Source organism: Streptomyces anthophorae (assembly GCF_049310305.1).
In the GTDB taxonomy this organism is placed as follows: Bacteria; Actinomycetota; Actinomycetes; order Streptomycetales; family Streptomycetaceae; genus Streptomyces.
In genome coordinates this window covers 1416894-1640768 of the sequence record NZ_JBLWQQ010000001.1, presented here as the reverse complement: position 1 = coordinate 1640768, position 223875 = coordinate 1416894, and the positions used below count along the sequence as shown (strand labels likewise).

Genomic DNA, 223875 nt, shown 5'->3' with positions numbered 1-223875 from the left:
ACGAATGTCGCGCCAGCTTCCTCGCGCGGACACCGCGTCGTGGAGCCTGCGGCGGCGCACGGACACCGACTCAAGGAGTTTTCCTTTGGGTGGCCGGCGCAGTTATGAGTGCGCCGCCTTGTGGATGACCTGGATGTCTGCACCTTGGTGCCGAAGCCAGTTCTGCAGGTCGCTCCCTGCAAGCTTGTGTGACTGGTCCATGTCCACAAATTCGGCCGGGCCGAAGACGGTCCCGGTGGCACCGTGAAGGACCGTCTTTCTGTCGAGCGTTACTTTGAAGGAGTTTTCGTCGAAGACGGCGCCGCTGAGGTCTGCCCCACGGAGGCTGACCTCAAGTAGAGACGAACCCATGAAGCGAGTACCGCGGCAGCTCGCACCTGTTGCATCAACGCCGTATAGGGATGCCTTGATCAGGTTTGCCCGGTCGAGGATGGCGCCGCGTAGCGTCGCCTCGTCGAGATTGACTCGGACGAGAGAGCTTTCCGTGAGGTTGGCTCGGTCAAGGTCGGCACCCTCTGCATCGGAACGATAGAACTCGCATCCCACCAGGCGGGCGTCGGTAAGATGACCCTCCGTAAACCAGGATTCGGAGAAATCTCCGTGAGAAAGATCCGATCCCCTTAGGTTGAGGCCCACTGCATCAAGACCGCCCACCCCGCTCTGAAGCCATTCGCGCAATCGCTGTGCTGCGACCGGGTCTTCGGGGAACCTCGCTGGCGCCCAGTCGCTACGGGTACCAGATGACATTGTCTTCCCAGCCGTTCGTCTCGATGATGGTCTTGATGTTGTCGATTGCAGCCTGGTTCGCGTTCCGCACGTCCAGGATAACGGTGCGGTTCTTCTCCACGATCTGCTCGGAGAGCTTCAGAACCCACTTGCCGTTCTTGGCCGGGTTGTACGCGCCACGGAAGGGCCCTGCCAGTAGCGCCGGGTCTTGAACATTGTTGAAGGGTGGCCAGTAAGAGTGAACACCTTTGATGTCGTAGTGCTGTCCGGTGCTGGGTGAGTAGAACTCTCCGCGGTCGGCTTCAGTCGGACGTCTGATGTCCGAGGGCAAGCGCCCTTGATCGCGAAGGTCCAGGCCGACACGCGCCTCGTCCTTCGACGGATCGGAAATGCCGCCGTTCTTGTCGGGATCGCGCTGCAGATGATCGAAGTCGTCGGGGCTCCGCTTCTCTACGTCCTCCAAGTGCCCCCAGTGTGCGGCCTTTTCCTCAGGAGTCAATGCAGGGAGCGGTTCATTGATCCTCTCAGGAGCTGTGCTACCAGCTGAGGCGCTCTCATGGGCTGTGTCGTGCCCTCTCCCCGTTCCACCATGCTGCTCAACGGCATCGCTGCCCGGTGTTGCACTGCCGGGGCTATCTGCTGCGTGGCTGGGACCATGCCCCGCGTCGCCGTGGCGGCCGCCCCCCGGTGCGGGCTCCTCGGCGCCGCCCGCGACACGCGCCCCGGAGCTCCCGGCCTGGTCCCCGGCTGCCGATGCCGAATGCTGCAGGCTGCTGTGCCCGACGGTCGCTCCATTGCCGGAGCCGTTCGTGAGGCTGTCTCCGGCATGAGCGGTGACGAGCCGAGGGGAGTGCGTGCCGGGTACGGACGTGTGTGGCGTTGAGTCCAGGGCGGCGCGATCAGCGGCCGACATCTCGACCTTGGCTGCACTCCTGTGCAGGCCGCCGTCGGCATCAAGCAGATGCCCTTGGTCGGTCAGGTAGACGACCTTCCCGGTGGCGTTGTCCACGTACGGGATCGCCGTCTCGGGAATGCTGGGCGAACGGACTGCGTCGGCCTCCCGGAGGAGGTCGACCGAGGCGCCGGTGCGGAGGTTCTTCAGGGCCGTGAAGGTGTCGCCGACCTTGACGAAGGCGAACTTGCCCGCCTTGCCGACGTACGTCATCGGGTCGACGATCCGAGCCGCCTTGCCGGTGATGGACAGTGCGCGGGCGACCGCTCCCGCCTTGCCCGCGCCCGAGGCCGCGCTGCCGGCGCCGCCGGTGAAGATGGCGGTGACGGCGTTGAAGGTGACCGCTCCGGCCGCGCGGGACGGGTTGGTCTTCCAGGTGTCCCAGGCGACCAGCGCCTTGCCGGTCTCCTTCATGGTGGTGCGCGATTCGCGCAGCCAGGTGGGGAGTTTGTCGTCGGGGGCCGTCCAGTAGGCGGCGGCGACCCCGGCGCCGCCGAACATGGCGGTGGAGGTGATGGCCAGACCGGTACCGAGTTGGGCGAGGTGCTTCCAGGCCTGACCGGCGGCCGCCCAGCCGTCGGTGCCGACGAGCGTGCCCAGGCCCGTGATGGTGCCCCACACGCCGTCGACGATGAAGCCGTCCCACACGTAGCTCTTGATCTGGTGCCCGAGCCAGGCCAGGCCCTCGTACTCGCGCTCGGCCGACGAGCCCCACGGGGTCTCTTCGGCGTGGTCGAGGTCGTCGGCCTTGAAGCCGTACATGTTCTTGGCGTGGGAGCCGTCGTCGGTGGTCAGTGCCGTGCCGCCGATGAGCGCCATGATCTTGTTGTAGGCGGCGCGCTCGGCGGACTGGAACGCGGCGACCGTGTGGTTGACGTCGTGCCACAGGTCGTTGTTGTGGTCGACCTTGTCCTGGTCCTTGCGCCAGTCGTCGTCTCCGGACACCGAGTTCACGAACGCGGTCGCGTCCGCCTTCAACATGTCCAGCTTCTTGACCAGCGGCTGGACCTCGGTGCTGTAGGCGGACAGCGCGGAGGAGACCTTCTCCAGGTCGTCGGCGAACGCGTCGGTCTTCGTCTTCACCGGCAGCGTGGTGGCGAACAGCTGGTCCGCCTCCGGTGCCTGGTAGAACGCGGACAGGCCCTGGAACTCGGTGTGTACGTCCGCGCCTGCCGAACGGAACTCGCCCGCATGCGTGTTCAAGTTCGTGACATCGGAATCCAGAGTGGCCAGATCGCCGATGAAGTGCGGGATCCCGGACGGGTCGATCAGCTGGTCGCTCACCGCTACTGCCCCTCCGTACGACGCCCGGTCTCACCCGGACCCGGCCCCTGGGCCCGACCCGCTCCCGGCATGTCGATCTTCGGCTCCTGGGCCGCGGCGTGCTGGGCGTTCGCCGCCTGCTCACGCGCCCCCTGCACGTAGGCGCCTGTCGCCTCGGCCGCACCGTTCAGCGACTTCTCGGTGCGCTTGGCGATGTAGAGCAGATCCCGGTTCCAGTGCTGCGCGAATTGCGCAAGGGCCGCACCCACCACACCCGCCGTACTCGTGTAGGGGCCGTACTGGCTGGTGAGCGTGCCCGCGGCGGATGACGCGGACTCCAGATCCTTCTGCATCGCGCCGCCGGCCTTGGACATGTCCTGCGCCGCGGCGCCCGACTTGGACAGCACACCGGACACCCCGGCCGGGTCGATGTCCCACCCCGTCACGACCATCCCCCTCGTCCCCGTTGAACGGCGCGCGCCAGGGCCCGCGCCGGTACTCACATCACGTAACTCGGCGTGCGTCAGCCGATGTTGTTCACGGCCGCGCGCGCCCTGGCGAGGGTGGACTGGGCCGTGGCGTCGTTCTTCTCCAGCGTCGTGCGGACCAGCTGGATGATGTCGCGCACCTCGTTCGCGGCCCGGTTCCAGCGGACTTCCTTGCCGTGGTACTCGTCCGAGACCCCGTCGGCCTGGTAGTCGGCCATCGCCGTCTTCACGGCACGGTCGCGGTCGCCGAGGACGGTCTCCAGGCGGCCGATGATGCCGTGCAGGCTGCCCTGCACCTCGGCGGAGGCGCCGGTGTCGTACGAACGTCGGTCCTGCGTCGCCATGATCGTCAATCCCCCGTGTGTCTCAGCCGCTGAAGCGGGCCGCGTCGAAGTTCGCGGCGCCCATGTTCTGCTGCGCGTTGTCGGACTGCTCCTGGTCACCCGTCCCGAACGCGGTGTCCATCCCGGACTGCCCGCCCAGGATCGAGGACAGCGAACCGTTCAGCGCGGCCGTGATGTCGTCCGCGTTCGCCTTGAACGCATCGAACATCGCCTTGCCCTCACCGTTGAACTTCCCCTCCAACGGCTGCGCCGCGGCGATCAACTGCTGAATGAGTGCACCCAGATCGTCACTCGACCCGCTCGTGCTCTTGGCCAGCGTCGACAGAGTCGTCGACCCCATGTCGAACTTCATGTTCCCCGCTCCCCGTCCACCAGCGTCAGTTGCTGCGCCGTCCCCTGGACGACACCCGCAACACCCACAGGCGTCACGGGAGTCACAAATCAATTCGTACATGTTCACCCAAAGGGAGCTGCGGACGCAACGTCTCCACGCCGGAGTGGCCGGATTTACGCGCCGACAGAGGAAGCAGGCCAGCCATGCCCGAGCTGCCGAGCAGCCCGTCGCCCCACCAACCAGGGCCCGGCAGGCGGCCCTTGGCGAACCCTGGAGGGCAGAAGGCAGGGGGCCTGCCCTCCAGAGCTGCTACCGCCGTCCGGCCGCACGCACCCCGGAGCCGGGGTCGCGTGGGAAGCGACCCACCAGCACAGAGGGACCGCGCAGGCGGAAGCGTCAGTGAACCGTCCTCATCGGCTGGAGCCCTCGCAACGGCCGGGGTCGGCTTCGTACAGATGGTCTTGTCCTCGATCCGCGCGGTGACCTCGTCGTTCTTCTCCAGCGACGATGGGGTGAAGTCGGCGCTGCCGCCGTCCTTCTTGGTCAGCGCGTCGCACGCCTTCTCGGAGATCTGGTTGACCACGATCTGCCCCCCCGCATCCCGTCCGCCCCATCTCTCAGAGCTTCTTGGCGAGGTCCGTCTTCGCGAGCCACCAGTGGTCGATCCGGATCAGCGCAGGCCGTCGTTGCCGACCCGCGTGCAGGCGCTGTTCCAGCAGCCGGTGCCGCCCACGGTGTCGTCGCCCGTGAGGTTCGCGGTCGTGATGAAGGTGACCTTGGACTGCCGCAGGGTGTTGGAGAACAGGGCGAACTTGCTGTGCTGGTACGCGGAGCCCTTGTTCCCGATGCGCCCCGAGCCCCCTTCACGCCCACGCCCCGCTCGGCGGCGTCGGTGAGGCTCGCGGCGACGTCCTCGTCGTGGAACAGGAAGGTGCTCAGGTGGATCGAGCCGTGTTCGGATCCGTCGATCAGACGATCAGCTGGTCCTTGACCTCGGTGCCACCAGGCTTGCTGAGCACCGCACTTGTGCCGAGCTCCAGCGGTGGCGCCGCTGTCACGGTGGTGGGCGCGCTGAGCCCGAACGCCGCGAGAATTCCGGCTGCGACGACAAGGAGAATTCTGCGCATGCCGGTCACCTCCGAATCTCTGCGGCCGCATCGGTGGCCGGTGCGGAGTGCGCCGCGGTCGTCGTGCTACCCGGTTCGCGCCGCGGTCGTGCGCACGCCCGTGCGGGCTGTGGTGATCTTCGGACGCATGACTCGTGCCGTCTCCCCAAGATGCTCACACCGCCGAAGCCCCTGCCCTCACAGAACCAACGGAAGACTCAGTGGTTGCCGTCGCAGGTCAGTGATCCGGCGGCTGAGGGCGGAAGTTCGGCGTTGTGCCACCGTCGCTCCCCGCTCGGGGACGGGTGATCGTTAGGCGATCACCAGGGAAGTGGGCTCGTTGCTCAAGCCCAAGGGGGTGGTGGCCGAGACCGTGTTGGTCGTCGTGTCCACGCGGATGATCGTGCTGGACGTGTTGTTGGCGACCCAGATGTCGGTGCCGTCGCCGATGATGCCGGTGGGTATGTGGCCGACCGTCAGGGTGCCGGTCACGGCCAGGCGGGAGGTGTCGATGATCGACAGGGAGTCGTCGTTGGCGTTGGTGACGTACGCGTGCGAGCCGTCGCCGGTGAAAGCCACGTTCCACGGGGCGCGGCCGGTGGTGATGCGCTTGGTGACCTTGCCGGTTGCGGTGTCCACCACGGCTACACGGTCGTCCATCGGCAGAGTGACGTAGCAGGACTTGCCGTCGGGGCTCAGCGTGGCGCCTCGGGCGCGGGACAGCCCGCTCAGGACGGTCAGCCGACGGCCTTCCGCCGCGTCCAGCACGTACAGACCGTTGCTGCAGGGAACGTACAGCCGGGCGCCGTCGGGAGACACCGCGACCGTGTACGGGGCCTCACCGGCCTGGTACGTGGCGGTCACCGTGTCGGTCGCGACGTCGATCACCGAGATGTCCCGCGAGCCGCCGGAGCCGGTGTCCGGGCCGGTGTCGGCCACGTATACGCGGGTGTTGTCCGGCGAGGCGGTGGCGCCGTGCGGGTACACGCCCACGGTGATCTTCTTCGTGATCTTGTTGGTGGCCCGGTCGACCACCGCGACCGTGTTCGTGCCGGAGTTCGCCACGTACACCTTGCCCGCGGCGGCCGTGATGCCGTACGGGTTGGTGAACCCCTTGACCGCGGCGATCAGGGTGCCGGACGACCGGTCGAGGATCGCGAGTCCGCCGCCGAGCGACGCGACATACACGGCGGGCGTGGTCGTGTCCGCCGCGGCGTCCAGGTGGCTCTGGCTGGACACCGCCTCCATGATGCCGGGGAAGTTGGTGCCCTTGCCGTGGTCGGGATAGTCGTCGCGGGCGCTGGTGCGCACCTCGTCCAGGCGGCTGGGCGAGTCACGCAGGGCGCCGCCCCGGCGCCGGCCCGGGTTCTTCTGAGAGGGCATGGGGGACGGCGACTGCTGCTGGTGCGGCGGCGTCTGGTCCGTGCCGGGAAGCGTCGGCGCGGGCAGGTTCCCGGCCTCGTACTCCGCCAGCCAGAACGATGGCAGCGTGGGCGGCATGGGCGGGAACCGCTTGTTCACCCTCATGCCGAGCGCGGACGTCAGGTCGCCGAACGTCTCGCGCCGCCAGTCCGTGATGTTGGCCGCGCGCACGCCGGTGACCTGCTCCAGGAACTGCAGGACGGACGTGTGGTCGAACGCCTCGCTCGCCACGTGCCCGCCGCGCGTCCACGGTGACACGATCGTGCAAGGCACCCGGAACCCGCCGCCGATGGGCAGCCCGCCCACGAACTCGCCCGGGGTGCCGGCCGGCGGCGTGGGCGGCGGCACATGGTCGAACAGCCCGTCGTTCTCGTCGTAGTTGATGATGAAGACGGTCTTGGAGAACAGGTTCGGGTCGGATGCGACCGCCTCGAGCTTGCCCGCCACGAAGTCGGCCGCGGCGGCCGGGAGATACGCCGGGTGGGAGGACTGTTCCGACGTCGGGATGATCCACGAGACGGCGGGCAGCCGGCCGCGCTTGACGTCGTGCTCGAACTGATCCGCCGGGCCGATCCGCATGCCGCGCGTGTGCAGCGGCGAGCCGGGTCTGGCGTCCTGGAACGTCTGGAAGAACTCCAGCGGGTTGCAGCCGTAGTCGTCCTCGTCCTGGTAGACGCGCCAGCTCACCCCCGCCTCCTCCAGCTGCTCGGGGTAGGACTTCCAGCGGTAGGGCTGCGGGACGGTGTTGTTGATGATCGGGCCGCCCGCCGTGCCGTCCGGGTCGATGGTGCCGGACATGAGGTAGAGGCGGTTCGGCCAGGTGGGGCCCATGAGGGAACAGAAGTAGCCGTCGCACAAGGTGAACGCGTGGGCCAGCGCGTAGTCGAAGGGGATGTCCTGCCATTCGTAGTAGCCCATGGTGTACGGCCCGACCGCGTCTCCATCGGCTCGCCGGTGTGCGGGCAGCCAGTTGTCCATCTTGCCGTTGTTCCAGGCCTCGTGCTGTACGGACCAGGCGTGGCTGGTGGAGGGGATGGCCTGGGCGCTGGTGCGGTGGGTGTCCAGGTGCCAGGGCAGCAGGTAGCCGTCCGGGTTCTTCGGATCCGGCTGGTAGAACACGGACTTGCCGCCCGGGAGCTTCAGCGCGTCCGGGTCGTCGAATCCGCGGGCCCCGGCCAGCGAGCCGAAGTAGTGGTCGAACGAGCGGTTCTCCAGTGTCAGGATGACCACGTGCTCGATGTCTCGCAGGGATCCGGGTTTGGCGGTCGCGGCTGCCGCCACTTGCAGATTGGGCGGCAGGTACGAGGCGATGAGCGCACCGGCGGCGGTGCCGGCCATGGATCCGAGCAGTCGACGACGTGTGATCTCGGGCATGTATGAGACACCTTTCTGGCACGACGGTGCGGACGCGTTTCCCCGAGCGGACAGCAGGTCTCTTGATTACTCGGCCGCATGCGGGTGCCTGACCGGACCGGCTCCGGCACGCGGCTGCGGTGACGTGGGAGCGAGAGGTGACTTGGATGACCATTACACGGATGTGCCGCGAGGGGCAGTTGTGTGAGGGGACTTTGCGGGCTCTTTGCGGACGGGCTGAGGGGCTGTCACCTCGTGGTGCATGCGGACCGCTGGAGTCGCCGTAACGTGCCGCTCCGGTAGCGGACTTGACGGGGCGGTCCTGTGAACGCGGGCAGGAAGAAGGCCCGTTTAAGGTGCTTCGTGCTTCGTGCTTCGTGCTTCGGCGGGACGGGCTCTCGGCTCGGATCGAGGACCGGGAGCTTAGACGTCGTTTCTGTTGGTGGGGAGGTGCCGGGCATCATGGTCGTCGGTGGGGGGCGATGGTGAGAGGACTGGTGCGGCAAGTGTTTGGAGGCGTACAAACGGCTTTGACCGAGCTGTGGCAGCAGCACTGGCCCAACTGTCCCCCGGTCGGGTACAAGCTCCGCGACCCGTACCGGGATCTCTGGGTGCGCTTCCACAGCCTGCCGGAGTCGAAGCGATACGCAGAGGACGAGAGCGAATACGCCGTCGTCCTGGAGCGGTACAACACTGTCCTCGATTAGTTGTTCGCAGGTGGGGATGTCTACGTGATCACCCCGGTTTGGGCGACCGAAGCCGAGGTTCCACCATCCCAGCCAGACGATGTCTACTGGCAGACCCTGCTGGTGAAGGACGATCCAGACCCGCAGTTCCGTACCTACTGCCACCTCTTCGCCGCCCGCCGGCCCTGGCGATACGGCTGCCTCGACGAGCTGCTCCGTGACATCGCGGACGACGAGGTTGCGGGAGTCCTGATCGCCGACACCCAGCTGCGACGCGTCTACCACCCCTACGACGGCGGAGCCGATGTCTTCCTCGCTACGCCCGGGGAACGGGATCGGATGCGCGATAGGCATGCCGACTGGCTTTCCAGCCACCCGTTGGGGCTCTGACGTAACGGGCTCACCAGCCCGCCCACGTCGCCGGGGTCAGGTAGCCAGCCGACGGAGGCACATGCGGAGGGCCGCTATGCCGACGAAGGCGAGGAAGTGTTCGGCCTTGCGCTCGTAGCGTCGGTGTAGGCGTCGGCAGCCGGCCAGCCAGGACATGGTTCTCTCGACCACCCAGCGGTGGCGGCCGAGCCGTTGTGAGGACTCGACGCCTTTGCGGGCGATGCGGTGGCGGATACCACGGCTGCGAAGCCACCGACGCAGGTGGTCGTAGTCGTAGCCCTTGTCGGCGTGCAGCTTCGCCGGGCTCCGGCGGCGCGGGCCGCGACGGGAGCGGATGGGTGGGATGCTGCGCACGAGCGGTTCCAGGCCCAGGCTGTCATGCATGTTCGCACCGGATATACCCAAGGACAGCGGGATTCCCTGGCGGTCGGTGATCAGGTGGATCTTCAATCCCAGCTTGCCTCGGTCGGTCGGATTCGGTCCCGTCAAGGGCCACCTTTTGCAGCCCGGACGCTGACCGAGTCGATGGCGCACCGCGACCAGTCAAGATCGCCCCGGGCGCCGAGTTCGTCGAGCACGACCCGATACAAACGAGCCCAGACCCGTTCCCGGCTCCACTCCCGCCGGTCACCTGCAACCGGCTCGACGGCTTCCAGCTCTCCGAGAACAGCGACGTCTGGATCGCCTACGAGCGGGCCATCTTCCAGACCGAACTGCACCGGATCACCAACGTCATCACCGGAATCGTCGCCCCGCACGCCAAGAAGGCACCCAAGGACGAGTGGGTACGCCTGGTGCTCGAACAACTCGGCGGCGTCAAAGCCACCCTCGAAGTCCTCACCCGCATGGAACGATGACCATGACCCACACGAACGATCCTGCACCGGCCACCGGGGTGCGCAAACGCACCTATCCCAGCGACACCACGGACGCCGAATGGGCCGTCCTCGAACCCCTGTTGCCCACTCCGGCCTGCCGGCTGCCCGCTGGCGGACGACCGGAGAAGCATCCGCGCCGCAATGCCGTCGATGCGATTCGCTACGTCAACGACAACGGCGTGAAGTGGAGAGCCGTCCCCGTTGACTTCGGCGTCCCCTGGCGGACTGTCTACGGGTTCTTTCAGCGATGGCGGGCCAGCGGCGTGCTGGCACAGATTCATGCCGAGCTGCACGAGCAGGTCCGCGTCCATGACGGCCTCAACCCCCGCACCGTCGCGGTGATCCTCGATTCGCAGTCGGTCAAGGGGGCCGAGACAGTCGGCCAGGACACCCGCGGTTTCGACGGCCATAAAATGATCAACGGGCGCAAACGGCATCTGGCCGTGGACATGCGGGGCATGCCCCTGACCGTGATGGTCACCAAAGCCTCCCCGCACGACAGCGTCCCTGCTCGCGACCTGCTCTTCCGCCTCCGCCTCACGCACCCCGAGATCACCGTCGTCTGGGCGGATGCCGCTTACGGCGGACCCCTCGCCGACTGGGCCCGCTCCTTTCTCGGCCTCACCCTGAAGACGGTGCCCCGCCGCAAGGACCAGGACGGCTTCGCGGTGCTCGCAAAACGGTGGCGCGTGGAGCGGGCCATTTCGTGGGTCATGCAAGCCCGCAGAAACGTGCGGGACTACGAACGGCTCATCTCTCACAGCGAAGCCCACATCACTTGGACCACGATCACTCTCATGACGCGCCGTCTCACCCGCCCTCCACGCCCGCCCCGGACGTCACCACACCTCCCCGAGCCTGTGAAAGGAGCTTGCAAACCCATGCCGATCCGCATCCGGATGCAGCCACAGATGATTCGCCTGGCTCCTGGCGCCTTGCAATGACCGCGGGACCTGACACGGCGTCTGCTTGCAGACATGCATGCCGCAGTGACGCTTGGGACTGTCACAGGGGGAACCGCTCCGGGCGGAAGTCCGCAAGCATCTCCTCTCTCGTCCCGCTGAGGATCTCCGAAGCAAGCAGCTGGCCAATCACGGGCCCGAGCGTGATGCCACTGTGGGAAACGGCCTCGTAGTAGCCCGGCACGGACGGCACCGCTCCCACCGAGGGGAAACCGTCGGCGGGGATGGGGCGATGGGCAATCCGTGTCTGTGCGATGCGGGAGTTGCCGAATTCGGGAACGACATGCCGCGCCGACTCGTGGAGCAGCCGTGCGAGTTGCGCCGGATCTTCGCCGGTGTCGATCAGTGCGTCGATCTCGCGGCTGTGGAGGACCACCGAAGCGTCTCCGTCAGGACGGATCTCGATGTGAGGTGCGTGCATGGCCCGGTGAACCGGGACCTGAGTACAGCCGATCCGGGTGATGACGCCCGGTTCTCGGCGCATCGGCAGGTGCCGCGCGACGAACTCGGCGACGCGGGAGGCTCTGGGGCCTGCCGCGTTCACGACCATGTCGACGTCGAGACGGCTCCGATCGGAAAGAGCAACTGTCCGGATCCCCCCGTCGGCACCGGTGCCGATGCCACAGACCGTGGTGCCGGTCCGGAGCTCGGCGCCGGATGCAACGGCCTGGCCGACCAGGCGGCCGACGAGATGACGTCCGTGCACCCAGGCTTCGTCGGGGTAGTACACGACTGGAACCTCGGCGGGAATCGTGAGAGCAGGTTCGAGGCCGCGGCGCACCTGAGCTCCCGTATACACCTCGGCCCGATAGCCCCAGCTGCCCAGTAGTCCGGCTGTTTTCAGAAGCTTCGCTTCCGCTGCGGGCTCGTCGGCCCAGCGCAGGTGACCGCTGGGATACCACCACGAATCCGGCCCGATGGTCCTGGCCAGCTCGCGGTATGCCGCCATGCCTGCGACGTTCAGGTCGAAGTAGGACTTGCGTGCGGTCTTGTTGCTGGCATTGGCCCACGAGAAAGACCAGTTGGTGACACCTTCGCCCGGTTGGCCTGCATCGATGAAGACCACCTTGGCACCTTGCCTGGACAGGTTCCAGCCCACGCTGGCTCCGAGGATGCCCACACCGATGACAGCAACACGTGCAGGTCGATTCACGGACCCGATCCTCACGAACGCCCCCTTCCCAGATCAGAGTGAACTCCCCTATCCAGCATGTATGAGCGCACCACAGCCCACCAGTCACGAGACGTCACGGTTCACCGGTTCTGACCCAGGCACTGAGTTCTCGTGCTGGGCCCTGTATGCCGTGCTGACCGATGATGCCTCGTGGTCGGCGTGTCAGCCCGGCTGCTTGCCGGAGGCGAACAAAGCGGCCTCCACCTGGTCCGGTGCGACGCCCGCTCGTTGTGCCTGGTCGTGGACGAAGGATGGTGGGACGGGCGACGGTGAGGGGCGGTGTCGGTGGGTGCGCACGGCCTCGCCGAGGGCGCTGGAGGGTGAGGCGAGGATGTGCCATACCGTCTGCTGGCCGCGTCCGGCCGCGAGTTGGGCTTGGGTGAAGCGCAGCAGGTGTTCGTAGGCGAGGTCGTCGAGGCGGATCGAGCCGAGGGCGGGGATGAGGTCGTTGCGGCTGTAGTCGCGGTAGCGGATCCAGGCGGTGGGCTTGAGTCGCAGCTTCTTCGCGGCGAGCCATTCGGCCAGGTAGTCCTCGAGGGTCTGGTTGGGGTCGGCGCTGATGCCGATGCTGCGGCCGGCGAGATAGCGGTGCACCACCGTGCACACCTCGTCCTGGGTGGGTAGGGGACCCGGAGCGGTGCACGGTGAGATTGTGGCCGCCGGGGGGGGGGCGGTATGGGTGCTGGAGAGATCAGGTCCCAGGGGCTGAGTCTGCGGGAACTGTTTCGTGAAGTGACCTACGAGATCGGCTACTGCCAGCGCGCTGTCGGCAACCCGCGCTGGTCGGTTCCGGCGGTCGGCGCCCGGGAGGTGGCGAGAACGACGACGCGCAGATGCTTTACGGCGGCATCGTCTCGGCCATCGCGGCCGTCCCGCGGCTCTTTGTCCGCGGTATCCGTTGACCTGGCGGGGTCGTTCCGTGACACACGTCGCCGCCTCCGAACGTGACCACTGTGCCGCCGGCGCCCGCGCTAGCCGACCGCGAGCGCGAGGTGGCCGTCGCGGTCGGCCAGGGCAAGTCCCACGCGGACACCGCAGCCGAGCTGTACATGAGCGTGGCTACAGTGAAGGCCCACGTGTGCCGTCCCTGACCAAGTTGGGCCTTCGACCGTGTCCAGACAGTGTTGCTCACGTATGACGCGGGCGTGCTGGACGGGGGACGCCGGGGACTCGTAGACCAAAGTCGGTACGCTCTCGACCTTCGGCCGATGTGGTGTGGACAGGGCACGCCGTTGTCTGAAGCCATGACGACGGACATGGATTCAGACACGATGCCGGACCGCTCCGGACCGACGGACCTGGCAGGTCGGGCCCTCGCGCCCGACCTGGCGCGCGGCTTCATGCTGCTGTTCATCGCCTTCGCCAACTCCCATTACTTCCTTCAGGGTTCGAAGGTCATCGGAGGCTTCCCACAGGGGGGATCCGTGCTCGACTCGACGACCGCCTGGACGATCTCGACGTTCGTAGACGGCCGGGCGTTCCCGATGTTCGGCCTGCTCTTCGGTTACGGGCTGGCTCAGGTCGTGCGACGGCAGGTGGCATCCTGGCCGCGGCCACGCGACGTCCGACGCCTGCTGTGGCGCCGCAGCCTGGCCCTCGTGGTCGTCGGTTCCCTGCACGCGCTCCTGCTGTACGTCGGCGACATCCTGGCCGCTTACGGTGTGCTGCTGTTCGCCGCGGCGTGGATGGTGCGCTGGAAGGACCGCTGGCTGGTGCTCACCGCCGTGCTGTTCTTCGTACTCCTTGCGCTGCCGAACGACGATTCGTCGGCCGTGAGCAGTGATCCGCCGCACGTGTCGATGTTGCCCCCGGACGTAGGCACGATGATCACGAGCCGCCTCGCTGTGGCCCCCTTCGTGGCACTCCTTGGGCCGATCGGGTTCCTGTGTCCGCTCGCGGTCGGTCTGTGGGCGGGCCGCCGCCGGATCCTGGAGCGGCCCGAGCAGTACCGGACGCTCCTGCGGATCACTGCCGCTGCCGGAATCGGGACAGCGGCGCTCGGCGCCCAGCCTGCCGCGCTGATCGCCTCCGGTTTCGTCGCCATCCCCGGCCCGCAGACCCTGGACTGGATCGGCCCGCTGCACGATGCGACGGGTGTACTCGGCGGGTTCGGTTACGCGGCGCTGGTGGCTCTGGTCGTGGCGCGGATCGGCGCCCAACGGGGACGGGTGGTGAGTGCCGTCGCCGCCACCGGTCAGCGCTCAATGACCTGCTACCTCGCCCAATCGGTGGTCTGGGCCGTGGTGTTCACGCCTTTCCTCCTTGACCTCTCCGGCACCCTGACCGTCACCACCACAGCGCTGCTTGCTACCGCCACCTGGTGCGCGACCGTGCTGCTCGCCTCCCGGATGCAGCGGCTGGGGCGGCGCGGCCCCTTCGAGGTACTCGTGCGGCGTGTCACCTACGGCAGGCCGGATCGGATCAAGTCCCCGCCTGTCACGGCGAATTGAACACACACGACACCTGTCGCCCAAGATCCTGACGACCATAGGAACCACCCTCATGGCGGCGGCTGACGTGCGGCGGGGCGGCGACAGTAGGTCGGTGTGGGCCGTCTGGGCTGCTCGTATCCCCGATTCGAGCGCGCCGTCGATGAGCCCGGACCAGCCGTCCGCGTAATCGGAGCCCGCCAACACCACGTGTCCGAAGTCCGAGCGGTCGTTGGGCCTTCGGGAGCAGCGGCAGCTGGCAGGGGCACAGCATGGCCCAGGTCTGGCCGGAGAGCGGGTCGGCCGCTCAGTGGTTCCCGGTGGTCGAGTCCACGATGGTGCCGGGCCGGCAGTGATGCCCTCAGTGCCGCGTGCCTGCTCCAGTCCAGCAGGGTCCGCCCGCCTGCCAGTTGACCATCCGCCTGCACGCCAGCACTGCTCAGACCGGGCATCACCGACGGAGCGTCGTCCATGCCGAGCAGCACACCGCCACTCACACGATGGCGGCCTTCCGCCTCAGTCACGCGACCGGCCCGAGGAGGTCGACGGTTCCGCCAAGGTTCACGATCCCAACAGGCTCAGTGCCCGCACCGCGACACGGGAGACCAGTTGCTGAGGTGCAGGTCAAGAAGGGGCTTCCCCACCAGCGTTAGGGTGTTCCGTTCCGTTCTGCGAAGGGGTGGCGGACGGCGACGTTCTCCCGCCGCCGTGGGGCGCTCGACGGCATGCAGACCCGCGTCCTGGAGTGTGCAGAACGACGGATCCGCGAGCGGGACGACAAGCGGTCACGCCTGGGTGCGATTCCTGCGCAGGGATCGTTCTGCCTGCTCAGCGCATCGGGTCGCGCGCCGATTATTCCGTGGTCTCGCAGGGCGCACGTCCGTAGAGTCGGCCGGACCAACAACGAGCGGGGGTGGAGCCAATGAAACTGGCCGAGGCACTGGCGGAGCGGGCGGATGCGACACGTCGCGTCGAGCAGTTGCGCGCACGCATCGTCGACAATGCGCGCTATCAGGAAGGCGAGACGCCCGCGGAGGACGCGCCGCGGCTGCTGACCGAGGTCGGCGAAGTACTGGACCGCCTCGAACTGCTGATCCGGCGGATCAACCGCACCAATGCCACCGTGCGGATCGGCGAGGACGGCACGCTCACCGACGCGCTCGCCCGCCGGGACGTGCTGCGCCTGCGCCACTCGGTGATCACCAAGGCGGCGGACTCGGCCGTGGGATCGGGCAACCGGGGTTACGGCCGGCAGCTGCGCTCCGAGCTGGTGATGCTCTCCGCGCTCTCGGTCGCCGAACTGCGCGCGCAGTCCGATGACCTCGCGCGCGAGATCCGTGAGATCGACGTGCGTATCCAGCGCGCGAACTGGGAGGTCGATCTGCTGGACTAGACGGTCCACGGAGGTCATGACGATGTGGAGCAGGTAGCCGTGTCGGAGGCGTGCACACACCGAGGGCCGGCGGCTTTCCGGCCCACTCCTGGCGCGTGAAGAGCAACGCGGGGGTTCGACTCCCCACGAAACAGTGCAGCTCAGCACCGCGTACAGGTGACAGTGCACCGCGCACAGCACATCACCACGTGCAGATCCGAGACGGTGAGGGTGGGCTCGGGGCTCCCCACATCACAGCAGACCCGGCGAGCCGCCACGCAGCAAGGGACTTGCCCAGCGTTCTGGAGGCCTCCCGGGTGCTGGGCGTGCGTGAGCGCCTGCTTCGAGCGGCATGGCCGGGGTTCATCCTGTGTTCGTGCCTCACGACAGGCGGCCCGGGTCAGTCCTGCGGCTCGCTCGGCTCAACCCTGCTGTCAGTGGTGGCTCTTACGGCTACTTGCGGCCGGTGGGCGCACCGACTTCAGGACCGAGCAGGAGTTCCGCTTCGCCTGCTGTACGGACGTGCTCCATCTCCATGAGCCCCCACATGCGGGGGGATCCGGCAAGTCGAGTTGCAGGAGCCCGAAAGCAAGGCTCTGGCCGCTGCCTCGCTGGCTGAACCGCCCATCTCCGAGTGGGAAGGGCACGACCCGCAGTCGTTCTCGGCCGATGAGTTCGAGATCGTTGGTCGACCGCTCGCGGTGAGCTTCAGGTCGTCAGCGGCGCGCCTCTTACTGACCACGGCCACCGCCACGTCGGCCTTCAAGCTCGGACGGCGGCGAACTCCCTGCCGGAGACGGCACCTGGATCGCTGATCATCATGCGGGCCTCGCGAGCGGCGAGTGTGACGCCGTTCGGCGATTCGAACCCGGCCTGCCGGTGGGCGCGCTGATGGCGACTGATCGATGCCCGCATGATGACGCCCGTGCTGAGCCCGAGGAGAACGACGACGGCGAGCGACCCCAGCGTCAAGAACCCGGCGTCGATGCCGGCCCAGGTCGACACGATCCCGGTCACGAGCCCTGCGAGGGCCACGTAGGCCAGGTAGAGGAGGACCCTGGACCTTCGCTCGCCGGAGGAGCTGGCACGCTGCAGCTCCTCCTCCATGGCGTCGAGCTGCTCGATCTTCGGCGTCCGCGTCGTCGCAAACTGCTGGAACAGCTGCTCGTGCTCCGCGCTGCCCCGGGACCGCTGCTTGATCACCGTTCCATCTGCGGCGATATGCCACTGGATCGTCCAGGGCTTCTTCTGTTCCACGCTTCACACCGCCTTGTCAGCAAGCGACGACCTTCACCTCGCCACGTCGGCGACGATGCTACTTCTTCCGGGCTGTGGGGCTCGAAAAATCATCGCTGCTCAGCCCGTATATCGGCAACTGAGGTGAGCCTTCGTGCTGCTTCGCCTCGTCCACGTGACCGTCACCAACCTGGAGGGCGAACGCGCCTGCATGCCGGCTCAGTTGACGGAGCATGAGTCGGCTGCCCGTCGGTGCCCCGCTGGGCGGCGAATCTCGCGGTCGTTCGCGGAACACGTTCCGCCGCTCCTCGGCTGTGCCCGGTGCACAGGACGTGTGCCGTTGGCCTGCATAGCGTCGCCCGGAAGCCCGATGCCCGACGCCCGATGCCCGACGCCCCGCCAGGAGGCCGCCATGACCGACGCCGCACACGTCTTCCGCGCGTACAACGACGCCGAGAACGCCCACGATCCCGATGCCGCGGCCACGTTGCTCGCGCCGGACCTCGACGTCCGGGTGAACGGGCGCCCTGCGCTGTCCTCCGCCGAGGACGACCGCGCCGCCAACGACGAACTGCTGCGCCGATACCCCGACTACCGCCGCGAGATCGTCGACGTCGTCGCGAACGGTGAGCGGGCGGTGGCCCGGTGGCGGATGCGCGGCACGCCCGCCGCGCCCCAGGACGCGGCCCTGGACGTGCACGGCTGCTCCGTCGTCACGGTGCAAGGCGGGCGCATCACGCAGGCCTTCCTCTACTACGACGGCGGGGCGCTTGCCGCCGTGCTGGACGCCGCGCGGGGCCGCGACCTCGGCTGACCGGAGCGGTGCCCGGGGCCTCAAGGGTGCACCGGGCACAGCCACTTCGACGCCCTCTGTGCCCGCCGCACAGGGGCGCCGTCCGCCTGCGGCCTAACGTGCCGCCCACATCGTGCTGAGAGGAGCCCACTGATGGGCCGATACCGCGTCTCCATGGATATCGGGGGCACGTTCACCGACGTCGTCGCCTACGACGAAGAAGGCGGTGCCTTCCACGCCGGAAAGGCCTCGACGACGCCGAAGGACCTCACGGAGGGCGTGCTCGCCGCCCTCGGGTCCCTCGTGCGCTCGCCCGGCGACATCTCGTTCATGGTCCACGGGACCACCCAGGGCCTCAACGCGCTGCTCGAGCGCCGCGGGGTCAAGGTGCTGCTGCTGGCCAGCGCCGGGTCCGAGGACGTCTACCACATCGCGCGCGGCCCCCGCACGCGCCTGTACGACCTGCACTTCCGCAAGCCCGAACCGCTGCTGCCGCTGCGGGACATCGTGCCGGTCGGCGGCCGGTTCGCCGCGGACGGCACCGAGTTGGCGCCGCTCGACGAGGCGGCCGTGCGGGCCGCGGCCGAGCGGGTCAGGAACGAGGGGTTCGGCGCGGTCGCCGTCGGCTACCTCTTCAGCTACAAGAACGCGGCCCACGAACTGCGCACCCGGGAGATCCTGCGCGAGGAGCTCGGCGACGACGTCACCATCTCGCTGTCGCACGAGGCGGCCAAGGAGTGGCGCGAGTACGAGCGCACCTCGTCGGCCGTCGTCGAGGCCTACACGGGGCCGGTGGTGCGCCGCTATCTGAGCCGACTCGAACAGAGCCTGGACGAGCAGGGGTTGACCGTTCCGCTGCACGTCATGCAGTCCTCGGGCGGCATCCTGTCCGCCGAGTCGGCGCGGCAGCGGCCGCTGCAGACGCTGCTGTCCGGGCCCGTCGGCGGGACGGCGGGCGGCGCGGCCCTGGCCAAGGCGCTCGGCCGGCCCAACCTCATCTGCGTCGACATGGGCGGCACGTCGTTCGACGTGTCCCTGGTGGTGGACGGTGAGCCGGTGGTGTCTCCCGAGGCCACCCTGGAAGGCCTGCCGATGCTGATGAGTGTGGTCGACATCCACACCATCGGCGCGGGCGGCGGCTCCGTCGCCTGGGTCGAGGCCGGCGGCCTGCGCGTCGGACCGCAGTCGGCGGGCGCCGACCCCGGCCCCGCCTGCTACGGACGCGGCGGCGAGCAGCCGACCGTCACCGACGCCAACCTGGTGCTCGGCCGGGTCGACCCCGACTGGTTCGCCGGTGGGCAGATCGACCTCGACCTGGAGCGCGCCAAGAAGGCGGTCGCCGCGCTCGGCGAGCGACTGGGCCTGGACGTCGTCCAGGCCGCGGAGGGCATCTGCAGCGTCGCCAACGCCAAGATGGCGCAGGCGATCCGCACCATCACGGTCTCGCGCGGCATCGAACCGAGCGAGTTCGCGCTCGTCGCCTTCGGCGGCGCGGGGCCGATGCACGCCGTGTTCCTGGCCGAGGAGTTGGGGATCTCCGACGTCGTCGTGCCGCGCTTCCCCGGCGCGTTCTCCGCGTGGGGCATGCTGCAGACCGAGATCCGCAAGGACTTCTCCGAGCCGTACTTCTTCGTCGACGCCGACCTCGACCGCACCGACATGGCCGCCCAGTACGCGGACCTGCACCGCACCGCCATCGCGGCCCTGTCCGGCGAGGGCGTTCCCGAGGAGCGCCGCCGCGCCGTCCACGCCGTCGACGTGCGCTACGTCGAGCAGGAGTACACGCTGACGGTGCCCGTGGAGAGCGCGGACGAGCCGCTGCGCGAGGACTTCCTCGACGTGATCGCCCGGCGCTTCGCCGCCCAGCACGAGTCCCGCTACGGCCACGCGAACCTCGGCGCGCCCATCGAGTTCGTCACGCTGCGCACCACCGCGTTCGGCGACCTGGGCCGGGCCGAGACCGAACGCATCGCGCCCGCGGCGCAGCCGGAGTTCGCACACCAGGTCAGGGGCGTCGTCTTCGACCGCACCGAACAAGAAACGCTGTTCGTGCGGCGCGACGACCTGCTGCCCGGACACACCTTCGCGGGCCCGGCGATCGTCGTGGAGTCCACCGCCACCACCGTGGTCCCGCCCGGACACCAGGTCACGGCCGACGAGACCGGTTCCCTCGTCGTGCGCAGCAAGGAGCAGTGAGCAGACATGACCAGCCACAACACCAGCGACAGCGCCGGCACCATCGACCCCGTCGTCGTCGAGATCATCCGCAACGCCCTGAAGTCCTCCGCCGACGACATGAACGCGATCCTCATCCGGTCCGCGTACACGCCGATCATCTACGAGTGCGGTGACTGCGTCGTCGCCCTCCTCGACGACCAGCACCAGGTGCTCGGTCAGTCCGCCGGCCTGCCGATCTTCCTGGGGAACCTGGAGACCTGCACCAAGGCCACCGAGGAGCGGTTCGGCCGCGAGGTGTGGCAGCCGGGCGACGTGTGGATCCTCAACGACAGCTACCTCGGCGGCACCCACCTCAACGACGTCACCATCTTCGGCCCCGTCTTCGTCGACGACGAACTCGTCGGCTTCACCGCCTCACGGGCGCACTGGATCGACATGGGGTCCAAGGACCCCGGCGGCTCGATGGACTCCACGTCGATCTTTCAGGAGGGGCTGCGGCTCGGCCCGCAGAAGCTCGTCGAGGGCGGTGTGGAGGTCCGCCAGGTCGTCGACACCATCGCCACCAACGTCCGCTTCCCGTACCCGACGCTCGGCGACATGCACGGCATGATCTCCTGCATCACGATGGGCCAGCAGCGGCTGGAGGAGATCGTCCGTCGCTGGGGCGTCGACACGCTGCGCGCGGCCCGCGACGAGATCTTCGCGCAGACCGAGCGCCTGGAGCGCGCCGTCGTCCGCGACATCCCCGACGGCGTCTACCGCGCCGAGGGCTGCCTGGACAACGACGGATTCGACCTGGACACGCCGATCCCGGTGAAGCTGAAGATCACGGTGTCCGGCGAGGACATCGTCTTCGACGTCACCGAGTCCGCCGACCAGACGCTCGGGCCGGTCAACTGCGGTACGTCGCAGACCGTCTCGGCCTGCCGGGTCGGCTACAAGCTGCTGATCAGCCCCGACGTCCCCGGCAACGGCGGCTCGTTCCGGCCGATGGACGTCAAGGTGCGCGAGGGGTCGGTGTTCGGAGCGGTGGCCCCGGCCGCCTGCCAGTGGTACTTCTCCCACCTCGGCCTGCTCATCGACCTGGTGGCGAAGGCGCTCGCGCCGGCCCTGCCGGACAAGGTGGCGGGCGCCAGCCACGGCGACTCGATGATCGTGCTGCTCGCGGGGCGCGACCCGCGCACCTCCCGCGACTACGTCAGCCTGGAGGCGACGCTGGGCGGCTGGGGCGCGTGGGAGGGCTCCGACGGCGAGAGCGCGCTCATCAACAATGTCAACGGATCGCTGAAGGACATCCCCGTCGAGGTCTTCGAGACCCGCTTCCCGTTCCGGATCAACGAGTACGGCTTCCGGCCCGACTCCGGCGGCGCGGGGCGCTGGCGCGGCGGCAACGGTGTGACCCGCGAGTACGAGGCGCTGGCCGACTGCACGGTGTCCCTCTGGTTCGAGCGCTCGACCACGCCCGCCTGGGGCCTGTTCGGCGGCCGGGACGCCACCCCACCCGAGATCGTCATCAACCCCGGGCGCGAGGACGAACGCCACCTGCTCAAGTGCAACGGCCTGAAGCTGCGCAAGGGCGACGTCGTACGGTGCAGCACCGGAGGCGGCGGCGGCTTCGGCGAGCCGGGGGAGCGCGCCCCCGAGGCGGTGCGCGCCGACGTCCTCGACGGGCATGTCACCGAGGCGGCGGCGGGCACGGTCTACGCGACCGGCTGACCATCCGTACAGGTCGGCCGTACAGGTCAGGTGGTGCCGCCCGGCGACTCGTCGGGCGGCACCACCGCCGGCTCACCCAGCAGGACGAAGCAGGCCACATGGAGCGCGAACCGGAGATCCGGGTCGTCGTACGTGATCCCCTTGGCCCGGACGCGTTCGAGCCGGCCGGACACGGTGTTGCGGTGCACCCCCAGGCGCGCCGCGGCCTGACCGGTGGAGCCGCCGCAGTCCAGGACGGCGCACAGTGTGCGTACGAGGGTGTCGCCGTCGGCGGCACTCAGCAGGGCCGCGAGGGCCGTCCGTGCGGCGGGCGCCAACTCCTCGTTCGGCAGCCCGGCCAGCACCACACGCGGACCCAGCACGCCGTACCGCTCCACGTCGCCGGCCCCCGAACGGGCGGCCACCGCGGCCGCCAGCTGCGCCTCGTGCAGGGAACGCCGCAGCCCCTCGACGCCGCGGCCCGGCTCGCCGACGCCCGCGCTCAACGGCAGGGCGGACCGGATCCTGGGCAGGCGGGCACGGATCAGGGCCGCGACCCGGCTCGCGGTGTCCTTCGGCCCGTTCCACCAGCCGACCCAGCCGCCGCCGTAGGGGATCAACGGCCGCTGCCCGAAGGCCTCGTACCAGCCGGCGGTCGTCCCCGCGGTCGCCGTGTCCGGGTCGACGGACGGCGCACCGGCCGCGGGGCGCAGGAACACGACGGTGTTCGACGCGTCGAAGTCCCAGCCGAGTTCGGCCGCGGCCCGCCGCGTGTCCACATCCGGCACGCCGCTCGTCAGCGTCTCCAGGAGCAGCCGCTCGCGGGCGGAGCGCCGCGCCGTCGCCAGGAGCGCCTTCGCCGCGCTCGCCGCCAGCGGTGCGCGCGCGAGCCGCAGGACCGTCGTGACCGTCTCCTGCTCCGTCGCCTCCGCGGAAAGCCGCGCGACCAGGCGGGCCCACGGCTTCCCGTCGACGCCCGGCACCGCGACGTCCACCTGGCCGCCGACGGCGGCGGCCCGGCCGGTCAGCACCCGGCCGTCCTCGGCCATCAACGCCACAGCTGTGCCCGGCAGTTCGGCGTTGATCACCCCGACGATGCCGCGCAGGCTGGTCTGTTCGCCGATCGCGGTGGCGCAGCGGGCGGCGAGCTGGCCGCGGGCGGCGCCGGGCGCGGCGACCGCGGCGGCCAGGTCGAGGGCGTGCCGGGCGGGGTCGTCGGCGAGGGCGAACAGCGGCACGTTCAGGCGGTCCGCCAGATCGACCGTGGACCGGCCGACGCCGGTGTCGCGGGGGGCGAGCACACAGGCCGCGCCGCGCTCCCACGCGGTGCGCAGCGCGGACTCCAGCGCCCAGCCGCCCTGCGCGGCCGCCGTGTGCAGGACGAGCGCCGTGCCCGGCCTGCACCCGCGCGTCTGGTCGAGATCGGTGACGAGGGTGACATGGCGCACCGGGACGTCCAGGGCAGCGGTCCCCAGCATGGTGTGCCGTGCCAGCGGTCCGTGGTGCACGAGTTCCGCGACGGTGAGGACGTCCGGGAGACGGCCGGTGGTGCTCATCGGCGGGACTCCTCCCGTGGGTGACGGACGGCGAAGCCGAACGACCGCGGCCCGACCAGGTCGAGGCCCCGCGGGGTGTGCCACACGTCGGCGGCGGGCACGACGAGGATGTGCACCTCGGCGCCCACCGCGACGCTCTCCACGTCGAGGACGCGGCCGTCGTGCGGGTCGAGGAGACAGATGCTGTCCGGGACGGCCGCCGCGACCGCGCCGTCGACCAGCGCGAGCAGGAACTCGTTCTGCGCCTCCAGCCGGATGGTGCGCACCGGTTGCGCCTGTGTCCGTACGACGATGCTCGACGGGTACGCCGGGTGACCGATGTCGGCCGGGCGGGTGCGGTGCTCCGACTCGACGACCCGGCCCGTGCCGAGAACGCGGCAGCCGGCGAGAACGGAGCGCAGGCGCGTCGCGAGATCGCCGTGGGGCGCGCCCTCGATGAGCGTCCTGCCCACGGCGATCGCCCGGCTGATGGACCCGGCGATCCCGGTCTCGGCCAGGCGGGCCGCCGTGGTCGGGTAGGTCACCGTCAGCAGCCAGCCGCCCGCGACGTCGAGCGCCGCTCGCAACAGTCGCTCGGCGCGGTCCGGCGGCGCGTCCAGGACCAGGGTGTCGCCCGTCGCACCGACGGCGGCCAGCGGTGTGAGCCCGACCCCGGCAAGCCCGTACGTCGTCTGGTGGACGAGGGGGAAGGCGCGGCCCATGCCGTCACAGTCCACCAGCGGCAGCCCCAGCGACGCGGCCGCGGCCACGGGCGTGAGCGCGTTCCCGGAGGCCACGTCGAGGGCGGCCACGGCACCGATGGTCGTGCCGAGCCGGGCCTGCAACGCGTCGATCGCCCGCCGGGGCTCGTCGCCGACCATCGGCAACTCGGCCAGGGCGGTGATCGATCCGACGATCCCGACGACGGCGCACCGGGTGTCGGGCGGGAGCTCGGACGGCGCCGGCAGCGGCACCGGACCGTTCTCGGTGAGCAGACCCGACAGCCAGTGCAGCACCCCGTCCAGGTCCGCGTGGCCGGCTCCGGACGACAGCAGGTCAGCGCCCGCGGTGAGCGCGGGCAGGTCGTCGGCGGTCAGTTCGTTCACGCCTGTGCTCCTGTCGTGGCCCGTGCCCGCAACCGGTACGTGCCTGCGCGCATGTAGGCGAGCGCGGTCGCGTGGGACTCGACGATCCGTTCCGAGCCCGGCGGTGCCTCGCCGGTGACCACCATCCGCAGGGCCCGCTCCTCGACGGCCCGGCGCTGACGGGCCAGTTCGTCGGCGGACTCGGCGTGCACGACGAGGTCGACCCACGCCGTCGGCTCGCACAGCGCCGCACCGAGCGCCGCCGGATCGGGCCGGTCCTCCTGGTCCTCCCGCTCCTCGGCGTCGATCACCGGCACGTCCTGCGGCGCACCGCGCAGCCACCACGCCGGGGCCGTCCGGAAGTCCTCGGTGGGGACGACGTCGACGACCGGGCGGGGCGCGGCGAGACGCACACCCAGGGCGCTGTGCAGGTCGGCCGCGACATGCGGCAGGCCGCCGCGCAGCTCGCCGATGGTGCAGGTCCGCCCGTCGTCGACGACCACCCTCCCGGTGTCGCGGCCGCACCGGGCGGCCGCCCCGAGCAGGGCCATGGCGGCGGCCGCGTCGAGCCCGAGCACCGGCAGCGCCCGCAGCCGCTCCGCCGAGATCCGACCGCCGTCGGCGGTGGCGAACCAGCAGGGGACGTCGCCGAGCCGGCGCACGGCACTCTGGCAGCGGTCGACCAGGTCACCCGCGGCGGACAGTATCGCCGCGTTGAGCACGGCCGCGCTCTCGCGCAACAACAGTCCCACGCCGCCGACTTCGTGCGACAGGCTGAGCCGCAGCTCCGGCACGGCGTCCAGGACGGCCCGGGCGACCGCGCTCTCGTGCCCGGGAGCGCCCACGGCACCGGTCGCGACCACCGCCATCGCCCGCAGCCCCGAGCGGTGGGCCGCACGGGCCGCCGCGACCGCCCCCGGCACGTCCAGCGGAGCGAGCGCGGTGCCGAACAGATCGTGCCCGCCCGAGACGGCCGCACGATGCGCGACGAACGAGCGCATCATCGCCGACGGGTGGTCGGCCGACGCCGCATGGCGCGACGTACGCGGCAGCACGCGCAGGACGGACACCGGGGTCCCGGCGGAACCGGTGCCCGTGCCGCAGGCCGCGTCGGCCAGGAGAGCGCTGACCTCAAAGGTCACCGAGCGAACGGGATGCGGGGCCTGCGCGGCGAGTTCGCGCAGCAGCGTGCCGGGCACCCGGCCGCCCGCCGTCGTGCGAAGGGCGTGGACGCGGCCGCCGTCGGCGAGCACCGCCCGCGCCGCACGGCCTGTCAGTCGTACCCCTATGCGCAAGGCCCCTCTTCCCGCAGACTTCGACCGTTCCCGCACGTCAGCCCAGTGCGGACACTACCCGCAGGGGTGCGATGGCCGGAATGAGCCGTTGCAGATCCGTGACGGGGGGACCCTCGAAGCCGGTCCGCTTGCTGTGGCTCCAGCCGAAGCGCGTGTTCAGGCCGGCGAGGAACTCGGCGTACTTCAGGGGTGCGACGGTCGCGTCGACGACCGGGACGCCCACCTTCTCCTGCACCTGGCGGAAGAAGCCGAACTCGATGGTGCAGCCCAGGACCACGACGTCCGCCCCGTCGTCGGCCACCGCCGCGTGCGCCTCCTCGAGGATGCGGCGCTCGGTGAGCGCGGGGTCGGCCTGGAAGTCCGCGACGCCCATGCCGAGCACGCGGAAGGACGCCAGCCGGTCGGCCATGCCGCGCTTGTGCACGTTCTCGGTCATCTCCGGGATCCACTTGCGGCGGCCCACCAGAACGGAGAACTTCTCGCCCAGCGAGGCGGACACCGCCATGCAGGCCTCGGCCGGTGCGGTGACGACCATCCGGGAGGCGACCTCGCGGGCGGCCCGCAGGAACGGGTCGTAGAAGCAGCCGACGACGAGCGCGTCGTAGCCGGACTCCTCGGCCCACCGCACCGTACCGAGCAGCTGGGGCGCCACCAGCGCCTCGTAGCAGCTGTACTCGAGGTGGCGCGGCCCTTCGCCGCCGAACGACACCACGTCCACGGTCGTGCCCGGCTGCACCGCGTCGCGGAAGGACCGGGCGAGTGCCTCGTCGTAGGCGTCGGAGCACACCGGGTTGACCCACAGGATTTTGGTCACTGCAGTTCCTTTCCTTCGGTTTCCGGAAGAGCCAGTCCCAGCAGCGCCGTGGCCACCAGGAACAGATCGATGAAGATCACCGTCGAGGTGAAGCCGGTGGAGTGGGCGAGCAGCAGGCCGATCAGGCTCGGGGCGGCCGTGTTGGCGAGGCGCTGGCCGACGATGCCGAGGCTGTAGCCCATGCCGCGGACCGGCGACGGGTACAGCTCGCCGACCCACGCGTCCCAGACGCCCCAGGCGCCGAGGCTGAAGAAGGACAGCCCGAACATGCCCGCGTACAGCCCGGTCAGGGTGTGCGCGTCGGCGAAGAAGAAGCCGGCCGCGGCCGCGGCGAGGACGTAGCAGACAAAGACCTTCTTGCGCCCGAACCGGCCGGTGAGCCACGCGGCGCTGACATAGCCGGGGACCATGAAGACGGCGCTGATCGCGACGAAGCCCAGGCTCGACGAGGCGGAGAGCCCACGCTCCCGCAACAGCGTGGGGAGCCAGGTCTGAAGCCCCCAATAGCCCCACGAGAAGAGGAAGTTGACGGCCACCTGCAAGATCGTCACACGGGCGAGCGAGCCCATGAACGGCGCGCGCAGCGAGCCCGCCGCAGGGCCGGGGACGGTGAGCGGGCGGGTGCGGTCCAGGCCGGTGGCGCCCAGTCGGGCCAGCACGTCGTACGCCTCGTCGACACGGCCCTGCTGGGCCAGCCAGTACGGCGACTCGGGGACCCAGCGGCGGATCGCCAGCGCCCACAGGCTCGCCGCGGCGCCGACGAGGACCACCGTGCGCCAGCCGTGCCCGCCGAACAGCGCGGCGACCCCGACGGCCGCGAGCGTTCCGACCGGCCAGCCCGCGGCGAGGAACACCGCCGCCCGGCCGCGGCTCCTGACCGGCAGCAACTCCTCGAAGTACGGGAATGTGATGGTGAAGACGCCGGCGAAGGCGAAGCCCGACAGGACGCGTGCGGCCATCAGCAGCCCGAAGTCCGGCGCAAGGGAGCTGAGCACGGCGAACACGCCGTAGGCGGCGAAGCTCCACAGACACGTGCGGCGGCGTCCGATCCGGTCGGCGAGCGGGCCCCAGGCGAGCGCGCCGGGGATCATGCCGAGGAACAACGCCGAGATCACCAGGCCCAGTTGGGCGGCATTGATGCGCAGGTCGTGCTGGAGATCCCCCGTGACATAGGTGAGGGAGAGCATCTCCCACGACTCGATGGCGAGGGCGGCCAACAAGGTCGCCCCCGCCTTGATGTGGGCGGAGGTCAGGGACATGTCGGCGAACACGGCGCCGACCGGTAGGGCATCGGTGCCGGCGGGTGCGCAGGGATGGGGGCGGACCGGGTCGCGGGTGCTCATCGAACACCTCTCCAAGAGGGGACGGCGCGGATGAGTGGGGGACTCTAGGGAGCGCTCCGGCGGCGTGACTGTGCCCCGTGACCAACGCCCGCCGTGCGAAGTGTGCTCGGCGCCCTCCGAGCGTGAATTGGAGGCGTCCCAGCCCGAACACCCGCCCCTTTACGGGTCGTTGGTGCCCCCATACGCTCTGCGTCCATGTCGATCATCCACAGGAGACCCATGGCGCTGGCCGCCGCGGCCGCCCTCCTCGCCGCGTGCGCCCTGAGCGCCACGCCCACGCCCGCGTCCGCCGCCGACGCGACCACGGACGCGACCGTCGTGCCGATCCAGAACACCGGACCCGCCGAGAAGCGGTTCAACATGGTGGTGCTCGGCGACGGGTACACGGCCGACGAGATGCCCGAGTTCCGTGCGGACGTCGAGCGGCACATGAACGTGCTCTGGTCGATCGAGCCGTTCGCCTCGTACCGCTCCTACATCAACGTCTGGGCCGTCGAGGCGTCCTCCGCGGAGTCCGGCGTCGACTGCGACCCCGGCCTCGACGCGCCCCGCCGTGACACCCGTCTCGGCATGGGCTTCTGGGGCGGCTGCGACGCGAACAGCGTGCAGCGGCTGCTGACCGTGGACAGCACGGCCGCCACCGCGCAGGCCGACCTGGTGGCGGGCACCACCACGGCCAACCGGCAGATCGTGGCGCTCGGCAACAGCGACACCTACGGCGGAGCGGGCGGCACCTACGCGACGGCGTCCGGCGGCAACGCCCTGTCCTCGCTGATCACGCCGCACGAGATCGGCCACTCGCTCGGCAAGCTCCAGGACGAGTACGACTACTACGGCCGCGGCGAGCCCGGCGGCGCCTACCAGGGCGGCGAACCCACGTCCGTCCACCACACCACCCTCACCTCCGAGCAGATGGCCGACCGCAAGAAGAAGTGGTGGCGCTGGCTCGGCGAGGAGAGCCTCTCGGGCGGCAGGATCGGGACGTACGAGGGCGGCATGTACAGCACCACGGGTGTCTGGCGGCCCAGCAAGCACTCGATGATGAAGACCCTCGGCTACGCCTTCGACCAGGTCGGCCGCGAGGCCATGGTCAAGGCGATCTCGGGCAAGGTGAACCTGATCCAGGACCACACCCCCAACTCCGCCCCGGTGGCTGCGGACCGGTCCGTCTTCGTCGACACCCTGCACCCGGTCGGCGGCGAACTCGACACCGTGTGGCGGCTGGACGGGAAGCCCGTCGCGCACAGCGTCCGCAGCCTGGACCTCAAGAAGCTCGGCATCGACCTCGGGCGCGGCAAGCACAAGCTGACCGCGACCGTCACCGACCCCACCCCGTTCGTCCGCGACCCCGAGATCCGGGGCTCCGAGGCGATGACCCGCAGCGTCGAATGGACCCTGGACGGCACACTCACCACCGAACCGGACGCCACCGAGGCCCGGTTCACCCACCACACCGCGACCGACACCCCGGTCGGCGCGCGGTCCGTGATCCACGCGGACACCACCCATCCGGCCACCGGAGTCCCGCGCGTGCGCTGGGCCGTGGACGGCAAGGATGTCGCGAACCCCGGCAACGACCGCGACCTGGACCTCGGCGCGCTCCGCCGCACGCCCCGCACCGTCACGGCCCGCACCGGTGACGACGTCCTGACCTGGACGGTCGACACCAAGCCTGCGGACACCTCGTACGAGCTGTCCGCCCCGCTGCGGACCGTCAAGACGCCCGGCCGGCCCACGCGTTACGTGTACGACGGCCCGTTCACGATGAAGCTCACCGGCCGGGACGACCAGGAGGGCGCCGTTGTCAGCCAGTTCCGGGTGAACGGCGACGGCTGGCACACGTACTACGGCTGGCCGACGGACCCGGACGCGCCGTTCCGGTTCACCCCGGAGGGCACCGTCATCGACGACCTCGTGTACGGAAAGCTCGGCGACGCCCGGGCGGTGCCGTGGGACGACCCGACGCCGCGCTATGGCACGCACACGATCGAGTACCGGTCGATCGACGCGGCCGGAAACATCGCCGCGGCACGGAAGTTCGAGGTCACGTTGGCAGAGAAGCAGGGCTGAGAGGGGTGGGGTGCGAGAGGCCGAGTTGGTGCGCGGATGCAATTTCCGGCACGCGCAGTGTCCAAAAGGGGGTGCTGGCCGCCTGCGCTGTTCCGTTCGTTTCCAAGTATTGACGTAAGTACACCCCAATCGGCGTCTTGACGACTCATTGTCCCCGCCCTACTTTCAAGGCCACAAAACACCCCGAACGACGTTCGAGATAACGGACGTTACGGGTCCGCGCACCATGCCTGCCGGAGCGGTCATGAAGAATACAGATCCCCAGGTGGAAGAGGCCGTCGAGACTCTCGACCTGAACGGTACGGTCCGCAGGCGGTTGCTCACCGGCGCTGGAATGATCAGTGCCTCCGCCGCCGCAACCGCATTGCTCTCCGCCTGTTCCTCCAGCAACAAGAGTGACGACAAATCATCTGGCGGCGGCGTAGGAGATTTCCCCGATACGCCGAAGTGGAAGTTCGTATTCGTCAATCACGTCACCACGAACCCCTTTTTCACGCCGACCCAGTACGGTGCGGCCGATGCCTGCGCATTGCTGAACGCCTCGTTCCAGTGGACGGGCTCGAAGGACTCCAGCGTCCCCGAGATGGTCTCCGCCATGTCCTCGGCGGTCTCCGCCAGGGCCGACGGCATCGCGGTCTCGGTCGTCGACAAGAAGGCCTTCACCAAGCCGGTGAGTTCGGCCCTGGACGCGGGCATACCGACCGTGTCGTACAACGCCGACGGCGCGAAGGGCGACCCGGGCACCGACCGGCTCTGCTACATCGGCCAGGGCCTGTACGAGTCCGGCGTGCAGATGGGCAGGCGGATCGTCGAGCTGATGCCGGACGGCGGCGACGCGGTCGGGTTCATCGCGACCCCCGGTGCGCTCAACATCCAGCCGCGCATCGACGGCGCGAGCGACGCGATCAAGGCGGCCGACAAGGGGATCAACTTCAAGTCGGTCGCCAGCGGGGCCGAACTGCCCAAGGAGCTCTCGACGATCGACGCGTACGTCACCGGGCACAAGGGCCTCAAGGGGATCTTCGCCGTCGACGCGGGGTCGACGGAGTCCATCGGCAAGGTCGTCAAGAAGTACGGCCTCAAGGACAAGGGCGTCGTCGCGGGCGGCTTCGACCTGAACCCCAACACACTCACCGCGATCAAGGCCGGTGACCTGGACTTCACCATCGACCAACAGCCGTATCTCCAGGGCTTCCTCACCGTCCAGTACCTGTGGCTCTACAAGCTGTCCGGCGGCCTGGTCATCCCGAGCACCACCGACACCGGCCTGCTCTTCGTGACGAAGGACAACGTCGACCCGTATCTGAAGACCAAGACCAGGTACGAGGGTTCGAGCACGAAGCAGCAGCTCGTGAAGCGCTCCGGACCCATTGCGCACGCGTGAGGCGTGAGCGACCGCATGAGCGAACACACCAGGCACGAGAACGCGGTTCACGGCGACACCACAGGACAGCAGACCGACGGGGCCGACGACGCGGCGGCCAAGGGCACGGGCGCGTTCAGCGAACCCGTCGCGCCGCCGGCCGTGCGGCCCGGGCCGCTGCGGATCGCCTTCGACACCTTCATCGTCCGCCGAGAAGCGGCCATCTTCCTGGTCGCCGTCGGCCTGCTGATCTACTTCTGGGCCAACAACTCCGACTACCTCTCGCACAGCAACCTGGTCAACCTCTCGCAGCAGACGGCCCCTTACGCGATCATCGCGGCGGGCGTGGTGCTGCTCCTGGTGAGCGGTGAGATCGACCTTTCGGTCGGCAGTGTCTTCGCGCTCTCGCCGTTCCTGATGCACTACCTGGTCGACTACTACGGCGTGTACCCGATCGTGGCGATCATCGGCTCCGTCCTCGCGGGCGCGGCGATCGGCCTGGTCAACGGCTTCGTGGTGGTCGTACTGAAGGTGCCGTCGTTCGTCGCGACGCTCGGGATGCTCTTCCTCGTCCTCGGCATCATGCTGACCACGTCGCACGCCTACCCGGCACAGATTCCCGAGGCCGCCAAGGGACTTGAGGGCTGGTTCGGGCAGGCCGACTGGGCGGAGCTGATCTGGTGCTTGATCATCGTCGCGGTCCTGCACGTCGTCCTCACGCGCACCCGCTGGGGCCTGTACACCGTCGCCACCGGCGGCAACCCGCTCGGGGCGAGCGAGGCGGGCATCAGGACCGGGCGGATCAAGACCGGAAACTTCATGATCACCAGCGCGCTCGGCGCCTTCGCAGGGATCCTGGAGGCGTTCCGCGTCGACTCCATCGACCCGAGCTCGGCGGGCGCGGACGGCGCCGCCCCGATGTTCCTCGCCGTCTCGGCCGCGGTCATCGGCGGTACGGCCCTTGCGGGCGGTTCGGGGACGGTGATCGGTGCACTGCTCGGCGCGCTCGTCCTCGCCGAGCTGCGCAACGGCTTCAACCTGATCGGCATCAGCGCCAACCCGTTCAACATCATCCTCGGTGCGGCGATCATCATCTCGATGGTGCTGAGCGTGTACCTGACGCGGCTGCGAAGGGCGGGACGGCGATGACGGCACCGGCGACAACGACACCACCGGCGCTTTCCGTGGAGCACATGGCCAAGAGGTTCGGCGCGGTGACCGCGCTCAGAGATGTGAACCTGCGCCTGGACAAGGGCGAGGTGCTTGCCCTCGTCGGCGACAACGGGGCAGGGAAATCAACCCTGTTGAAGATACTGTGCGGTTTCCACCGCCCCGACTCGGGCCGCATCCTGATCGACGGCGACGAGGTGACCCTCAAGTCGGTCGACCACGCCCGTACGCTCGGTATCGATGCCGTGTACCAGGATCTTGCGCTGGTCAACGAGCTGACCGTCTACCACAACATGTTCCTCAACCGGGAGCGCATCCACCCGACCCGGCTGCTCAACAACGGTGCGATGCGCAAGCTCGCGCGCGAGCACCTGAAGGAGATGGGGGTCAACATCCCGTCCGTCGACGTCGAGGTCGCCAAGCTCTCCGGAGGCCAGCGCCAGGCCATCGCGGTCGCCCGCTCGGTCTACTCCGAGGCGAAGATCCTCCTCCTCGACGAGCCGCTTGCGGCGATGGGCGCGAAGGAGGGCGCTCTCATCCTGGACCTGGTCAGCGACCTGAAGGCACGCGCCGAGATCTCCGTGATCATCATCGCGCACAACTATGCGCAGGTCTTCGAGGTCTGCGACCGCGTCAACCTCCTCCAGCACGGCCGGATCACCTTCGACAAGCGAACGGACGAGACGTCGGTGGGCGAGCTGACGGACCTGGTGGTCGCGGAGTACCGCAGGTCTCGTACGGGATAGCGGGGACGGGGCGCCGTGTGCGCCTCGTCCTGGGCGGGGAACCCGCCGCGGCGCACGGTGCGGGCTCGGTCTACCGGTTCGCGGCTTCGCGAGAGGTGGTCCGGTTCGTGCGGCCGACCGCGCGGACCACGGCGTTGCGCGCCGCGAGGCCCGGCCGGGTGCGGGGCACCATGAGCCTGGAGAGCAGACCGACGCGTCGCTGCCGCGGACCTACCTCACGGCGGAGCCGCGACTCGTAGGCGGCGAAGGCGCGGGCGTGATCACCGGGATGGGCGGCGAGCTCTTCCGCGAGGGCGTACGCGCCCGCCATCGCCATGCTGGACCCGTCGCCCAGCAGGGCTGTCGCCGCCGCCGAGTCCCCGAGCAGTACGACCCGCCCGCGGGACCACGAGGGCACCCGGACGGTGGTCAGCGGGTCGAAGAACGGAGCCGGGTGGTCGAGGAACGCTGCCACGAGTTCCGGCGCCCGCCACCGCACGTCGGCGTAGGCGTCGGCCACGGTCTGCTTGTGAAGGGCGATGTTCTTACGGTCGTGGGGCGCTAGCCGTGCGGCCCGGAAGGTGAAGATCGCGAGCGGAGTGGTCCGCGAGGGGTGGAGGGCCAGCATCCGGTTCGGCACGGTCAGCATCGTCATCTCACTCGGGTCCTCGATGGCGTCGGGTTCCAGCGGGACGGTCGCGCCGTACAGGCCCAGGTCGCTTGCGAACTGCCGCTCGGGGCCGAACACCAGGCGCCGTACGGTGGAGTGCATTCCGTCGGCACCGACTACCAAGTCGAAGCGCCGTGGCGCGGACCGCCGGAAGGTGACATCGACCCCACCTTCGTCCTGGTCGATTGCGGTGACCGTGTCGTCGAACAAGAACTCGGCGTCGGTCTGCGCCGACCGGTGGAGCACCTCGGACAGGTCGGCTCGGGTCACTTCGACCGTCGGCGCCTCGTCCGAGGTGAGGGGGAGTTGCAGGATTCGCCTGCCGCCGGGGTCGAGCAGGGTCAGCGACCGATTGCGGGTGGCGAGCTCGCGGAGCTGCGGGAGGATGCCCATGCGCTCGGCGACCGGGATCGCGGGCCCCTTCACGACGATCGCGCTGCCACCGGAGCGCAGCTGCCGGGCGTGTTCGACGACCGTTGGCCGGTATCCGTTCCGGGAGAGCCAGTAGGCGAGTGCGGGCCCTGCGATTCCGGCACCGACTATCAGCACCTCGGGCTTCTTCATGACGATGACCTCTCGGAGTGTCGATGGCCAGGTCCCCGGTGAGTGCCGGGGCCGGGGCTCAGGGCGCGGCGGCACGGGGCGGCGCAACCCTGGGAAGGTACGAAAGATTTCGTACCTGAGTGGAGCACGTTCTTCAGGTACGATGCAAGTCGTACTTGAAGGAGGTGTGTGGCGTGGCCGGGAGGAACCTGGTTGGCCCAGAGGCCGATGCGCTCGATCTGGGTGCGGTGTTTCGTGCCCTGGCCGATGAGCACCGTCGTTCGGTGTTGATGGCGTTGGCCGCCGACCGCAGCGACAGCGAGCGGGGCTGCAACTCGTTCGATCTTCCGATCTCGAAGCAGACCCAGACCCACCACTTCCGGGTCCTGCGCGAGGCAGGTCTCATCGACGAGATCGACTACGGCAACCGCAAGGGCATCCGGCTACGACGCGCGGACGTCGAGAAGAGATTCCCCGGGCTGCTCGCGCTCCTGGCAACAGAATCCCCTGGCGGTACGGCTTCTCGCTGAGCACGGCTGAGCACACCGGAGCGGCGCCGGGTGAGTTCCCTAGTGGGGGCGGTGGGAGACTTTCTCCCCTGCCTCAACTGGCCTCGGTAGAACTCGAGTCGGTCGAGGTGGCCGACGGCGTAGACGTATTTGCGTTGGAGCGCACTTCAATTCCTAGGTTCTGACGCATGCGATACATCAAACTCGGATCGACCGGACTCGAAGTCTCCGCCGTCACCCTCGGCTGTATGAGCCTCGGCGAGCCGGACCGCGGCGGCGAGCCCTGGTCGCTGGGCGCGGACGCCGGCCGGGACATCATCAAGCAGGCTCTTGAGGGCGGCGTCAACTTCCTCGACACGGCCAATGGGTACAGCGACGGCAGCAGCGAAGAGATCGTCGGCCGGGCGGTCAAGGACTTCACCCGGCGCGAGGAGGTCGTTCTCGCCACCAAGGTCTGGATGCGGATGCGCCCCGGCCCGAACGGCGCCGGACTCTCCCGCAAGGCGATCTTCGCCGAGCTCGACGCCTCCCTGAAGCGGCTGGGGACCGACTACATCGACCTGTACCAGATCCACCGCTGGGACTACGACACCCCGATCGAGGAAACCCTCGAGGCGCTGCACGACGCGGTCAGGTCCGGGAAGGTCCGCTACATCGGTGCCTCGTCCATGTACGCCTGGCAGTTCGCCAAGGCCCTGTATCTGGCCGACCTGAACGGCTGGACCCGGTTCGTGTCGATGCAGGACCACTACAACCTCATCCACCGGGAAGCAGAGCGGGAGATGCTCCCGCTCTGCGCCGACCAGGGCATCGGCGTGATCCCGTGGAGCCCGCTGGCGCGGGGCAGGCTGACGCGGGCCCGGGACACCGCCACGGCGCGTGCCGGGACCGACCCGGGCGGCAAGATCCTCTACCGCGACCAGGACCAGGCAGTGGCCGAGCGCGTCCACGAGATCGCGGACAAGCGGGGTCTGTCCCCGGCCCAGGTCGCCCTGGCCTGGGTCATGCGCAACCCCGTGGTGACCTCGCCCATCGTCGGGGTCACCAAGCCGGCCCAGCTGGCCGACGCGCTCGCCGCGGTGGACGTCGAACTCGACGAGGACGAGGCCGCCTACTTGGAGCAGCCCTACCAGCCGCACGAGGCCGCGTACCTGGAGGAGTCCTTCTACAAGCGGCAGCCCGTGGCGGGCTCCCGGTAGTCCGGGCCACCGCCGGGCCCTCGACGAACCCGTGGTGTGTTCGGGAGGGCGTCGGCCTGAGAGCCCCCGACCCGCTCGGGGCAGCACGCGAAGTGCTGACGATCGGCCGCCAGGCACCTGGGGGCGCCGGCGCGCCGCTCACTCCGCGGTGGAACGGTCGTCCCGCGACCGCGTCGAGTGGTCCCGGTCCCATGCCAGCCCTTCGAGCTGCTCGATCCCGTGGTTGAACTCGACCATCAGCGTGAGGAACTGCTGAGTGCGTTCGCCGCTCCAGCCCGCCGCTTCGATCAGCCGGGCGGCGCCCGCTCGGCTGATCGCCCGGTCCGCCTCCAGTCGCTCCAGGCCCAGCGGGGTGGGGCGGAAGGTGCGTGCGCCGCCCTTGGTCGTGGCGTCGATCCGCTCGACGAGCCCCTGCTTGAGCATGGCGCCGACCTGTCGGTTGATGGTGGACACGTCGGCCTGGAAGGTGTGGGCCAGTTCCTTGAGCGTGAGGGGCTCGCCCGATTCCAGACGGGTCAGCAGCACGTACGCCGAGCGGTCGAGACTCTGGCCGATGCGCGGGCCGCGTGCCGCGATGAAGTGCCGGGACAGGAGGGTCAGCTCCCGCTCCAGATCTCCCAGGCGGCGTTCCTGCTCGCTCGGCTCGCTCATGGGTGCCGTGCTCCTTTCTCGCGGTCCCGGCCTCAAGCGGCCGGGTGTGGGGTGCACGAGTTAGTGTGTATGTAACATGCACATCGTAGCGCCTGGCTGGTCCTGCCCGCAGGCCGTGCCCGTGCTCGACGCAGGGGGCCTCGCTTTTCCGTATCCGGGGCGCCGCGCTTCCAGACACTCGGAAAGGAATGTCGTCATGAGCTTTCCCACCTTGCAGGGCAAGACGGCACTGGTCACCGGCGGAGCCTCCGGCATCGGCGGCGCCATCACCAGGCTGTTCGTCGCGCGCGGTGCCCGCGTGGTCGTCGTCGACCTCCAGGAGGAGGCGGGGGAGGCGATGGCGAAGGAGCTGGGGGATGCCGTGGTCTTCCTGAAGGGCGACGTCTCCGACCGCGAGGTCGCCGACACCGCCGTGGCCACCGCGGTGGAGCGCTTCGGCTCCCTGGAGGTGCTGGTGAACAACGCGAGCGTGTCCCGGCAGAAGCCGTTCGAGGAGCAGACGGACGACGACTGGGACCTGGCGATGGGCACCGGCCTGTACGCGACCCGCAACTTCATGCTCGCCGCCCTGCCGGAACTCAAGAAGACCGGCAACGCCAGCGTCATCAACTTCGGCTCCGGCGCGGGCCTGAACGGCCAGCCCAACCAGGCCTCCTACGCGGCGGCCAAGGAAGCGATCCGCGGCCTGAGCCGGGTGGCCGCCAATGAGTGGGCGCCGTTCAACATCCGGGTCAACGTGGTCTGCCCGATGGCGCTGACGTCAGGCGTGGCCGCCTGGGCCGAGGCGCGCCCGGAGCAGTACGCCCAGTCCGCGGCCTCGGTGCCGCTGGGCCGCTTCGGCGACCCCGACCGCGACGTCGCACCGATCGTCGCCTTCCTGGCCGGCGACGACGCGCAGTACATGACGGGGCAGACCGTCATGGCCGACGGCGGCGCCGTGAAGCTCCGCTGAGGCCGCTGCCGACACCCACTCCGTCCACGTACACACCGAACCACCAAAGAGGAGACCGACATGGGAACCATCGCCGTCACCGGAGCCGCCTCCGGTATGGGTGGCTCCATCGCCGCCCGGCTCACCGAACAGGGGCACCGGGTCATCGGGGTCGACCTGCGCGGCACCGACGTGGCGGCCGACCTGGGCACCGCGGAGGGACGTCGCGCCGCGGCGGCCGAGGTCACCGGGCTCGCCGACGGGCGCCTTGACGGCCTGGTGCCGTTCGCGGGGATCTCCGGTGGTGCGAACCGGCCGGCGAGCCTGCTGGTCTCCGTCAACTACTACGGCGCCATCGGCCTGTTGGAGGAGCTGCGCCCGGCCCTGGCCGCCGCGGGGGAGTCCTCCGTCGTCCTCGCCTCCTCCAATTCCACGACCACCCAGCCCGGCTGGAACCCGAAGCTCGCCGAGGCGTGTCTCGCGGGCGACGAAGAGACGGCGCGCACCCTCGCCGACTCCCTGGCCGACGAGGGCGGCGTGCTCACCTACCCGGCAACCAAGGCGGCGATCGCCCACTACGCGCGTACCCGTGCCGCCGACTACATCGCGGACGGCATCCGTCTCAACGCGATCGCGCCGGGATTCATCGACACCCCGATGACCCGGGCCGGGCGCCAGGACCCGAAGATCGCGGCGGGGATCGAGGCGTTCTTGAAGTCCGTCCCCGCGGGGCGGGCGGGTACCCCGGAGGAGGTCGCGGAGCTCGTGCTCTTCCTGCTGTCCGCCAAGTCCGACTACTGCGTGGGTACGTTGATGTACTGCGACGGAGGCATCGACGCGCACCTGCGCGGCCTGGACTGGCCGAAGGTGTGGACGCCGCAGGGCTGAGCGCGGGCCAGGGCCCGGTCCGGCTGCCGCTCCTGCCGGGGCACGCGACTCCGGCAGGATCCGTCAGGAGGGCGCTAGGCCGGGAGGCCCAGGCTCTCGGTGAGTCGTCGGCGGTGCCGGGCCGGTGTTCCGAAGAGCTGGGAGGAACCGTGCGCCCGCTTGAAGTAGCGGTGCGCGTCGTGTTCCCAGGTGATGCCGATGCCGCCGTGCAGCTGGATCATCTCGCCCGCCACCGCCGAAAAGGCCTCGGAGCAAGCGGACTTGGCGACCGCCACGTATCTGCCGAAGTCCGGTGAGTCCGCCGCCGAGAAGGCGGCGCCCAGGGCAGCCGACCGCGCCGACTCCACCCGTACGTAGGCGTCCGCCAGCCGGTGCTTGACGGCCTGGAAGGAGCCTATGGGCCGGCCGAACTGGACGCGCTCCATCGCGTACGCGACCGTCAGCTCCAGGCAGCGCTCGGCTGCCCCGACCTGCTCGGCCGCCAGCGCCGCGCAGGCGAGGTCCAGGGCGCGCTCCACCGCCCCGGCCGCAGCGCCGTCCGCGCCGACGAGCCGTCCCTCGGCCCCCTCGAACCGCCCGTGCGCCAGGGGGCGGGTCTGGTCCATGGTCGCGCGGGTCTCGATCCGTGCGCCCGGCTGCCCCGGGGCCACCTCGAAGAGCGAGACGCCGTGGTCGGTGCGGGCGGTCACGAGCAGCACATCGGCTTCGGCGCCGTCGAGTACATGCTGTTTGACGCCGTGCAGCCGCCAGGTCCCGCCAGTGCCCGGCGTGGCCCGGGTGTCGGTGCGTGCCGGGTCCCAGGAGCCGTCCTCCGCCCAGGCCAGCGATGCGACGGTGCCGCCGCCGGCGATGCCGGGGAGCAGCCGCGCGCAGGCGTCGTCGTCCCCGGTGGCGAGGACGGCCTGCGCGGCGAGCACGGCCGAACCCAGAAAGGGCACGGGGCTCAGTGCCCGGCCCAACTCCTCCATCACCACGTGGACTTCGACCGCCCCGCACCCGGCCCCCGCGTACCGCTCCGGCACGCCGAGCGCCGCGACGCCGATCTGCTCGGTCAGCGGCCGCCAGGCGCCCGCACCCTCGTGCCGGGCCAGCAACGACCGGACGGCGGACCGCAGTTCCTCGTGCTCGCGCGTCAGCCTCATGTCCTGAGCGGCGGACATCCGCACCTCCTCGCCTAACAAGTGTTTGGTAGGTTAGCGTACGTCCATGACCAGCGTCGAGGAGTTCCGTGCCGAGGTCCGCAGCTGGCTGCGGGCAAATCTCACCGGTGAGTTCGCCGCCCTGCGGGGACGCGGCGGGCCCGGCCGCGAGCACGAGGTGCTCGCCGAGCGGCTCGCCTGGGAGCGCCATATGGCCGCCGCCGGCTGGACCTGTGTGGGCTGGCCCGAGGAGTACGGGGGCCGCGGCGCCACGCTCGAACAGCAGGTCGCCTTCCACGAGGAGTACGCCCTCGCCGACGCCCCCGCCCGCGTCAACCACATCGGCGAGCAGCTCCTCGGCCCGACCCTCATCGCCTTCGGAACCCCCGAACAGCGCGCCCGGTTCCTGCCGCCGATCGTGAAGGCGGAGGAGCTGTGGTGCCAGGGCTACAGCGAGCCGGACGCCGGTTCGGACCTGGCGAACGTGCGCACCAAGGCCGAATGCGACGGCGAGGAGTGGACGGTGACGGGACAGAAGATCTGGACCTCGCTCGCCCACGAGTCCGACTGGTGCTTCGTGATCGCCCGCACCGAACCCGGATCCGTGCGCCACCAAGGCCTTTCCTACCTGCTGGTCCCGCTCGACCAGCCCGGCGTGGACATCCGGCCCATCACCCAGCTGACCGGCACCAGCGAGTTCAACGAGGTCTTCTTCGACGGGGCCCGCACCGCCGCCTCGAACATCGTCGGCGCGCCCGGCGAGGGCTGGAAGGTCGCCATGGCCACGCTCGGCTTCGAGCGCGGCGTGTCCACTCTCGGCCAGCAGGTCGGCTTCCGCCGGGAGTTGGAGGCCCTGATCGAGCTGGCCCGCCGCAACGGCAGCGCCGATGACCCCCTGATACGGGACCGGATCGCCCGCGCCTGGGTCGGCCTGGAGACGATCCGGTTCAACGCGCTGCGCATGCTCGACGGGGCCGCCGCCGGGGCCCCCGGCCCCGAAGCGTCCATCGGGAAGATCTACTGGGCCACCTGGCACCGCGAACTCGGCGAACTCGCCATGGACGTGTGCGGCGCCGACGGCATGCTCGCCGCCGGCGAACCCTACGATCTCGACGACTGGCAGCGGCTGTTCCTCTTCTCCCGGTCCGACACCATCTACGCCGGGTCGAACGAGATCCAGCGCAACATCATCGCCGAGCGCGTGCTCGGGCTGCCCCGGGAGGCCCGCCCGTGATCGCGTCCGGCGGCACTGCGCTCCGGTCCTCCCGGTGAGTGGGACGCCCCGCACCGTGGAGTGGGCCGGGCCGTAATTTCCCCTCACCCCCTATGGCTCCGCCCAGCAGTGCCCTGCGGCGATCCGCCTTCGAGGCCGGATCCCGGCCGGTGCCGCTTCGCGGTCGTCCGAGCGTGAGGAGAATGCAGTGGCCGACAGGTGGGACGCCGTCGCGACGGCGTCCGCGACAGCGGGCGGCGAGGTGAGCGCCCGCGAGGTGGCCGAGGCCGCCATCGCCCGTATCGAGAAGCTCAACGGCGAGCTCAACGCCGTCATCCACACCCGGTTCGACGCGGCGCTCGCCGAGGTGGACGCAGGACTGCCCGAGGGCCCGCTGCGCGGCGTGCCGGTTCTCGTCAAGGACCTCGGCATGGACGTCGCGGGACTGCCCGCCACCGGCGGCAGCAGACTCTTCGCCGACGTCACCCCCGACCGCGACAGCGAACTCGTGAAGCGCTACCGACGCGCCGGCATGGTCGTCCTCGGCACCACCAACACCCCCGAACTGGGACTCAACGCCAGCACCGAACCGACGCTGTACGGCCCGACCCGCAACCCCTGGGGCAAGGACCACTCGCCCGGCGGTTCGAGCGGTGGCTCGGCCGTCGCCGTGAGCACCGGAATGGTGCCCGTCGCGCACGCCAGCGACGGCGGCGGCTCGATCCGCATCCCCGCCGCGGCCTGTGGGCTCTTCGGCCTCAAACCCGCACGCGGCCGGATCTCGCCCGCGCCCCGCCCCACCACCCTCTCCGGACTGGTCTCCGGCCACCACGCCGTGACCCGCACGGTGCGCGACAGCGCGCTGCTGCTCGACATCGCCGCGGGCCCGCTCCCCGGCGACGCCTACGCGGCGCCCGCCGCGGCCGACTCGTTCGCGGCCTGCGCACGGCGCGACCCGGGAAGGCTGCGGATCGGGCTGATCACCTCCCTGCCGGGCGGCCCCGCGGTGCACGCGGAACCGCTGCGCGCCGTGCTCGACGCGGCCCAAGTCTGCGAGGAGCTGGGCCACTTGGTCGTCGAGGCCGAAGCTCCTTACCGGACCGCGGAGGTCGCCGCCACCTCGGCCACGCTCATGGGCGCCGACGTGGTCGCCCAGATCGACGCCCGTCTTGAACGGCTCGGCCGGTCACTCGCCGACGACGACATCGAGCCCCTCACCCGGGTGATCTACGAGCACGCCCGCACGCTCACCGCCGCGGACGTCAGCCGCGCGCTGCGGCGGGCACAGGAGATCGGCTGGCAGGTCGGCGCCGCATTCGAGGCGTACGACGTGCTGCTGACCCCGACGCTCGCCCGGCCCACGCCCCGGCTCGGCGTCCTCGACACGCGCCGGCCGGGGACGATCTACGAACACGCCGCCGTGCAGTCGGCCTTCACCAGCGTCCACAATGTCACCGGCATGCCGGCGATGTCCGTCCCCTTCGGGCACGACGGCGACGGGCTCCCGCTCGGGGTCCAGTTCGCCGCCGTCGGAGGCGAGGGGCTGCTCCTCTCCCTGGCCGCGCAGCTGGAGCGGGCCGCTCCCTGGGACCTCAACGCACCGCCCGGCACCGGCGGCTGACGTTTCATCAGGCTAGGCTCGTGGGCCCCCATCTGCCCACGCCTCCTACGCCCCGCGCCCCCACCGCACCTGTCGCATCCGTCGCACCTTGCACCCGAACTCCGCACTCCGCGCCCCGCACCCCGCACCCGGACAAAGGATCACGATGGCAGACAACGTCACCCCGCGCCCCGCGGTGGTCTCCAAAGGGAGGGCGGTGGCCGTGCTCGTCCTGGTCATCCTCCTCTCGGAGGCCGCCACCTTCGAGATCACGATGGTCTACCCGGCGATGCCGGACCTGGCCCGTGAGTTCAAGACACTGAACATCGCCTGGGCCGCCTCGATCGTCACGCTCGCCGGAGCCACCGTCATGCCGCTGGTCGGCAAGGCCGCGGACAAGTGGGGCAAGAAGCGGGTCATTCTCCTGCTCGGTCTCGTCTTCCTCGCGGGCAGCGTGATCTGCGCGCTCGCGTCCTCCTTCGCCGCGCTGCTGGTGGGGCGGGCCCTCCAGGGCTGCATCGTCGGGATCGTCAACCTCTCGTACAGCCTGGTGCGCGACATCATGCGGCGCGACTTCGTGCCCATCGCCCTGGGTGCCGTGGTGACCGGGGTCGGCATGGCGGCCCTCGTCGGCCCCTTCCTCGCCGGCTGGCTCATCGACCGGCACGGCCCCGCGGGCGTCTTCTGGTTCCTCGCGCTCTACGCGGTCGTCCTGCTGCCGCTCTATGCCTTCGTCATCCCCGAGAGCACGGTGCGCGTCGACCGCCCCGTCGACTACGTCGGAACGATCCTGCTCGGCCCGGGCATCGGTGTGCTGCTGCTCGGCATCACCCAGGGCGGCAACTGGGGGTGGACGGCCGGGTCCACACTCGTCTGCCTGGGCCTCGGCACCGCCATGCTGATCGCCTTCGCGGCCTGGGAACGTGTGTGCAGCCACCCGCTGGTCTCGCTCGACGTGCTGCTGGGCCGCAGGTTCGGACCCACCGTGCTGGCCGTCGCGTGCGTGGCGTACATGATGAACGCGCATGCGCTGATCAGCCCCACCATGCTGCGGACGCCGGAGGGCATCCCGGGCATCAGCTACGGCGCCGGGCTCTCCGCCACGGAACTCGCCCTGTGGACCTGCCCGTTGGGGATCGTGGCCATGTTCGTGGGCCCTCTCGGCGGCTATCTGACCACGAAGATCGGCGCCCGCAACGTCCTCCTCGCAAGTGCCGCGTTCTTCCTCCTGGTCATGATCCTGGGCTCCCGCCTGTTCACCGTGCAGTGGCAGATCGGCCTGGTGGCCCTGGCCGCCGGCTGCGCCAACGGCTTCCTGCATTCCTCCAACGCCAACCTGCTCCAGGATTCCCTGCCCGCCTCGCAGAACGCGGTGGGCAACTCGATCGCCGGCATGACCACGCTGCTGTCCGCCGGTATCGCCACGGCGCTCACCGGTGTGGTGATGTCGGGACACGTGCTGAAGGTCGACGCGGCCACCAGCTCCGTGGTCTACGCGGACAGCGCGCTCACCCACGCGTACGCGTACGCGGCGGCCGTGGGCGCCGTCGGCATGGTGGTGGCTCTGCTGATGAAGCACGGACGCGCCCCGGCGCGCGGCGGTCTGACCGAACCGGCGGAGAAGCTTCCGCCGGTCGGGGACGCTCGGGTGCCCGCGAGCGGTGCGGCGGGCTGAGCCGAGCGCCGGCGCCGACGGCCCGTGACGTCCGGCCGCCTCATCGAGGGGCGGCCGGACGTCACGGGCCCGACGGGCGGTCGCCTACGTCTCCTGACCGTCCGGCGGACGCAGCACGCCGAAGTCACCGAGCTGGATCGTCATGCTGAACGTCCGGGCGCACAGCAGCCATTGACCTTCCGAGCGCACCCAGCGGTCGTCGTACTCGCCGCAGCACTCGAAGAAGCGGCCCGCCCACGGGCCCGCGCCCTGGTGGTACACACGGGCGTACGTCAGGGACCGGGCGCGGTCCCCGTCGACGGTGACCCGGTGGTTGCCGAGGAGGTGCTGGGTGGGGCCGCAACCGCCGAGATGGTTCCGGACGACGGTGAGGATGCTCCGCACGCCGGTGGCGCCGTAGCCGGTCGCGTCCGCGGTGAAGGCGGCGGCGACACCCGCCCAGTCCCGCGTGTCGAGCGCCGATGCGAGCCGCGCGAGAGCCTCGGCGATGAGCCGGTGGTCGTCGACACCCTGCCGCACCGTGTCCGCGGTCATGTCCCGTCCACCACCCCGGAGGCGAGCAGTTGCGGGGACTCCGTCCGGCCGTCCAGGACCCGGTTCGTACGGACGGTCACGCGCCAGCCGTCGGGGCCCCGGCGCAGCCGCCAGTGGTTCGCCGTGGCCCGGCGCAGGGCGAACGCGCCCGAGTCGGGATCTCGGACGATCATCGTGGTGTAGCAGACCGCGTCGGCCTCGTCGTCGCGCACGCGCACCCGCGGCGCGCCCACGACATGGGCGCAGCCCTGCCCGATCCACCGCTGGTGGTTGGGGGAGCGGACCATGGCCTCGATCTCCGTACGACCGGTCATCAGCAGCTCGTCGACGTCGTAGACGCCGTCCTCCTCCCACAGCGCGGCCACGGCCTCGGCCTGTCCGCTGTCGACCAGCGGGCCGTAGGAGAGGATCAGGGACGTGACGGCGGCCTCGTCCTCGAGCCGGGACAGTCGCCGCTCCATGCGGGACAGGGCCTCCTGGCTGTCGGCGAGGGCCTGAAGGATGTCCACGTCCGGGAGGAACTGGGGCTGCTCGGTGTCGCTCAACGGTCTTTCCCTTCCGTCGTGTTGAGGGGGGGGCGTCAGAGGTCGCGGGACAGGGAGTGCAGGGCGTCCAGCTGCTCGCAGTAGTGCTCCGCTGACCGCGCCGAGACGGAGGCGGACAGCAGCGTGGCCCCCGCGTCGCGGAGCCGGGACAGGGCGGCGACCGTGTCCTTCGGCGCCCCGGTCGGATCCAGAGGGCGGCCGGGCGAGAGGACGACCTCGAAGCCGTCCGGCAGATCGGTCCCGGCGAGCATCGCGCGCAGCCGGTCGGGCGCGAGGCCGAACGGCACCCAGCCGTCCGCCAGCGAGACGGCCCGGCGCAGCGAGCGCGGGGTCCGGCCCCCGACCCACAGCGGGACGCGGTCCTGGACGGCGTGCGGTTCGACGACGAAGTCCTGGAAGGAGTAGTGCTCTCCCCGGTACTCCGGCACCCGCCGGGACAGGGCGGCGCGCAGGGCCCGCAGGGCGTCGTCGGCGCGTGCGCCCCGGCCGGCGAACTCGGCGCCGAGCAGTTCGAATTCCTCGGCGAGGCTGCCGACGCCGAGCCCGAGCGTGACGCGGCCCTGGCTGAGCCGGTCCAGGGTGCCGTAGCGCTTGGCGATCTGGAGCGGGTGGTGGTACCCGAGGACGAGCACCTGGGTGACCAGCCGGATGCGGCTGGTCTGCGCGGACAGGTGCCCGAGCGTGGCCACCGGGTCCCAGTAGGTTCCTCCGCGTTCCCGGGCGACGTCGACCGGGACCGCCACGTGCTCGCTGCACGTGAGGTGGTGGAAGCCGAGCCGGTCGGCGGTGCGCGCGATCAGGCTCAGCTCGTCGATGCCGGCGTCCGCCTCCCAGGGGGAGGCGGCGCCCGGCAGCTGCACCACCACGGGCGATGTGATCCCGATGCGCATGGAGTCTCTCCTCGTACCTTCAGCGGCGTGCGTGCTGTCCAGGCGATTCGTAGCGCAGGAGCAGGGAGCGGGCGCCGGGCGATCCCGCTGATCGGGAGGCCTGCGGAAGAGCTGATCGGGAGACCTGCGGAAGAGGGGCATCCGGCGGGCGGAATCCCGTGCACGCCTCTTCCTCCCGCCGACGTGCGCTGCTAGCTTCCAAAAGTAGAATTCATTTCAGAAAGGCAGGAGGAGGGCCCATGACGGTTGTCAATGACGTGGCTGCTGTGGACACGCCCGCTCGCAAGGAGCTTCCGCCGTCGATGGTCGAGCGGATGACGCTGATCATGGACGCGTTCACCGGACGCACCACGAGACTGTCCCTGGAGGACGTGGCGCGCTGCACCCGCCTGCCGCGCTCCACGGCCCACCGCATCCTCGAACAGCTGGTGCGGCTGCGCTGGCTGGAGCACACCCCCTTCGGGTACGGCCTCGGCCGCCGGGCTCTCGGACTCGGCGGCGGCGACGGCGCCCACACCGAGATCCGCGCCGCGGCCGCGGGGCGGCTGCACCACCTCCAGATCCGCACCGGTCTGGTCGTCCATCTCGCCGTGCTCGACGAAGGGCAGGTGCTCTACCTCGACAAGGCGGGCGGTCGCTTCGCCGCCTCCGTCCCCTCGTGGGTCGGCGGCCGCGCGCCCGCGGCCGCCACGGCGCTCGGCAAGGCGATGCTGGCCTGGCTGGAACCGGAGGACGTCGAGTCCAGGCTGGCCGACCAGCTGGGCAAGCTCACCCACCGCACCATCGCCGACCTGCCCACGCTCCATCAGGAGCTGCACCGGATCAGGCAGCGCCGCGGACTGGCCTTCGAGCACGGCGAGTTCTTCCCCGGCATCGCCTGCGTGGCGGCGGCCGTGCGGGGGCCGGAGGGGCCGCTGGCCGCGATCTCGCTCGCCGGCCAGGCGCGTACCCCGCTGGAGAAGGTCGCGCCGCTGGTGGTGGACGCCGCCAGGCAGGTCTCGCGGGAACTGTTCCCCTGCCCGGGCAGCACGGGCCGGGCAGGAGCGGCCTGGCCCGATGCCGCGGAGGCGGCGGAGACGTGGTCGCCGCAGGCCATGGACCGGCTGCTGGCGGCCGGACAGGACGGCGGCTGGCTCTGACCTTCCGGCCGCCCGTCCGTGAGTCCGTCGGCCTTGTCCTCCCCGTCAGCCCCAGAGGTCGCCCTCGCCCCAGGTGAAGAGGCCCGCCGGGGCGGTGGGCAGTGCGGCCGGTGCGGTGTCGACGCCGAAGCGCCCGCGGAAGAAGAGCATCGGCCGCTGCTCGCTCTCCGCCTCAAGTCCGAGGACGCGGCCGATCACCACGTCGTGGTCGCCGGCCGCATGCACGTCGTGCACCTCCGCGTGCACGCGCATCAGCACGCCGCGCAGCGACGGTGTGTCCCAGGGCGAGAGGTCCCAGCCGAGCCCCTCGTACTTCGCGCCCCGGCTGGATCCGAAGCGCTCGCACAGGCCGGCCTGCTCCTCGGCCAGGACGTTGACGCAGAACCGGCCCGTGTCCCTGATGCGCGGCCAGGCCCGCCCGCGGTGGTCGGCGCAGAAGAGGATCAGGGGTGGATCGAGCGAGACGGACGCGAAGGACTGGCAGGCGAAACCGACTGGATCCCCCTCGGTGTCAAGGCCGGTCACCACGGTCACCCCGGTCGCGAACGCCCCCATGGCCCGGCGCATGCCGGTCGGCGTGGGGGCCGCGCTGTCGAGCGTCTCGGGTGTGGCGGGCGACTGCGTTCTCATCGTGTTCACCTCAAGGGGGACGGCACGGGTGGCGTGCGCGGTGGGCGAGCGGAGGCCGACGCTAAGGCCGTTCCGGACGGTGCGGAACGGTCCTCCCGATGAGTGGAAACCGCCCCGGGGCGGCCGTGCCCCGGGGCGTGGCCCGGCGGCCGCCGTCCGCACGTCCCGCTGATCGGGACTCCCGCCGCCCTGCCGATCGGGCCCGGTTACGTTCCCGGCGTTGACCACAGGACGGCGAAGGCGGGAACGATGACGGAGCTGAGCCACGAGTCCACCGCGCGTGAACTCACCACCGACCACGGCGTATTGAGGTATCACGAGGCCGGTGACGGGCCGCCTCTCGTGATGCTGCACGGTTCGGGCCCCGGGGTCACCGGCTGGCGCAACTTCCGCGGCAACCTCGCCACGTTCGCCGAGCACTTCCGCTGCCTTGTCCTGGAGATGCCCGGGTTCGGTGTCAGCGACCCCGTCGACGGGCACCCCATGGTCACCGCGCCGGACACCCTCGGCCGTTTCCTGGACGCCCTCGACCTGGACCAGGTCGACGTCATCGGCAACTCCATGGGCGGCATCGTCGGCACCCAGTTCGCGCTGCGCCACCCCGAGCGGGTCCGCAGGCTCGTGACGATCGGCGGCATCGGCCGCAACCTGTTCAGCCCCGGCCCGGGCGAGGGCATCAGGCTCCTGACCGAGTTCACCGACCACCCCACCCGTGAGGGACTGGTCCGCTGGCTGCGCTCCATGGTGCACGACCAGAGCCTCGTCACCGACGAACTCATCGAGGATCGCTGGCAGTTGGCCATCGACCCCCAGGCCCTCGCCAACGCGCGGGCGATGTACGGCGGTTCGGCCCTCGCCGCCCGAACGGCCTCCGCAGCCGCCTCCGGCCAGGCCCCGTACTGGGCGATGCTGCACCGGCTCAAGGCGAAGACCCTGATCACCTGGGGCCGCGACGACCGCGTGAGCCCCGTCGACATGTCCATCGTGCCGATGCGCACCATTCCCGACGTCGAACTGCACGTGTTCCCCGACTGCGGTCACTGGGTGATGATCGAGCAGAAGGCGGCCTGGGAGAGCGCAGTACTGGCCTTCCTGACCCGCAAGGAGTCGGCATGACCGCCGCCGCCCCGGACCCCGCTGCCACCCCCGCTGCCACACCTGCTTCCGGCCCCGCCTGGGACCACGAGTTCGACTTCGTCGTCGTCGGCAGCGGCGGCGGTGGCATGACCGCCGCGCTGACCGCCGCCGACGCCGGACTGTCGACGGTCGTGGTCGAGAAGGGCTCCATGTACGGCGGCACCACCGGCATCTCCGGCGGTGGCATCTGGATCCCCAACAACCCGGTCCTGCGCGCCAAGGGGCACGACGACAGCCGGGATTCGATCCGCCGCTACCTCGACCTGCTCACCGAGGGCCGGGTCCCGGCCGCCCGCCTCGACGCCTACGTCGACCAGGGCCCCGCCGCCATGGAACTGCTGTGCCGCAGCAAGTGGATGCGCTTCACCTGGACCAAGGGCTACTCCGACTACCACCCCGAGTACGAGGGCGGACGCCCCGAGGGCCGGTCGATCGAGGCGGTCCCGTTCGACACCCGCAAGCTCGGCGAGGACGAGAAGTACCAGCGGCCCAACAGCCTCAAGGGTCCCCTCGGCCTGTGGGTCACCGGCAAGGACTACCACGACCTGGCCATGGTGAAGCGGACCTGGCGCGGCCGCTGGGCCTCCGTCGTGGCCGCCTGGCGGGTCTCCTCCAACGTGGTCCGGCGCCGCCACATGTCCACCGGCGGGCGCGCCCTGGTGGCCCGGATGCGCATGGCGCTCAAGGACGCGGGCGTCCCGCTGTGGCTGGGCACCCCGATGACCTCGCTCGTCACCGACGACAGCGGCCGGGTCACCGGCATCGTCGCCGAGCGCGACGGCGAGACCGTACGCATCGGGGCCCGGCGCGGTGTGCTGCTCGCCGCCGGGGGCTTCGACCACAACGAGCGGATGCGCGCCCAGTACCTGCCGGACGGCGGAATCCAGGACTACAGCGCGGGCGCGCAGGAGAACGTCGGCGACGGGATCCTCGCCGGCCTCGGACTCGGCGCGGCGGTGGACTTCATGGACGACGCCTGGTGGATGCCGTCCGTGCGCCACTCCAAGGGCGTCACGATCCCCCTCGTCTCCGAGCGCTGCATCCCGCCGTCCGTGATCGTCTCCTCGCAGGGCAGGCGATTCACCAACGAGTCCTCGCCGTACACGAACTTCGTCCACGACCAGCTCGCCGGCAAGCACGTCCCGGCCTGGTTCGTGATGGACACCAAGGCCCGCGCCCGCTACCCGTTCGCCCAGGTGCTGCCCGGGATGCCCTTCCCCCGAGGCTTCTACGACGCCGGAATCATCCACCAGGCAGGCACCATCGCCGAGTTGGCCCGTGCCATCGACGTGCCGGAGGGTGAACTGACCGCGACCGTCGAGCGGTTCAACGGCTTCGCCCGAACCGGCAAGGACGCCGACTTCGGCCGCGGCGACAGCGCGTACGACCGCTACTACGGCGACCCCACACTGCCCAACCCCAACCTCGACGTCATCGACAAGGCCCCCTTCTACGCCGTGCGCCTCGACGTCGGCGACCTCGGCACCAAGGGCGGTCTGGTCTGCGACGAGCACGGCCGGGTGCTGCGCGAGGGCGGCGACGCCATCGACGGCCTCTACGCGACCGGCAACACCTCGGCGTCCGTCATGGCCAACGAGTACGCGGGCCCCGGAGCCACCATCGGCCCGTCCATCGTCTTCGGCTACATCGCGGCCCGGCACGCGGGTGCCCGGTGAGCGAGGCAGGCGGCGGGTCCCGACTCACGGTCCGTGTCGTCGAAGTGGTCCGCGAGACCGCCGACGCCCACTCGCTGGTGCTCGAACCGGTCGACGTCCCGAAGGAGCGGCTCGGCTACCGGCCGGGCCAGTTCCTCACCGTCCGCGTACCCACGGAACGCGCCGGGGGAGCCGCCCGCTGCTACTCGCTGTGCAGCTCCCCGCATCGCGACGACAAGCTGAAGATCACCGTGAAGCGCACGGCGAACGGCTACGGCTCCAACTGGATCTGCGACCACGTCGTCGAGGGTGACACGCTCGAAGTCCTGCGCCCCGCAGGCACGTTCACCCCCGACACACTCGACGAGGACGTCCTCCTCCTCGCGGCGGGCAGCGGCATCACTCCGGTGATGTCGATCCTGAAGTCCTGCCTGCACGCGGGCACCGGATCCGTCACCCTCGTCTACGCCAACCGCGACGAGCACTCGGTCATCTTCCGGAGCGAACTCATCGCGCTCGCCGAGGAGTTCGGCCACCGGCTGACCGTGGTGCACTGGCTGGAGTCGGTGCAGGGCCTGCCCACCGGGCCCGCCCTGCGCGCCCTCGTCCGGCCCTGCGCCGGGCGGCGGACGTTCGTGTGCGGCCCCGGCCCCTTCATGGAGCTGGCCACCACCACCCTTACGGCCATGGGTGTGCCCGCGGACCGGGTGCGGGTCGAGCGGTTCACCTCGCTGACCGGGGACCCGTTCGCCGCACCGGACGAGGACGACGGCTCGGCGCCGGCCGGCGAGGTCGAAGCAACCCTCGACGGAGAGACCACGACGCTGCCGTGGCCCGGCAACCGCAAGCTCCTCGACGTACTCCTCGCCGCCGGTCTCGAAGCCCCGTACTCCTGCCGGGAGGGCAATTGCAGCGCCTGCACCTGCCTGCTCGTCGAGGGAGAGGTGGCGATGGAACGCAACGAGGTGCTCGAAGAGCGCGACGTGGCCGACGGCTACGTCCTGGCCTGCCAGGCACTGCCGCGCAGCGAGCACATCAGGATCACCTACGACGGATGAGGTTCGAACCGTGACCAAGGCGACCGCCGCCATCGTCGGCTCCGGAAACATCGGAACCGACCTCATGTACAAACTGCTCCGGTCCGAGACGATCGAGCCACGCTGGATGATCGGCATCGACGCACAGAGCCCGGGGCTCAAGCGGGCCGCCGACGAAGGCCTGGTGGCGAGCGCCGACGGCGTCGACACACTGCTCGCCCAGGACGAGCGGCCCGACCTCGTCTTCGAGGCGACCTCGGCCGCCGTGCACCGGGCGAACGCCCCCAAGTACGCCGAACTCGGCATCCAGGCCATCGACCTGACCCCCGCCGCGCTCGGCCCCGCCGTCGTCCCCGCCGTCAACCTCGGCGCCCACCTGGACGCCCCCAACGTCAGCCTGATCACCTGCGGCGGGCAGGCCACCATCCCGATGGTGCACGCCGTCTCCCGGGTCACCGAGGTCGCGTACGCGGAGATCGTGGCGAGCGTCGCCTCGCCCTCGGCAGGACCCGGAACCCGCGCCAACATCGACGAGTTCACCCTCGCCACCAGCCGGGGCATCGAGACCATCGGCGGCGCCGCCCGCGGCAAGGCCATCATCATCCTCAACCCGGCCGAACCGCCGATGCTGATGCAGGACACCGTCTTCTGCGCCGTCCCCGAGGACGCGGACCGCGCGGCGATCACCGCGTCCGTCCACGAGGTGGCCCGCCAGGTCGCCGCGTACGTGCCCGGCTACCGGCTGCGCGCCGAGCCGCAGTTCGACGACCCGGACCCGGTCACTGGTGGCCCCGCCCGGGTCGCGATCTTCCTGGAGGTCGAGGGCGCGGGCGACTTCCTGCCGCCTTACTCCGGGAACCTCGACATCATGACCGCCGCCGCGACCAAGGTCGGCGAGGGCTTCGCCCAGCGCATCGCTTCCTGAACCTCAAGGAGTCCATCAGTCATGCCCTTCAGCGCAGACCTCGACATCCGCGTCACCGACTCCTCGCTACGGGACGGTTCGCACGCCAAGCAGCACCGATTCACGGTGGAGGAGGTGCGGTCGGTCGTCGCCGCCCTCGACGACGCCGGGGTCCCCGTCATCGAGGTCGCCCACGGCGACGGCCTCGGTGGATCCTCGTTCAACTACGGTTTCAGCCACACCCCGGAGCAGGAACTCATCAAGACGGCCGTCGCCACGGTGACGCAGGCCAGGATCGCATTCCTGATGCTGCCGGGACTCGGCATCCAGGACGACATCCGCGAGGCCGCCGACAACGGCGCCGCGATCTGCCGCATCGCCACCCACTGCACCGAGGCCGACATCGCCGCCCAGCACTTCGGCCTGGCCCGCGAACTCGGCCTGGAGACCGTCGGGTTCCTGATGATGGCGCACAGCAGCCCGCCCGAGGCCCTGGCCCGGCAGGCCCGCATCATGGCCGACGCGGGCTGCCAGTGCGTGTACGTCGTGGACTCGGCCGGCGCCCTGATCCTCGACGGCGTCGGTGACCGCGTCGCCGCGCTCGTCGCCGAACTCGGCGACGACGCCCAGGTCGGCTTCCACGGCCACGAGAACCTCGGGCTCGGCGTCGCCAACTCGGTGTCCGCCGTGCTGGCGGGCGCCCTTCAGATCGACGGCTCCGTCCGCCGGTTCGGCGCGGGGGCGGGCAACACCCCCGTCGAGGCGTTCGCGGCCGTCGCCGAGAAGCTCGGCATCCGTACCGGCATCGACACCCCGAAGATCATCGATGCCGCCGAGGACGTCGTCCTGCCCGTCATGGGCGGCGACCGGCTGCTCGACCGGATGTCGCTGACCATGGGCTACGCGGGCGTCTACTCCAGCTTCCTCGCGCACGCCGGCCGGCAGGCCGCCAAGTACGGCGTCTCCGGCACCGAACTCCTCCTCGAGGCCGGGCGACGCAAGCTCGTCGGCGGCCAGGAGGACCAACTCATCGAGATCGCCGTAGGGCTCGCGAAGCAGCAGCGGGCCGGCGCGGCCAAGGACACGACCGGGCCGACGCCCGCGGGGAAGTGAGCGCACCCATGCCCAATCCGGTACTCGACGCCGTCGTCGAACGCGCGGAGGAGATCCGCGCCCTGGGGCCCGCGAACGAGTCGCTCGGCCGTCTCGACGACCAGACGGCCAAGGTGCTCCGGGAGACCGGGGCGATCCGCATGCTCCAGCCGAAGAAGTACGGCGGACTCGAGCTGCATCCAAGGGAGTTCGCCGAGACCGTCATGGAGATCGCCGCTTGCGACGGCTCCACCGGCTGGGTGACCGGCGTCGTCGGCGTCCACCCGTGGGAGATGGCGATGGCCGACCCGCGGGTGCAGGAGGAGGTGTGGGGCGAGGACCCCGACACGTGGATCGCCTCCCCGTACGCGCCGATGGGCCTGCTGCGTCCCGTCGACGGCGGTTACGTCTTCAACGGTCACTGGCAGTTCTCCTCCGGCACCGACCACTGCGACTGGATCTTCCTCGGCGCCTTCCTCGCCGACGAGAAGGGCGAGCGGCTGAACCCGCCTGCTTCCGTGCACGTGATCCTGCCGCGCGCGGACTACGAGATCGTCGACGACTCCTGGGACGTGGTCGGCCTGCGCGGCACTGGCAGCAAGGACGTCGTCGTCAAGGACGCCTTCGTGCCCGACCACCGGGTCGTCGACTACGCCAAGGTCGTCGACGGCAGCCTCGCCGAGGAGGCGGGACTGACCAACCCGATGTACCGGCTGCCGTTCTCGGCGGCCTTCCCGCTCGGCATCACGGCCTCCGTCATCGGCATCTGCGAGGGCGCCCTCGCCCACCACCTCGCCTACCAGCGCGACCGCGTCCAGATCACCGGCACCGCCGTCCGCGACGACCCGTACGTCCTGTACGCGGTCAGCGAGGCCGCCGCTGAGATCGCCGCCTCTCGCGCCGCCCTGCTGGACAACATCAGCGTCCTGCACGACATGGTGGCGGCCGGTGAGCCGATCAGTTTCGACCGGCGGGCCGTGGGCCGCCGCACCCAGGCGCGGGCCGCCTGGCGGGCCGTCCGCGCCGTCGACGAGATCGTCGCCCGCTCCGGCGGCAACGCCATGCGGATGAGCAACCCCATCCAGCGTTTCTGGCGCGACGCCCACACCGGCCTCGCCCACGCCATCCATGTGACGGGAGCGGTCTTCCATGTCGCGGCGCTGACCCAGATCGGCGTGGAGCCCCCGCAGGGGCCCATGCGCTCGATGATCTGACCCCGGCGGGACCTCCTCAGTGCATTCCAGGCAGGAAGCGGTTGGAGAAAATACATGACACACATCAAAGGACTCGGCTACCTCCGGGTCCGTACCCGGGACGTCGCCCGTTGGCGCGAACTCACCGCGGAAGCCCTCGGGTTCGCCGAGGGATCCGGGCCCGACCCGGACGGCCTCTACCTCAGGATGGACGAGCGCAAAGCCCGGCTCGTCGTCCTCCCCGGTGACACCGACCGTGCCGAGGCGATCGGCTGGGAGGTGCGCGACCAGTTCGCGCTGGCCGAGGTGGCCCGCGCCGTCGAGGCGTCCGGCACCCCGGTCAAGGAACTCACTTGGCAGGAGGCCGAGGCCCTCGCCGTCGAGCAGGCCATCGCCTTCGAGGACCCGGCGGGGGTACGCGTCGAGGTGTTCTTCGGGCCCGTCCTCGACCACAGCCCCGTCCTCACCGGCCACGGCCAGCGCTTCGTCACCGGTGCCCAGGGCATGGGCCACGTCGTCCTGCCCACCACGCACATGGACGAGACGGTCGCCTTCTACACCGAGGTCCTCGGCTTCCTGCCGCGCGGCGCGGTCAAGCTGAGCGTCCAGGCCCCGGACGCGCCGCCGCGCCGTGTGCGCTTCATGGGTGTCAACCAGCGCCACCACAGCCTGGCCCTGTGCCCGGCGCCGCACGGAGAGGCCCCCGGCCTGGTCCACCTCATGGTCGAGGTCGACACCCTGGACGCGGTGGGCCGCGCCCTCGACAACGTCGGCCGCCTCGGCTTCCCGCTGTCCTCCACGCTCGGCCGGCACACCAACGACAAGATGGTGTCCTTCTACGTACGGGCGCCCGGCGGTTGGGACCTGGAGTACGGCACCGAAGGACTGCTCGTCGACGAGACCCACTACACCGCCGAGGAGATCACCGCGGACAGCTACTGGGGCCACGACTGGTCGGGCTCCGAGCCGCTCGCGGCGTTCTCGCCGCCGAAGGCGGACGGATGACCCCGGCGCGACCGGTCGTCACTCCTGTCCGTGCCTCGTCCGTCACGCACTACGAAGCCGAAGTCGACGTCCTCGTCGTGGGGTTCGGATGCGCGGGCGCCTCGGCCGCCTTCGAGTCGGCGTCGGCCGGCGCCGACGTCCTGGTCCTGGAGCGCGCCGGAGGACCGGGCGGCTCCTCGGCGCTGTCGGGCGGTGAGCTGTACCTCGGCGGCGGCACCCCCGTACAGAAGGCCTGCGGTTTCGAGGACACGGCCGACGACATGTTCGCCTACTTGTCGGCCGCCCTCGGACCGCACGCCGACGAGGAGAAGCTGCGTGTCTACTGCGACGGCAGCACCGAGCACTTCCAGTGGTTCGTCGACCGGGGCGTCCCCTTCGAGAACTCCCTGTGGGAGAAACCGAGTTGGATGCCTCCGTCGAACGACGGCCTGATGTGGCTGGGCGAGAACGCCTGGCCCTACGACACCCTCGCCCGCCCCGTGCCGCGCGGACACCGCCCCGCCGTCGGCCACTTCGGCGGCGGCCTGCTGATGGAGAAGCTCGTCGCCGCCGCCCGCGAGGCCGGTGCCGCCGTTCGCGCCGACACCCTCGCCGGTGCGCTCATCACGGAGGACGACGGCCGGGTCGTCGGTGTCACCGCCCGCCGGTACGGGCAGGACCTGGCGTTTCGGGCCCGACGTGGTGTCATCCTGACCACCGGCGGATTCGTCGACAACGAAGACATGCTCGCCGACCACGCCCCCGCCCTGCTCGGCCTGGGCAAGGTCAGCGACGGCCTTGACGACGGCAGCGGCATCCGGATGGCCTGCGCTCTCGGCGCGGCCACCCGGCGGATGTCCGCGGTCGAGATCGCCATGACCGCGCTGCCCGCCCTGGCCGTGCGCGGCATGCTGGTCAACGCCCACGGACAGCGCTTCATCAACGAGGACGTCTACCCGGGCCTGTTCAGCACGGCGGCGGTACTGACCCAGCCGGGCCCGTACTGGGTGATCGTCGATCAGGAGGGCTACGAGGCCGTCCCGGAGGCGGAACGCTGGGGTGTGCTGCCCCGGCACGCCGACGACGGCCTGGCCGTCCTGGAGCGTGAACTCGGCATGCCCGAGGGGGCGTTGGAGACGGCCGTCGGCACCTACAACCGGCACGCCGAGCACGGTGAGGACCCCTACTTCCACAAGAACGCCCGGTGGCTGCGGCCCCTCAAGGCGCCGTTCGCCGCCCTCGACCCGCGCCTCGGCTTCCACGGCGGAGGAGGGCGGGCGAGCGCGGGAGCCGGTCCCGGTGCGGCGGGCTTCACGCTGGGCGGGCTGCACACCACCGTCGACGGTGCCGTGCTCGATGTCTCGGGCGCGCCCGTCCCCGGCCTGTTCGCGGCGGGCCGCGCCGCGTCCGGCATCCACGGGGGCGGCTACGTCAGCGGTACCTCGCTGGGCGACGGCACGTTCTTCGGCCGCCGGGCGGGGTTGACCGCCGCCGGGAAGGGCATCTCATGAACCGTTTCGAGAACACCTCCGTCCTCCTCACCGGCGCCGCCTCCGGCATCGGCCGCGCCGCCGCGCTGCGGCTCGCCTCGGAAGGCGCCGCCGTCCTCGCCGTCGACCTGTCCGCCGACGGCCTGCGGGAGACCGCCGGGCGGCTCCCGCCCGGCAGTCCGGGGCGCATTCACACCCACGTCGCCGACGTGTCCGACGAGAGCGCCGTCGCGGCCGCCGTGGCCCGCGCCGCCGACGCGTTGGGCGGCATCGACGTCCTGGTCAACGTGGCGGGCGTGCACCGCACCACGCCGATCGACCGGCTCACCGTCGACGACCTGCGGCACCTGTTCGACATCAATGTCGTCGGCACGGCGGTCTTCTGCCGGGAGGCGCTGCGTCACCTGCCCGACGGCAGCGGTGTCATCGTCAACGTGGCCTCGTCGTCCGCGACCCACGGCAATCCGTTCATGAGCGCCTACTCCGCCACCAAGGGCGCGGTGCTGGCGTTCTCGCTGTCCCTGGCGGCCGAGGTGGCACACCGCCGCATCCGGGTCGTGCCGGTCTCGCCCGGCACCGTCCGCACGCCCCTGGCCGCCCGGCCCGACATGCTGCCGCCCGATCTCGACACCAGCTACTACCAGCGCATCCGCGCGCCGTTCGGGGCGGGCGGCCCGGAACAGATCGCGGGTGTCATCGCCTTCGCCGCCTCCCCGGACGCCGGTTATCTCACCGGTGCGGAGATCCGGGCCGACGGCGGCTCCCACATCTGACGGAAGGGTGGCGTTCTCATGGCTTCAACACCCGTACGACGAAAGATAGTTGTGACCGGGGCGGCCTCCGGTATCGGTCAGGCCCTCGCCGGGATGCTGCGCACCCAAGGGGACGACGTGATCGGCGTCGACCTGAAGGACGCCGACGTCTGTGCCGACCTCGGCACCGCCGAAGGGCGGCAGGACGCCGTCCGAGCCATCCTGGAGCGCAGCGGGGGAGTCCTCGACGCGGTGATCGCCTGCGCCGGGATCTCGGCCCGTGTGCCCGCCGTCATCGCGGTCAACTACTTCGGCGTCACCGAACTGCTCCAAGGGCTCAGGCCCGCCCTGGCCCGCGCCGAGGCGCCCCGCGCCGCGTGCGTCGGATCCATCGTCGGGACCAGGCCAGGCGCGAGGGACGTCGTCGCGGCCTGCCTCGCCGGGGACGAACCCGGGGCGCTCGCCGCGGCCGCCGCGCTCGCGGACGCGGGGGAGGGCGGCGCCCTCTACCCCGCGTCGAAGGCGGCCCTGGCCCGCTGGGTCCGTCGTACGAGCGTCACCGACGCGTGGGCGGGTGCGGGGATCCCGCTGAACGCCGTCGCCCCCGGAGTCGTGCTCACCCCGATGCACGCGGCCAGCGCCGTGACCGAGGAGCAGCGCAGGATCGTCGCGCAGGCCGTGCCGATGCCGCTGAACGGCCACGCGGAGCCCGAGGTGATCGCGCGGGCCCTGCGCTGGCTGACCAGCGCCGAGAACTCCCATGTCACCGGGCAGGTGTTGTACGTCGACGGGGGCGCCGAAGCGGTGCTGCGCGGCCCTGACCGGGTCTGAGCCGTCCCCGCTCGCCCCGCTGTTCTCCACTGAGTGGGACGGCCTCTTGCCTTCTTTCAGAATGAATTCTAGTTATGGGGGTGCAAGCGACCACACCGTCCCGGCCCGCACGGGCCGCCTCACCCCTACGGAGAACCATGGCCGAGGCCGTCATAGTCGAAGCCGCGCGCACACCGGTCGGCCGGCGACGCGGAGTCCTGTCAGGGCTGCACCCGGCCGAGCTGCTCGGCCGGGCGCAGCAGGGCCTGTTGGCGAAGGCGGGCCTCGCGCCCGACGTGGTCGAGCAGGTCGTCGGAGGCTGCGTCACCCAGGCCGGCGAGCAGTCCAACAACGTGACCCGCACCGCCTGGCTGCACAGCGGCCTTCCGCACTCCACCGCCTGCACCTCCATCGACTGTGCCTGCGGCTCCTCCCAGCAGGCCGTGCACCTGATCCACGGGCTGATCGCCGCGGGCACCATCGACGTCGGCATCGGCTGCGGCGTGGAGTCGATGAGCCGGGTCTTCCTAGGCCAGGCGCAGACCCCCGGAACCGGCGCCCCCGTCCCCGACGACTGGTCGCTGGACATGCCCGACCAGTTCACCGCCGCCGAGCGGATCGCGCGCAAGCGCGGCATCACCCGCGCCGACGCCGACGCCCTCGGGCTCGCCTCCCAGCAGAAGGCCGCCCGCGCCTGGGCCGAGGGCCGTTTCGCGGGGCAGGTCCTCGACATCGACGCCCCGGTGATGGGTCCGGAGGGCCCCACCGGTGAACGCGCCGTCGTCTCCCGGGACCAGGGGCTGCGGGACACCACCGCCGAAGCTCTCGCCGCGCTCAAGCCGGTCGTTCCCGACGGTATCCACACCGCGGGCAACTCCTCCCAGATCAGCGACGGCGCGGCCGCCGTCCTGCTGATGGCCAAGGAGCGCGCCGAGCGCCTGGGCCTGCGCGGCCGCGCCCGGATCGTCGCCTCCACCATGGTCGGCTCCGACCCGTACTACCACCTCGACGGACCCGTCGAGGCGACCCGCCAGGTCCTGGACAAGGCGGGGATGACCCTGGACGACATCGACCTCGTCGAGATCAACGAGGCGTTCGCTTCCGTGGTGTTGTCGTGGGCGCAGGTCCACAAGGCCGACATGGACAAGGTGAACGTGAACGGCGGCGCCATCGCACTCGGCCACGCGGTGGGCTCCACAGGGGCTCGGCTGATCACCCAGGCGCTGTACGAGATGGAGCGCGCCGACAAGTCCACCGCACTGATCACCATGTGCGCCGGCGGGGCGCACTCGACGGCGACCATCATCGAACGGATCTGACACACCATGACCATCGGCCTTACCTCGGAGCACCGCGACCTGCGGGACTCCGTACGTGCCTTCACCGGCCGGCACATCACCGCGGACGTCCTGCGCAAGGCGGTCGACGCCGAGGACGACACGACCCTCCCGCCCTACTGGCGGGCCCTCGCCGAGCAGGGCCTGCTCGGCCTGCACCTTCCCGAGGAGGCCGGGGGAGCGGGCTACGGCATCGTGGAACTGGCCGTTGTCGTCGAGGAGTTGGGGCGCGCCGCCGCACCCGGGCCCTTCCTGCCGACCACCCTCGCCGCGGCGATCCTGCACCGGGCCGCGCACCCCGCCCACCTGCCGGGCCTCGCCGACGGCACCGTCCTCGGCGCCGCCGCCCTGCGCCCCGGCACCCTCACCCTGACCCGCCGCGCCGACGGCACCGCCGAACTGTCCGGGGAGTGCGGCCCGGTCATCGGCGGCCACCCCGCCGACCTCTTCGTCCTGCCCGCAGCCGACGGTGACACCACCGCGTGGGTCGTGGTGCCGCGCGTCTCGGTGGAGACCACCCACCAGCGCAGCCACGACCTGACCCGCCGCTCGTCCCTGGTGCGCGCTCAGGCGGTGACGGTACCGGCCTCCGACATCCTGACCGTCGACCCGCGGCTGCCGCTCGACCTCGCCGCCACCCTGTTCGCGGCGGAGGCCTCAGGCATCGCCGACTGGGCCGTCACCACCGCCGCCGACCACGCCCGCGTGCGCGAGCAGTTCGGCCGCCCCATCGGACAGTTCCAGGGCGTCAAGCACCGCTGCGCGCGGATGCTCGCGCAGGCCGAACAGGCCCGCGCCTGCGCCTGGGACGCGGCCCGCGCCGCCGACCCCGGCGCCGTCGACGACCCCCGCGAGGCCTCGCTCGCCGCAGCCGTCGCCGCGGCCACCGCCGTCGACGCGGGCTTCGCCGCCGCCAAGGACTGCATCCAGGTGCTCGGCGGCATCGGCTTCACCTGGGAGCACGACGCCCACCTCTACCTTCGGCGCGCCCAGACCCTGCGCATCGCGCTCGGGTCCGCCGCGCGGTGGCGACGCCGCGTCGCCCGGCTCACGCTCGACGGATCCCGCCGCCGGCTCGGCGTCGAACTCCCGCCCTCGGCAACCGCCGTGCGCGAGGAGATCCGCGCCGAACTCGCCGAGGCCGCCGCCCGCACCGAGGCCGAGCGTCCCGTCTTCCTCGCCGACCGCGGCTACACCGCTCCGCATCTGCCCGCCCCCTGGGGCAAGGGCGCCGACGCCGTCACCCAGCTCGTCATCACCGAGGAGCTGCGCGCCGCGGGCCTCAAGCCCGTCGACATGATCATCGGCGGCTGGGTGGTGCCCACCCTCGTGGCCCACGGCGACGACGCGCAGCGCGAGCGGTTCCTGCGGCCCAGCCTGCGCGGCGAGATCCAGTGGTGCCAGCTGTTCAGCGAGCCCGGGGCCGGGTCCGACCTGGCCGGCCTGTCCACCCGCGCGGTCAAGGTCGACGGCGGCTGGCGGATCACCGGGCAGAAGGTGTGGACCTCCGGGGCCCACGAAGCCGACTGGGGCATCCTGCTCGCCCGCACCGACCCCGACGCCCCCAAGCACAAGGGGGTGTCGTACTTCCTGCTCGACATGGACAGCGCGGGCATCGACATCCGGCCGCTGCGGCAGATCACCGGCGAGGCCGAGTTCAACGAGGTGTTCCTCGACGACGTGTTCGTCCCCGACGAGCTGCTGGTCGGGGCGCCCGGCGACGGCTGGCGGCTCAGCCGCACCACCCTCGCCAACGAACGCGTCGCCCTTTCCCACGACTCCTCGCTCGGCTCCGGCGGCGAGGCCCTCCTCGAACTCGCCGAGACCGCACCCGCGGACATGGACGACGAACGGCTCACCACTCTCGGCGCCATCCTCTGCGACGCCCAGGCCGGCGGCCTCCTCGGCCTGCGCGCCACCCTGCGCACGGTCTCCGGACAGCAGCCCGGCGCCGAGGCGAGCATCGCCAAACTGGCCGGAGTGGAACACCTCCAGCAGGTGTGGGAGACCGCCATGGACTGGCTCGGCGACGCCGCCCTCTCCGGCGAGGGCCCCCGGCAGGACCCGACCTGGTGGTTCCTGAACTCCCGCTGCATGTCCATCGCGGGAGGCACCACCGAGGTACAGCTGAACATCATCGCGGAGCGCATCCTGGGCCTGCCGCGCGACCCCGCACCCGTACCCGCCGCCAGGACGTCCGAGGGGAAGGGCCGCGCATGACGATCGACCGTGACAAGGCGCTCGGCGCACCTCCCACCATCGAGGAGATCTCCTGGACCACCCGGGACGTGCTCCTCTACCACCTCAGCCTCGGCGCGGGCGCCGACGCCACCGTGGGACCGGAGCTCGGCCTGACCTACGAGTCCTGCGAGCGCGGCCTGACCGTGCTGCCCACCTTCGCGATGGTCGCGGGTACGGGTGTCTCATCGGGCAGCGCCCCGGACCCGTCCTTCGAACTCCCCGGCATCGAGCTCGACTTGCGCCGCATCCTCCACGCCGGCCAGGAACTGCGGATCCACCGTCCGCTTCCCGCCTCCGGCACGGCCACCCTCGCCTCCCGCGTCGTCGAACTGTGGGACAAGGGCAAGGCGGCCGTCATCGTGCGGGAGTCCGCGGCCACCGGCCCGGACGGCGAGCCGCTGTGGACGAGCCGGATGCGGATCTGGGCCCACGGTGCGGGCGGCTTCGGCTCGGAGCCCGCCCCGCGGACCGAGTGGAACGCACCCGACCGCGCCCCCGACGCCGTGCTCGACACCCCCACCACCCCCCAACAGGCCCTGCTCTACCGGCTCAACGGCGACCTCAACCCCCTGCACGCCGACCCCGGGTTCGCCCGGTCCGCCGGATTCGAGCGGCCCGTCCTGCACGGCCTCGCCTCGTACGGTCTGGTCGCCAAGGCCCTCGTCGGGGGCCTGCTCGACGGCGACGCCAGCAGGCTGACCGGCCTGTCCGTACGGTTCGCGGGAGTCCTCTACCCCGGCGAGAGCCTGCGCACCGCCGTCTGGCGCGAGGACGACCGGCTCCTGCTGCACACCACCTGCCCGGAGCGCGACGACGCCCCCGTCCTCACCCACGCGACCGCGAGGATCACCGCATGACCGCCGACCGCCACCCCGTCCCCGTACCCACCGAGCCCGTCCCACGGCCGGACGCCCTGGTCGCCACCGCCCACGACGAAGGTGTCGACGCGGCGACCGTCGCCGCCCGCAGACTCGTCGAAGCCCTGCTCCGGGCGGGCGACGACACGGACGTCGACATGACGGACGTGACCAAGCAACTCGACTCCCTCGCCGATCAGTTGACGGAACGGGCCCCCGGCCTGGAGGAGCGCCTCGTCACCATGTGGCAGGGCACCGGCATCACCCGGCACGACCCCGTCACCGGACCGGAGAACGCGATCGCTCCGCCGCTGAAGCTCATCGGTCAGGACGACGGCTCCGTCCAGGGCACCGTCAGTCTCGGCCTTGCCTACCAGGGCCCGCCGCGCTGCGCGCACGGCGGTGTGTCGGCGCTGCTGCTCGACCACACCCTCGGCGTGGCCAACCACTGGGCCGGCCTGTCCGGGATGACCGCCGAACTCACCCTGCGCTACCTGCGTCCCACCCCGCTGTTCGAGCCGCTCACCGTCACCGGCCGGCAGCTCTCCGTGGACGGCAGGAAGATCCGTACCGAGGGATCCATCGAGGCCGGCGGCCGCGCGTGCGTGACGGTCCAAGGACTGTTCATCGCCAAGGAGCTGCCCCGCCCCAGTTGAGCCACGAGCACACCAACGGCAGGCCCCGCGACGAATCTCCGTCGCGGGGCCTGCCGTTGGTGTGTCGGCCGGTCAGACATGTACGTCGCGGCGTACGACCTTCCCCGTGGCGTTCCGCGGCAGGCTCTCCGAGGTGATCCGCCAACGCGAGGGCACCTTGTAGTAGGCCAGGCGCTCGCGCACGTAGGCGGCCAGTGTCTCCTGGGTGAGACCGGCGTCCGCGTCCGTGACGACCACCGCCGCCACCTCCTGGCCCAGGTCCGGATGCGGCACACCGACCACCAGGCACTCCCGCACCCCAGGGCACTCGGCCAGCACACCCTCGATCTCCGCCGGATACACGTTCTCGCCGCCGCGCAGGATCAGGTCCGAACGCCGGCTGGTGAGCCGCAGCCGGCCGTCCTCCAGCATCCCGATGTCTCCCGTGTGCAGCCAGCGGCCCGCCTTGATGGCCTGGTCGGTGGCCTCCTGGTCCTCCCAGTACCCGAGCATCACGTACGGGCTGCGCAGGCAGATCTCGCCCTCCTGGCCCTCCGGCAGCGGCCGGCCCGCCGGGTCGCGCACCTCCAGCTCCACCGCCACCACCGGGCGCCCCAGACTGTCGGGCGCCACGGCGAGGTCGGCCGGGGTGGCCACCGCCGCGCCGGTGCAGGACTCGGTGAGCCCGTAGCTGTTGGCCAGCGCGTCGCGCGCCACCGGCAGCGCGGCGCGCAGCCGTTCGTGGAAGGCGGGGGAGGAGGGGGCCGAAGCCAGCGAGAAGGACGTCAGGGACGACAGGTCGTAGCCGCCGAGATCGCCGTGCTCGACGATCCGGTGTGCCATGGTCGGCACCGCGCCCCAGTTGGTGACCCGTTCCCGCTCGATGAGCCGCAGCACCCGCTCGGCCTCGAAGCGGCCCTGGTGCATCACGACGGCGCCGCCGTCCACGAGCCGGGGGACCGCGAGGTTGTGCAGGGACGCGATGTGGAAGAGGGGCAGCGCGAGCAGATGCCGCCGGTCCTGCGGGGCGATCGGATCGCCCATCTCGGCCATCAGCTGGTTGTTGAGGCACAGGTAGTCGATGACGGCCAGCAGGTTGCGGTGGGTGTGCACCACTCCCTTGGGGCGGCCCGACGTACCGCTCGTGTACATGATGACCGCGGGATCGTCCTCGTCGATCTCCGGCCGGGGCGGCTCCGCGTCCGGGTGCCGCCGCACCAGCTCGGGGACGTCCTTCTCGAACGTCAGCAGCGGCACCCGTGAGCCGTCCACCAGCGCGGCCCGCCTGGCGTCGGCCAGCACCACCTTGGGACGGGTGTGACCGAGTCCGTACTCGATCTCCTGCGCGGTCCACCAGGCGTTGTAGCCGACGGCGACGGCGCCGAGCGAGACCGTGGCCCAGAACGCGACGACCCAGCCCGGGCCGTTCGCCGCCAGCAGTGCCACCCGGTCACCCTTGCCGACGCCGTACTCCTCTTCCAATACGCGTGCCAGGGAGGCCACTTGGCGCGCGTGCTCGGCGAACGAGATCCGCTCGTCCTCGGTCACGATGTAGTCCCGCTCGCCGTGTCCCACGGAGGCGGCCACCACATCGGCCAGGGACTTCCGCCGGTGTGCGAACACCTGCATCCGCGCCCCCAGCACGTCCTCTTGGACCAGTTCGAAGGCACCGCCGGGGCCCGTCAGCCGCCGCAGGATGTCCTGCGCCGTCTCCGGCACCGTCTCGTGGTGGTCCGCCGTCGCGCTCATGCGCCTCCCTCTCGCCGGAGTGGATGATGTGCGCGCCATCGTTCTCCCGCTGCCCGTGCCGGGCAGCGCGGTTCCCGGTCACCGGGACGCCCACCGGCGCCCGTGCCGCTGAGTGGGACCCGCGCCCCGGCGCCGCCCGCGCCCCTCGAGCATGGTCTGCCGCAGCCGACGGGAGAAGAGGGAGAACGTGGGACATCTTCAGGGGAAGGTCGCGATCGTCACCGGAGCGGGCCAAGGGGTGGGCCAGGGCATCGCCCTCGCCCTGGCCGAGCAGGGAGCCGCGGTCGCGGTGCTCGGCCGGACACCACAGAAACTCGAAGCCACCCGCGAGCTGGTGCGGGCTCGTGGCGCGCGGGCCGAGACATTCGTCTGCGACGTGGCGGACACCGAACGCGTCCCGGCCCTGGTGCGGGAGATCGCCGAACGCCTCGGGCGCATCGACGTCCTGGTCAACAACGTCTACGACGGCGCGTACGGGCCACTTCTTTCACTGAGCGACGCCGACTTCCAACGGGGCTTCCGCAGCGGCCCCTTCGCGACCTTCGCGTTCATGAAGGCCTGCCACCCGCACCTCAAGTCCTCCGGCGACGGCGTGATCATCAACCTCGTCACCTCCGCCATGGTCCGCTGGGACCTGAGCACATACGGCGCCTACGCCGCCGCCAAGACCGCCGTGCGCTCCCTGACCCGCACCGCCGCCAATGAATGGGGGCCCGACGGCATCCGCGTCAACGCGATCGCCCCGCACGCGGCGTCCCCCGGGTACCTGCGCTGGTCCGAGGCCAACCCCGAGGAGGCCGAGGCCTTCTGCGCCTCCATCCCGCTGCGTCGCGTCGGTGACTGCGAGGCGGACATCGGCCGCGCGGTGGCGATGCTGTGCGGGCCCGACGCCCGCTATCTCACCGGCGCGACGGTCCCGCTGGACGGCGGACAGGCCAACTTCGACTGACGGTGCTCCCGGTCAGCGGGACGGCCCGCGCCCACCCGTGCATCCCTGAATAGCGTCACCAACCGCCACCACGACGGGTGTGCGGACGGAGGATTTCCCTTGACTCAGACATCGCACCAGCCGCCCGGAACGCCGGACGTCCTGGCCCCCACGACACTCGGCCCCACCACGCTGCGCAACCGCATCGTCAAGGCGGCGACGTACGAGGGCCTGAGCCGCGACAGCCTGGTCACCCAGGACCTGATCGACTTCCACGTCCGGTACGCGGCCGGCGGGGTGGGCATGACCACCGTCGCCTACTGCGCGGTGGCCCCCGAGGGGAGGACCGACCGGCACCAGGTGCTGTGGCGTCCCGAGGCACTGCCCGGGCTGCGCAAGCTGACCGACGCCGTGCACGCCGAAGGCGCGGCCGTTTCCGCCCAGATCGGCCACGCCGGTCCTGTGGCCAACCCGAAGTCCAACGGCCATCCCGCGCTGTCGCCCAGCCGCCACTTCCACAAGACGACCCTCAGCTTCGCCAAGGAGGCGACCCGGGACGACCTGAAGCGCATCGTCGGCAACCACGCCGACGCCGCCGCCATGGCCGTCGAGGCGGGCTTCGACTGCGTCGAGGTCCATCTGGGCCACAACTACCTGGCCAGCTCCTTCCTCAGCCCGCGCATCAACCACCGCAAGGACGAGTACGGCGGAAGCCTGGAGAACCGGTTCCGCTTCGCGCGCGAGATCGTGCACGCCGTCCGCGCGGCGGTCGGCGACCGGATCGCCGTCATCGCCAAGCTCAACATGGACGACGGTGTCCCCGGCGGCTTCTGGCTCGACGAGGCCATCCCCGTCGCCCGCCGCTTGGAGAGCGACGGCTGCCTCGACGCCCTGGAACTGACCGTGGGCAGCTCCCTGCTCAACCCCATGTATCTCTTCCGCGGCGACGCGCCGCTGCACGAGTTCGCGAAGATCATGCCCGAGCCGGTCAGGACCGGAATCAAGCTCGTCGGCAAGAAGGTGCTGCACAGCTACCCCTATGACGACGCCTACCTCCTCGACCAGGCCCGGCAGATCCGCTCCGCCGTCGACATGCCGCTGATCCTGCTGGGCGGGATCACCGGACGGCCGAGCATGGACCTGGCGATGCGCGAGGGCTTCCAGTTCGTCGCCATGGGCCGCGCCCTGCTGCGCGAACCCGACCTGATCAACCGCATCCAGGCCGACGCCGACACACCTTCCCTCTGCATCCACTGCAACAAGTGCTTCGTCACCATCTACGGCGGCACCCGTTGCGTACTCGTCGAGGCGCCCGGCGCACGCACCGCCGCCGGCCAGTCGCCCATCACCGGCTGAGGGGGACGACCGTGACACCCGACACCATCGCCGACCTGCTGCTCGCCCGCGCCGGGGACGACCGCCCCGGCCTGCTCACACGGGAACGGGACTGGACCTGGGACGAGGTCGTCCGCGCGAGCGCGGTCCGCGCGTCCCTGGCCCGGTCGCTGCGGTGCGAGGGGCCGTTCCACGTCGGCGTACTCCTGGAGAACACTCCCGAGTACGTGTTCTGGCTGGGCGGTGCCGCCCTCGCGGGGGCATCCGTCGTCGGCATCAATCCGACCCGGCGCGGCAGCTACCTGGAGGCGGAAGTACGGCACACCGACTGCCAGTTGATCGTCACCGACCGGGCCGGGCTGAAGCTGCTCGACGGCCTCGACCTCGGCGTTCCGCCCGAGCGGTACCTGGTCGTGGACGAACCGGCGTACGTCGAGGCACTGGCCGCGCACGCGGCGGCGGAGCCCGTCCGTGACCCCGAGGTCACCGCAGCCACCCGCATGCTGCTGCTGTTCACCTCCGGCACCACCGGCGCCTCCAAGGCGGCGATCTGCTCGCAGGGCCGCCTCGCCGCTCTCGGCCGCACCAACGCCGCCAAGTACGACGTCGGCGCCGACGACGTCTGCTACTGCCCGATGCCGCTGTTCCACGGCAACGCGCTGATGGCCCTGTGGGCGCCCGCGCTCGCCGCCGGCGCCACCGTCGCCCTCACCCCGAAGTTCTCCGCCTCCGGATTCCTGCCGGACGTACGGCACTTCGGCGCCACCTTCTTCACCTACGTCGGCAAGGCCATCGCCTACGTCCTGGCCCTGCCGGAACGGGCCGACGACGGCGACAACCGGCTCACCCACGCCTTCGGCACCGAGGCGTCCCCCGAGGACCAGGCCGCCTTCCTGCGCCGCTTCGGCTGCCGCCTCATCGAGGGCTACGGCTCCAGCGAGGGCGCCGGTATGCTGAAACGCGCCCCCGACGGGCCTCCCACCTCCCTCGGCGTGCCCGCACGCGACGGTGTGCGGATCGTCGACGCGGACACGCGCGCGACCTGCCCGCCCGCGCTCCTCGACGAGCACGGCCGGGTCCGCAATCCAGAGGAGGCCATCGGGGAGCTCGTCGACACCGAGGGCGCCGCCCGCTTCGAGGGCTACTACAAGAACGACGCCGCCAACGCCGAACGCGTGCACCACGGCTGGTACTGGACCGGCGACCTCGGCTATGTCGACGAGGCCGGTTACTTCTACTTCGCGGGCCGCGCCGGGGACTGGATCCGCGTCGACGGCGAGAACACCTCTGCCCTGCTCACCGAACGCGTCCTGCGCCGCCACCCCGACATCGTGGCCGCAGCCGTCTTCGGCGTCCCCGACCCCCGCTCCGGCGACCAGGTGATGTCCGCCGTCGAGATACCCGAGGGCAGGAACTTCGAGGACTTGCGGCTGCCCCAATTCCTCTCGGGCCAGCAGGACTTGGGCACCAAGGGCACCCCCCGCTACGTCCGTGTCTCGCACGCCCTGCCGACCACCGGCTCCGGCAAGCTCCGCAAGAAGGAGATGCAGGCCGAGGGGTGGCGCGTCGACGACCCCGTCTACGTGTGGCGCGGACGCGGACGGCCCGCGTACGTCCTGATGACCGACGAGGACAAGCAGGCGCTGCGCGCGGAGTTCCTCGCCAGCGGGCGCGGACGCTTCCTGCCCTGACCGCGAACAGTGCCGGCGAGGACACAAGAGGACTGGAGAACAACATGCACCTGCGCGAGAGCGCCGCGCAGCAAGAACTGCGCCGCGAGCTGAGGGCGTACTTCGCGGGTCTGCTGCCCGAGGACGAACGGCGCCGCGCCGGAGAGGAGGGCGTGGGCGGCTCCCGCTTCCGCGAGATCGTCGGCCGGCTCGGCGCCGACGGCTGGCTCGGCATCGGCTGGCCCGTGGAGTACGGCGGCCAGGGCCGTTCGTTCGAGGACCAGTACGTGTTCTTCGACGAGGTCCAACGGGCCGGTCTGCCCTTCCCGTTCGTCACCGTCAACACGGTCGGGCCGACGCTCATGGCGTACGGCACCGAGGAGCAGAAGAAGCGGTTCCTGCCCGGCATCCTCTCCGGCGACATCGTCTTCGCGATCGGCTACACCGAGCCGGGCGCGGGCACCGACCTGGCGTCGCTGAGCACGCGTGCGGTGCGTGAAGGCGACCACTTCACCGTCGACGGCAGCAAGATCTTCACGAGCGGCGCCAACACCGCCGACCATGTGTGGCTCGCCGCGCGGACCGAGCCGGACGCGGCGAAACACCACGGCATCTCCATCCTGATCGTGCCCACCGACGCCGGCGGCTTCTCCTGGAGCCCCATCCGCACCGTCGGCGGCATGATGGTGACCGCCACCTACTACGACGCCGTCCGGGTGCCCGCCACCGACGTGGTCGGCGAGGTCGACGGCGGCTGGCGGCTGATGACGGCCCAGCTCAACCACGAACGCATCGGCCTGGCGGCGCTGGGCGGACGCATGATTCAGCTGTGGGAGCGGGTCCTGGACTGGGCGCGGGAGAACGGCACCCTCGAACAGCCCTGGGTCCGCCGGGAGTTCGCCCGCACCCATGCCCGCCTCGAGGCGATGCGGCTGATGAACTGGAAGATGACCGACGCCGTCGCCCACGACCGGCTCACCGGCGCGGACGCCGGCGCGGCCAAGACGTACGGCACCGAGACCCACATCGACGTGCAGCGCACCCTGAGCCAGATCCTCGGGGCGGCGGGCCGCATCCGACCCGAGTCGCCCGGCGCGGCACTGGCCGGGCAGGTCGAACAGCTCTCCCGGCAGGGCATCGTCAACACCTTCGGGGGCGGCGTCAACGAGGTGCTGCGCGACATGGTCGCCGTTCAGGGCCTCGGCCTTCCCCGCAAGGGGCGTGGGAAGTGAGCGAGGCGATCGAAGGGTACGAGAAGCGTCTCCAGGCGTTCGTCGGCTGCGAGTTGAGCCCGCTCACCCCCGGCCAGGACCCCGTCAATCAGCCGATGATCCGGCACTGGGCCGAGGCGATGGGGGACACCAACCCCGTCTACACCGACGAGGCCGCCGCTCGTGCCACCGGACGCCCGGGCGTCGTCGCGCCCGCGTCGATGGTGCAGGCGTGGACCATGCGCGGCTACGCCGCCACCGTCGCCCCGCCGACCGGCCGCCGCGGCTTCGACGAGCTGGTCGCACTCCTCGACGAGGGTGGATACACCTCCGTCGTGGCGACCGACTCGGAACTGGAATTCGCCCGCGAACTCGTGCCCGGCGACCACGTCGCCGTCAAGGAGGCCGTGGAGTCGATCTCGGCGGAGAAGAGCACCGGGCTCGGCGCCGGCCGCTTCGTCACCACCCTGAAGACCTACGTCGACCAGGACGGCGGCCTCGTCGCCACCCAGCGCTGGCGCACCCTGCGTTTCCGGCCCGCGTCCCCAAGTCCCGTGGCAGAACGCCCACTTCGCCCCCGGCCCGCCCTCAACCGTGACAACGCCTTCTGGTTCGAGGCGGCCAAGGAGCACCGGCTGGTCATCCAGCGCTGCGTCCCCTGCGAGACCCTGCGCCACCCGCCCGGTCCCTGCTGCCCGCACTGCGGCTCCCTGGAGTGGGACACGGTGCGGGCCTCGGGCCGCGGCCGGGTCCACACCTTCACGGTCAACCACCACCCCCGGCACCCGGCGTTCGACTACCCGCTGATCGTCGCGGTCGTCGAACTCGCCGAGGGCACCCGGCTGATCACCAACCTGACCGGCGTCGCCGCCGAGGACGTCACGGTCGACATGCCCGTCGTCCTCGACTGGCTCGACGCCGACCCCGACCTGTCCCTGCCGGTGTTCCGGCCGGATGCCACGGAGGACCGCTGATGGACTTCTCGCTGGGAGTAGAGCTCGATGAGCTGCGCAAGCTGGCCCGTGAGATCTTCACGGACCACGCCACGCCCGAACGGCTGCGGGCGGCCGAGACGTCCGCGACCCGCGTCGACGACGCACTGTGGGCGGACCTGGCCGCGGCGGGGCTGCTCGCCGCCCCGCTCCCCGAGGAGGCCGGCGGCGCGGGCCTGGGCCTGGCCGGGCTCTGTGTCCTGCTGGAGGAGCAGGGCCGCCGCGTGGCACCCGTACCGCTCTGGCCGGCCGCCCTCGGGGCCCTCGCCGTGGCCGCGCACGGCTCGGCCGAACAGCGTGCCGCCTTGCTGCCGGGCGTCGCCGACGGTACGAGCAGGATCACCCTGGCCCTGGAGGAGTTCGCCCCCGCCGACCCGTGCGCGCCACGGGCCACGGCGGCGCCCGACGGGGCCGGCTGGCGACTGGCCGGAACCAAGGCGGTCGTGCCCTCTCCGGCCGGCGCCGGACATGTGCTGGTCGCCGCCACCACCGAGGCGGGCGCCGGCCTCTTCCTCGTACGCCGCGACGCGCCCGGCGCGACCTGGACACCGGCGGAGACCACCACCTACGACCTGAGTGCCCACCTGGACCTGGACGGTGCCCCCGCCGAGGCGGTCGGCACCCCCGGGAGCGGTGTGCTGGAGTGGACCGTCGACCGGGCCCGCACGGCGCTCGCCGCCGTTCAACTGGGCGTGGCGCAGGGGGCGTTGAGGTACGCGGCCGACCATCTCGGCAGCCGTGAGCAGTTCGGCCGTCCGCTCGCCACCTTCCAGGCCGTCCAGCATCAACTCGCCGACTGCGTCATCGAGATCGACGCCATGCTCGTGACCCTGTGGCAGGCGGTGACCGCTCTGGAGGACGGGCAGGACACCGAGCAGGCGGTACTGGTCGCCAAGTGGTGGGCCGACGAGGGCGGCCTGAACGTCGTGCACCGCGTCCAGCACGTGCACGGAGGCATCGGCGTCGACACCGACTACCCGGTGCACCGCCACTTCCTGTGGGGCAGGCAGAACGCCACCACCCTCGGCGGGGCGCCCGGGGACCTCGCCCGGCTCGGGGACCTCCTGGCCGACACGGCGGTGACCTCGTGAGCACACCGACGACCCGCACGTACGACGAGGTGACGGTCGGCGAGGAACTGCCGCCGCTGGACATCCCGGTGACCCGGAGCCTGATCGTCGCGACGGCCCTGGCGAGCCGTGACTACCAGGACGTGCACCACGATCCCGAACTGGCCCGCGCCCGCGGGTCGAAGGACATCTTCATGAACATCCTGACCAGCAACGGTCTGGTCGACCGGTACGTCACCGGATGGGCGGGACCGGCCGCGGTCGTCCGCTCCATCCGGATCCGCCTGGGCGCCCCCAACCACCCCGGAGACACCATGGCGCTCACCGGCACGGTCACCGCCAAGGCCGACGAGGACGGCGCAGCGGACGGATGTGTCGAGATCGCCGTGCGCGGCACGAACAGTCTCGGCGCCCACGTCACCGGTTCCGTCGCCGTACGGCTTCCCCGGTTGCCGAAGGAGGCCGGCGCGCGATGACCACGCCCTCCGCACCGACCGGCAGCGCCGCGATCGCCGGTATCGGTGCCACCGAGTTCTCCAAGCACTCCGGGCGCAGCGAACTCCAACTCGCCTGCGAGGCCGTCCTCGCCGCCCTCGCCGACGCGGGCCTCTCCCCCTCCGACGTCGACGGCCTGGTCAGCTTCACCGCAGACACCAACGGCGAGATCCACGTCGCCCGCAACACGGGCATGGGCGAGCTGACCTTCTTCTCCCGCATCGGCTACGGCGGCGGGGCCGGCTGCGCCACCGTGCAGCAGGCGGCCATGGCCGTCGCCACGGGCGCCGCCGAGGTCGTCGTCTGCTACCGGGCCTTCAACGAGCGGTCCGGCGAGCGCTACGGCCTCGGCCAGGCCGACCGGGCGATGGACACCGGCGCGGACCGGGCCGCGTACTCCTGGATGACACCGTTCGGCCTGAACACCCCGGCCCAGTGGGTGGCCATGTTCGCCCGCCGCTACGCGCACGAATACGGCGCCACCAGTGAGGACTTCGGGCGCGTCGCCGTCGTGGACCGCAAGCACGCGGCGAACAATCCGGCCGCCTGGTTCCACGGCAGGCCCATCACCCTCGCCGACCACCAGGCGTCCCGCTGGATCGCCGAACCGCTGCGGCTCCTCGACTGCTGCCAGGAGACCGACGGCGGCCAGGCCCTGGTGATCGTCTCGGCCGAGCGCGCCCGCGACCTGCCCCACCCGCCCGCCGTGATCCTCGGCGCGGCCCAGGGCTCGGGCGCCGACCAGCACATGATGACCAGCTACTACCGCGAGCGCATCAGCGGCATCCCGGAAATGGGCCTGGTCGGTCGGCAGTTGTACGCGCGAAGCGGCCTCGCCCCCGAGGACATCGACGCCGCGATCCTCTACGACCACTTCACCCCGCTGGTGCTGCCGCAGTTGGAGGAGCTGGGCTTCTGCGGCGTCGGGGAGGCGAAGGACTTCATCGCCGACGGGCACCTCGAACTCGGCGGCAGGCTGCCCTCGAACACGCACGGCGGGCAGCTCGGCGAGGCCTATCTGCACGGCATGAACGGCATCGCCGAGGCCGTCCGTCTCGTGCGCGGCACCTCCGTGAACCAGCCCCAGCAGGTCGAACACGTCCTCGTCACCGCCGGAACCGGCGTGCCGACCAGCGGCCTGGTCCTGGGAGCGGACGGATGACCGCCTCCCCGTGGCGCGGCCACGCCCTCGGCACGCGCACCGTCGCGTACACCGAGCGCGATGCCATCCTCTACGCGCTCGCCGTAGGTGCACGCGCCGACGACCTCGACCTCGTCTTCGAGGAGCGCCTGCGGGTCCTGCCGACCTTCGCGCTGACCCTGGCCCAGTGGGCCCCCGACGCCCTCGGCGCGCTCGGCGCCTTCGACACCACGAATGCGGTGCACGGCGCGCAGCGCCTCACCGTGCGCCGTCCGCTGCCGCGGGCAGGGGAGGTGACGATGACCGCCCGTGTCGCCGAGGTGTGGGACAAGGGCGGCGCCGCCGTCTTCGACGTCGAGGTGGACAGCGACCACTTCCTGGCGACGTGGTCCCTGTTCGCTCCCGGCAGCGGTGGCTTCGGCGGTGAGCGGGGGCCCGGCTCCCCGCGCCGCCCCGAGGGCCCCGCGGACCGTCGGCTGATCCTCGCCACACATCCCGAACAGGCCGCCCAGTACCGCCTGTTGGGCGACCGGCACCACATGCACATCGACCCGGGGGCGGCCCGCGCGGCGGGCATGCCCCGACCGTTCCTGCACGGCCTGTGCACCCTCGCCGCCCTCACCCTGCCCGCCGCCGGGGCCCTGGGCGCCCACCCGGCCGATCTGACGGACCTCGAAGGCCGTTTCAGCTCCCCGGTCTTCCCCGGTGACCGGCTCACCGCCGACGCCTGGGACGACGGAACCTGCGGGCTCCGCGTCGAGGCGTCGGCGTACGGGCGTCCGGTCCTCACCGGCGTCCGCGCCCGGTTCGCAGCCGCCACCCGACAGCACGAGGAGACCCCCGATGCTTGACGCGTCCCAACGAACGGCCGCCGCGGACCAGTTGTGGCGGGCGGAACGCGACCGGACCCCCGTCGAACCGCTCACCTCGGCATTCCCCGACATCGACGTCGTCGACGCCTACGAGATCCAGCTCAGCAACATCCGCAGGCGGCTCGAGAACCCCGGCATGAGCGTGCGCGGCCACAAGGTCGGGCTCTCCTCCGAGGTCATGCAGCGGATGATGGGCGTCGACGAGCCGGACTACGGCCATCTGCTCTCGGACATGGTGCTCACCGAGGACACCCCGGTGGAGGCCGGCCGCTACTGCTCCCCGCGCATCGAGGTGGAGATCGGCTACGTACTCGGCGACAGCCTGCCCGGCGAGGACTGCACCGAGAAGGACGTCCTCGCCGCGACGGAGTACGTCGTCGCCTCCCTCGAACTGATCGACAGCCGGATCGCCGACTGGCGGATCGGCCTCGCCGACACCATCGCCGACAACGCCTCGTCCGCGGGTGTGGTCCTGGGGACGACACGGATCGCGCCGGGCGAGCTGGACCTGGCCGACATCGGTGCCGTGCTGTTCCGCGGCGGCGATGAGATCGCGCGCGGCCGCACCAGCGCCGTCCTGGGCGACCCCACCGTGGCCGTCGCGTGGCTGGCGAGGAAGGTCGCGGCGTTCGGGGTGCGCCTTGAGGCGGGGCACGTGATCCTGCCGGGCTCGTGCACCGCGGCGGTCGACGCCCGGCCGGGGGACGACTTCCGGGCGGAGTTCGACGGTCTCGGCGAGGTGTCGGTCCGGTTCGTCTAGGCGCGGACAGACGCGCACCGTGACCACTCAGCGGGACGGCCACGACGGTGAAACCAGAATTCATACTAGTTTCGCCGCGTCGTATCCACCCCGCAGGACAGGAACGAAAGAGGCACCATGAGCACGAGGACCAGCCTGGAAGGGCGCACCGCCGTCGTCACGGGAGCCGGGGCCGGCCTCGGCCGCGCCGAGGCACTGGCGCTGGCGGAGCAGGGCGCCAACGTCGTCGTCAACGACATGGGCCCCGCCGCCGAGGACGTCGTCGCCGAGATCAAGGCCCTCGGCCGCGAAGCCGTCGCGGTCACCGGCGACATCGGCGACTGGTCCATGGGCGACCGCCTGGTCCGCACCGCCCTGGAGACCTTCGGCAGCCTGGACATCGTCGTCAACAACGCGGGCATCCTGCGCGACAAGATGGTGTTCAACCTGACCGAGTCCGACTGGGACGACGTCATCCGCATCCACCTCAAGGGCCACGCGGCCGTCATCCGCGCCGCCGCAGCGCACTGGCGGGCGGCCAGCAAGGCCGCGGGCGGCCCGGTCTACGGACGGGTCGTCAACACCTCTTCCGAGGCGTTCCTGTTCGGTGCCCCCGGCCAGCCCAACTACTCCGCCGCCAAGGCCGGCATCACCGCACTCACCCTGGCCACCGCGCAGGGCCTGGCGCGCTACGGCGTCCGCGCCAACGCCATCTGCCCGCGCGCCCGCACCGCCATGACCGCCGAGGCGTTCGGCACGGGCGCGACACCCGAGGGGGGCCTGGACATCATGGCCCCGGAGCGGGTCGCGACGTTCGTCGGCCATCTGGCCTCCCCGGCCGCCGAGGAGATCAACGGTCAGGTCTTCGTGGTCTACGGCGACATGGTCGCGCTGCTCGCGCCGCCCACCGTCGAGAAGAAGTTCACGGCCCCCAACGGCACCTTCACCCCCGAGGAGTTGGAGGCGGCCCTGTCCCCGTACTTCTCCGGCCGCGACCCCCACCGCACCTTCGCCGCGTACAGCGTCGCGGCGCTCGACACCACCGGTACGCAGCCCACGCCCGGCAGCTGAGGCGAGGACCGAAGGGAAGACGATGATCGACAAGGACGCGTACGGCCCGTGGGCGGTCGTCGCCGGCGGATCCGAGGGGGTGGGCGCCTCCTTCGCCCATCAACTCGCCGACGCCGGGATCAACCTGGTGCTCATCGCCCGCAAGGCGGGCCCCCTGGAGCAGACCGCCGACGAGGTCCGCACCAAGGGTGTCGAGGTGCGCACCCTCCAGCTGGACCTGCTCGACCCCGGGGCGCCGAAGGCGATCCGCGCCGCCACCGACGGCCTCGACGTCGGCCTGCTGGTCTTCAACGCCGGAGCCAACACCTACGGCCACGAGTTCGTCGGCGGCGAACTCGACCGCGTCCAGGGCGTGATCGACCTGAACATCACCTCGCAGCTGGCCCTCACCCACCACTTCGGCGCGCTGATGAAGGAACGCGGCCGCGGCGGCATTCTGCTCGTCGGCTCCCTCGCCGGCTACATGGGCCAGGCCCGGCTGAGCGTCTACTCCGCGGTGAAGGCCTTCAGCCGGGTCTTCGCGGAGGGGCTGTGGCTGGAGCTCGCGCCGCACGGCGTGCACGTCCTCGAACTCGTCCTCGGAGTCACCCGCACCCCCGCGATGGAACGGGCGGGCCTGCGCATGGACCTGCCGGGCCTCAACGTCGCCGACCCCGACGACGTGGCCCGCGAGGGGCTGGAACACCTCGCGGACGGGCCCCTGTGGGTGGCGGGCGGAAACCTCGCCACGGCAGGGAAGCGCGCCGCCGTCCGCGACCGCGCGCGGCTCGTCCGCGGCGCCCATGAGGCGTCCCAGCGCCTCCTGCCCAAGGAGTGACGGGCATGCCGCTCGACCACGCCCCGGGCACCGCCACCGTCCCCGCCGTCCTGGCCCGCGCCGCCGAGTCCTTCCCGGACGCGGAGGCCCTGGTCGACGGTGACGTGCGGCTGACCAACCGTCAACTCCACACGGGCGCCCTCGCGGTCACCAGATCCCTCCTGGCCCTGGGCGTCCGGCGCGGCGAACGCGTCGCACTGTGGGCGCCCAACAGCGCCCGCTGGATCACGGCCGCGCTCGGCGTGCTGGGCGCCGGTGCGGTCCTGCTCCCCGTGAACACCCGGTACAAGGGCGAGGAGGCCCGCTGGGTGCTGGAGAAGAGCCGGGCCCGGCTGCTGCTCGTCGAGAACGGCTTCCTCGGCAACGACTACCTGGCGATGATCGGCGCCGGGGCGGGGGAGCGGGGCCCCGTGCCCGGCCTCCCCGAACTCGCCGACGTGGTCGACCTGGCCGACGCGACCGAGGAGGTGGACCGGAAGGCGCGCGCCACCTCCTGGCCTGCCTTCCTGCGCCTGGGCGCCACCGTGCCCGCCGCCGACGCCGCCGCCAGAGCGGCGGGCGTACGGGAGGACGACGTGTCGGACGTGCTGTTCACCTCCGGCACCACGGGACGGCCCAAGGGCGTGATGACCACGCACCGCCAGAACGTCCGCACCTACCTGGCCTGGTCGCAGCGGACCGGACTCGCCCGCGGCGACCGCTACTTGATCATCAGCCCCATGTTCCACAGCTTCGGCTACAAGGCGGGTGTCCTGGCCTGTCTGCTGCGCGGGGCGACCATGGTGCTGCAACCGGTCTTCGACGTGGCCGAGACCCTGCGGCTCGTCGAGAAGGAGTCGATCACCGTCCTGCCGGGGCCCCCGACGATCTTCACCACGCTGCTGGACGCGCCGGACCGCGACCGCCACGACCTGTCCTCCCTGCGCCTCGCCGTCACCGGCGCCGCCACCGTGCCGGTCGCCCTGGTCACCCGCGTACGGGCGGAGCTCTTCCCGGTCGTGGTCACCGCCTACGGCCTCACCGAGTCCTGCGGCACGGTGACCGTCTGCCGCGCCGACGACAGCGACGAGACCATCGCCCGCACCGCCGGACGTCCCATCGACGGCGTGGAGGTGCGCGTGGTCGACGCCGCCCGTCGCCCGCTGCCGGCGGGGCAGGACGGCGAGGTCCTGGTGCGCGGCTACAACGTGATGCTCGGCTACCTCGACGACCCCCGGGCCACCGCCGAAGCGGTCGACGACGAGGGCTGGCTCGCCACGGGGGACGTCGGGCACCTCGACGAGGGCGGACACCTCACCCTCACCGGACGCTCCAAGGAGATGTTCGTCGTCGGCGGGTTCAACGTCTACCCGGCCGAGATCGAGCAGCTCCTGAGCCGGCACGACACCGTCGCCGAGGCCGCCGTCGTCGGCGTCCCCGACGACCGGCTCGGCGAGGTGGGACGCGCCTACGTCACCCTCCGCCCCGGCGCCGGGACCACCCCCGCGGAACTGACCGGCTTCTGCCGCGAACGCCTGGCGAACTTCAAGGTGCCCCGCGAGGTCGTCATCCTCGACGCCTTCCCCCGCAACGCCGCGGGAAAGATCCGCAAGACCGACCTGGACGTCCGCCAGGACACCTGAACAAGGACACCTGAACAAGGACACCTGAACAAGGACACCTGAACAAGGACACCTGAACAAGGACACCTGAACAAGGACGCCTGAACCAGGACACCTGAAGGGGACGACACAACATGGGGAACACGGTTCTGGAGACGGTGCGCACCCTGCTGCCGGACATCGCGGGCCGGGCCCGCGCCACCGACGAGCAGGGGCGCGTCCCGAAGGAAACCCTGCGCCGGCTGACCGACGCGGGCGTCTTCCGGATGCTCCAACCCCGCCCCTTCGGCGGGCAGGAGGCCGACCCGCTCGACTTCTATCAGGTGGTGCGGGCCATCTCGGCCGTCTGCTGCTCCACCGGCTGGCTCACCTCCGTACTGGGCGTGCACCCCTGGCAGTTGGGGCTCTTCGCCGCCGAGGCGCAGGCGGAGGTGTGGGGCGAGGACCCCGACACCCTGATCTCGTCGGCGTACGCGCCCGTGGGCCGGCTCACCCCCGTCGACGACGGCTATCGGCTCACCGGCCGGTGGAGCTTCTCCTCCGGCTGCGGGTACGCCCGCTGGGCGCTGCTCGGCGCGCTCGTCGTCGGTGACCAGGGCCGGCCCGTCGACTTCCTGACGGTGCTCGTGCCGCGGTCCGACTACCGGATCGAGGAGGCGTGGGACGTCGTGGGGCTGCGCGGCACCGCGAGCAACGACATCGTCGTCGAACAGGCCCACGTCCCCCGGCACCGGTTGATCCGCAACTACGAGCAGGCCCAGCTCAAGGGGCCCGGCCAGCGGGTCAATCCGGGCCCGCTGTACCGGCTGCCGTTCGCGGCCGTGTTCACCAGCGCCGTCACCGCACCCGTCGTCGGGGCGGTCGCGGGCGGCTACGAGGCGTACGTCGGCCGGATGAAGGAACGGACCCGGCTCAGCCTGGGCGGCGGCCGGTTCGCCGAGGACCCGTACACCCAGGTGGCCATCGCGCGGGCGGCGTCCGAGATCGACGCGACCATTCTTCAAATGGACCACAACATCGGGGAGTTGACCGCGCGGGCCGCCGCGGGTCAGGAGATCCCGATGGAGCTGCGTCTGCGCACCCGCCGGGACCAGGTGCGCGGCACCGAGCGCGCCGTCGCCGCGATCGATCTGCTGTTCAAGACGGCGGGCGGCCACTCGCTGCGGCGCGGCAACCCCATCGAACGGGTCTGGCGCGACGCGCACGCGGGCAGCGTGCACGTCGCCAACGACGTGGAGCGGACCCTCGCCATGTACGGCCGCGACGCGCTGGGCCTGACGGTCGAGGACAACCTGGTCTGAGCAAGTGACCGGCGGCCGGCGCGGCGTGCCCCGGCCCCGGCCGCGTGTTCACCGCGCGCCGGAAGCCCTCGCCGCGAAGTAGCGTGCGGGCAGCTCGCCGCCGCCGTGCACCGCGACATCGGCGCCGTTGACGTAACGTGCAAGACCTCCGGCCAAGTACAGGCAGGTCCTGGCGACATCCGCGGGCGCGGCCATCCGCCCCATCGGGATCACACCGGCGACCGCGGCGCCGCCGTCCTCCCCGTACACGGAGGCGGCGCTCTCGGTGCGGATCAGCCCGGTGGTGATGTGGTTGACGCGCACCTTGGGCGCCCACTCGACGGCCAGGGCGCGCGTGAGGCCGAGCAGCCCGGCCTTCGCCGCCGAGTAGGCGGCGGTTCCCGGCTGCGGGTCGTGACCGGAGACACTGCCGATGTTGATGATCGAGCCGCCTTCGTCCTGGGCCCGCATCACCCGGTGCGCCGCCTGGGCGGTGTAGAACGGCGCGAGCAGGTTCAGCGCGACGATCTTCTCGACGAAGCGCGGCGACACCGTCGCCGCGTCGGCGTCGGGGGACCCGCCCGCGTTGTTGATCAGGACGTCAAGCCGTCCGAACCGGTCGACCGCCGCCTCCACGAGTCCGCCCGCGGCCTCGGGGTCACGCACGTCGGCGGGCACGAACACCCCCTGCCGGCCGTCCGCGGACGGCAGCGAGCCCGGCTCGCTCCGCCCGCAGACCACGACGTGTGCCCCGGCCGCGAGGAACGTCTCAGCGGTGGTGAAGCCGATGCCCTTCGTCCCGCCCGTCACCACCACGACCCGGCCCGTGAAGTCCAGCGGGTTGTCGATGTCCATGATTCCGCCCTCCCCGCCGGACACCGGCCCGGCGGCTGTCGTCGTCCCGGCCGATGGAAGCAGCCGGGCCGAGCGGGGGCGGAGGCCGTCCCGTTGACCGGGAAACGGGAACGGGAACGGGAAAGGGGCACGGAGCAGGCCGCGAACGGCCGACGCCTCAGTGTCCGGGGGCGTTCGACCGGGCGCCGAGCAGCACCTCGCACGCGAGCCGGATCTCGATCTCGGCGTCGGTGGGGGTCGTGTGCCCGTAGATCGCGGACACAAGCACCCCGTGCCAGCTCTTCATCAGCAGCCGGATCAGCCGTGTGTCCCGGTCCGTGGGGTGTTCGAGGCCGAGCAGCCGGAGCAGCGTGCGGAGCACCTTGACCTCGATCGCGGCGGCCTCGCTGACCGTGGCCGTGTGCGCGGCGTAGTTGCTCTGCATCATCGCGCTCGCCAGCAGCGGGGTGCGCAGCATGTGCCGCGTCGAACGCAGCAGGGTCTCCGCGACGGCGTCCACGGGGTCGGCGGCGGCGAGGATCTCCGGCGACTCGTCACCCATGTGGTCGACCTGGTCGCTCATGATCGCGGTGAACAGGTGCGTCTTGGAGGGGAAGTACCGGTAGAGCGTGGCGATGGCGACACCGGCCTCCTTGGCCACGTCGTGCATCTGCACATGGTCCAGGCCCCGTTCCGCCCCCAGCCGGGACGCGGCGTCCAGGATGCGCGCGTACCGCGCCTTCTGCCCGGGTGACTGCGGCTCCGCGGCTGGTCGGTGCTCGGCGACTCTGGGCACGGATCGTCTCCTCCCGGCTCGTGATCGCGTCCTGCGGCGCACCATGCTATCGGTGCCACCCCTCCCGAGGCCCGGACGGAAGCGGCCGCGGACCCGAGGACACGTGCGGCCCGCCCGCCCCATCCCAGCGCCTGCGGAACCACCGCGCACCCCCGCGTACCGCTCAGTGAGACCGGACGGCCGTGCGGGCCACCGCCCGCCGTACGTTCCCCGGGACGTCACCCGAGCCGTGCCACGTCGGCGGGCGACGCGCACCCGCCCCGTACCGTCCCGAGCGCAGGCTCGGCCGAAGGGAAGGCCACAGATGACCACTTCACCCGACGTCCGCACCATCGAGGCGGAGGCGCTTCCGGCCCGCTTCGCCCGTGGCTGGCACTGTCTGGGGCTCGCCGACGACTACCGCGACGGGGCTCCGCACACCGTCCGCGCCTTCGGGCAGAAACTGGTCGTCTGGGCCTCGGCGGACGGCAGCCTCAACGTCCTCGACGCCTACTGCCGCCACATGGGCGGCGACCTCTCCCGCGGAACCGTGGAGGGCGACGACATCGCGTGCCCGTTCCACAACTGGCGCTGGGGCGGCGACGGACGCTGCTCCCGGATCCCGTACGCCCGCCGCGTCCCGATGCGGGCCCGCACCGCGGCCTTCCCCACCCTCCAGCAGGACGGCCTGCTGTTCGTCTGGAACGACCCGGAGGGCAAGCCGCCGCCCGAGGACGTGACGATCCCCCGTATCGAGGGAGCCACCAGCGACGAGTGGACGGACTGGTCCTGGTACTCCGTCACGATCGAGGGCTCCAACTGCCGTGAGATCGTCGACAACGTGGTGGACATGGCGCACTTCTTCTACGTGCACTACTCGTTCCCCACCCAGTTCAAGAACATCTTCGAAGGACACACCGCGGTCCAGTTCATGAAGGGCGTCGGCCGCGACGACGTGCGCCGGCCCCAGGCGGCGGGCAGCGGTGCCCCCAAGATGCTGGGCCAGACCTCCCTGGCGACCTACCACGGCCCGTCGTTCATGATCGACGACCTCACGTACCACTACGCCGACGGCGACGTGAACTCGGTGCTGATCAACTGCCACTACCCGATCGATGAGAACGCGTTCGTGCTCCAGTACGGCATCATCGTGCGCAAGGCCGAGCACATGGGCGAGAGCGCGGACGAAGTGGCCAGGAAACTCGGCGAGTTCATCAAGATCGGCTTCGAGCAGGACGTCGAGATCTGGAAGAACAAGGCGCGCATCGACAACCCGCTGCTGTGCGAGGAGGACGGCCCGGTCTACCAACTGCGCCGCTGGTACGAGCAGTTCTACGTCGACGTCGCCGACGTCCGCGCCGAAATGACCGACCGCTTCGAGTTCGAGATCGACACCACCCGGCCCAACGAGGCCTGGCGGGCCGAGATCGAGAAGAACCTCGCGGAGCAGAACGCGGCCGCGCCCGCAGCGAGCGGTCCGGCCTGATGGCGGTACGACCGGACAACCGGCTCCACGACGCCCCGATGGTGGCCGTCGCCTGCGGGGCCTGCGGCGCGCGGGTGGAGGCACGCAAGAGCAGCTGGGAGCAGACCAGTATCCAGTGGGACGCCGAGGCGCTGCGCACCTGCGAGGAACGCGCTGCCGTGGGGCACGGGCAGGGGACGGTGCCGTTCGCGACGTGCCGCAGCCTCATGACGGCGATCGGCGAGGCCGCGGTCGACGGGCGGATACGGGTCCGGAGCGACGCGGCGGACGCCGAGGCGGAGGCCCGCTGAACCGGGCGCGAGGTGATCCGCGAGGTGCCCCGCGGGCCGGCAAGAGCACTTTCGAATGCGATGCAAATTTTCTTGCATCAGGACCAGCGATTACACATATGGTTGCTCAAGACGTCCGACGACTAGTGAGGAGCGTGGACGCGGTGACCATGCATTCGGCGACCCTGGCCATCAACGAGACCCTTCAGGCCCGAAAGGCCGCCGGTGAGAAGGTGTTGCACCTCGGCTTCGGCGAGGCGGGACTGCCGGTTCCCGAGCCGGTGGCGGCGGCGCTCGCCGAGGCGGCGGGGCGCAACGGGTACGGGGCCGTCGTCGGTTCCGTCGAGGCGCGGGAGGCCGCCGCCGGCTGGTTCGGCCGGCGCGGCCTGGACACCGACCCCGACCAGATCCTCTTCGCCCCCGGTTCCAAGGCCCTGCTGTTCGCGCTGCTCGCGGCGCTCCCCGGTGACCTGGTGCTGCCCTGCCCCGCCTGGGTCAGCTACGCGGCGCAGGCCGCGATCATCGGCAAGCGGACCCTGCCGGTGCCGATTCCCGCCGACGCGGGCGGCATTCCCGACCCCGAACTCCTTGAGGACGCCCTGGTGTCGGCGCGGGCCGCCGGCCGCTCTCCCGGGGTTCTGCTGCTCACCGTCCCGGACAACCCGACCGGCACCGTCGCGAGCGCCGAGCAGGTGCGCGCGGTGTGCGTCATCGCCGAGCGGCACGGCCTCGCCGTCGTATCGGACGAGATCTACGCCGAGTTGGTGCACGACGGCGGCCGGGCGCCGAGCGCCGCCGACCACCTTCCCGAGCGGACCGTCATCACCAGCGGCCTGAGCAAGTCGATGGCGCTCGGCGGCTGGCGGGTCGGCTTCGCCCGTGTCCCGGAGGGGGCCTGGGGGAGTGCGCTGCGCGCGGACCTGATCGGCGTGGCCAGCGAGATCTGGTCGGCGCTCGCCGCCCCCATGCAGGCGGCCGCCGCGTATGTGCTCGACGACCCCGCCGAGGTCACCTCCCACATCGAAGCCGCGCGCAGGCTGCACGGCACGGTGGCGCGCGCGGTGCACGCCGAGTTCGTGAAGGCCGGGGCCGACTGCCGTGCGCCGCGGGCCGGTTTCTACCTCTACCCCGACTTCGAGCCGCTGCGCGCGGAGTTGGCGGCGCGCGGGGTGACCACAGGGGCACAGCTCGCCACCGCGCTCCTGGACGGGCACGGCGTGGGGGTGCTCGCCGGGACGGCCTTCGGCGACGAGGAGCGCGGCCTGCGGGCCCGGGTCGCGACGAGCCTGCTGTACGGGGAGAGCGCGGACCAGCGCTGGGCGGCCCTGCGCAGCGACGACCCGCTCGCCCTGCCGTGGATCGCGGACTCGCTGACGCATCTGCGGGGCGCGCTCGCGGCGGTGACCGGGCGCGGCTGACGGACTGCGGGCGCGGGCGGGGTCGGCCTGGCGGGGCGGTGGCTCGTCCGGCCCGTCCGGGTCACTGGCTGCCGCCCGCCCCCTCCGCGTAGACCCCCAGGCCTTCCAGGAGTTGCTCCTCGCGCAGGAGTGTGGAGCGTGCCTCGTGGCCGCGGGAGCGGGCCACGCCGGCCGCCAGGGCCTGCACCAGGGAGGTGAACGCGGTCAGGGAGCGCAGCACCGAGGGGCTGGAGGCGTCCACGAAGAAGGCCTCGTGGGCCGGGGCCGCGAGCGGCGAGGCCGGGTTGTCGGTGAGCGCGACGCAGTGGGCGCCGCGCTCTCGGGCCCATGCGAAGGCCCGTACCGTGTCGGCGGCGTAGCGGTGCACCGAGACGGCCACGAAGCAGTCGCCCTCGCGGACCCGGCGCAGTTCGTCGGCGAGCCCGCCGGTGTCCCCGGTCACCGTCATCACGTCCTCGCGCAGCATCCGCAGCAGATAGCCGAGCAGGTATGCCGGGGCGTGGCACTTGCGCAGGCCCAGAACATGGACCCGGGGGGCCTCGGCGAGGGCGCGGACCGCCTCGTCCCAGGCCGTGCGGTCGACTCGGGCGAAGGTGCGGGAGATGTTGGCAAGGTCCTGCGCGGCGGCCCGGTCGAGCAGGTCGCCGCCGTCCGTGCCGAGCTGCTCCAAGTTGTCGTAGCGGCGCAGCAGTTGGGCCTGTTCGCGCAGGTGCGCACGGCACAGCTGGGTGAGGCCCGGGTAGCCGGCGAGGCCGAGTCCGGTGGCGAAGCGTACGACGGTCGCCTCGTTCACGCCGACCGCGGAGGCGAGGTCGGAGACGGTCATGAAGGCGACACCCTCGGGATCGGCCAGCACTCGCTCGGACAGCAGCCTTTGGGAGGGGGTGAGGTGTGCCGAGCGTTCCTGGAGGCGGGACACGAGTTCGCTGTAGCTGGTCGGCGTCTGCCGTTCTGCGGATGACATGTGCTGATCCTCTCGCCCCGCCCCTGCGGCTTCGGTCATCGGGCTGCCGGAAGGGCGCCCTCGGTGAACGCGGACAGCGGCAGTTCGGCGCGCTCGCCGCGCGCCCCGCGCACGGTGATCCGGTTCCGGCCCAGGTCGGCGACCGTGGTGCACAGCGTCATCAGCGGGTCGTCGCCGGCCGCGGTGCGGTGCACCCCGTCCGGGAGCGGCGCCGAGGTCAGGGCTGCTTCGAACCACTCGGCGCCCGTCGCGTCGCCGGGGCGCAGCCGCTCCAGCGCTCGGCCGCGCGCGGCGCTTTCCGCGTACTGCCCCAGGCCGGCCGTGGCGCCCTCGCCGCCCGTGGCGAGCGCGGCGTCCGGCGCGTAGGGCAGCAGCCGGAGGTGGTTGGTGTGCCAGTGCAGTTCGCCCGCGCCGGTCTCCCTGACCGCGGTGCGGCCCGCGGCGGTCTCGGCGACGACGACGCGGCCGGTGCCGCGCTCGCCGAGGGTGTACGCGAAGCCGCCCGCGCTGGGCCGCGTACGCAGGAGGTCGAGCGCGGCGTCCAGGGTGGGTGCCTGTTGCAGGGCGCGCGCCACGAAGTGCCGACCGGCGCCGGGCCCCGGCCGGACCACCTGGACGTGGTTGATGCCCCACACCAGCCCGTGCCCGGTGGCGGTGAACGCGTTGGCGGGGACGAAGCCGGGGTACCACTGGGCGGTCACCGGGGCGTGGCCGTCGAGGAGCAGGGTGAGCAGCATCATCCGGCCGTCGAGGGCGGGTGCCCCGTCCTCGTTGTGGGCGACGAAGGAGCCCGAGTCGCCGCGCAGGCCCAGATCCGTGCAGCCGGTGCCGTCGTCGACGCCGAGGTCGCCGCGGAGGTTGGCGAGGAGCAGGTCGTCGAAGGGCACGGCGGCGCCTTCGGCGAGGGCGGCCAGTTCGGCGAGCTCGTCGGGGAAGGCCGACCGGGTCGCGCCCACGACCCGCTCCAGGCGGGCGGCGCCGACTCCGCCCGCTGTGGTGCGGCGCAGCGCCTCGCGTTCGGGCATGGCCTCCTGGACGGCCCGGATGTCCGCCCGCGCAGCCTCGCCCAGGGCGCGGAACGCGTCGTCGCGGCCGCCGGACACCACGAGCCAGCGCAGCCCGGCCAGTTGCTGTTCCCGCACCGTCGCACCCATGGGGTTCTCCGTTCGCTCGTACGCAGCGGATCTCGTCACACGCCGGAAACCAACAGGTGACCGGGGATTGACGCTACCAAGATTGCATAAGCATTATCACCTGCAAGTCCCTTTGCATCGCGTGGTGTGTGCCGTCCTCTCACAGGTCGTCGCCCCCGCCGCCTCGACCAGGAGCCGCCGATGAAGACGTCGCCCCGCCCCCTCGCGCAGCCCGACGCCGACGAACGGCCCGCCCTGCGCGGCGCCCTGACCAACCGCAAGATGTCGATGATCGCCATCGGCGGCGTGATCGGTGCCGGCCTGTTCGTCGGCAGCGGCAGCGCCATCGGCCAGGCAGGACCCGCGGTCGTCGTCGCGTACGCGGCCATCGGCCTGTTGGTCATCCTGGTCATGCGGATGCTCGCCGAACTCTCCGTCGCCCAGCCCGACACCGGCTCGTTCTCCAGCTACGCCGGGCGCGAACTCGGCCCCTGGGCCGGTCTCACCATCGGCTGGCTGTACGCCTACCAGTGGTGTGTCACCGTCGGCTTCGAGGCCGTGGTCGGCGCGACGCTCGTCAACGGACTGCTGCCGCAGATCCCTACCTGGCTCGCCGCCCTGGTGCTGATGGCGGCGCTGATCGGCGTCAACTTCGCGCGCGTCGAGTCGTTCGGGTCCTTCGAGTTCTGGTTCGCCATGATCAAGGTCGCGGCGATCGTCGCCTTCCTGCTGATCGGGCTCGCCGCGGTGCTCGGCGCCCTGCCCGGCGCCGACGCACCCGGTCTGTCGAACCTCACGGGCCACGGCGGATTCGCCCCGCACGGCTGGAGCGCGGTACTGACCGCGTCCCTGGTGGTCTTCTTCTCCTTCTTCGGCTCCGAGGTCGTCACCATCGCCGCGGGCGAGGCCCAGGACCCGGCGCGCGCCGTCCGCAAGGGCATCAACAGCGTCGTGTGGCGGATCCTGCTCTTCTACATCGGCTCCATCGCGCTGGTCGTGACCCTGCTCCCATGGGACGCCACCGCGGTCACCGCGAGCCCGTACTCCGCCGTCCTCGACCACATCGGAGTGCCGCACGCGGGCACGGTCATGGACTTCATCGTGCTCACCGCGGTGCTGTCCTGCCTCAACTCCGGGATCTACTCCTCCTCCCGGATGCTGCACTCGCTGGCCGAACGCGGTGAGGCGCCGCGCATCCTGGCCCGCACCACCCGTCAGGGCGTGCCCGCCGCGGCCGTGCTCGGCGCCTCCAGCATCGGCCTGCTCACCGTGGTCGCCAACTACTTCCTGCCGAGCGACACCGTCTACCAGTTCCTGCTCGACTCCTCCGGGGCCGTCGCGGTCGTCGTGTACATCGTCATCGTCCTCACGCACCTGCGCGGCAGGGCCCGGCTCGACCGCGGCGGGTTCGAGAACCGGGAGGTGCGGATGTGGGCCTACCCGTACCTCGACGGCCTCGTCCTCGTCGCCCTTCTCGCGGTGATCGGCGGCATGGCGGTCAGCGACAGCAGCCGCCGTTCGCTCTCGCTGACCCTGGGCGTGACGGCCCTCGCCGTCGTCGCCGGCATGATCCACCAGCGGCGGCGGGCGGCGCGGACGGGAGTGTGAAGACAGGAACGATCGGCATCCGGGACGAGTGCCACCTGCGCCAGGCGTTCATCCCGGTCGGCGCCTGCCGCCCACGGGCGGTTCATGATCTCCGCCTCCAGTTCACCCAGCTGACGCACCGCCGCCCCTCCGCTCTCGAAGTGCGGCCCGCGCGCCGCCTGGCCGCCGCCCCCACAGCCACTTAGGTAGTCTCGGCACCGGAGGTTTCGGCGATGAGCGTGAGCAAGTACGTACGAGCGGGCGGTGCCCTTGCGCACCTTCTGCTCGTCGTCGTGCTCGCGTTCGGTGTCTTCGTGATGCACACCGTCGGGCACCCGGACGAGTCCTCGGGGGCCGGGATGAGCGCCGGAGCGCACTCGTCCGCCCTGCACGGTGGGGCTGCCCCGGCCGACGCCACCATGTCCGACACCGCGATGTCCGACACCGCGATGTCCGGTGCCGCCATGACATCGGCGGCCGGTTCCGAGGCCACCAGCACCCGGCACCAGTCGGCGGACGACCCCGCCTCGGGGATGGCGATGGACATGGCGTCGCTCTGCGTCGCGGTGCTCGGTGTCTGGGCTTTCGCCGCTCTGCTGTACGCCGCGTTCGCGCGCCGTCCCGCGTGGCTGGTGGAGCTCCTGGAGCGGACCGTCGTCGTGCTGCGGCCCAACGCGCCGCCACCGAGACCTGATCTCACCCAGCTGTCAGTCCTGCGGATCTAGGCCGAACCGTCCGCGCGGGCGTGCTTTGTGCTGCCCCCGCGCACCCCGACGTACGGCACCCAGACCCGCAGTACCGACACCAGAGGTGTATCGACATGAGTTCCATCAACCGCACCGCCCGCCGCCGTATCGCGCTCGTCGGCGTGGTCGCCGCCGGGTCCCTGCTGCTTGCCGCGTGCGGCAACGGCGACGACAACGACATGGGCGGCATGGACCACGGCTCGGACTCCAGCGCCACGGCGTCCAAGGAGTCGGGCAAGGACACGGCCGCTTCCGCCGACTTCAACGACACGGACGTCACCTTCGCCCAAAGCATGATCCCGCACCACGAGCAGGCCGTCGAGATGTCGAAGCTGGCCGGGACCCGGGCCTCCGACCCGGAGATCAAGAAGCTGGCCGGGCAGATCGAGAAGGCTCAGGACCCGGAGATCAAGACACTTCAGGGCTGGCTGAAGTCCTGGGGCAAGCCGGCCGGGATGGAGTCCGGCATGGACCACTCCGAGCACGGTGGCATGAGCGGCATGATGTCCGAGCAGGACATGAAAGACCTTGAGTCCGCCAAGGGCGCGAAGTTCGACCGCGCCTTCGCCGAGATGATGATCGAGCACCACAACGGCGCGATCAAGATGGCCGAGGACGAGAAGAAGAACGGTAAGAGCGCGGACGCCAAGAAGATGGCCGACGCCATCGTCGAGGGCCAGTCCGCCGAGGTCGACCAGTTCGAGAAGATCCTCGACCGGATCTGACCCGGTTCATCGACGGCCGACCGCCCGGGCCCCGCGCTTCGCCATTCCGGCCACGCGGGCCCGGGCGACTCCGGGCACTTTGCCTCCACGCGCCGCGGGGATGCGCGCGCTCCGTGCCCCGAAGGGCCCATGAACAGGCCCCGGGCCGCAGCCGCGGTAGCAGCACTCACCCACCACTTTCCTGGCGGCGTGCCCGCTGACCGCGGCCTGGCGGTTGAACCGCAGCACCGCAGCACCGCTGCTCCCCGGGCGGCACCGAGGCGAACCCATCCGCGATGGACGGTTCCAACTCCGCTCGCAGACCGCTCACTTCATGCGCGTCCAGACGTCCGACATGCTCCTGATCGGCTCCAATGACCAGACCTGACGAAGCGCTCTACTGGGCCGATGTGTCGTTTCCGGCACCCGACGGCTTCCTTTGCCGCACGGTGAAGCCCGCCACCAGGGCGGCGAGCAGCAGGACGCCTGCCGAGCACAGGTAGGCGACGGAGAAGCCGTGCACCATGCCTTCGTCGAGGGCTGTGCCCGGCTCGTGTGCGTGCGCGTGGACGTAGCGGCTGGTGGCGCCGGTGGCGATGGTGTTGAGCAGTACGGTGCCCAGCGAAGCGCCCATCTGCTGGACGGTGTTGAGGGCGGCCGAGGCGACTCCGGCGTCCTGCGCGGGCACGCCGGCGGTGGCCGTCGCGTAGACCGGCATGAAGGTCAGGCCCATGCCCAGACCGACCAGCAGCAGGGCAGGCAGTACGTGCGGGAGGTACTGCGTATGCACGGTCAGGCGGCTGAGCAGAACCATGCCGGTGGCGGCCAGCACCATGCCGGACGACATCAGGATGCGGGGCGCCGTGCGGGGCAGCAGGCGGGCCGCGATCTGGGTCGCGCCGATGACGATCCCGGCAGAGACCGGCACGAAGGCCAGGCCCGTCCGCACCGGCGGGTAGCCGAGGACGACTTGCAGGTAGTACGTCAGGAACAGGAAGACGCCGAACATGCCGATGGTGGCCAAGCCCATCGTCGCGAACGATCCGGCCCGGACCCGGTCCCTGACGATGCGCAGCGGCAGCAGCGGGCTCGCCGCACGGCTCTGCCACCACACGAAGACGGCGAGCAGGGTCGCGCCGAACGCGAGCAGTGTGAGCACCAACGGGCTGGTCCAGCCGCGAGGTTCGGCCTCGCTGAAGCCGTACACGAGGACGACGAGCCCACCGCAGCCCAGCAGCGCGCCCGGCACGTCGAGGCGCCCGCCGCGACGGCCGGAGCGGTCGCGCAGGAAGGCCGGTGCGCCGAGCAGGGCGGCCAGCGCGATGGGCACGTTGACGTACAGGGACCAGCGCCAGGTCAGGTATTCGGTCAGCAGACCGCCCACGATCAGTCCGACCGCGCTGCCGCCGCCGGCCAGCGCACCGTAGACCCCGAACGCTCTGGCCCGCTCCTTGGGGTCGGTGAACGTCGTCGTCAGGAGCGACAGGGCCGAGGGTGCCAGAACCGCCGCGAACGCGCCTTGCAGGGCCCGCGCCGCGAACAGCATCCCGGGACCGGCCGCCGCGCCGCCCAGCGCGGAGGCCGCGGCGAACCCGGCCAGGCCGATGACGAAGGCGCGTTTGCGGCCCACCAGATCGGCGATCCGGCCGCCGAGCAGCAACAGCCCGCCGAAGGCCAGCGTGTAGGCGGTGATCACCCACTGCCGGTCGGCGTCCGACATGCCGAGGGTGTGCTGGGCGGAGGGCAGCGCGATGTTCACGACGGTGCCGTCGAGGATCACCATCAGCTGGGCGAGGGCGATGACGGCCAGCGCCCACCAGCGCTTCGGGTCCTGCGCGGGTGGCGGAGTCGCGGCGCGGTTCTCGCGGTCCGGGGAACGGTCGGTGGCCGGGGGAGGGGCGGACGGGAGGGATTGTCTTCCAAGACGCTTCTTGCTCATGGGGATCACACGCGTTTCGTGTCGAAGTGCTGTCGAGACAGCCGGCCGGGGGACGGTCGCAGTGGTGACGACGGGCCGGTGCACGCAGCACGGAGACACGGCACGGCGGTGGGGCAGCCGGAGCCACGGACGGCGCCCGGGGCCTGCCTCACCGGCCGTGTGTCACTCATGCCGGAGCGCTTGCTGGTCGTGCGGCGAACAGCGCCGTGATCACGGGATCAGCAAGGCAAGGGCCCGTCTTCGGGCACGCGCCCCCACGGCCGCGGTGATGAACCGCGCAGGCCGGGACGTCCCGTGACGCGACATCTCAGGAAGACGCCGAGGACAGGAAACAGGAGGGGGAAGGAGCTACCGCGTGCCGCAGAGGAGGGAGGACACACGGCCGGGGGCAACTATGGCCGCAACGCAGTCGGCACGGTCCATGTCTCTCGCCTCCTTCCGGGCAGGGCACGCGGTGCGTGTCGGCGCCGAGCGCGCCGAGCGGGGCGGCAGACATCCTGCCGCGTGAAATCCCGGGCAGCGTATCCCATCGGCCGCACGGCGCGTCCGGAATTTCCGGGCGCCCGCACGCGCACGGAAGGGGACCGGCCCACCGGACGCGGAACGGCAGGTGCCTAGCGCGTGGAAACTCCCTCCGCAACCGCTTTGGGCATATGCCCCAAGGGGAGTCGTCGCGCCCCCTAGGTTCTCCGCGAAGGCCTGAAGCCAGGCCTCGTACCTCTCTCCTCAGGAAAACTCATGACCAGTGTTGAAGTGTCTCTGAAGACCCTGTTGACCGAGATCGAGGGCGCGCTGGGAGCCGCCGTCGTCGACTACACCAGTGGCATGGCCCTCGGCACCCTGGGCGGCGGCAAGGGGCTCGATCTGAGCGTCGCCGCGGCCGGGAACACCGATGTGATCCGCGCCAAGATGCGCACCATGGAGACGCTGGGCCTCAAGGACAAGATCGAGGACATCCTGATCACTCTGGGCACCCAGTACCACCTCATCCGCCCGGTGGCGGGCAGGTCGGGGAACGGGCTGTTCATCTACGTCGTCATCGACAAGGCCCGCTCGAACCTCGCCATGGCCCGTCACCACCTCAAGCGCACCGAGGAGCAACTGGAGGTCTGAGGTCCAACGCCCTTCATTTGCCCGCTGCTTGAAGAATTCTTCAAGCCTCGATGTCTGCATCTGTCGACTTTCGACTCCAGCGGCCCTGGCGGGGAAGAAGGGGAAGAATCGGATGCCCACAGGGCGCGGCGACGGGCGAGGCCGCCGCGCCCCTCTTCGCAGCCTCGTCCGAGCCAGGGAAGTGAGCGATCCCGTGCAGCGTCCCCTCTACCAGGTCAAAGCAGAGTTTTTCCGCATGCTCGGGCACCCCGTCCGCATCCGCGTCCTCGAACTCCTGCAGGACGGGCCGCTGTCCGTACGGGATCTGCTCACCGACATAGACATCGAGCCCTCGAACCTCTCGCAACAACTGGCCGTGCTGCGCCGTTCCGGCATCGTCGTCTCCACCCGCGAGGGCACCACGGTCATCTACGCGCTGGCCGGAGGCGACGTCGCCGAACTCCTGCGCGCGGCCCGCCGCATCCTGACCGAGCTCCTCGCCGGCCAGACCGCCCTGCTGGCCGAACTCCAGGACTCCGAGCGGCCCGAACGCCCCACGGTGCAAGCACGCCCCTGAGGGAGTGTCGCTGGGCCGGTACGCGATATGGGTGGCGATTGGGCCACCTTGGGAACGCGCCGTTCAACTCGCCTGCCGAGAAGGCGGTTCCTGACTCAGGGAAGCTGGAAGGTGTCGGCCAGGAGTGCTGTCTGGACGGTGAGCAAGGTGGCGGGGTCGTGGCCCATGCCGGAGAACTGGCCTGTGACCTCCAGGCTGACTGCGCCGTGCGTTTGAGGCCAGGTCATCACAGCCCCTGCCAACGAGATGGCGGCGGCGGAGCCGGCGGCCTGTCCCGTCCACTGCCCGCCCCAGGACGCCACCTCCGGCTCGTCGCGCAGCCACGCCCGCAGCAGGAAGGGGGTGAGACGATCCTGGTTTGGCAGGGCGGACGCCGTCCTGATCGTGGACGGAACCCTGGCGCCCACCCCGGAGCCCGCGGTGAGTGTCCCGCATCCCGGAAGGGGCATGAGGATGGGCATCGACGTAGTGCTGATGCAGGTGACGCAACGAGGGACGAGCCCCAAGAAGCGTCGGCTGACCAGGGTGGAGTGCGTACAGGACGGGGCGGACCTGTTCTCCGGCCTGTGCGTGACCAGCGGTCTGCCGATGCTCAACCGCGTGGACCCGTACCGCACCCGGATCCTCACGCCGGCGGACATGCCTCAGTTCATCTCTGAGGTCGAAGCCACCTGTGACCTGGTGAAGGGGCAACAGGAGCGGGACATCCTGGAGAGGATCTGCGAGCTGGCCGAGCGTTGCGCGGAAGCCGCGGGTCTGGAACTCCATCTCCAGGGCGACTGATGACTCCTCACGAAGGCGTTGAACCTGGCGGTGAGTGATCGTCCGCTCGACGACAGGGCGGAAGGTGCCCAGTCCGGTGCCGTGCGGCCGGCCGCGTCCGGCGAACAGCGGGTCGGGCTTCCGGGTCCCCGACGCGCGCTGCCGCTGGGCGAGGAGGCCGACAATGCGGCCCACCGCACGGTGCGTTGGGAGGCGAGACGATTCCGGCGACGTGGCGGACGACGGGCGGCGACGTCGCGTTCCGTGACGCGTACGGCCCGTCGGCCGCCACGCCGAGCTCTCTCCGGAACTGCCTCGGTGCTTCGCTCTCCCTTGGGCTAGAAGTCGCGCTGCGCGCAGCCGTTGCGCGTTCCGTCCTGGGTGTACCTGGCCCATTTCGGATTCTCGAAGGACTGCTCGCCGTACAGGCCGTCAACGGTGATTCCCTCCTGCCGCTGGGCGTACTTGAGCGCGTCCCGCGTGGCCGGACCGAGGTCGCCGTCGACGGCGATGGCGCGTCCGTAGCACGTCTTCCGGGGGAGTGTCTCTGTGCTTGATGAACGTCGGGCAGGTCAGCCGGAGCGGCTCCCTCTACTGTTGCCTCATGGGGAACTACTTCCAGACCGTCGTCGATCTCGACGCCACGCACGCGGACGCTCGGGCCCTGGCCGACAGCGGACTCGACTGGCTGGTCGGCGAGGGGATCGTTCGGGCCGAGCTCACGGACTGTGTTCTCGGGGCGCCTTCGGGGTATCCGCCCGGTCCCTCCTGGGCCAAGGCGGTCGGCCAAGAGGCCTGGGCGCCCAGCGGCGGGCTGAAGGTCGAGACCGGGCGCACCGTATTCAACTGCGGTCAGGGCGACCCGATGTTCGCGAAGTGCCCCCACTGTGCTGGTCGGGCGGATTTCTGCACCGACCGGCTGGAGGAGATCGAGGGGGCGTGGGAACCCTTCGGGGAAGCCATCGGCGACTGGAGCGACACAGGCAGCGCGGCAGTCACCTGCCCGCACTGTCGGCGCTCTGGTGACCTGACTGCGTGGACCTGGTCGGATGGCTACTTCGCCTTCGGGTATCTCGGCTTCGAGTTCTGGGACTGGCCCGACTTCAGCCCCGGATTCCTCGAAGGCCTCTCCCGTGAGCTCGGGGGACATCGCGTGGTGCTCATGGAAGGCAAGCTCTGACGGGCCCGGAGTTCGCGCACCCCTCCGCGTGCTCGGTCGGGGGGACTCTCCTTCGTTCCGCCGGGCGGATGTCGACACGGCCTTGAGGAATCAATGACGGCTGATGCCGTTCAGCAGCTCCCGCGCTGTCGTGCGGATGTTCTGGGCCGCGGTGGTGCCGGCTGCATCAAGGCAGGTGTGTACGAGGCGTGAGTCGGCGGCGTACCCGGCACCTGTCGGCAGTCCGTCGGGCTGGGCCCCGAAAAGGCGGCCACGAATCGGGAGGGGGAGGGCGGCCGCTGCGGCCGCCCTCGGCGCGAGAAGAATCGCGAGGGCCCGGATGGCGCGCGTGACGCCATGCAACCTGCCGAGCCCCCGTATCCCTCGTCTTCCCGTCTCAGTGCCGACGCTGGGCGGCCATCCACTGCCAGACGTGGGTTCCCTTGACGCTCGGGTCGTTGCGGGCGACATAGATCCACGACCAGTGGCCGAGGAACTGGTGGCCGTTCCAGATGACGTGGTCGTACAGCGTCATCAGCGAACCGGGGATCACCTCGTGCGCGTGGACGGTGTTGGCCTGCGGGTCCACGGTGGGGTCGTCGTTGGAGGCGACGAGCCAGCTGGGGGTGCTGATCCGCGCCAGCTCGCTGTCGGGAAGCAGGGGCGCGCCACCGGGTGGGAAGGACGTGACAATGCCGCAGATCGGCACGGACGCGGCGAACATGGCGGGGTAGACGGTGGTCATCTTCATGCTCATATAGCCGCCGTTGCTACAGCCGGCGACGTATATCCGGTCACGGTCGATGTCGTTCCCGCGCGTGACGTCGCTGACGATCTCGTGGATGAGCGGGGCGAAGCGGGGGCCGTCCTCCATCCAGTAGGAGGTGCTCTGCGGGGCGACCACGTAGGCGCCGTCGAAGATGCGCTGCGCCTCGGGGGTGGCGAAGCCCAGTGCGCCGCGGTTGGCTCGCAGCGTGACCTCGTTGTCGTAGTAGTTGTTGGGCAGTGAGGCGCCCTCACCTCCTCCGTGCAGCCAGACGATCAGCGGGCGCTTGCCTCTTCGCGGCGAGTGGGCACCAGCGGGTGAGTACAGCCGGTACTTCATTCCCGAGCCGGATGTGTGGGAGCTGAACGCGTCCACCTCGGGGTCGGACAGCCGAGGGTTCTGCACGAAGCTCGCGATGGTGACCTGTCGGCGGTCGCGCAGGGCGATCGGGGCGTGCTGAGTCAGGGTGTAGGCGAGGTCGAGCATCACATTGCGGCCCGCGGCCGAGAGGTAGCCCAGCGTGCCGCCCCCGAGCCGGCCCTCGCCATGGCTCAGTTCGAGCACGATGTCGCCGTGGCGATCGAGCCGCACGGCGGTGACGGTGCGGTCGAGGTCGTACTCGCCGCTGATGCTCTCGCCGGCCGCGAGGGGGAACGGGCGGGTGGCCTTGGCGTGCACGCTGAAGGTGTCGTTGGTCAGGCGGGCCGTGTCGATGGGGCCGAGCCGGGAGGTCTTCAGGGTGAGTGAGGTGACCTGTTCGCCGCCGTCGAGCACCTGGGCGTTCAGGGTGAATCTCACACTCGTGGTGGCGCGTTCGTCGGCGTGGGCGGCGACACCCGGCAGGGACAGGCCGGCGGCTCCCGCGCCGGCGGCCAATATGGTGCGACGGCTGATACGTGTCGTCATGCGGGCTCCTTGTGGGATGCGGAGAAAGCATCGGGACTTGAGCATCGAACTCGCCGGTGGAGCAGTCCAGTTGAATGACAGCCAGTTGCGTCGGATTGATGATCTGCCTTCGCCCGCCGACTCACCGCTTCGCTCGTGCCCTGTCCGCGGCGAAGTCGCCCCAGTCGTCCGCACAGCGGAAGTTGCTCGCGTCCGAGGTCTCCCCGGACCCGTCGTAGCGAGCCACCTGGGGGTAGGGGCAAAGGGGCCGGGTCATCGAGACACCGTTCTCCGGGCGGTCCCCCACGTATTTGGTGGCGACCATGTCCCGCGGGGCGGCGCCCCGCTCGACCCAGTTCCTGACGGCGGACAACGCGTCGAAGGAATTCGGTCCCGGGCCCCCGGTCACATGTCCTCCGCCGGGGACCATGAACAGCCGGTAGAAGTCCTGGACTTCGCGCAGCGACGAGCGGGCGTCGGAGCCGCCCTTGTCGAGCAGGACGCGGTGGTAGTACTCGATGGGCAGCGTCGCCGCCTGGTAGTCGTCGCTCCATCCCTGGGTCATGAGGAGCTTCCCTCCGCGCGCCTCGAACCGCGAGAGGTCCGTACGCGTCGCGTCGATCTTGGAGGCCAGTCTCTTCTCGACCAGATCGGCGTCCTTGTCGAAGTCGAAGGTGCGCCAGTCCCAGTTCGCGTCGTTGAAGACGGCCCGTCCGAACAGCGCCTGCGGATAGGACGTGAGGGCCGGATCCTCCGCCGCGTAGTGCCAGGCGGATTCACTGCCGTACGAGAACCCCGGGTAGAACTGTCGACCGGTCCGCGGATCGGCGACCGGCGCGTAGACCCTTTCAGCGGTGGCGATCTGAGCGGGGGTCAGGCAGCCATTGGTCTCGCCGTCCTTGCACTGGAGCCCGTCGAGGCGGAAGCCGCAGTCGCGCGGATCGTTCAGGGCAGGGTCTCCCCGGACTCCGTCACGCCCCGAACAGGTCTCCAGCACGGCGTCGTTGAGCAGTTTGCGGTCGTCCGCGCCGAGCACGCCGTCCGGGTTCTCGGCGATGTGCTGCGCGGTCCACAGGACCGACATCATCACGTGGCTGTAGTCCATCCCGGGGCTCTTCGAAACGATTCCGTCGTAGTCCTCGGGGTAGTACTGCGCCTCGATCATCCCCTGGCGGCCACCGGTGGATCCGCCCACGAAGTAGGAGTACTTCGGCCTCGCCCCGTAGTGCGCGCCCAGGATCTCCTTGGCTCGCACCGTCATCAGGTGAATCGATGTCCGCCCCCACATCTTGAGCTGAGCCGGGTCGCTGATCCAGGAATTCGCCGAATCGGACGCCGAGTGCCCGGTGTCCGTGGAAACGGTCGCGTAGCCCGCGGCGAGGGCGGGGGCCATCGCCGAGTAACTGATCTGCCCGGCAAAGCCGCCGTTGCCGACTCCCTGAAGCCGCTGGTTCCAGGAGGCGGAAGGCATCCAGACCTCGAACTCGAGGCTCGGAGCGATCTTCGCGGTCAGGCGACAGAACGCGGGCAGGTCCCGATACGTCTCCCCGTCGGGAGCCTCATAGTCGCCGCGAGGTACCTGCTGCGCCGACACTATCTCCGTATCCGTCAAGGAGAGCCTCGCGAGGGAGGTGCATGAACTCTCCGTGTGGGCCGTCCCGTTGGTCGCGGCAGCGCCGGAGGCACCCGGAATCTGCAGAACAAGCAGGACGCAACTCGCCATCGCCGCCCGCAGGAGCGGGACCCGTGCCGACTTCGTCCCCGTCGACCGTCGCACAAACGCCATTGTTCTCCTTTGTGACTGCCGAGCAGTTGAATGCAGCGGCTGTCCGCCTGAGTCCAGGGCGAGATGATCGTGAGTGATCGAACGACCGGCAAGGTACTCAGTCCACTGAGCGGACCCGTCGTCACTGCTACAGGCCGCAAGGTCGGTCCGGTGGTCTTCGCCAAGAAGGCCGGCGTGCGGACGAAGCGGCCGGGCTACGGAGCGGCATTGACGGCCTGAAACGTCCCTGCTGCGGTGAACGCGTCGGCGATCGGCGCGATGAGTGAGGCGAAGCGGCGAGCGCCTGTGTCGCCGATCGGCGCCCACAGGGCCGCGCAGTGCTCGTCCGTCTCCACTTCGATGCGCTCGCGTGCCGCACTGCCGGCGTCGGTGACCATGGCGTTGGAGTCGAGCCAGCCGCGCGCGACGAGGCGTGCCGTCGCCGCGCTCCACTCCTCGTCGTCCCACTGGCGGGTCGCTCGCGCGAGAGCTGTGGGGAGCGGGCCGGTCGCGGTGTGCAGAACCAGGCAGTCGCACGGCCCGAGGCCGTTGTCGGCGAGCACGACGAGATGGGCGTCGCCGCGCCACTCGCGTGCCACCGTGATCTGCTGCCACAGTGCGACAAGAGGATCCGGGGGAAGCGCGACCGAGGCGTTCGCGGCGGCCAGCACCTTGCCGGCGTAGTCGGCACCGGCGACGACCGGGTCGATCAGCGAGCGCGCCTCGGCAAGGTGGTCGTCCGTGAGGTGTACGTCCACGCGCCGCATCGCACGGCCGGCGGCCAGGAAGCGTGCGGCCTGCCAGCGCTCCGGCGGCGCGATGTCCCATACGCCGGCCATGGCCCGCACTGCCCGCGGGCTGAAGTTGTAGAAGGCCGCGAGCGTGACCTGCCACGGAACCGCGCCCATGGCGGCCGACCGGAAGGCCAGATACGCCGGCCCGCGGTCGGTCACGCCGAGCTTGGCCGCCTCCTCGGCGGTCTCGGGGACGAGATAGATGAACAGGTGAGCGGCGCTGATGGCGCGGCTGACGTCACGGACGGCGTTCAGGTCCATGGGGTCGCCGCCGGGACGGGCGGAGCTGTGAAGGGCATCGGGGTGCATGGCGATGGTGTCTCCGGGGGTCGGGCGGCGCCGATGCGGCGGGCCGCGCGGGCGTCGTCGGGTAACTGGTGGGCACCCTCGGGCAGTTGCGAGCCGGTGTCGTCGCCGGCGCCCTCGGGCGGCTGTATGAGGGTGTTCTGGCCGACCAGCAATCGACAGTACCACCGATAATCGATTATTGAGTGGATCGTCTAGGATGGGCTCATGAGTCAGACGGCGCACTCCTCGACCCCGCCGGGGAAGCAGATGCTCTCCGAGCAGGTCTACGCACACCTGCGGGACGCGATCATGCGCGGGGACCACTCTCCCGGCGCCCCGCTCAAGCCGCAGGATCTCGCCCGGGAGCAGGGCGTGAGCCTGGCCGTGGTGCGCGAGGCGCTCGTGCGGCTGGCCGGCGAGGGGCTCGCCGACCGGCTGCCCAACCGCGGTTTCGCGGTCCCGTCCTTCTCCGACCGCCGCTGGCAGGAGATCGCGGAAGCCCGTCGTTCCGTCGAACCGGTCGTCCTGCGCATGTCCATCGAGCGCGGCGACATCGACTGGGAGGCCCGTGTGCGGGCCGCCCATCATCGCCTGGTGCGCACTCCGGCGTACGTGCCGGAGGAGGGCGAGTACTACACCGCCGCCTGGGCCGAGGCCCACCGGGCCTTCCACCGCACGTTGCTGGAGGGATGCGGCAACCGTGCGCTGCTGGAGACCTTCGACCGGTTGTGGACCGCGAGTGAGCTGGCCCGCCGTTGGTCGGCGCACCGCAACCCCGACCGGGACGGTGCCAAGGAACACCGCATGCTGGAGGAGGCGGTGCTGGCCCGCGACGCCGACACCGCAGCCGCGGTCCTGGTCCAGCACCTCACCTTGACCGCGGCTGCTCTGACCGACGATCCGGGCCAGGTCACCTGACGAGCCCGTGTGACGCGGGAGGCGGTGGCCGAGGTCCTGACGGGGTTGTCGGCGCCGGGGTTTCGCACCGGCGCCCCGGCCCCGGTGAACCGGCGGAATTGCGTTGACAGCGCTGGACGCCCCTTGGAGCATCGCCCCTGACCGATCGACCCGTGATCGACCGAGAGAAACGGACTTCACCATGCGCGAACTCGTGTGCCCCGCCGTCGCCGCCGACCCGCACACGAGGAGCCATGAACCGTCCGAACCCCCCCGCCCCCGTACGCCATGACACCACCGATGCCGATACCGATGCCGCCGACAGGGCGCCCGGTGCCCGGCGGCTCAATCTGGGTGTGGTGGCCCACGTCGACGCCGGCAAGACCAGTCTGACCGAGGCGCTGCTGCACCTCGGCGGCGCCATCGAACAGGTCGGCCGCGTCGATGACGGCACGACCCAGACCGACACCCTCTCCCTGGAGCGGCAGCGGGGCATCACGATCCGCTCCGCCGTCGCGGCATTCGCGATCGGCGACGTCACCGTCAATCTCGTCGACACCCCGGGCCATCCCGACTTCATCGCCGAGGTCGACCGCTCGCTGGCGGTCCTCGACGGCGCGGTCCTGGTGCTGTCCGCCGTGGAGGGCGTGCAGGCCCAGACCATCGTGCTGTACCGGGCGTTGCGTCGCCTCGGCATTCCCGTGGTCTTCTTCGTCAACAAGATCGACAGGGCCGGCGCCTCGCCCGAGCGGGTTCTTCAGGGAATCCGGAGCCGCCTGAGCACGGCACTGGTTCCGCTCGGCCATGTGCACAATCCGGGTACGGCTGGAGCCGAGGCCGCTCCGTGCGCGTGGGAGGACCCGGTCGAGTCGGAGCAGCTGACGGAATTGATCGCGGACCGTGACGAGGATCTGCTCGAGGAGTGGCTCGCCCGGGGCCGGCCCATCGGCCCGCAACGGCTGCGTGCGGCCCTCGGTGTGCTGACCCGTGCCGGAGGTGTCCACCCGGTTCTGTTCGGTTCGGCCAGGACCGGCGCGGGTGTCCGCGCGTTGACCGAGTCCGTGATCGATCTGCTGCCCGTGACGGCCGGTGACGCCCACGCACCGGTGGCGGCGCAGGTGTTCAAGGTCGAACGGGCGGGAGGCCGGCGAGTCTGCACGGTGCGGTTGCGTGCCGGAACGCTCGGCGTCCGCGATCGGGTGTCGCTCGGCGGTGACCGATCGGTGACCGTGACAGCCCTGGAGGTCTTCAGGCCCGGTGGCGCCGTGCGGTGCGATCGCGCGACGGTCGGTGAGATCGCCCGTGTCCGGGGCCTCGACGACGCGCGGATCGGCGACTGGATCGGCTCACGCCCGTCCGCCACCGCGGCGGCAGCAGTGTTGCCGGCGCCGGGCTTCGAGACGAGGGTGGTCGCGCACGATCCCTCCCGGCAGGGCGAGTTGCACCGGGCTCTGTCCGAACTCGCCGACGTCGACCCGCTGATCGGTCTGCGGCCCGAGCGCGGTGCCGCGCGAATCAGGATCTATGGCGAGGTGCAACAGGAGGTTCTTGCCGACACGCTCGCGGCCGAATACGGCATCGACGTCGGCTTCCGCGACACCGGCGTGGCCTGCGTCGAACGACCGTCCGGGGGTGGCAGCGCCGCGCTGTACATGGGCGAGCCGGGCCACCCGTACCACTACACGCTCGCAGTGACCGTCGAGCCGGCCGCACCCGGCAGCGGCGTCGAACTCGTCGTCGCGGCGGACCGGTCCACGCTGCCCCTGCACGTCTACGGCAACGTCGAAGGCTACCGGGCCGCGCTGCTGGAGTACCTCGACGAACCCTTGTCGGTCGGCCCGCACGGCTGGCCGGTGGTCGACGCGCGGATCACGGTCACCGGCAGCGGCTACCAGCCACCGTCACCACAGGCCGCGGAGGTGAGGCGCACCACCGGCCTGGTTGTCCGCCAAGCCCTCCAACGGGCCGGGACCGTCGTCTGCGAGCCCGTCGACCGGTTCGTGCTCGAGGCGCCAACACAGGATCTGTCCCCGGTACTTGCCCTGCTGGCACGCCACGGCGCCGTCCCCGATTCCCATCAGACCGGCGGTCCGCTCGTGGTGATCACTGGAACCCTGCGGACAACGGAGGTGAACGCGGTACGCGGAGGCTTGCACGCTGCGGCCCGTGGCGAGGGCGTCCTCGATTCCACCCATGACCACTACCAGCCCGTACGCGCCGTCGGCAGGAGGCACGGGTGACTCCCTCGGTGCTTCAGGGGAGCCGTATCGGGACTTTCCCGTTCCCACGGCCTGCGGGACGCCACTCGAACATCACGATCGTCGCCTCGTCGCGCAGGCGGTTGTCCTGGGACCACGTCGTTCAAAGGAATGAGTTGACGCTGCCGCAGATCGGCCTGGTAGACCAACGGTACTTCGGCCTCCGCGTGCCGAAGTGTGTGTTCTGGCCCAGGCTGGATACGCGGGGTCGTGGACCAGACCACGCTTCGGACGTCGGACGAGGGAGCAGAGCGCCCATGGCAACCGGTGCCTTCCACTCGGCAGTGTCACTGACCGTGAACGGCAAGGGCTGCGATCTCACGGTCGACCACCGCGCCACTTTGCTGGACGTCCTGCGCGAGCGGCTGGATCTGACCGGCGCGAAGAAGGGGTGCGATCACGGTCAGTGTGGCGCCTGCACGGTGCTCGTCGATGGGCGCCGCGCCAATAGCTGCCTGCTGCTGGCCGTGGCCCAGCAGGGATGCGACATCACCACGGTCGAAGGTCTGCGCGCCGACGACGGTGATGGCCTGGATGGCCTGGATGGACTGGATGGCGAAGGCGTGGACGACGGCGGTGAAGGCCGCCTGCACCCGATCCAGCGCGCCTTCCTCGCCCGCGACGCCTTCCAATGCGGCTACTGCACACCCGGCCAGCTCTGCTCGGCCGTCGGTGCCATCGCCGAGGCCGCGGCGGGCCACCCCTCGTACGTGACGGATCCGGGCGCGGATCCGGGTGGCCCCGTCGCGCTGAGCAGGGACGAGATCCGCGAGCGGCTCAGTGGGAATCTGTGCCGCTGCGGCGCCTATCCGCACATCGTCGAGGCCGTCGAGGACGTGACCCGATGAAAGCCTTCCAGTACGTACGGGCCCACAGCGTCGACGAGGCGACCGCGGCCCACGCGAATCACCCCGGCTCCCGCTACCTGGGCGGTGGCACCAACCTCGTCGACCTGATGAAGCTGGGGGTGGAGACGCCCGGAACGCTGGTCGACGTCAGCGGCCTTCCGCTGGACGCGGTCGAGGAGCTGGCCGATGGATCCGTGCGGGTCGGAGCGACCGTCCGCAACAGCGACCTAGCCGCCCACCCCCTTGTGCGCACCCGCTATCCCGTGCTGTCGCAGGCTCTGCTCGCGGGGGCCTCGGGGCAATTGCGCAACATCGCCACGACCGGCGGCAACCTCTTGCAGCGCACCCGCTGCACCTACTTCCAGGACCTGGGCAAACCCTGCAACAAACGCGAGCCCGGCACCGGCTGCGGGGCCCGCGACGGCGTCCACCGCGACCACGCGGTCCTCGGGCACTCGCCGCAGTGCATCGCCACCCACCCCTCGGACATGGCGGTCGCGCTCGCCGCGCTCGACGCCCAGGTGGAGCTGCACGGCGCGGCAGGCCGGCGCACGGTGCCCGCGGCCGAGTTCCACCGGCTGCCCGGTGACCGCCCGGACCTGGACACCGAGATCGCGCCCGGGGAACTCGTCACCGGCGTCCTGCTCCCGGCCGCCACCGCCGGGCTGCCCTCCGCCTACCGCAAGGCGCGCGACCGCGCCTCGTACGCCTTCGCGCTCGCCTCGGTGGCCGTCGCCCTGCGGGTGGAGGACGCCGTGGTGCGCGAGGTCCGCATCGCGTTCGGCGGTCTCGCGCACCGCCCCTGGCGGGCCCTGCGCGCCGAGCAGGCACTGACGGGCGGGGCCGCGGACGACGAGGCGTATCAGCGGGCCGTCGACGCGGAACTCGCGGCCGCCGAACCGTTGCGCGACAACGCGTTCAAGGTGCGCCTCGCCCGCAATCTGGCGTGCGACATGCTGCGTCGCCTGACGCCGCCCGCACGTTCCTGACCGACACCCCAGGCAGCCTCAGCACCCGTGCTCACCAGGGAGAAGAACCATGCCGGACACCACCAGCGCTCTCGGGTCGCCTGCCGCGCGCAGGGAAGGCCCGGCCAAGGTGACCGGGGCCGCCCGTTACGCGGCCGAACACACCCCCGAGGGCTGTGCCTACGCCTGGCCGGTGCCGGCCGGTGTGGCACGGGGAGAGGTCACCGCTGTCGACGACACGGCGGCGCGGGCCCTGCCCGGGGTCGTCACGGTCCTCACCCACCTCAACGCGCCGCGCCTGGCCGAACCGGACGACGCGACGCTCGGGGTGCTCCAGAACGCCCGGGTCCCGCACCGCGGCTGGTACGTCGCCCTCGTCGTCGCCGACAGCCTGGAGGCGGCACGCGAAGGAGCCGCCGCCGTCCGTGTCACCTACGCCGAGGAACCCCACGACGTCACCCTGACCGCCGACCATCCCGACGCCTACGTTCCCGAGGACACCGACGGCACCTCGGGCGAGCACGTACGCGGCGACGCCGACGCCGCGTACGCCCGCGCGGACGCCCAAGTCGACGTCACCTACCGGGTGCCGCCGCTGCACAACCACCCGATGGAACCGCACGCGGCGACCGCCCACTGGGAGGACGACCGGCTCACCGTGTACGACTCCAGCCAGGGCGCCAGTACGGTACGCGACGTCCTGGCCGACCTGTTCGAGCTGCCGAAGGACCAGGTGACGGTCGTCTCCGAACACGTCGGCGGCGGCTTCGGCGCCAAGGGCACGCCACGGCCGCACGTGGTGCTCGCCGCCATGGCTGCCCGCGCCACCGGGCGGCCGGTCAAACTCGTGCTGCACCGGCGGGAGTTGGCGGCCGTCGTCGGCCACCGCTCGCCGACCGTGCAACGGGTGCGGCTCGCGGCCCAGGCCGACGGCACACTCACCTCCGTGGTCCACGAGGCGACCTCGCACACCTCCCGCATCAAGGAGTTCGTCGAGACGGCGGCCGCCGCCACCCGCGTCATGTACCCCTCGCCGCACGGCCGCACCACCCACCGGGTGGTCCCGCTGGACGTGCCCAGCCCCTCCTGGATGCGCGCACCGGGGGAGGCGCCCGGCATGTACGCCCTGGAGTCGGCGATGGACGAACTCGCGGAAACCCTCGGCATCGACCCCGTCGAACTGCGGCTGCGCAACGACACCCAGCGCGAACCCGACAGCTCCCGCCCCTTCAGCAGCCGCCACCTCGCCGAATGCCTGCGCGAGGGAGCCCGCCGCTTCGACTGGTCCGCACGCGACCCGCGCCCCCGCTCGCGCGCCGAGGGGCCCGTCATGGTCGGCTCCGGCGTGGCCGCGGCGACGTACCCCGTGATCGTGGCGCCGTCGCGCGCGAGCGCCCACGCCGCCGCGGACGGCAGCTTCGTCGTCCGGATCAACGCCACCGACATCGGGACCGGCGCGCGTACCGTCCTGGCCCAGGTCGCCGCCGACGCACTCGGCGTCCCGGTGGACCGCGTGCGCACCGAGATCGGCAACAGCGACCTCCCCACCGCCTCACTCGCGGGCGGCTCCTCCGGCACGGCCTCCTGGGGCTGGGCCGTCCACGAGGCCTGTACGCGACTGGCGGCCGACCTCGCCGACCGCAAGGGGCAGGTTCCCGCCGCCGGGCTCGACGCCACGGCCGACACGGCGGGCCGCGCCGACGCCGACAGCGCCTACGCGCGACACGCCTTCGGCGCGCACTTCGCCGAGGTCGGTGTCGACACGGTGACCGGCGAGGTCCGCGTGCGGCGCCTGCTCGGCGTCTACGCGGCGGGCCGCATCCTCAACTCCCGTACCGCACGCTCCCAGTTCATCGGCGCGATGACGATGGGCCTGGGGATGGCCCTCACCGAGGGCAGCACGCTGGACCCCGCCTTCGGTGACTTCGTGGAACGCGACCTCGCCGGCTACCACGTACCGGCGCACGCCGACGTGCCCGCGATCGAGGCGCACTGGATCGACGAGGACGACCCCCACCTCAACCCCATGGGCAGCAAGGGGATCGGCGAGATCGGCATCGTCGGAACGGCCGCCGCCATCGGCAACGCCGTGCACCACGCGACCGGCGTCCGGCAGCGGGAACTGCCGATGACGCCGGACCGGGTGCTGGCGGGCGGCGGCTGAGGCGCCTACTCCTCGACCTGCTCCGGGTCGATCGGAATCTCGGGTGCCGTGTTCTCGGCGCGCTTCTCGGCGGTCAGCTCCCGTGCCACGGTGCCGCAGCAGCGGTTGAACTGGTTCTGCCAGTCGTTCATGAACTGGTCGTAGTGGGACTGGCCGACCAGCTTCAGGTCCGACTCGTCGTTGTGCCAGACGCCGTTGCTCGTCCAGTTCGAGGAGCCGACGAACACGACTCTGGCGTTGGACGAGCTCGCGTAACCGCCGCTGACCATCATGTACTTGTCGTGCGTGTAGTGCAGAGCGTTGCCGTTCGCGTCGGTGCCGCGGCTGGTGTCGTGCACCTCGATGTTCGGCCGGTCCTTCAGGTAGTTCTGCACACTGCCGTCGACCTGGTGGGCGGTGAAGAGTATCCGTATCTTCACGCCGGTCTTCGCCAGGCTCACCAGCTTCTTCGGCAGCTCCAGATAGTTCCGGTCGCCCGGATCACCGTGCGAGGTCCACTGGAACATGGCGATGTTGATCGTGGCCGGCGCCTTGACGTTGTTCAGGAAGTCGACCCAGGTGTCGCTCTTGGAGCGCGCCTTGGGCCACTGGTAGGAGGGCGGGGACAGTGTCGTCCTGGCGTCCGTGCCGCTGGTGGTGTTGTAGTAGTCGGGCACCAGCGGGCCCGGGCCGTTCTGCGCCCCCTTGGCCATCGCGGTGAAGTAGCGGACGTAGGAGTTGTACAGGTCGACGTTGCCCTTGACGGTGGCGGCACTGTTCCACGCGGTTCTGGCCTGGGCGGAGGTGGGGTTGGCGCTGCTGACCGTCACCGTCCTGTTCGCGTCGCTCCCGCCGCTGAGCATGTAGTACTTCGCGTGCAGGGCGGATCCGGAGTAGTGCGTCAGGCAGCCGCCCGGGCACAGCGCGGCGAAACTGGAGGCCCGCGGGTCGTTGCCCAGCTCGGCGACCATCGACTGCCAGATCGCGTTGTCGCTGTGAGAGTCCATCAGCGCCTTGACGATGACGCCGCGTTGGTGGGCGGCTATCAGGGCGCCTGCGAAGTCCGGGCCCGGCTGGGTGTTGCCGATCGAGTACATGGCGACGCGTATGGTCTGCCCGCAACTGGCGCTGTTGATCGAGTCGATGATCGGGCCCATGACGTTCATCTGGGCGTCGGGGTCCTCCGGGTCGCTGAAGCTCGGGCCCGGTCTCGAGGTGAACGTCCGGGACTCGCAGGTGAGCGGAGTCTTGGCCTTCTTGACGGCCGCGTGCGCCGTTGTGGGCGACAGCGCGGTGACGGCCAGGGCGGTGATCAACGTGAGCGTGCGCTTCATGGACGTGCCTTTCGCGGGGTGGTTGACGAGGGCGGGTCAGGGTGTTGCTGTGCCGATCGGCCGATGCGTGGTCGCCGAGGCGGGCGGGCCTGGTGGTCGACGTCGCGGGAAGGGCCTGACCGGCAGTTCGGTGTGACGGGACCACCCGTCATCCGGCCGGATGAACTACTCCCGGCTTCCGATCAGTTGGGCGGCGTTCGCTGTGGCGGCGCGGACGCGTGTCGGAGGCGGGGGTGGAGGCGGGGTGTAGGGCGTACGTGCTGGGCCATGCGTTGAGCTCCTGCAAGGGACGGAGGCGTCCGGCGGACATCCCGCTTCGATCAGGTGTTGGTCCGTCGGTGTTTGCCCCAATTTGTTGCAGGCGTGACCCACCGTTCGGCACACAGGAGACTCGCAAGGGCGTCCGAGGGTTGCACGAGAAACCTGGGAAGCGACCGTGATGCTGCGCACGTTGAGTCAGGGGGCGCGTCAGTCGCCCGGGGCGTTCGGTGGGCCGCCGATCAGCGGGCCGATTTCCTCCCGCGCCGCCACTCGAAGCCGAATCCGTAACAAGGCCGCCCGCCTACGCCGGGGTTCACGAGGAGGACGGCCCCTGGGATTCGACAAGGAGCGGTGCAAAGATCGCAACACGGTGGAGCGGGCCATCGGAAAGCTGAAGCAGTTCAGAGCCGTGGCCACCCGGTATGACAAGCGCGGATACGTCTACCTCGGCACTCTCACCGCCGCAGCACTCCTCATCTGGCTCCACTCGTGATCGGCTGGAGCTCTTGGGGGCCGACAATGGGCTATGCGAAACCGGGCGCACGGCAGTGTTCGTCCGCCGTTCTGTGTCAGGAGGACCTGTGCAACGGGGCGAAGTCTGGTGGGCGGATTTCGGCGAGCGGCGCCTGGTCGTGCTGCTCTCGGGGGAAGCGACATCCGAGGTCCGGGCGATGCAGGTCGTCGATCCTGCGGGCACCGATCTCAGCGGAGTTGCCGCTGAGCTGGCAGTAGGCGCCTTCGAAGGACTACCTCTCGAAGGTGTCCTGCGAGTCGCACTCCCGCGTCCAGGCCTCATCCCCTGCACTTGGCTGGTCAGCCTCACCCGGGAAGACCTGATCGAGCGGGCGGGAGCCCTGTCGACCGCGAAGCTCGGTGAGCTCCAAGATCTCCTCCACCTCGGCGGACTTGAGTAGCCACCCGTGGGTCGCGGTCATCCGCTGCCACCGCGTCCATGACGAGGTTCTTGCGCCCACGGGGCGATCGCCCGGACAGGCTTCCAGCAAGCTGTCCGGGTTCGCCAGACTCGCTCCGAGCAGCAGGTCGGTTGACCTGCGAGGGCAGATGCCGAGCTCAGTCCGCGTGCGGCGTGTCCGCGTCCGCGGGCGGACTGAGCGGCGGGGACGTCAGTGTCGCGTTCACCAGGTTGTGCACGGCCCCGCCGTCCAGGCTGATGCCGTAGAACAGGCTGCCCGCTTCCGGAAACTGGGGCCGGCCGTTCACCGAGGTGGGCCTCAGCGCAAGCCGTCGTTCCCTTCCAGTCACCGCCCTGGATCGGTGCCCGGCCGCCGCAACTTCTTGGTCTTGGAAGAACTGGCAGAACTGGAAGCACCGCGGTTCCCGCCGCCGCGGTCCTCGCCCACGGGGCCGTCATGCGAGACCGAGTCGATCGGAGTGGACCCTTCCGCGTAGACCCATGAAAGGTGGCCCCCATGACTACTCCGCTGCCCTCGGCCGTCCGTGCCTTCTTCCTCGTCAATGAGGGAGTCGCCTTCCTGCTGGAGGTGCTGACGCTCGGACTGTTGGCCTGGTGGGGCTTCACCCGCGACGTCGGATGGGCGGGCTCCCTCGCCCTTGCCGTGGCCGCGCCGCTCGGCGCTGCCGTGCTCTGGGGGATGTTCGCGGCGCCGAAGGCGCGGTTCGCGATACCGTATGCCGCCCAACTTGGTGTGAAGGCCGTGGTGTTCGGCGCCGCCGCATGGGCGCTCCTTGCGCTCGGGCAGCGGCTTCCATTTCTCTGGTTCACCGTGGTCGTCGTCCTCAACACCGCCCTGGCCTCGTACTACCGCACACGCTCATGACGTATCGCTGGGAGAGCCAGAACCTGCCTGTCCTCGGATGTGTCGATTCCTGCGACGACACCGTGTTCAACCGGTTCGCAGCTCAGAGTTCTCATCCCCAAGCTCCGCTCCCTGTCAGCCGGGTCTAGGTGTTCGCGGGTCTGCGGACAGGCGTGAAGGCTCACGGTCGAGCGAAAAGAAGGTGCCCGGCCGTGGGCGGCCGGCGCCCGGTCTCCCTTCGGTGGTCGTGTCGGGCGCGACCTTGAGGTCCCCGTTTTGGTCTTCTCCCCTCAAGATCCATAAGATCCGCCGATGATCATCAAACAACGGCTGGCGGCGGGCCTGTGTGCTTTCGTCGCCGCCCTCGCCGTCGGCGGCCTGCCGCCCACGCAGGCGTATGCCGATGGAGCCGACGAAAGACCGGCGCCCCAGGTCGAACTCGTCCTGGACGCAAGCGGATCCATGCGCGCCCGCGACATCGACGGCGGCTCCAGGATGGCCGCGGCGAAGCAGGCGTTCAACGAGGTGCTCGACGCGACGCCCGGCGAGGTGGAGCTCGGGATCCGGACCCTCGGGGCCAACTACCCCGGAGACGACCGGAAGACGGGCTGCAAGGACACCGACCGGCTCTACCCGGTCGGTCCCTTGGACCGTACCGAGGCCAAGACGGCCGTGGCCACACTGCGGCCCACCGGTTGGACGCCGATCGGCCCCGCCCTGCTCAAGTCCGCCGACGACTTCACGTCCGGCGCCGGCGCCAAGCGCATCGTCCTCATCAGTGACGGCGAGGACACCTGTCAGCCGCTCGACCCCTGTGAGGTGGCCCGGGAGATAGCCGCCAAGGGTATCGGCCTGACCATCGACACGCTCGGGCTCGTCGCCGACGCGAAGACGCGTGAGCAGCTGTCCTGCATTGCGGACGCGACAGGCGGCACCTACACCGCCGTGCACCACAAGGATCAACTGTCCGACAAGGTAGGCCAGTTGGTCGACCGGGCGGCCGATCCGGTGGCCACCCCCGTGGCTGTCGATGGCGCCGCCCAGTGTGCCGACGCGCCGCAGCTCAAGGCCGGTCTCTACACCGACCGCGAGAAGTTCGGCGAGCACCGCTTCTACCGCGTCGACGTCGAACCGGGGCAGGAGCTGCGCGCCTCGGTGAGCGTTGCGGCCGACCGTGCGGTCAACCGGGACTACGGTGTGGTGCTGCGCGCATCCACCACGCACGGCCGGGAGATCGTGCGCGGGCAGGAGGCGGGTGACGGGCGCACCGACGTCCTCTCGACAGGCCTGCGTTACCCGAAGCCCGAGCGCGACGACGACACGGACGAGACTCGGGCGGAGACGGTCTGCCTCCAGGTCTCGAACTCCTTCTCCGCGCCCGCCTCGGTGAAGACGACACCCGGCCTGCCGGTCGAGCTGACGGTCGACGTGGTGGACGGCCCGGACCAGGCGTCCGATGTGGCCGCGTTCGGCCTCGGCAACGGCTGGTGGCTACTGGCCGCCCTGGTCGTGATCGGCTTCTTCGCGGGTGTGATCTGGGGCTGGCTCTCGCGCTGGCGTGTCGCTGTTTGGAGGACGAACTGATGCCGTTCGCAACGCTGTTGGGACGTACGAGACGGCTGGCCGGCGGCCTCCTGGGCGCCGCCACCGCACTGCTGGCGCTGGCCGGACCCGCCGCCGCGGACGAGGGCGACGACGCCGCCCAGAAGGCCCCGACGGAGGCAGGCACGTCGTTCCGTACGGCGGCACAGATGCAGCAGGACCAGAAGGCGACGGCGAGCGCGTCGACGGGCGACTACCTGTACTGGTCGTTCCCGGCCGACGCCGGTCGGCGCCCGACGGTGAAGGCGACCGTCGAGCTGCCCGAACCGAAGACCCGGCACGGCGCTCAGACCTGGCGCATCGACGTCTACGACGGGCTGCGGCGCCGCCAGCCCTGCCAGTACGGCATGCAGGAACGTGCCGTTGAGGCCGGGGCGAACCGCGTGGAGCTCGCCTGCACGGTGCGTACGGTGCGCGCCTCGGCGGACGCCTGGAGCAACGACCCGCTGCCCGGCACCTACTATGTCCGCCTCACGACGACCTCGCTCGCCGACGCCGACCTGGGGCAGCCGGTGACGGCGTCGCTGGAGGCCCACTCGAAGGACATCGGCGGCGCGGCGGCGGTCGACGGCAGCCTGTCCACCCCGCTGGTCCCGGGCACGACCGCCTCCGCCGAGCAGGCCGCACCGGCGGACGGCTGGGCCTCGACCTGGTGGACGAGCCGCTGGCTGTGGACGGCGGCGGGCGCGGTGCTCGCGGCGCTGGCGGGCATCGGAGGCTACGCGCTGACCCGAGGAGGGGGACGCCCGGCGGGAGTCTGACCGGCCTGGGAAGCGACGCGCGACGGGAGGGCTGCGCCCTCAGCGCGGCGTTGATCTTGGGCGCCCGGTGTCAGGGGCATGGGCCCCTGACACGGGAACGGCTACGCCTTGCGCAGTCGCAGTGTCATGATCTCGAAGGGGCGGAGCGTGAGCTCGATCGGCTCGTCCCGCTCCCAGGAACGTACCTGTACCGCACCGTTGTCGAGGCTCGCGGCATCGCGCTCCAGGAGGTCCGTCGTCCAGGCGCGTGCGACGGCCTCCGACACGTCGACTCGGGTGGTCGCCCGACCGCCCCGGGCTTCGTAAAGCCGCACGACGAGGTCGCCGGAGCGGTCCTCGGCCAGCTTGACGGCCTCGACGACGACCGAGGGAGAGGTCGCCGATACCAGGGTGCCACCGCGCCCGCGCCGGTCACCGTGCGCACCGGGAGGTTCATCCGGTAGCCGGTGTCGAGGGCCTCGAGGACACCGGTGTGCGCCGCCCGCGACACGGCGTCGGCCGGGCCGCGCACCACTCACACGTGGCTGTGGCCCGCGGACCGCAGGCCGGCCTCACCAGCGACCCGCTCGGTCATCCGGTCGACGTCCGCCCCGCGTCCGGTGAACAGCTCGAAGGCGAGAGCCGCCTGGTGGACGCACATGTGGATGCCCGACAAGGTGCGCAGCCCGCGTGCTCTGGAGGCCACGAGCAGTTCGGTGTCGACCGGCATGTAGACGACATCGCTGACCCACAGCGGCGGCCGGAGCCGGTCGGTGTCCACCGGCGCACCCGGAAGGTGGGCCATGCCGACGGGGCTCGCGTTGACCAGGCCGTCGGCCTCGGCGAGTGCGGCATCGACGTCCGTGACGAGGTGCGCACGCCCGGCACCGTGTGTGTCGCACAGGTCCGCGACGAGTGCCTCGGCGCGGGGCCGGTCCACGTCGAACACCCCGAGGCGAGCTGTCCCCTCCGCCAGTTGCGCGTGGGCGACGGCGGACCCGGCTCCGCCGGCGCCCGTCTGTACGACCGAGCCGGTCGGCACACCGGCGAGGTGACGGCGGAAGGCCGCGGCGTAGCCGGGAGCGTCGGTGTTGTGTCCGACGGCTCCCCGCACGGTGAAGAGCACGGTGTTCACGGCGCCCAGACGCCGCGCCGCCGGGGTCACCTCGTCGAGGAGGCCGAGCACCTCCCGCTTGTGCGGGTGCGTGATGTTCGCCCCCGCATAGCCGTGTTCGCGCAGTTCGTCGAGTCGGGGTCGCAGCGGGCGGCCGTCGTCGCGGCTGTCCATGAGCTCGTAGCTCAGCGTCAGGCCCTGGGCGAGCGCCTCGGATTCGTGCAGGCGGGGCGAGAGCGAGGAACCGATCCCGTGGCCGAGCAGGGCGATGCGGATCGGACCGGCACGGTGGTCGGCGGTCATGAGCGTTCCGCCGACCTGCGCAGGGCGTCAAAGCCGTGCACGTATCCGTGAATGCCGGCGCCGATGAAGACCGCCTCCGCGATGTCGGAGAAGTAGGAGTGGTGGCGGAACGGCTCCCGCTTGTGGACGTTGCTGACATGGACCTCGGCGAGCGGGGTCTGCGTGGCGAGAAACGCGTCGCGCAGTGCGACGGACACGTGAGTGAGGCCGCCCGGATTGATGACGACTCCGTCGCTGTGGCCACGCTCGTCGTGCAGGCGGTCGATCAGGGCACCCTCGTGGTTGCTCTGGAAGAAGTCGGCCCGGTAGCCGGTCTCTTCGGCCCGCGCCCGTACCAGCTTCTCGACGTCGGCGAGGGACTCGGCACCGTACAGGTCGGGTTCGCGGGTGCCGAGCAGATTGAGGTTGGGGCCGTTGAGGACCAGGATGCGGCGGTGGGGCTCGGTCATGCGGACTTCTCCAGCTTCTCCAGGTGGGGTTCGGCGGTGCGACGGGCGGCGGTGCGCTCGGGGTTGCCGAGCTGGTTCAGCGGTACGTGGGCGGTCTCGCGGCCCGCGAAGCAGGCCACTGCCGAGAGCACGCACAGCCCCGTGATCAGGGCCGCCACCGGCACCCAGCCGGTGCTTCCGCCGGCCATCAGGGCCGCGGCGATGGTGGGTGTGAAGCCGAGGGCAAGGTTCGCGAACTGGGTGGACACGGCCATGCCGGTGTAGCGGACCCGGGCGTCGAACATCTCCGCGTACAGCGTGGGGGCGATGCCGTTGGGCGCGGAGTAGACCACGCCGGACATCACGACCGTGGCCGCGGCGATGAGCCAGATGTTCTGCGTCACGATGGCGGCGAAGAAGCCGGGGACCGCGAGGGCGCATCCGAGGGCGCCCAGGGCGAACACCGGGCGGCGTCCGACGCGGTCGGCGAGCCGGGCCCACAGCGGGATCGCGAGCGCTGCCACGACGTTGGCGGCCGCGATCACCCAGAGCATCTGCGACTGAGGCACCGACCAGTCCTCGGTGGCGTAGGACAGACCGAAGACGGTCACAGCCGTGGAGACGACGGCGAACAGGTGGCAGACGATGATGCGCAGCGCGGAGCGCCAGTAGTAGCGGGCGAACACCGCGAGGGGGAGCTTCACCACCTCCTCTTCCTGCCGCAGTCTGGTGAACTCGGGCGGTTCCGTCAGACGGCGGCGCACCCAGTACGCGCAGGCCACGACGATGGCGCTGGCCCAGAACGGCACGCGCCACCCCCACGTGTACATGTCCTGCTCGTCGAGGGCCGCTATGGGCAGGAACGCCATCGTGGCCACGACCAGGCCGGCCTGGGTGCCGGAGAGCGTGAAGCTCGTCCAGTACGCGCGGCGGCCCTCGGGGGAGTGCTCCAGCGTCATCGAGCTGGCACCGCTCTGCTCTCCCGCGGCCGACAGCCCCTGGGCGACCCGGCACACCACGAGCAGCACGGGGGCGGCGACGCCTGCGGTGCCGTACGAGGGCAGGCAGCCGATCGCGAAGGTGGAAACGCCCATCAGCGTGAGGCAGAAGACCAGGACCCGCTTGCGGCCGACCCGGTCGCCGAAGTGGCCGAGCACGAAGGCGCCCAGGGGGCGGACGACGTAGGCGACGGCGAACGTCGCCAGTGAGGCGAGGGTGGCGGTGGCGGGGGCGGCGTCGGGGAAGAAGACATGGCTGAAGATGAGTGCCGACGCGGAGCCGTAGATGAAGAAGTCGTAGTACTCGACCATGCTGCCGAGGAATGCCGCGAGCGCGGCGCGGCGCGGGGTGTGCTCGTGCGTGGCGGACGGGTCTGCGGCGTCGCCGGGCCCCCTGTCCGGGACGTCTTTCGCGGCTCTTTCCGGGGATGCGGACATGGTGAGATCTCCTTGCGGCTCGGATCCGAGCGGGCTCGGATCGCGTCAAGCGCTTCGTCGGGCGAGACCCCGGAATCCTGTGACGCCGGTCACGGGCGGGTCCAAGAACGTGATCCGGTCACCGGATGAGGCGGTGCTTCCGCACGGTGCGATCCGGTCAGCGGCTCATCGGGGTTGGAGCACGCCGCGCCCGCGGCAAGGATGGGCCCCCACGCAGGGAAAGGGGTCCGGATGGCCAGGAAGAACTCGACCGTCGCCAGCCATGTGACGCTGACCGGATCGGGGTTCGGGCAGCCACCCCGCCACGACTTCGCGGCGCGCTGCGCCGCGGCGGCGGCAGCCGGGTTCGACGGAGTGGGACTGCACGCCGCCGACCCCGTCTTCGACGACGGCGACGCGGTCGGACTGCGCCGTGTGCGCGAGGCACTCGACGGCTCCGGGATCCGGTTGGCGGAGATCGAGTTCCTGACCGGGTGGACGGACGGGATCGCCGGTGAGACTCCGGATGGGGCCCCGGATCAGGTGCGCCGGCTGCTGGCGCTGGCCGAGGCGTTCTCCCCTCATCATGTGACGGCGGGGACGCTGGACCCCGGCCCGGTCGACGCCGCGCGAGCATCGCGCGCCCTGAGCGAACTCGGCGACAGATTCGGCGAGTTCGGCACCCGTGTCGCCGTGGAAGGCTTCGCGTGGTCCGGTCTTGCCGACCCGCGGCTGTGGCGCGAAGTGGTGCACGGCTGCGCCTCGCCCTGGGTGGGCTTCATGGTCGACACCTGGCACTTCCGCAACGGCGGCGGGGCGCAGGACGACGCGCTCGACCTGCTGGGTGAGCGCATCGCCGCCGTGCAGCTCAACGACGGGCGGATCGTGGCCGGTGACCACATGCGTCACGCACGTGAGGAGCGGCATCTGCCGGGTGAGGGCGAGCTGCGGCCGGATGCGCTCGCCCGGGCGCTCCGCGCACGCGGTTACAACGGGCCGTGGGCCGTGGAGAGTTGCGACGCCTGGCTGCGGACCGCGCCCGCCAAGGCGGCGGCCTCGGCCGCGTTCGGCGCGCTCACCGAGGCGCTGGAGTAGGGGTTACGGTCCCCCCGGTCCCGGTCCCGGTCCCGGTCCCGGCCCCGGCCGCTTCTCGTCGAGCGGCCGCTGCTCGTCGTGGAGCGGCCGCTGCTCCGGCTGCGCCGTCCTGCGCAGCCGTGCGGTGAGTGCGTCGGCCGTACTGGTCGTGACGGGCCCCATGCGGCCCATGCGCTGGACGACCCTCGCTCGGGGACCCCACACGGACACCGCCGCGGCCGGCTGCCCGTCGGGACCGAACGCGACGGCGGCGCAGGATCCGGTCGCCTCGTTCAGCTCTCCGTCGTCCACGGCCCAGCCCCGCCGGCGGGTGAGATCGAGTTCGCGCATCAGGGCCGACACCGAGGTGATCGTGTTCGGGGTGTGGGTGCGCAGCCACAACCGTCCCAGAACGGCGGTGAGTTGAGGCTCGGGGAGCCCGGACAGCCACGCCTTCCCCACGGCGGTGCAGTGAATCGGCCGCTCCGTTCCCAGCTGCGTGGTCGCCGGACTGGGCGTCGGACCGAGCTCACGGTGGACGAAGACCATGGTGTCGTGGAGCGGGATGGCCACGCCGCATGTCTCCCGGGTGAGTTCCATGAGGTGCCGGACCAGTTCCGGAGCCGCCTGCGCCACCTGCGAGCGGCTCAGTACGGACAGGCCGAGCCGGAGTGCCTCGGGCCCGGTCTCCCACCGGCCCGGCTCGTCGGACAGGGAGAGGAAACCCCATGCGGTGAGCCGCTCCGCCAGGCGGTAGGCGGTACTGCGACTCGTCCCGGCGACCTCCGCGATCTCGGTCGCGGTCGCGCGGTGCGCACCGGCCATGTGGCGGAGCACGGCGAGGGCCCGGTCCAGCGGACCGGTGACGGCCGACGGCCGGGAATCGTACGGAGGTCGGGGTGCGGCATCGCTCATGGGGCTCAGCCTGGCACGACACCGACACCGGAAGTCCCTGGTGGCTACGGCCCGCGCCGCCGATGGACGCGACCGCGGGAACGTCGCAGCCGCCGGGACACCTGGCCCCCGGCTGTCCCGGCGGGCGCGAAGTTTCCGCCACGCCCTGGGACCGGCCGCGCGTGCTGGCTAGCGTCATGGCACGACATCACGGCCCGAGTCCCAGGAAGGCGGGGTACACCATGGCTTCAGCGCTCATCACCGAAGCCCGTCGCGGCACGGGCGACGCGGCCTCGCCCCGCCGGCACCCGGTCCGGGCCGGTGCCGTCGTGCCGGACAACGCCGTGGCCCGGATCTCCGCGGTCCTCGACTGCTTCGGTGTCCGCACGGAACACCTCGGCGTCTGTGAACTGTCCCGGCGCTCCGGTCTGCCCCAGTCGACCACCTCACGTCTGGTCGCCGACATGGTCGGGCACGGGCTCCTCGAGCGCGACGGTGCGGAGCTGCGTCTCGGCTGCCGCATCTTCGAGTGGGGGCAGCAGGTCCCGCGGCGGCGCGCGCTGCGGGACGTCGCCCTTCCGCTGATGTCGGATCTACGGGCGGCCACTCGGCTCAGCGTTCATCTGGCGGTGCTCGACGGCAGCGACGTCGTCTACGTCGAGGTCGTGCGCGGTGACCAGGTGCCGCAGATGCCGTCCCGGGCCGGCGGCCGAATTCCCGCCCACGCCACGGCAGTCGGCAAGGCGATGCTGGCGTACGCGCCACGGCGCATCTTCGACGAGGTGGTGGCGGCGGGCCTGCCCCGCGTCGGGCCACGCACCCTCACCACGCCCCGCGCCCTGGCCCGTGAGCTGGAGCGGATACGACGGGACGGAATCGCCTGCGAGCAGGAGGAGTCCGGACCGGGAATCGCGTGTGTCGCGGGACCGGTCCTCGACCGGGACCGCCGTCCGGTGGCCGCGCTCTCGGTCTCCGGGTGGAGCGGGCGCGTCCATCCGAGCCGGGTGGCACCTGCCGTGCGTACGGCCGTGCTCACTGCGGGGCGGATGCTCGGCTCGACGCTCGACTGATGGCACGGGCCTCCTGAATCCGGGAACCGCCACAGCCCAAGCTCCTCAACCCCTGAGATCCCTGAGACACCTGCCCCTGAGACACCTGCCCCTGAGACACCTGCCCCTGAAACACCTGAGCCCCTGAGACACCTGACACCCCTGAGCTCCTGAGACACCTAAGAACCCTGAAACCCCTGAGATCCTTGAGAAAGGCACCGCCATGTGGGACACCGACCGCGTCGCGCGCGAACTCACGCGCCGCGCCACCGAACGCCGCGCCGCCGGCCGGATCACGACCGAGTGGCCCGAACTCGACCTCGTACGCGCCTACACCGCGCAGGACCGTCTGGTCGAACTCCGGGTCCAGGAGCGCTCGGAGACCGTCACCGGCGTGAAGCTGGGCCTCACCTCTGAGGCGAAGCAGCGCCGCATGGGCATCTCGGCTCCGCTCACCGCATGGGTGACCGACGGCATGCACCTTGCCCCCGGCGAGCCGCTTGAGGTCGCCTCGCTCATCCACCCGCGGGTGGAACCGGAGATCGTCTTCGAGCTGGGCGAGGACCTGGCGGGCCCCGGCGTCACGCGCGAGTCGGCGATGCGTGCGGTGAAGTCCGTGCGCGCAGGACTGGAGGTGATCGACTCCCGCTTCAGCGACTTCAGCTTCGCCCTGCCGGACGTCGTCGCGGACAACGCTTCCGCCGCCGCGTACGTGCTGGGTGACACGGTCGTCGAGCCGGGAGCACTCGACCTCGCGACCGAGCCGTGCACGCTCACGGTCGACGGCGAGACCGTCGCCAAGGCCACCGGAGCCGACGTCCAGGGGCACCCCGGCGAGGCACTGGCCCTCGCCGCGAACGCCCTCGGCGCGCGCGGCCACCGCATCAAGAAGGGCAGCCTCGTACTCACCGGAGGCCTGACGGACGCCGTGTTCCTCACCCCCGGCGCCACGGTGACTGCGACCTACGGGCACCTCGGCTCGGTGTCGCTCGACGGCATCTGACCGCGCCCGATCGCCCCTCCCCGTAACGCCATCGCTCACAGAACAGGACCGCACACCATGTCGGACCGGCCGAACACACCAGAGGAATTCCTCGCGTCCTACGAGGAGTTGGTGGGCTTCGTACCACCGCGCGTCAAGGCCCGGTTCGCCCGCGCGGCGGCCGCGGGCCGCGACCGCGAGGAGGTCCTCCTCGCCCAGGAGCGCGTGCGCAACCGGGTCATGTACCCCGACTGCCTCGACCAGCGCACCGTCCAGCTCGTCCTGACCGGGATCCTGCACAGCAAGCTCAGCGATGCCGCCGCGCTGCACGGCGTCGCGGCCCGCCGCGCCGGTGCCACCGACGAACAGCTCCAGGCCGTCATCGACCTCGCCTACCTGTTCACCGGAATGTCCGCGGCCAACCGCGGTCCCGCGCTCCTGGAAGCCATCGACGAACTGGAGGCCAAGGCCCGATGAACGCCACCGCACCCGAAGAACCCGTCTACGACATCGCCCAGCTCGGCCACGCCGAACTGCTCACCCCGGTGTACGAGGACAGCCTGCGCTTCTTCGTCGACGTGTACGGCCTCGACCTGGTCGCAGAGGAGGGCGGCAGCGCCTATCTGCGCGGCTGGGGGGACACCGAACTGACCACGCTCAAGCTCACGCCCTCCGCGGCGGCCGGCCTCGGGCACGTCGGCTGGCGTGCCGTGGGTCCGCAGGCGCTCGACCGCCGCGTCGCCGCACTGCGCGAGGCGGGGATCGAGGGCAAGTGGATCGACGGCGACGTCGGCCACGGCAAGGCGTACCAATTCCACGCGCCGAGCGGGCAGTTGATGGAGGTGTACTACGAGAGCGAGAAGTACCGCCCGACCGGTGCGCGGAAGCCGTACCTCCCCAACCAGCCCCAGGCCGAGATCCACCGCGGTGTCGGTGCCCAGCGCATCGACCACCTCAACATCCTGGCGCCGGATGTTCCCGGCACCAGGGAGGTCATGGTCCGAACGCTCGGGTTCAAGCTGCGCGAGTACCTGGTCCCGCCGGGGCAGGGCGAGGCCGGGGCGTGGCTGAGCCTGATGAACAAGGCCCACGACCTGGCCATCACCCGGGAAGCGGCGCCGACTTCGGGGCGCCTGCACCACCTGGCGTACGCGGTGGAGAACCGCGAGGACGTGCTGCGGGCCGCCGACACCTTCAGTCAGCTCGGCCAACCCATCGAGTTCGGCCCGGCCAAGCACTCGCGCACGCAGGGCTTCTTCCTGTACGTCATCGAGCCGGGCGGCAACCGCATCGAGGTGTTCTCCGGCGGTATCCACATCTACGCCCCCGACTGGGAGCCGGTCCGCTGGACCACCGAGGCCGGCGGCCGTTCGACGGCCTGGGGCCTGGACGTTCCACCCAGCTTCCACGGACACGCCACGCCCGTACTCGTGTGAGGGCGGGGGCGGAGCGCGCCGACCCGCTTCTTCAGCCGGTCGCGGAGATCAGGCTGTTGAGCTCCGGGTAGTCGATGGCCTGTCGCAGGGAGTCGTAGCCGCCGACGCCGTGCAGTTCGAGTGCCGCGTGCCGTGCCGCGGCGTAGGCGGCCTGCGCCACGCCCGAGCCGAGGCTGACACGGGCCACCCCCAGCGCCCCCAGCTCGTCCACCCGCGGAGTGCCTGGCCCCGCCATGATGTTGAGGGGGACCTCGACTCCTTCGGCCAGGTCCTTGATGACTCCGGGGTCGGTGACGCCGGGGACGAAGATGCCGTCCGCTCCGGCGTCGACGTAGGAGCGGGCCCTGGCCAGGGTGTCCTGGAGGCGAGTGGCGGGCTCTCCCAGTCCGAGCAGGTAGGTGTCGATCCGGGCGTTGACGAACAGGTCGACTCCCGCCTTCCGCGCCGCACCGCGGGCGGCTGTGAGCCGGTCGACGAGGGCGCCCGGTGGGCGGGTGCCGTCCTCGATGTTGATGCCCGCCACGCCGGCTTCCAGCAGGCGGGTGACGGTCTCCGCGACATCGGCGGGGCTGTGTCCGTACCCTCCTTCGATGTCGGCGGTGACCGGGACGGCGACGGCGGCCGCGATGCGGGTGACGGCGTCCACCGCTGCGTCCCGGGCGAGACGGTCTCCGTCCGGAGAGCCGAGCGACCAGGCCACCCCCGCACTGGTGGTGGCGATCGCAGGTGCCCCCGCGGCTTCGATGACGCGGGCGCTGGCGACGTCCCAGGCGTTGGCGAGGGCGAGCGGACGAGCCGGAGTGTGGAGGGAACGGAAGACCGAGGACTTGCGTGCGGTGGACATGCCCTCAGGCAATCAGCGGGTGAAGCCGTTGTCCGGCAGGAATCCGACGCCGGCGTCGGCCATGGAACACGATTGAGGGGCCCTGGTGCCATTGGCACCAGGGCCCCGAAGGAACTGCTACACCATCTGCCGGCCCTGATACTGCGCCGGACTTCTGTTTCCGCAGACCCGACGATGCTGCTGTCGAGGATGCGGGGATCGCGGTTGCTTGACCGGAGACCACCTCACTGTCGATGTCCTGCGGTACCCGGGCTCAAGACGTCCGCCCGGGCGATCCTGATGGCGCTCGGCTCCTCCGTTCTTCCCTCTGGGATGGATCACTTACTTCGAGGTACTGCTCACGGCGGCCCCTGATCACTGCGGGCCACCCGGTCCGGTCGTCAGTCCCGTCGCCGTCCTGCGACAACCCTGGCTTCGGAACTCCACCACCGAACCGTCCTGCGTACTGCAACTGCTTACTTCTGCCCGGCAGTTCGTCTCTGCCGGGCCCTGTTGATCTCGGCTACGAGAAAAACCATAACCACAGCACTGGCGAATGTCTACTCCGCTCGGCATAGATTTCCGCGTGTTCGACGAAGAGGTAATCGACTTCGAACAGTGGTGGAAGGTTGGAGGAGGCCGGGAGCTTCGGCGCTCCCGCGTCGGTCGGTCGCCATCAAGTCAGCGTTCGTGCGCGGTTCTTGACGGCTCGATGGATGCCCAGACCGATGAAGCCGACCCAGACCATGGTGATCAGACCGACGAGGGCATCCGCACCCCACCCGTTGATGGCGTAGAAGTGGGTGGCGTCCATGCCGAAGTAGAGCGACGGGACGGCCAGCAGGTTCATGACTCCGACGACGACGGCACCGCGCAGGGCCCACCGCGGCACCGTCGGTGACGCGGCAGTCGTGAACTGCTGCGCGGCACGGGCGAATCCGAGCAGGAACATCGCGATCCACAGGTGTGCGATCGGACCGTGGGCCAATGCCATGGCGGCCGCCAGAGGGCCGTCCGTGGTCGGGTCAAGACCCCGGTCAGGGAAGGCCAGGGGAGTGCCGGTCTCGAGCGAGGTGGCGAAGAGGATCACCGCGACGTAGGTGAGCAGCGACACGATGGTGAGCTGACCGGCGATGGTGCGCCGGCCCGTGTCGTCCCTGGGCAGCAGGCGTGCCAGAGCGACCCCGAACGCCGTCAGCACCGCCATGGTCACCAGCGTCACCAGGCTCCGCGTCAGGACGTTCCACTCCGGGGGCGGTCCCGAGTAGACGAAGTACAAGGCCACCAGCGGCACGGAGAGGGCACCCACCGCCATCCCCGCCCGGCCGGCGAACCTCGTGGTGGGCAGGTCCGCTGCGTCGGCCGCGTGACGAGACGCGGCAGACAGATTCTGCGTGGTCGATGGCGTGGTCGACGGTGTGGTCACAGTGACTCCCGGGTGGCGTCGGCGGAACGGAGGTTTCCGGCTCGGGGGCTGTGCGAGGAACCGGTGCGTGACCAGTGGCCGCGGATGTGGTCCACGGACAGCAGCACGGCGTTGACGAGGAAGGCGCTGCCGGGCGTCCACAGCCACCACGGAGCGTCGAGCCGCGTGCTGAAGATGCCCACCAGCAACCAGACGATGATCTGTACGGCCGTCGCGAAGGCGGCCACCGTGGTGACGACGAAGCGGGCCCGGGTCGTGGAGCGCTGATCGGCCGGGGCCATCCCGAGCAGCGTCATCAGGTATCGGCGAGAACGTGTGGTCTTCATGTCCTCCACGATGTCGGCCGGCCCATGCGCGGGACGTCTGCCGATCGGCGCCGAGTGAGTCCACCAACGGCCAAGGGCTTGTACGACTTTCGTTGACTGCGCCGTCGAGGGCGGCGGTCTACGGTGGTCCGGTGCCGTCTCCTCTCCTCGCCGTCGCCGACGGCCGCAGCGACGAGGCCCCGGTGCGTCGAGGGCCGTGGATCGAGCGCGGCCGGTCGGCGTTGCTGGTTCTCGCCTCGTTCGCCGGTGGACTCGCCCTGCTGTTCCTGGTCCTCGAGCAACGCCCGGGAGGAGGGTGGCGCGTCCTCGACATCTCCGTGGGCGCCGTCGCGAGTCTCGTGCTGCTGGTCCGTCACCGTGCTCCGGTCGTGGTCGGTCTGGTGCTGGCGGTCGCCGGGGCGTTCTGCGCCACCGCCGGTGTGGCCAACTACGTGGCTCTGTTCGCCGTGGCACGCAGCCGGCGCATCGAGCAGGCGTTCGTCGTGGCGCTGGCCGACATCGCGGGCGCCCTGGCCTTCTGGCTGCTGTATCCGGCCAACTCGACGCTGAGCCTCACCGTGGTGGTCAACGCCGCGATCGCACTCGCCGTCGTGGCCTGGGGCGCGTTGCAGCAGAAGCAGCAGGACCTGGTCGCGGTCTACCGGGACAGGGCGGCCCGTATCGAGCGCGAGCGGGAGCAGCGTGCGGAACAGATCCAGATGGCCGAGCGCGCCAGGATCGCCCGGGACATGCACGACTCGGTCGCGCACTACATCTCGCTGATCGCGCTCTACGCCGGCGGGCTCGCGGTCGCCGGGGACAACGCCAAGAATGTCGGCACCACCGCCGCGACGATCCGCGCGACCGCGATCAGCGCGCTCGACGAACTGCGCACGGTGATCGGCATGCTGCGCGACGGCACCCTCGTGACACCGCAGAGCTCCGAGCACGAGCACACCGTCGCGGGACTGATCGACGAGGCCAGACAGGCAGGCCAGATGATCGTCGCGCGCCTCGACCTGCCCGACAGCGGCGGGGGCTCCGGCAGCACGGCCGCGCTGCCGGAGCCCCCGAACGCCGAGCACATCTACCGTGTCGTGCAAGAGGGGTTGACCAACGCGCGCAAGCACGCCCCTGGCGCACTGGTGACGGTGAACGTTCGTCAGCAGGGCGGTGATGCCCTCGTCACGATCACCAACCCGATCGAAGAAGCCGAGTCGGCGTTGCCCGGAGCCGGCGCCGGGCTGAGCGGTCTCGTCGAACGGATCGCCACCGTGGGAGGCGTCGCCGAGCACGAGGTCGTCGACCGCGGTGAGAACACCCACGAGTTCCGACTGTCTGCGCGGGTGCCCCTGCGATGACCAGCTCTCCATCCGCCGGCAGCACCCCCGGCACGCCCACGTCGGTGCTCATCGTCGACGACGACGCGATGGTCCGCACCGGTCTTTCGATGGTCCTGTCGGTCGACCCCACGATCACTGTCGTCGCCGAGGCGTCCGGCGGAGCCGAGGCCGTCGGCGCGGCAACGCGGCACCGCCCCGATGTCGTGCTGATGGACCTGCACATGCCGGAGACGGACGGCGTCGAGGTCACCCGCCGCGTCCGTGCGGCGGTGCCGTCGGTCGCGGTGTTGATGCTGACCACCTTCCACCTGGACACACACGTCCTCGACGCGTTGCAGGCCGGGGCGAGCGGATATCTGCTCAAGGATGTCGCGCCGCAAGAGCTCTGCCACGCGATTCACCTCGCCGCCTCGGGAGAATCCGCGTTCTCGGCAACGATCACCCGCCAACTCGTGGCACGCCACACTCGCACGGCCAACGACTCCACCGGCGCCAAGGCTCAGCAGACATTGGAGGCGCTCACCGATCGAGAGCGCGCCGTCGCCGAGGCTGTCGCCGAAGGCGCTTCCAACGCGACCATCGCGAAGGCGCTCTTCATGAGCGAAGGCACAGTCAAGACGCACATCTCCCGCGCGCTCACCAAGACCGGCTTGGACAACCGGGTCCAGCTGGCACTCCTGGTCTTCCGGGCGCAGCGGAACTCCTGAAGCCTCTCCCGTAAACGGGCCGTAGGCCGTTGGCCGGCTTGCTACCGTCGGCTCGATTCTGGCGTGGAACGCCCCGTCGTTCCGTTCGAGCGGAGGCTTGATGACTGACAACGTGGCCAGGGACATCTCGCTGAGACCCCTGACCGAGGACGACATCCCGGCGCTCTTCGAGATCCAGCTCGACGAGGCCGCCCAGCAGCTTGCGGCCTTCATCGATCCCCGGACCGCTCGCGACGCCGATGCCTTTCGCCAGAAATATCGGAGAATTCTCGCCGATGGCGCGACTGTCAACCGGGTCATCGAGATGCACGGTGAGGTCGTCGGCAGCGTGGCCACCTTCCCGATGGAGGGCGACACGGAGCTCACCTACTGGATCCGTAGGGACTGGTGGGGCCGGGGTGTGGCCACCGCGGCCGTCTTGGCGCTGCTCGACGAGGTAACGGAGCGGCCGATCCGCGCCCGGGTCGTGGAGGACAACCTCGGCTCCGTCCGGGTGCTGGAACGCGCCGGATTCGTGCGCGTGGGCAGCGAGGACGCGTTCGCCCCCGGCCGCCGGGCCACCGTCACCGAGCTGATCTTCAAGCTGACCGACTGACAGCAAAGCTCAGTGCCATGCAAAAACATGGGGTCGCCGATGTGTGAACTCGGACCGCTCCCGCGGATGTGTTCACTTGGTGGCCGCGTCCAATTCCTGGGCTTTGATCAGTTTCCGTAGCTCCGGCAGGGTCTTGTTCGATGCCCGCTCGATGTAGAGGGTTCCGCCGACCGGATGGTCCACGGTCACGGCGTAGACGGGGTCCACACCCTCAATCGCGTACACGGTTACCGGCTCCGAAGTGGCTTCCTGATCACCGTCGGTGGGAGTGTCGTCACATCCGGGGATGGCGCCTGCGCCCAGTCGTCTGCCCGCCCTGACGTCGTCGCTGTCACCATCGTCATCGGGATGGAGCCCGTGGCCGAGATAGGTGCGACCTTTGTACTCGAGCAGGGCCGCGCAGGAACCGTCTGCTCCACCTTGCGTGGTGCCCGCACCAGCGCAGGACGTGGACATGATCAGGGCCGCCGCCGCGAGCGCCGCCCGCACGCTCACCGACCGCGCGAACCTTCTGCGCGCCGTCCAACTGGCCGTCTGCTTGCCCGTCATGAACCGACCTCCCTCAGCTGCCGAAACCTTCGGCGTGCCGCACCTTCGACGCCACAAGGCCGCGAAAGGTTCGCTCGTTCTCCTACGGCACGATGAGAGCTGTTGAACGATCCTCGGCAAGGCCGCCGACAGCCCCACCGGGCGGCGAATATATTGGTGACGGTGAGGTGGGCGAGTCGAGGAAGTACGGGTGCTCATTCTGTCGCACGGTCCAAGACGCTTTTGAGGTGTGTGGACTAAATTCTCGGCGGCCGAACAGTCGCCAGGCAGCCGAATTCCGGCGTCGCTCCGAGTCCTTGTCCGGTCACTGGCGTTGCGGCCTTTACGCTGCTTTTGTCGGCCGTCCGTTGGGTTTCCATGGAGGGGTCGATACCATTGTCTCGCCCAGTGGTGATTCACTGGATTCTCTTGTCGACCATTGGGACGCGAGTGCCGGCACATACGGGGGTTCTTGTGTCTGACTCGAAGCTCAGTCTTGAATTATTTGGTGTTCCGAGGCTCATTTCGGATCACGGGCCCGTGGCTCTGTCCCCGGGCGCCACCATGTTGTGCGCGTATCTCGCCCTCGCGCCGAGGGAAGGCCGCCTTCGGTCGGTCGCCGCCGCTCAACTGTTCGCCGACTGCTCGGAATCGATCGCGCGGCGCCGTCTCAATACCGCTGTGTGGCGCCTCAGGTCGGAGGGGCGATCGGCGATCGGTGTGGATCTCGTCGCCAGTAATGGTGACCGTAACGTCGGTCTGAATACGGTGGTGGACATCGCGATCGACGCCACGGTGTTCGAAGATCTCGTCTCGTTGGTCCTGGACGTCAGCGCGGCCGACATGGCGGAGGCGGACGCGTCGAGGTTGGAGCGGGCGATAGCGTTGTATCGCGGCAAATTGCTCGAGCCGTGCGACGACGAGTGGGTGCTGGCCACCCGGTACCGGCTCGAGAACCTCTACCTCACCGCGCTCGACTACCTGCTTCAGTACAACGGTTCGCGCGGCGAGGTCGAGGCGGTAGCCAAGTACGGCGATCTCGCGCTGTGTCTGGAGCCGCTGCGCGAAGACGTGCACCGGCATCTGATGAGCGCCTACGGTGCCGCGGGGCGGGACGACCTCGTGGAGCGGCAGTTCGAGCGTTGCCGGATGGTGCTGCTCGCGGAGCTCGGTGCCGATCCCATGCCGGAGACGATCGCGCTGTACGCACGCCTCACGCGCAATGAGCACGGCCGGTCGGCCAACGTGGCGGCTCTCGTCGCGGAGCTGGAGCGGGCACGTCGCGAGGTTCGGCGCATCGCGGACATCGTCGACCGTGCGATCGACCGGCTTCGCTACATGACCTGATACGGCGGTCGCGGGAATGGCTCCCCGTCGATCACGGCCTGTGGCAGCCGTACCAACGGCCCCGCCGGCCTGGCCGCGTGGTCGGTCGGTGAGCGCCCCGCGGCCCGCCCGTGACCGTCCCGTGAGTCCGCCGGTCCAGCCTGGTCCCGAGAGAAGGTGACGGGTCAGGTGGTGACTGCATGGAGGCACCGGTTTCTCGTCGACGTGTGGGTGGAGCCGCGCGAGGTGGACACGCTGCCCGCAGTGATCCGCGCGAGGGTGCGCGACCTGGCCACCGGCGAGGAGCACTACGTGGGCTCGTTCGCCGAGCTGGAGCGGATCGTCGATGCGCGCCTCGACGCCGACGGTCCCGCTCACCGGCGTTGGGAGCGCCCATGATCCGCGAGGTGGACGGGGCGTAGGAACAGCGGAGTCGACGGGGGTTGAGGAGGACGCCTGTGCCAAGTGCGCTCGTGCATGCCTTCGAACAGGCATGGCTGTCCTCGAACCCGGGCCTGCTCCAGGGCTCCGTCACCGACTTCAGGAAGCGGGGCACGGGAAGCCTGCTGCTCGTGGCCCGCCCCGGAGCCGGCGGAGCGTCCGTGGGCTACACACCGAGCACCCCGCTCGACCTGAGCGCGTTCGGCGAGCTGCGGCTGTGGACGTACGCGTCCCGCACCGCCGACGGAACTCCGCGCGCGCCGTTCCTGCTGGAACTGTCCTGGCGTGACGCCGCCGACGCCCCCGGCGACGAGCACCGGTGGCTGGTTCCGATGAACCGCACGGCTGCGTGGGAGCAGCATCGCTTCGGCATCGCGGGCGACCGGCGCGCCCGGGTCACCGACTTCTCGCTGCGGTGTCTCACGAACGAGCCGTTCCGGATCCAGCTCGACGAACTCCTGGCCGTCGACGACGTGCCCCTGTCCGATGTGGAGTCGGCGCTGACCGGCCTGATCGAGGGGCTGCCGCTGCCGGGCGTGGCCGCGCTGCCGGTACCGCCGACCGCGGCCGGCGCCGACACGCTCGTCGTCGGCCTCAACCACAGGCTGTACACCGGAAACCGGATCACCGTCGACGGCACGAGCACCCACTACTCGGTGACCAGGGCGGTGCACGACGATGCCGCCGGCACGACCACCCTCACCATCCGGCCGCCCCTGGTGGCGGCCATCGGCCCGGGGACGAGCCTCAGCGTCACCGCCCCCGTCCTCGTGGACGAGCCCGCGTTCGGCACGGCTCCGACTCCCGGCGATCTCCCCGACCCGGTGCTCCTGATCTCGCTGACGGACCAGCGCGAGGAGCCGGAGCGGGCGTGGCACGTCCCGCAGCGCGACTCCTTCCGGGTACGCGGCGGACTGACCGTGTGCAGCCTGCGCCCGGCGCCGCGCCCGGTCCTCCTGGAGTACGAGGTCCGGCCCGTGGCGAGCGATCGCGCCCATGCGTCGACGCTGCGTACGGAGATCATCCGGCGCATCGGGATCGGCACCGGCCTCCGTGTCAACGGCACCGTCCTGCCGGTGCGGACACTGCCGCCACCGCCGCTGCTCTTCAGGTCCCGCCCCGTCCCCGCCCCCGTCTGCCTGTGCATCGGCGCACGCATCGAGCAGGGCCGGCGCACCGAAGTGCCGTGGGTGCACCAGGGAACGGTGCTCTCCGGCCCGCTCGCCCACCCCTGGGATCCACGCGGACCCGAGCCGCCGCCGGTGCCGGGACCCGACGACCAGGAAGGGATCGTGCTGCGGACATGAACGGCTCAGACATGACCGGCCCAGACATGAAGGGGCCGCAGCCCAACCGGCTGTCGCCAGAAGGGAACGCGTAGCGATGCCGCTCCAGGTAGGGGTCAACGTCACCGAGGTCGACGGTCGGGCCGGCCCCGTCCTCCAGGCCGCGCCGACATCGGTGGCGGCATTCGTCGGACGCACCAAGAGGGGTGTGCCGAACCAGGCCGTACGCGTGACGAACCTCGACCAGTTCGCCGCCAGGTTCGGCGGCCACCATCCCGACGGCCATCTCCCGCACGCGGTCACGGGGTTCTTCCTGAACGGCGGCCGCGAAGCGCACGTCGTCCGCGTCACCGGCGCCGGCAGCGTCGCCGCCGGTGTGGTCCTCAAGGACCGCGCGGGCACCCCCGCCGCCACCCTTCGCGTCACCGCCGGATACCGCGGCGCCGCCGACCCCGGAGTATGGGCACACGCGCTGCGCCTCGACGTACGCGACGACCCCAGGGCGAGTACGACCGTGAGCGCGGCGGCCACCGCCACGGCGACGACGCTCCAGCTCGGCTCCACCTCCGGCATCGGCGTCGGCAGCGTCCTGCGCATCGCCTCCACGACCACACTCTTCCGCCTCGTCACCGCCGTCGACCGGGCGAGCCGCACGGTCACCACCAGTACGGCCACCGGTGAGGCCGTCGCCGCGGGCGTGGCCGTCACCAGCGCCGAGTTCCGCCTGATCGTGCGTCAGCAGGACGCCACTACCGGAGCGTTCAACGTCGTCGAGACCTGGCAGAACCTGTCGATGCAGACCGGCACCTCCGACTACGCCGTCGACCGCCTCAACCACCCGGTCACCGGCTCCAGTTGGGTCATGGCCACCGACCTGTCGACCGCCGCGCCCGGCGTGGACGTCCCCGGCGTCGTCAGCGGCGTCGCGCTCGGCGGCGGCAGCGAGACCGCGGCCGCGGCGGGCGACCTCGTCGGCGACACCGCGGCCCGCACCGGCCTGCACGCGCTGGACACCGAGGCCGTGCAACTCCTGTCCGTGCCCGACGCGCACCTGCTCGCCCCGGCAGGACGGGCCCTGGTGACCAGAGGAGCGCTCGACTACGCCGCCGCCCGCGGCGACTGCATGTACGTCGGCTCGGCGCCCGACCGCGGCGCGCCCGCGAACGTCGTCCCCAAGACACCCTCGGACTACAACGAGACCGTCGCCCACTACACCGAGACCATCAAGACGTACGCGGCCCAGTTCCAGGCCGCGAAGGTCTACGGCGCCCTGTACGCACCGTGGATCCTGGTCGCCGACCCGGCGGGCGTGGGCCCGGCGCCGGTGCGGTTCGTACCGCCCGACGGGCACGTCATGGGTGTGTACGCGCGCACCGAGCAGGAACGCGGCATCCACAAGGCACCCGCGGGCGACGCCGCGACGGTCCGCGGGGCGCTGTCGCTCGCCGCCGGGTTCAGCGGCGGCGAGCACGACGACCTCGTCCGCAACGGCCGCACCAACGGCATCCTGTCGCCCGGTGGACGGGCCCCCGCGGTCGCCGCGAGCCGGACCCTGTCGACCGACACACGCTGGCAGTTCGTGAACGTCCGCCTGCTGTTCAACTTCGTCAAGTCGACGCTGCGGGACGGCCTGCGCTTCGTACGGCAGGAGCCGCACACCGACGCGCTGCGCAAGATGGTGCGCTTCAACGTGATCACGCCGTTCCTGCTGGGCCTTTGGCGGCAGGGCGCGTTCGGCTCGGACCCGGCCGAGCAGGTCTTCACCGTCAAGTGCGACGCGGAGAACAACCCGCCCGCCGATGTGGACCTGGGCCTGTTCAAGGTGGAGGTCTACTTCTTCCCGGTCAGGCCGGCCGAGACCGTCCACATCATCGTCGGCCAGCAGCCCGGCGGCGGCTCCGCCGCGGAAGGCTAGGAGCACGCAGATGACCATCAACCTCGGTGTCACCGTCGTGGAGGTGGACGGCAGGTCCGCGCCGACGATCACGCCCGTACCCACCTCCGTCGCGGGGCTGCTCGTCCGCAGTCGGCGCGGCGCTCCGGACCGGGCCGTCCACGTCCGGGGCTTCGCCGACTTCGTCTCCGTCTTCGGCGGCTACCTGCCGGGCGCCTACGGGGCGCACGCAGTGCGCGGCTTCTTCGACAACGGCGGCTCGGACGCGTTCGTCGTGCGCGTCGTCGGCGCCGGGGCGACGGCCGCCGGCATCACCGTCAACGACCAGGCGGCGACGCCCGTGGCCACCCTGCGCCTGTCGGCCGGAGCCAGGGGAACGCCCGACCCCGGCGCGTGGGGCAACGACCTCGCCGTCACCGTCGAACCGCATCCGCTGGGGCGGGCCACCGTCCCCGCGCAGGCCGTCGGCGCCGCCGCCGAGCCGTTCGCGCTCACCGACGGCGCCACCGCGACGTTCACCGTCACCACGCGCGGCGTCGACCAGGCCGCGACGGTGACGTTCCGCACCGCCGACTTCGCCACCATCGGCGCGGCCTCGGCGCAGGAAGTGGCCGCGGCCGTCAACCGGCAGACCACCGCCGTACGTGCCGCGGTCACCCCGGCGGGGAACCTGGCCGTCGCCGCGGTCACCACCGACGCGCGGGCCTGGTCGCGGCTCGCCGTCGCCGCCCCGGCGAGCCTCGGCTTCACCGGCGCGAACGCCAACAGCGACGCGGCGCTTCCGGCCGGCGGCACCGTCGCGGCGCTCTCCTCGGCGAGCGGCTTCCGGATCGGCTCGGCCGCCCGCTTCGCGGTACGCGGCCATGTCATCGGCACCGCCGCGGTCGCCGCCACCGTCGCCGACGGCTCCGGGATCCTGGTGACACCGGGCGGCGCGAGCGGCGAGACGATCGTCTTCCACGACACGGACTTCGCCAACCCCGCGGCCGTCACCGTCGCCGAGGTCGCCGCCGCCGTGAACCGGCAGTCGGTCAACTTCAGCGCCGAGATCACGCACAACAACCGGCTCGCGCTGCTGTCCGACACCGACGGGGCGGGCTCCTCCATCGCCGTCGCCGCACCGGCCGTCGGCGGCGACGCCCGCGCCGCCCTGGGCCTGACCGGTGCCACGCCGGTCGTCGGTTCCCAGGCCTTCCGGGCCCTGACCGCGGCTTCGGAGACCTTCCGCCTCATCTCCTGGGGACCGGCCCCCGCGTTCCCGGCGATGCCCGCGGCCGCTACCCGGATCTCCACCGTCGAGTTCGACCTGATCGTCCGCAGCGGCGGCGCGGAGGTCGAACGCTTCGGCCCGGTCAGCATGGTCGACAGCCACGACTCGTACGTCGAGGCGGTCGTCAACGACCCACAGCGCGGCTCGGCGTTCCTGGTCGCCACCGACCTCGACAGCACCTCGGGCGTCGGCGTCGACGCACCCACGCCCGGGACCTACACCCTGGTCGGAGGCGCCGACGGCGCCGACCCGGCCGACACCGCGTACCTCGGCGACCCCGCCCTGCGCACCGGTCTCGAAGCGCTCAACGACGCCCCGATCAGCCTCCTTTCCATCCCCGAGTCCACCTCGGTGGGCGTGGCCGCGGGCGCCCTCGCGTACTGCGAACGCCGTGGCGACGCGATGTTCGTCGGCACCGTCCCGTACGGCTTCGGCCGTGAGGGGGCGAAGACCTACGCGGCGGGCCTGCGCGGGCGGAAGGTGTTCGGCGCGCTGTACGCGCCGTGGATCCAGGTCGTCAACCCGGACCCGGTCGCCGCCGCCGTCCAGCCCCTGGTGTGGATTCCGCCGGTCGGCCAAGTCCTCGGTGTGTACGCGCGGATCGCCGACGCACGTGGTGTGTGGAAGGCGCCGGCGGGCGACGAGGCGCGGATCAACGACGCGCTCGGCGTCGAGTACGACATGACCGACGCCGACCACACCGATCTGGTGCGGGCCGGTGGCGTCAACGGCATCCGCGCCCTGCCGGGCGCCGGGATCGTCGTCGACGCGTCCAGGACCCTGTCGACCGACACCCGCTGGCTCTTCGTCAATGTGCGCAGGCTCTTCGACTTCGTCAAGGCGAGCCTGCGCGACGGGCTGCGGTTCGTGGTCCAGGAACCCCATGACGACAAGCTGCGCAAGATGGTGCGCTTCAACGTCGTCACACCGTTCCTGCTGGGCCTTTGGCGCCAGGGCGCGTTCGGCTCGGACCCGGCCGAGCAGGTGTTCACCGTCAAGTGCGACGCCGAGAACAACCCACCGCAGGACGTCGCGAACGGCCTGTTCACGCTCGAGGTGTTCTTCTTCCCGACCAAACCGGCGGAGGCGATCCTCGTCGTCGTCGGCCAGCAGGACAGCGGTGCGTCTGCCGCCGAGGCATAGGCAGGAAAGGCAGGAGCGAGATGGCAGAGCTGACCTTCCAGGAGTCGTACCGCACACACGGCTTTCTCGTGGAGATCGAAGGAACGCAGTGCCCGGTCACCAAGGTGACCGGCCTCAACGAAGGCATGACCGACGTGATCGAGCAGCCCGACGGCGGCTCACCGACGGTGCACAAGATCTCCAGCGGGATCATCAAGTTCGACACGCTGGTCATCGAGCGCAACATGGACGGCAGCCGCTTCGACGGCTTCTTCAAGGACTGGTTCGCCGAGATGTTCCAGCTCAACGGGGCGACCGGGAATTCGTCGGTGCGCCGCAACGGCGCCGTCCTCAAGCTGGAGAACGACGAGGAGGTGCTGCGCTTCGCCTTCTACGGAGCGTGGATCAAGTCGTCGAAGTTCGCCGACCTCGAAGCCGCATCGACGAACCTGTTCAAGCAGACCATCGAGCTGGAGCACGAGGGCCTGGAGCGGGTGGCGTGATGACCGAGCCACGCCGCCGCGAGTTCGAGTTCGAGCTGCCGATGGGGTACGAGGACCAGGACGGCCGCGTGCACAGGACCGCCGTCCTGCGCAAGATGACGGGACGCGACGAGGCCGTCATGGCGGACAAGCGCTACCGCACCAACGGCGCCAAGATGATCACCGAGCTGATTGGCAACTGCCTCGTCCGGCTGGGCGAGTTGGATGCCCCGGGACCGCAGGTCGTCCAACGTCTCTTCTCCGCCGACCGGCACTTCCTCCTCGTACGGCTTCGGGAGATCACGTTCGGATCGCGGATGCGGGCGACGTACTCGTGCGCCGCGTGCCACGAGGCGACCGAACGCACCGAGGATCTCGCCGAGTTGGAGGTGGTCCGCCTGGAGGACGGCGAACCGCCGCAGGACATGGTCGTACGGCTGGAGGACGGGTACGTCGACCGGGCCGGGAACGTCTACGACAGCATGGTGTTCCGCTACCCGGTCGGGACGGACGAGGAGCGGATCGCCTCCCAGGCGCGGGAGAACGTGTCACGCGGGAAGAACGCGCTGCTCGCCCGCTGCCTGCGGGAGATGGGCGACATGCCCAAAGCGAAGGTGGAGGCGCTCGGTTCGTCGGTGTTCGTCGACCTCACCCTCGCCGACCGGGCCCTCATCGACCACGCCATGAACAACGGCGGGCCGGGCATCAAGCTGCGCCGCACGATCACCTGCGAGGGCTGCGGCCGGGACTACGAGGCCTCCTTGGACATGTCGAATTTCTTGGCGGCTTCGTAGGAGAGGAGGAGCGCCTGCGCGGCGAGGTCTTCTTCCTCGCCTACCACCTGCACTGGTCCCACGACGACATCCTCGCCCTGCCGACCGAGGACCGCTGGTACTACGCACGGCGGCTGTCCGAGCAGTTGCAGGAGGAACGCGCGGCGGTCGAGAAGGCCGCCAAATGAGCCACGCGGCCCGACCTTTGACCGCACCCGATGACCGCACCCGATGACCGCGTCCGAACCATGGGAGCTCGACCGTATGGAACTTGAGGGCCTGTTGGCCGCGATCGGCCAACTGCAGGAGCTGGTGCGCCAACAGGGCGTCGCCTCCGGCGAGATCCCTCATGTCCTCACGCAGCTCCAGCAGTTCGTCCAGGCCAAGCTCGACGGCCAGGAGGCGCAGCTGGAGCAGAAGCTCCGGATCACGATCACCGAGAACCAGGGCCTGATCATCGGACACATCACCGAGACGACCCGAGAGATGCAACGCGTCATCGACGTGGCGAACCACTCGCTCGCCGAGAACGTGGAGACCAAGACCACCACGGCCGCGAACCGCCTGTTCGACCAGCAGCAGGTCATGCGCGACGTGATCGTGAACGCGGTCGGCGGCCGCACCAGCACCGTGCAGGCCGAGTCCGTGCAGCTCACCCCCGACGTCGTGGCCCGCCTCGAAGGCCAGCTGAGCGGCCTGTTCCGGCGCATGATCGACGAGCGGTTCTCGCCGATGCTGCTGGTGGAGGGGTTCGAACGGCTGCGGTTCCAGGACACCGTGGGCCGGGTCTTCGAGCCGGCGATCCGGTGGCTGTTCGGCCCCGACGGACCGATCGCGGTGGTCGCGCTCGAAGCGGCCTCGCACAGCCCGAACTTCCACCCTGCGATGGAAGTGCTCTTCGGGCCGAGCGGAAAGATGGCCGACGCCGCCACGGAAGCGGCGGGAGGCGTGAACCTCACGCCTGCCGTGGCAAACCTCGAAGCGAAGGTCGAGCAGGGTGTCACCGGGGCGCTCGACAAGGCCGGGACCGCGGCCGCGGAGCACGGGGCGAAGGTGCTCGGCGAGAAGGTCTCGGCCGGCGCCACCGCACTCGGCACCGCCATGACGGCGATCCCGCAGCTCTACAGCTCGGTCACCGCGCTCGGCGAGGCCTGGAACAAGCCGCTCACATCCACCAAGGACTACATGGACCTGCTCGCCGCGGCCGGCGGCGTGGTCAGCCAGGCCGGGCAGGTGCTCCAGGCGTTCGCCGGAATCACCCAGATCGCGGCCGCCGCGCAGGCGGTGTTCAACGCGGTGATGGCGCTGAACCCGGTGGTCCTCGTCGTGATCGCGGTCATCGCCCTGATCGCGGCGATCACCCTCCTCATCGTCTACTGGGACCAGGTCAAGGCGGCGCTGCGGGACAACCCGTGGCTGGCCGTCGCCGCGTCCCTGCTGGGGATCATCGGCATCATCGTCGTGATCATCGCCTACTGGGACGAGATCAAGCTCGCCGTGCTGCGGGCCGCGAACTTCATCAGCGTCCAGGCCCAGCGGATCGGCCTGTTCTTCGTCGGCGTCGGCACGGTCGTCGGCCAGGTGTGGGACGTCGTCACGGCGTCGGTCGCCAACGTCGGCATCTCCATCCTGAACGCGTTCATCACGGCGGGCGTGGCCGTCCAGAACTTCTTCATCGGGGTCATCAACTGGGTCCTGGAGCAGTACAACAAGCTGGCGGACAGCGTGGTCGGCGATCTGGTCGGCCTCGAACACGCCGACCTCGTCCCGGAGGTCGCCGTCGAGACGAAACTGATCCCGCCGCGCGAGGTGCCCACCATCGACGTCAACGCCGCCTTCGCGACCGGCCAGGTCACCGGCGGCCTGGAGACACAGATCGCCGCGCAGGAAAAGGTCGTGGCGCAGGCCCAGCAGGAGGACCAGCGGCGCAGGGCAGGGGCCGCCGCCCCGCCACCCGCCACGGCGCCGACCGCACTCGCCGCGCCCGCCGGACTCCCGGCCCTGCCAGCCGCCGGTGTCCGCCCCGAACTGCCGACCGGGGCCGCGGCGGCCGCCCCGGCAGGCTCCGTCGACCAGTCCGTCCACGTGGAGGGCGGCATCACGGTCAACGTCAACGCGGAGCGCCTGGAGGCGGATTCGGCGGCGCTGCTCAGCGACGACATCATCGCCCAGCTCCAGCAACGACTCGGCGCCCTGCGGTCCGAACAGGACTTCCGCACCGGCGCCCGGCCAACGGTGTAGGGGGATCGACATGGGGGAGGTGAGGGCATCGTGCTGCTGCGCAACCCGGTCCGCGGATTCCTGGTGAGCGTGGGGCTCGTCCCGGAGATCCTGGTCAAGTTCCAGTACAACCCGACGCAGGTGACGGACAAGCGGTCGGTGAGCTACGCGACGCTCGGCGCGCCCGGCATGCTGATGCCCGTCAAGCAGTACAGCGCGGGCGGAGAGCGCACGCTGTCGTTCACCGTCATGATCGACGGCCTGTTCAAGGGGCCGGCCGACGACGACATCGACATCGCCCGCGACGAACGCGGTGGCATCGCGCCCGAACTCAACAAGTACCGCGCCTTCACGTACCCGCGGACCGACCGCTGGCAGGACGCGAACGGCATGCCGGACGGCTTCACCGGCCTGTTCGCCGGTGCCGAGCCGGTGTTCACCGCGCCGCCCGCCTGCCGCTTCGCCTTCGGGGAGCGCGTCGTCGACTGCGTGGTCACCGACCTTCAGATCACCGAGAAGCTCTACGGCCCCGAACTCGACCCGGTGCGCGCCGAGGTCCAGGTCACCTGCGTGGAGCTCACCCCGTACAACCCCGACGCCGCGGCCGGAGGTCTCATCTGATGCCAGTGCCACGAGGGTCCCGGTTCACCGGCCTTCCCGTCTTCGAGGTCACCGCCCCCGACGGCACCCGCCGCCACGTCGTGGGCCTGCGCCTGACCGGCACGGACCCCGCCGGCGAGCGGACACACCAGGTGCGCCAGGGCGAGGCGGTGGACCTCATCGCCCGCCGCACCCTCGGCGACGAGCAGCTGTGGTGGCGGCTCCTCGACGTCAACCCGCTGCGGTATCCGCTCGACCTGACACCCGGCGAGCAGTTGCGGCTGCCCGAACCCGGCCAGGTGACCCGCGCCAACCGGGCGAGGAGCTTCTAGATGGCCACGCCGGGACTGCCACCCAGGGTGCCGTACTTCCACGTCGTCATCGGGGACCAGGACATCACACCGTGGGTGTCCTCGGTGCAGGTCGTCGAGGACGACCGGATGGCCGACAGCATGACACTGACGGTCGACGACCCCCGGATGATCTACGCGGACGCGCTCATGGAGGGCAGCGTCGCCGAGATCGACCTCGGCTACGCGGAGCCGGACCAACACGCCCTCGTACTCAAGGCGTTGATAACCAAGGTCGAGCTGTCCTACCCCGAGAACGGCGTCCCGCAGCTCAAGATCAAGGGCGAGGACAAGTCCATCGAGATGGGCCTCGTCGAGCAGAAGAAGAACTGGACGAGGACGACCGTCAACGCGCTCGTCAAGAAGATAGGGCAGCCGTACCGCTTCGCCGACATCGTCGCCAACCTCAGCCCGGACCCCAAGGTGACACGGGAGAACCAGGACGCGAGGACGGACCTTGCCTTTCTCCAGGACCTCGCGAAGAAGTACCAGGCCAAGTGCTTCGTCGAACTCGACGAGAAGGGCCGGGAGGTCCTGTACTTCATCCCCGACCGGCGCATCCTGCACCTCAACCGCGCCGACAAGCTCGTCCTGCGCTACCGGCAGGGCGTCGGCAGCAACCTGCTGTCCTTCACCCCGAGTTTCGACGCGAGCTACATCGACCGGGTCAAGGAGGTCCACGACATCGACGAGGGCGGGCAACAGGTGAACACCCCGCAGCCACCGCCGGTGGACGTCTTCATCTGGGAGCTCGCCCGTGATGTGTCGAGTCGAGCCAACCGCGCCGACCTGGCCCGTATCGAGGCGCTGTACCAAGTGAGCAAACGGGCCAGGGAGAAGCTGCAACGGGAACTGGCCAAGCCCAAACCGAAGACGGGCGCGGTCGCGGGCACCCAGCAGCAACTCGACGACAAGGCAGGCGCGTTGGAGTCCCGGCGCCTCGGCATGTCGGCGAGCGGCACGACCGTCGGCTCGATCTGGATGCGGGCCAAGTGCAACGTCACCATCGCCGGGGTGCACGAGCGTTTCGCGGGCGACTGGTACCTCACCAGCGTCACGCACACGCTCGACACCTCCGGCTACAAGACCGACTTCAAGGCCGTGCGGTGAGAGAGCCGTGCGCTGAGGGGGAGTTGTGGCAGATCAGTACTTCGGCAAGTACAGCGCCACCGTCGAGGACAACCGCGACGCGGACAAGCTGGGAATCCTCCAGGTGTCCGTGCCGACGATCTTCCCGCCCGACGAACTGGTGCCCGCCCGCGCCGCGTTGCCGTACGGAATGTTCTTCGTCCCGGAGAACGGCACCCACATCTGGGTGGAGTTCGAGGGCGGCGACACCGCGTTCCCGCTGTGGACCGGGGTGCAGCACATCGCGGGCACCTTCGCGCCCGAGGCGGCCAAGAACCCGCCGACCGTCCGCGCGTTCAGGACGCCGACCGGACATCTGCTCGTCTTCGACGACACCTCCGGCAGCGAGTCCGTCGTCCTCACCGACGGCGCTCACACGCACACGCTGACCTTCGACAAGAACGGCGTCACCCTCACCGACGGCACCAACAAGCACGTCATCGAGCTGACCTCCAGTGCCGTGAACATCAAGCACGGCAAGGGAGTCGCCAAGGTGACGCTGGAAGCGGCGGCGGTCAAGGCCGAGGCCGGTGCGTCCACGCTCGAGCTCAGTGCCTCGATGGCGAAGGTCGACGGCCCGACAGTGGTGCTGGGCGCGGGCACACAGCCGGTGCTGCACGCCACCGACCAGGGCCTCGGCAACCTCGGCGCGCCCGTGCCGATCCCTGTCAGCACACAGTTCAAGGTCAGGGCGTGAGAGGGCGGTCATGGGCCTGGGACCGGACGGGACGACCTGCGCCACCGAACTGCGCGAGGCGATGCGCGCACGCCTCGACGCGCTCACCCCGCCCGCGGGGAAGAACGTCGACAGCGACGAGGTACGGCCCAACTTCGACGCGCTCGGCCGGGCCGTCCACCGCATCCTCACCGTCGACGCCGAGACGATCAGCACCGCGGGCCAGGATGCGACGTTCTGGAGGCTCCTGACCGACCTCCGCGACGAGGTCGAGCAACTGCGCGCGTTCGACGCCGGCGTGAAGGCCGCCTTCGCCGTCTGGGATCCGGCCCTCCCCTCAAGCGGCGCCACCCTGAAGTCCACGATCGCGGGGCTCACCGTCCCCTCCGCCACTCCGGCCGCCCCGGACAGCCTGAAAGGCGAGCTGCGATGACCACGCTCCGGGGAATGTCCATGCCGTTCCGGATCGAGGGCGGCCACGTACGGCAGAGCACAGGAGCCGACAAGGTCGCCGACGACCTGCGCCACCTGCTCTCCACCCGGCTCGGCGAACGGCTGCTGCGCCGCACGTACGGCGGCGGCGTCCAGCACCGGCTCCAGCAGCCGAACGACCACACCCTGCGCACCCTGATCCGGCACGAGATCGAGCAGGCACTGCGCGCCCACCTGCCGCTGGCCCGGCTCACCAGCCCGGTCCGCCTGACCCACGACGAGTCCGAACTCACCGTCGCCTTCGACTACGTCATCGACTCCCACGCGGTGGCGCAGCACGTGGCCCTCACCCTTCCGAGGCCGACATGAGCGAGGTGCGCGGGCTCCCCATCGACTACACCAACCTCGGCTACGACGCGCTGCGCGAGTCGATGCTCGCCATCGCCCGCCAGACCCTGCCCGAGTGGACCGACCAGACCGAGAACGACCTCGGCGTGCTGCTGATCGAACTGTTCGCGTACGCCAGCGACATCACGCTCTACTACCAGTCCCGGATCGCCTCCCAGCTGTTCCCGGCGACCAGCGACGAACCCGAGTCCCTCGTTCAACTGCTGCGCCTGCTCGGCTACGAGCTGCGTCCCGCGCCGCCCGCGACGGCCGAGTTCGCCGTCGCCGTGGACGCCGCGCAGGCGCTGCCGCTGACCGTCCCCGCCGGCACCGTGTTCCTGGCCCAGACCGGCACCGACGACCGTGTGCAGTTCGAGTCCGTCCGCGACACCACCCTCACCAGCGACGTCCTCGGGCCCACGATCGAGGAGAACCTGCGCTGGTTCCTGCCGGTCAGCGCCGTCGAGGGCAGCACCGTGAGCAACGAGCTGATCGGCACCTCCGACGGCAGCCCCAACCAGCTGCACGCCCTCGGCCGGCACCCCGTCATCGCCGGCTCGATCACCGCCACCGTCACCGGGCCCGGCGGCACCACGCTCTGGCACGAGATACGGACGCTCGCCCTCGCCGGGCCCGTACAGCGGTCCTTCATGGTCCAGCGCGGCGCCGACGGCACCGTGACGCTGCTGTTCGGCGACGGCGTCAACGGCGCGATCCCGCCCAAGGGCAGCGGCCTCGACCAGGTCGAGGTGCACGCCACCTACCGCGTCGGCGGCGGCCCGCAGGGCAACGTCCCGCCGGGGACCGCGTTCACCTCCTCGATCAGCGCCCTGCGCAAGATCGTCGCGCCGGCCGGCGGCAGCGGAGGCGCGGCCGGCGAGACCGTCGTGGGCGCACGCGATCTCGCGCCGCGCCTCTACCGCGCCCAGAACCGCGCCGTCACCACCGACGACTACGTCGAACTCGCGCTGCGCACACCGGGTGTCGGCAAGGCCCGCGCGGTCGCCCTCAACTGGAACGACGTCGTGCTGTACGTGGCACCCAGCGGGAGGGTCGAACAGCCCTCGGAACTGCTGCGCCGCGACCTGCTCGCCGCGTTCGAGTCCTCGCGGATGGCCACCAGTGTGCTGCGCGTGCTCGGACCCGAACCGGCGGACATCTTCCTCCAAGCCGTCATCCGCGCCGAGCCGTTCTTCCTCCAGGAGGACGTGCGGGCCGCCGTCACGGCGGCCGCCGCCGGGCTCATCGCGTTCGACGCCATCGACTTCGGCCAGTCCCTCTTCCTCAGCCGCGTCTACGACGTCCTGCAAAGCCTGCCGCAGGTCGCGTCGCTGACCGTCACACAGTTCAGCCGCACCGCCGACGGCGGCGTCGACGCCGACGGTGTCATCGAACTCGAACCGTTCGAACTGGCCAGGCCCGGCTACGCCGAGACGATCCGGCTGGTGATCGAGGGGGGTGTCGCCCGATGACCGCGGCCGCCGTCGAGCCGCGCGCGCCCACCGGCGCGCGGGCCGTGCCGAGCCTGCTCGGCCGGGGCGTGGAGCTCCGCTGGACCAATCCACCGGTCTCCGCCTTCGACGGCGGCTTCCTGGTCGGCGTCCGCGTGGTCCGGCGCGAGCGCATGTTCCCGCTCGACCCGGAGGACGGCGACCTCGTCCACGACGAGTCCGCCCCCATCGTCCAGGACCTCGTCGACACCGGCCTCAGGCCGCTCACCCGCTTCTACTACACGGTGTTCACCTTCGACGGCACGGCGTTCCACACCGGCGCGGGCGCCCGCGCCAGCGCGCTCGCCACCGACGACCACGGGCTCGTCGAACGCCTCTACCGCATGCTCCCCGCCGTCCACCAGCGCGACGACCTCCCGCTGCGCCCCGACGAGGCGCACGCACTCGACCCGGCCGTCCAGGACCGGCTGCGCGCGCTGCCCCCGGAACTGCGCGACGCCGGGCAACTGCGCCGCTACCTGGCCGCCGCGGCCGCACCGCTCGCGCTCATGCGCAGCACCGCCGAGGGCCTGCGCCAACTGCGCGACATCGACCGGACACCGCCCGAGTACCTGCCGCCGATGGCCGAGTTCCTCGACTGGCGCACCGACCACACCCTCCCCGTCTACCTCCAGCGCAACGAGATCCGGGCCGCGCCCACGCTCTACCGCGGCGTCGGCACCGTCCCCAACCTGCGGTCCCTCGTCACCCGTTACACCGGCTGGCAGGTGCGGGTCGTCGAGTACGCGCAGCACATCGCGCGGTCCCACCACGCACCCCAGCAGAACGTGTTCGCGCTGCGGGAGACGGGGGCCGGATGGATGGCCGCGCAGGACGCCGCCGACCTCCTGGGCCTCACCCCGCCGACCGCCGGGACCAGCGTGACCGGCACCGTCCCCGGCCCCTTCGCCCTCGCCCCCGGCATGGAACTCACCGTCAGCACCGACGCGGCGGGACCCGTCACCGCCCGGTTCGCCGCCACCGACGCGGTCGACCTCACCACGGCGACCACGGCCGAGGTCGCCGCCGCCCTCGACCGGCAGTTCCAGGACCTCACCGTGACCGCGTCCGCGAACGGACGGCTCAGGCTCGACGCCCATGCCGGAACGCTCCGCGTGGAACCCGCCGCGACCAGTCTCGTCACGCTCGACAGCGCACCACGCGGCCGCCTCGCCGTCACCCCGACCGGACCCGCCGCCTTCCACGTCTTCCACGCCGTGTCCGACCCCCTCGCCCCCGCCGACGGCCGCGCCGCCCGCCGCGCCGTGTCCGGCCGGCCGTTCCCCCGCCCTCCGGTACCGGGCGAAGTGGGCGCTCCCGCGGGCGGCTTGAGCGACGTGGGTGGCTCGCCGTTCCTGCCCGCCGCACCCGTGGACCGCGTGCACGTCAAGGCATACCGGGGCGGTCAGTGGGGTGACTCGGTGCCGCTGTTCGCCGGTGGGGAACCGGCCGCCGCAGCGTTGCCGCCGGCCGGGGCGGGGCAGCCCGGGCGGATCCTGCTGGCCTGGGTGGAGCAGCCCGGCACGCCCGACGGGCAGGCCCGGTTCGCCATCGGCGTCACCGGCCGGCCCGGCCCTGCCGTGCTCACCGGTGACCGGGGCACGCCGTTCGGCGTCACGCACGGCTCGTACCTGGTGGTGCGCGACGCCGAAGGGCGGCCCCACGGCGCCCAGTTCGCCCGGTCCGACTTCGCCGACCCGGACGCCCCGGGCATCAACGACGTCCTGGCCGTCGTCAACGCCCGGCTCTCCACCGTCGTCACCGCCTCGGCGGCCCCCGGCGGCGCGCTGCGCCTCAGCTCGCTCGGCAGCGGCGGCGACGCCCGGCTGACCGTGGACCTGCCCGCCTCCACGGCGGCGGCCGCCCTCGGCTTCGGCCCGGAGAACTCCGCGGCCACCGGTGACTGGGGCGATCGGATCGAGTGGGGGCCGGTGCGGACCCTGACCGCACTCGCCCCCGGCCGGGTCGCCGACCTCGCCGCCACCGCGGACGGCACCGGGGTCCAACTCGCGTACGCCCGCCACGACGGACAGGCCTGGCAGGTCCGCACCGTACGCTTCGACGGCAGCGCCTGGTCCGGCGACGAGGCGCTCACCGGCGGAGTGCTGTCCAGCCGGGAGCCGAGCCTCGGCCGGGACGCGGACGGCCGGCTCTGGGCGGTGTGGGCGAGGCAGGGCTCCGTCGGCGGCGCCGCCTGGTCACTGCGGCAACGCAGCAAGCCCCCCGGTGGCGCCTGGAGCGCCGAGACCGAGCTGACCCCCGTACCGGCCGACACCACCGGCGGAGACCGCGAACCCGCACTGACCGTCAGGACCGGCCTGGCCCCCCGCGTGTTCTTCCGCTCCGACCGCGGCGGCGGCCCCCACCTGTGGTCGGTCCCCATCGGCGGCACCGCCACAGAGGTCACCACCGGCGCACCCGCCGACACCTGGCCCGCACCCGTCACCGTCGACGGCGGACAGTGGCTCCTCTACCGCAGCGACCGTGGCGTCGATCACGCAGGCGTCGGCTCCGGACCCTTCCAGGGCGCCGGAACGCTCCACCGCCACGCCGGTTCCACGACCGTCGTCCTCTCCCACCTCGACCGGCTGCGGCGCCTCGGCGCCTTCGACGACCTCGTCGCGTACACACCGCACCGGCCGGCCGGCGAGACCGCGGCCGACCCACTGCGCGAGGACGAGGTGTACACCCGCGGAACCGTCGGCCTCCACCTCACCCAGGCGGTCTCCGGCCTCCTCGACGAGAGCATGGCCGACCGCCTCCGCGCGGTGCTGCGCCGCTTCGTCCCGCTCAACGTCCGCACCGTCGTCCGCCTCGCGCCCCGCGCCGAGGTCGAGTTCGTGTACCCCGCCGCGGCCGACCTCGTCGACACCTTCGCCGACAAGCACCCCGACATCGACCGCCTCGGCGTACCCGACGAGACCGCCGCCGTCACGCTGCCCGGCTGGGCCGTCATCGGCAGCGCCCCGCTGTCCACCCCGCCACCCGCCGACCCGAAGGCCACCGGCACCACCGCCGACCCCACCGACCTGACCACCCTGCGCCGGCGCACCCACCAACCACCCCTGACGTGACGCGAAGCGGAGCGAAGCCGATGAGGACGAATCCCGAAGCCCGCAGCGAGTACACCACTGGAGACGAAGGCCTCCACGGACGGTTCCGTGATGTGCTGTACGCCGCCGACAACAGCCTCGCGTGGGACCGCGGTTGGCTGCGCAACACGATCGTCACCGACTGCCGCCGGCTGCTGGCCGGATTCGTCCGCGGCACACCCACCACCTCCGAGGCCACCATCGGCCTCGCGGTCGGCGCGGGCCTCGCCGCCTGGGACGGAAGCGGCCCGCCGAACCCCTCACCGGCACAGACCGCGCTCGTCGACGCCCACCCGCACCTCGTGCCGCGCGCCCAGCTCCAGATGGACTTCATCAACCCGGCCAACGGCACGATCTCGGCGCAGCCGACCGGCACCCTCCAGCTCAAGGCCACCCTCGGCCCCGGCACACCTGCCTGGCCCGACGCGTTCCACGCCACCAGCACACTCCGCGAGTTCGGCCTGATGGCCCGGCTCAACGGCACCGACATCCTCATCAACTACCGCACCCACATCGCCATCGCCAAGGACCCCGCCAGCACCCTCGAACGCACCATCTGGCTGGTCTTCTGAAGGAGTCGACCCCATGGCCACCATCACGCCCAGCACCTTCGACCCGCTGCTCGCCCACGTCAACGTCCGGCTCCAGCAGGGTGTGCCCATCGTGGACGCGGACTGGAACCTGCTGGACGACATCCGCAAGTTCGAACTGCGCGCCTTCCTGAAGTGGTACGTCGGCGACGGTGTGCCGGACGGGAACGACGGCTATCGGATCACCGGCGGCCTGACCAACGGGAACGACTTCACCGTCCGCGCCGGAACGCAGGGCCCGGCGGGGACGCTCTCCAACCCCGAGACCGCGCTGCGGCAGGTCGGCCGCTTCCTCGTCGACGGCCTCGACGTCCTGCTCAAGGCGGACCTCGCCTTCACCGCACAACCGCTGCACCAGAGCCAGCCCGGCTCGGCGACCCTGGCCGCCAAGCTCGGCGTCCCGGTCGTCGCGCCGCTCACCACGCCCGGCCCCGACCAGCAGGTGCTCGTGGAACTCGACGTGTGGGAACGCCTGTTGACCCCCGACGAGGAACCGAAACTGGTGCACGCCGGTCTCGGTGTCGAGACCTGTGCGCGCACCCGCCGCGAGTGGGTCGTCCGCGCCTACCCGATGTCCCTGCCGGGCGCGCACCTGCCGGGACACTCGTACGCGACGTTGGCACTGATCAACCGCCCCGGCGGGCAGGCGGTCATCGCCGACGCCCAGATCGTCGACCGTCGCCAGCGCCGGCTCCTGCTGCCACCGGCGAGCCTGATCACGGACGTGCTCGGCGTCGACCCGTACGAGTACCGGGCCGGTGCGGGCCGACCGCCGATCAGCGTGCGCGACGCCGTGAACGCCCTGCTGGCCGGGCAGTTGCCCACCACGGCCGACCTGCCCGTCTCACCGGGCCCCGGCACGGACACCATCCGGCGCGCGTTCGTGCTCGACTCCCTCAACGGCCTCGCGGCGTTCTGGTTCTCGCCGCGGGTGGGCAGCGTCAACCAGATCTTCGGCACCCGGCTCGACCTGGCCGCGCCCGAGGCCGGATTCCAGTCCGCGGTGGCCGTCACCAGTGGCACCACGCATGTCGAACCCACGGTGGTGCCACTGCCGGGCGGCGAATTCGTGGTCGCCTACCAGAACGGTCTCCAACTGAACGCCACCACCGACGTCGTCTTCAAACGCGCCACCCTCGCAGGCCTGCCCGGCGCCCCGGAACAGACCCTGTCGGCGACCACGGGCACGGCCGACGAGATCCCGTTCGGCGTCCTGACCGGCGACATCGTCACGTTCTTCATCCGGCAGGCGGCCGGAAACGGCTGGTTCTTCCGCCGCTACCGGCACACTGACAGCACGTTCGTGGACGCCTCCCCGGTGGCGCTGCCGGCTCCGGCCGTGAGCGGAACGGGCGGTGGCCTGCATGCCGCGGCGGCCGGGGGAGTGGTGTGGTTCGCCTACGTCACCACCGCGGGCAACACCATGACGCTCGGCCGCCTCACCCCCACCGCCGCGGCGGGATCGGCCGTCGACCACATCATTGCGACCCCGCTGGCCGGTGCCGAGCCCTTCGTGGTCGGCGTCAGCGGCACCGAGGCGATGGTGTTCTACAAGGACACCCAGCTCAAGGTGGTGAGCGCCGCGGGCGGGACCTGGCAGACCGGCTCGATCGTCACCGTCCCGGGCAGCGACACCGACATCCAGCCCGCCGCGGCCCGGGACGCCAACGGGACCGTCTATCTGCTGGCGGCCCGGAACGTCGTCGGAGCCGGCAACGAGATCTTCCTGCGCCGACGCGATCCGGCCACCTCGGTCTGGGGCTCGGCCCAGCAGGTGATCTCCAACCCGGCGAACGACCAGAACCCGCACCCGGTGCTCGTACCGGGCCAGGGGATCTGGGTCCTGTGGCGAAGCGACCGGAGCGGCGACTTCGACCTCTTCGCCAAGCGCATCGTCACCGCCATCTAGGGGCCCCAGGCCCTGACCCGTACCGAACAGCACCCGCGAAGGAGCAGACCGTGCCCGTCATCTCACCGAACACCTCGGCAGCCCTCGCCTACACCATCCAGGGATCGAAGGCGTTCGTCGTCGACTCCCAACTCGACTTCAACAACGTCCCGCGCGCGTTCACGATCACCTACCCCGACCCCGCGCCGGCCGGACTCCTCCTCCAACTGGTCCGGGTCACCGCGCCCGGCGGGTCGGTGGACCTCGACGCCCTCGCGACCGCGGGGACCGTGGACAGCGCGAGCATCCCCGGCCGCGACGTCAGCGCCAGTCGCAGCACCAACAGCGGCGTCACGTCCCTCACCTGCAACATCCAGGACCCGTCCGAGGCGGGTGTGCTCGACGAGCAGTACCAGGTACGGGCCTCGGTCGCCGTGCCGATCACCTGGACCTACGGGGTCGACAACCAGTTCAACTCCAACGTGATCAGGGTCGTGTGCGACCCGGTCGCCGCCTACAACGGGCTTCCGACCACGCTCCTCGAGAAGCAGTTCCTGACGGTCACCGCGGAGGGCGCCGCGGGCCCCGCGGCGACGCCGACGGTCGTCCGCAACACGGATGTCGCGAACGGCCTCGTGCTCGCCGCGCCGGAGCCGACGTACCGGTTCGGCCACCTGGGCTCGGTCGCGATCCAGGGCCTGCCCTCGGCACCGCGGAACAGCCAGACGTATCAGCTGGTCGACGCGTTCGCGAACCCCGTGCCGCTGCCGGGCGTCTACGGAGACACACCGGTCACGTTCACCGTCGACGTCGTGTTCCCCAACATCGGAGGTGCGGCGTTCCTGACCAACCACGGCACCTTCGACACGTCGATCGACTCCCGGCCGCAGCGCGTGCAACTCATGCTCGACCGCTCCGGCAGCATGGGCGCCGAACACCGCTGGGACAACGCGAAGACGGCCGCCCGCGTCTTCATCAACTTCTTCGGGGAGTTCCGTGCGGGCGTCAACGCCCTCGACCGGATCGGGGTGACCGTCTTCGAGGACCCCAACTGCGCGTTCCGCAGCTCGAATCCGGCGGGCCCGCCGTTCATCACCGACGTCATCCCGCTCGACACCCCCGACAACGTGGCCAACGGAGATCTCGGGCCCGCGGTCTTCGGCGTGCCCGGCAGCTGCACCCCGATCGGCGACGGCCTCTTCTTCGGCCTGCGGAAGCTTCAGGAGCAGGGGTTCCCGCCGAACGTCCGCTTCACCGCAGGGCTCGCCACCGACGGCGACGAGAACGCCGGAATGATCAAGATCGGCCCCGGTGCGGCCCCCGGCAATCCCCTCACCTTCGAGCAGGCCAAGCTCGACCCGGCCATCAACCAGATCACCGGGCCGACGACCGACCTCAACCTGTTCACGATCGCACTGGGTTCGGCGCCGAACTTCACGGTCCTCAACAACCTGGTCGCGGCCGGGCACTTCGTGGCCGCCCTCAACGTCGGCAACCTGATCAACGCCTACGCGACGATGTTCGGCCTTTCGCAGGAGGCCAGCAAGTTGCTGACCCGGTTCACCCAGGCGGTCGGCGGCACGCCGCCGCCGTCCCCGACGGAGATCTTCTTCGACACCACCCAGGCCCAGCGCTTCGGCGTCGCGATCCTGAAGCTCCTCGACCCGCCGACGCCCGCCGATGCCATCGACCGGGTGGAGATCGCACGGTTCGACGGCACGAAGTTCCAAGTGGAATCCATCGTGCCCAAGGAGTTCGAGGGCCACTTCTACCTCGGAGTGCCGAACGCGAGCGCGTTCAACGGCGGCAGCGCGACCTGGCGGGTCCGGCGGTTCAGCGGCCCGACGGTTCGGCCGATCGCCCTGGAGGACGTCTTCGCCTTCGAGGACCTGCACATCAAGTCGACCCTGTCCCTCGACGAGAAGGACTACAGGACCGGCGACGAGATGCGCCTCGCCGTGGAGATCCGCCGCGACTTCGAGCCGGTGCGGGACGCCACCGTACGCGCCGTGCTCGACGCGCCGGCCGAGGGCGCCGGGTCGTTGATGGCGGCCCTCGACCCCGACGACATGCAGCGGCAGCAGCGCAGGAACCGCGACCGCAAGGACCGCCCGAGCGGCCGGGACGTACTGATCGACGCGGTCCTCGCCAAGTACGACTGGGACGGGCTGCCCCGCTGCAACCCCGACCCCGGCGGCCTGTTCGTCGACGGCACGGACCTGCTGCACGACGAGGACGGCGACGGCATCTACACCAACACCTTCGCCAAGGTGCACACCGAGGGCGTCTACAACTGGACGGTGTTCGTCAGCGGCACCGACCCCGACGGCAACCCGTTCAGCCATCGCCTCGACCAGTCCACCCTGGTGACCATCGGTGTCAGCCGCAGGGCCACCACGATCCGCAAGGAGACACTGAAGGACCAGCCGCCCTCCTTCACCGCCGTCAAGGTCACCATCACACCGCAGGACGACTTCAAGGGACTGCTCGGTCCCGGCTTCGACGACACCGTCATCTGGGCCGTCACCGACGACTGCGTGTTCGAACACGTCAAGAACCACGAGCCGCCCCCGGTCAACACCGACGGCACGTACACCCGCACCGTCGTCTTCCGCCGCGGCCGAAGGCCCCAACTGCGCGTCTCGGTCAACGGCGTCGTCCTCCCGAAGATCGACCTGGCCGGTCCGCCCCACACGAGTACGGACTTGGAGGGGGCGCACGCCTGACCGACCGGACTCGAACGGGCCCTCCGGGGACGGATCGTCTTCGGAGGGCCGGGCTCATCGTGTGCGTCAGACCTCGCAGAACCCGAGCCCCTTGAGCGCCTCGTTGATCTGCTTGCCCTGCGCCTCCGTGGTCGTTACGTCCTTGTACGTGAAGCGCTGAGAGGCCAGCCGATCCGGCCTCTTCACACCCTCGCCGAAGGCGCTGCACTGGTTGCGTGCGGCGTCGATCGCCTTGTCCTCGTACGTCACGACCGCCGGGTTGGCGGCCGCGAGCGCACGGAGCAGCGCGGCGCGCTTGGCACCGGTCGGCTCCGGCGGGATGACGAGAGGACTGCCCCCGGGCTTGGCCTGCTCCATTTCGGCGAAGCTCGGCTGCGGATCGAGTGGGCCGTGGGTGGTCGGCCCGGATCAGCGCATCGCGGACACCGGCTCCTCCGCCGCGGACGGCACCGTGCGGCCGGAGCGGCGGCGTTCCCGGGTCTCCAGGCGGCGTGCGGCGGCGGTGAGGGCGACGTTGACCAGCATGAAGACGAGGGAGGCGACCACGTAGGCCTGGAGCACCGAGGCGCTGAAGTACTGACCGACGATGGTGGCGCTGCGCAGCATCTCGATGTATCCGCCGAGCACGAACGCCAGGGCGGTGCCCTTGAGGAGGATCACCAGCTGGCTGACGAGGGCCGGGCTCATCGCCCGCAGCGCCTGGGGGAGGACGACGTACCAGGTGGTGCCGGCCCGGCTGAAGCCGAGGGCGAGGGCCGCCTCCGACTGGCCTCTCGGCAGCGCCCGGATGCCGGCCCGGACGATGTCCGCGATCGCCGCGCCGTTGAACAGGGTGAGGCCGACGACCAGGAACCAGAAGTCGGACAGGCGCAGGCCCCAGGACGGCAGGACGAGCGAGAGGAAGTACAGCAGCAGGAGCAGCGGGACGCTCCGGAAGAGTTCGACCGCCGTGCGGACCGGCCATCTCACGGCGCGGCGGCGTGCCAGCAGGCCCAGGCCCAGCACGATGCCCATCACCATCGACAGCAGCATGCCCGCGAGGGCCGCGCGCAGGTTGTTCAGCAGGCCCTCGCCGAGGAACAGCCACAGCCGATGGTCGGCGAAGGGCCGCCACGCCTGCGCGGAGAGCTCGCCCGCCGCCGCGCAGCGGTGCACGGCGTACGCGAGCAGCCCAGCGAGGGCGACACAACTCAGCGCTTCCAGCACGCGGTTGCGGGCCGTCGTGCGCGGGCCGGAGACATCGGCGAGGGGGCTCGCCGGGGTCGTCGTGCGCGGGCGACGGCTGCCGCTTCCGTGGGCCGCTGTCGCAGGCGCCTGGCGGCCGGGGCCGGGGAGCGCCTGCCGCTCCGATAGGTTGTCGGTGCTCATCGCTGGAACGCCACCCTCTTCTCCAGGTTGTCGACGCCCGCGCCCAGGGCCACACCCAGCAGGACGTAGGCGATGACGGCGCCGCCGAAGACGACGAACGTCTCGGCCTCCTCGACCGCCACCTTGTTGGTCATGAACGTGAATTCGGCGACGCCGATGACAGCGGCGACCGAGGTGTTCTTCATCATCGTGATCAGCACCGACCCCAGCGGCTGCACGACGGCGGAGAACGCCTGGGGGAGGACGACGAAGCGCAGCAGGCGCAAGGGGCCGAAGCCGAGCGCGCGGGCCGCCTCCACCTCGCCGCGGGGAATGGTGTTGATGCCCGCGCGCACGGTCTCGGCGACGAAGGCGGCGGTGTAGACGATCAACACGATGACCGCCGAGGTGAACAGGGGATAGCTGATGCCCAGCACCGGCAGCCCGAAGACGAAGAGCACCATCTGCATCGGCAGCGGCACGTTCCGGAACACCGTCGTGTAGGCGAGGGCCGCCGCGCGGGCGGGACGCAGGGCACTGAGCGCCAGCGCGGCAAGCACCGTTCCGACGGCGAGGGAGCCGAGCGCGGCGAGGACGATGAGCAGCAGGGTCATGCCGAACGCCTCGGCGAACTCGGGCGCGTGGTCTACGAGTACGGTCATCTGGGGCTCACAGGGTCGTTTCCGGCGGGGACGGTGAGACGTGGGTGACCTTGCCGACGGTGTCGCGGTAGGCCTGTCGCCAGCGGCCGTCCTCGGCGATCCGGTCGAGGAACGCGTCGAGGTGGCGGTGGAGCGCACGGTCGCCCTTGGGGAGGCCGACGGCGACCTCCTCCGGTTCCAGATGGCCGGGGACGACGGCGAGCCCGTCCGGGTTCTGCTGCTCCAGGCCGATCAGGATGGACTCGCTGGTGACCATGGCGTCCACGCGGCGGTCCTTGAGCGCCTGCGCGCAGTAGCTGTACGCGCTGAACTCCCGGAGTTCGGCGCGGGGCGCGAGGTGGGGGAGCACCTCGGCCGAGGTGGAGCCCTGTGCGACGCACACCGGACGGCCGTTGAGGTCCGCCGCCCCGCGGATGGACCGGTCGCCCTTGCGGGTCATGATGGAGATGCCCGTGTCGAAGTAGGGCCCGGCGAAGGCGACCTGCTTCTTGCGCTCGTCGTTCACCACATAGCTGGCGAGCACCAGGTCGACCTTGCCCTGCTGGAGGAAGGCCTCCCGGTTGGCGGTGACCGTCTCGACGTAGGTGATGTTCTCCTTGCTGCCCGTCAGGTCCTCGGCGATGAGGCGGGCGATCTCGATGTCGAAGCCCTCGGGTCTACCGGTGAGCGGGTTGAGCAGGCCGAACGCCGGCTGGTCGTACTTGACGCCGACGATGAGCCGGCCGCGCTTGCGAATCTTGTCCATCGTGCTGCCGGCCGGGAAGGCGCCGGCCTGTGCCGCGGTGTTCGGCGCGGGATCGTCGCTGGTGGAGCATCCGGTGCTCAGGGAGGCTGCCAGGACGAGACCGAGGACCGCGGCCGCCGTGCGGGTGGTGCTGCGCATGGTGCGGCTCCTGGGGCGTGCGGTCAGTGGACGGAGGACAGGAAGGCGCGTGCCCGTTCGCTCTTGGGAGCGGTGAAGAACGCCTCGGGTTCCGCGGTCTCGACGACCCGTCCTGCGTCCATGAACACGATCCGGTCGGCGCAGTCGCGGGCGAAGCTCATCTCGTGCGTGACGACGAGCATGGTGGTGCCCGCCTCCGCCAACTCCCGCATGGTGGAAAGGACTTCGCGGGTCATCTCGGGGTCGAGGGCCGAGGTGGGCTCGTCGAAGAGGAGCACCTTGGGCTCCATGGCCAGAGCCCGGGCGATCGCGGCGCGCTGGCTCTGGCCGCCGGAGAGCTGGGCGGGGTAGGAGTGGACGCGGTCGGCCAGCCCCACCCGGCCGAGGAGGTTCTTCGCCCGCTCCTCCGCCTCCGCCCTGCCGAGCCCGAGGATGCGCCGGGGCGCGAGGGCGACGTTGGCCAGGACGGTCTTGTGCGCGAAGAGGTTGAAGGACTGGAAGACCATGCCCACTTCGGCGCGGAAGCGGTACAGCTCGCGGCCCTCCAGCGGCTGCGGGCGGCCGTCGACACGTATCTCGCCCTCGTCGACGGCCTCCATCCGGTTGATGCACCGGCACAGCGTGGACTTCCCGGAGCCGGAGGGCCCGAGGACGACGACGACCTCGCCCCGGTCGACGGTCAGGTCCACGTCGGTCAGCGCCTGGAAGTCGCCGAACCTCTTTCCCGCCGACAGGACTTCGACGAGGCTGCGCGCGGGCGCGGGGTCCTTCGCGGCTGGGGATGGTGCGGGTGGTGCGGTGCTCATCGTCCGTCCTCCTTGACAGTGATGGGGCACGGGGCGTGGGGAGACCTCAGCCGCGGTCGGCGACGGCGGCGCGGCCGGCACGGCGGCCGAAGACGGACCCCGCCGTCAGGCCGGAGCCGCCCGGGTAGTTGAAGTAGAAGAGCCCGCCGACCAGTTCACCGGCCGCGTAGAGACCGGGCACCGCATGCCCGGAGGTGTCGAGGACCCGGGCCTGCGCGTCGATCCGTACGCCGCCGAAGGTGAAGGTGATGCCGCAGGTCACCGGGTAGGCGTGGTACGGGGCGGTGTCGATCGGCTGCGCCCAGTTGGACTTGGGCGGGGTGACGCCGACGGTCCGCTTGCCGTCCTTGACCGTGGGGTCGAAGGGGTCGTCGGTGACCCCCGCGTTGTACTCCTTCAGCGTGGCGAGGAACTGGGCCTGGTCGACGCCGATCAGCTCCGCGAGCTCCTCGAGGGTGTCGGCGGTGTGGTGGGTGACCCCATCGGACAGGTACTCCTCGGGGCGCAGCAGCGGCGCCGACGTGGCGTCGAAGATCTGCACGGCGGTGCTGCCGGGCTGCTTGAGGATCTCCGCGCCGTACTTGGCGTAGGTGTAGTTGCGGAAGTCCGCGCCCTCGTCGACGAAGCGCCGGCCCTCGGTGTTGACGACGACCCCGAACGGGTAGCCGCCGCGCGTCAGTTGGTTGGTCAGCTCCAGATCGCCGGTGGCGGGGGCGCCCGCGTCCCAGGCGACCGAGTGGCAGCCGCTCCAGTTGCCGTAGGGCTGCGCGCCCGCGTCCAGCGCCATGCGGATGCCGTCGCCCGTGTTGTACGGCGTGCCGCGGACCAGCGCCAGGTCCCAGCCGGCGCCGAGGTAACCGGCCCGCATCTGCGGATTGGCCTCGAAGCCGCCGCTGGTCAGCACGGTGGCGCGGGCCCGCAGTTCCTCGGGCCCGTCCGCTCCGGCGACGGTCACCCCCGTCACCTCGCCCGCGTCCCCGGTGAGCAGTCCGGACACGCGGGCGTCGAAGCGGACGGTGACGCCACCGGCCTCGGCGGCGGCCAGGTGCTGGGCGATCATGCCCTTGCCGCCGCCCACGACGCCGACCGCGAGGCCGCCCCAGAAACGGAACCGTCCGTCGACCTCGTACGCCTGGCGGTGGTACATCAACTCGAAGCGCAGGCCGGTGCGGTGCAGCCACTCGATGGTCTGCCGGGACTCGGCGGCGAGGATGCCGGAGAGCTCCGGGTCCGTGCGCCCCCGGGACACGCGCTGGAGGTCGGCCGTGAAGTCCTCCGCGGTGTACGGGGCGAGGTCGGTGCGGCCCTGCCGGTCCTCCGTCATCCCCTCGACCAGCGGACCGAGGTCGTCCAGGCCGCCGTGGACGGTGCGCATGGCGCCGGCGGTGAAGTACGAGTTGCCGCCCATCCAGGCGCGGGGGGCCTTCTCCAACAGGAGTACGCGACCACCGTCCTGCGCCGCCGCGTGCGCCGCGCTGAAGCCGGCGTTGCCGCCGCCGACGACGATGACGTCCCACTGCTCGCTCATTGGTACCTCGTTCTGTGCTGGGCCGGTGTGCTGCTCGGGCGCTTGTCGGAGTGCTCGCACGTGTCGTGGAGAACGCCGTCACGCTCGTTGCATACCTTTGTATGCAACGAGCGATAGTTGTATGCCCAAGCGTGCGGGGGGCGCAAGGGGGCTGCACCGAATTCGAGGTGGGGAGGCCGGTCCGCGGGTCGGGCGGCGCCCTGAAAAATGCGACGGCGGCCCGGCATGTCGCCGGACCGCCGTGGAGGGTCAGTGGCGGCCGTGGCCTTCGGCTTCCTCCGCCGCCGTGTACATCGCCAGCCGAATGTCGCGGGCCGCCGCCATGTGCTCGGCCGCGATCCGTGCCGCGTCGTCCGCGCGGCGCTCTCGTACGGCCGCGAGCAGGTCCGCGGTCTCCCGCAGGACGGCTTCCCACCTGCCCGGGTGGCTCAGCGTCGTCTGCGGGTAGCGGCGCAGATGGTCGCCGAGGCGGTCCAGCAGATCGATGAGGGTGGGGCTGTGGCTGGCGTCGCGCAGCCGCTCGTGGAACACGCGGTTGGTGCGGGCCTGTTCGGCGTGGTCGTGCGGGGCCACGCCACGCATGTCCTCGTACGCCCGCTCCAGCCGGCCGAGGTCGAGCGGAGTGTGCCGCAGGGCCGCGCCGCGGCCCGCGGACTCTTCGAGGATGATCCGCACCTCGTAGATGTCGAGGATCTCCTCGGGCCGGTGCAGCCGGACGTGCATCTGCCGACCGATCCGCTCCACCAGGCTGTCCTGCTCAAGGCGGCGCAGTGCCTCGCGGATGGGTGTGCGCGACACTCCGTAGCGTTCGGCCAGCGCCGCCTCGCCGAGATGCTCGCCGGGCGGAATGTCCCCCGCCACGATGTCGGCACGCAGACGGTCGTACGCCGAACCAGCCACCGGTGCTCCTAGCCCTCTCCTTGACATGGGTCCGAGCCCACCGGGCGGGGACCGCGCGGTGACTCAGCAGTCATTGTGCCCTCATGCCGAGGCGCCCGGAGTCCCGGGCGCACGTCATCACGCCGGTCCGCGCCGAGAGCGGCACGCTTGCCCTCGGTCGGCCGCCGCACCCGCTGGTTCCGCCGGAAGGTGCGGTTCGTTCATGCGGCTTGGGTGAGTTCGGCGCGGCCGAACAGCAGCGCGTAGCCAGGCGGGAGTTGGTGAAGGATGCGGGTGACGAGATCGGGTCCTGCGCAGTCCGCGACGGCGGAGAAGACGGATCCGGTGTCCCAGCGGGTGGTGGCCAGGGAAGCGCCGGTGCGGGCGGCGAGGTCCTTGACGAAGGCCCAGCCGCCCAGCGGCTGGAGCGCGGGCATCTGGGCGGTGAGGATGCGGGCGGCCTCCAGGGGGAGGCAGGCGGCCAGATCGACACGCTCGTCGCCGGTCAGTTGGCGTCCCAGTCCGGCGAGCACGAGGCGGACGGCTTCCTCGGCCTTCTCGCGGGTGGGGTAGGCGCCGTCGTAGCGGACCTTCTCCAGCATGTGTTCGTACGCCTGACCGTAGGGCTGCTGAAGCGGTCTGCTCTGGTGGGTCATCACTGCGAGGGTTGCCTTTCTGTCGCTGTCGTCGTCGCTGTCGATGTCGCCAAGGTGAGGTGGCCCGTACGCGGCCACCCGGGGGTCAGGTGGGCCGGGGGCGGCCGAAGAGGAGGTCGTACCCGGCGGGGAGTTGGAGCAGGATCTCGTCGAGGAGGGCGTCTCCGGCGGCGTCGGCGGCCGTGGACAGGACGGCGCTGACGTCCCACGCGGCGGTGCGTTCCGTCGCGCCCTCGATCCAGGCCGCGGTCGCGCGCACGAACCGCTCCGGAGAGAGGGGCTCGGCGCTTTGCAGCGGGTTGAGGAGGATCAGGGCGAAGCCGTCCGGCAGGCGCGCCGCGAGTTGGGCCCGCACCTCGCCGACCAGATGTGCGCCCAGCAGGGCGAGCACCACGCGGGCCGCGCGGTCGGCTTCCTGAAGGGTGGCGTAGTCGCCGCGTTCCTTGACGTGGTCGAGGAACGCCTCGCGTCGCATCGTCACCGTGGCCGTCACCCCTTCCCGGGGCCGGGCGGCTGCCTCGGCCCGTAGGGCTTCCTCGATCCGCGGGGCGCGGAGGGCGGGCGAGGGGGAGATCGGATACCCGCCCTCCGGCGCCGTTGACGCTCGTCGATCCGGGGCAGTGCCCGCGGGGTCGACTCAGCCCGAGATCTCCTTGCGGCTCGAACCGGCGCCGATGGAGATCTTGCGGGGCTTGGCGCGCTCGGCGATCGGGATGCGCAGGGTGAGCACACCTGCGTCGTAGTCGGCCTGGATGTGCTCGGTGTCCAGCGTGTCGGCGAGCACGATCTGGCGGGAGAAGACGCCCAGCGGCCGCTCCGACAGCTCCATCTGCACGTCGTCGGCCTTCTCCACGGGGCGGCGCTCGACCTTGACGGTCAGCATGTTCCGCTCGACGTCGATGTCGATCGCCTCGGCGGTGACGCCGGGGATGTCGAAGGCCACCACGTACTGGTCACCCTCGCGGTAGGCGTCCATCGGCATCGGGGACGGCCTCGACCAGGTGCCTGGCTCCATCAGCCGCTGCGTCAGCCGGTCCAGCTCACGGAAGGGGTCAGTGCGCATCAACATGGTGAGAACACCTCCAGCGGTTCGGGCAGTTGCTGCCAATGCGCTGCACTGACACTGTTGTAGCATGTCGTCCAATGGATGACAAACACAGTGTCGTCGAATGGATGACATGCCGGACGGGCTGCTGGGCAACCGGCCAGTCGTCCAGCCGGACGGCCGACCGGCCGACCAGGTGACCAGGTGACCAATCAAGGGAGGTGCCCATGACCCAGGCCGAACAGTCGGCATCGTCCAGCGCCGACGCACCGGGCCCGGCGTCGTTCCTCGCCGCCGCCGCGGCTCTCGAAGCGATCGACGACGCGCTGCACACCGCCGGGCGCGAGGTCCCGGGCGGCGCCGAGACGCACGACGTCGGCGCGGCTCAGGCCCTGGCCTCTCTGCTGCTGTTGCGGCAGGTCCGCGAGCAGCTCGCCGGGTGGGAAACCGGGCTGATCGAAACGGCCCGCCAGGCGGGTGCCAGCTGGGCCGACCTCGCTCACCCGCTCGGCGTCGCCAGCCGCCAGGCCGCCGAGCGCCGTTACCTGCGGGGGCAGCCCGGCCCCTCGGGAACCACCGGCGAACAACGCGTCCAGGCCACCCGCGAGCGCCGCGCCGCCGAGCGCACCACCGCCACCTGGGCCCGCCGCCACGCGGCCGACCTGCGCCGCATCGCCGGCCAGGTCACGGCCCTCACCGACCTGCCCACGGCGGCCCGCAATCCGCTCAGCCGGCTCCACGAGGCCCTCGCCGACAACGACCCCGCCGCGCTCATCCACCCCCTCAACGCCACCCGCCCCCACCTCACTCCCGGCCACGCCGACCTCGCCGCGCAGCTCGATGCCCTGACGAACCCCGATCCCGGGGCGGACCCGGAAGCCCGCTAGCAAGGCGACTTCCGCCGGGTGGTCAGAGCAGTCCGTGACGGGGCGGCAGGGTGCCGTTGAGCACGTACCGGCCGATGTGCTGGATCTTCCAGCGGGTCGGATCGTGCAGGGTGTGGGTGCGGGCGTCCCGCCAATGCCGGTGCAGGTTGAGGGAGTCGAGCGCCGAACGCGTTCCTGAGACCTCGAACAGTGCGCTGGTCACGGACACCGCCGCCTCGGCCGCCCGCACCTTCGCGGCGGCCACCGCGATGGACGCCTCGGCGGCGGACTCGTCCGTGAGGTGACCACGGGCCTCGTCGACCGCCCGGGCGGCTTCGCGCAGCAGCGCCACGGCCGCGCGCTCCTGAAGGGCGAGCTCGCCGAACCGCTGGATCAGCAGCGGCTCCTCGGCGGCGGTGTCGAGCCCGCTCTCGAACCAGGGCCGGCTCTTGGTCCGCACGAACTCGGCCGCCGCGTCCAGTGCTCCCCGGGCGATGCCGACGTCGATGGCCGCGTGCAGCAGCTGTGCCACCGCACCGTGCAGTTGAGGCCCCTGGAACGTCAGGTGGTGCGGCAGGACCCGGTCGGCGGGCACCACGACGCCGTCCAGCCGGACGGTGCCGCTCGCGGTCGTCCGCTGGCCCATGCCGTCCCAGTCGTCGATCACCGTGAGCCCGTCGGCCTCCCGGGGGACGTAGGCGACATGCGGACGGTCGTCCTCGGTCAGGGCGAGGACGGGGATCCAGTGGGCGAACAGGGCGCCGGTGGAGTAGTGCTTGTCACCGGTGAGCAGGTAGGAGCCGTCGGGCCGGGGCGTGAGGCGGGTGCGGATGTCCTGGACGTGCCGGGTGCCCGCCTCGGACTGGGCGTTGCCGAAGCGGCGCCCGGCGAGGAGCTCGGCGAAGAAGAACTTCTGCTGCTCCTCGTCGCCCTGCCGGCGGATGACGTTCGCGTACACGAAGTGGCTCTGCGGGATCTGCGCGAGGCTGCTGTCCGCCGAGCCGAGCAGCCGGAAGATCTCCGCGAGGGTCAAGGAGCCGACGTCGGCGCCGCCGTGTTCCGCGGGGACGGTCACGCCGAGCAGGCCGGACTCCGACAGCCGGTCCAGTTCGGCGGTGGGGAGCCTGCGTGCCGTGTCCCGTTCGGCGGCCCCGGTGCGGAACTCGTCGGCGAGAGCCGTGGCGACGGCGAGGGCTTCGGCGTCGCCGGTGATGACATGTGCGCTCATCGGGGTCAGCCCGCCGCGGCCAGGACGGGGCGGTGCCCGAGCGCGGCCGAGAACTGGTCGACGATCGGATACAGGGCCTCGGCGACGGCCGGTGCGAGGGCGAGCGTGCCGTCCTCGCGCACCGAGATGTCCTTGTCGAGGGTGAACCAGCCCTGCACGATGTGGGCCGCGCCCATCGAGGACAGCACCGGACGGAGCGCGTAGTCGATGGCGAGGACGTGGGCGACCGAGCCGCCGGTGGCGAGCGGCAGCACGGTCTTCCCGGCGAGCGCGTACTGCGGGAGCAGGTCGAGCAGCGCCTTGAGGACGCCCGAGTACGACGCCTTGTAGACCGGCGTGCCGACGATGACGCCGTCGGCGTGGGCGAACAGTTCACCGGCCTCGACGATCGCGGGATGGCGCGGATCGGCGCCCAACAGTGCCTCTGCCGGGACGGTACGGACGTCGAAGGGGATCACCTCGTGTCCCTGAGCGGCCAGCTGCCGGTCGAGATGGCGCAGGAGGCGGCCGGTGCGGGAGGTGGCGGAGGGGCTGCCGGAAACGGAAAGGACGGTGGCCATGGGGCTGCCTCTTTCTGGGAGCCCGGGCGCCCGTGCGGGACGGGCGCCCGGAAGGGAGCGGTCAGGAGTACCAGGTGGGTTCGGGCAGCTCGCCCTCCAGGACCCAGCGGCCCACCTCGCGGCGCTTGTAGGCGACGGGGTCGTGCAGGGTGTGGGTGCGCACGTTGCGCCAGAAGCGGTCCAGGCCCTCGGTACTGGCGGTGGAGCGGGCGCCGGTGACCTCGAAGATCCGGTTGCCGACCTCCAGGGCGACATCGGTTGCCCGCGCCTTGACCGCGGCGACGCGCACCTCGAAGGCGCCGCGGATCTCGGGGGTGACCGCGTCCGGGTCGTCGTGCAGCCGCTGCCCTTCGGCGGCGACCGCGTCGGCCAGCGCCTCGGCCGCCCACAGCTTGGCGGTCAGGTCGCCGTAGATGTCGATGACGTACGGCTCGTCGACCGCGCGCTCGTACCCGCCGTGCAGCCAGGAACGGGACTTGGTGCGCGTATAGGTGGCGGCGGTCTCCAGGGCGCCGGCCGCGACGCCGAGGTAGAAGCTGACGAACACGAGCTGGATGGTGGGGACGTTGAGGGTGTTGTAGACGCGCGGCTGGAATTCCTTGTCCACGTAGCCGGCCGCCGAGGCCCAGGGGGTGCGGACGCCGTCGAGGGTGACACCGCCGCTCTCGGTGAGCCGCTGTCCGATGTTGTCCCAGTCGTCGTGGAAGGTCAGGCCCTCGCTGTCGGACGGGACGATCGCGAAGACGTGCTTGTCCGTGCCCTCGAAGACACCTTCGAGGACGGTGACGTCGGAGACCCTGCTGCCGGTGGAGAAGGACTTGCGGCCGGTGAAGACGAGGTCGTCCCCGTCCTCGGTGACGACCACGTCCTGGTCGCGCGGATTGACCGCGCCGCCGAAGAACCACTGGTTGCGGGCGGCCTCGGCCTCGACGTGCTCCCACTGCTCGCGGGTGCCGACCAGCCGGGCGGCCCAGTTCCACAGGTAGTGGTAGCCGAGGAGCTGGGCGATGGAGCCGTCGGCCTTGGCGACCTCGCGCACCACACGGTAGGCGGTGGTCCAGTCCTGCCCGGCGCCCCCGTGCTCGGCGGGACCGAGCAGGGTGACCAGGCCGGAGTCCTTGAGGAGCCGCACTTCCGCGTGGGGAGTGGCGCCGGCCCGGTCGCGGGCGGCTGCGTCGGTGGCGAGGACGGCGGAGACCTCGGCGGCGCGGGCGATCCACTCCTCGGCGCTCGCGGGGGCGGGCCGGGTGTGCCAGTCGGTGGGTGTGGCGGTGCTCATGGGGTTACCTCTTTCACGGTGCGGTGCGGTGCGGCGGTGTGAGGCGCGTCAGGCGAGGGCGGACTCCGGTTCGGCGTCCGGGAGTTGGGCCTCCAGCTCGCGTACGAGGGGGAGCACGCGCTTGCCGAAGTACTCGACCTCCTCGTGGTAGTGCAGGAAGCCGAGCAGCAGGAGGTCGACGCCGAGCCGCTTGTAGGCGACGATGCGTTCGGCGATCTGCTCGGGGGTGCCGATCAGGCCGGTGCGGAAGCCGTCGTTGTACTGGACGAGGTCCTCGAAGCTGGAGTCCTGCCACATGCCCTTGCCGTCGGAGGTGGACCGGCCGGCCTGTTTCACGGCGGCGCCGAAGCCCTCGACCGCCTCGGTGTCGGCCTTGGCGACGATCTCGCGGAGGGTGTCGCGGGCCTCGGCCTCGGTGTCGCGGGCGATCAGGAAGGCGTTGAGGCCGAACTTCGGTGGCGTGCGGCCGACTTCGGCGGCGGACGTGCGGACGTCGTTGATCTGCTCGATCACCCCGTCGAAGTCCTTGCCGTTGGAGAAGTACCAGTCGGAGACCCGGCCCCCCATGGCGCGGGCGGCCGTGGAGTTGCCGCCCTGGAAGATCTCCGGGTGCGGTCGCTCGGGGGTGTTGAGCGGCTTCGGCTTGAGGGAGAAGTCCCGCAACCGGTAGAAGTCGCCGGCGAGTTCGGTGTGGTCCTCGGTCCAGGTCTGGCGCAGGGCGCGAATGAACTCCTCGGCGCGGCGGTACCGTTCGTCGTGCTCCAGCCAGGGTTCCCCGAGTGCGGTGAACTCGCCCTTGAACCAGCCGGATACGACGTTCACGGCGAAGCGGCCGTTCGACAGGTGGTCGGCGGTGGCGCCGAACTTGGCGAGGACGCCGGGGTGCCACAGGCCGGGGTGGACGGCGGCGATGACCTTCAGGCGCTGGGTGGCGAGCAGCAGGGCGAGGCTGAAGCTGGTCGACTCGTGCTGGAACTCGGCGCCGTAGCTGGCCATGTAGCGGACCTGGCTGAGCGCGTATTCGAAGCCGTTGTTCTCGGCGAGGACGGCGAGTTCGCGGTTGTATTCGTACCCCCAGTCGGTGCGTTGCTCGATCGTGCTGGTGACGAGTCCACCACTGACATTGGGGACCCAGTACGCGAATTTCACGGGCGCTGCGGACATCGCGGAACTCCTGGTGCGGAATGTTTTCGGGCACGCCGAAATGGACGGTCGTGCACGTGCATACGAATGAGCCGTGAACGGGCGCGGCGACGCCGCGAGGGACGCGCGGGCAGGCCCGGTTCAGGCGGTGAAGGGAGTGATCTGCGGCGGAGTGGTCAGGCCGCGGCGCAACAGGAGGCGCTGGAGACGCGTGCGAGGTCGACGTGGCGTCGCCGCGTGAGGTCCAGTCGCTTCTTCATGCCGTTGATGGTTGCAGCAGCCGTGGAGAACCGTCAAGGAAAACCCGACCGTTCTCGTATCGCGGACCATTGAATTTCACGAAGGTGTGACAGGGAAATCCTTGAACACCCCTCGAATCCCGACGCATTCTTCCGGGATGCGGACCGAACAGCTGGAATACATCACGGCCGTCACCCGGCTCGGCTCGCTGCGCCGGGCGGCCGACGAACTGCGCCTGTCGCAGCCCGCGCTGAGCGAGACGGTGCGGAACCTGGAGCGGGAACTGGGCGTCGCCCTCCTGGAGCGCAAGCGCACCGGGGCGACGATGAGTTCGGCGGGGCAGGAGCTGATGCCGCACATCGTCGGCGTGCTCGAGGCGGTGGACCGGCTGCGAATGGCGGCGGGGGAGCAGCACCGCCTCAGCCGGATGGTGCGCGTCGGCACGGTGAACGCCGCGACGGTCCCGTTGCTCATCCCCGTACTGCGGGAGTTCCGGGCCACGCATCCGCTCACCCAGGTCGAAGTGGTCGGCGCGCGGCAGACGGAGATCCAACGAGGGCTCGCCGAGGGCGGCTTCGACCTGGGTCTGGTCAACCATCTCGACGGCGACGACCTGCCCGCAGGTTTCGAGGCCACCGAACTGCTGCGGGGGCGACCGGTGGTGTGCGCACGTCCGGACCGGCCGCTGGCGGCCCTGGACGAGGTCTCCGTGGACGACCTCCTCACCGAACCGCTGATCGCGATGCGCACCGGCTATGTGATGCACCGCTACATACATCGCGTGCTGGCGGGCCGTACTCCGGTGTTCTCGTACTCGACCGACGGTGCGGAGATGGGCAAGTTGATGGTCGCGGAGGGGCTCGGGGTCACCGTGCTGCCCGACTTCAGCGTGGTCGGCGACCCACTGGAACGCAGTGGCCGGATCGTCTGCCGCCCCTTGGCCGATGACTCCGCCAGGGTGCTGCTGATGCTGCAACGCCGGCGGACGCAGTCCGTGTCACGGGCGGCCGGCGAACTGCACGAGACGTTCGTGCGACGAGCCCGGGAGCTCGGCGAGCCCGTCCACGGCGTGATCAAGTAGGTGGAGAATGCGCTATCCGGCGCCGCCCGCCACCCCGAACCGGCCCGGTCGACGGAGGTCGGTGGCAGGGGTGAAGGCGAACCCGGAGCCGGCGCGGCCGACGCGACCGGCGGACGGGGCGGCGAAGTGTGCGGGCAGCATCGCGGTGCCGGTGTCGGCCAGCCAGTCCAGCGTCCGCCTTCGGGTGTGCGCCGCGAGGTCGGGGTCGACGCAGTAGCGGGTGCTGGTGTCCGGGTCCATCAGCTGGAGCGGGTGGTGGAGGATGTCGCCGGTGAGCAGCATCCGTGCCCGGGAGCCGGTGACCAGGACGGCCGTGTTGCCGGGGGTGTGGCCCGGTGCCGGGCACAGCCGCACATGGGGACCGAGCTCGGCGTCCGGGGGTGTCAGGTCCAGCAGGCCCGCCTCGGCGACCGGTTCGATGCTGTCGGCGAGGTAGTCGCCGGTCCGGGTCATGGCCGCGGCCCCCGCCTCCGAGCGCCAGTAGTCGTACTCCGCGGCGGTCAGGATGTGCCTGGCCTTCGGGAAGGCCGGTTGCCAGCGCCCGTCCGACCACTTCGTCGCCCAGCCGACGTGGTCCACGTGCAGATGGCTGAGGACGACCGCGGACACCTCGTCGGCGGCCACTCCCGTCGCCGCGAACCGCTGCCACCAGCCGCTGTCCTGCCGGTCGAACTCCGGCCTGCCCCGCTGTTTCCCGTCGCCGACGCAGGCGTCGACCAGGATCCGCTCGTGCGGGGTGACGACGAGGAAGGCCTGCATGGTGTAGATCAGCTGTCCGCGCCCGGGGTCGTACCAGGGGTCCTCGGCGGCCCAACCAGAAGGACCGAGCGGGTGGTTGGGGAAGAACTCCACCGGGTCGATGAGCAGCCGCGGTGTCTCCACGATCGGAACCACCGCCACGTCACCGAGATCGAACCAGTCACTCATCGCGCCGTCACTTCCCGCGTCTTCCGTTCCGTGTCCTCGCCCCTGTCGGTCCGCTCCGCCCCGCGCGACAGCCGCCACAGCACCGCCGCGCTCACCGCCGCCACCACTACCGGAATCGCGGTCAGGAGCACGATGTCGTCGCCGGGGAGCGAGAGCGCGAGCAGGGCGCCCGCCGCCGCGGGACCCACGATCGAGCCGACCCGGCCCAGGGCAGCGGCCCAGCCCACTCCGGCGGTCCTGGTGGCCGGCGGGTACATCGCCACCGCGAGGGTCAGCTGGCCGATCTGGCCGGCCGTGACACCCGCACCGGACCCGGCGAGCGCGAGCAGCAGCGCGGTGTGGTCCGTTCCGACGGTCGCCGCGACGACCATCGACACCGCGCCGATCGCCGGCATCACCATCAGGGCGAACGTGATCCCCTTACGGGCGGCGAGCAGGAGCAGCACGATGCCGCCGATGACTCCGCCGAAGCTCAGGAAGGCCAGGCCGATCGGGGCCCGCGAGGCGGAGAAGCCGTACTCGGTCAGCAGCGTGGGCACCCAGGACTGGAGGGTGTAGCTGGCGATGAAGACCAGGAAGGCGAAGGTCCACAGCAGCAGGGTGGCGGCGCGCAGTCCGGGGGCGAACAGCGCGCCGACCCGTGCCTCGCGTGCGGCGGTCGCCGGATCGTCGGCTCCGGGAGCGGTCGCCGTGCCGACCGCGGCCAGGGGCGCCGGTGCGGCCGGGAGCCGGCGGATCATCAGCGCGGCCAGCAGCAGCGGCAGCGCGCCGCCGATCCAGAACACCCCGGTGGTCCCGACCGACGCCAGCAGGCTGCTGCCGAAGACACCGGCGACCGTTCCGCCGAAGGCGAGCCCGAGGGTGACCGTGACGGAGACCGACTGCCGTTGCCGGTCCGGGTGGTGTGCGGCGGCGAGGGAGACGGCGCCGGGCAGGACCACACCGAGCCCGAGGCCCGTGATCAGCCTGACCGTGCCCAGCGCCGTCAGTGACTGCGCGGGCAGCACCAGGGCGGTGACCAGCGACCCCGCGGCGAACAGCAGGGTCCCGGAGATCAGCATCCGGCGCAGGCCGAGGCGTACCGCGAGCCTGCCCGAAGCCAGGTAGCCGAGCACCACGCCGATGTTGGTCAGCACCACCGCCGGGGTGAAGTCGGCCGAGGTGACACCCCAATGCTCGGCCAGGGACGGCAGGACGAAGGAGAGCGACGCGGAGTCGAATCCGTCCAGTAGCACCGCGAGAAAGGCAAGTCCCACCACGTCGAAGCGCATCCCGCGAAAGCTCGTCAGGACGCCGCCGCGCCCGCTCCCCGGCGCCGTACGCGCGCCGTCCCTCATCGGGAGCCTCCGAAGACGACCTGGTGCGCGGCCTCGAACAGCTCCGACTCCGGGTCGGCGAAGGCCGTGCCGGTGCCGATGTGGTCGGTCCCGGTCAGCGCCACGGTCACCGGCGGCCGGCCCGCGGCGGCCAGGGCGTCGGCGAGCAGCCGTCCCTGACGGGTCAGCAGGAAGTCGTCGTCCGCCTTGCGGTTGGGCTCCGGGTCCCCGAAGGAGACCACCACCCGCTCGGGCCCGCGGCTCACCCGCAGCGCGGGGCTCAGCCGCACGGCCTCCGCCGGGTCCTCGACCATGTCGCGCAGATCGGTGGGCGCGCTCATGCACACGGTGCCCGCCACCGGTCCTGGGGAGCTGTCGGTCAGCGTGACCATCGCGGCGAGGTGACCGCCCGCGGAGTGCCCGGCCACGGTGATGCGGTCCGGGTCGCCCCCGTAACGGGTGGCGTTCGCGCGCGCCCACTCCACCGCCACGGCCGCGTCCGTGACCGCGTCGGCGATGGTGTGTCGCGGTTCGAGCCGGTAGCCGAAGGACATGAAGACCGCGCCGGCCTCCACCCAGGGGCCGGCGAGGTGGTCGTAATAGGCCGGGTGGCCCTCGCGCCAGCGGCCGCCGTGGAAGTACACGATGACGGGGCGGTCCGGGGAGCCGGTGCCGGGCGGCCCGGCGTGGTAGACGTTCACCAACTGGTGTGCGTCCGGGCCGTACTTGAGGTCGATCTCGTGGGGCACCCGCGAGCGGAGTTCCCGGCGGCGGTGTGCGGCCTGCCGGTAGAAGCCCGGCCAGTCGGGGTGGTAGTCCTCCGGGCGCCGACAGGTGAAGAACTCGCTGGTGTCCGCCGGACGGACTGCTGTTCCGGCCACTGCGCCTCCTCGTCATCGCCGGCGCCCTGACGGCTCCGGGTGTGCGGTGATCCGTATCTTCGCCAGGCCCGTGGCACCTCGGGTAATGCCTAGTTCGTCCGTACCTATCGCCAAACGGTCATACCGAGAGGTGCGCGGCCCGTCGGAGCCGGCTCCGCACGGCACCCGGTCCCGCCCCTCCCGGGCACCCGGTCCTGCCATGTCCAATCAGCTATACCGGAGGCCCAAATCGGCATTGGACGGGCATGGAAAGGCGCTCGTACGGTCCCCACATGACTGACGATTCGCCAACCGAGATCGTTCAGCTCCGCAACTTCGTCGACGGGAACTTCGTCGAGGGTGCGGACACGTTCGACAAGTTCAGCCCGGTCGACGGGGCCCGTGTCGCTGTGGTGCACGAGGCCGGGCAGGAGACGGTGGATGCCGCCGTACGTGCCGCGCGCCGGGCGTTCGAGGGCCGCTGGGGCCGTTCCACGGACCAGCAGAGAGCCGCCTTGATGAGGCGGATCGCGGACGGGATCGAGGCCCGCTTCGAAGAGTTCGTGGACGCCGAGATCCGGGACACCGGCAAACCGGTGGCACAGGCCCGCGAACTGGACGTGGCCCGCGCGGCGGCGAACTTCCGGTCCTTCGCCGACACGATCGCCTCCGCCGGCCTCGACTCGTATCTGACCGACACGGCCGACGGCCGTCAGGCGCTCAACTACGCGGTGCGCAAGCCGCTCGGTGTCGTGGCCGTCATCGTGCCCTGGAACCTTCCGCTGCTGCTGCTCACGTGGAAGGTGGCACCGGCCCTGGCCTGCGGAAACGCCGTGGTGGTCAAGCCGTCCGAGGAGACCCCGTCGACGGCGACCCTGCTGGCCGAGGTCATCGCGGAGGCGGGTGCGCCGAACGGCGTCTACAACGTCGTCCACGGCTTCGGCCCGGACTCGGCGGGCGAGTTCCTCACCCAGCACCCCGGGATCGACGGTGTCACCTTCACCGGCGAGTCCTCGACGGGGGCGACCATCATGAAGACGGTCGCGCCGCGCGTGGTGCCCGTCTCCTTCGAACTGGGCGGCAAGAACGCGGCCGTCGTCTTCGACGACTCCCCGCTGGAGCGGACCCTCGACGGGCTGACCCGCTCGCTGTTCCTGAACACCGGCCAGGTCTGCCTCTGCACCGAGCGGGTCTACGTCCAGCGCGGAATCTTCGACGAGCTGGCGGCCGGGATCGCCGAGCGGGCCAAGGGACTGCGCCTCGGCCGACCGCACGCCCCCGGCACGACGACAGGACCGCTGATCTCCCAGGGGCACCGCGCCAAGGTGATGTCGTACCTCGACCTGGCCGTCAAGGAGGGGGCCGAGGTCCTCGCCGGGGGCGGCATCCCCGACCTCGGTGCGGACCTGGCGGGCGGCTCCTGGATCGAACCGACGGTGTGGACAGGCCTGGACAACTCCTGTCGCACCGTGCGCGAGGAGGTCTTCGGCCCCGTCGCCGCGCTGATCCCCTTCGACACCGAGGAGGAGGCGATCGGCCTGGCGAACGACACCGACTACGGGCTCGCCGCCGCCGTGTGGACCAGCGATCTGAACCGGGCCCACCGGGTGGCGCAGGCGATGGACGTCGGCCTCTCCTGGGTCAACACCTGGTACCTGCGCGATCTGCGCGCCCCCTTCGGCGGCACGGGCCGCTCCGGGATCGGACGCGAGGGCGGAAAGCACTCGCTGCACTTCTACACCGAGACGACGAATGTGTGCGTGGCACTGTGACCGAAACGACCTCCTCCCTCGCCCAGCACGCCGCGGACCTCGACGAGGCCGTCACCTCCAGGCGGGCGATCGCGCAGCTGAGCCGCTCCGCCTCCCTCACCCTGGACGACGCCTACCGTGTGCAGGCGCTCGGCTCCGAGCTGCGGGCGGCCCGCGGTGACCGGCTCGTCGGTGTGAAGCTGGGGTTCACCAGCAAGGCCAAGGCGCTCCAGATGGGTGTCTCCGACGTCATCTTCGGGCGGCTGCACGCGAGCGGCGAGTACGCCGACGGTGGCGGCGTCGCCATGGAGGACTTCATCCACCCGCGCGTCGAGCCGGAGGTGGCCTTCCGCCTCGGCGCGGAGTTCGACGCGCGCGCCGCGGCCGACCCCGAGGCCGAACTGCGGGCCGCCGTCGACGCGGTCGCCCCCGGCCTGGAGATCATCGACAGCCGCTACGCGGACTTCAAGTTCTCCCTCACCGACGTCGTCGCCGACAACACCTCGGCGGTCGGGTTCGTGACCGGGGCCTGGCAGCCGGTCGATCTCACCGCCACCGACGTCCGGTACGACGACCGGCCGGTGACGCTGGAGATCGACGGCGCGGCCGCGGCGACCGGCAGCACCAGCGACATCCTCGGTGACCCCGTCCTCGCCCTGCCGGCGATCGCCCGCATGGCCGCGGCCCAGGGCGTCGTCCTGCCCGCAGGGTCCGTGCTCCTCGCCGGGGCGGCGACCGCCGCGGTCGCGCTCCCCGGCGGAGTCACGGTCAGGGCGACCGTCCCGGGCCTCGGCTCCGTCAGTGTCACCACCACCGGCGCCGCCACGGAGGAGCAGCGATGAACGACACATCACTCGTGGTCGAGGGAAAGGCCACCCCGCGCGGCAAGTTCCCGCACGTCAAGGTCGTCGGCGACCTGGTGTTCGTCTCCGGCACCAGCAGCCGCCGCCCCGACAACACCTTCGCCGGGGCCAAGGCCGACGGGATGGGTGTGACGGACCTCGACATCGAGGCGCAGACCCGGGCCGTGATCGAGAACATCCGCGACGTCCTCGCCGCCGTCGACTGCACCCTCGACGACCTGGCCCAGGTCACCACGTATCTGGTCAACATGAACGACTTCGGCGGCTACAACCGCGTATGGGCCGAGCACTTCGACGCCTCGGGACCCGCGCGCACCACCGTCGCGGTCCACCAGCTTCCCCACCCGCATCTGCTCATCGAGATCCAGGCCGTCGCCGTGCGCCGGTCCGGCCGAACCGCCAAGGAGAACTCATGACGAAGCTGCCCCCGGTCTTCAACTTCCCGCAGTGGATCGCCGAGCACGAGCACCTGCTGAAGCCCCCGGTCAACAACAAGGCGATGTGGGACGACACCGGTGACTTCATCGTGCAGATCGTCGGCGGCCCCAACCAGCGGTACGACTTCCACTTCGACCCGTACGAGGAGTACTTCTACCAGGTCAAGGGCAATATGCATGTCAACGTGATGACCGATGACGGTCCCGAGCGCGTGGACATCCGCGAAGGTGACATGTGGCTGCTGCCCGGCAACGTCTGGCACTCCCCGCAGCGCCCGGAGGAGGGCTCCATCGGCATCGTGGTGGAGCGCATCCGCCCCGAGGGCACGACGGAGCAGTTCGGCTGGTTCTGTCTGGAGTGCGGTACGAAGGTGCACTCGGTGGAGCTTCAGGTGCGGGACATCGTCGCCGACCTGCCGCCGGTCTTCGAGGCCTTCCACGCCTCCGTCGAGCAGCGCACGTGCGGCAACTGCGGGGCGCTGCACCCCGGGAAGGGCTGATCCGGTGTCCTCCTCTGTTCCGGTGCCCTCCTCTGTCGTCGACATCCACACCCACTACGTCCCCGCCGGCTGGCCGGACCTCGGTCCCGGGCGTCCCTGGCTGCGGGTGGAGTCAGAACGCCAGGCGATGATCATGGTGGGGGAGACCGAGTTCCGGCCCATCGACTCCACCTGCTGGGACGTGTCGGCCCGGCTCACCGACATGGCGGCCGACGGGGTGCACGCCCAGGTGGTGTCTCCCACCCCGCTGTTCTTCGGGTACGACCTGAGCGGCCCCGAGGCGGTCAAGGTCTCCCGGATCTTCAACGACCTCGCCCTGGAGATCTGCGCACCCGACCGGGAGCGGTTCATACCGTTCGCCCAGGTGCCGCTCCAGGACCCCGACGCGGCCTGCCGCGAACTCGACCGCTGCCTGGACGCCGGACATGTCGGGGTGGAGATCGGCAACCACGTCGGCGACCAGGACCTCGACGCGGAGGGTGTCGTCACCTTCCTCCAGCACGCGGCCTCGCGCGGCGCGCCGGTCTTCGTGCACCCCTGGGACATGCCCACCTCCCCGCGCCTCGGGCGCTGGATGGCGCAGTGGCTGACCGGGATGCCGGCCGAGACCCACCTCTCCCTGCTCGCCATGATCCTCGGCGGCGTGTTCGACCGGGTCTCGGACGACCTGAAGATCTGTTTCGCGCACGGCGGCGGATCCTTCGCGTTCTGGCTGGGCCGCCTGGAGAACGCCTGGCACCGCCGCTCGGACCTCATCGCCACCTCGCAGCTGCCGCCCTCGGCCTACCTCGGGCGGTTCAGCGTGGACAGCGTCGTCTTCGAGCCCGCGGCGCTGCGCACGCTGGTCGACACCCTGGGCGCGGACCACGTGATGCTGGGCAGCGACTACCCGTACCCGCTGGGTGAGCGGCCCGTCGGCGAGGTGCTCAGGAAGTCCGACTTCCTCAGCGACGCGGAGCGCGAGGCGATCGCCGGCGGCAACGCGCTGCGCTGGGTCGGCCGCGTGCCCGCCGAGCGCTGATCCGCGCACCGGCCCGGTGACATGCCCCCGAGCGGGGCTGTCACCGGGCCGTCGGGCGTGCTCGGCCAGCAGGTATGCCCATGGTGACGCTCACAGCCGCTCGGCCATGCCCCTACGCGAAAGGCGGTCTACCGTGCTAGGCATGGAAATACCGCGGATGCTGGATGGGCGACTGAAGTTCCGCCATCTCCTGCTCGTCGAGGCGCTCTCCGCCCAGGGCAGCGTGGTCGGGGCCGCCGCCGCGCTGCACGTCACCCAGCCCGTGGTCACCCGCAGCCTCCAGGACCTCGAACGGATCCTGGGCGTCACCCTCTACGAACGCGGCCCGCGAGGGATCCACCCCACCGAGTTCGGAGACGCCTTCACGCAGTACGCGCGCTCGGCTCTGGCCGAGATGAACCAGGCGAGCCGGCACCTCGCCGAGATCGCCGACGCCACCCGCGGCCGCGTCGTCATCGGCACCCACCTCGCGGGCTCGAACCTGCTGCTGCCGCGGGCCATCGCCCATCTCAAGCAGGACCGCCCTGCCCTGCGGATCGTGGTGCGCGAAGCGACGCCGGAGGCACTGCTCGAGGACCTCGCCGCGGGCAAGGTCGACTTCATCATCGGCCGCCTGGCGACGGTTCCCCCGGAGGGGACGATCCAGCAGACGCTGCACGCGGAGACCATCCGCGTGATCGCGCGCAGCGGACACCCGCTCGCCGAACGCACCCACATCCCGCTCGACGAGCTGATCGCCTACCCCTGGGTGCTGCCGGGGGTGGAGACGGCGCTGCGCACGGAACTCGAGGAGTTCTTCCACCGCAACGACTGCTCCCTGCCCGCCAACCTCGTCGAGGCGACGGCGTTCCTCACCATCCGTCAACTCCTCGTGGAGACCGACATGGTGGCCGCGCTGCCGGAACTCATCGGTGCGAGCGATCCCCGGCTCACCGCGCTGCCGATCTCGCTCGACCTCGTCGGCGCCCGGGTGGGGATCACCCGCACGGCCGGACGCCGGCTGAGCCCGGCCACGGAGGCCATGACGCAGTCGCTCGTCACCATCGCCCACTCGATGCACCCGCGGACGGCTCAGCCCGACTGAGCACGGGCACGTCCTTCGCCGCGAGTCGGTCAGCCGACGGTGAGCCGCATCAGATCCGTGCCGATGGTGGTCGGTCCGGCGTACGACTTCTTGATGGTGCTCCTCCACCGGGCCGGGTCGACGCCCTCGCCGGAGGTGTCGCCGTAGTGGGAGAGCACCAGCCGGGCCGCTCCGCTGCGCTCGGCGACGCTCCCCACCTCGGAGACCGCGGTGTGCGAGGTGCGCATGTGCCGGGCGCGGATCTCGCTGCCGACCATCGATGCGTCGCTCATCGCCTCGTGCACCAACAGGTCGGTGTTCCGGGCCAGTTCGACCAGGTTCGGGGTGGGCCGGGTGTCGCCCGAGAAGGTGACCGAGCCGTGGTCGGTGTCGAAGCGGAAGGCGAAGGAGGGGAAGACCGGCCCGTGCGGGACGAGCACCGCGGTCACCTTGAGCCGGTCGTCCTCCATGACGGTGAAGGGGCGCATCGGCGGTGCCGTGTTCCCGCGGGCCGAGGCGCCGACGTCCGGGAAGCGGATCTCGTGCACGTCGGTCATGTCCCGCGGGTCCGCGTTGCCGGTGTCCCGCATGAACACGTTGCTGCTGTAGGCGAAGGCGGCGTGGCACGCCTCGGTGTGACGCTTGATCCCCGGCGTGGGGTGGTCGGGGGCGACCGTGCCGGGCGTGGATCCGTCCTCCTCGACGGGGAGTCGGCCCGCCGACCCGGGCCCGTACACCGCCACCGGCTGCCGGGCATGGGCCGTCCCGGTGAGGATGAAGTCGTAGTACGACATCAGGTGGTCGGAGTGCAGGTGGGTGATGAACATGTGGCGCAGCGCCGTGCGGTCGAGGCCCGCCGCGGCGAACTGCCGGGTCGCCCCGAGCCCCGCGTCCACCAGGTAGATCGCACCGTCGACGACGACCGCCGTCGACGCCCCGGCCTGCTCGGTCACGTTCACCGGCCCCGCGGCCGTGCCCAGGAGGACCACCTCCAGGCCCCTGGTCCGCGACGGGTCCGAAGCCGGCGTCGCCGCCTCGGTGGGGGCGGCGAGAGCCTGCCCCGCGCCCGCGAGCCCCAGCAGGGCGCCGCCCCCGCCCACCGCGGAGGCCCGCAGCAGGTCCCGCCGTCCCCACCGGGGCCCGGCGACGGCCGGGCCCCGGTGGGTGTCGGGGCGCGTTGCTCCGGCGTCCCGAACTCCGCAGTCACACATGGCACATCCCTTCGCTCGACTTCGCCGCTGTACGCATCCCGTGGTGCTAGTCGGGTGTTCCGGCGGGCTGAAGCCGCTGGTCAGCAGCGGGTGCTGCGGGGTCGCGCCGCACCGTCTCGCGGGCGAAGTAGACCGAGACGAGCGTGATACAGCCGAGGACGACGAGGTACAGGGAGATGGGCCAGGAGGAGTCGGTGGCCGCCAGGAGCGCGGTCGCGATGAGCGGTGAGAGGCCGCCCGCGAACACCGAGGCCAGCTCGTGGCCGAGCGAAATGGCGCTGTAGCGCGAGGACTTGCCGAACAGCTCGGTGAAGAAGCTCGGTTGGGTGCCGATCATGGCCCCGTGGCCGATGCCGATGGCGATGATGAAGGCGAGCCACACGAGCGCGGGGGTGCCGGTGTCCACGAGCCAGAAGAAGGGGAAGGCGAAGACGATGAGGGTGGCCGCTCCTGCCATGTAGACGGGGCGACGGCCGATGCGGTCGGAGAGGGCGCCGAATCCCACCATCGAGGCGCCTTCCACGATGTTCGCGACGATGATCCCGGTCAGCAGCAGGCCGTTGCCGACTCCGATGTGCTTGCCGTAGGCGAGGGAGAAGACCAGGAAGATGTACGACGCGCCGTTCTCCGCCATCCGGGCGCCGGCGGTGACCAGGATGGCGCGCGGCTGGGTCTTCAGGGCATGCAGGATCGGCAGCCGCTGCTTCTCGCCCTTGTGCTGGACGCTCTGGAACTCCGGCGTCTCCTCGATCTTCAGCCGGATGACGAGCCCGGCCAGCGCGGGGACGGCCCCCAGGAGGAAGGGCAGGCGCCAGCCCCAGGACAGGAACGCCTCGTCGGACAGGGTCTGGACCGCGGCGAAGACTCCGGCGGAGGTGATGAAGCCGAGGTTGATGCCGACCTGGCTCCAGGCCGAGTAGAAGCCGCGTCGTCCCGCGGGGGCGTGCTCGGTGATCATGAGGACGCTGCCGCCCCACTCGCCGCCGACCGCGATGCCCTGAAGGACGCGCAGCAGGGTGAGCAGGATCGGCGCCCACACACCGATCTGTGCGTAGGTGGGCAGGGCGCCGATGAGGAAGGTGGTGAGGCCCATGACGAGCAGGGTGATCACGAGCATCGGCTTGCGGCCGAGGCGGTCCCCGAAGTGACCGAAGATGATGCCGCCCAGGGGGCGGGCCGCGAAGCCGACGGCGAAGGTGCCGAAGGATGCGAGGGTGCCGGCGAGGGAGCTGGCCTCGGGGAAGAAGAGGGTGCCGAGCACCAGGGCCGAGGCGGTTCCGTAGAGGAAGAAGTCGTACCACTCGAGTGCGGTGCCGGTCAGGCTGGCGATCGCGACCTTGCGGATCGACTGCGGTCCGGCTGCCGGTTTGTGCGGGGTGGTGGGGCTCATCTCGTCACCTCTGGAGGAGGACGGTGGCCATCGGGACGCCGAGCGGTGCGTGACGACGTCCCGATGGTCGGGAAAGGGGATGTGCCGGGGCGGGGTCCGGTCAGCGCCCACGGTGTCGACCGGGAACCACCGACGAAGTCCGGAACCCGGTCAGGTCCGAGCTCCTTACGAGCGGGCCGGGGTGGGCTGCCCGCCGCGCCGCGGCACGGCACCGGCGGCCTCCCGGTCCCAGTCGGCGCGGGCGGCTCCCCACTCCCGCAGCACGGCCTTGCGGACCTTGCCGTTCTCGGTCAGCGGCAGTTCCGGGCACAGCGCCACGAAGCGGGGAATCGCGTAGTAGGCGAGCCTGGGCTCGCAGAAGGACACCAGCTCGGTGAAGTCGATCTCCTGTCCCTCGACGGGGACCACGGCGGCCATCACCTCGTCCTCGCCGAGTTCGGAGTCCACCGCGTACACCGCGACGTCACGGACGCCGGGGTGCTGTGCGAGGACGCTCTCGACCTCGACGGAGGAGATGTTCTCGCCGCGCCGCCGGATCACGTCCTTGATGCGATCGACGAACCTGATCCACCCGTCCGCCTCGATCACCACCCGGTCACCGGAGTGGAACCACAGGTCCTGCCACGCGGCGACGGTGGCCTCGTGCATCCGGTAGTAGCCGGAGGCGAAGGCGTAGGGCTGCTCGCTGCGCAGCAGCAGTTCGCCCGGGGTGCCGGCGGGGACGTCGAGGCCGTTCTCGTCGACGACCCGGGCGGAGAAGCCCTCCTGAAGACGGCCGACGTATCCCGGCCGCTGCTCGGTGCGGCTCGCGGAGATCACCGCGTTGGTCTCGGTCGAGCCGTAGCCGTCGATGAGGACGACACCGAACCGCTCCTCGAACTCCCGGAGCAGCCCGGCCGGGGTGGCCGGCGCCAGGGCCGCGGTCACCTTGTGCGCCCGGTCGTGCTCGCCGGGCGGCCGGCCCGCCAGGATGCTGATCATGGCGCCCAGCAGATAGGTGCAGGTCGCCCCGCTGGCCGTCACGTCCGACCAGAAGCGGGAGGCCGAGAAGCGCGGACCGATGACGTACTGCGCACCGCTGACCAGCGCCTGGCTGAAGGCGTTGAGCGCGTTCGTGTGGAACAGCGGCAGGCAGGTGTGCAGCACGTCGGCCGCGGTGATGCCGAGCTGGGCCGTGACGTTGCGGCCCCACCAGTAGAACTGGGCGTGCGGGCAGACGACTCCCTTGGAGACCCCGGTGGTGCCCGAGGTGTAGAGGATCACCGCGGGATGGCCGGGGCCCACCGCCACGGGCTCCACGGCCGGTCCGTCGTCCGGGAGCGCGTCGACGGGGACCGGCAGCACCGTGGTCACCTCGTGCTCGTCGAGCAGCCAGATCTGGCGCAGCGCTGCGGTGCTCGGCAGCGCCTCCACCTGCGCGAGGAAGGGCTGTTCCAGGACCAGCAGCTCCGCCTGCGAGTTGGTCAGGATGTGATGGAGCTGCTCACCGCGCGCGGCGGTGTTGATCGGCACGGCGACGGCACCGATCCACGCGCAGCCGAGGATGAGGTCCAGCAGCTCGACCCGGTTGGACGCCATCAGCGCCACCCGGTCTCCCCGCTCCACCCCATGTTGGCGCAGCAGGCCCCCCGCGACGGAGACCCGTTCGAGCATCTGGGCGGCGGTCCTCCGGGTGTCCCCGCAGCGCAGCAGGACGCTGTCCGGGGTGGCTTCCGCGCGCCATCGCAGCAGCCCGGGGACGCTTGCGTGGGTGAGGTCGGGGATGTCGGTGACGTCGCTCATGACAGCTCCTTTCCGGGCCGGCCGCCCGACGGTACGAAGGCGACGGGACGGTCGGACGACGGGTCGGGGCGATCGGTGAGTTCCACGACGTCACCGGCCTCGACGGGGCCGAACAGCCGGGCCACGAGCAGCGGTTCGGGGTCGCAGGCGACCGACGCGATGACCACGTCGCCGAGGTGGGTCAGTTCCTCGACCACCCCGCGCTCGACGCCGACGGGCGCCAGATCGGCGCCGCCGCAGCGGGGACACATCAACCGGGCGGGGAACCACTGGCCGCCGCACTTCTGACAGCTCTGCACGGTCACACTCATACGGCGGCCTCCAGGAGGGTGGCGTTGGCACACGCGCCATAGCGGTAGAGCACCATCCCGTACCCGCTGACCAGGCCGATCCTGGCGTTCTCGACCTGCCGCTGCCCGGCCTGGCCGCGCAACTGCCGGACGGTCTCCACGAGTCCGTGCATGCCTCCCGCGGAACCCGGCTGGCCGGCCGAGAGCTGTCCGCCGGAGGTGTTCACGGCGAGCTTGCGGGTGGCGATGCGCTCGGCGATGAACGCCGGCATCTCCCCGCCGGCGACCAGACCGAGATCCTTGAGCTGGGCGAGCGCCATGGCCGGGTAGTCGTCGTACACGCCGACCACGTCGACGTCAGCGGGGCCGAGTCCCGCGGTGTCCCACAGCTCGGACGCGCAGTCGGCCAGACCGGTGGCCAGGCCGTCGCCCGTCTGGTCGTCGCTGTTGTAACGGGCCGACACGGTGAGCACCTTGGCCCGCCGGGTGCCGTCGGCCCGTTCGTCGGCGGCGACCACCACGGCGTCGGCGCCCGTGACCGGCGGCACGCAGTCGTACCGGCCGAGGGGTTCCGCGACCATCGGAGCGTTCAGGTACTCGTCGAGCGTCAGCGGCTTCCGGTACACGGCCCCGGGGTTGAGGGACGCCCATTCGCGCTGGGCCACCGCGAGGCGCCCGTAGTCGGTACGGGTGAGTCCCTCGGCCGCCATCTGACGCTGGGTCAGCAGGGCGAACAGGGCGTTCGGGCCGAGCATGTCCAGCGGAACCAGATGCTCGGCGGTGGCCCGGTTGTACTCGGCCACCATCTTGAGGTGCACTTCGCGGTCCATCAGGTCGCCGGCCGCGAGCACCACCACGGAGGCGTCACCGGACTCCACGGCCCGTACGGCGTGCTGGAGCATCGTGCCCGCGCTCGCCCCGCCGTTGGTGTCCTGCATCAGCCAGCGCAGCCGAAGGCCGAGCCGCCAGGCCAGGTCGATGGCGTGGTCCGGATCGAGGGTGAAGCTGGAGACACCGAAGCCGTCGACATCGCAGGTCCGGAGGTTCGCGTCGGCGAGTGCGCGGCGTACGGCGTCGGCGAGCACCTGCTCGGTTGTCGTGCCGGGCGCCGGGTGCCGCGTGTAGGGCGACTCGCCCGTGCCGATGACGGAGACCTCGCTCGTCGTCTTTCTCATCAAAGTGTGCTGTTCCATTTCGTGAGGCGGTCGGGGGGATGCACGCCGGGGCGCCTCAGTGCCCGAAGGCCTCCTGAAGCCACCAGGAACCCCCGTCCGAGGCGATCTTGGCGTCCAGCACCAGGGGACGGACGGGACCGGCCGACAGCCACTCCTTCACGGCGTGCGTGTCCTCGGGCCGCCGGATGGTCAGTGCCTCGCATCCGTGGCCCCGCGCGATCGCCGCGATGTCCGTGTCGGGGAAGGTGACCGTGTCGAGACCGCTGGTGCCGGACCCGAAGTGGTGCACCTCGGCGCCGTACATGGCGTCGTTGTAGACGACGATCAGCAGGGGCAGGCCGAGCCGTACGGCGGTGTCCAGCTCCGACAGGCCCATCATGAAGCCGCCGTCGCCGACGCCGGCGACGGGCAGCCGGTCGGGCTGCGCGAGCGCGGCACCGATCGCGGTCGCCAGGCCCAGGCCGACGGACTGGAACGCCTGGGTGAAACAGAACCCGTACTCGTCGGGCACGTCGAGGTACATGCTCGGGTAGCCGAGGAAGTTTCCCGAGTCCACCGACACGATCCGCTCGGTGGGCAGGAGGTCGTTGAGCGCGGCGGTCATGCTCCGCGGGTCGACCCGCCCGTCCGCAGACATGTCCTCGAACGCGACCTGGTTCCAGCTCGGGCCGGACCTGAGCCGCTCGGCCACGTCCTCGGTGCGGTAACCCGTCCGCCCGCCGGGTGAGTTCGCCCGCAGCCACGCGGCGGTGGCCCGGGCCGTACTCGCGACACCGCCCCACAGGCCGAGGTCCACGTCACGGTGTACGCCGATGGACCCCGGTTCGATGTCGACCTGGACGACGGTGGCGTCCGGCGAGATGAGCCGGCCGTGCCGCATGGTCCACATGTTCAGGGCGCAGCCGAACCCCACCAACAGGTCGGCGCCCGCGACGAGTTCGGCCGTCAGCGGCGAGGAGAAGCCGCCGGAGACGTCGATGTTCCAGTCGTCCTCGTGGAACATCCCGCGGGAGACGGCGGAGGTGGCGAGCAGGGCGCCCGCCTCGGCGGCCAGTTCGCGGACGGCCTCCTTGGAGCCCGGGGAACGGCCGCCGCGCCCGACGACGAAGACCGGCCGCTCGGCGCGTTGAAGCAGCTCGGCGAAGGCGGCGATCTCGCTGTCGTCGGGCCGCGGTTCGGCGACCGGGCGGTACTCCCGGGCCGGGGCCCGTGCCTCCAGGATTTCGTCCTGTACGTCGATCGGAACGTTGAGGACGACCGTGCGCCGCTGGTGGCGACAGATCGCGTAGGCCCGCGCCACATCGTCCAGGGCGGTCTTGGACGACCGGACGCGCAGGGCGACCGCGCCGATGCCGGTCGCGACAGCCGCCTGGTCGAGCGCGAAGTTCGAAGAGGGGTCGGCGGCTTCGGCGGTGAGCACCAGCAGCGGCGTCCGGCTCTTCGCGGCCTCGGTGATGCCGGTGAGGGCGTTCGTGTAGCCGCAGCCCTGGTGCAGGGAGAGCACGGCGACCTCGTCGGACATCCGGGCGTACGCGTCGGCCATGGTGGCCGCGCCGCCCTCGTGACGTGCGGCGACGAACCGGGCGCCGCCGCGCACCATCGCGTCGGTGAAGTGGAAGTTGCCGCTGCCGACGACTCCGAAGACCCTACGGATGCCGAGATCCGTGAGCTGCTTGCCGATGGCCTCGTGGACGGGCACGGTCACTGGCCTTCTCCGTTCTCTATGAGCGCGAGCACCCGCGCAGGGCTTCCGGACCCTCCGGCGATGCGGAGCGGAGCGACGATCAGGACGGCTCCGGTCACGGGCAGCCGATCGAGGTTCTGCAATTGGGTGACTCCGTACTTGCCCGCGCCCAACAGGTAGTGGTGCGCGGGGAATTGCGGGGTGAAGGTGAACGCCTGCCCGGCGTCGGTCCCGACCGTCTCCACGCCGAGTCCGACGATCGGTGACTCCTCGGCCAGCCAGCGGGCGCAGTCGGCCGTGAGGCCGGGGGTGTGCGGCCCGCCGTCGTCGGCGTTGAGGAACAGCCGCTGGTCGTGCGAGCGCGCGGACCAGCCGGTCCGGTAGAGCAGCCAACCACCCTCGGGCAGCGGCCCGTTGGACTGCTGCCACTCCTCGACATGCTCACGTGTCAGCAGGAAGTCCGGGTCGGCCGCGCACTCGGCGGTCTTGTCGATCACGACGGCGGGAGCCGCCAGGCGCCGGACCGGCACCTGGGACACGTCCCCCTTGTCGGCGCCGGTGACCCAGTGGCACGGCGCGTCGAAGTGGGTACCCACGTGCTCACCGGTGTGAATGCCGTTCTGGTAGGACGTGCGCCCCCGCTCGTCGTACCGCGCGAGTTCCTCCAGCTCGAAGTGGGGGATCGGCGCCATGTCGGGCGGGAGGTCGAGCACGGGCGTCGACGGCGACAGGAGGGCGGTCAGGTCGACCACCTCGACGCCGCCGGAGGCCAGAGCGGACCTCAGGCCGCTCAGCGCGCTCTCTGCGGAGAGTGTCGAAGACATGGCCTCATCATTTGGCAGGGGATCCGGCCCTGACCAATGCTTCTCCGGTCGCCGTTATGCGTGTATGGCTATACCGGAGACCAACACCATGCGACGGAGAGATGTCACTCAATGAACGTGGATCACTTCCTGGACGGCCGGCTGAAGCTGCGCCACCTCGTTCTCCTGACCGTCGTGGCCGATGAGGGGACGCTGGTCGGTGCCGCCAAGGCAATGCATGTCACCCAGCCGGTCGTGACCCGGAGCCTCCAGGAGATCGAGTCGATCGCCGGCGTGGAACTCTTCGCCAGGGGGCCACGGGGTGTCCGCCCGACCCAGTACGGTGACATCCTCATCGAGCACGCCCGTGCGGTCGTGGGCAATGTGCAGGCCGCCGCCGGACGCATCAACGAACTCCAGCGTCTCGGCACGGAGCCGGTACGGGTCGGAACCATCCTCGCCGGTGCCTACTCCCTGCTGCCGCAGACCCTGATCCGGCTGAAGAAGGCCCACCCGCACCTCACCGTGTCGGTCGTCGAGGCGATGCCCGAGGAACTCGGCCTGCAACTCTCCCGAGGCGAAGTGGACGTGCTGGTCGGCCGACTTCAACCGTCCCGCCAGGGTGCCGCGCTGCGGCATGTGCGGCTCTACGACGAACCGGTGCGCCTCGTCGTCAGGCATGAGCACCCCTGCCTCGGGACACCCACCGGCGGCATCGAGGACCTCATGGACCTGCCGTGGATCCTGCCGGGCCGCAACAGCCAGCTGCGCGAGGAGATCGACGAACTCTTCGACCGCCAGGGCCTCTCACTGCCCGCGAACATCATCGAGTGCTCGACGATCCTCACGCTGAGAACGGTCCTGCTGGAGACGGACGCCGTCGCGCCGCTGCCCATGCTGATCGGCGCACGGGACCCCCTGCTGGCCGTGCTGCCCTTGGGGCTCGACACGTTGCCGCGCGCGATCGGGATCAGCACGGTCGCCGACCGGCCGCCGTCCGCGAGCACCCGGCTCCTGATCAAGGAAATGATCGCAGTCGCCCGCGAGACCGACCCCGCGCTGTTGGAGGCACGAAACTGACCGGAGGGGCCGGTTCGCCCCCGAGCACGGGGGGGGGCAACGGGACGGCGCCGCGCCGGGTGCCAGGGCGGTTCAGGCCGCTGACGGCACCGAGGAGCTGCCCCCGTGCCTGCGCAGGTACTGGCCCACCACCTCGTTGAACTCCTCGGCGCGTTCCACCTGGGACCAGTGTCCGCACTGGCTGAAGAGGTGGGCGTCGGCGTGCGGGACGGTGTGCAGGAGTTCCCATGTCCGTGAGACTGGGATGACCACGTCCTGCATGCCGTGGACAAGTAGCAGCGGGATGTCCAGTTCCCCGAGTGCGCCGAGGTCGAGCGGCAGCGCGTCGCGGTCGCGGTCGCGGGCGGCCACGACCTCCTTCAGGCGGCTCGACGCGCTGTCGTTCAGGGCCGCCCGATAGCGCAGGTCGACCAGCTCGTCGGTGACCAACTCCTTGTCCACGACGAACTGTTCGAGCGTGCGGCGAATACCGGCCGGGGAGAGTTCGGGCTTGGCGTGGCCCGCCAGCGCCGCGGTCTTCTTCGCGCCTCCTGTGCCCATCGAGACGACGCCGAGGATCCGCTCCGGGGCGTCGATGGCGAGTTGCAGGGCGACCCAGCCGCCGATGGAGTTGCCGACGATCCAGGTCTTGTCGATGCCCAGGGCGTCGAGGACGCGCAGCGCGTGCCGCCCCCACTCCCGGATTCCGTATTCGGTGCCCGGGGCCACGACGGTCTGGCCGTAGCCCATGGAGTCGATGGCGACGCAGCGGCCGTGCTGTGCGAGGTGGGGCAGGTTCAGCCACCAGTTGGCGGCCGCGGTGACACCGGTGCCCGAGCCGTGCAGGAAGAGGATCGGGGTGCCTTCGCCGAGCTCGTGGCAGTGGGTGAGCTCACCGTCGGCGGTGGGCAGCCACGTGTCCTCGAGGCCGAAGAAGGCGTCGGTCCGGTACTCGGGGATCTCGACGGTGGTCATCGGCCTTCCTCTCGTCGGGTGAGCTTCTCGATGACGGCGTGCACGCCCACGACGTTGTTCACCATCTGGGTCACGCGGACATCCGCGGCGATGGAGCAGAGGCTGTACGCCTCGTCCGGGTCGAGCCCTTCCCCGGTCAGCCAGTTCACGAGGTCGTCCACCGCGTCGTGGGCGGCGTCCTCCAACTTCTCCCCGAAACCCGTGGAGATGAAGTGGGTCTCCGTCTCGGCCCGCGGGGTGCGCAGCGGCGTGCCATGCTCCACCGTGAACCGCAGCCGGACATGGTCCATGCCGGTCTCGATGGCGGTCTGGTTCACCTCGCCGTCGCCCTGGACCGCATGGCCGTCACCGCAGTAGAAGCCGGCGCCGTCCCGGAGGACGGGCAGCTTCAGGCGGGTGCCCACGACGAGTGCGGACAGGTCCATGTTGCCGCCGAAGGCGCCGGGTTCCACCGTGCTGCGCGGGCCGTCCTCGGCCGGGGCGACGCCCATGATGCCCAGGAACGGCTTGAGGGGCACACGCACCTTCCCGCCGAGCGTGGTGGTCATGGAGTCGCGGTCCAGGGCGAAGTGGCGGATCGCCCCCGCAGGGAACCGGTCGCGCAGCACGCCACGTCCCCGCGGCTCGGCCACGACCAGGTTGAACCCGTGGGCCGCGGGTGTCAGCGCCAGCACGTCCACCACCAAGGTGTCGCCGGGACGGGCCCCGCGCACCCGGATGGGGCCGGTGAGGGAATGCGGCCCGAGCGCGTCGGGGAAGGCCGCCCGGAGCGCCGGGAAGTCCGCCATGACCGTGTCCGGGGTGACGCGGTTGCCCCAGTGGCCCCAGGTCGACAGCGTGACCTCGTCGCCGGAGTCGACCGAGAGCACCGGCGGCGCGGCGGGATCGATCACCCCGACCCGGACGGTGTCGGGACCGGCGGGGAGGTCGTGGACACGACCTCCCCCGACCGTGGACGGGGTGGTCTCCCGCGTCACGCGCCACCCGCTTCGGCGTGACCCGGCAGCGGTTCACGCCGGATCGAGGCCAGCAGGTGCTGGACGGCGCTGGTGGCACCGGACTTGTTGTTGGCGAACAGGATCCGGGCGAACTGCGCCCCGAGGTAGGGGTGGAAACCCAGGTCGTACAGGGTGCGGAAGTCCCGCTCCTCGATGGCGGTGCGCTCGGCCCCGGTCAGTTCGTAGCGGTCGAGCACGGCCGCCTCGTCCTTGACGAACTCCTCGCGCAGGGCGGCGTTCCACTTCAGGTCCTGCACCAGATCGTGCGAGACCAGGGCTCGGTTGATGCTTTCCAGACTCATGGTGATCCCCATCCCCTTCTCAGCGTCCGGCCCGCGCCGACGTCATGTCCCAGCTGACGGCACCGATCCCGCAGCGCCACTTGTCCCAGGCGGTGTAGCCGAGGACCTCGCAGGGCCGCTCGCCGATCGCGCCCATGACGAGGATCCAGCTCAGCAGCTCTCCGGTGCCGCCGATGCCGGCCTGGTCGAGCCGCTCCAGGGTGACTTCGGCGAGGACCTTCTCGTGGTCGCCATTGGCGAGCAGGTCGAGGAACCAGTTGTCGAACTCCTCGTCGATCCAGAAGTCCCGTACGCCGCCGGGCTCGTGGCTCATGCCGCCGGTGGCGAAGAGGCCGACGCGCAGATCGGACGGCAGGTCGTTCTCGATGAGATCGGCGAGCTGCCGGCCGATCTCGTAGCAGCGGTGCTGGTCGGGGAAGGGCGGCACCGTGACGTTCTGGAGGATCGGGATGATCGGAACGCCGCTCGCCTCGATCCCGGTCCTGACCACCGGCACCGAGATGTTGTCGTCGAAGTTGAGGTTCTCGCGGGTCGCGGAGACCGGAACACCGCGCCGGTTCAGGCCGTTGAGGACCTTCTCCGCGAGGTCCGGGCGCCCCGGGATCCGGTACTCCCCGCAGCCCAGCCAGTCCTTGAAGAACTCGGCCGGGCCGCGGTGCTCGGGCGCCATGCCGACGACGAAGTCCGGGTACTCGCGGATGCGGTTGTTGGCCATGTGGTCGTTGGCCACCATGAGGATCACGTCGAGTTCGGTCTCGCGGATCTGCCGGGTCAGGGACCCGTAGGCGGAGGTGACCATCTGCTGCGAGGCTTCGGGCGCCTGATCGAACATGCCGATCAGGCCGGGGGCGTGGCTCGCTGCCACGGCGAGGCTGACGTTGGCCATGGTGAGATTTCCTTTGCTGGTCTGTTGATCAGGCGGTGGCGCGCAGGTTCCGGGTCTCGTCCTCGCGGACTTCGAGGGTGTCCGCGTCGATGGCGACGCCGTAGACGGTGCGGGCCGCGTCGAGGGAGACGACGCCCTCGCGCACGTCGCGCAGCACCAGCTCGGCGGGGCGCAGCCGCGGATCGCCGAACCCGCCGCCACCGCTCGCGATCACCTCGAAGACGTCGCCCTTGTTGAGGGTGTAGAAGGAGTTGGACTCGACCTCGACGGGCTCGGCGCCGGGGCGGGTCAGGGTGAGGTGCTGGACGATGCCGGGCCGGCCGCCGAGCAGCCCCACGGGCGCGGTCTCGGGCATGAAGCCGCTGCCGTACGTCGCGCAGGCGATGTCGTCGGCCAGCACCCGCCACCGGTAGCGCACGCCGAGCCCGCCGCGCCACTGTCCGCCGCCCGCGCTGTCGGGGAGGTACTCGAGCGCCTCCAGCAGGTACGGGGTGTCCAGCTCGTGCAGTTCGGGGTCCGGGGTGCGCAGCCCGCCCAGGGTGTTCGAGGGGGAGAGGTGGTCCCAGCCGTCGAAGCCCTCGGTGGCGCCGCTGCCGCCCTTGCCCAGGAAGTGCAGGTCGCCGAAGTGGCGTCCGGTGCGCGGGTTCATGCCCATCGTGGCGGGCGTGCACCAGCGGGCCCAACCGGCGTGCGCACGGCCGGGAACGGCCTTCGACAGGGCCACCCAGACCGCCGAGGCGATGGCCTCGCACGTCGGGACGGTGCAGGCGGCGACGGGCGCCGGGGCGTCGGGGTTGGTGAGGGTGCCGGCCGGGGCGATCACGTCGACCGGCTCGATCGCGCCGGCGTTGTAGCGGATGTCCGGGTCGATGCACCCGAAGAGAGCCAGGTGGGCCGAGGAGACCGTGTTGGCGATCGTGCTGTTGATGAAGCCCTTGGCCTGCTCGTCGCTCTCGCTGAAGTCGAAGGTGAGGTGCTCGCCCTCGACCTTGATCGTGAGGGCGACCCGGTACGAACGGTCCCTGTCGATGCCGTCGTTGTCGAGCAGCGCGTCGGCGCTGTACTCGCCGTCGGGTATCCCGGCGATCTCGGCGCGGACCTGGCGTGCGCTCGCCCGCAGCAGCTCGTCGGTGGCGGCCGCGATGGTCTGCGGCCCGTACTTCTCCAGGAGGCCCTTCAGGCGGCGTTCGCCGATGGCGGTGGCGCCGATCTGACAGTTCAGCACGGACTCCACCAGGGCGCGCATCCGCACGTTGGACAGGATCAACTCCCAGGCGTCGCGCCGCAGTTCGCCCGCCGCGACGACGCGGGTCGGCGGGATCACGATGCCCTCCTCCTGGACGTCCCGCGCTCCGGGGTTGAACCCGACGACGCCGCCACCGCCGACGTCGACGTTGTGCCCCTTGGTCGTGGCCCAGAAGACGAGTTCGCCGTCCCAGAAGACCGGCCGGGCGATGGTGATGTCGGGCAGGTGCGAGCCGCCGTCGAACGGATCGTTGTGGATGAAGATGTCGCCGTCGTGCACGTCGTCGCCGAAGAACTCGGCGATGGCGCGCAGGGCGAACGGCGTCGCCCCGCCGATGACCGGGATGTAGTGGGTCTGGGCGAGCAGCCGGCAGTCCGCGCTGAAGAGGGAGGTCGCGAAGTCGCGGGCCTCGACGAAGATGGGCGACCGCGAGGTGCGCAGCATCGTCTGTCCCATCTCGCTGGTGATGCCGTCGAGTGCGCTGCCGATCACGGCGACGAGGATGGGGTTGGACCCGGACTGCGGCTGCGTCCGGTTCTGCGTCTGTGTCATCTGCTGTGTCATCTGTTCGGTTCCCTTCAGGCCGGCTGGTTCGCCGGTTCGATGACGTAGTTGCCCTGCGCGTCCACCGTCATGACGTAGCCCTCGATGAGCACGACGGTGGTGGTGGGCTGCTCGATGATCGCGGGGCCGACGACGCGGTTGTCGCGGCGCAGGGCGAGGCCGTCGTAGACGTCGGTGTGCACGGTGCGGCCGGAGAAGATCGCCTCGCGGGCGCCCTTGCGGGCGGCGCTCGGGTCGGGGCCGGCGGAGGGCTCGTCGGCGAGCGCGGGCTTGGCCGTACGCCCCAGTGACGTGAGGCGTACGTTGATGAGTTCGGTGGGCTCGCCGGGCATGGCGTACCCGTTGAGGGCCTCGTGCTTCGCCTCGAAGTCGCTGACGAGCTGCTTGAGCGACTCCTGGGTGAGCTCGCCGTCGAAGGCCAGGGGCACCTCGATCTCGGTGAACTGGCCGATGTAGCGCACGTCCGCGCTGAAGACCAGGTCGATCGCGTCGTCCGCGACGTTCTCCGAGCGCAGTGTCTCGACGGCCTCGTCGCGCATCTCGCGGTACAGCTCGCCGACCCGGCCCAGGTCCAGGGCGTCCATGTCCGAGACGAAGGTGCGCGCGTACAGATGCTTGAGGTCGGTCAGGAGGGTGCCGACGGCGCAGAACACCGAGGACTCGCGCGGCACGATGATGCGGGTGATGCCGAGTTCCTGCGCGATCGGCACGGCGTGGATCGGTCCCGCGCCGCCCGCGACGACCACGGTGAACTCGCGGGGGTCGACACCGCGCTTGACCGACACGGCGCTGACGGCCTCGGCCATGGTCGCGTTCACCACGCGGTAGATGCCCTCGACCGCCTCGGCGACGGTGAGGCCGAGCGGCTCGGCGACCTTCTCCTCGACGGCCTTGCGCGCCGCCTCGACGTCCAGGGTGAAGGCACCGTCTCCGAACATGTCCGGGTTCAGGTAGCCCATGAGGAGGTCGGCGTCGGTGGTCGTGGGGTTCTCGCCGCCGCGGCCGTAGCAGGCGGGACCGGGGTTGGCGGTGGCGCTCTGCGGGCCGACCCGCAGGATGCCGCCGGAGTCCACCCACACCAGCGAACCGCCGCCCGCGCCGACGGTGTGGATGTCCAGCATCGGCAGGGCGACCCGGTACCCCGCGATCTCGCTGTCACCGGTGAGCAGCGACTCCCCGTCGCGCACCAGGGCGACGTCGAAGCTGGTGCCTCCCATGTCGACCGCGATGACATCTTCGGCGCCGTGCCGACGGGCGTACTGGAGGGCCGCTCCCGGCGCCGCCGCCGGCCCCGACATGAGTGCGTTGACCGCCGAATCGCTGGCGATCTCGGGCGACATCACGCCGCCGTTGGACTGCACGATGAGCAGCGTTCCGGAAAAGCCGCGGTCCGCCAGCTGGCGTTCGATGTTCGCCAGGTAGTTCTGTAGTTTGGGCCCGACGAAAGCGTTCAGCACCGTGGTGCTGTGCCGCTCGTAGGCGCGTATCTGGGGCACGACGTCGCTGGATATCGTGACGAATGTGCCGGGGAGTTCCTCGCGCAGGATCTCCGCCGTGCGCTGTTCGTGGGCAGGGTCGACAAAAGACCACAGATACGAGATCGCGACCGCCTCGACGCCCTGCTCGCGGAAATACCGCGCCGCCGCGCGCACATCGTCCTCGTTGAGCGCCACGACCTCCTCGCCCGATACGTCGATCCGCTCCCGGACCGTGGCGATGAGTTCGCGCGGGACGAGGGGGAGCGGTGGCGCGTACTTGGAGTCGTTCTGCCGCTCCCGGATGCCGCGGCGCATGTTCAGCAGGTCACGGAAGCCGTGCGTCGTGACGAAGCCGGTCTTCGCCCCCTGGTGTGTCAGCACCGCGTTGGTGGCGATCGTCGTTCCGTGCACGATCGTGGACACCGCTCCGAGGAAGTCCTCCAGTGACTCCCCGAAGCTGTCGGCCGCTTTGGTCAGGCCGTTCAGCAGACCGACGGAGGGGTCGTGCGGGGTGGTCGGAGACTTGTAGATCCGGGATTCACCATTGCCTTCGACAACGAAGAGGTCGGTGAATGTGCCGCCGATGTCAATTCCGATCCGCCGACTCGACTTATTGCGTGCGTTCGTCATCGAGGAAACTCCATTGCTGTGAACCGAATGGGCGCGCAGGAGGGTGCGGCGCATTGACGCGACAGCGAATCACGTGAATGGCGCGGCCAGTGCGAACCGAATTCGAGACTTACAGGAAGGCGCGGTGTTTCCAGGACCGTAGCCCCTCGTCCAGGGGCCGACAACGAACTGTTCGGCTCAGCCGAACAGGGCAGGTCAGCTCAGCCGAACAAGGCTGTTCAGGTCAGGGCGCGCGCTCGGAGAGCCGCCGGGCGGCCTCGACCACGGCGTGGGCGTAGGCGTCCCCGTGCGTGGGCAGCCGCTGCTCGACGAAGCTCATGCTCAGCGCCCACGTGACATCGCCGTGCCGGTTGCTGACCGGTGCCGCGACACAGCACACGCCCTCGACCGCTTCCTCGGTGTCCAGGGCGTACCCGCGCTCGCGCACCGTGGACAGCTCCGCCTCCAGGGCCGGGAGCGTGGTGAGGGAACGATCCGTGAGAGCGGGCAGCGTGTCGTCGCCGTAGATGTCGCGCAGTTCGCGGGGCGAGAGGTAGGCCAACAGCATCTTGCCGGGCGCCGTGCAGTGCGCCGGGAGGCGTTCACCGACCCGGGTCGCGTTGACCCGCACCCCGTCGTGCGGCGCGAGCTTCTCCAGGTAGACGACCTCGCCGTGGTGACGTGACGACAGCTGGACCGTCTGCTGGTGCGCGGCGACCAGGGCCCGCATCTCCACCCAGGCCGGCTCGGAGATCTCCGAGGTCATGCGCGCGCGCAGGCCCAGCTGGAAGGCGCGCCAGCCGAGCCGGTAGCGGCCACGGCCCGTACGGCGCAACAGGCCGAGCGAGACCATGGATTGCATGTGGTCCCAGGTCGTCGTCTTGGGGAGGTCGAGCGCGCGGCACACCTCGCTGACCGTCCGCTCGGGGGCGTCGGAGGAGAAGAGATCCAGGATCCGCACGGCCCGCTCAAGCCCGTCGATCATGCCGCCGCCCTTGTCCACATGGTCGACAGGATACGAGGGCGGCCGCGGCCCCGGAGGTCGCCCGCATGCGACTCGGCAGCACGATTGTTCAGAAATTGCTCTCTCTGCGCGGGTCCGCGGTGCTGCCCGCGGGGTGCCCGCTGTGCGACCAAATGGAAGGCTTGCTGGGCTCTTTCCAGCTCGACAGTGACCGTCAGCTCACGTGCAGCCTCCAGGACCACCGCGAGGGTAGCCACCGCCGCCTGCCCCGCGCCGTGGTCTTGCGTGGGCGATCTTTCCTTGCGCATGCTCGGACCGTCCCCGCCGCGCCGTACCCGCCCGTCCGCTGGAGGCCGCCTTGACCGCACCCGCCACCGCTACCGCAGCTATCGGGCCCGCCCTGGACGCGCTGCTTGCCGCGCTGCCCGCCGATGCGGTCGCCGTCGATCCGGATGTGCTGGCCGCGCACAGCAACGATCACGCGCCGTTCTGCCCCAGCGGCACACCGGCCGCCCTGGTGCGGGCCCGTACCACCGAGGAGGTGGCGGCGACGCTGCGGATCGCCCACGAGCACCACGTGCCCGTGGTGCCGCAGGCCGCCCGCACGGGGCTGTCCGGCGGGGCGAACGCGGTCGATGGATGCATCCTGCTGTCCGTGGAGCGCATGACCCGGATTCTCGACATCGACGTCGTCGACCAGGTCGCGCGGGTCGAAGCGGGCGTCGTCAACGCCGACCTGTCGCGGGCCGTCGCCGAGCACGGCCTGTTCTACCCGCCGGACCCGTCCTCCTGGGAGTCCTCCACGCTCGGCGGAAACGCGGCCACGAACGCGGGCGGCCTGTGCTGTGTGAAGTACGGCGTGACCGGTGACTTCGTGCGCGGGCTCACCGTGGTTTTGGCCGACGGCAGCGTGCTGCGCACCGGCCGCACCACCGCCAAGGGCGTCGCCGGCTACGACCTCACCCACCTCTTCGTAGGCTCCGAAGGCACCCTCGGTGTCATCACCGAGGTCACCGTAGGGCTGCGGCCCGCCGCCGAACGCCCGCTGACCGCCGTGGCGTTCTTCTCGACCACCACCGCCGCGTGCGCGGTCGTCCCCGCGTACATGAGCAGCGGCCCGCGGCCCAGCCTCCTGGAGTTCATGGACCGGCCCAGCATCGACGCGGTCAGCGCGTACCGCGACCTCGGCTTCCCCGACGATGCCGGCGCCGTCCTCATCGCCCAGTCCGACCGGGGCGGGGCGGCCCCGGACGATCTGCGCCGCTTCGCCGACATCGCCGAGACGCAGGGCGGCACCACGGTGATCGCCGAGGATGCCGCCGAAGCCGAACTCCTCCTCGCCGGACGCCGGTTGGTCGGCATCGCCACCGAACGCCTCGGCGCCTATCTGGCCGACGATGTCTGTGTCCCGCGCGGCCGGCTCGCCGAGATGATCGACGGAATCGCCGAACTCTCCGAGCGGCACGGCCTGTTGGTCACCTGCGTCGCTCACGCCGGTGACGGCAACGTCCATCCCAACGTCATCTTCGACCGCGACGACGCCGACCAGGTGCGCCGCGCCCACGAGACGTTCGGCGCGATCATGGACCTCGGCCTGCGCCTGGGCGGCACCATCACCGGTGAACACGGCGTGGGCCTGCTCAAGCGCGACTGGCTCGCCAAGGAACTCGGGCCGGCCGGTGTGCGCGTCCACCACGGCATCAAGTCGGCTCTCGACCCGCGCGGGATCCTCAACCCGGGGAAGGTGCTTGCCGGTTGAGGGGTCGCCGCCGCGTCGCTAGGTCGCCGCCTTTGCGCGTTCGGTGGCTCGTGCGCGTCGGTCCCCTGTCCTCCGCTCCGCCATGACCACGGCCAAGGGTGAGGCCGTGAACACCGAGGAGTACGTGCCGACGGTCACGCCGATCAGGAGGGCCAGGGCGAAGTCCGTGAGGGAGTCGTCGGCGAGGACCGCGAGGGACGCCAGGATGAGGACGGCGCCCATGCCGGTGTTGACCGTACGGGGGAGGGTCTGAAGGATCGCGTCGTTGGTGAGCCGGGCGAAGGGTGTGCCGCGGCCCTTGCCCAGCAGTTCGCGGATGCGGTCGAAGAGGACCACCGAGTCGTTGACCGAGTAGCCGATCACGGTCAGCAGTGCGGCCAGGAAGACGCCGTCGATGGGCTTGCCGAGCCAGGCGAAGACGCCGACCAGGATGATCACGTCGTGGGCCAGTGCGCTGACCGCCGCCGTCCCGAACAGAAGCCGGAACCGGGCTGCCAGGTACAGGAGTTGGGCGCCCAGGGCCAGGCCCAGGGCGATGAGGGCGCTTTGGCGCAGCTCGTCGCCGAGGCTGGGGCCGATCAGTTCGTCGCGCTGCTTGTCGGCCGCGCCGCCCAGGTCCGCGACGGTGTCGGTGACGGTCTTTGCCTCCGTGGCGCTCAACTCCTGGGTCCGTACGGTGAGGTTGCCGTCGCCGGAGGACTGGACGACGGCGTGCGGCAGCCCCGCCTCGGCGAGGGCGTCCCGGGCCCGGCCGGGGTCGACGTGGGTGGCGGTGGAGTATTCGACGAGGCGCCCGCCCGTGAACTCGATGCCGAAGTCCAGGCCGCGGACGAGGATCCCGGAACCCGCCACCACGAGGGCGACGAGCGAGGCGGCCAGCCAGCGGCGCGGTCGGCGCATCAGGAAGGGGTCGCGGCGCAGCAGGGCGTCGCGGACCGGGCCGGTGGTCGAGATGCCGGTGAGGCGGGGGCGGGCGAGGACCGCCGGGCGGCTCGCGGCGAAGTCGGCCAGGACCCGGGTGACGAGCAGGGCGCTGACCATGGAGGCGAGGACGCCGATGCCGAGGGTCACGCCGAATCCCTTCACCGGACCGGACGCGAGGAAGAACAGGAGCACCGCGGCGATCAGGGTGGTGATGTTGGAGTCGGCGATCGCGCTGAACGCGTTGCGGAATCCGGCGGTCAGCGCGGAGCGGGGGCTCGGCCGGGCGCGGGCGGCCTGTTCCTCGCGGGCCCGTTCGAAGACAAGGACGTTGGCGTCCACCGCCATGCCGATCGCGAGGACGAAGCCGGCGAGGCCGGGCAGGGTCAGGGTGGCGCCGACGGCGGCGAGCGCGGCGTAGGAGATCAGGCCGTAGCAGAGCAGCGCGACGGTGGCGAGGGAGCCCATCAGCCGGTAGACGACGGTGATGAACAGGGCCGTGAGCGCGGTGCCGATGACGGCGGCCCGCGCGCCGGCCGCGATGGCCTCGTCGCCGAGGGTGGCGCCGACGGTGCGCTGCTCGATGGTCTCGACGGGTACGGGCAGGGCGCCGCCCTTGATGAGCAGGGCGAGTTCGCGGGCCTCGGTGTCGTCGAAGGCTCCGGTGATCTGGGTGGAGCCGCCGGTGATGCCCGTCCCGCAGGCCACGGAGGGGTCGACCTGCGGCGAGGAGATGACCTTGTCGTCGAGCACGATGGCGACCCGCCGCTGCGGGTCGCCGGCCGGGTGGCAGGCCGCTTCGCCGGTCGCCCGTGCCCAACGGTCGCTGCCGGCGTCCTTGAAGTCGACGGTGACGTGCCAACCGGCGCCGCCCTGCTGGTCGATCCGGGCGTCGGCGCCCTTGACGTCCTGTCCGGTCAGCGCGGCGGCCTTGAGGTGCAGGCGCTGTCCGGACTCGTCCGCGAGTACCCGATCGTCGCGTTCGCGGGTGGCGTCGTTGTTCTCGTCGGCCCGGCCCAGCACCGGGTGGATGGTGAGTTGTGCCGTGCGGCCCAGCACGTCGGCGGCCTTCTTCGGGTTCTGCACGCCGGGCAGTTCGACGACGACCCGGTTGTCTCCGGAACGGACGATGGTGGGTTCGGCGACACCGAGGGCGTCGATGCGGCCGCGCAGCACTTCGACGGTGCGGTCGGTCGCCTCGCGGTCGGCCTTGGTGGTCGCGGTGGATCGGGTCTCGAGCACGATCTGGGTGCCGCCGCGCAGATCGAGCCCCAGGCGGATCGGCGTGGTCAGGGAGATGGCCACGGACGCGGCGAGCACCGCGAGGGCGAGGAGCGCGCGGACGAGCGGGGCGCGCGAGCGCCTGCGCGTACGCGGGCGCGGACGGCTTTGGGGACGGGAGCGTGTCAACTCGGGCCTCCGGCAGGCATGCCGCGGCGGCGGCCGAGCGCGGCCGCGGCAAGGGGAAGTGAGGTGCAGGGGATGGGTCGTTGGTGTCTCAGGTGCCGGAGGAGACGGGTGGGGCCCGGTTGCCGTCGTGGCCGGGGCGGCCGGGGGAGACGAGTGGCGCACCGGGTCGGGGCGCGGCGGACCGGTGCGCGGATGCGTCGGGCCCGAGACCCGCGCCGTACGCGGTGACGGGCGCGTGGGCGGGTGGCGGGGCGGTGCGTTCGGACGGCTGCTCGTGCCGGACTCTCGGCTGGTTGGCGCAGAGGGGCGTACAGCCGTCGTCGGCATGGTGGCCGAGGGCGGCGGCGAGGGCGGGGTGCGATGCCGGTGGTGTAGCGCCGCCGTGGGCGTCGGGTGCGGGCGGGGCTGCGGTCAGCAGTACCGACAGCAGCGCGGTGAGGAGCAGGGCCAGGCGGCGGCCCGTCGCGGTGGTGGCCGTGGGGGCGGCGGCGTGTGTCGGGCGCATGCGCCGCCCCCTTTCGTGGTGGCTTCCGGTCTTCGCGCGCCCTCGGTGGGAGCTGCGGCCCGGGCGGAGACCGGGCAAGCGTCCAGCCTGCCCGTTCGGGTCCGTGCGGGCGATGGGGTCCAGGCCCCATTCCCGGTGGCGCGGGATGCCCATCCGGCGACGGTGCATCGCCGCCCGTGGTCACCGCCCCGTGGCCGAGCGCCCCACCGTGACCTGCGCGTCGGCTGTCGCGAGCACGGTGTCGGCCAGTTGTGCGGCGGACTGTCCACGGCCCGCGTCGATGCGGTCCAGGCCTAGCCTGTCGACGGCAGCGAGCATGAGCGACTGGAAGCGCTCCGTGCGGGCGAGGAACTTGTCCATCAGTACCCGCTCCTCGCCGGTGGCCGCTTCATAGCGGCCCGCCGCGTGAACCCGTGCGCGTACTACGGAGTCGTCGGCGGTGAGCCACACGGCGGCGGTGCGCGGAGTCCGCAGCCGCGCGACGCGGACGGGCCAGAGCGCGGACCCCTCCAGTACCAGGCCCGCCCTGCCGCGGTCCGCGGTCGCCCGGTCCGTGACCAGCTCTTCGATGCGGGGCCACAGCCGGTCGTAGTGGGCGAGAACGGACGCGATCAGTTCGTCCACCGCAAGCGACCCGTAGTGCTCGGCGACGTGCGCCGGCACCTCGCGCTCCGGGGTTCTCCAGGGCCGCCCGGGGTGCCTGGCCAGCCCGTCGGTGCTCAGGTACTCGAACCCGAGCCTCTCCGCCGCCACTTGGGCAACCGTCGACTTTCCGACGTTCGACGTCCCACCGATCAGCACCACCCGCACATCACGCACATCGACGACCCTACGGGCCGGGAGGAGCCGAACATCAGATCTGCGCCGCAAGCCGCTCCGCCGCACTGCGCGGCTCGCGGCCAAGTCGTCGCCACGGAGATCCACGCCATCATCGACCGCAGCCGAGCCGTCGGCGACGTCTGGGAACGGCTGACGTACTACGTCACCGCCATCCGCGACTTGCAGTACCGTCAGCCGGCCACCGTGGACACCATGTTGCGGGTCTACCCCGACGCGCCGAGCCTCCTGGAGATCTGCCGGGTGGGGGGTGAGTTCAACGAGGAGCTCGTCGCCGCGGGCCGGGCCGCCGGACTACGACCGGCGCACCGCCTACGTCCTCGACGGCATGCGGGTGCACGGAAGTCCCTGAAGCCGGCACTCCGGGCGGATCGCGCCCGGGGCCTCACGGCACGTGCGCCGCCGGTGTGGTGGCCAGCAGGCTGCGGCAGGCCGTGAGTGCGAGGTGGGCGGTGAAGGTGTCGTGGTCCACCGGCTCGGTGGCGAAGTCCGCGCCGTGGGCGGTGCGTACGACGCACGCGGAGAAGATCGTGGCGAAGCACTGGCGTGCGGCCTCCTCCGGGTCCGGGTGCGCGATCCGGTCGCGGACGCCGAGCAGGAGCGCGGTGAACGTGTCGGCGAGGGCGTGCACGTGGGCCCGGCCGCGCCGCAGGACTTCGGGGTGGGCGCCGGACAGCAGGAGCACGGGTTTGAGGAAGGCCGCGTGCTGCCTGAAGAGGTTCGTCAGCTGGGTGACGGCAGTCGTGATCAGTTCGTCCGCGGGCATGTCCTGCCGGCGGTCCGGGTCGCGGAAGGGCTCCTCGTCGGCGGTGATGCGGGAGATGCCGTGCTCGTAGACCGCGAGGAACAGTGCGTCCTTGTTCGTGGTGCGGTCGTAAAGGGCCCGGGGGGCGACCTGTGCCCGCTCGCAGAGGGCGGCGATGGTGAACGCCTCGTAGCCGCCCTCCTCGACGAGTGCGACGCCGGCGTCCAGGACGCGGGCCCACGCGCGGCGGGTGCGTTCCTGGCGTGGCTCGCGGATCTCCAGGTCGTCGGCGTGGCGTGCGGTGGTGGACATGCGGGCCATTCTCGCTCCTGGCCGCCGGGGGGAAATCTCGCGCGCATGCATTGACACGCGGCCAGGTCGGGCCGATCTAATGTCTCCCGAACGGAAACCGTATCGCTCGCTACGCTTTTCCGGTGGCGGTGAGGCTCTCCGCTGGCCGTTCCATCCGTTCCATCCGTTCCATCCGTTCCATCCGTTCCATCCGTTTCGTCCACCACGCTCGCCCTCATCGGCCCCACCCGTCGCATCAGGAGAGGCCTCATGTCAGACGCTCCTTCCCTCCGTCGGTCGGGCCGGGTCGCCGTCGTCGGTGCCGGACCCGCCGGCATGGCCGCCGCGCTCTCCGCCCACCAGGCGGGCCATGAGGTCACGCTCTTCGAGAGGCACGCCGAGGCCCGGCCGGCCGGGAACATCCTGAATCTGTGGCCCGCGCCCATCAAAGCCCTCGGCCTGCTCGGCGTGGACATCGAGGACCTCGGGGCCCCGTGCCAGAGCGAGTTCCGCAATGTGCGCGGACGGCGACGGGTGCGGGTCCGGCTGCCCGAGCACGTCGTGCGCGACTACGGCGGCGGCTTCATCGGGCTGCTCCGGCCGGACCTGTACGAGCGGCTGCTGGCCGCGCTCCCGCCGGGTGTGCTGCGCACCGGTCACACGCTGGAGAGGGTGGAGCAGGACGACCGCGCCGTCCGGTTGCACCTGGGCGACGGGTCCGTTCACGAGGCCGACGTCCTGATCGGCGCCGACGGAATCAACTCCCTGGTCCGGCGCACCCTTTGGGGCGACTCGCCGATCCGCCCGCACCATCTTCAGCTCTACGGTGGCTACACGCTCGACGGGACCGTCCCCGCGCCCAGAGGGCTGTGCGTGCTGACCCACAGCGCCACCGTTCAGGGCGCCTGGACGGCCATCCGCAGCAAGGGGCGTGACGGCTTCCAGTGGTGGGTGCTCAGCGCCCACGACATCGACCGCCCGGTCCCCGACGATCTCCACGGGGCTGCGGCCCGGCTCGCCCGCGGCTTCCCCGATCCGCTGCCGCGGCTCATCGCCGCGACCGACCCGGGCCACGTGCAGAGCTGGCCGCTGCGCGACCGTGAGCCGCTCAAGCAGTGGTCGAAGGGCAGGGTCACGCTGATCGGCGACGCGGCCCACCCCACCTCCCCGTACGCCGCCTATGGGGCCGGTATGGCGACCGAGGACGGCTATTTCCTCGGCCGGCGCCTGGCGGGTGTGGACCTCGGCGATCGCGCCGCCGTACGCCGGGCCCTCGATGCCTTCGAGGCTCCACGCAAGCCGCACACCGCCCGGCAGTCGCAGACGGCCTGGGTGCTCGGCAAGGTCTTCCACCACGTGCCGGCTCCACTGCGCCCGCTGCGCGACGCCGTCCTCGACCGCACGCCGCTGCTTCAGAAGGTCGTCGGCGAGCGGACGCCGGGGGAGATCCTCAAGCAGTTGGAGGAGATCGGGCGTGCCGAGCGGGCCTTCACCGCCGTGCGCGGTTGACTCGCGGACGGCTCACCAGCAACTCGCCCGCACATCAGGCGAGTTCGGCCGACAAGCGCTGGAGGGTCGTCGCATGGCCGAGAGGTGTGCCGGTCTCCACCCAGTGCGTCAGCGGGGCCGTCGAGAAGATGCCGGACGCGGCCAGGAGGCCCGCCCCGATGACACCCTCGTGGTGATCGAGCGAGGCGGCGCGGATCGTCAGGCCGGCGGTCACGAGGCGGATGCACCGTCTGCGTACCGTCGACGTGACGAGGTCGAGGAAGCGGGGTCCTGTGCGCAGCACGCCGCCGCCGAGGACGAGGACGCCGGGGTTGCAGAAGTTGACCAGGTTGGCGATGACGTCGGCGACCAGGCGGGACCGGGTCTCGATCATTTCCAGGGCCAGGGCGTCGCCGGTGACCGCGGCGGCGCCGATCTCACCGAGCGTCAGACGGCCGCTGCGCGCGAGGACCTTGGACAGGTACGGGCTCTCGGCCACCCGGTGCAGGGACTCGTCGAGCATGGACCAGCCGCTCGCGACCGCTTCCAGGCAGCCGGTCTGCCCGCAGCGGCAGACGGCCGACGGATCGTCGGTGATGTGGGTGTGGCCGATGTCGCCCGCGGCCCCGCGGTCGCCGCGCAGCAGCCGGCCGCCCGCCACCAGACCCGCCCCGATACCGGTGCCCACCTTGATGAACAGCATGTCCCGGCCGTCGTGCGGAGCGCCCCGAGTCCACTCACCGAGAGCCATCAGGTTCACGTCGTTGTCGACCCAGACCGGCGCGTCGTAGTGCTCGCGCAGCCAGGAGCGCACGCTGAAGCCGTCCCAGCCGGGCATGATCGGCGGCTCGACGAGGCGTCCCGTGGCGAACTCGACGGGGCCCGGCACGCCGATGCCGATGGCCCACGGTCTGCCGAGCCCGGTCTTCGCGGCCAGCGCGGCGAACGCCGACTGCACGCGCTCCATGGTGGGCCCGGGCCCGGCGTCGACGTCCCAGTCCTCGTGGTGCGAGGCGATGGTCGTGCCGGACAGGTCCATGATCGCGGCGTGGAACTCGGACGCCCCTATGGCCGCGGCGTAGATGTGTCCCGCATCGGTCCGGAAGCGCAGTGTCCGTGCCTGCCGGCCGCCGGACGACGCGGCGAGCTCGCCGTCCTCGAGCAGCCCCAACTCGATGGCCTGGTCGACGCGCTGGGCGACGACCTTGCGGCTGAGCCCTGTCGTGGTGACCAGTTCGGGCCGGGTGGTGGCGCGGCCCGTGCGGACGAGGTTGACGACTATGGCCAGCGGCGCGGCCTCCAGCGTCGGCAGGGTGGCGGCCGGGAAGAACCGCGTCGGCTGGTCCGGTGCCGGAGCGCTGCCGAGCGGGACCGGGCGGCCCATGTCGTCCCCGTTCGTCGTGTCCACCGTTGCCTTGTGACGCGATGTTACGACAGCGGGCCCCCGCCCCTGGTGCGGGGCGGGGGCTCCGGGCGTCGTCACTGGTTGCCGAACGCGGCGTCGAAGGACGCCGTCGGCAGCGGCCACAGCAGGGACCGGACACGCCGCACGGCCTCCGCCGCCCCGTGCATCCGGTCCATGCCGGCGTCCTCCCACTCCACGGAGACCGGTCCCGTGTAGCCGATGGCGGCGAGGGTGCGGAAGGCGTCCTCCCACGGCACGTCGCCGCGGCCCGTGGACACGAAGTCCCAGCCCCGGCGCGGATCGCCCCACGGCAGGTGCGAGCCGAGGACGCCCGAGCGCCCGGTGGCCGGCCGCACGCGGGTGTCCTTGCAGTCGACGTGGTGGATGCGGTCGGCGAAGTCGGTGATGAAGCCGACCGTGTCGATGCCCTGCCACAGCATGTGCGAGGGGTCCCAGTTGAAGCCGAACGCGGCGCGGTGGTCGATGGCCTCCAGGGCGCGCACGCTGGTCCAGTGGTCGTAGGCGATCTCCGCCGGATGCACCTCGTGGGCGAAGCGCACGCCCTCGGCGTCGAAGACGTCGAGGATCGGGTTCCAGCGCCGCGCGAAGTCCTCGTAGCCCTCGTCGATCACGGACCGCGGCACCGGCGGGAACATGGCCACGTACTTCCAGATCTTGGAGCCGGTGAAGCCGACGACGGTGTCCGCGCCGAGCCGCCGTGCCACCCGCGCGGCGCGCATCATGTCCTGCGCGGCCCGCTGCCGTACGCCTTCCGGATCGCCGTCTCCCCAGGTGGCAGGCCGCACGATCGCCTGGTGACGGAAGTCGATGGGATCGTCGCAGACGGCCTGCCCGGTGAGGTGGTGGGAGATCGCCCAGCAGCGCAGCCCGTACTTGTCGAGGATGTCGAGCCTGCCGCGCAGATACCCCGGGTCGGCCTCGGCGCGCTCCAGGTCGAGGTGGTCGCCGGACGCGGCGATCTCCAGGCCGTCGTACCCCCACTCGCTCGCCAGCCGGGCGACGGTCTCGAAGGGGAGGTCAGTCCACTGTCCCGTGAAGAGGGTGACGGGCTGTCGGGCGGCGGGCCGGGGGTGTGCGGAGGTCATGCGGTGTGTTCCTCCTCCTTGTCGTCGGTGGGCACGTCGGCCCAGTGGCCGGAGGCGGCCGAGGCCAGGACCGCCTCGGTGATCCGGGCGGCGCGCAGGCCGTCGGCGAAGCGGGGCAGGCCGTCGGCGGGCTCGCCGCGCACGGCGGCGTAGGTGTCGGCCACGAAGTCGGCGAAGCACTCGTAGTAGCCCTGCGGGTGGCCGGCGGGCAGGGTGCTGCGGATGGGGGCCGGGGAGCCGGGGCGTCCCGGGTCGCGGGCCACCGTCACGTTGGTGTCCCGGCCGCCGATCCAGAGCGTCTCCGGTGTCTCCTGCTGGAACGCGTAGCTGGCGTCCGGTCCGTCGAAGGAGAACAACAGGGCGTTCTTGCGGCCGGCGCTCGCCTGGCTGACCACGACGCTGCCGAGCGCCCCGGTGTCGGTGGTGAAGGTGACGACCGCACCGTCCTCGGTGGTGACAGGGGTGGGTGTGCCGTCGGGTCCCGGGCGGGACCGCGCGGAGCGGCCGAGGTGGGCGTGCAGGCGGACGATGCGCTGGCCGGTGACGTACTCCGCGAGGTCGCACCAGTGGACGCCGATGTCGGCGAACGCCCGGCTGGGGCCGCCGAGTTCGGCGTCGACCCGCCAGTTCGTCCCGTTCGGGTCGGCGAGCCAGTCCTGGAGATAACTGCCGTGCAGCAGCCAGGGTGCGGCCGCGCCGGGTGCCTGGATGCGGGCCCGCGCCTCGCGCACCGACGCGTAGTAGCGGTAGACGAACGGCACGGTGGCGACGAGCCCGTCCCGCTCGGCCAGGGCGGTCAGGCGGGCGGCGGTGGCCGCGTCCGTGGCGAGCGGCTTCTCGCACACCACCGAGCAGCCCGCCTTCATCGCGGCCAGGGCGAGGTCGGCGTGGGTCGCGTTGGGCGTGCAGATGTGCACCACGTCCACGCCTTCGGCCAGCGCCTCGTCCAGGGTGCCGACGCCCGAGCGGGCGCCGAACTCCTTTGCCGCCGCGCGCCCCTTGGCCGGGGTGGAGCCGACGACGGCGACCAGGTCGCCGCCCGCGGCGACGATCGAGCGGGAGTGGACGGCTCCCATGAAGCCGGTTCCGACGACGGCGGCGCGCACGGTGCGCATGAGACCTCGCTTCTCGTTCGTACGGGACGGTCCGGAGGCGGAGTGTGCCGTCAACGCCCTCGGGCCTCTCGCTCCAGTTTCCGCAGCAGCGCGTGCTGGCGGCGGACCTGCTCGATGGACCGGGCGGGAATCCGGTCGCCCTCGTACTCGCTGGAGAGCCAGCCGGTGTAGCCGTGCTCGACGAGCGTGGTGACGATCTCGGGCCACGGGATGTGCGGGTCCGTCAACTCGTCGGTGATGTCGAAGAACTTCGCCTGGATGAAGGCGACATACGGCAGCACCGCCACCAGATCCGCCATCGGCACGGCGAGGGGGCGGCGCCAGCCGGCCTCCTGGGCCTCCTCGTCGAGCCCCGCGTGGTGTGCGTCGGTGGCCGCGCGCTGGAAGACACCGGTGTCGATGAGGAGCCGGAAGTGGTCGGTGCCGGTGCGCTCGATGAAGGCGAGGTAGTCGTCGACGACCTCGTGCTTGATGGGGGTGGGCGCGTGGATCTCGGGGCAGATGACGATGTCGAGCCCCGCGGCGTGGTCGAGGACGCGCTCGATGACCGCCTCCCAGATGGGGTGCGGCTTGAGCTCCTGCGAGATCACGCCGATCTTGGGGCGCAGGGTGGTGAAGCCGAGGGTGGCGGCGAGGTCGAGGTCCCGGCGCAGGATGGTGACACCCTCGTCGACGGTCAGGTCGCGGTGCTGCCACATCCGGGAGTCGATCCACGACCCGTAGTTGGTGGCGGTCAGGCCGTGCCGCTCCAGACCGGCGTGCCAGTCGTCGATCCACCGGGTGGACGGCGTGGGGTACCCGCTGATGTTTCCCTCGCCGAGGATCTCGATGCCGGTGGCGCCGATGTCGGCGATGTGGGCCATGGCGTCGTCGAGGGTGAGCAGGGTGTACATGTCTCCCGTGTAGCTGTAGAGGGAGACGCCGTACTGGAAGGTGTCGTGTCCACTCGTCACAGGAGCGTGACCTTTCGCTCGGCGTGGAAGACCGAGGGCTGGAACTCGGCCGGGATGTACGGGGCTTGGAGGGCGATGTCGACCTCGACGAGGTGCACGCCCGTCGGCAGACCGCCGGGGTGCGGCACGGTGATGACGGCCGGCTCGTCGAGCTGCCAGCGGACATCGGTCGACGTACGCAGCTCTGCGCAGGTGAACTCGCGGCCCTGAAGCGTCCACCGTGGTGTCTCGCGGTCCCAGCGCAGGTCACCGACCTGCACGGAGACACCTTCGATGAGACTGCCCCACAGGCCTCGGTAGTTGGGCATGCGCAGCTGGAACTGGAAGCCGATGGTCTCGCCGGCGACGCGCACGTTGCGCGCGCCGCGGCTCTGGATGATGTCCCGGTCGAGCATGAAGCCTCCGGTGAGTAGGAACAGGGGGATGAGGATCAGCTTTCGGCGGCGGCGATGCGGCGCGCGCCGCCGATGGCGAGGGCGACCGACGTCAGCGTCGGATTGCAGGCGGTGGCGGTGGGGATGACGCCGTTTCCGGCGACGAACAGGCCGCGCACGCCCCACACTTGGCTGGAGGGATCGCACACCGAGGTGCCGTCGTCGGTGTCACCCATCCGTACGGTGCCCTGGTAGTGCAGCGACGCACCGGCGGGGAAGAGCAGCGGCGGGGTGTCGTCGAGGGGCTCGCCGAGGGCCGCGGCCGCGCGCAGGATCTCGGTGCGGGCACCGTCGATGGCCGCCAAGTCCGCCTCGGTGAGCCGGTAGTGGAGCTCCATCGCGGGCATGCCGTAGCCGTCCACCTCGTCGTCCCGGAAGGCGACCCGGTCCTCGGCCCGTAGCTCCTTGGCGCAGAACCACCCGAGGCCCACCACGGAGCCGGGCGACGCCGGATCGTCCTCGGCCAGCGGCACCGGTGAGGCGTCGAGCTGCATGACCTGCCCGTGGTACGGATGGGCGTCGGTGTACGGCACCCAGGCCACGCCGCTGCTGGCCGACACACCGACCCCGTCGCCCGCGGCGGGCGCCAGGTCCGGCAGGTCCCGCATCCTTACGGCGTACACGAGTTGAGGCTGGTCGTTGAGGTGGCGCCCGAGGGCGGCGGGCCGCACCCCCGAGGCGTGGAGGAGCTGCGGGGTGCGCAGGCTGTCACCTGCCACCACGACGTACCGGGCCGCCACCTCGTGCTCCGTGCCGGTACGCCGGTCGCGCACCCGCACACCACGCGCGGACCGCCCGCCCTCGTCGAGCACGACCCGGGTCACCAACGCATCGGCGAACAGCTCGAAGCGCGGATTGGCCCGCGTGACATCGCCGAACACGGTGTCGGCGCCGCACCACAACAACCGGCCGTCCGCCGTGCGCCGCACGGCCATCGGCATCGCCTGCACCTGCCGGTCGCCGGAGCGGTCGTGGTCGAGGGCGACGGAGAGCCGCTTGCGGACCTCGTCGGCGAACGGCGCGTCGGCCAGCACCTCGGCGGACACGTCAAGGAGCCGCTCGGCCTCGGCCAGCCATGAACCCAACTCCGGGAGAAAACCGATGACTTCACCATCGCCCGGACGCGGGCAGGCGCCGGTCCAGTGCGCGCCCATGCCGCCGACGTTGCTGGACATGGCCGCGGCGGGCATCCCCGTATCGCCGTCTCCCTGCGGCCCGTTCGGGAGCAGGAACGTCCCCGGCCGCTGCAATCTCGCCCGGTCGGCGGCGTAGTCGTCCATGGTGTCGGTCGACGCGGCCTCGACGAGGGGGCGCGGCCCTTCGGAGTCGCGCTGCGCGCGGGCCCGATGCGCGGTGTCGGCGATGTTCTTCACGTGCGTGCCCGGCGGGTCGCTGATCATGGGCCCGGCCTCGAAGACGGCGAGCCTCAACCGGGGCGCGCGCTCGCTCAGCACCCGCGCGTACGCGGCGCCAGCCGGGCCGCTGCCGACGATCGCGACGTCGACCTCGGCGGGAAAACCGGCACTGGGGGAACGGGGCATGGGGCCTCCTCGGGCACCGCACGGAGCGCGGATGCCACGTGCTTCGGAACGAACGCACTCAACTTAAGTGCGCATGGAACATAAGACAAGGGTGGTCGCGTCCGGCCCTTGGAGCCTTATGAGAGGTCAATGGATTCGGTGCGAAGCGTTGACTTAGGTTCATCAGGAACTCAAGATGCGCTACACGCCATCCAGGCGACGACCCAGGCAACGACGCTGAGGTGAAGGACTCGATGATGAGCAGCACCAGGAAGCCCGAAACGCCCGGCAGGGACTCGGCACGGCCGGCCCCCGCCCAGGACGACGGCGTCGCCGACAGGCCGCTCGACGCGGCGGACGACCCGCGCGCGGTGCGCCGCGGCGAACGCGCCGCCTTCGCGCTCGGGGACGTGGCGTCCAACCTGACGTGGACGACCATCTCCAGCTACCTGCTCTTCTTCTACACCGACGTCGCCGGCATCGCCGCGGGAACGGTCGGCGCGCTGATGCTGATCGCCCGCCTCCTCGACGCCTTCTTCGACCCCGCCGTGGGCCTCCTGGTCGACCGCACGAGCACGCGGTGGGGCCGCGCCCGCCCCTATCTCCTCTTCGGCGCCCCGCTGCTCGGCGTGCTGACCCTCCTGACGTTCCTCACCCCGGGCGGCGGCGGAACGGCCGCGGTGATCTACGCGTACGTGACGTTCGTCCTGGTCGGCCTGGCGTACTCGCTGGTCAACGTCCCGTACGGCGCGCTCATGGCGATGACCACGCGGGACTCCGGGACGCGGATGCAGCTCGCGGGCATGCGCTCCTTCGGCGTCGGCATCGGCCTCATCGTGGTCTCCACGGCGACCCAGCCACTGATCACTCTCTTCGGCGGCTCGTCGACGTCACGCTCCGGTTTCGCCTGGACCATCGGGCTGTACGCGGTGGTGGGCATGGTCCTCTTCTGGGCGGTCCACGGCCTCGTCAACGAGCGCGTGCCCGCCGCCCCGCACTCCAGGGAGGGCGGCGCCGGGATCTGGGCCTCGATCAAGGCCCTGGCGCGGAACCGCCCCTGGCTGACCGTCTTCGCCTTCTCGGTCCTGTCCTTCGCCCGGCTCGGCATCATCACGGGCGGAGCGGTCTACTTCGCGCTCCACGTCCTGCACAAGCCGACGGCGGTCCCGGTCATCCTGCTGGCGTTCTCGCTCTCGGCGGTGCTCGGTTCCCTGCTCACCGCGCCCCTCCTGCGCCTGCTCGGTCAGCGCCGCGGCATCCTGCTCGGCCTCGTGGTGTGCATCGTGCTGAGCGTCCCGCTGTTCTTCCTGCGCGACGATCTCGTCACCTTCACCGCGGTCTTCTTCGTCGCGAACCTGGTCGGAGGCCTTGGCTTCGTGGCCGGACCCGCCCTGGTCGCCGACAGCGCGGAGTGGCACGAGTGGCGCAGCGGCCGCCGCGACGAGGGCCTGCTGTTCGCGGGCTACAGCATGAGCACCAAGATAGGTGCGGCGCTGGGTTCGGCCTGCCTGGCGTGGGGCCTGGCGGCCATCGACTACAGCCCCGGCTCGGTCACTTCGTCGGTGAGCGACGGCATCGCCTGGCTGTTCATCGGCCTCCCCATCGCGGTGGCGGCACTCCAGGCGGCGGTGATCGCGACGTACTCCCTGGAGCCGAAGCTGCCGGGCATCAAGGCGGAGAACGTGCGGGTGAGGGAGGGGCGTTAGTGCTCCAGCCGTGGATCGATCCGGGCCCGCTCAGCCCGACGCCCGCTCCTCCAGCTCGCTGAGCTCCGCGGTGAACTGCGCACCGGCGAGCAGCGCCAGGTTGGACAACCACAGCCAGACGAGGAAGACCACGGCGCCCGCCAGCGAGCCGTAGAGCCTGCTGTAGGTGCTCAACTCCGAGGTGTAGAGCGCGAATCCGGCGGAGGCGCACAGCCACAGGAAGGCGGCCAGGGTGCCGCCGGGGATGCTGTGGGCGCGGACGCGGGCCTGCGCGGGGCCGGTGCGGAAGACGATGACGACGAGCAGGGCGACCACGCACAGGAGCATGGGCCAGCGCAGCAGGCTCCAGGCCCACGCGGCGGCGGTGTCGAGACCGAGGTAGCGGCCCAGCGTCTCGGCGACCGGGCCGGTCATCAGGAGCACGAGGGCGCTGAGGACGAGGATGCCGAGCAGGGCGAGCGCCGTGCCCAGGATGCGGTGGGCCTTGTGCCAGGTCGACCGCCGGTCCGCGACCCGGTGCATGCGGTGGACCGCGCGACGGAACACCGCGAGGTAACTGGAGGCCGACCACAGCGCGCTGACCGCGCCGGCGGCCAGCAGGGTCCAGGCGGCCGTGCCGTGGTGCAGGGCTCGGGACAGCACGTCGTGGAGCTGGGTGCCGGACTGGCCGGGAGCGTACGCGCTGACATGGGCGATGAACTCCTCGGCCGTCTCCGGGCTGATGAGGCTGAACGCCAGCGAGATGACCAGCAGGGAGGGCAGTACGGTCAGGATCGCGTAGTACGTGAGCGCGGCCGCCGAGTCCGACATGTCGTCGCGCCACATCGACACCGGGGTGCGGCGCAGCGCGGCCCGCCAGGCGGACACGCGACTGTCACCTGGTGAGGGGAGGGGGTGCGGGTCCCGCTCGTGCGGTGTTCCGTCGAGGGCGTGCGGGTCAGCGGACATGCGGCCTGCGGTGCGAGCGTGCGGAGAAACGGATGTGCATGCGGAAACGGTACGGGGCGAGAGCGTCCCCCGTGTCGTTCGCGATCCTGGTGAGCGGGGGGAGGACCGTGGAGGGTGTGATGTCTTGGTGGAGACGCACGCGCACCACGGCGTCGAGTCGGCCCGCCCGTGTCGCGGCCCGTACCCGGGGCCGACAGTGAGCGACACCGTCGACGTTCTCCACGAGAGCGGCCAGCGTGTCCTCCAGGGCGCGGGTGCGCAGCTGGCTCCGTGAGGTGGGCAGGGCCAGCAACCGCCGCCTCCCGGTGCGCAGTTGCCGCGCACCCCACCAGGCGAGCAGGACGGCGGCGACGGCCGAGGCCGCCATGACGGTGGGCGTCCACCACTCCTGGCCGCGCAGCGAGGCCAGGCGCTCAGGGGCGACGAGCGGGGTGTGGGGGCCGAGGGCGGACCACCGCGCCGGGACGGCGGATCGCCATGACGTGCGCCCCAGGCAGAGCCAACCGGCTGCCGCCACGGCGACCAGGCCGCCCAGGGCCAGCGCGATCCGGTTCAGGAGCGTACGGCTACGGGGCATCGGTGACACGGCCCTTCTGCTGGCGGGGTTCTTGTACCGGTCGGGGGCCCTCGGCGCGTACCTTGACGCGCAGTCGCGGCGGGCGGCGCAGGCGGCAACCGTCGAGGACCTGGTGTGCCGCGGCCCGGATGTCGCGTCGTGCGGTCTCCTTGTCCCCGAAGGCCAGTCGGGCCCGGACGACGACGCGCCTGCGACGTACCCGGACACGTACGGTGTCGACCCCCGGGACGTCCCCCGCCGCATCACGCACCACGAGCGCCACCGCCGTACGGTCCATGGCCGCCCGCAGCGGTGCGGCGGGGGAGGCCACGGTGAGCAGACCGCGGCGCCCGGGGGTGACCGCCAGCGCGATCATGAGGATGCCGAGGACGGCGAGCGCGCCGGCGGCGATGCCGACGAACGGGGCCTCGGGCCCGTGCCGCTCCAGCCAGCGGACCGTGTCGGCGCGCCAGGAGGCGGCCTGGCGGTGTGCCAGATGCACCCTGACCAGGTCGGCCACCAGTGCGCCGCAGGCGGTGGCGGCGGCCAGGGCGAGCAGCGCCGTCGGCAGCCTGCGGGGCGACCACCAGCGCGACGGCGTGCGTGGGCCGGAGTCCCGAGCCGTGGCACCGGTGTCGGCGCCCGGCGTGGACACCGGCGCGGTTCCTGCGGCCGCCGCGGGCAGGAGCCCGGTGACGTGGACCCGCGCCGTTCCGATGTGAAGGCCCGTCAACTCGCTGGTGCGGCGGGTGACATGGTCCTGGATCGTACGTGCCGCTTCGGGCAGCGGTGCCGGGAACGGCACCGCCACCTTCACCCCGACGTCCGCCCGGCGTCCGCGCACGCTCGCGGAACCCGTCCCGCCGCGGCCTGCGGCCGGCGCGGCCTCACCGGCCGCACGCCCGGCGATCTTGCCTACGGCCCGGTCCGAGACGACCGTCGTGCCCCGCTCGGCGGCCTCGGTCATCGCCGGCCCCGTTGCAGGATGTCGCGCAGCTCCTCGACGCGCCCGCCAGCATCGAACCAGTGCCCCACGGCACCGCCCAGAGCACCGAGGGCGGCCACGAGCAAGAACGCCCCGAAGCCCCCGAAGTACCCCGCAAGGGCCAACGCCATCCCGGCGAGCATCCCGGTCATCGCTCTGCTCATTGCCATCGCTGTCACCTCACCCCTTCTCGGCCGGTGCCACGGGCCCGGCCACTACGTACGAGCAGCCGGTCACTCCACGCGGTTCTCCGCGGCGGGCGCCTCGTCGTCCTCGGGCAGGTGCACGTCGTTGATCGTGACGTTCACCTCCACCACCTCCAGGCCGGTGATGCGCTCCACGGCGGAGATCACGTTCTCGCGCACGTCGCGGGCCAGGTCCGCGATCGGGACCCCGTACTCGACGACCAGGTCGATGTCGATGGCCGTCTGCCGCTCGCCGACCTCGACCTTCACACCCCGTCCGACGTTGGGCCGCCCACCCGGCACCCGGTCGCGCACGGCGCCGATGGTGCGGGAGAGGCCGCCGCCCATGTCGTGGACGCCGGGAATCTCCCGCGCCGCGATACCTGCGATCTTCACCACGACGACATCGGCGATGGACGTCCTGCCGCGGTCGGGGGCGGGCTGGTCGGCTCCCGTCGCGCCGCCGAACACGGCCGTCGTCTGCTCGGCCCGGCCGGACCGCTCCAGCGGCACGTTCTTGGCGGCCGGTGCGCTCTGTGTGTTCGTGCTCATGGCGTGTCCTTCTTCCTGCGGTCGGTGGCATGTCCTTACGTGGATAGACCCGCCCCGGACGCATCTGTGACGCGCCAGAAGGAAGAACTTTTTCGGTGGGCCCCGGCCGGGGCTCCGCCCGTCGCACCGGTTCCACCGGTTTCATCGGCTACGTCGCAGTGGATCTCGAAGTGCCGCGTCACAGATGCCGCGCAACTGTGTCCAACAGTCAGGAAGACACGAGAGGAGCCACTCAGTGGCGGGTGCCCGCAGAGATACCGCGCCGCCGGAGGGCGGCAGCGCGACCGATGACACGCTGCTGGCGGTCCGGGCCGCGGAAGGGGACGAGGACGCCTTCGCCGTCCTCGTCCAGCGGCACGCCCCGGCGCTGCTGCGCCTTGCCACCCGGCTGCTCGGCACGCGCACCGAGGCGGAGGACGCCGTGCAGGACGCCTTCGTCAGTGCGTGGCGGCGGCTCCCCGAGTTCCACGGCTCGGCGTCGTTCGGCACGTGGACGTACCGCATCGTCACCAACCGGTGCCTGAACATCCTGCGCTCCCGCAGGCCCGTCGTGCCGCTGGAGACGGCGGCGGAGGTACCCGCGCCCGAGCACACGGTCTCCCCGGCCCGGATCACCGAGGCCCGCGACGCGCTGCGCGAACTGGGCGCGGCCCTCGACCAACTGTCCGCCGAACAGCGCGCGTGCTGGGTGCTGCGCGAACTGGACGGCCGGCCCTACGACTTCATCGCGGACGCGGTCGGGATCAGCCAGGAGGCTGTCCGTGCCCGTGTCTTCCGTGCACGACGCTGCCTGACTCAAGCACTGGGGGCCTGGCGATGACCGCTCACACCGACCCGCCCAACACCCACTCCGAGGACGCCGACGACGAGCGGCTGCCCTGCGGACGCCTGCTGTCGCAGGTGTGGTCGGCGTGGGAGGAGGGCGCGGACGACCCGCACCTGCACGCCTGCCCGCACTGCCGGGCCGCCGTCCAGGATCTCGACCAGCTGGAGTCCGCGGTACGGGACCTGCGCCGGGAGCCCGTGGACGGCACCGGCCACGACGCCGCGGCCGCCCTGACCCGCCGCGTCATGGACGTCGTACGACTCGAACTGCGCCCCGGCCGCCCGCTGCCCCTGGGGGAACCCGACGAGGACCTGTGGGTCATGGAGGCGGTCGCCGCCCGGAGCCTGCGTGCGGCCGCGGAGTCCGTGTCCGGCGTGCGGGCCGGTTCCTGCCGCCTCCGGCCGCTGCCAGGACCGGAGGCACCGGACCGGGTCGAGGTCGCACTGGAGATCCACGCACCGTCCGACGCCTTCCTCCCCGACCTCGCGGAGGATGTCCGTACGGGGGTGTGGCACGCGGCGGAGCGCGAGCTCGGCATGCCCGTCGCGGCCGTGCACATCCGCGTCACCGACCTCATCGACGGCACCGACAGCCCCACCGACGGCCAGGAAGGCCAAGACCGATGACCACGACCGGCGCCCCCGACCACCTCACCGACGACATCGCCCGCGCCGTGGCCGATGTGCCCGGTGTGGCCTTCCTCAAGCCCGATCTCGCCGGGCGCCTGCGCTCCGCGCTCGCCCGCCCGGCACCGCCCGCGACCGGCGGGCCGTCCGGTGTGCGGCTCACCCCTCCGCAGGGCGCCGACGGCACCTGGCACGTCGAGATCCAGCTCGTCGCGCTCGCCCGCTCCCGCACGGTGGACGTGGCCCGCGCCGCCCGCCGGACGGCCGAGCAACACCTGGCGACGGCCGTCCCGGACCGGCACGGGCCGGCTCGTGTGACCGTCACCGTCACGGGACTGGTCTGAGCGGCAGGGGCAAGCGGCACGGAGGCTTAGCACAGCTCGCGGGGCCAGAACCCGGAGGAACGTCAACTCCACTCCAAGTAGGGGCAGTTGGCGCGGAAAGGGGTGACGCCGGCGGTGGGAGCCTCTACTGTCTGGCCCTTCGCCGAGGGACTCCGTCCAGTGGAGCCCGGCAGGGGGAGATGGCCATGAACATGTACGACCTGACGGGACGCAGGGCGCTGGTGAGCGGAGGCGCCCAGGGGCTCGGCGCCGGGATGGCGGAGGCCCTCGTTCGCGCGGGAGCCTCGGTCGCCATCGGCGACATTCGGGCGGAGGCCGGCCAGGAGACCGCCCAGGCGCTGCGGAAGGCGGGCGGTACGGCGCTGTTCGTGCCGCTGGACGTGACCGACGACGAGGGCTGGGCGTCCGCCGTCGCAAGCGCCGTGGACGAACTCGGCGGCCTGGACATCGTCGTCAACAACGCCGGTGTCGAGATCTCCGGCCTGGTCGTCGACCTCGACCCGGCCGCCACCCGCCGGATGCTCGACGTCAACGTGCTCGGCGTCGCGCTCGGCATCAAGCACGCCTTCCGCGCGATGCGACCCGGCGGCGCGGCCGGTCGGGGCGGGGCCATCGTCAACGTCTCGTCGGTGGCCGCCACGATCCCGTTCCCCGGCATCGCCGGCTACGCGGCGACCAAGTCCGCGGTCGACCGGCTGACCCGGGTGGCCGCGCTGGAATCCGGAAAGCTCGGATACGGCGTGCGGGTCAACTGCCTGTATCCGGGTCTCGTCCCCACGGAGATGGGGATGGGCCTCGCCCGGGACATGGAGGCCCTCGGACTGTGGCCGAGCGCCGAGGCCGCCGTCGGGGACGTCATCGGCCGCACCCCGCTCGGACGGCTCGGCGAGGTCGGTGACATGGCCGACGCGGTCGTCTTCCTCGCATCCGACGCCGCCCGCTTCGTCACAGGGGCGGGGCTGCCGGTCGACGGAGGCATGGGCATGTGAAGGAATTCCGTCCAGAAATTTCCTGGTTGGCAGAATCGGAGGGTTCGCCAAAATCGCCTGTGCGGCGTGAAGCTGTGTCCTAGGCTCCGAAATCCCCGCCCGGTCCACTGATGCAGAACTGGCGCGAAGATGATGATCCTCTCGGAAGGTGTGCGACTCTTCTCGACGCGCGCGGTCGCAGTGGTTCTGTGCGGCGCATTCCTGGCCATGGTGATCGGCGTGTCCGTATTGAAATGCCTGTACTTGGCGAAGGCGCTCGACTCGCTGCGTGCGGTGACGCGGACGCTTCAGGAGGGGATCCTTCGGCCGCTGCCGGGCCGGGTGGGCGGGCTTCGCACCGAAGTGCGCTACCTCGCGGCGGAGCCCGGGGCCCAGGTCGGCGGGGACATCTACGACGTCATCAGCACGCCCTACGGCGTACGGGTGTTGATCGGCGACGTCATGGGCAGCGGCATGCCCGCGGTCGCGACCGCCGTCGACGCCCTGGGCGCATTCCGTGAACTCGTGCGCTGTGAAGCCCGGTTGACCATCGTGGCCCAGCGCATGGACGCGTCGCTGGCCGGCCGCCCGAACAGCGAGGACTTCGTCACCGCGCTGCTGCTCGGCCTGCACCCCGACGACGGCCGGGCCGAGCTGATCTGCTGTGGTCACCCGCCTCCCCTCCTGATCCGCGACGGCCGTGCGACCTTCGTGGACGCCCTGCCGCCTTCGCCGCCCCTGGGCCTCTTCGGGTTGCAGGACGAGTGGTGCCGGGCGAGTCCGGTACGCCTGACCACAGGGGACCGGCTGTTGCTCTACACCGACGGCATCACCGAGGCGCGGGACGGCAGGGGAGCCTTCTATCCGCTCGCGGAACGCACGGTCACCCTGTACGACGAGGACCCCGGAGTGTTCCTCGACCGCATCGCCGCCGACGTGGCGCGCCACACGCAAGGCAGGACCAAGGACGATGCGGCGCTATTACTGGTCGACTACGGAGACATACGAGCCCGCGACGGACAACTCCGGTCACCGGCCCCCGATTTCATCCGGGATATCGCGATCACCCCCATGAGAAATACCCGATTCCAAGCGGCGAAGCCGAAGTGACCGTGCCGAAACCTCTCCGAGACGAGTCGACCGTGGCCCACCACCTTCCCCCAGAGAACACCCCATTCGTCGGGCGTCACCACGAAGTACCCGCACTGTGCCGACTGACCGAGAGCTCCCGCCTGGTGACCGTGACCGGACTCGGGGGAATCGGCAAGACCCGCGTCGCCCTGCGCGCCGCGTCGGACCTCGCAAGCGGGTTCGGCGACGGCGTCCGGCTCGTCGAGCTGTACGGGCTCCAGGACGCCGAGTTGCTCGTGCACGCGATCGCCACGGCCGTCTCCGCCACCGACCACACGACCCGCCCCCAGCACGAGGTCCTGACCGACCATCTCGCCGACAAGCATCTGCTGCTGATCCTCGACACCTGCGAACATCTCGTCGACGCCTGCGCCCGGCTGGCCGCGGACCTGCTGCGCGCGGCCCCCAAACTGCACATCCTCGCCACCAGCCGGCAGCCCCTCGGCGTCCCCGGCGAGAAGATCTTCACCGTCGAGCCCATGCCGGTGACCGGCGACGCGGTGCGGCTCTTCGCCCAGCGTGCCCACGCGGCCTGCCCGCACTTCGAGCTCAACGCCCGCACCCGGCCGGCCGCGGAACGGATCTGCGCGCGGCTCGACGGCATCCCGCTCGCGATCGAGCTCGCCGCCGGGCGGCTGTGCGGCGAACAGCCGGAGGAACTCCTCGCCCTCCTCGCGCTGCTCGACGACCGCTTCCAGCTCGCCGCGGACGAGGGCAAGCACGTCAGCCGGCACAGCACCCTGCTGACCACCATCGGCTGGAGCCACGAACTCTGCCCGCCCGCCGAGCGGTTGCTGTGGGCCCGCCTCTCCGTCTTCGCCGGCAGCTTCTCCCGGGAGGCGGCCGAGGAGGTGTGCGCCGACGCCGCCCTGGAGCGGGCCGACATCGGCCGGCTGCTCACCGCACTCGCCGACAAGTCCCTGCTCGTACGGGAAGAGGGCCCCGACGACACGCAGTTCAGGCAGCTCGACACCGTCCGCGCCTACGGCGGCGAGTGGCTGCGCCGCCTCGGCGACGAGCAGCCCGCGCGGGCCCGCCACCTCGCCTGGTGCCAGCACTTCGCGGCGCGCGGCGAAGCGGACTGGTTCGGGCCCGGTCAGGCCGCCGTCTTCCGCGCCACCCGCAGCGCACACGCCCAGTTCCTCGCGGCGCTCGACTTCGCCCTGTCGACGCCGGGGCAGGAGCGGGCAGGCGCCCGGCTCGCCGGGACGCTCTGGTTCTACTGGGTCGGCTGCGGACTCCTGGGCGACGGCCGCTACTGGCTCGACCGCGCACTCGCCGCCTCCACCGAACTCGGCCGGGACCGGCTCAAGGCGCTCTGGGTCGACGGCTACGTCGCCATCCTCCAGGGCGACGCGAAGGCCGCGGCCGCGCTGCTCACCGAGTGCCGGGCCGGTGCCCTGCGCAGCGACGACGACACGGCGTACGCGTACTCGACGCACCGCCTGGGCTGCGCCGCCCTCATGCGGGACGAACACGCCACGGCGGAGCGGTACTTCAGGACCGCCCTGACCAGCTACGCCGACCTCGACGAGCTCGACAGCAACGTCATGATGGCCCGCATCGAACTGGCCATGGCGCTCGCCTTCCAGGGCGACCTGGCGTCGGCCGTCGCACTGTGCGAGGAGGCCCGCGCCTCCTGCGAGGCCCACGGCGAACGCTGGGCCAAGGCGTATGCCCTCTACGTCCTCTCCTTCGCCGCCTGGGCCGACGGCCGGAGCGAGGAGGCGGCGAAGCTGGCCCGGGAGTGCCTGGCCATCAACTACGAGTTCCGTGACCTCGTCGGCGTCGTCCTGCCCGTCGAGGTGATCGCTCTGCTGTGGGCCTCCCGCGGCGCCTGCAAACAGGCAGCCGTCCTCCAAGGCGCCGCGCGGCGGGTCTGGGACCGGGTGGGCCTGCCTCTGTTCGGCTCCGCCCACTTCAACGCCCCCCACGACGCGGCTGTCGCACTGGCGCGCGAGAGCCTGGGCGAGGCGGGATACCAGGAGGCGTTCGAGCGGGGCGGCGGCCTCGGCCTGGACGAGGCGGTCACGCTGGCCCTGGAACCGGTCTCCCAGCCTTTGCGGGCGCGGCGGTGAGCGTGCCTCCGGCCCGCAGCGGGCGGCGGGCAGCGGTCTGCGCCGCCGGACACTACTGTCGGAGCCATGACTGACAACGCGCTGCGCTCCGTGTCCATCGAACGTGCCGGTCCGGGGCGGTTCACCGCGACCAACGTCCGTGGGGGCACGGTGACCTTCGGTACCGGCTCGGACGCCGACTTCACGCCGGTCGAGCTCTTGCTCGCCGCGCTCGGAGGCTGCACCGCGGTCGACGTGGAGGCCGCCACGACCCGGCACGCCGAGCCGACCGCTTTCACCGTCACGGCGTCCGGTGACAAGGTCGAGGACGAGGGCGGCAACCGGATGACGGACCTCGCGGTCACCTTCCATGTCACGTTCCCCGACGGGCCGGAGGGGGACCGGTCCCGGGCGATCCTGCCGCGGGCGGTGAAGAGTTCGCACGACCGTCTGTGCACGGTCAGCCGCACCGTGGAGGCGGGCACACCGGTCACCGCGACCGTGTCGCCGGACGCCTAGCGATCCTCAGTTCTTGGCGCTGCTCCACCCGTCCGCCCTGGAATACGAGTCCAGGAGGTCCACCACGAAGACGAGGGTCGAGCCCGCCGGGATCGACGGGGACGGGGACTGATTGCCGTAGCCGAGGCGCGGGGGAACGATGATCTCGCGCCGGCCGCCGACCTTCATCCCCCGCACTCCCCGGTCCCAGCCCTTGATGGCCTTGCCGCCGCCCAGGGCGAACTTGAACGGCTCGCCCCGGTCCCAGGAGGCGTCGAACTCCTTCCCGGACGCGAAGGTCACTCCGACGTAGTGGACCCTGACCACCATGCCGGGTTTCACCTCGGGTCCGTCCCCGACGATCAGGTCCCGGACGGTCAGCTCGGTGGGAGCGTCGCCCTCCGGGACCTCGACCTCGGGCTTCGTTTTCGTCGGTTCGTTCATTGCCGCCTCAGTACTTTCCGTGGGTCCGTCGGCCGTGCTCAGGAGAAGACGACGAGCGCGTACAGGAGGAACGCCATCAGGTGGGCGCCGCCGTGCACCGCGGTGACCTTCTTGCCGAAGAAGGATGTCACCGTCAGGAGCAGGGTGACGCCGAGCAGGACGAGGTTCGCGGGCGTTTCGGCGAGGTGGACGGTCTGGCCGGTGAGCAGGCCGATGGTGAGGACGGCCGGGATGGTCAGGCCGACGGTGGAGACCAGGGCGCCGTGGCACAGGTTGCTCACCCGCTGGATCTCTCCGGTGTACGCGGCGCGGATCGTGGTGATGGTCTCCGGCAGGAAGACGATCATCGCGATGAGGATGCCCGACAGTTCCACTGGGGCGCCGATGCGGCCGAGTCCTTCGTCGAGGAGGGTGGCCATGTCGTGGGAGAGCAGCACGACCGGGACGACGGTGAGCACCAGCACCACGGCGCGTGACAGCACCTCGGTGCGGTGGGCCGACAGGACGTCCTTGATGCCGGGGTGGCCCGGATCCTCTTCGGCTGCGGCAGATGCCGTGGCCGGTTCGGTGGTGACCTCCTGGAAGTCGCCGCTCTGGGCGCCCATCTGCCGCCAGAGGAAGAAGACGTACAGCGCCAGGGTGGAAACGAGGATCGGCACCTCCTGGCCGGCCGTGTACGCGCCGTCGGTACCGATCAGGCCGGGCAGGGCGAACGCCGTCGCGAGCAGCACCACCAGCAGGGACACGTACGAGGACACACCGGCGCGGTTGGGGCGCAGGCTGCCGTGGCGGATGCCCGCGACGAGCAGCGCGATCCCGACGACGAGGTTGAGGATGATCATGGACACGGCCATCACCGAGTCACGGGCGATGGTCGCGTGTTCCCCCGGCCCGAGCATCACGGACGAGATCAGGATGACCTCGATCACCACGATCGACAGGGTCAGGACCAGGGTCCCGTAGGGATCTCCCAGCCGGTGGGACAGGCGCTCGGCCTGGGTGACGACCCCGAAGGCGCACGCCACGATGACGAGGACGATGACTGCCAGTAGCCCGAACAGCACGGGGGTCGAGAGCGGGCCCTCCAGTGCGGGGCCCGCGACGAGCAGAGCGCCGAAGGCGATCCAGCCGAGCAGCAGCTGCGTCAGTGCCCGGGGGGTGAGGACGTTTCGGATGCCAGAGACGACCGACACGGGTCAGATCTCCCAATCTGCGGGCCGTCCCGGCGCTTGTCTCCCACGCACGGGCCGTCCCGGGCGCACCTACTGCTCCCCAGGGTACCGGAGCACGGCGCGATTGCCGTCCTGAGCCGGCCTCGGCCTCCACCCGGATGACCCCCTTGTTCGCGCCCGCCCATTCCGATACCGTATTTATTAAAGCCGGTTTCCATATGGGGGATGGGGGCAATGGACACTGCACGGGAGGCCGTTCAGGCGGAGCGGGCGGCGAATCAGGTCGCGTGTCTGGGGGTGCTGGCCGAGGCCGACGAGGCGTGCACGATCGGCGTGATCAGTGAGGCCACGGGCCTGTCGCGGCCGACGGTGCGTGCCGTGCTCGACGACCTCGTCGGGCTCGGCATGGTCGAGGGGGTCAGCGCCGCGTCGGCAGGGCCCGGGCGGCCCGCGCGTGCCTTCCGGTTCGCGCGGGAGGGCGGCCTGGTCGCCGGGGTCGACCTGGGGCCCCGAGGGGCACGCGCGGTCATCTGTGACCTATCCGGCCGCCGGGCGGGGTACGCGGAGGCGGCGCCCGACGAGCGCGCCGGCCGGCACGCCGATCTCGCGTTGATCTCGCGTGCGCTCGATGCCGCGGCCGGTCCCTCGCTCGACCTCGCACGGCTGCGCGCGGTCGGCGTCGCCCTGCCCGGTGTCGTCGAGGCGGACGGGCGGCTGCGGGCCAGTCTCGCCATGCCGGACCTGGTCGGCCTTCCGGTCGCGGAGCTGCTGGCGAAGGACCTCGGCCACAAGCCCGTGGTCGTGGACAACGACATCAAGCTGGCCGGACTCGCGGAGCAGCGCGCGGGCGCGGGCCGCGGGTACTCCGATGTCGTCTACCTCCAGATCGGTCACCGGCTGTCCGTGTCGATCGTGCTGGACGGTTCGATCCGGCAGGGCAGTCACCGCCTCGCGGGCGAACTCGGTGCGCAGCGCGGCATGCGCTGGACGCGCAACGCGCGGCGCGGGCAGTTGGTCTGGTCGTCGCGCCGGACGAGCGCGCAGGTGCTGAGCGCCGCCGCCGCGGGCGACGCCGACGCACAGGCCGAGGTCGAGGACTTCTGCGCGCAGATCGCCGAGCGGGTCGCGACCGTGCTGCTGGTGGTCGACCCCGAGGTGGTGGTCGTGCGGGGCGGTGCGGCGAAGGACGCCGGAGCGCTGCTGCGGCCGCTCGAGGCGGCGATCGAGAGGGAGTTGGTCTCGCCCGAGCGTCCGTCGTTCGTCGCGTCGGGTCTCGGGCGTGAGGCGGTGGTGCTCGGCGCCGTCGGCAACGCGTTCGACCGGTGCGGTTCGGAGATCTACGGGGTCCACGGCTATCCCAGCCCGTGGGCCCGCATCACACACGACGTGGAGGGGATCACCAAGTGAAGCTCGGAGTCAGTTCGTACTGCTTCCGCCAGCTCATCGGCAGCGGCGAGATGGACCTGATCGGAGTGCTGGACTGGGTCGCGGCCTCGAAGGCCGGGCACATCGAGATCGCCGCGACGGACGGGGCGTACTACCTGGAGAACGAACGCGTCGTGCGTGACACGGCCAAGCACGCCGAGGACGTCGGCGTACCGATCGTCAACTACCTGGTGAGCGGCGATCTGCGGGAGGCGGACGGCAAGGAGGTCGACCGGCTGCGGCGGCAGTTGGACGTGGCGCGGGCCTTCGGTGCCGGGATCTTCCGGCACGACGTCGCGCCGTGGGCCTGGCGTGAGCGGGACCCGGGGGAGTTCGAGTCGACCTTCGAGAAGGTCGTCGAGGGCTGCCGTGCGGTCGCCGACCACGCGGCGGAGCTCGGCATGGTGTCGACCATCGAGAACCACGGGTTCTTCATGAACGGCGGCGAGCGTCTCGCCCGCCTCGTGCACGCCGTGGACCGTCCGAACTTCCGCGTCACGCTCGACCTCGGCAACGGCCTGTGCGTCGGCGAGGTGCCGGGGAAGACCGCCGCCGACCTGATCGACGTGGCGGCGTCCATCGGCGTGAAGGACTTCCACATCCGCCGCTCCGCGGGGGAGGGCTGGCTGAAGACGCTCGCCGGTGACTACCTCCTCGGCACCGTCTCGGGCCACGGCGACGTCGATCTGCCCGGCCTGCTCGCCCTGGCCGCCACGAAGCCCGACGTGCCGGTGAGCCTGGAGTTCGAGGGCATGGAAGCGCCGCTGCCCGCCATCGAGCAATCCCTTGCGAACATACTTCGACTGACGACGGAAGGCGTGGCCTGAGATGACGACGCGTATCGCTGTGATCGGTCTCGGGGCCATCGCCACCGAGCACCTGAGTGCCTATCAGAAGAACGACCGGGCCGAGCTGGTGGCCGTGTGCGACATCGAGCCGGAGCGGGCCAAGGCGCGGGCCGAGCAGTTCGACGTGCCGCGGGCCACGACCGACGTCGCGGAGCTTCTCTCCGACCCGGACGTGGACGCCGTGAGCGTCTGCGTGCCGAACACCTTGCATGCCCCCATCGCCGAAGCGGCGCTGCGGGCCGGGAAGAACGTACTGGTCGAGAAGCCGATGACGGTCACCGTCGCCGAGGCCGAGTCCCTGGTCCGGGCCGTCGAGGAGACCGGGAAGGCGCTCCAGATCGGCTACGTACGGCGGTTCGCGCCGAACGCGCTCGTCACCAAGCGGTTCCTGGACGCGGGGGAGTTCGGTGACATCTATGCCGCGCGTGCCACGCTGCTGCGGGCCGCCGGGAACCCGGGCGGCTGGTTCGGCGATGTGGAGCTGTCGGGCGGCGGTCCGCTGATCGACCTGGGCGTTCACATCATCGACCTGTGCTGGTACCTGATGGGCAGGCCGAAGGCGGTGTCCGCGTCCGGTGTCACGTTCGCGCCGCTGGGTGCGCGCGACAACATCCAGAACCTCAAGCGGTACCGGGCCGCCTCCGCGGACCGGCCCAACACCGTCGAGGACTACGTCACCGCGCAGATCCGCTTCGAGGACGGCCAGGTGCTCGACGTGGACACCTCGTACTCGCTGCACGCACGCAACGAGATCAGTGTGCGCATCCACGGTGACAAGGGCGGCGCCGAGATCGAGCCCGAACTGCTGATGCTCACCGAGCGGCACGACACCCTGCTCCAGGTGCGGCCTCAGATCGACTCGCCGGGCTTTGACTTCAAGGCCGGGTTCGCGAACCAGATCGACCACTTCCTGCGGATCTGCCGTGGCGAGATACCGGCCGATGCCACCGCGGAACAGGGCCTGGAGATGGCCCGCATGCTCAGCGCCGTCTACGCGTCGGCGAAGAGCGGCGCCGAGGTGAAGATCGAGCGCTGACCCGGCCGATTCAGTTGCCCGGGACCGGCCCGTCCCGGGCAACTGGCATGCCCGGCTGCACGGTCTGCAACGCGGATCACAGTTCAGCCGCCACTTCCAGAAGGGTCTAGACCTCATGGTGAGAACGTGATGAGAATCTGCGTACTCACGGGCACTATCACTTCCCTGCTGTACTGCTGTAAGAGGAGCCACCACCCATGAACCGACGCGTCATCGCAGCCACCAGCACCGCCCTGGCACTCGGGCTCACCGCGACCGCCTGCGGAGGGGGTGGCTCGGAGGCCGACGGCGGGACCGACGGCAAGGGCAAGACACTCACCGTC

General features: G+C 71.0%; 210 protein-coding genes and 7 pseudogenes (1 of these 217 cut by a window edge). 119 read left to right on the top strand and 98 right to left on the bottom strand.

What is annotated here, in order from left to right:
- Positions 1 to 102 precede the first annotated feature (102 nt).
- The 9 genes and pseudogenes from ACNYS0_RS07390 to ACNYS0_RS07350 form a co-directional block, all read right to left on the bottom strand.
- Positions 103 to 747 (bottom strand): pentapeptide repeat-containing protein, encoded by a 645-nt coding sequence (locus tag ACNYS0_RS07390; RefSeq protein WP_422471871.1) that lies wholly within the window; start codon positions 745 to 747, stop codon positions 103 to 105.
- Positions 728 to 2962, bottom strand: a complete 2235-nt coding sequence (locus ACNYS0_RS07385) for a prolipoprotein diacylglyceryl transferase (protein WP_422471870.1) — start codon at positions 2960 to 2962, stop codon at positions 728 to 730. The genes ACNYS0_RS07390 and ACNYS0_RS07385 overlap by 20 nt, the downstream gene beginning before the upstream one ends.
- Positions 2963 to 2964: 2 nt before the next feature.
- On the bottom strand, positions 2965 to 3387 hold the full coding sequence (locus ACNYS0_RS07380; protein ID WP_422471869.1) for a DUF6507 family protein: 423 nt from the start codon (positions 3385 to 3387) through the stop codon (positions 2965 to 2967).
- Between the two features lie 77 nt (positions 3388 to 3464).
- Complete coding sequence (locus ACNYS0_RS07375; protein WP_422471868.1) at positions 3465 to 3773, bottom strand: pore-forming ESAT-6 family protein; 309 nt, start codon at positions 3771 to 3773, stop codon at positions 3465 to 3467.
- Between the two features lie 22 nt (positions 3774 to 3795).
- Positions 3796 to 4125 (bottom strand): hypothetical protein, encoded by a 330-nt coding sequence (locus tag ACNYS0_RS07370; RefSeq protein WP_422471867.1) that lies wholly within the window; start codon positions 4123 to 4125, stop codon positions 3796 to 3798.
- Between the two features lie 82 nt (positions 4126 to 4207).
- Positions 4208 to 4690 carry a hypothetical protein gene (locus ACNYS0_RS07365; RefSeq protein ID WP_422471866.1) on the bottom strand — a complete coding sequence of 161 codons (483 nt, stop codon included), beginning with the start codon at positions 4688 to 4690 and terminating at the stop codon, positions 4208 to 4210.
- Between the two features lie 385 nt (positions 4691 to 5075).
- The gene (locus ACNYS0_RS07360; protein ID WP_422471865.1) at positions 5076 to 5234 is read right to left on the bottom strand and encodes a hypothetical protein; all 159 of its coding nucleotides are present in this window, start codon (positions 5232 to 5234) and stop codon (positions 5076 to 5078) included.
- A 291-nt stretch (positions 5235 to 5525) separates the two neighbouring features.
- Positions 5526 to 6461 (bottom strand): YVTN family beta-propeller repeat protein, encoded by a 936-nt coding sequence (locus tag ACNYS0_RS07355; RefSeq protein ID WP_422482490.1) that lies wholly within the window; start codon positions 6459 to 6461, stop codon positions 5526 to 5528.
- 135 nt (positions 6462 to 6596) lie between these two features.
- Positions 6597 to 8009: pseudogene (locus ACNYS0_RS07350) on the bottom strand (alkaline phosphatase family protein); the annotation flags it as partial.
- A gap of 461 nt (positions 8010 to 8470) precedes the next feature.
- Between ACNYS0_RS07350 and ACNYS0_RS07345 the strand changes: the two are divergent.
- Positions 8471 to 9064, top strand: a pseudogene (locus ACNYS0_RS07345) (DUF3885 domain-containing protein).
- 36 nt (positions 9065 to 9100) lie between these two features.
- On the opposite strand, the pseudogene ACNYS0_RS07340 reads toward ACNYS0_RS07345, so the two are convergent.
- A pseudogene (locus ACNYS0_RS07340) lies at positions 9101 to 9684 on the bottom strand (IS5 family transposase); the annotation flags it as partial.
- A gap of 275 nt (positions 9685 to 9959) precedes the next feature.
- Here ACNYS0_RS07340 and ACNYS0_RS07335 point away from each other — a divergent pair.
- Entirely contained in the window at positions 9960 to 10886 is a 927-nt protein-coding gene (locus ACNYS0_RS07335) for an IS5 family transposase (RefSeq protein WP_422482488.1), read from the top strand.
- Positions 10887 to 10947: 61 nt separating this feature from the next.
- Here the strand turns inward: ACNYS0_RS07335 and ACNYS0_RS07330 are convergent, their stop codons facing one another.
- A complete protein-coding gene (locus ACNYS0_RS07330; RefSeq protein WP_422471864.1) occupies positions 10948 to 12057 on the bottom strand; it encodes an NAD(P)/FAD-dependent oxidoreductase in 1110 nt (369 codons plus the stop codon).
- Positions 12058 to 12240: 183 nt separating this feature from the next.
- The gene (locus ACNYS0_RS07325) at positions 12241 to 12675 is read right to left on the bottom strand and encodes an N-terminal phage integrase SAM-like domain-containing protein (RefSeq protein ID WP_422471863.1); all 435 of its coding nucleotides are present in this window, start codon (positions 12673 to 12675) and stop codon (positions 12241 to 12243) included.
- Positions 12676 to 13046: 371 nt separating this feature from the next.
- Between ACNYS0_RS07325 and ACNYS0_RS07320 the strand changes: the two are divergent.
- Positions 13047 to 13232, top strand: a pseudogene (locus ACNYS0_RS07320) (response regulator transcription factor); the annotation flags it as partial.
- 102 nt (positions 13233 to 13334) lie between these two features.
- Complete coding sequence (locus tag ACNYS0_RS07315; protein ID WP_422482486.1) at positions 13335 to 14528, top strand: DUF418 domain-containing protein; 1194 nt, start codon at positions 13335 to 13337, stop codon at positions 14526 to 14528.
- A gap of 114 nt (positions 14529 to 14642) precedes the next feature.
- On the opposite strand, the pseudogene ACNYS0_RS07310 reads toward ACNYS0_RS07315, so the two are convergent.
- Positions 14643 to 14864 (bottom strand): annotated as a pseudogene (locus ACNYS0_RS07310) (hypothetical protein); the annotation flags it as partial.
- Positions 14865 to 15429: 565 nt separating this feature from the next.
- Here ACNYS0_RS07310 and ACNYS0_RS07305 point away from each other — a divergent pair.
- The gene (locus tag ACNYS0_RS07305) at positions 15430 to 15900 is read left to right on the top strand and encodes a DIP1984 family protein (protein WP_422471862.1); all 471 of its coding nucleotides are present in this window, start codon (positions 15430 to 15432) and stop codon (positions 15898 to 15900) included.
- Between the two features lie 741 nt (positions 15901 to 16641).
- On the opposite strand, the gene ACNYS0_RS07300 is transcribed toward ACNYS0_RS07305, so the two are convergent.
- Positions 16642 to 17136, bottom strand: coding sequence for a hypothetical protein (locus tag ACNYS0_RS07300; RefSeq protein WP_422471861.1), 495 nt, complete (start codon positions 17134 to 17136; stop codon positions 16642 to 16644).
- Between the two features lie 391 nt (positions 17137 to 17527).
- Here ACNYS0_RS07300 and ACNYS0_RS07295 point away from each other — a divergent pair, with 391 nt between their 5' ends.
- The 3 genes from ACNYS0_RS07295 to ACNYS0_RS07285 all read left to right on the top strand — a co-directional run bounded on the left by ACNYS0_RS07295 (position 17528) and on the right by ACNYS0_RS07285 (position 21802).
- Positions 17528 to 17929 carry a nuclear transport factor 2 family protein gene (locus ACNYS0_RS07295; RefSeq protein WP_422471860.1) on the top strand — a complete coding sequence of 134 codons (402 nt, stop codon included), beginning with the start codon at positions 17528 to 17530 and terminating at the stop codon, positions 17927 to 17929.
- A gap of 132 nt (positions 17930 to 18061) precedes the next feature.
- Positions 18062 to 20104, top strand: coding sequence for a hydantoinase/oxoprolinase family protein (locus ACNYS0_RS07290; protein WP_422471859.1), 2043 nt, complete (start codon positions 18062 to 18064; stop codon positions 20102 to 20104).
- Between the two features lie 6 nt (positions 20105 to 20110).
- Positions 20111 to 21802, top strand: a complete 1692-nt coding sequence (locus ACNYS0_RS07285; protein ID WP_422471858.1) for a hydantoinase B/oxoprolinase family protein — start codon at positions 20111 to 20113, stop codon at positions 21800 to 21802.
- 26 nt (positions 21803 to 21828) lie between these two features.
- Here the strand turns inward: ACNYS0_RS07285 and ACNYS0_RS07280 are convergent, their stop codons facing one another.
- Genes ACNYS0_RS07280 through ACNYS0_RS07260 form a run of 5 tightly spaced genes read right to left on the bottom strand, consistent with a single transcriptional unit; the run spans position 21829 to position 27853 of the window.
- Positions 21829 to 23337 carry a PucR family transcriptional regulator gene (locus tag ACNYS0_RS07280; protein ID WP_422471857.1) on the bottom strand — a complete coding sequence of 503 codons (1509 nt, stop codon included), beginning with the start codon at positions 23335 to 23337 and terminating at the stop codon, positions 21829 to 21831.
- The gene (locus ACNYS0_RS07275) at positions 23334 to 24422 is read right to left on the bottom strand and encodes a DUF917 domain-containing protein (RefSeq protein ID WP_422471856.1); all 1089 of its coding nucleotides are present in this window, start codon (positions 24420 to 24422) and stop codon (positions 23334 to 23336) included. The genes ACNYS0_RS07280 and ACNYS0_RS07275 overlap by 4 nt, the downstream gene beginning before the upstream one ends.
- Complete coding sequence (locus tag ACNYS0_RS07270; protein WP_422471855.1) at positions 24419 to 25696, bottom strand: hypothetical protein; 1278 nt, start codon at positions 25694 to 25696, stop codon at positions 24419 to 24421. The genes ACNYS0_RS07275 and ACNYS0_RS07270 overlap by 4 nt, the downstream gene beginning before the upstream one ends.
- A 37-nt stretch (positions 25697 to 25733) precedes the next feature.
- Positions 25734 to 26510: an aspartate/glutamate racemase family protein gene (locus ACNYS0_RS07265; RefSeq protein ID WP_422471854.1), complete on the bottom strand. Its 777-nt coding sequence runs from the start codon at positions 26508 to 26510 to the stop codon at positions 25734 to 25736.
- Complete coding sequence (locus ACNYS0_RS07260; RefSeq protein WP_422471853.1) at positions 26507 to 27853, bottom strand: MFS transporter; 1347 nt, start codon at positions 27851 to 27853, stop codon at positions 26507 to 26509. The genes ACNYS0_RS07265 and ACNYS0_RS07260 overlap by 4 nt, the downstream gene beginning before the upstream one ends.
- A gap of 195 nt (positions 27854 to 28048) precedes the next feature.
- On the opposite strand from ACNYS0_RS07260, the gene ACNYS0_RS07255 reads away from it, so the two are divergent.
- The 4 genes from ACNYS0_RS07255 (at position 28049) to ACNYS0_RS07240 (ending at position 33202) form a co-directional block, all read left to right on the top strand.
- A complete protein-coding gene (locus ACNYS0_RS07255; RefSeq protein WP_422471852.1) occupies positions 28049 to 29923 on the top strand; it encodes a M64 family metallopeptidase in 1875 nt (624 codons plus the stop codon).
- 244 nt (positions 29924 to 30167) lie between these two features.
- Positions 30168 to 31307 (top strand): sugar ABC transporter substrate-binding protein, encoded by a 1140-nt coding sequence (locus ACNYS0_RS07250; protein ID WP_422471851.1) that lies wholly within the window; start codon positions 30168 to 30170, stop codon positions 31305 to 31307.
- 15 nt (positions 31308 to 31322) lie between these two features.
- Complete coding sequence (locus ACNYS0_RS07245; protein ID WP_422471850.1) at positions 31323 to 32435, top strand: ABC transporter permease; 1113 nt, start codon at positions 31323 to 31325, stop codon at positions 32433 to 32435.
- A gap of 44 nt (positions 32436 to 32479) precedes the next feature.
- A complete protein-coding gene (locus tag ACNYS0_RS07240) occupies positions 32480 to 33202 on the top strand; it encodes an ATP-binding cassette domain-containing protein (RefSeq protein WP_422471849.1) in 723 nt (240 codons plus the stop codon).
- 70 nt (positions 33203 to 33272) lie between these two features.
- Here ACNYS0_RS07240 and ACNYS0_RS07235 read toward each other — a convergent pair whose 3' ends face one another.
- Complete coding sequence (locus ACNYS0_RS07235) at positions 33273 to 34415, bottom strand: FAD-dependent monooxygenase (protein ID WP_422471848.1); 1143 nt, start codon at positions 34413 to 34415, stop codon at positions 33273 to 33275.
- 173 nt (positions 34416 to 34588) lie between these two features.
- Between ACNYS0_RS07235 and ACNYS0_RS07230 the strand changes: the two genes are divergently transcribed.
- Together ACNYS0_RS07230 and ACNYS0_RS07225 are read left to right on the top strand one after the other, a co-directional pair.
- Positions 34589 to 34924 carry an ArsR/SmtB family transcription factor gene (locus ACNYS0_RS07230; RefSeq protein WP_422471847.1) on the top strand — a complete coding sequence of 112 codons (336 nt, stop codon included), beginning with the start codon at positions 34589 to 34591 and terminating at the stop codon, positions 34922 to 34924.
- A 167-nt stretch (positions 34925 to 35091) separates the two neighbouring features.
- Entirely contained in the window at positions 35092 to 36102 is a 1011-nt protein-coding gene (locus ACNYS0_RS07225) for an aldo/keto reductase (RefSeq protein WP_422471846.1), read from the top strand.
- A 138-nt stretch (positions 36103 to 36240) separates the two neighbouring features.
- On the opposite strand, the gene ACNYS0_RS07220 is transcribed toward ACNYS0_RS07225, so the two are convergent.
- A complete protein-coding gene (locus ACNYS0_RS07220) occupies positions 36241 to 36753 on the bottom strand; it encodes a MarR family winged helix-turn-helix transcriptional regulator (protein WP_422471845.1) in 513 nt (170 codons plus the stop codon).
- A gap of 196 nt (positions 36754 to 36949) precedes the next feature.
- Between ACNYS0_RS07220 and ACNYS0_RS07215 the strand changes: the two genes are divergently transcribed.
- Together ACNYS0_RS07215 and ACNYS0_RS07210 are read left to right on the top strand one after the other, a co-directional pair.
- Positions 36950 to 37705: an SDR family NAD(P)-dependent oxidoreductase gene (locus ACNYS0_RS07215; RefSeq protein ID WP_422471844.1), complete on the top strand. Its 756-nt coding sequence runs from the start codon at positions 36950 to 36952 to the stop codon at positions 37703 to 37705.
- Between the two features lie 60 nt (positions 37706 to 37765).
- Positions 37766 to 38572, top strand: a complete 807-nt coding sequence (locus ACNYS0_RS07210; RefSeq protein ID WP_422471843.1) for an SDR family oxidoreductase — start codon at positions 37766 to 37768, stop codon at positions 38570 to 38572.
- 74 nt (positions 38573 to 38646) lie between these two features.
- Here ACNYS0_RS07210 and ACNYS0_RS07205 read toward each other — a convergent pair whose 3' ends face one another.
- The gene (locus ACNYS0_RS07205) at positions 38647 to 39732 is read right to left on the bottom strand and encodes an acyl-CoA dehydrogenase family protein (protein WP_422471842.1); all 1086 of its coding nucleotides are present in this window, start codon (positions 39730 to 39732) and stop codon (positions 38647 to 38649) included.
- Positions 39733 to 39778: 46 nt separating this feature from the next.
- Between ACNYS0_RS07205 and ACNYS0_RS07200 the strand changes: the two genes are divergently transcribed.
- From ACNYS0_RS07200 to ACNYS0_RS07190, 3 genes are all read left to right on the top strand, one after another.
- Positions 39779 to 40945, top strand: coding sequence for an acyl-CoA dehydrogenase family protein (locus ACNYS0_RS07200; protein ID WP_422471841.1), 1167 nt, complete (start codon positions 39779 to 39781; stop codon positions 40943 to 40945).
- Positions 40946 to 41132: 187 nt separating this feature from the next.
- Positions 41133 to 42545 carry an amidase gene (locus tag ACNYS0_RS07195; RefSeq protein ID WP_422471840.1) on the top strand — a complete coding sequence of 471 codons (1413 nt, stop codon included), beginning with the start codon at positions 41133 to 41135 and terminating at the stop codon, positions 42543 to 42545.
- Positions 42546 to 42690: 145 nt separating this feature from the next.
- The gene (locus ACNYS0_RS07190) at positions 42691 to 44199 is read left to right on the top strand and encodes an MFS transporter (protein ID WP_422471839.1); all 1509 of its coding nucleotides are present in this window, start codon (positions 42691 to 42693) and stop codon (positions 44197 to 44199) included.
- 84 nt (positions 44200 to 44283) lie between these two features.
- On the opposite strand, the gene ACNYS0_RS07185 is transcribed toward ACNYS0_RS07190, so the two are convergent.
- Genes ACNYS0_RS07185 through ACNYS0_RS07175 form a run of 3 tightly spaced genes read right to left on the bottom strand, consistent with a single transcriptional unit; the run spans position 44284 to position 46168 of the window.
- Entirely contained in the window at positions 44284 to 44733 is a 450-nt protein-coding gene (locus ACNYS0_RS07185; protein WP_422471838.1) for a nuclear transport factor 2 family protein, read from the bottom strand.
- Complete coding sequence (locus tag ACNYS0_RS07180; protein WP_422471837.1) at positions 44730 to 45278, bottom strand: nuclear transport factor 2 family protein; 549 nt, start codon at positions 45276 to 45278, stop codon at positions 44730 to 44732. Before ACNYS0_RS07180 ends, ACNYS0_RS07185 begins: the two co-directional genes overlap by 4 nt.
- Positions 45279 to 45313: 35 nt before the next feature.
- Positions 45314 to 46168, bottom strand: a complete 855-nt coding sequence (locus ACNYS0_RS07175; RefSeq protein WP_422471836.1) for an LLM class F420-dependent oxidoreductase — start codon at positions 46166 to 46168, stop codon at positions 45314 to 45316.
- A gap of 239 nt (positions 46169 to 46407) precedes the next feature.
- Between ACNYS0_RS07175 and ACNYS0_RS07170 the strand changes: the two genes are divergently transcribed.
- Positions 46408 to 47307 (top strand): IclR family transcriptional regulator, encoded by a 900-nt coding sequence (locus ACNYS0_RS07170; RefSeq protein ID WP_422471835.1) that lies wholly within the window; start codon positions 46408 to 46410, stop codon positions 47305 to 47307.
- Positions 47308 to 47352: 45 nt separating this feature from the next.
- Here ACNYS0_RS07170 and ACNYS0_RS07165 read toward each other — a convergent pair whose 3' ends face one another.
- On the bottom strand, positions 47353 to 47937 hold the full coding sequence (locus tag ACNYS0_RS07165; RefSeq protein WP_422471834.1) for a flavin reductase family protein: 585 nt from the start codon (positions 47935 to 47937) through the stop codon (positions 47353 to 47355).
- Positions 47938 to 48186: 249 nt separating this feature from the next.
- Here ACNYS0_RS07165 and ACNYS0_RS07160 point away from each other — a divergent pair, with 249 nt between their 5' ends.
- From ACNYS0_RS07160 to ACNYS0_RS07095, 14 genes are all read left to right on the top strand, one after another.
- Positions 48187 to 49053, top strand: a complete 867-nt coding sequence (locus ACNYS0_RS07160; RefSeq protein WP_422471833.1) for an alpha/beta fold hydrolase — start codon at positions 48187 to 48189, stop codon at positions 49051 to 49053.
- Complete coding sequence (locus ACNYS0_RS07155) at positions 49050 to 50750, top strand: FAD-binding protein (RefSeq protein WP_422471832.1); 1701 nt, start codon at positions 49050 to 49052, stop codon at positions 50748 to 50750. Before ACNYS0_RS07160 ends, ACNYS0_RS07155 begins: the two co-directional genes overlap by 4 nt.
- Positions 50747 to 51787: a 2Fe-2S iron-sulfur cluster-binding protein gene (locus ACNYS0_RS07150; RefSeq protein WP_422471831.1), complete on the top strand. Its 1041-nt coding sequence runs from the start codon at positions 50747 to 50749 to the stop codon at positions 51785 to 51787. Before ACNYS0_RS07155 ends, ACNYS0_RS07150 begins: the two co-directional genes overlap by 4 nt.
- 10 nt (positions 51788 to 51797) lie before the next feature.
- Entirely contained in the window at positions 51798 to 52691 is an 894-nt protein-coding gene (locus ACNYS0_RS07145) for an acetaldehyde dehydrogenase (acetylating) (RefSeq protein WP_422471830.1), read from the top strand.
- Positions 52692 to 52712: 21 nt separating this feature from the next.
- Entirely contained in the window at positions 52713 to 53783 is a 1071-nt protein-coding gene (dmpG, locus tag ACNYS0_RS07140; protein ID WP_422471829.1) for a 4-hydroxy-2-oxovalerate aldolase, read from the top strand.
- Between the two features lie 8 nt (positions 53784 to 53791).
- Entirely contained in the window at positions 53792 to 54976 is a 1185-nt protein-coding gene (locus ACNYS0_RS07135) for an acyl-CoA dehydrogenase family protein (protein WP_422471828.1), read from the top strand.
- A gap of 54 nt (positions 54977 to 55030) precedes the next feature.
- Positions 55031 to 55960 (top strand): VOC family protein, encoded by a 930-nt coding sequence (locus tag ACNYS0_RS07130; RefSeq protein ID WP_422471827.1) that lies wholly within the window; start codon positions 55031 to 55033, stop codon positions 55958 to 55960.
- On the top strand, positions 55957 to 57450 hold the full coding sequence (locus ACNYS0_RS07125; RefSeq protein ID WP_422471826.1) for an FAD-dependent oxidoreductase: 1494 nt from the start codon (positions 55957 to 55959) through the stop codon (positions 57448 to 57450). Before ACNYS0_RS07130 ends, ACNYS0_RS07125 begins: the two co-directional genes overlap by 4 nt.
- The gene (locus ACNYS0_RS07120) at positions 57447 to 58202 is read left to right on the top strand and encodes an SDR family NAD(P)-dependent oxidoreductase (protein ID WP_422471825.1); all 756 of its coding nucleotides are present in this window, start codon (positions 57447 to 57449) and stop codon (positions 58200 to 58202) included. The genes ACNYS0_RS07125 and ACNYS0_RS07120 overlap by 4 nt, the downstream gene beginning before the upstream one ends.
- 18 nt (positions 58203 to 58220) lie before the next feature.
- Entirely contained in the window at positions 58221 to 59012 is a 792-nt protein-coding gene (locus ACNYS0_RS07115; RefSeq protein WP_422471824.1) for an SDR family oxidoreductase, read from the top strand.
- Positions 59013 to 59149: 137 nt separating this feature from the next.
- On the top strand, positions 59150 to 60310 hold the full coding sequence (locus tag ACNYS0_RS07110; RefSeq protein ID WP_422471823.1) for a steroid 3-ketoacyl-CoA thiolase: 1161 nt from the start codon (positions 59150 to 59152) through the stop codon (positions 60308 to 60310).
- Between the two features lie 6 nt (positions 60311 to 60316).
- Complete coding sequence (locus tag ACNYS0_RS07105; protein ID WP_422471822.1) at positions 60317 to 62548, top strand: acyl-CoA dehydrogenase family protein; 2232 nt, start codon at positions 60317 to 60319, stop codon at positions 62546 to 62548.
- Entirely contained in the window at positions 62545 to 63426 is an 882-nt protein-coding gene (locus ACNYS0_RS07100) for a MaoC/PaaZ C-terminal domain-containing protein (RefSeq protein WP_422471821.1), read from the top strand. The genes ACNYS0_RS07105 and ACNYS0_RS07100 overlap by 4 nt, the downstream gene beginning before the upstream one ends.
- Positions 63423 to 64082 (top strand): PaaI family thioesterase, encoded by a 660-nt coding sequence (locus ACNYS0_RS07095; protein ID WP_422471820.1) that lies wholly within the window; start codon positions 63423 to 63425, stop codon positions 64080 to 64082. The genes ACNYS0_RS07100 and ACNYS0_RS07095 overlap by 4 nt, the downstream gene beginning before the upstream one ends.
- A 72-nt stretch (positions 64083 to 64154) precedes the next feature.
- Here the strand turns inward: ACNYS0_RS07095 and casG are convergent, their stop codons facing one another.
- On the bottom strand, positions 64155 to 65810 hold the full coding sequence (gene casG / locus ACNYS0_RS07090; protein WP_422471819.1) for a steroid-24-oyl-CoA synthetase: 1656 nt from the start codon (positions 65808 to 65810) through the stop codon (positions 64155 to 64157).
- 187 nt (positions 65811 to 65997) lie between these two features.
- Between casG and ACNYS0_RS07085 the strand changes: the two genes are divergently transcribed.
- The 14 genes from ACNYS0_RS07085 to hsaA all read left to right on the top strand — a co-directional run bounded on the left by ACNYS0_RS07085 (position 65998) and on the right by hsaA (position 81053).
- On the top strand, positions 65998 to 66759 hold the full coding sequence (locus ACNYS0_RS07085) for an SDR family NAD(P)-dependent oxidoreductase (RefSeq protein ID WP_422471818.1): 762 nt from the start codon (positions 65998 to 66000) through the stop codon (positions 66757 to 66759).
- Between the two features lie 99 nt (positions 66760 to 66858).
- Complete coding sequence (locus ACNYS0_RS07080) at positions 66859 to 68094, top strand: NADH:flavin oxidoreductase (protein WP_422471817.1); 1236 nt, start codon at positions 66859 to 66861, stop codon at positions 68092 to 68094.
- Positions 68095 to 68105: 11 nt separating this feature from the next.
- Positions 68106 to 69764, top strand: coding sequence for a steroid-22-oyl-CoA synthetase (gene casI, locus ACNYS0_RS07075; protein ID WP_422471816.1), 1659 nt, complete (start codon positions 68106 to 68108; stop codon positions 69762 to 69764).
- A 44-nt stretch (positions 69765 to 69808) separates the two neighbouring features.
- Entirely contained in the window at positions 69809 to 70975 is a 1167-nt protein-coding gene (locus tag ACNYS0_RS07070) for an acyl-CoA dehydrogenase family protein (RefSeq protein ID WP_422471815.1), read from the top strand.
- On the top strand, positions 70972 to 71928 hold the full coding sequence (locus ACNYS0_RS07065; protein WP_422471814.1) for a bifunctional MaoC family dehydratase N-terminal/OB-fold nucleic acid binding domain-containing protein: 957 nt from the start codon (positions 70972 to 70974) through the stop codon (positions 71926 to 71928). The genes ACNYS0_RS07070 and ACNYS0_RS07065 overlap by 4 nt, the downstream gene beginning before the upstream one ends.
- Positions 71928 to 73037, top strand: coding sequence for an acyl-CoA dehydrogenase family protein (locus ACNYS0_RS07060; protein WP_422471813.1), 1110 nt, complete (start codon positions 71928 to 71930; stop codon positions 73035 to 73037). Before ACNYS0_RS07065 ends, ACNYS0_RS07060 begins: the two co-directional genes overlap by 1 nt.
- Positions 73034 to 73492 carry a MaoC family dehydratase gene (locus ACNYS0_RS07055; RefSeq protein ID WP_422471812.1) on the top strand — a complete coding sequence of 153 codons (459 nt, stop codon included), beginning with the start codon at positions 73034 to 73036 and terminating at the stop codon, positions 73490 to 73492. Before ACNYS0_RS07060 ends, ACNYS0_RS07055 begins: the two co-directional genes overlap by 4 nt.
- Positions 73489 to 74673 (top strand): lipid-transfer protein, encoded by a 1185-nt coding sequence (locus tag ACNYS0_RS07050; protein WP_422471811.1) that lies wholly within the window; start codon positions 73489 to 73491, stop codon positions 74671 to 74673. Before ACNYS0_RS07055 ends, ACNYS0_RS07050 begins: the two co-directional genes overlap by 4 nt.
- Positions 74670 to 75503: a MaoC/PaaZ C-terminal domain-containing protein gene (locus tag ACNYS0_RS07045; protein ID WP_422471810.1), complete on the top strand. Its 834-nt coding sequence runs from the start codon at positions 74670 to 74672 to the stop codon at positions 75501 to 75503. The genes ACNYS0_RS07050 and ACNYS0_RS07045 overlap by 4 nt, the downstream gene beginning before the upstream one ends.
- A complete protein-coding gene (locus ACNYS0_RS07040; protein ID WP_422471809.1) occupies positions 75496 to 76284 on the top strand; it encodes a 2-keto-4-pentenoate hydratase in 789 nt (262 codons plus the stop codon). Before ACNYS0_RS07045 ends, ACNYS0_RS07040 begins: the two co-directional genes overlap by 8 nt.
- A gap of 117 nt (positions 76285 to 76401) precedes the next feature.
- A complete protein-coding gene (locus ACNYS0_RS07035; RefSeq protein WP_422471808.1) occupies positions 76402 to 77334 on the top strand; it encodes a 3-oxoacyl-ACP reductase in 933 nt (310 codons plus the stop codon).
- A 22-nt stretch (positions 77335 to 77356) separates the two neighbouring features.
- Positions 77357 to 78151, top strand: a complete 795-nt coding sequence (locus ACNYS0_RS07030; RefSeq protein ID WP_422471807.1) for an SDR family NAD(P)-dependent oxidoreductase — start codon at positions 77357 to 77359, stop codon at positions 78149 to 78151.
- Positions 78152 to 78156: 5 nt separating this feature from the next.
- Positions 78157 to 79773: a FadD3 family acyl-CoA ligase gene (locus ACNYS0_RS07025; RefSeq protein ID WP_422471806.1), complete on the top strand. Its 1617-nt coding sequence runs from the start codon at positions 78157 to 78159 to the stop codon at positions 79771 to 79773.
- Positions 79774 to 79886: 113 nt separating this feature from the next.
- Positions 79887 to 81053 (top strand): 3-hydroxy-9,10-secoandrosta-1,3,5(10)-triene-9,17-dione monooxygenase oxygenase subunit, encoded by a 1167-nt coding sequence (gene hsaA / locus ACNYS0_RS07020; protein WP_422471805.1) that lies wholly within the window; start codon positions 79887 to 79889, stop codon positions 81051 to 81053.
- A 48-nt stretch (positions 81054 to 81101) separates the two neighbouring features.
- Here hsaA and ACNYS0_RS07015 read toward each other — a convergent pair whose 3' ends face one another.
- Positions 81102 to 81887 carry an SDR family oxidoreductase gene (locus ACNYS0_RS07015; protein ID WP_422471804.1) on the bottom strand — a complete coding sequence of 262 codons (786 nt, stop codon included), beginning with the start codon at positions 81885 to 81887 and terminating at the stop codon, positions 81102 to 81104.
- A 157-nt stretch (positions 81888 to 82044) separates the two neighbouring features.
- Complete coding sequence (locus ACNYS0_RS07010) at positions 82045 to 82662, bottom strand: TetR/AcrR family transcriptional regulator (protein ID WP_422471803.1); 618 nt, start codon at positions 82660 to 82662, stop codon at positions 82045 to 82047.
- Positions 82663 to 82966: 304 nt separating this feature from the next.
- Between ACNYS0_RS07010 and ACNYS0_RS07005 the strand changes: the two genes are divergently transcribed.
- The 3 genes from ACNYS0_RS07005 to ACNYS0_RS06995 all read left to right on the top strand — a co-directional run bounded on the left by ACNYS0_RS07005 (position 82967) and on the right by ACNYS0_RS06995 (position 85814).
- On the top strand, positions 82967 to 84127 hold the full coding sequence (locus ACNYS0_RS07005; protein WP_422471802.1) for a 3-ketosteroid-9-alpha-monooxygenase, oxygenase component: 1161 nt from the start codon (positions 82967 to 82969) through the stop codon (positions 84125 to 84127).
- Positions 84127 to 84417, top strand: coding sequence for a ferredoxin (locus ACNYS0_RS07000; RefSeq protein ID WP_422471801.1), 291 nt, complete (start codon positions 84127 to 84129; stop codon positions 84415 to 84417). The genes ACNYS0_RS07005 and ACNYS0_RS07000 overlap by 1 nt, the downstream gene beginning before the upstream one ends.
- A gap of 143 nt (positions 84418 to 84560) precedes the next feature.
- Positions 84561 to 85814, top strand: a complete 1254-nt coding sequence (locus ACNYS0_RS06995; RefSeq protein ID WP_422471800.1) for a pyridoxal phosphate-dependent aminotransferase — start codon at positions 84561 to 84563, stop codon at positions 85812 to 85814.
- A gap of 61 nt (positions 85815 to 85875) precedes the next feature.
- On the opposite strand, the gene ACNYS0_RS06990 is transcribed toward ACNYS0_RS06995, so the two are convergent.
- Positions 85876 to 86778, bottom strand: coding sequence for a MurR/RpiR family transcriptional regulator (locus ACNYS0_RS06990; protein WP_422471799.1), 903 nt, complete (start codon positions 86776 to 86778; stop codon positions 85876 to 85878).
- A gap of 35 nt (positions 86779 to 86813) precedes the next feature.
- Positions 86814 to 87932, bottom strand: a complete 1119-nt coding sequence (locus ACNYS0_RS06985; RefSeq protein WP_422471798.1) for a C45 family autoproteolytic acyltransferase/hydrolase — start codon at positions 87930 to 87932, stop codon at positions 86814 to 86816.
- Between the two features lie 180 nt (positions 87933 to 88112).
- Here ACNYS0_RS06985 and ACNYS0_RS06980 point away from each other — a divergent pair, with 180 nt between their 5' ends.
- The 4 genes from ACNYS0_RS06980 (at position 88113) to ACNYS0_RS06965 (ending at position 90969) form a co-directional block, all read left to right on the top strand.
- On the top strand, positions 88113 to 89519 hold the full coding sequence (locus ACNYS0_RS06980; RefSeq protein ID WP_422471797.1) for an amino acid permease: 1407 nt from the start codon (positions 88113 to 88115) through the stop codon (positions 89517 to 89519).
- Complete coding sequence (locus ACNYS0_RS06975; protein WP_422471796.1) at positions 89516 to 89704, top strand: hypothetical protein; 189 nt, start codon at positions 89516 to 89518, stop codon at positions 89702 to 89704. Before ACNYS0_RS06980 ends, ACNYS0_RS06975 begins: the two co-directional genes overlap by 4 nt.
- A 27-nt stretch (positions 89705 to 89731) precedes the next feature.
- The gene (locus ACNYS0_RS06970) at positions 89732 to 90223 is read left to right on the top strand and encodes a hypothetical protein (protein WP_422471795.1); all 492 of its coding nucleotides are present in this window, start codon (positions 89732 to 89734) and stop codon (positions 90221 to 90223) included.
- 95 nt (positions 90224 to 90318) lie between these two features.
- Positions 90319 to 90969, top strand: a complete 651-nt coding sequence (locus ACNYS0_RS06965) for a DUF305 domain-containing protein (RefSeq protein ID WP_422471794.1) — start codon at positions 90319 to 90321, stop codon at positions 90967 to 90969.
- Between the two features lie 376 nt (positions 90970 to 91345).
- Here the strand turns inward: ACNYS0_RS06965 and ACNYS0_RS06960 are convergent, their stop codons facing one another.
- Positions 91346 to 92887, bottom strand: coding sequence for an MFS transporter (locus ACNYS0_RS06960; RefSeq protein WP_422471793.1), 1542 nt, complete (start codon positions 92885 to 92887; stop codon positions 91346 to 91348).
- Between the two features lie 738 nt (positions 92888 to 93625).
- Here ACNYS0_RS06960 and ACNYS0_RS06955 point away from each other — a divergent pair.
- Positions 93626 to 94000 carry a hypothetical protein gene (locus ACNYS0_RS06955; RefSeq protein WP_422471792.1) on the top strand — a complete coding sequence of 125 codons (375 nt, stop codon included), beginning with the start codon at positions 93626 to 93628 and terminating at the stop codon, positions 93998 to 94000.
- Between the two features lie 193 nt (positions 94001 to 94193).
- Complete coding sequence (locus tag ACNYS0_RS06950) at positions 94194 to 94556, top strand: ArsR/SmtB family transcription factor (protein WP_422471791.1); 363 nt, start codon at positions 94194 to 94196, stop codon at positions 94554 to 94556.
- A 95-nt stretch (positions 94557 to 94651) separates the two neighbouring features.
- On the opposite strand, the gene ACNYS0_RS06945 is transcribed toward ACNYS0_RS06950, so the two are convergent.
- Entirely contained in the window at positions 94652 to 95005 is a 354-nt protein-coding gene (locus ACNYS0_RS06945; RefSeq protein ID WP_422471790.1) for a hypothetical protein, read from the bottom strand.
- 4 nt (positions 95006 to 95009) lie between these two features.
- On the opposite strand from ACNYS0_RS06945, the gene ACNYS0_RS06940 reads away from it, so the two are divergent.
- The gene (locus ACNYS0_RS06940; protein WP_422471789.1) at positions 95010 to 95339 is read left to right on the top strand and encodes a hypothetical protein; all 330 of its coding nucleotides are present in this window, start codon (positions 95010 to 95012) and stop codon (positions 95337 to 95339) included.
- A gap of 317 nt (positions 95340 to 95656) precedes the next feature.
- Here ACNYS0_RS06940 and ACNYS0_RS06935 read toward each other — a convergent pair whose 3' ends face one another.
- Complete coding sequence (locus ACNYS0_RS06935; RefSeq protein ID WP_422482484.1) at positions 95657 to 95830, bottom strand: peptidoglycan-binding domain-containing protein; 174 nt, start codon at positions 95828 to 95830, stop codon at positions 95657 to 95659.
- Between the two features lie 92 nt (positions 95831 to 95922).
- On the opposite strand from ACNYS0_RS06935, the gene ACNYS0_RS06930 reads away from it, so the two are divergent.
- On the top strand, positions 95923 to 96498 hold the full coding sequence (locus ACNYS0_RS06930) for a hypothetical protein (RefSeq protein ID WP_422471788.1): 576 nt from the start codon (positions 95923 to 95925) through the stop codon (positions 96496 to 96498).
- A 376-nt stretch (positions 96499 to 96874) separates the two neighbouring features.
- Here the strand turns inward: ACNYS0_RS06930 and ACNYS0_RS06925 are convergent, their stop codons facing one another.
- From ACNYS0_RS06925 to ACNYS0_RS06910, 4 genes and pseudogenes are all read right to left on the bottom strand, one after another.
- Positions 96875 to 98149 (bottom strand): prolyl oligopeptidase family serine peptidase, encoded by a 1275-nt coding sequence (locus tag ACNYS0_RS06925; protein ID WP_422471787.1) that lies wholly within the window; start codon positions 98147 to 98149, stop codon positions 96875 to 96877.
- 121 nt (positions 98150 to 98270) lie between these two features.
- Entirely contained in the window at positions 98271 to 99722 is a 1452-nt protein-coding gene (locus ACNYS0_RS06920) for a tannase/feruloyl esterase family alpha/beta hydrolase (protein ID WP_422471786.1), read from the bottom strand.
- A 386-nt stretch (positions 99723 to 100108) separates the two neighbouring features.
- A complete protein-coding gene (locus ACNYS0_RS06915; RefSeq protein WP_422471785.1) occupies positions 100109 to 100948 on the bottom strand; it encodes an SCO6745 family protein in 840 nt (279 codons plus the stop codon).
- Between the two features lie 65 nt (positions 100949 to 101013).
- Positions 101014 to 101130, bottom strand: a pseudogene (locus ACNYS0_RS06910) (YbhB/YbcL family Raf kinase inhibitor-like protein); the annotation flags it as partial.
- Positions 101131 to 101200: 70 nt separating this feature from the next.
- Between ACNYS0_RS06910 and ACNYS0_RS06905 the strand changes: the two are divergent.
- From ACNYS0_RS06905 to ACNYS0_RS06885, 5 genes are all read left to right on the top strand, one after another.
- The gene (locus tag ACNYS0_RS06905; protein WP_422471784.1) at positions 101201 to 101893 is read left to right on the top strand and encodes a GntR family transcriptional regulator; all 693 of its coding nucleotides are present in this window, start codon (positions 101201 to 101203) and stop codon (positions 101891 to 101893) included.
- A 233-nt stretch (positions 101894 to 102126) separates the two neighbouring features.
- Positions 102127 to 104112, top strand: coding sequence for a GTP-binding protein (locus ACNYS0_RS06900; protein WP_422471783.1), 1986 nt, complete (start codon positions 102127 to 102129; stop codon positions 104110 to 104112).
- A 275-nt stretch (positions 104113 to 104387) separates the two neighbouring features.
- Positions 104388 to 104978, top strand: a complete 591-nt coding sequence (locus ACNYS0_RS06895) for a 2Fe-2S iron-sulfur cluster-binding protein (protein ID WP_422471782.1) — start codon at positions 104388 to 104390, stop codon at positions 104976 to 104978.
- Positions 104975 to 105967 (top strand): FAD binding domain-containing protein, encoded by a 993-nt coding sequence (locus ACNYS0_RS06890; RefSeq protein ID WP_422471781.1) that lies wholly within the window; start codon positions 104975 to 104977, stop codon positions 105965 to 105967. Before ACNYS0_RS06895 ends, ACNYS0_RS06890 begins: the two co-directional genes overlap by 4 nt.
- 49 nt (positions 105968 to 106016) lie before the next feature.
- Complete coding sequence (locus ACNYS0_RS06885) at positions 106017 to 108110, top strand: xanthine dehydrogenase family protein molybdopterin-binding subunit (RefSeq protein WP_422471780.1); 2094 nt, start codon at positions 106017 to 106019, stop codon at positions 108108 to 108110.
- Between the two features lie 5 nt (positions 108111 to 108115).
- Here ACNYS0_RS06885 and ACNYS0_RS06880 read toward each other — a convergent pair whose 3' ends face one another.
- Entirely contained in the window at positions 108116 to 109423 is a 1308-nt protein-coding gene (locus ACNYS0_RS06880) for a phospholipase D-like domain-containing protein (protein ID WP_422471779.1), read from the bottom strand.
- A gap of 550 nt (positions 109424 to 109973) precedes the next feature.
- Between ACNYS0_RS06880 and ACNYS0_RS06875 the strand changes: the two are divergent.
- A pseudogene (locus ACNYS0_RS06875) lies at positions 109974 to 110177 on the top strand (IS5/IS1182 family transposase); the annotation flags it as partial.
- A 578-nt stretch (positions 110178 to 110755) separates the two neighbouring features.
- On the opposite strand, the gene ACNYS0_RS06870 reads toward ACNYS0_RS06875, so the two are convergent.
- Positions 110756 to 110905 (bottom strand): hypothetical protein, encoded by a 150-nt coding sequence (locus tag ACNYS0_RS06870; protein WP_422471778.1) that lies wholly within the window; start codon positions 110903 to 110905, stop codon positions 110756 to 110758.
- Positions 110906 to 111114: 209 nt separating this feature from the next.
- Between ACNYS0_RS06870 and ACNYS0_RS06865 the strand changes: the two genes are divergently transcribed.
- The 3 genes from ACNYS0_RS06865 to ACNYS0_RS06855 all read left to right on the top strand — a co-directional run bounded on the left by ACNYS0_RS06865 (position 111115) and on the right by ACNYS0_RS06855 (position 113825).
- The gene (locus ACNYS0_RS06865; protein WP_422471777.1) at positions 111115 to 111483 is read left to right on the top strand and encodes a YrdB family protein; all 369 of its coding nucleotides are present in this window, start codon (positions 111115 to 111117) and stop codon (positions 111481 to 111483) included.
- A gap of 291 nt (positions 111484 to 111774) precedes the next feature.
- Positions 111775 to 113046 carry a VWA domain-containing protein gene (locus tag ACNYS0_RS06860; RefSeq protein WP_422471776.1) on the top strand — a complete coding sequence of 424 codons (1272 nt, stop codon included), beginning with the start codon at positions 111775 to 111777 and terminating at the stop codon, positions 113044 to 113046.
- Entirely contained in the window at positions 113046 to 113825 is a 780-nt protein-coding gene (locus ACNYS0_RS06855; RefSeq protein WP_422471775.1) for a hypothetical protein, read from the top strand. The genes ACNYS0_RS06860 and ACNYS0_RS06855 overlap by 1 nt, the downstream gene beginning before the upstream one ends.
- A 101-nt stretch (positions 113826 to 113926) precedes the next feature.
- On the opposite strand, the gene ACNYS0_RS06850 is transcribed toward ACNYS0_RS06855, so the two are convergent.
- From ACNYS0_RS06850 to ACNYS0_RS06835, 4 genes are read right to left on the bottom strand one after another with little or no spacing between them, the layout of a single operon-like run.
- Positions 113927 to 114343: a glycosyl hydrolase-related protein gene (locus ACNYS0_RS06850; protein WP_422471774.1), complete on the bottom strand. Its 417-nt coding sequence runs from the start codon at positions 114341 to 114343 to the stop codon at positions 113927 to 113929.
- Positions 114340 to 115221 (bottom strand): shikimate dehydrogenase, encoded by an 882-nt coding sequence (locus ACNYS0_RS06845; RefSeq protein WP_422471773.1) that lies wholly within the window; start codon positions 115219 to 115221, stop codon positions 114340 to 114342. The genes ACNYS0_RS06850 and ACNYS0_RS06845 overlap by 4 nt, the downstream gene beginning before the upstream one ends.
- Positions 115218 to 115670 carry a type II 3-dehydroquinate dehydratase gene (aroQ, locus tag ACNYS0_RS06840; RefSeq protein ID WP_422471772.1) on the bottom strand — a complete coding sequence of 151 codons (453 nt, stop codon included), beginning with the start codon at positions 115668 to 115670 and terminating at the stop codon, positions 115218 to 115220. The genes ACNYS0_RS06845 and aroQ overlap by 4 nt, the downstream gene beginning before the upstream one ends.
- Positions 115667 to 117085: an MFS transporter gene (locus ACNYS0_RS06835; RefSeq protein WP_422471771.1), complete on the bottom strand. Its 1419-nt coding sequence runs from the start codon at positions 117083 to 117085 to the stop codon at positions 115667 to 115669. The genes aroQ and ACNYS0_RS06835 overlap by 4 nt, the downstream gene beginning before the upstream one ends.
- 231 nt (positions 117086 to 117316) lie before the next feature.
- Between ACNYS0_RS06835 and ACNYS0_RS06830 the strand changes: the two genes are divergently transcribed.
- On the top strand, positions 117317 to 118159 hold the full coding sequence (locus tag ACNYS0_RS06830; RefSeq protein ID WP_422471770.1) for a sugar phosphate isomerase/epimerase family protein: 843 nt from the start codon (positions 117317 to 117319) through the stop codon (positions 118157 to 118159).
- Positions 118160 to 118162: 3 nt separating this feature from the next.
- On the opposite strand, the gene ACNYS0_RS06825 is transcribed toward ACNYS0_RS06830, so the two are convergent.
- Positions 118163 to 119053 (bottom strand): IclR family transcriptional regulator, encoded by an 891-nt coding sequence (locus tag ACNYS0_RS06825; protein WP_422471769.1) that lies wholly within the window; start codon positions 119051 to 119053, stop codon positions 118163 to 118165.
- Positions 119054 to 119274: 221 nt separating this feature from the next.
- On the opposite strand from ACNYS0_RS06825, the gene ACNYS0_RS06820 reads away from it, so the two are divergent.
- The 4 genes from ACNYS0_RS06820 to ACNYS0_RS06805 all read left to right on the top strand — a co-directional run bounded on the left by ACNYS0_RS06820 (position 119275) and on the right by ACNYS0_RS06805 (position 122499).
- Entirely contained in the window at positions 119275 to 120102 is an 828-nt protein-coding gene (locus ACNYS0_RS06820; protein WP_422471768.1) for an IclR family transcriptional regulator, read from the top strand.
- A gap of 202 nt (positions 120103 to 120304) precedes the next feature.
- Positions 120305 to 121084 carry a 2-keto-4-pentenoate hydratase gene (locus tag ACNYS0_RS06815; RefSeq protein ID WP_422471767.1) on the top strand — a complete coding sequence of 260 codons (780 nt, stop codon included), beginning with the start codon at positions 120305 to 120307 and terminating at the stop codon, positions 121082 to 121084.
- A gap of 57 nt (positions 121085 to 121141) precedes the next feature.
- On the top strand, positions 121142 to 121540 hold the full coding sequence (locus ACNYS0_RS06810; protein ID WP_422471766.1) for a carboxymuconolactone decarboxylase family protein: 399 nt from the start codon (positions 121142 to 121144) through the stop codon (positions 121538 to 121540).
- The gene (locus ACNYS0_RS06805; protein WP_422471765.1) at positions 121537 to 122499 is read left to right on the top strand and encodes a VOC family protein; all 963 of its coding nucleotides are present in this window, start codon (positions 121537 to 121539) and stop codon (positions 122497 to 122499) included. Before ACNYS0_RS06810 ends, ACNYS0_RS06805 begins: the two co-directional genes overlap by 4 nt.
- 31 nt (positions 122500 to 122530) lie before the next feature.
- Here the strand turns inward: ACNYS0_RS06805 and ACNYS0_RS06800 are convergent, their stop codons facing one another.
- From ACNYS0_RS06800 to ACNYS0_RS06790, 3 genes are all read right to left on the bottom strand, one after another.
- The gene (locus tag ACNYS0_RS06800; protein ID WP_422471764.1) at positions 122531 to 123343 is read right to left on the bottom strand and encodes an isocitrate lyase/PEP mutase family protein; all 813 of its coding nucleotides are present in this window, start codon (positions 123341 to 123343) and stop codon (positions 122531 to 122533) included.
- A gap of 655 nt (positions 123344 to 123998) precedes the next feature.
- Complete coding sequence (locus tag ACNYS0_RS06795; RefSeq protein ID WP_422471763.1) at positions 123999 to 124748, bottom strand: hypothetical protein; 750 nt, start codon at positions 124746 to 124748, stop codon at positions 123999 to 124001.
- The gene (locus ACNYS0_RS06790; protein ID WP_422471762.1) at positions 124745 to 125074 is read right to left on the bottom strand and encodes a hypothetical protein; all 330 of its coding nucleotides are present in this window, start codon (positions 125072 to 125074) and stop codon (positions 124745 to 124747) included. Before ACNYS0_RS06790 ends, ACNYS0_RS06795 begins: the two co-directional genes overlap by 4 nt.
- Before the next feature lie 131 nt (positions 125075 to 125205).
- On the opposite strand from ACNYS0_RS06790, the gene ACNYS0_RS06785 reads away from it, so the two are divergent.
- From ACNYS0_RS06785 to ACNYS0_RS06775, 3 genes are all read left to right on the top strand, one after another.
- Positions 125206 to 126414 carry a sensor histidine kinase gene (locus ACNYS0_RS06785; protein WP_422471761.1) on the top strand — a complete coding sequence of 403 codons (1209 nt, stop codon included), beginning with the start codon at positions 125206 to 125208 and terminating at the stop codon, positions 126412 to 126414.
- The gene (locus ACNYS0_RS06780) at positions 126411 to 127103 is read left to right on the top strand and encodes a response regulator (protein WP_422471760.1); all 693 of its coding nucleotides are present in this window, start codon (positions 126411 to 126413) and stop codon (positions 127101 to 127103) included. Before ACNYS0_RS06785 ends, ACNYS0_RS06780 begins: the two co-directional genes overlap by 4 nt.
- A 100-nt stretch (positions 127104 to 127203) precedes the next feature.
- Positions 127204 to 127698, top strand: a complete 495-nt coding sequence (locus tag ACNYS0_RS06775) for a GNAT family N-acetyltransferase (RefSeq protein ID WP_422471759.1) — start codon at positions 127204 to 127206, stop codon at positions 127696 to 127698.
- A 72-nt stretch (positions 127699 to 127770) separates the two neighbouring features.
- Here ACNYS0_RS06775 and ACNYS0_RS06770 read toward each other — a convergent pair whose 3' ends face one another.
- On the bottom strand, positions 127771 to 128247 hold the full coding sequence (locus ACNYS0_RS06770) for a DUF6281 family protein (protein WP_422471758.1): 477 nt from the start codon (positions 128245 to 128247) through the stop codon (positions 127771 to 127773).
- Positions 128248 to 128766: 519 nt separating this feature from the next.
- Here ACNYS0_RS06770 and ACNYS0_RS06765 point away from each other — a divergent pair.
- The 20 genes from ACNYS0_RS06765 (at position 128767) to ACNYS0_RS06670 (ending at position 152399) form a co-directional block, all read left to right on the top strand.
- Positions 128767 to 129573, top strand: a complete 807-nt coding sequence (locus ACNYS0_RS06765) for an AfsR/SARP family transcriptional regulator (protein WP_422471757.1) — start codon at positions 128767 to 128769, stop codon at positions 129571 to 129573.
- A 171-nt stretch (positions 129574 to 129744) separates the two neighbouring features.
- Positions 129745 to 129951: a hypothetical protein gene (locus tag ACNYS0_RS06760; RefSeq protein WP_422471756.1), complete on the top strand. Its 207-nt coding sequence runs from the start codon at positions 129745 to 129747 to the stop codon at positions 129949 to 129951.
- Positions 129952 to 130010: 59 nt separating this feature from the next.
- The gene (locus tag ACNYS0_RS06755; RefSeq protein ID WP_422471755.1) at positions 130011 to 131300 is read left to right on the top strand and encodes a hypothetical protein; all 1290 of its coding nucleotides are present in this window, start codon (positions 130011 to 130013) and stop codon (positions 131298 to 131300) included.
- A gap of 76 nt (positions 131301 to 131376) precedes the next feature.
- The gene (locus ACNYS0_RS06750; RefSeq protein WP_422471754.1) at positions 131377 to 133194 is read left to right on the top strand and encodes a phage tail sheath family protein; all 1818 of its coding nucleotides are present in this window, start codon (positions 131377 to 131379) and stop codon (positions 133192 to 133194) included.
- Positions 133195 to 133204: 10 nt separating this feature from the next.
- The gene (locus ACNYS0_RS06745) at positions 133205 to 135586 is read left to right on the top strand and encodes a hypothetical protein (protein WP_422471753.1); all 2382 of its coding nucleotides are present in this window, start codon (positions 133205 to 133207) and stop codon (positions 135584 to 135586) included.
- A 20-nt stretch (positions 135587 to 135606) separates the two neighbouring features.
- Positions 135607 to 136068 carry a phage tail protein gene (locus ACNYS0_RS06740; RefSeq protein WP_422471752.1) on the top strand — a complete coding sequence of 154 codons (462 nt, stop codon included), beginning with the start codon at positions 135607 to 135609 and terminating at the stop codon, positions 136066 to 136068.
- Positions 136068 to 136841 carry a T4 family baseplate hub assembly chaperone gene (locus tag ACNYS0_RS06735; protein ID WP_422471751.1) on the top strand — a complete coding sequence of 258 codons (774 nt, stop codon included), beginning with the start codon at positions 136068 to 136070 and terminating at the stop codon, positions 136839 to 136841. Before ACNYS0_RS06740 ends, ACNYS0_RS06735 begins: the two co-directional genes overlap by 1 nt.
- Positions 136775 to 137008 carry a DUF6760 family protein gene (locus tag ACNYS0_RS06730; protein ID WP_422482482.1) on the top strand — a complete coding sequence of 78 codons (234 nt, stop codon included), beginning with the start codon at positions 136775 to 136777 and terminating at the stop codon, positions 137006 to 137008. The genes ACNYS0_RS06735 and ACNYS0_RS06730 overlap by 67 nt, the downstream gene beginning before the upstream one ends.
- A gap of 76 nt (positions 137009 to 137084) precedes the next feature.
- Positions 137085 to 139061 carry a hypothetical protein gene (locus ACNYS0_RS06725; RefSeq protein WP_422471750.1) on the top strand — a complete coding sequence of 659 codons (1977 nt, stop codon included), beginning with the start codon at positions 137085 to 137087 and terminating at the stop codon, positions 139059 to 139061.
- A gap of 30 nt (positions 139062 to 139091) precedes the next feature.
- Positions 139092 to 139661 (top strand): CIS tube protein, encoded by a 570-nt coding sequence (locus tag ACNYS0_RS06720; protein WP_422471749.1) that lies wholly within the window; start codon positions 139092 to 139094, stop codon positions 139659 to 139661.
- Entirely contained in the window at positions 139661 to 139972 is a 312-nt protein-coding gene (locus ACNYS0_RS06715; protein ID WP_422471748.1) for a LysM peptidoglycan-binding domain-containing protein, read from the top strand. The genes ACNYS0_RS06720 and ACNYS0_RS06715 overlap by 1 nt, the downstream gene beginning before the upstream one ends.
- Positions 139973 to 141100, top strand: coding sequence for a phage late control D family protein (locus tag ACNYS0_RS06710; protein ID WP_422471747.1), 1128 nt, complete (start codon positions 139973 to 139975; stop codon positions 141098 to 141100).
- A gap of 25 nt (positions 141101 to 141125) precedes the next feature.
- Positions 141126 to 141815, top strand: coding sequence for a phage baseplate assembly protein V (locus ACNYS0_RS06705; protein WP_422471746.1), 690 nt, complete (start codon positions 141126 to 141128; stop codon positions 141813 to 141815).
- Positions 141816 to 141825: 10 nt separating this feature from the next.
- Positions 141826 to 142227: a hypothetical protein gene (locus ACNYS0_RS06700; RefSeq protein WP_422471745.1), complete on the top strand. Its 402-nt coding sequence runs from the start codon at positions 141826 to 141828 to the stop codon at positions 142225 to 142227.
- Entirely contained in the window at positions 142224 to 142595 is a 372-nt protein-coding gene (locus tag ACNYS0_RS06695) for a GPW/gp25 family protein (RefSeq protein WP_422471744.1), read from the top strand. The genes ACNYS0_RS06700 and ACNYS0_RS06695 overlap by 4 nt, the downstream gene beginning before the upstream one ends.
- Entirely contained in the window at positions 142592 to 144085 is a 1494-nt protein-coding gene (locus ACNYS0_RS06690; protein ID WP_422471743.1) for a baseplate J/gp47 family protein, read from the top strand. Before ACNYS0_RS06695 ends, ACNYS0_RS06690 begins: the two co-directional genes overlap by 4 nt.
- Positions 144082 to 147177, top strand: coding sequence for a phage tail protein (locus ACNYS0_RS06685; protein WP_422471742.1), 3096 nt, complete (start codon positions 144082 to 144084; stop codon positions 147175 to 147177). Before ACNYS0_RS06690 ends, ACNYS0_RS06685 begins: the two co-directional genes overlap by 4 nt.
- Before the next feature lie 20 nt (positions 147178 to 147197).
- Entirely contained in the window at positions 147198 to 147767 is a 570-nt protein-coding gene (locus tag ACNYS0_RS06680) for a hypothetical protein (RefSeq protein ID WP_422471741.1), read from the top strand.
- Positions 147768 to 147780: 13 nt separating this feature from the next.
- Positions 147781 to 149694, top strand: coding sequence for a DUF6519 domain-containing protein (locus ACNYS0_RS06675; protein ID WP_422471740.1), 1914 nt, complete (start codon positions 147781 to 147783; stop codon positions 149692 to 149694).
- Positions 149695 to 149744: 50 nt separating this feature from the next.
- Positions 149745 to 152399 (top strand): vWA domain-containing protein, encoded by a 2655-nt coding sequence (locus ACNYS0_RS06670; RefSeq protein ID WP_422471739.1) that lies wholly within the window; start codon positions 149745 to 149747, stop codon positions 152397 to 152399.
- A gap of 66 nt (positions 152400 to 152465) precedes the next feature.
- Here the strand turns inward: ACNYS0_RS06670 and ACNYS0_RS06665 are convergent, their stop codons facing one another.
- The 10 genes from ACNYS0_RS06665 to ACNYS0_RS06620 all read right to left on the bottom strand — a co-directional run bounded on the left by ACNYS0_RS06665 (position 152466) and on the right by ACNYS0_RS06620 (position 160229).
- On the bottom strand, positions 152466 to 152756 hold the full coding sequence (locus ACNYS0_RS06665) for a hypothetical protein (protein ID WP_422471738.1): 291 nt from the start codon (positions 152754 to 152756) through the stop codon (positions 152466 to 152468).
- Between the two features lie 51 nt (positions 152757 to 152807).
- On the bottom strand, positions 152808 to 153767 hold the full coding sequence (locus ACNYS0_RS06660) for an amino acid ABC transporter permease (protein ID WP_422471737.1): 960 nt from the start codon (positions 153765 to 153767) through the stop codon (positions 152808 to 152810).
- Positions 153764 to 154408, bottom strand: coding sequence for an amino acid ABC transporter permease (locus ACNYS0_RS06655; protein ID WP_422471736.1), 645 nt, complete (start codon positions 154406 to 154408; stop codon positions 153764 to 153766). The genes ACNYS0_RS06660 and ACNYS0_RS06655 overlap by 4 nt, the downstream gene beginning before the upstream one ends.
- Positions 154409 to 154415: 7 nt before the next feature.
- Positions 154416 to 155291: a glutamate ABC transporter substrate-binding protein gene (locus ACNYS0_RS06650; RefSeq protein WP_422471735.1), complete on the bottom strand. Its 876-nt coding sequence runs from the start codon at positions 155289 to 155291 to the stop codon at positions 154416 to 154418.
- A 23-nt stretch (positions 155292 to 155314) separates the two neighbouring features.
- On the bottom strand, positions 155315 to 156097 hold the full coding sequence (locus tag ACNYS0_RS06645; protein WP_422471734.1) for an amino acid ABC transporter ATP-binding protein: 783 nt from the start codon (positions 156095 to 156097) through the stop codon (positions 155315 to 155317).
- 46 nt (positions 156098 to 156143) lie between these two features.
- The gene (gene tcuA / locus ACNYS0_RS06640) at positions 156144 to 157625 is read right to left on the bottom strand and encodes an FAD-dependent tricarballylate dehydrogenase TcuA (protein ID WP_422471733.1); all 1482 of its coding nucleotides are present in this window, start codon (positions 157623 to 157625) and stop codon (positions 156144 to 156146) included.
- Positions 157626 to 157874: 249 nt separating this feature from the next.
- Complete coding sequence (locus tag ACNYS0_RS06635) at positions 157875 to 158525, bottom strand: GntR family transcriptional regulator (protein WP_422471732.1); 651 nt, start codon at positions 158523 to 158525, stop codon at positions 157875 to 157877.
- A gap of 200 nt (positions 158526 to 158725) precedes the next feature.
- Positions 158726 to 159160: a DUF2267 domain-containing protein gene (locus tag ACNYS0_RS06630; RefSeq protein ID WP_422471731.1), complete on the bottom strand. Its 435-nt coding sequence runs from the start codon at positions 159158 to 159160 to the stop codon at positions 158726 to 158728.
- Positions 159161 to 159245: 85 nt separating this feature from the next.
- Complete coding sequence (locus ACNYS0_RS06625; RefSeq protein WP_422471730.1) at positions 159246 to 159641, bottom strand: DUF2267 domain-containing protein; 396 nt, start codon at positions 159639 to 159641, stop codon at positions 159246 to 159248.
- A gap of 156 nt (positions 159642 to 159797) precedes the next feature.
- Complete coding sequence (locus tag ACNYS0_RS06620; RefSeq protein ID WP_422471729.1) at positions 159798 to 160229, bottom strand: Hsp20/alpha crystallin family protein; 432 nt, start codon at positions 160227 to 160229, stop codon at positions 159798 to 159800.
- Positions 160230 to 160432: 203 nt separating this feature from the next.
- Here ACNYS0_RS06620 and ACNYS0_RS06615 point away from each other — a divergent pair, with 203 nt between their 5' ends.
- Positions 160433 to 161092 carry a type III effector protein gene (locus ACNYS0_RS06615; RefSeq protein ID WP_422471728.1) on the top strand — a complete coding sequence of 220 codons (660 nt, stop codon included), beginning with the start codon at positions 160433 to 160435 and terminating at the stop codon, positions 161090 to 161092.
- A 22-nt stretch (positions 161093 to 161114) separates the two neighbouring features.
- On the opposite strand, the gene ACNYS0_RS06610 is transcribed toward ACNYS0_RS06615, so the two are convergent.
- From ACNYS0_RS06610 to ACNYS0_RS06590, 5 genes are all read right to left on the bottom strand, one after another.
- The gene (locus tag ACNYS0_RS06610; RefSeq protein ID WP_422471727.1) at positions 161115 to 162299 is read right to left on the bottom strand and encodes an SfnB family sulfur acquisition oxidoreductase; all 1185 of its coding nucleotides are present in this window, start codon (positions 162297 to 162299) and stop codon (positions 161115 to 161117) included.
- A 5-nt stretch (positions 162300 to 162304) separates the two neighbouring features.
- Complete coding sequence (gene ssuE / locus ACNYS0_RS06605; RefSeq protein WP_422471726.1) at positions 162305 to 162859, bottom strand: NADPH-dependent FMN reductase; 555 nt, start codon at positions 162857 to 162859, stop codon at positions 162305 to 162307.
- Between the two features lie 61 nt (positions 162860 to 162920).
- A complete protein-coding gene (locus tag ACNYS0_RS06600; RefSeq protein ID WP_422471725.1) occupies positions 162921 to 164138 on the bottom strand; it encodes an acyl-CoA dehydrogenase family protein in 1218 nt (405 codons plus the stop codon).
- Between the two features lie 48 nt (positions 164139 to 164186).
- Positions 164187 to 165302, bottom strand: coding sequence for a dimethylsulfone monooxygenase SfnG (gene sfnG / locus ACNYS0_RS06595; RefSeq protein WP_422471724.1), 1116 nt, complete (start codon positions 165300 to 165302; stop codon positions 164187 to 164189).
- A 155-nt stretch (positions 165303 to 165457) separates the two neighbouring features.
- Positions 165458 to 165541 (bottom strand): putative leader peptide, encoded by an 84-nt coding sequence (locus ACNYS0_RS06590; RefSeq protein WP_361066375.1) that lies wholly within the window; start codon positions 165539 to 165541, stop codon positions 165458 to 165460.
- 137 nt (positions 165542 to 165678) lie between these two features.
- Between ACNYS0_RS06590 and ACNYS0_RS06585 the strand changes: the two genes are divergently transcribed.
- Positions 165679 to 166602 (top strand): LysR family transcriptional regulator, encoded by a 924-nt coding sequence (locus ACNYS0_RS06585; protein WP_422471723.1) that lies wholly within the window; start codon positions 165679 to 165681, stop codon positions 166600 to 166602.
- A gap of 12 nt (positions 166603 to 166614) precedes the next feature.
- On the opposite strand, the gene ACNYS0_RS06580 is transcribed toward ACNYS0_RS06585, so the two are convergent.
- Genes ACNYS0_RS06580 through ACNYS0_RS06570 form a run of 3 tightly spaced genes read right to left on the bottom strand, consistent with a single transcriptional unit; the run spans position 166615 to position 169726 of the window.
- On the bottom strand, positions 166615 to 167529 hold the full coding sequence (locus ACNYS0_RS06580; protein WP_422471722.1) for an MBL fold metallo-hydrolase: 915 nt from the start codon (positions 167527 to 167529) through the stop codon (positions 166615 to 166617).
- Complete coding sequence (locus ACNYS0_RS06575; protein ID WP_422471721.1) at positions 167526 to 168866, bottom strand: MFS transporter; 1341 nt, start codon at positions 168864 to 168866, stop codon at positions 167526 to 167528. Before ACNYS0_RS06575 ends, ACNYS0_RS06580 begins: the two co-directional genes overlap by 4 nt.
- Positions 168863 to 169726, bottom strand: coding sequence for an alpha/beta hydrolase (locus tag ACNYS0_RS06570; RefSeq protein WP_422471720.1), 864 nt, complete (start codon positions 169724 to 169726; stop codon positions 168863 to 168865). The genes ACNYS0_RS06575 and ACNYS0_RS06570 overlap by 4 nt, the downstream gene beginning before the upstream one ends.
- Before the next feature lie 272 nt (positions 169727 to 169998).
- On the opposite strand from ACNYS0_RS06570, the gene ACNYS0_RS06565 reads away from it, so the two are divergent.
- The 6 genes from ACNYS0_RS06565 to ACNYS0_RS06540 all read left to right on the top strand — a co-directional run bounded on the left by ACNYS0_RS06565 (position 169999) and on the right by ACNYS0_RS06540 (position 175361).
- On the top strand, positions 169999 to 171477 hold the full coding sequence (locus tag ACNYS0_RS06565; protein WP_422471719.1) for a 2-hydroxymuconic semialdehyde dehydrogenase: 1479 nt from the start codon (positions 169999 to 170001) through the stop codon (positions 171475 to 171477).
- Positions 171474 to 172298 (top strand): 2-keto-4-pentenoate hydratase, encoded by an 825-nt coding sequence (locus ACNYS0_RS06560; protein ID WP_422471718.1) that lies wholly within the window; start codon positions 171474 to 171476, stop codon positions 172296 to 172298. Before ACNYS0_RS06565 ends, ACNYS0_RS06560 begins: the two co-directional genes overlap by 4 nt.
- On the top strand, positions 172295 to 172735 hold the full coding sequence (locus tag ACNYS0_RS06555) for a RidA family protein (RefSeq protein ID WP_422471717.1): 441 nt from the start codon (positions 172295 to 172297) through the stop codon (positions 172733 to 172735). Before ACNYS0_RS06560 ends, ACNYS0_RS06555 begins: the two co-directional genes overlap by 4 nt.
- The gene (locus ACNYS0_RS06550; protein WP_422471716.1) at positions 172732 to 173256 is read left to right on the top strand and encodes a 3-hydroxyanthranilate 3,4-dioxygenase; all 525 of its coding nucleotides are present in this window, start codon (positions 172732 to 172734) and stop codon (positions 173254 to 173256) included. Before ACNYS0_RS06555 ends, ACNYS0_RS06550 begins: the two co-directional genes overlap by 4 nt.
- 22 nt (positions 173257 to 173278) lie before the next feature.
- The gene (locus ACNYS0_RS06545) at positions 173279 to 174277 is read left to right on the top strand and encodes an amidohydrolase family protein (protein ID WP_422471715.1); all 999 of its coding nucleotides are present in this window, start codon (positions 173279 to 173281) and stop codon (positions 174275 to 174277) included.
- A 142-nt stretch (positions 174278 to 174419) separates the two neighbouring features.
- A complete protein-coding gene (locus ACNYS0_RS06540; RefSeq protein WP_422471714.1) occupies positions 174420 to 175361 on the top strand; it encodes a LysR substrate-binding domain-containing protein in 942 nt (313 codons plus the stop codon).
- Between the two features lie 29 nt (positions 175362 to 175390).
- Here the strand turns inward: ACNYS0_RS06540 and ACNYS0_RS06535 are convergent, their stop codons facing one another.
- From ACNYS0_RS06535 to ACNYS0_RS06505, 7 genes are all read right to left on the bottom strand, one after another.
- Positions 175391 to 176551 carry an MBL fold metallo-hydrolase gene (locus ACNYS0_RS06535; RefSeq protein WP_422471713.1) on the bottom strand — a complete coding sequence of 387 codons (1161 nt, stop codon included), beginning with the start codon at positions 176549 to 176551 and terminating at the stop codon, positions 175391 to 175393.
- Positions 176552 to 176597: 46 nt separating this feature from the next.
- Complete coding sequence (locus tag ACNYS0_RS06530) at positions 176598 to 177941, bottom strand: MFS transporter (protein WP_422471712.1); 1344 nt, start codon at positions 177939 to 177941, stop codon at positions 176598 to 176600.
- A gap of 165 nt (positions 177942 to 178106) precedes the next feature.
- Positions 178107 to 179723 carry an ATP-dependent acyl-CoA ligase gene (locus tag ACNYS0_RS06525; protein WP_422471711.1) on the bottom strand — a complete coding sequence of 539 codons (1617 nt, stop codon included), beginning with the start codon at positions 179721 to 179723 and terminating at the stop codon, positions 178107 to 178109.
- Entirely contained in the window at positions 179720 to 180034 is a 315-nt protein-coding gene (locus ACNYS0_RS06520) for a zinc ribbon domain-containing protein (protein ID WP_422471710.1), read from the bottom strand. The genes ACNYS0_RS06525 and ACNYS0_RS06520 overlap by 4 nt, the downstream gene beginning before the upstream one ends.
- Entirely contained in the window at positions 180031 to 181188 is a 1158-nt protein-coding gene (locus ACNYS0_RS06515; protein WP_422471709.1) for a thiolase family protein, read from the bottom strand. The genes ACNYS0_RS06520 and ACNYS0_RS06515 overlap by 4 nt, the downstream gene beginning before the upstream one ends.
- A gap of 55 nt (positions 181189 to 181243) precedes the next feature.
- Positions 181244 to 182893, bottom strand: coding sequence for a thiamine pyrophosphate-binding protein (locus ACNYS0_RS06510; RefSeq protein WP_422471708.1), 1650 nt, complete (start codon positions 182891 to 182893; stop codon positions 181244 to 181246).
- Positions 182890 to 183696, bottom strand: coding sequence for a cyclase family protein (locus tag ACNYS0_RS06505; protein WP_422471707.1), 807 nt, complete (start codon positions 183694 to 183696; stop codon positions 182890 to 182892). The genes ACNYS0_RS06510 and ACNYS0_RS06505 overlap by 4 nt, the downstream gene beginning before the upstream one ends.
- 111 nt (positions 183697 to 183807) lie before the next feature.
- Here ACNYS0_RS06505 and ACNYS0_RS06500 point away from each other — a divergent pair, with 111 nt between their 5' ends.
- On the top strand, positions 183808 to 184755 hold the full coding sequence (locus ACNYS0_RS06500) for a LysR substrate-binding domain-containing protein (protein ID WP_422471706.1): 948 nt from the start codon (positions 183808 to 183810) through the stop codon (positions 184753 to 184755).
- 72 nt (positions 184756 to 184827) lie between these two features.
- Here ACNYS0_RS06500 and ACNYS0_RS06495 read toward each other — a convergent pair whose 3' ends face one another.
- From ACNYS0_RS06495 to ACNYS0_RS06465, 7 genes are all read right to left on the bottom strand, one after another.
- Entirely contained in the window at positions 184828 to 185709 is an 882-nt protein-coding gene (locus tag ACNYS0_RS06495; RefSeq protein ID WP_422471705.1) for an alpha/beta fold hydrolase, read from the bottom strand.
- Positions 185706 to 186686, bottom strand: a complete 981-nt coding sequence (locus ACNYS0_RS06490) for an acetamidase/formamidase family protein (RefSeq protein WP_422471704.1) — start codon at positions 186684 to 186686, stop codon at positions 185706 to 185708. Before ACNYS0_RS06490 ends, ACNYS0_RS06495 begins: the two co-directional genes overlap by 4 nt.
- Positions 186683 to 187009 carry an extradiol ring-cleavage dioxygenase gene (locus ACNYS0_RS06485; protein WP_422471703.1) on the bottom strand — a complete coding sequence of 109 codons (327 nt, stop codon included), beginning with the start codon at positions 187007 to 187009 and terminating at the stop codon, positions 186683 to 186685. Before ACNYS0_RS06485 ends, ACNYS0_RS06490 begins: the two co-directional genes overlap by 4 nt.
- A 19-nt stretch (positions 187010 to 187028) precedes the next feature.
- Positions 187029 to 187895 (bottom strand): DODA-type extradiol aromatic ring-opening family dioxygenase, encoded by an 867-nt coding sequence (locus ACNYS0_RS06480; protein WP_422471702.1) that lies wholly within the window; start codon positions 187893 to 187895, stop codon positions 187029 to 187031.
- A gap of 28 nt (positions 187896 to 187923) precedes the next feature.
- Positions 187924 to 189705 carry a hydantoinase B/oxoprolinase family protein gene (locus tag ACNYS0_RS06475; protein WP_422471701.1) on the bottom strand — a complete coding sequence of 594 codons (1782 nt, stop codon included), beginning with the start codon at positions 189703 to 189705 and terminating at the stop codon, positions 187924 to 187926.
- A 14-nt stretch (positions 189706 to 189719) separates the two neighbouring features.
- Entirely contained in the window at positions 189720 to 191813 is a 2094-nt protein-coding gene (locus tag ACNYS0_RS06470) for a hydantoinase/oxoprolinase family protein (protein ID WP_422471700.1), read from the bottom strand.
- A 223-nt stretch (positions 191814 to 192036) separates the two neighbouring features.
- Complete coding sequence (locus tag ACNYS0_RS06465; protein WP_422471699.1) at positions 192037 to 192777, bottom strand: IclR family transcriptional regulator; 741 nt, start codon at positions 192775 to 192777, stop codon at positions 192037 to 192039.
- 337 nt (positions 192778 to 193114) lie between these two features.
- On the opposite strand from ACNYS0_RS06465, the gene ACNYS0_RS06460 reads away from it, so the two are divergent.
- Positions 193115 to 194515 (top strand): FAD-binding oxidoreductase, encoded by a 1401-nt coding sequence (locus ACNYS0_RS06460; RefSeq protein ID WP_422471698.1) that lies wholly within the window; start codon positions 193115 to 193117, stop codon positions 194513 to 194515.
- 18 nt (positions 194516 to 194533) lie between these two features.
- On the opposite strand, the gene secD is transcribed toward ACNYS0_RS06460, so the two are convergent.
- The 4 genes from secD to ACNYS0_RS06440 all read right to left on the bottom strand — a co-directional run bounded on the left by secD (position 194534) and on the right by ACNYS0_RS06440 (position 199245).
- The gene (gene secD / locus ACNYS0_RS06455; protein ID WP_422471697.1) at positions 194534 to 196846 is read right to left on the bottom strand and encodes a protein translocase subunit SecD; all 2313 of its coding nucleotides are present in this window, start codon (positions 196844 to 196846) and stop codon (positions 194534 to 194536) included.
- Between the two features lie 88 nt (positions 196847 to 196934).
- Positions 196935 to 197351, bottom strand: coding sequence for a hypothetical protein (locus ACNYS0_RS06450; RefSeq protein WP_422471696.1), 417 nt, complete (start codon positions 197349 to 197351; stop codon positions 196935 to 196937).
- 180 nt (positions 197352 to 197531) lie between these two features.
- Positions 197532 to 198161 (bottom strand): hypothetical protein, encoded by a 630-nt coding sequence (locus tag ACNYS0_RS06445; protein ID WP_422482480.1) that lies wholly within the window; start codon positions 198159 to 198161, stop codon positions 197532 to 197534.
- Between the two features lie 412 nt (positions 198162 to 198573).
- Positions 198574 to 199245, bottom strand: a complete 672-nt coding sequence (locus ACNYS0_RS06440; RefSeq protein WP_422471695.1) for a TetR/AcrR family transcriptional regulator — start codon at positions 199243 to 199245, stop codon at positions 198574 to 198576.
- Positions 199246 to 199494: 249 nt separating this feature from the next.
- Here ACNYS0_RS06440 and ACNYS0_RS06435 point away from each other — a divergent pair, with 249 nt between their 5' ends.
- The gene (locus tag ACNYS0_RS06435; RefSeq protein ID WP_422471694.1) at positions 199495 to 200733 is read left to right on the top strand and encodes an FAD-dependent oxidoreductase; all 1239 of its coding nucleotides are present in this window, start codon (positions 199495 to 199497) and stop codon (positions 200731 to 200733) included.
- A gap of 34 nt (positions 200734 to 200767) precedes the next feature.
- Here the strand turns inward: ACNYS0_RS06435 and ACNYS0_RS06430 are convergent, their stop codons facing one another.
- The 6 genes from ACNYS0_RS06430 to ACNYS0_RS06405 all read right to left on the bottom strand — a co-directional run bounded on the left by ACNYS0_RS06430 (position 200768) and on the right by ACNYS0_RS06405 (position 207266).
- Positions 200768 to 202120 carry an ROK family protein gene (locus tag ACNYS0_RS06430; protein ID WP_422471693.1) on the bottom strand — a complete coding sequence of 451 codons (1353 nt, stop codon included), beginning with the start codon at positions 202118 to 202120 and terminating at the stop codon, positions 200768 to 200770.
- 71 nt (positions 202121 to 202191) lie between these two features.
- Entirely contained in the window at positions 202192 to 203223 is a 1032-nt protein-coding gene (locus tag ACNYS0_RS06425; protein WP_422471692.1) for a sugar phosphate isomerase/epimerase family protein, read from the bottom strand.
- Positions 203220 to 204338, bottom strand: coding sequence for a Gfo/Idh/MocA family protein (locus ACNYS0_RS06420; protein ID WP_422471691.1), 1119 nt, complete (start codon positions 204336 to 204338; stop codon positions 203220 to 203222). Before ACNYS0_RS06420 ends, ACNYS0_RS06425 begins: the two co-directional genes overlap by 4 nt.
- Before the next feature lie 50 nt (positions 204339 to 204388).
- Complete coding sequence (locus ACNYS0_RS06415; protein WP_422471690.1) at positions 204389 to 205291, bottom strand: sugar phosphate isomerase/epimerase family protein; 903 nt, start codon at positions 205289 to 205291, stop codon at positions 204389 to 204391.
- Positions 205288 to 205686, bottom strand: a complete 399-nt coding sequence (locus tag ACNYS0_RS06410; RefSeq protein WP_422471689.1) for a C-glycoside deglycosidase beta subunit domain-containing protein — start codon at positions 205684 to 205686, stop codon at positions 205288 to 205290. Before ACNYS0_RS06410 ends, ACNYS0_RS06415 begins: the two co-directional genes overlap by 4 nt.
- Before the next feature lie 35 nt (positions 205687 to 205721).
- Positions 205722 to 207266 carry a GMC oxidoreductase gene (locus ACNYS0_RS06405; protein ID WP_422471688.1) on the bottom strand — a complete coding sequence of 515 codons (1545 nt, stop codon included), beginning with the start codon at positions 207264 to 207266 and terminating at the stop codon, positions 205722 to 205724.
- Positions 207267 to 207502: 236 nt separating this feature from the next.
- On the opposite strand from ACNYS0_RS06405, the gene ACNYS0_RS06400 reads away from it, so the two are divergent.
- Positions 207503 to 208951: an MFS transporter gene (locus ACNYS0_RS06400; RefSeq protein WP_422471687.1), complete on the top strand. Its 1449-nt coding sequence runs from the start codon at positions 207503 to 207505 to the stop codon at positions 208949 to 208951.
- 30 nt (positions 208952 to 208981) lie between these two features.
- On the opposite strand, the gene ACNYS0_RS06395 is transcribed toward ACNYS0_RS06400, so the two are convergent.
- From ACNYS0_RS06395 to ACNYS0_RS06375, 5 genes are all read right to left on the bottom strand, one after another.
- Positions 208982 to 209899, bottom strand: a complete 918-nt coding sequence (locus ACNYS0_RS06395) for a YihY/virulence factor BrkB family protein (protein WP_422471686.1) — start codon at positions 209897 to 209899, stop codon at positions 208982 to 208984.
- Positions 209889 to 210476, bottom strand: coding sequence for a hypothetical protein (locus ACNYS0_RS06390; protein ID WP_422471685.1), 588 nt, complete (start codon positions 210474 to 210476; stop codon positions 209889 to 209891). Before ACNYS0_RS06390 ends, ACNYS0_RS06395 begins: the two co-directional genes overlap by 11 nt.
- Positions 210466 to 211422, bottom strand: coding sequence for a DUF6286 domain-containing Asp23/Gls24 family envelope stress response protein (locus tag ACNYS0_RS06385; protein WP_422471684.1), 957 nt, complete (start codon positions 211420 to 211422; stop codon positions 210466 to 210468). The genes ACNYS0_RS06390 and ACNYS0_RS06385 overlap by 11 nt, the downstream gene beginning before the upstream one ends.
- The gene (locus ACNYS0_RS06380; protein ID WP_422414823.1) at positions 211419 to 211604 is read right to left on the bottom strand and encodes a hypothetical protein; all 186 of its coding nucleotides are present in this window, start codon (positions 211602 to 211604) and stop codon (positions 211419 to 211421) included. Before ACNYS0_RS06380 ends, ACNYS0_RS06385 begins: the two co-directional genes overlap by 4 nt.
- A 69-nt stretch (positions 211605 to 211673) precedes the next feature.
- The gene (locus tag ACNYS0_RS06375; protein ID WP_422471683.1) at positions 211674 to 212177 is read right to left on the bottom strand and encodes an Asp23/Gls24 family envelope stress response protein; all 504 of its coding nucleotides are present in this window, start codon (positions 212175 to 212177) and stop codon (positions 211674 to 211676) included.
- Between the two features lie 235 nt (positions 212178 to 212412).
- Between ACNYS0_RS06375 and ACNYS0_RS06370 the strand changes: the two genes are divergently transcribed.
- The 7 genes from ACNYS0_RS06370 (at position 212413) to ACNYS0_RS06340 (ending at position 218648) form a co-directional block, all read left to right on the top strand.
- Complete coding sequence (locus tag ACNYS0_RS06370; RefSeq protein WP_422471682.1) at positions 212413 to 212997, top strand: RNA polymerase sigma factor; 585 nt, start codon at positions 212413 to 212415, stop codon at positions 212995 to 212997.
- On the top strand, positions 212994 to 213629 hold the full coding sequence (locus tag ACNYS0_RS06365; RefSeq protein WP_422471681.1) for an Asp23/Gls24 family envelope stress response protein: 636 nt from the start codon (positions 212994 to 212996) through the stop codon (positions 213627 to 213629). Before ACNYS0_RS06370 ends, ACNYS0_RS06365 begins: the two co-directional genes overlap by 4 nt.
- On the top strand, positions 213626 to 213973 hold the full coding sequence (locus tag ACNYS0_RS06360; RefSeq protein ID WP_422471680.1) for a hypothetical protein: 348 nt from the start codon (positions 213626 to 213628) through the stop codon (positions 213971 to 213973). The genes ACNYS0_RS06365 and ACNYS0_RS06360 overlap by 4 nt, the downstream gene beginning before the upstream one ends.
- A gap of 185 nt (positions 213974 to 214158) precedes the next feature.
- Positions 214159 to 214962, top strand: a complete 804-nt coding sequence (locus ACNYS0_RS06355) for an SDR family NAD(P)-dependent oxidoreductase (RefSeq protein WP_422471679.1) — start codon at positions 214159 to 214161, stop codon at positions 214960 to 214962.
- Between the two features lie 219 nt (positions 214963 to 215181).
- Positions 215182 to 216051, top strand: a complete 870-nt coding sequence (locus tag ACNYS0_RS06350; protein WP_422471678.1) for a PP2C family protein-serine/threonine phosphatase — start codon at positions 215182 to 215184, stop codon at positions 216049 to 216051.
- A gap of 125 nt (positions 216052 to 216176) precedes the next feature.
- A complete protein-coding gene (locus ACNYS0_RS06345; protein WP_422471677.1) occupies positions 216177 to 218150 on the top strand; it encodes an ATP-binding protein in 1974 nt (657 codons plus the stop codon).
- Between the two features lie 66 nt (positions 218151 to 218216).
- Positions 218217 to 218648 (top strand): OsmC family protein, encoded by a 432-nt coding sequence (locus ACNYS0_RS06340; protein ID WP_422471676.1) that lies wholly within the window; start codon positions 218217 to 218219, stop codon positions 218646 to 218648.
- A gap of 6 nt (positions 218649 to 218654) precedes the next feature.
- On the opposite strand, the gene ACNYS0_RS06335 is transcribed toward ACNYS0_RS06340, so the two are convergent.
- On the bottom strand, positions 218655 to 219071 hold the full coding sequence (locus ACNYS0_RS06335; protein WP_422471675.1) for an FKBP-type peptidyl-prolyl cis-trans isomerase: 417 nt from the start codon (positions 219069 to 219071) through the stop codon (positions 218655 to 218657).
- 38 nt (positions 219072 to 219109) lie between these two features.
- Positions 219110 to 220264, bottom strand: coding sequence for a calcium:cation antiporter (locus ACNYS0_RS06330; protein ID WP_422471674.1), 1155 nt, complete (start codon positions 220262 to 220264; stop codon positions 219110 to 219112).
- 213 nt (positions 220265 to 220477) lie between these two features.
- On the opposite strand from ACNYS0_RS06330, the gene ACNYS0_RS06325 reads away from it, so the two are divergent.
- The 4 genes from ACNYS0_RS06325 to ACNYS0_RS06310 all read left to right on the top strand — a co-directional run.
- Positions 220478 to 221650, top strand: coding sequence for an ROK family transcriptional regulator (locus tag ACNYS0_RS06325; RefSeq protein WP_422471673.1), 1173 nt, complete (start codon positions 220478 to 220480; stop codon positions 221648 to 221650).
- Entirely contained in the window at positions 221647 to 222495 is an 849-nt protein-coding gene (locus tag ACNYS0_RS06320; protein WP_422471672.1) for a sugar phosphate isomerase/epimerase family protein, read from the top strand. The genes ACNYS0_RS06325 and ACNYS0_RS06320 overlap by 4 nt, the downstream gene beginning before the upstream one ends.
- A gap of 1 nt (position 222496) precedes the next feature.
- A complete protein-coding gene (locus ACNYS0_RS06315; RefSeq protein ID WP_422471671.1) occupies positions 222497 to 223552 on the top strand; it encodes a Gfo/Idh/MocA family protein in 1056 nt (351 codons plus the stop codon).
- A gap of 197 nt (positions 223553 to 223749) precedes the next feature.
- Positions 223750 to 223875 carry the 5' portion of a sugar ABC transporter substrate-binding protein gene (locus ACNYS0_RS06310; protein ID WP_422471670.1) on the top strand. Its footprint extends 1173 nt past the window's final position, so 126 of the gene's 1299 nt are visible here — the first part of the coding sequence; the start codon lies at positions 223750 to 223752; its stop codon lies off the right edge, out of view.

Bases quoted from the DNA above. Each gene is read 5' to 3' on its own strand.
- ACNYS0_RS07390 (WP_422471871.1), bottom strand. From the start codon at position 747: ATGTCATCTGGTACCCGTAGCGACTGGGCGCCAGCGAGGTTCCCCGAA.
- ACNYS0_RS07375 (WP_422471868.1), bottom strand. From the start codon at position 3,773: ATGGCGACGCAGGACCGACGTTCGTACGACACCGGCGCCTCCGCCGAG.
- ACNYS0_RS07370 (WP_422471867.1), bottom strand. From the start codon at position 4,125: ATGAAGTTCGACATGGGGTCGACGACTCTGTCGACGCTGGCCAAGAGC.
- ACNYS0_RS07360 (WP_422471865.1), bottom strand. From the start codon at position 5,234: ATGCGCAGAATTCTCCTTGTCGTCGCAGCCGGAATTCTCGCGGCGTTC.
- ACNYS0_RS07355 (WP_422482490.1), bottom strand. From the start codon at position 6,461: ATGGAGGCGGTGTCCAGCCAGAGCCACCTGGACGCCGCGGCGGACACG.
- ACNYS0_RS07315 (WP_422482486.1), top strand. From the start codon at position 13,335: ATGGATTCAGACACGATGCCGGACCGCTCCGGACCGACGGACCTGGCA.
- ACNYS0_RS07305 (WP_422471862.1), top strand. From the start codon at position 15,430: ATGAAACTGGCCGAGGCACTGGCGGAGCGGGCGGATGCGACACGTCGC.
- ACNYS0_RS07295 (WP_422471860.1), top strand. From the start codon at position 17,528: ATGACCGACGCCGCACACGTCTTCCGCGCGTACAACGACGCCGAGAAC.
- ACNYS0_RS07290 (WP_422471859.1), top strand. From the start codon at position 18,062: ATGGGCCGATACCGCGTCTCCATGGATATCGGGGGCACGTTCACCGAC.
- ACNYS0_RS07285 (WP_422471858.1), top strand. From the start codon at position 20,111: ATGACCAGCCACAACACCAGCGACAGCGCCGGCACCATCGACCCCGTC.
- ACNYS0_RS07280 (WP_422471857.1), bottom strand. From the start codon at position 23,337: ATGAGCACCACCGGCCGTCTCCCGGACGTCCTCACCGTCGCGGAACTC.
- ACNYS0_RS07260 (WP_422471853.1), bottom strand. From the start codon at position 27,853: ATGAGCACCCGCGACCCGGTCCGCCCCCATCCCTGCGCACCCGCCGGC.
- ACNYS0_RS07255 (WP_422471852.1), top strand. From the start codon at position 28,049: ATGTCGATCATCCACAGGAGACCCATGGCGCTGGCCGCCGCGGCCGCC.
- ACNYS0_RS07250 (WP_422471851.1), top strand. From the start codon at position 30,168: ATGAAGAATACAGATCCCCAGGTGGAAGAGGCCGTCGAGACTCTCGAC.
- ACNYS0_RS07245 (WP_422471850.1), top strand. From the start codon at position 31,323: ATGAGCGAACACACCAGGCACGAGAACGCGGTTCACGGCGACACCACA.
- ACNYS0_RS07240 (WP_422471849.1), top strand. From the start codon at position 32,480: ATGGCCAAGAGGTTCGGCGCGGTGACCGCGCTCAGAGATGTGAACCTG.
- ACNYS0_RS07235 (WP_422471848.1), bottom strand. From the start codon at position 34,415: ATGAAGAAGCCCGAGGTGCTGATAGTCGGTGCCGGAATCGCAGGGCCC.
- ACNYS0_RS07225 (WP_422471846.1), top strand. From the start codon at position 35,092: ATGCGATACATCAAACTCGGATCGACCGGACTCGAAGTCTCCGCCGTC.
- ACNYS0_RS07220 (WP_422471845.1), bottom strand. From the start codon at position 36,753: ATGAGCGAGCCGAGCGAGCAGGAACGCCGCCTGGGAGATCTGGAGCGG.
- ACNYS0_RS07215 (WP_422471844.1), top strand. From the start codon at position 36,950: ATGAGCTTTCCCACCTTGCAGGGCAAGACGGCACTGGTCACCGGCGGA.
- ACNYS0_RS07210 (WP_422471843.1), top strand. From the start codon at position 37,766: ATGGGAACCATCGCCGTCACCGGAGCCGCCTCCGGTATGGGTGGCTCC.
- ACNYS0_RS07205 (WP_422471842.1), bottom strand. From the start codon at position 39,732: ATGTCCGCCGCTCAGGACATGAGGCTGACGCGCGAGCACGAGGAACTG.
- ACNYS0_RS07200 (WP_422471841.1), top strand. From the start codon at position 39,779: ATGACCAGCGTCGAGGAGTTCCGTGCCGAGGTCCGCAGCTGGCTGCGG.
- ACNYS0_RS07190 (WP_422471839.1), top strand. From the start codon at position 42,691: ATGGCAGACAACGTCACCCCGCGCCCCGCGGTGGTCTCCAAAGGGAGG.
- ACNYS0_RS07185 (WP_422471838.1), bottom strand. From the start codon at position 44,733: ATGACCGCGGACACGGTGCGGCAGGGTGTCGACGACCACCGGCTCATC.
- ACNYS0_RS07175 (WP_422471836.1), bottom strand. From the start codon at position 46,168: ATGCGCATCGGGATCACATCGCCCGTGGTGGTGCAGCTGCCGGGCGCC.
- ACNYS0_RS07170 (WP_422471835.1), top strand. From the start codon at position 46,408: ATGACGGTTGTCAATGACGTGGCTGCTGTGGACACGCCCGCTCGCAAG.
- ACNYS0_RS07165 (WP_422471834.1), bottom strand. From the start codon at position 47,937: ATGAGAACGCAGTCGCCCGCCACACCCGAGACGCTCGACAGCGCGGCC.
- ACNYS0_RS07160 (WP_422471833.1), top strand. From the start codon at position 48,187: ATGACGGAGCTGAGCCACGAGTCCACCGCGCGTGAACTCACCACCGAC.
- ACNYS0_RS07155 (WP_422471832.1), top strand. From the start codon at position 49,050: ATGACCGCCGCCGCCCCGGACCCCGCTGCCACCCCCGCTGCCACACCT.
- dmpG (WP_422471829.1), top strand. From the start codon at position 52,713: ATGCCCTTCAGCGCAGACCTCGACATCCGCGTCACCGACTCCTCGCTA.
- ACNYS0_RS07135 (WP_422471828.1), top strand. From the start codon at position 53,792: ATGCCCAATCCGGTACTCGACGCCGTCGTCGAACGCGCGGAGGAGATC.
- ACNYS0_RS07130 (WP_422471827.1), top strand. From the start codon at position 55,031: ATGACACACATCAAAGGACTCGGCTACCTCCGGGTCCGTACCCGGGAC.
- ACNYS0_RS07125 (WP_422471826.1), top strand. From the start codon at position 55,957: ATGACCCCGGCGCGACCGGTCGTCACTCCTGTCCGTGCCTCGTCCGTC.
- ACNYS0_RS07120 (WP_422471825.1), top strand. From the start codon at position 57,447: ATGAACCGTTTCGAGAACACCTCCGTCCTCCTCACCGGCGCCGCCTCC.
- ACNYS0_RS07115 (WP_422471824.1), top strand. From the start codon at position 58,221: ATGGCTTCAACACCCGTACGACGAAAGATAGTTGTGACCGGGGCGGCC.
- ACNYS0_RS07110 (WP_422471823.1), top strand. From the start codon at position 59,150: ATGGCCGAGGCCGTCATAGTCGAAGCCGCGCGCACACCGGTCGGCCGG.
- ACNYS0_RS07105 (WP_422471822.1), top strand. From the start codon at position 60,317: ATGACCATCGGCCTTACCTCGGAGCACCGCGACCTGCGGGACTCCGTA.
- ACNYS0_RS07100 (WP_422471821.1), top strand. From the start codon at position 62,545: ATGACGATCGACCGTGACAAGGCGCTCGGCGCACCTCCCACCATCGAG.
- ACNYS0_RS07095 (WP_422471820.1), top strand. From the start codon at position 63,423: ATGACCGCCGACCGCCACCCCGTCCCCGTACCCACCGAGCCCGTCCCA.
- casG (WP_422471819.1), bottom strand. From the start codon at position 65,810: ATGAGCGCGACGGCGGACCACCACGAGACGGTGCCGGAGACGGCGCAG.
- ACNYS0_RS07070 (WP_422471815.1), top strand. From the start codon at position 69,809: ATGCACCTGCGCGAGAGCGCCGCGCAGCAAGAACTGCGCCGCGAGCTG.
- ACNYS0_RS07060 (WP_422471813.1), top strand. From the start codon at position 71,928: ATGGACTTCTCGCTGGGAGTAGAGCTCGATGAGCTGCGCAAGCTGGCC.
- ACNYS0_RS07050 (WP_422471811.1), top strand. From the start codon at position 73,489: ATGACCACGCCCTCCGCACCGACCGGCAGCGCCGCGATCGCCGGTATC.
- ACNYS0_RS07045 (WP_422471810.1), top strand. From the start codon at position 74,670: ATGACCGCCTCCCCGTGGCGCGGCCACGCCCTCGGCACGCGCACCGTC.
- ACNYS0_RS07040 (WP_422471809.1), top strand. From the start codon at position 75,496: ATGCTTGACGCGTCCCAACGAACGGCCGCCGCGGACCAGTTGTGGCGG.
- ACNYS0_RS07035 (WP_422471808.1), top strand. From the start codon at position 76,402: ATGAGCACGAGGACCAGCCTGGAAGGGCGCACCGCCGTCGTCACGGGA.
- ACNYS0_RS07030 (WP_422471807.1), top strand. From the start codon at position 77,357: ATGATCGACAAGGACGCGTACGGCCCGTGGGCGGTCGTCGCCGGCGGA.
- ACNYS0_RS07025 (WP_422471806.1), top strand. From the start codon at position 78,157: ATGCCGCTCGACCACGCCCCGGGCACCGCCACCGTCCCCGCCGTCCTG.
- hsaA (WP_422471805.1), top strand. From the start codon at position 79,887: ATGGGGAACACGGTTCTGGAGACGGTGCGCACCCTGCTGCCGGACATC.
- ACNYS0_RS07015 (WP_422471804.1), bottom strand. From the start codon at position 81,887: ATGGACATCGACAACCCGCTGGACTTCACGGGCCGGGTCGTGGTGGTG.
- ACNYS0_RS07005 (WP_422471802.1), top strand. From the start codon at position 82,967: ATGACCACTTCACCCGACGTCCGCACCATCGAGGCGGAGGCGCTTCCG.
- ACNYS0_RS07000 (WP_422471801.1), top strand. From the start codon at position 84,127: ATGGCGGTACGACCGGACAACCGGCTCCACGACGCCCCGATGGTGGCC.
- ACNYS0_RS06990 (WP_422471799.1), bottom strand. From the start codon at position 86,778: ATGTCATCCGCAGAACGGCAGACGCCGACCAGCTACAGCGAACTCGTG.
- ACNYS0_RS06985 (WP_422471798.1), bottom strand. From the start codon at position 87,932: ATGGGTGCGACGGTGCGGGAACAGCAACTGGCCGGGCTGCGCTGGCTC.
- ACNYS0_RS06980 (WP_422471797.1), top strand. From the start codon at position 88,113: ATGAAGACGTCGCCCCGCCCCCTCGCGCAGCCCGACGCCGACGAACGG.
- ACNYS0_RS06970 (WP_422471795.1), top strand. From the start codon at position 89,732: ATGAGCGTGAGCAAGTACGTACGAGCGGGCGGTGCCCTTGCGCACCTT.
- ACNYS0_RS06965 (WP_422471794.1), top strand. From the start codon at position 90,319: ATGAGTTCCATCAACCGCACCGCCCGCCGCCGTATCGCGCTCGTCGGC.
- ACNYS0_RS06960 (WP_422471793.1), bottom strand. From the start codon at position 92,887: ATGAGCAAGAAGCGTCTTGGAAGACAATCCCTCCCGTCCGCCCCTCCC.
- ACNYS0_RS06955 (WP_422471792.1), top strand. From the start codon at position 93,626: ATGACCAGTGTTGAAGTGTCTCTGAAGACCCTGTTGACCGAGATCGAG.
- ACNYS0_RS06945 (WP_422471790.1), bottom strand. From the start codon at position 95,005: ATGCCCCTTCCGGGATGCGGGACACTCACCGCGGGCTCCGGGGTGGGC.
- ACNYS0_RS06940 (WP_422471789.1), top strand. From the start codon at position 95,010: ATGGGCATCGACGTAGTGCTGATGCAGGTGACGCAACGAGGGACGAGC.
- ACNYS0_RS06930 (WP_422471788.1), top strand. From the start codon at position 95,923: ATGGGGAACTACTTCCAGACCGTCGTCGATCTCGACGCCACGCACGCG.
- ACNYS0_RS06925 (WP_422471787.1), bottom strand. From the start codon at position 98,149: ATGACGACACGTATCAGCCGTCGCACCATATTGGCCGCCGGCGCGGGA.
- ACNYS0_RS06915 (WP_422471785.1), bottom strand. From the start codon at position 100,948: ATGGACCTGAACGCCGTCCGTGACGTCAGCCGCGCCATCAGCGCCGCT.
- ACNYS0_RS06905 (WP_422471784.1), top strand. From the start codon at position 101,201: ATGAGTCAGACGGCGCACTCCTCGACCCCGCCGGGGAAGCAGATGCTC.
- ACNYS0_RS06900 (WP_422471783.1), top strand. From the start codon at position 102,127: ATGAACCGTCCGAACCCCCCCGCCCCCGTACGCCATGACACCACCGAT.
- ACNYS0_RS06895 (WP_422471782.1), top strand. From the start codon at position 104,388: ATGGCAACCGGTGCCTTCCACTCGGCAGTGTCACTGACCGTGAACGGC.
- ACNYS0_RS06890 (WP_422471781.1), top strand. From the start codon at position 104,975: ATGAAAGCCTTCCAGTACGTACGGGCCCACAGCGTCGACGAGGCGACC.
- ACNYS0_RS06885 (WP_422471780.1), top strand. From the start codon at position 106,017: ATGCCGGACACCACCAGCGCTCTCGGGTCGCCTGCCGCGCGCAGGGAA.
- ACNYS0_RS06880 (WP_422471779.1), bottom strand. From the start codon at position 109,423: ATGAAGCGCACGCTCACGTTGATCACCGCCCTGGCCGTCACCGCGCTG.
- ACNYS0_RS06865 (WP_422471777.1), top strand. From the start codon at position 111,115: ATGACTACTCCGCTGCCCTCGGCCGTCCGTGCCTTCTTCCTCGTCAAT.
- ACNYS0_RS06860 (WP_422471776.1), top strand. From the start codon at position 111,775: ATGATCATCAAACAACGGCTGGCGGCGGGCCTGTGTGCTTTCGTCGCC.
- ACNYS0_RS06855 (WP_422471775.1), top strand. From the start codon at position 113,046: ATGCCGTTCGCAACGCTGTTGGGACGTACGAGACGGCTGGCCGGCGGC.
- ACNYS0_RS06845 (WP_422471773.1), bottom strand. From the start codon at position 115,221: ATGACCGCCGACCACCGTGCCGGTCCGATCCGCATCGCCCTGCTCGGC.
- aroQ (WP_422471772.1), bottom strand. From the start codon at position 115,670: ATGACCGAGCCCCACCGCCGCATCCTGGTCCTCAACGGCCCCAACCTC.
- ACNYS0_RS06835 (WP_422471771.1), bottom strand. From the start codon at position 117,085: ATGTCCGCATCCCCGGAAAGAGCCGCGAAAGACGTCCCGGACAGGGGG.
- ACNYS0_RS06830 (WP_422471770.1), top strand. From the start codon at position 117,317: ATGGCCAGGAAGAACTCGACCGTCGCCAGCCATGTGACGCTGACCGGA.
- ACNYS0_RS06825 (WP_422471769.1), bottom strand. From the start codon at position 119,053: ATGAGCGATGCCGCACCCCGACCTCCGTACGATTCCCGGCCGTCGGCC.
- ACNYS0_RS06820 (WP_422471768.1), top strand. From the start codon at position 119,275: ATGGCTTCAGCGCTCATCACCGAAGCCCGTCGCGGCACGGGCGACGCG.
- ACNYS0_RS06815 (WP_422471767.1), top strand. From the start codon at position 120,305: ATGTGGGACACCGACCGCGTCGCGCGCGAACTCACGCGCCGCGCCACC.
- ACNYS0_RS06810 (WP_422471766.1), top strand. From the start codon at position 121,142: ATGTCGGACCGGCCGAACACACCAGAGGAATTCCTCGCGTCCTACGAG.
- ACNYS0_RS06805 (WP_422471765.1), top strand. From the start codon at position 121,537: ATGAACGCCACCGCACCCGAAGAACCCGTCTACGACATCGCCCAGCTC.
- ACNYS0_RS06800 (WP_422471764.1), bottom strand. From the start codon at position 123,343: ATGTCCACCGCACGCAAGTCCTCGGTCTTCCGTTCCCTCCACACTCCG.
- ACNYS0_RS06790 (WP_422471762.1), bottom strand. From the start codon at position 125,074: ATGAAGACCACACGTTCTCGCCGATACCTGATGACGCTGCTCGGGATG.
- ACNYS0_RS06780 (WP_422471760.1), top strand. From the start codon at position 126,411: ATGACCAGCTCTCCATCCGCCGGCAGCACCCCCGGCACGCCCACGTCG.
- ACNYS0_RS06775 (WP_422471759.1), top strand. From the start codon at position 127,204: ATGACTGACAACGTGGCCAGGGACATCTCGCTGAGACCCCTGACCGAG.
- ACNYS0_RS06770 (WP_422471758.1), bottom strand. From the start codon at position 128,247: ATGACGGGCAAGCAGACGGCCAGTTGGACGGCGCGCAGAAGGTTCGCG.
- ACNYS0_RS06750 (WP_422471754.1), top strand. From the start codon at position 131,377: ATGCCGCTCCAGGTAGGGGTCAACGTCACCGAGGTCGACGGTCGGGCC.
- ACNYS0_RS06745 (WP_422471753.1), top strand. From the start codon at position 133,205: ATGACCATCAACCTCGGTGTCACCGTCGTGGAGGTGGACGGCAGGTCC.
- ACNYS0_RS06740 (WP_422471752.1), top strand. From the start codon at position 135,607: ATGGCAGAGCTGACCTTCCAGGAGTCGTACCGCACACACGGCTTTCTC.
- ACNYS0_RS06735 (WP_422471751.1), top strand. From the start codon at position 136,068: ATGACCGAGCCACGCCGCCGCGAGTTCGAGTTCGAGCTGCCGATGGGG.
- ACNYS0_RS06725 (WP_422471750.1), top strand. From the start codon at position 137,085: ATGGAACTTGAGGGCCTGTTGGCCGCGATCGGCCAACTGCAGGAGCTG.
- ACNYS0_RS06715 (WP_422471748.1), top strand. From the start codon at position 139,661: ATGCCAGTGCCACGAGGGTCCCGGTTCACCGGCCTTCCCGTCTTCGAG.
- ACNYS0_RS06710 (WP_422471747.1), top strand. From the start codon at position 139,973: ATGGCCACGCCGGGACTGCCACCCAGGGTGCCGTACTTCCACGTCGTC.
- ACNYS0_RS06700 (WP_422471745.1), top strand. From the start codon at position 141,826: ATGGGCCTGGGACCGGACGGGACGACCTGCGCCACCGAACTGCGCGAG.
- ACNYS0_RS06695 (WP_422471744.1), top strand. From the start codon at position 142,224: ATGACCACGCTCCGGGGAATGTCCATGCCGTTCCGGATCGAGGGCGGC.
- ACNYS0_RS06690 (WP_422471743.1), top strand. From the start codon at position 142,592: ATGAGCGAGGTGCGCGGGCTCCCCATCGACTACACCAACCTCGGCTAC.
- ACNYS0_RS06685 (WP_422471742.1), top strand. From the start codon at position 144,082: ATGACCGCGGCCGCCGTCGAGCCGCGCGCGCCCACCGGCGCGCGGGCC.
- ACNYS0_RS06680 (WP_422471741.1), top strand. From the start codon at position 147,198: ATGAGGACGAATCCCGAAGCCCGCAGCGAGTACACCACTGGAGACGAA.
- ACNYS0_RS06675 (WP_422471740.1), top strand. From the start codon at position 147,781: ATGGCCACCATCACGCCCAGCACCTTCGACCCGCTGCTCGCCCACGTC.
- ACNYS0_RS06665 (WP_422471738.1), bottom strand. From the start codon at position 152,756: ATGGAGCAGGCCAAGCCCGGGGGCAGTCCTCTCGTCATCCCGCCGGAG.
- ACNYS0_RS06660 (WP_422471737.1), bottom strand. From the start codon at position 153,767: ATGAGCACCGACAACCTATCGGAGCGGCAGGCGCTCCCCGGCCCCGGC.
- ACNYS0_RS06655 (WP_422471736.1), bottom strand. From the start codon at position 154,408: ATGACCGTACTCGTAGACCACGCGCCCGAGTTCGCCGAGGCGTTCGGC.
- ACNYS0_RS06650 (WP_422471735.1), bottom strand. From the start codon at position 155,291: ATGCGCAGCACCACCCGCACGGCGGCCGCGGTCCTCGGTCTCGTCCTG.
- ACNYS0_RS06645 (WP_422471734.1), bottom strand. From the start codon at position 156,097: ATGAGCACCGCACCACCCGCACCATCCCCAGCCGCGAAGGACCCCGCG.
- tcuA (WP_422471733.1), bottom strand. From the start codon at position 157,625: ATGAGCGAGCAGTGGGACGTCATCGTCGTCGGCGGCGGCAACGCCGGC.
- ACNYS0_RS06630 (WP_422471731.1), bottom strand. From the start codon at position 159,160: ATGACCCACCAGAGCAGACCGCTTCAGCAGCCCTACGGTCAGGCGTAC.
- ACNYS0_RS06620 (WP_422471729.1), bottom strand. From the start codon at position 160,229: ATGTTGATGCGCACTGACCCCTTCCGTGAGCTGGACCGGCTGACGCAG.
- ACNYS0_RS06615 (WP_422471728.1), top strand. From the start codon at position 160,433: ATGACCCAGGCCGAACAGTCGGCATCGTCCAGCGCCGACGCACCGGGC.
- ACNYS0_RS06610 (WP_422471727.1), bottom strand. From the start codon at position 162,299: ATGAGCGCACATGTCATCACCGGCGACGCCGAAGCCCTCGCCGTCGCC.
- ssuE (WP_422471726.1), bottom strand. From the start codon at position 162,859: ATGGCCACCGTCCTTTCCGTTTCCGGCAGCCCCTCCGCCACCTCCCGC.
- ACNYS0_RS06600 (WP_422471725.1), bottom strand. From the start codon at position 164,138: ATGAGCACCGCCACACCCACCGACTGGCACACCCGGCCCGCCCCCGCG.
- sfnG (WP_422471724.1), bottom strand. From the start codon at position 165,302: ATGTCCGCAGCGCCCGTGAAATTCGCGTACTGGGTCCCCAATGTCAGT.
- ACNYS0_RS06590 (WP_361066375.1), bottom strand. From the start codon at position 165,541: ATGAAGAAGCGACTGGACCTCACGCGGCGACGCCACGTCGACCTCGCA.
- ACNYS0_RS06585 (WP_422471723.1), top strand. From the start codon at position 165,679: ATGCGGACCGAACAGCTGGAATACATCACGGCCGTCACCCGGCTCGGC.
- ACNYS0_RS06580 (WP_422471722.1), bottom strand. From the start codon at position 167,529: ATGAGTGACTGGTTCGATCTCGGTGACGTGGCGGTGGTTCCGATCGTG.
- ACNYS0_RS06575 (WP_422471721.1), bottom strand. From the start codon at position 168,866: ATGAGGGACGGCGCGCGTACGGCGCCGGGGAGCGGGCGCGGCGGCGTC.
- ACNYS0_RS06565 (WP_422471719.1), top strand. From the start codon at position 169,999: ATGACTGACGATTCGCCAACCGAGATCGTTCAGCTCCGCAACTTCGTC.
- ACNYS0_RS06555 (WP_422471717.1), top strand. From the start codon at position 172,295: ATGAACGACACATCACTCGTGGTCGAGGGAAAGGCCACCCCGCGCGGC.
- ACNYS0_RS06550 (WP_422471716.1), top strand. From the start codon at position 172,732: ATGACGAAGCTGCCCCCGGTCTTCAACTTCCCGCAGTGGATCGCCGAG.
- ACNYS0_RS06540 (WP_422471714.1), top strand. From the start codon at position 174,420: ATGGAAATACCGCGGATGCTGGATGGGCGACTGAAGTTCCGCCATCTC.
- ACNYS0_RS06535 (WP_422471713.1), bottom strand. From the start codon at position 176,551: ATGTGTGACTGCGGAGTTCGGGACGCCGGAGCAACGCGCCCCGACACC.
- ACNYS0_RS06530 (WP_422471712.1), bottom strand. From the start codon at position 177,941: ATGAGCCCCACCACCCCGCACAAACCGGCAGCCGGACCGCAGTCGATC.
- ACNYS0_RS06525 (WP_422471711.1), bottom strand. From the start codon at position 179,723: ATGAGCGACGTCACCGACATCCCCGACCTCACCCACGCAAGCGTCCCC.
- ACNYS0_RS06520 (WP_422471710.1), bottom strand. From the start codon at position 180,034: ATGAGTGTGACCGTGCAGAGCTGTCAGAAGTGCGGCGGCCAGTGGTTC.
- ACNYS0_RS06515 (WP_422471709.1), bottom strand. From the start codon at position 181,188: ATGAGAAAGACGACGAGCGAGGTCTCCGTCATCGGCACGGGCGAGTCG.
- ACNYS0_RS06505 (WP_422471707.1), bottom strand. From the start codon at position 183,696: ATGTCTTCGACACTCTCCGCAGAGAGCGCGCTGAGCGGCCTGAGGTCC.
- ACNYS0_RS06500 (WP_422471706.1), top strand. From the start codon at position 183,808: ATGAACGTGGATCACTTCCTGGACGGCCGGCTGAAGCTGCGCCACCTC.
- ACNYS0_RS06495 (WP_422471705.1), bottom strand. From the start codon at position 185,709: ATGACCACCGTCGAGATCCCCGAGTACCGGACCGACGCCTTCTTCGGC.
- ACNYS0_RS06485 (WP_422471703.1), bottom strand. From the start codon at position 187,009: ATGAGTCTGGAAAGCATCAACCGAGCCCTGGTCTCGCACGATCTGGTG.
- ACNYS0_RS06480 (WP_422471702.1), bottom strand. From the start codon at position 187,895: ATGGCCAACGTCAGCCTCGCCGTGGCAGCGAGCCACGCCCCCGGCCTG.
- ACNYS0_RS06475 (WP_422471701.1), bottom strand. From the start codon at position 189,705: ATGACACAGCAGATGACACAGACGCAGAACCGGACGCAGCCGCAGTCC.
- ACNYS0_RS06470 (WP_422471700.1), bottom strand. From the start codon at position 191,813: ATGACGAACGCACGCAATAAGTCGAGTCGGCGGATCGGAATTGACATC.
- ACNYS0_RS06465 (WP_422471699.1), bottom strand. From the start codon at position 192,777: ATGATCGACGGGCTTGAGCGGGCCGTGCGGATCCTGGATCTCTTCTCC.
- ACNYS0_RS06450 (WP_422471696.1), bottom strand. From the start codon at position 197,351: ATGCGCCCGACACACGCCGCCGCCCCCACGGCCACCACCGCGACGGGC.
- ACNYS0_RS06440 (WP_422471695.1), bottom strand. From the start codon at position 199,245: ATGTCCACCACCGCACGCCACGCCGACGACCTGGAGATCCGCGAGCCA.
- ACNYS0_RS06435 (WP_422471694.1), top strand. From the start codon at position 199,495: ATGTCAGACGCTCCTTCCCTCCGTCGGTCGGGCCGGGTCGCCGTCGTC.
- ACNYS0_RS06425 (WP_422471692.1), bottom strand. From the start codon at position 203,223: ATGACCTCCGCACACCCCCGGCCCGCCGCCCGACAGCCCGTCACCCTC.
- ACNYS0_RS06420 (WP_422471691.1), bottom strand. From the start codon at position 204,338: ATGCGCACCGTGCGCGCCGCCGTCGTCGGAACCGGCTTCATGGGAGCC.
- ACNYS0_RS06410 (WP_422471689.1), bottom strand. From the start codon at position 205,686: ATGCTCGACCGGGACATCATCCAGAGCCGCGGCGCGCGCAACGTGCGC.
- ACNYS0_RS06405 (WP_422471688.1), bottom strand. From the start codon at position 207,266: ATGCCCCGTTCCCCCAGTGCCGGTTTTCCCGCCGAGGTCGACGTCGCG.
- ACNYS0_RS06400 (WP_422471687.1), top strand. From the start codon at position 207,503: ATGAGCAGCACCAGGAAGCCCGAAACGCCCGGCAGGGACTCGGCACGG.
- ACNYS0_RS06395 (WP_422471686.1), bottom strand. From the start codon at position 209,899: ATGTCCGCTGACCCGCACGCCCTCGACGGAACACCGCACGAGCGGGAC.
- ACNYS0_RS06390 (WP_422471685.1), bottom strand. From the start codon at position 210,476: ATGCCCCGTAGCCGTACGCTCCTGAACCGGATCGCGCTGGCCCTGGGC.
- ACNYS0_RS06385 (WP_422471684.1), bottom strand. From the start codon at position 211,422: ATGACCGAGGCCGCCGAGCGGGGCACGACGGTCGTCTCGGACCGGGCC.
- ACNYS0_RS06380 (WP_422414823.1), bottom strand. From the start codon at position 211,604: ATGAGCAGAGCGATGACCGGGATGCTCGCCGGGATGGCGTTGGCCCTT.
- ACNYS0_RS06375 (WP_422471683.1), bottom strand. From the start codon at position 212,177: ATGAGCACGAACACACAGAGCGCACCGGCCGCCAAGAACGTGCCGCTG.
- ACNYS0_RS06365 (WP_422471681.1), top strand. From the start codon at position 212,994: ATGACCGCTCACACCGACCCGCCCAACACCCACTCCGAGGACGCCGAC.
- ACNYS0_RS06360 (WP_422471680.1), top strand. From the start codon at position 213,626: ATGACCACGACCGGCGCCCCCGACCACCTCACCGACGACATCGCCCGC.
- ACNYS0_RS06355 (WP_422471679.1), top strand. From the start codon at position 214,159: ATGAACATGTACGACCTGACGGGACGCAGGGCGCTGGTGAGCGGAGGC.
- ACNYS0_RS06340 (WP_422471676.1), top strand. From the start codon at position 218,217: ATGACTGACAACGCGCTGCGCTCCGTGTCCATCGAACGTGCCGGTCCG.
- ACNYS0_RS06335 (WP_422471675.1), bottom strand. From the start codon at position 219,071: ATGAACGAACCGACGAAAACGAAGCCCGAGGTCGAGGTCCCGGAGGGC.
- ACNYS0_RS06325 (WP_422471673.1), top strand. From the start codon at position 220,478: ATGGACACTGCACGGGAGGCCGTTCAGGCGGAGCGGGCGGCGAATCAG.
- ACNYS0_RS06315 (WP_422471671.1), top strand. From the start codon at position 222,497: ATGACGACGCGTATCGCTGTGATCGGTCTCGGGGCCATCGCCACCGAG.